This window comes from Micavibrio aeruginosavorus ARL-13 (genome assembly GCF_000226315.1).
Lineage (GTDB): Bacteria > Pseudomonadota > Alphaproteobacteria > Micavibrionales > Micavibrionaceae > Micavibrio > Micavibrio aeruginosavorus_B.
The window spans coordinates 1,953,021-2,183,706 of record NC_016026.1; the positions used below are offsets into that span (position 1 = coordinate 1,953,021).

Genomic DNA, 230,686 nt, shown 5'->3' on the forward strand with positions numbered 1-230,686 from the left:
TGGCCACGGCCGGGGCCGCACGCAGACGTGAGGCCAGATCCGCCACAATGAAATCCAACCGCGATGGTGCCGTGCGGAAGGTCAGCAGGATCGTATGCCCCTGTTCCCGCGCCATGTTGTAGAGGTGGAACAAGGTTGTTTCACTGGCACGGTCGCCAATCCACGGATCGACGCCGTCAATGACCAGATGGGGACCACGCGCAAACAATTCATCCGCCGGAATTTTGGCCAGATCGGATGGCGCAATCGCCACCGCATCCGTTTGATCGGCCCATACCGCCGCCAAATGTGACTTCCCGCAGGCTGCGGGCCCGTGCAGGACCAAAGCCGGGGCGGGCCAGTCGGGCCAACGATCAATCCATGCCACGGCATCGGCATTGCTGGGCGCGATCAGGAAATCATCCCGCCCCTGGGCCGTACGGTGCCCCAGATCGAAGGTCAGTTGTTGGACGCTGGCGTTACTCACTGTGGCTGATCCCCGTCTTTGGGCTGATCATCCTGATCGACGGCCACATCCACTGTTGCGGGCGGCGTTACAGCCGCGCCGTCTTTGTAGTACAGGCTGGATTTGTACTGACGCACGGCAAAACGGGTCAGCACACTGACAATCACCGCCACCGGAACCGCCAGCAACATGCCCACCAGCCCCAGCAAGGTTCCCCCCGCCAGCAAGGCAAACAAAATCCACAACGGGTGCAAGCCGACGGCCTGGCCCATAATGCGCGGGGTGATGAAATTGCCTTCAATAAACTGCCCGGTCAGGAAGATCGCCGCGATGATCCCGATATAGGACCAGTCACCGCCCGTCTGGAACCACGCGATCCCCAAACTGGTGACCAGACCAAAGGTCGAGCCGACATACGGGATCACCGACAAAATGCCCGTGACCACACCAATCAAAAATCCGTAATTCAAACCCGCAATCGTCAACGCCAGCGCATAGGCCATGCCCAGAATAAAGGACACGGTTAATTGCCCACGGATAAAACCGCCCAGCTTGGTGTTCATATCGTGCAACAAGTCTTTAATCACGGTGTAGCTCCCCCGCGGGATCATACCGTCGATCCAGCGTGTAATCGGTTCCCATTGAACCATCATAAAAAAGGCAACCAAAGGCGTCAGGGCGCAAAGCGCAATCATGCCGACCAAGGCCTGTCCGCCACTCAAAATTCCGCCGACCAGATCACCGCCAACGCTGAACACACGGCCCAGCCATTTTTGCACCATGTCCTGATAGGAAGACATATCGCCAGCGCCAAACCGGGTCTGCAATGTTTCGAAATAAGGTTGCAGGGCCACACGCGCCTGTTCTGCGTATCCCGGCAAAGCCTGGGCCAATTGCACCGCTTCACGATAGGCAAATGGGATAATCAAACCCAGAACGGTAATCACAACAACAAAAAACGACAGCAGGATAATCAAAGCCGCCGCCGCGCGGGGCATACCCGTGCGGGACAGGCGCTGCATCACCGGATCGAGCAGATAGGCGATGGCCAGACCAATGACAAACGGCACCAGCACATCGCCCAGAGCCCAGACCAGCCCCAGAAACAGGGCCGCCATGGCGGTCCAGAACATCATATGTGCGCGCAATGTCATTGATAGGGGCTCCCGTATTTTTTCAGCATCAAGTCATAGGTTTGTGGCGCAGCCATATCGCCATAGGTCGGGTCGTATGTCACGACAGAGGGCTGGGACAAAATCAAATCGGCCTGTGACAACGCCAGACGCAGGCGGTCTTCGCCACCTTGAAACACAAATTCAACGCGGGCCTCGCGCGGCGTTACGGACAGGATGCGCATATCGGCAATACCCTGCACCCGTTTCAGCGCGTTCCGGGTTTCCACCCATTGCTGCATCGTCGTAAAGGGCACACGGGCAGACAGCACGCTCTGCGGATCCGCCGTTACGGCAACGGCGGTTTGCGCTTTCCATTCTTTCTGCAACGCCTGACGCACGGCTTGCACGGCCTGGTCAAACACGGCATCGGACAATGCATTACCATCCGCACCTGCGGGAATGTTCAGCGTTTGCACATATTCCGGCTGGGACCGATCGGTGCGATAGATCAAAACATCCAAGCCCTGCCCGCCCGCGCTCTGCGCAGCCATCAAAACCACAGCTTCATTCGCGCCGTAACGGTCCAGCATGTCCGCCAGACCCGCCGGTTGATAGGTCAGCGCTTCATTATCACCGATGCTGGCAACATCGCGCACATCGCCCAACGGCACCGCCACCGGCACCAACCCACCGGTTTGATCCAACCGGTTCCACGCCTGAAGCCACGGGTTTGTATCACGCCACAACACCTGGCTGGCTCCAACCTGAAAGAACGGCAGAACCAGAACGGGCTTGCTGGCGATTTCGGTATAGCTGACACCCTGAATATTCAAATACTGGCGTACATAATCGGCATTGAAGCGGAAGGTATAGGTACCAACATACCGCACGGCGGACAGACGTTCCTGCGTTACCTCGAAATCATTGATCATGGTTGAAATGGTGGCGGCATCCGGGGCCTTGAACCCGGCGCGCTGATCTTCCGGCATCAGCCGTTCAGCCAATTGCGTGAACGCTTTGACCTGCGCTTCGGCGAAGGCTTTTTCGCGCGCTTCGACCGCGTTTTTGGCGGTTGCATCCACTTCGACGCCGGCGACGGTGAATGGGTCACTGACCATTTCAACCGCGCCCGCAACAGGTTCTGCGGCAATCTCTGTACCCTGTGCGCGCACGGCCGGGGCCGCGAGTATCCCGCACAGAAGCGCCAGAGATAAAGCAAGATGACGATGTTTCAACAGGGTCTTCATGGCGGTCGCAACGTTCCTCTTAATGGATCATACCCAGGACATCGACTGTACCATGCGATTTGGCCCGGAATATGGCCCCCTTTTATGACATTCCCGGGGGTTTCGATCCAGCCCTCTTGATCCAGATGGGCATTTAAGGGTATGGATGAGGCAGTCATTCTTTATGTAGAAGAGCCGATCATGAGCCACCATAACGACCACCACGCCCCTGCCACCGCTGTTGACGTCGATCCGGCCGCCCTGGCGGATGCCCGGAATCTGTGGGCCGCTTTTGTGCATTACTCGAAATATGGAATTATCGCCGTTGTGGTCATTTTGGCCCTGATGGCCCTGTTCCTGCTCTAATCCCTAAAATTCTGGCGGATTTCTGCGCTTTCCCCCCGGGCCCCACGGCGGCGGGGGATTTTTGCCGCCTGCGGCATGCCCCGGCTAAGCCCTTAAAACCTTTCACTCTTCTGTAACTTTTTCCCCGCATGATACGGGAGGATGCCAGCCCGGACCCAGTCCACCGGGCACATCCGGGGCCCGTCATGCACAAGACACAGATCCATTCCATTTCCCCTGCCCCCCGCATATCCATGCGGGTGATGGTGCGTTTGTGGGTTTTAACCCTGATCTGGCTGGTCGGATTGCCTGCTTTTCCGGTTTTGGCCCAAAGTGCCGGTAATCTGGCGGCCTTGCCCGCCCCCATCACGCTGCGCGATGGGCAGGATTCATACGATCTGAACAACAACCTGTTCATCACCCCCGACCCGCTGGGGCAAATGAGCTATGCCAGCCTGATCGACCGCCATATGAAAGGCATGCGCGGCGCATTGCGCGGCCAATCGATTATCACGCTGGGCACAAAACCCGTTCCGCACTGGATGGTGTTCGCCCTGAACAACCAGAGCAACACATCACATTGGACGTTATCGTTGGGCCGTCACGGCGATGGCCGTTACGGCGTGGCGCAACAGATTTATCTGTATGACCACCTGAACCAGCGCCGCATCCTGACCGCCATCAAAACCGCCACAGCCGATGCACCATCCCCCAAAGATGTTCCGACGCAAGGCGCAGCCATCTCATTCGATTTGCCCGTAGGGCGTCAGGCTTTGATGGTTTTGTATGTTGTACCCGAAGGCGGCGGCCCGGTGACATTGGCCCCGACACTCAAAACAGACCGTGCGTTCTTTGACGCCCAGAACAATCCATGGCGCACCGGCGCGATGATCCGCACCGGACTGATTGCCTTACTGGGGTTGTTTGCAGGGGCGCTGATCTTCCGCCGCATGATCATTGCGGGGGGATTTATGGTGTATTATGCCGCGAATATGGCGGCCTATATGATCCAGAACGATGTCATTTATGATCCCGCACCGCTGGCCAGTGAAACATCACCGCTGTTGTTTGCCGGAATTGTGGCCATCGCCCTGTTGCTCAGCCGTTTCTTCCTGAACCTGTCGCGCGGGCAGACGATTGAAAAGCTGATTATATATGGGTGCATCCTGCTGATTGGTATCAGCATCACCATCGGCACAATGGCGATCCCGGATTCATCGATCCTGCGCCCCATGCTGATCACGGGTATCCCTGTTGCCGCTTTGGCGTTTTTATCACTGTTCTGCTTCGCCCAAGGGCATGCCGGAACGCCCGCCGCCAATATCATGGGCACGGGATGGCTGATTGGATTTGCCGGAGCGCTGACCGCAGGACTGGCCGTCCTCGGCATCCTTCCGCCAACCCCGATCATGGTCAATGCCTATTGGATCGCCCTGTTCATCCAGGCGCCGGTCTTTATCATCGGTATCTTCGTCCGCAGCTGGGCGAAGGATGTGGAAAATATCAGCGATGAATCCCTGGCCGAAGACGATGTGGATGCGTTGGGGCGCCTGAAACAAACAAAAGAATCGGTTGAAAACGCACGCCTTCTGAAAGTGATTGAGCACGAACGCCAGACATTGGAAGAATTGCGCGAACGCGAATTGAAACAAACCGAGGAAATGCGCATCGCCAAGGAAACAGCCGACGCGGCCAACCGGTCTAAATCCGCTTTCCTGGCCGTCATCAGCCACGAAATCCGCACACCGATGACCGGGATCATGGGTATGGTGCGATTGTTGCTGGATTCGCATTTGACCCGCGATCAGGTCGATTATGCCCGCACGATTCAGGATTCGGGCGACGCCATGATTGCCCTGCTGAACGACATTCTGGATTTCGAAAAAATCGAAAGCGGAAAAATGGATCTGGAGAATGTCGATTTCGACCTGCACCGCATGATCAACGGCGTGGTGACATTGATGTCCGGCCATGCCACACAAAAATCCATCAGCCTGACAACAGAAATCGGCCCGGATGTTCCCCGCTTTATCAAAGGCGACCCGGTACGCCTGCGCCAGGTTTTGCTGAATTTGGTTGGGAATTCGATCAAATTCACATCCGAAGGCGGCGTGACCATTGTCGTCCGGCGCGAAGGGGGAGACGCCGATCATCACCGCCTGTATTTCGCGGTGCGCGACACCGGAGCCGGAATTTCGCCGGACGCACAGAAAAACCTGTTCAACCCCTTTGCTCAGGCCGATTCCAGTATCAGCCGCAAGTTCGGCGGCACGGGGCTGGGGCTGGCCATTTGCCAACGCCTGATCACCGCCATGGGTGGCACCATCGCGATCAATTCCAAAGAAGGGCAAGGATCAACCTTCTTCTACACGATCACGATGGAACACGGCCACGCCGCTGGCGTTCAGGAACCGGGGAACAAATCCCTGTCCGAATCCGGGGCCGCCCCGTCCAAGTCCCTGCGCATCCTGTGCGTGGACGACAACGAGATTAACCAGAAATTGTTGCAGGAATTTGTGTCCCGCATGGGACACAAACCCACGACATGCGGCAGTGGTGAGGACGCACTGAAAATCATCGAAAGCCATGATTTTGATATGGTGTTCATGGACATCGAATTGCCGGGCATTTCCGGCATGGGGGCCACCCGCGCCATCCGCGCCATGCGCGTGCCGCAAAAATCACATTTGCCTGTGATTGCATTGACCGGAAATGTGCGGGACGATGATATTCGTCAATGTTACGCCGCCAATATGAACGGACACCTGGCCAAGCCCATCGACCCCGCCCAGATGAAAGCCCAAATCGAAAAAGTCCTGCGCGGAAAACTCGACAATCCCGTCATTGTCGAAGACGATGGCGGCGGTAGCGATACATTTACACCCGTCCATGAAACCGTCGTTTCGATCGAGGATCCGCAAGACATGATCGAAGACGATGCCCCGATTTTACCCGGCCAGATGGACCAATCTGATGCAGTGGCGGATATCGACACCCCCGTTGACGATATCATGGAAGCCCCGATTACCGCTGAACGCGCCCCGATTATGCAGGCCGCTTTACAGGATGATCCAACGCCACTTGATCTGGCCATCAGCGAGGATGAACTGGACGAAGATTCGTTTGTTCAGGCTTTGGATGCATCCACAGATGCAGAATTGGGCGATGATTTTTTCGATGATGATTTCGATGACATCATGACACGCACGGAAGAATTGCCGCCGCCGCCCGCCATGAACCGCACGATTGTTTTTGATTCCACCCTGCTGGACGGATTAAAGGGCAGCATGGATCAGGCATCGTTAAATGAAATGATGGCGGGCCTGATGGAAAAGATCGACGAGATCATCACCCACACAAACGGTGCGATGCACGCCCACGACATGGACACCATCCGCGCACGTATGCACGAATTAAAGGGCATGTGCGGCAATTTCGGACTGCAGGAACTGAGCCTGATTGCCGAACATGCGGAAAAGGCCGTCAAAGAAGGACAGATCGACACCCTGCCCGATGTTTTAAGCGCCCTGCCCGCCGCAGGTATCCGCGCACACAAGGTGATCGGCGAGTGGCTGCAGAATTAAAAAAACGCCAGCCGGTTTCCCGACTGGCGTTTTAAATTCGTAAAGGCGATTAGCCGACGATTTCGCACCCGGCGAAGAAATACGCGATTTCAATCGCGGCATTTTCCAACGAGTCAGAACCGTGAACGGAGTTCGCTTCGATGCTTTCAGCAAAGTCCTTGCGGATCGTGCCGGCATCGGCGTTCGCCGGGTTTGTGGCGCCCATGATTTCGCGGTTTTTCAGAACAGCGTTTTCGCCTTCCAGAACCTGAACAACAACCGGACCGGAGGTCATGAATTTCACCAGCTCGCCATAGAACGGGCGCTCTTTGTGAACTTCATAGAATTTGCCCGCTTGAGCTTCGGTCATGTGGATGCGTTTCTGGGCCACGATGCGCAGGCCCGCTTTTTCGAAACGCTCGTTAATGGCACCGGTCAGGTTGCGACGGGTTGCATCCGGCTTCAGGATGGAGAAAGTACGTTCAATCGCCATTTGGCTATCCTCTTCTAAACTCTGATAAATTTGCGGGTTTCCCCCGGAAAGTGGACATGGTTATAGAGGGGCCTTGTGCGAATTGCAATGTTTCAAATCGGCCCCAAAACAGCCCTGCGCAGCCTGCGGGGCTGAATTTCAGTCTTTTTCCAATAAAAATGAAGAAAATTAAGAAATTTCCTGTTAGGATGGCCTCCAAGAACAAGAAAAAAGAGTACTGGGTTTTGAGGGAGTTTATAGGGATCCACGATGAGTAGCTCTGTTCGCCTTGCATTTTCTGCCGATTCCGCCGCTGGAGCCGCACCCGCGCCCGCGATCAAACGCCGTTCCCTGACCGAAGCTTTTAACGCCGCCGCTGCCGGTGCACCGCCGCGCCAGCCGCACGCCAATGGCGAATTGCTGATTACCGAGGCCTTTATTGCTCAGGAATCGCTGGAAAAAATCGGCAAACTCCTGCGCACGGAAATGAAGGGCCAGTTTGAAATCGGCCCGGCCAAGGATTTGGGCCGTGCCATGGCCAAGACCAAGGAAAAAGGCGATCTGGCCCTGAACTGCGATTTTAGCCGCGCCCGCGTCCTGTTGAAGGATTTGAACCAGATTAAAAAGGCGATCGATATTTTCGGCCGCCCCGGCGAAGCCACCCTGGGCAAAGGGGCGGACGCCATGACATTGAACATTCTGGATGTCGACAACACGTTCAGCAAACCGAGCGCGAAAAAGCCGGGCCTGTGCAATCTGGATGTGAAAATCGCTTTGCCGATTACGCTGGATACGGGTGAAGAATCCTACCATATCTGTGAAGTGCAGTTCCTGCACAAGGGCACCAAAGCCGTGTACGAGAAATCGCACAAGGTGTACGAGGAAGCCCGCAGCGAACTGATCCGCCGCCAGTATTTCGAAAACGCCATGGATATGGCCGGTTGCCCGGAAACAGTCCGCAATCTGGAAAAGAAATGGCATGCATCAGACAAGAAATACAATGACTTGATGCAAAAGCGTGGCGAGCTGAACACGGAAATCGCGGCCAAGCTGGGCTTGGACACGCTTCGCGGATACCAGCCATGCGAATCCCGCATGCCCAAAAGCTTGCAGTGCAGCATGTAAAGGGTATATGACCTGCGTACATTTTAATGACGCAGACGGCATATACAGATGACCCCGCATATCAAGGAATATTACCGCATTGGCACCGAGCGCATCATCCTGGTGATGACGCCGGAACGCCGCGCCTTGCAAGCATGGGTCGCCGATGAAGAACAGAATGCCCTCCTGCGCAAAGATGTCCGCATCATTGATATTCAACACGGCGATGGCGAACCGCTGACCCAGGATATGTTTGACGCGTTTTGCATGGAACACAAAATCGACTCGTCCATTCCAGACCGCTCCATTGCCCTGTCCTTCCGCCTGTCTTCCGCATCGACCACCACCATCAATATCGTCCCGACACCATCTGTTTATACACGCCCGGTTTTTCACCCGGCCCCGTAACAAATCTTCCTCATGCACACTCCCCCGCTGTCATTCCCGTGAAAACGGGAATCCATGGCATGGATTGTATGGATTCCCGCCTGCGCTGGAATGACACAGAGAGTGAAATCAAACACCACACGAAAAAAAGAAACCCCGGTCATGCCGGGGTTTCTGTCTTTTATTGTTCGTGATGATTACGATGCCAGTTGTTGCTCAATCGCGTTCACGGCATCATTCGCGGCATCGGCGTTCGGACCACCGCCCTGCGCCATATCGGGACGACCACCGCCACCCTTGCCGCCCAGCACCTCAACCCCGGTTTTCACCAGATCAACGGCGCTGACCCGTGCTGTCAGATCATCGGTTACACCAACGACGATGGACGCTTTGCCATCATCCGTGGCTATCAGCGTAATGACGCCGGAGCCGATTTTCTTTTTCAAATCATCAACCATCGGCTTCAGATCCTTGGCCGGGAACCCCTCCAGCACGCGGGAGGTAAACTTCACCCCACCGATATCCTTCACATCCGGACCCGATGATGCACCCGCACCACCGCCCGTCGCCATTTGACGACGCAGGTTGGACATTTCGTTTTCCATCCGGCGACGATCATCCATCAAGGTGCGGACACGTTCAAACACATCCGCCGGACCGGCTTTCAGAACATCGGCCACGGCCTGCAACATCTTTTCCTGATTGTTCAGGTAAGCCAACGCGCCAGCGCCCGTCACGGCTTCCACCCGGCGTACGCCGGCGGACACGGCGGATTCGGATACGATTTTCAGCAGACCAATATCGCCCGTGCGTTTCACATGCGTACCACCGCACAGTTCAACGGAATAGGATTTGTTTGCCCCATCCGCAACCGTGCCCATGGAGACCACGCGCACTTCGTCGTCGTATTTTTCGCCGAACAAAGCCATGGCCCCGGATTCCATCGCATCATCAATCGGCATGACGCGGGTCACCACCGGCGTGTTGGCGCGGATTTCTTCGTTCACCATGCGCTCGACCTCGGCAATCTGCTCCGGCGTGATCGCGGCGTTGTGGGAAATGTCAAAACGCGTTCGATCCGCCGTTTGCAATGAACCCTTCTGGGCCACATGATTGCCCAGAACGCGGCGCAAAGCTTCGTGCAGCAAGTGGGTGGCAGAGTGGTTCGCGCGGATCGCGCTGCGGCGGTCATGGTCAACGACCAGTTCAACCGCATCATCGTTTTTCAGCGTCCCGGCCTTGACCGTACCGACATGCACGAACAATTTGCCCAGCATCTTGCGCGTGTCATTCACGGTGATTTCCGCGCCACCCGCCGTGCGGATCACGCCCGTATCACCGACCTGACCGCCAGATTCGGCGTAGAACGGCGTCTGGTTCACCAGAATGTGAACGGTATCGCCGACATTGGCGGCATCCACCACCGCACCATCTTTCACAATGGTGCGCACTTGGGCTTCGGCATGTTCGGTTTCGTAACCCAGAAACTCCGTCGGCCCGACCTTGTCCAGCAGGTCGAACCAGACCGCATCCATTTTCGCGTCACCGGACCCGGCCCAGTTTTTGCGCGCCTGGGCACGTTGTTTTTCCATGGCGGTGTTGAACCCATCCAGATCCACATCAATACCACGGGCCCGCAAGGCATCCTGCGTCAGGTCCAGCGGGAAGCCGAACGTGTCATACAGCTTGAACGCGACATTGCCGCCCAACGCCTGCCCGCTTTGCAGATCGGCGGTTTCTTCGTCCAGCAGCTTCAGGCCATTATCCAACGTGCGTTTGAAACGGGTTTCTTCCAGTTTCAGCGTTTCAGAAATCAGCGCTTCAGCGCGTTTCAATTCCGGATAGGCTTCGCCCATCTTCGCCACCAATGTCGGCAGCAAACGGAACATCAGCGGATCGCGCGCACCCAGCAAATGGGCATGGCGCATCCCACGACGCATGATCCGGCGCAGGACGTAGCCACGCCCTTCGTTCGACGGCATCACACCGTCGGCAATCAGGAAGGCGCTGGCGCGCAAATGGTCCGCGATGACGCGGTGTGACGGCGCCATGGCCCCATCCGGCGACACGCCGGTCAGGTCGGCAGAATGTTCAATAATCGCGCGCAACAGATCGATGTCGTAGTTGGTGAACTTACCCTGCACCAGCGCGGTCGTGCGTTCCAGCCCCATACCCGTATCAATGGACGGTTTCGGCAGCGGTTTGCGGATATGACCGCCATTGCCGTCAGGTTCCTGTTCATACTGCATGAACACGAGGTTCCAGAATTCGAGGAAACGATCACCATCCTGATCCGCGGATCCCGGAGGACCACCAGCCAGTTTGTCACCCTGATCATAGAAGATTTCCGAGCACGGACCGCACGGACCCGTGTCACCCATCATCCAGAAGTTATCATTGGTGTTGATGCGCAGAATTTTGGAATCGGAAAAACCAGCAACTTTGCGCCAAATGGCGGCGGCTTCTTCGTCGCTGGAATGAACCGTGACCAGCAGCTTGTCCTTCGGCATATCCAGACGCTTGGTCACCACTTCCCACGCGAAGGCAATCGCATCTTCCTTGAAGTAATCACCGAAAGAGAAGTTCCCCATCATTTCAAAGAAAGTATGATGGCGTGCCGTGTAACCCACATTGTCCAGATCGTTATGCTTGCCCCCGGCGCGGACGCATTTCTGCGCCGTGGTCGCGCGGTTATAGGGGCGGGTTTCAACACCCGTAAAAACGTTTTTGAACTGAACCATGCCCGAGTTTGCGAACATCAGCGTCGGGTCATTATCCGGCACCAGCGAGGAAGATTGCACCACCTGGTGCCCCTTGTCCGCGAAGAAATCAAGGAAGGTCGAACGAATATCCTGAACGGTCTTGGTCATAGCCAGCTCATTTATGCATAAAGGGTCAATTGGACCGCCGATATTAGGCGGTTGCGGCCCAAAAATCCATGGTGAATGCGTGATTTTTACAGGGTTTTACGCCCTTAGCGGGCGGCGGTCAGGCGGGTCTGGCGTCCCGTATCCCCTTCGTGCCCCGTATCCATGGCCAGATACCGCGCCGGGCGGCCCGCCGTTACGGCGTCCAGCGACGGGGTCGGCTGGCCCATACGCAGGCTGTAGATCCAGTAATTGGCCAGCACCCGTTCGACATAGTTGCGGGTTTCCGGGGCTGGGATGGTTTCAATGAACAGCAGTGGGTCTTTCACATTCGCGCTGAGTCCCTCCTGCCACTTGGCCAGATTGCCCGGCCCGGCGTTATAGGCGACGGCCATATGTAGCAGATCACCCTTCACCCGGGCCAAGCCCAGCAAATGGTCCACATAACGCTGGCCAATCTGCAGATTGACCTCGGGGTCGCGCAACTGGAACTTCCCATCCTTCTTTTTGAACCGTTCCGCCCCAGTGATGAAGCTGGCCGTTTTCGGCATCAACTGCATCAACCCCACGGCGCCGCTAGGGCTGAGGGCGAAGGCGTCAAAACGGGATTCCTGACGCGTGATGGCATGGATCAAAGCCCGATCAACACTGTATCCATCGCGCGGTTGCCACGGCAGCAGCGGATAGAGGGCCGCATCATACAACCCCCCTTCCGGATTGGGGAACGAGGCCGCCAGCCGCATCGCCAGACCCGGCAATTTCGCATGCAGCGTATAGGCCAGCAACGCCTGGCGCAGGAATTCATCATCGCCCGTTTTGATACGAACCAGTTCCGATTCCGCCAGATGGTTTTGCCCCGCATCGACCAGCGCCATGGCCCGCCATGCACCGGGAATGGCAATCAACTTTTCAAAATGCGCCTTGGTGAATTCCGGCGAGGACCAGTTGAAATCGTAATCCCATCCCAGCGCGCGCGTGGCAATGATACCATAGAACGTGCGCGGATACCGCGCCGCCAGTTCCAGCCACCGCGTCATATCCGCCGGACGACCGCTGCGCAAATGCGACCGGGACGCCCAATAGGCCGAGGCAGAGCGCATCCATGAATCAGCATAAGACGATGTTGCCGCCAATTCGAAATGGCGCGCGGCCAGATTGAAATCTTTTTTCTGCCATGCCACCAGCCCCACGACCCACCCGGCCATCGGTGCGCGCGTGCCGGAGCGTGACGCCGCATCGCGGGCCAATTGCAACGCTTCATCCGGCTTACCCAGCACCAGATACGCCATAGCAATCTGGGCGCGAATCTGGTCTTTTTCCGTTGAGTCCAGACTTTCAGCGACCTTGTCGGTATTCAATTTTTTCAAAGCCCGCGTCGGCGCACCATCGGACAAATCGGCCCCGATCATGCGGGTCAGACTGCGGATCAATTTGTCCTGCCCGGCACTGCGTTTGCGGGGCGTGACATAGGTATCACCGCGGCCCGACAGAATTTGCATCACATTGGCGGGCAGGCCCGACACCGCGAGCGGGCGATCCGGTGCAGGCTCACCCTTGCCCTGCCGCGCGATGGCCAGTTTGTACATCCGGTCTGCGCCCGGGTGGTCGCCATAGGCCGACAGCCACGCGCGCAATTCCTCGTACCGTGTGCGATAGGACGGGTGCACGTAACGCTGATACAGAACATGGCCCAGCAGGCGTTTATCCTTCAACCGCCCCAGCGCGGCATCGGCCTCTTTCCAATCCCCCTCCCCTTGCGCCCGGAAGATGGTGCGATACAGGGCCACATCACCATCGCGCAACGGGTGCAGCGATTGTTCAGACGGCGGAATAACCATGGGCATGATGGAAGGCAACGGCGGTTCAGCCTGCGCCTCCTGCACCGCGTCCACTTGCGGTTCTTGCACAGCCGGGGCCTCAACAATGACAGGCGCGGGATCGGGTTCGGGAACCTTCGGCACAACCGCCACAACCGGCTCTGGCTTTTCTTCCGGCAGCGGGGCCACAAAGGCGGATTGAGCGGTTTCAACAACGGGAGCCTGATCCGGCTTGCGGGCCGGGTATGGTGGGGCAACGGGCTTTTTAACGGGGCGAACAGTCGCCGTTTTCTTCGGCTCTGGCGTTGCGGGTTTAGCCTGTGGCGCAGGCGGCAGGGAGGCCGGAATGATGGACGGCGATACAGGCGCCGCCCCCGCCACGCCCGCGGCGGCCCGGATATCTGCCGGGTCAATATCGGGTTCATCGACGATCATCGGAACCGGCAAGGCCACCTGTGCATCCCCCTCGCCCGCATAGATCGTGCCCAGCGTCAGGTTATAGGTACGCCCCTTAGACCCGGCGATACGGTCATCATCCGCCCGGGCAGGACTGCACGCGCCAGCATGCGCCAGCAACAGCCCCACGCCCAGCGTGACAATCAAATTCCGGTCCAATTTCATGATGGGGTCTATGATAGCCTTTGGCGGGGGTCATGTCCAGCCAGAGGGGGGTTATAAAAACACTAACCCATTGTTATTGCACAAATATGACCCTAGAACACACCCAGAGAACGGGCCTTGGCCTGCAACATCAGCAGGTCGGCCCAGGCCGCCCGTTTATGCGCGGGGGTGCGGAGCAGATAAGACGGGTGATAGGTGGCAATAGCCGGGATCGGCGTAAATCCGGCCCGCATTTCCGCCGTTTGCGGCACATAATTATGCCACGTCCCACGCAGGCGAGAGATGGTGTCCCCACTGCCCAGCAATGATTTGGCCGCAACCCCACCGGCAAAGACCAGCAGACGCGGACGAGCCAGCGCGATATGGCGTTCAATAAAGGGCAGGCTGACCTCAATCTCGGCCGGGGACGGGGTGCGATTGCCCGGCGGTCGCCAGTTTAGAATGTTAGAAATATAGGCGGCGTGGGCCACATCCTCGGCCTCGCGGTTCAGGCCGATGGAGGCCAGCATCCGGTCCAGCAACTGGCCGCTGACACCGACGAAGGGTTTGCCCTGGCGGTCTTCGTCCGCGCCGGGGGCTTCGCCAATCACCATAATCGGGGCGGATGGGTTGCCATCGCTGAACACCATATTGGTCGCGGTGCGTTTCAGGGACAGGCCGTCAAAGGCGGCAATCGCTTCGCGCAATTCATCCAGCGTGTTCGCGGCCATGGCCAGTTTCAGGGATTCCGCCCGGGCCTCGCTGGCGCCGATAAAGGCGGATTCAGAAACAGCAGGGGCCGATATTGGCGTACGCGCGGTTGGAACAGAAGCGGCGGGCGCGTCCTCCACCACCGGCAATGCGGGCATCGCCGTGCGATCGACCGGGTCATCACCCAATGCGATATCCACCCCGGCATCAAGATACCAGGACAGGGCGGCTTTGTATGTCTGGCGTTGCAGATCGGCCATCGCTCTCTTAAAAACATTATAGTTGTGGTAACATCCCCAGTCTTACCGGACCCCGTCCGCAAAAACAACACCGAACACAATACGTAAAATCAAAAAACAGCAGGAGCCTTTTGAGATGACCGCGCAGCGCACAGACCGCGAATCCATGGAATATGACGTTGTCATCGTCGGGGCCGGGCCATCGGGTCTGTCCTGTGCCATCCGGTTGAAACAACTGGCGGCGGAACGCGGCACGGATATTTCGGTGTGCGTCATTGAAAAAGGGTCCGAAGTTGGTGCGCATTTAATGTCCGGCGCGGTGTTTGAACCGCGCGCGCTGAATGAATTGATTCCGGACTGGAAAGATAAGGGCGCGCCATTGCATGTGCAGGCGAAGACCGATCGTTTTCTGTTCCTGACAAAAAACAAATCCTTCCGCCTGCCCACCCCGCCGCAAATGTATAACCACGGCAATTACATCATCTCGCTCTCCATGCTGGGCCGCTGGCTGGCGACGCAGGCCGAGGAGCTGGGCGTTGAAATCTACGCAGGCTTCGCCGCCGCCGAAGTGTTGTACAACGATGCCGGTGCGGTGATGGGCGTGGCCACCGGCGATATGGGATTGGATAAAGACGGCAACAAAACCGATCATTTCGAACCCGGCGTTGAATTGCATGCCAAGCAAACCGTCTTTGCCGAAGGGTGCCACGGGTCGTTGACCAAAACGCTGATCGCGCACTATGACCTGCGCAAAAATTCGGACCCGCAGACATACGGTTTGGGCATCAAGGAAATTTGGGAAATTCCCGCCGACAAGCATAGCGAAGGATTGATCATCCACACCGTTGGCTGGCCGATGGATTCCAAAACCTATGGCGGGTCTTGGATGTATCATCTGGACAACAACCAGGTGTCGATTGGGTTTGTCATCGGGCTGGATTACCAAAACCCTTATCTGTCCCCCTTCGCTGAAATGCAGCGGTTCAAAACGCACCCGGATGTGCGCAAATATCTGGAAGGTGGGCGTCGCATTGCCTATGGCGCGCGGTCCTTGGTTGAAGGTGGGTTCCAGTCCTTGCCGAAACTGACCTTCCCCGGCGGGATTTTGATTGGGGATACGGCGGGCTTCCTGAACGTGCCGAAAATCAAGGGCAACCACACCGCGATGAAATCCGGCATGGTGGCGGCGGAATCATTGTATGACCTGCTCACCACCGGTGATGCCACCAGTGCGGAATGCACCGCCTATACCGACAATATCAAAGCCAGCTGGATCTGGCCGGAGTTGAAGAAGGTGCGCAATATTCGCCCCGGATTCAATTTCGGGTTCTGGATCGGCATGATCCACGCCGCGTTCCAGACGGTGGGCGGATGGTTGTTGCCCTACACGTTAAAAAATCATGCGGATCATTCCTCACTGAAACCGGCGACCGATGATTTGAAAATTGATTATCCGAAACCGGATAACGTGCTGACCTTTGACCGCCTGACCTCCGTGCGCCTGTCCAACACGATGCATGAAGATGGCCAACCGTCGCACCTGAAACTGAAAGACCCGTCCATTCCCGTATCCGTCAACCTGCCCCGCTACGCCGAACCGGCCCAACGATATTGCCCGGCCGCCGTGTATGAGGTTGTCGAGGACGCAAACGGCCCTAAATTTGTTATCAACGCCCAGAACTGCGTTCACTGCAAAACCTGCGATATCAAGGACCCCTCCCAGAATATCGAATGGACAGTGCCCCAGGGCGGCGGCGGGCCGAACTATTCGAACATGTAACGTGTTGATTTAAAACGGACATACACCCGAAATCGCGCGGGAAAACGTTAACCTTTGCGACTTATAATAAGGCCATGATCAAAATATCAGCCCCCCGCGCGGTTCTGGCCGTGCTGTTGACCGGAACCATGGCCGCCGCTGGAATTGGCGGTGTGTGGGAGTATATCCATCGGGATAGAACCGCCCCCACACCCCCAACAGAAACCACCGCCCACACCGATGCCGACCATGTTCTGGAAGAATTGGCCCCGACATTGAATGCCAGCGGCAACCCGGTGAATGTCGTTCCCGCAATCATTCCGACCTTCATTCCCGATGTCCCCAAGAACGCGACGGGTGATTACCTGATTGCGCATTTTGCCCAATCACAAAATGACTGGCGTACCGCCAGCGATTATTTGAGCGGCGTTTTGAAACGCGATCCCAACAATATTGAACTGATCCGCCGCGCCATGGTGCTGGCGCTTGGGTCCGGTGATTTCACACTGGCCGCACAACGCGCCGAAATGATCACGCAGGCTCAAGACCCGACAGCCAGCGACCAAGACCCGCTCGCTTACCTCATCCTCTCCTCCAACGCGATTGTGAATGGACAGTATGATGAGGCCATTGCGGTGCTGAATCGTTTGCCCAAGGGCGATATGGCGGAATTTGTTGTGCCGCTGCTGGCCAACTGGGCCCGTGTTGGCAACGGCACATATAATCAGGCCGAATTGGCCGGGACGACCATCCATGCCTATCACGGCGGGTTGATGGCCCAATATCTGAAAAAAGATAAGTCCGAAATTGAAACCTTTGCCCGCGTTATTATTCAACCCAGCGGATTGACCGCCGAGGAATATGAACGCGCCGCGGATTTATTCGCACTGGCCGGTAACAAGAAAGAAGCGCTGGAGATTTACACCGCCCTGCGCGATGAGGATATTGGCTCCGCCCTGGTGCATGAAAAAATCGAAGCGTTAAAAGACGACAAGGACATCATCCCGTTATTGGCGTCCCACCGTATCGCCACGCCGGCCCAGGGCGCGGCGCAGGCCGTGTTTGATCTGGCCCGCATTTTGTTCCAGGAAAACAGCGACGCCAGCGCCCGCGTATTCGCCAACATGGCCTTGGGGCTGGACCCCAATCTGGCCGAGGCCCGCATTATTCTGGCGACATCCAGCGCCCGGTCCAAACAATATCAGGACGCGCTGAAACAATTCGACAAGATCCCGCAAACACACCCGGCCTGGGCCGAGGCGCAATATGCCGCCGCCGATATGCTGGATCAATCCGGCCAGACGGATGAGGCGGTACGCCGCCTGCGCACGATGTATGACATTCACCGCGATGTTGATGCGCTGGCCCGCATTGGTGACATTTATCGCGGGCATGAAATGTATGACAAGGCTCTGGTTGAATATAATGCCGCCATCGATGCCTTGGGCGGGGATGTGCCGGATGAATATTGGCATCTGCTCTATGCCCGCGGCATGTGCCTGGAACAGGTTGGCGATTGGCCCGCGGCAGAGAAAGACCTGCTGGCCGCGTTGAAATTCCGCCCTGACCAGCCGTATTTACTGAACTATCTCGGCTATGGCTGGGCGGATCAGGGGAAAAATCTGGACCAGTCGCTGGAACTGATTGCCCGGGCGCTGGAATTACAACCCAATGATGGGTACATCACCGATTCACTGGGCTGGGTGCACTATAAATTCGGCCAATACCCGGAAGCCGTTAAGCATCTGGAACGCGCCGTCGAATTATTACCCTATGACCCGACCATCAACGACCATCTGGGGGATGCGTATTGGGCGGTGGGCCGGAAAAACGAAGCCCGTTTCCAATGGGAACGCGCCCGTAATTTTGCCGACACGACCGAGGATGCGGAATTGATCATCACGCTGGGCGATAAATTGCAAAACGGCCTGCCCTCATCGGGCCAGACCAAACCCGCAATCAAGGCCGCCAGCACCAACCCGGTCGATACGGCCCAATAATGATCTGATATTTGATTGGGGGGCCCGGTGTGGTAAAAAGCCACATGGGCCCTTTATCATATCTCGCACCCGCCAAGATCAATTTATATCTGCACATCACCGGGCGCCGGGATGACGGATATCACCTGCTTGATTCACTGGTGGGGTTTTCCGACATTGGCGATCGCCTGACCATCACACCGGCTGATCAATTTTCGTTACGCATTGATGGCCCGTTTGCAAAAAACTTCACCGCACCCGATATGGACGCCAGCCCGCAATCCGGGAATTTGGTCGCACGGGCAGCGTGGGCCATGGCGCGCGCCACAGGCCGGGCAAATCCGGGTGTGGCCATACACCTGAGCAAGAACCTGCCGCTGGCGTCCGGGATTGGGGGCGCGTCCAGCGATGCCGCCACCACCATCCGGGGACTGTGCCAATTATGGCGCGTTGATCCGGACGCGGATTTCATCGCGCCCCTGGCCCTCTCGTTGGGGGCGGATGTTCCTGTCTGCCTGCGCGGGACGGCGGCTTTTATGCGCGGAATTGGCGATGTGGTTACACCGGCCCCCGCCATTCCGGCGGGTCTGGGCGCAGGTATGGACATCGTGCTGGTCAATCCACTGGTTCCCTGTCCCACCCCGGGTGTCTTCCGTGCCTATGCCCAAGACCAGGCACCCTTCTCCGCTCCGTTGGTGGCTGATCCACAATGGCAGGACAGCGGTGATTTTATCGCGGCCCTGCGCTCCACGCGCAATGACCTAACCGCCGCCGCAACCGCCACCGTTCCCGCCATTCGCACCATTCTGGACGCACTCGGCGCAATGGATGGCTGCGCGCTGGCGCGCCTGTCTGGCAGCGGGGCGACATGCTTCGGCCTGTTCGCATCCCCCGCCGCAGCGGAGCAGGCCGCCGCAAAAATCAAAACCCACCATCCGGGATGGTGGGTTTCACACGGGATCATTTTCTGACCCTGAAATACTCTCTCAGTTTTGCGTCTCCAGCATATGCGCCAGAACATCCGCATTCACCACACCATCAACTTTCAACCCATTGTCGCGTTGATAGGTACGCAGGGCATCGCTGGTTAGCGGTCCGCCGATCCCATCGGCGGGACCGGGATAGAGACCCCGGCGCATCAACTGCTCCTGCACCTGCGCGGTCAGGCTCTGGTCGCTTTTCACGGCCCCTTCACCGGCCAGTGACGCGGCATCCGCCGCAGACAGGCGCGGAATCGCCGGCGCGATATCTTCAGCGCGCGGGCGGGTGCGTTCGGTAGCGGCCGTTTTGACGATATTCGTCACCGGCTTCGCCGCGTCGCTGCGTTTTTGCGGTGTTGTCATGGCCGGTGTAGTGTCCTGCATCGCGCCAGCCGGATCGCGGTCACGGCTCATTTCCTCATACAGGTTGGCCACCTGTTTCTTGCTCATATTCAGGGCGGCGCTCAACTGGTCCAGTGCAACCTGGCCTTCCGGGCTGCCCCGATCAGCGGCGTTTTTGTACCAGTAGATGGCGGATTTCGTATCGACGGCGCCCAGCAGGCCATTCTCATAGATCAGGCCGAGATTATAGGCCGCTTCGGTAATGCCGGCATTGGCGGCCTGTTCAAAGAAGCTGGCGGCCAGACGCGGGTCATAGGCGGTACCGATACCCTCGATATGGGCGATGCCCAGATTATACTGCGCTTCCGGGTGGCCCAGTTGCGCGGCGGCGCGGTACCAGCGAATGGCTGTGGCCACATCTTTGTCCACGCCCAGCCCCTGATGATACAGAACGCCCAGATTATAGCGCGCATTGGCGATGCCTTGCGCGGCGGCTTCTTCGAACCACAGGGCCGCGCGTTTATAGTCAACCTTCACCCCAGCATGACCCGCGGTATAAATTGCGGCCAGATCGTGCTGTGCTTCCGGAATACCGGCAAAGGCTTTGTCTTCAACATTTTTAATCACGGCGGGCAAGGACGCATCCGGCGTCATCCGCTCGGCCAGCGGGGCCAGCCCTTCGCGTTTGGCACGCAGGAAGGATTCAATATCCGCACGGTCTGCAACAGCCGTTGCATCACCATCATCTTTCACGGTTTGGGTCGGCACCGGATCGACGATCATGACATCTTCGGCCCGCTCAATCGGGGCGCCATCCATTTTGGGGGCGTCTATTTTGGTTTGCGCGGCGATCGCGGCGACGTCCTGTTCCAGATCGGGAACGACACCCGCCTCGCCCGGCTCAATCGCATTCAGCGCGGCCGCCACAGCATCCGGATTAACATCCATCATGTCGGAGAGGTCTTCAACCTTCAATGCGCCTGCGGCTTCTCTGGCCACATCCGCAACGAGCGCAGGATCGGCGGCACCAAAGGCCGCCAGTTCATCTTCATTCGTATTCAGCGTAGCATCCAGACCCGCAATAAACGGATCGGATTGCGCCTCGGTCGTCGCATCCAGAACAGGAGCGGCGTGTTCAGCGCCCAGATCCGCCACCTGTTCGATCTCGCCCTGCGTCAGGGTGAGCGTCGGCATGAATTGCACGCGCCAGCGGTCCCACTGGCTGACGCCGTATCCGGCCAGAATGGTCAGCGCCAGAACACCGACCAGTGCCGTTGTGTTCACACGCACCGCACGTTGCCACCAGAAGGCATTCTGGTTGCTGGGTTCCGCTACAAAAATGGATCGCGATGGCTGCCCCGCCGGAACCAATGCACCGGTGCGGATGGCTTCGTTCGTGCGCTCTACGGATTGTTCGATGGCTTCGATTTTGCGCAGCATGCGCACTTTGTCCTGCGCGGCCTGTTCCAAGCGGCGGGCCAGGCGCTCCTGCATCTCGAACGCCTCTTCCATACGGGTTGCGATGGCTTCGGCACGGTTCAGACGCTCCAGCGTGTCTTTCCAGATTTGTTCCAGTTCGGATTGACGGCGCAGGATGCTGATATCTGTTGCATCCTGTTTGCTGAGTTTGTCTTGCAGGGTCAGGAAGATGCGTTCGCTCTGATCCGAACGTGTTTCAAGGTCGCCGATTGCGGACAGCAATCGCTGGCGCTCATGTTCGCTTTTGTGCAAACGATCCGCCAATTGATTCAACAAAGATACGACCACCGCGTTGCGGTCGTCCGGTGCTTTACGCGCCTGATTGCTCATGCGGTCCCCACTCCCATCACGGGACGACGTGCAAGCCCCCACAAAGGGCTCCGCCGATCCCGGCAATTTTTTAAATTCAAATATGGATTATGCCGGGGACTATAGCCGATTTTGGAAAATATGACCAAGAACGAATGTGTTAACAACGCCGATTCTGTCCACACCCCACCCCGCACGGGCCGCCAACTGTTTTTCATAACATAAACTAAATTTCCCTGATTCTCGGGGCTTGCATTTCGCATGAAGCTTGGGTAGTTTGGCCCCCGTTGATCCAGCCGGATCACCACACAAATCGGCAAACAAGCCCGGTTTTCCCATGGTTATTGGGGCGTCGCCAAGCGGTAAGGCAGCGGTTTTTGGTACCGCCATTCCTAGGTTCGAATCCTAGCGCCCCAGCCATCTACATCACCCTTCGCCATACCCAGAGATAAATACCCCCGTGAGGCCCGCAATCCGCGGGGTTCTTGCCGCGCACTCGTTTGGCCAAACCACTGAGAATCCCGATTTCCATCCCTGAAACCCCATTTCTCTCAGCCCCGCAAATTCCGGCTTGGCGGGCTTTACCCTGAGCAAAGTTCGAAAATGTCCAATTCCCTGTTTGTCAGGGAATTAACAGCGTATTTTAAAAATACTCAGGAATTGAACATCGAAAAACGGCAGAAACACAAGCGAAAGCCGGAAAAGTGCATTTAAAAAACAGGGAATTTAATCGGCAGTACAGGGAAATAAATCCGACAAACAACGAACGATCAAGCCAACTCAAATGTTTTGAAAATGCACTGCCCAACAAACCCGTCAGAGAGCTTTTCCCGAGTAGCGATCGCCCGGATGGTCGCCCCACCGAAATGCTCATCCCGCCAGATCAATCCCCGGATTAGGTTCTTCAGTTCATGGCCCGGCAAATCCAGAGGATCTTTTTTATCCCGATTATGAGCGTCAATAATGATACTGCCCTTGTGAGCACGACGCGTGATGTAAGCAGCCTGAATTTCTTTAATCTCTGGAATATCATCCTGCGGTAAGCCACCAATGCCCGTATCAGCCAACAGACGTATGAGTTCCTGCATCTTTAACTCAATCACGATCTGCTCATGGCCAATGGTCACTTTGTTCACAGCATCCATCAATAGATCGTTGGCCGTAATCCGATCATGCCTCTCCAATACCATCCGCAATAAAGGCTGACCCGTACCTTCAGGGATAGTCAAAAGCGCGCTTGCCATTTTCAAATCCGACAGCTCTGCTCGAATGGCCCTCTCAACCCGATTTTCAATTTCATGAGCCGGCAGGCGATATAGCGCATCCTTTACTCCCCCTTCTGCCCCCTCCGGATATTTCACCTGATAATAGCGATATTGTCGCCCCGGCTTGTTTGTATAGGTTGGATAGTATTGAAAGCCCTCCGCACTAAAGATCCGGCCACGCAACGGGTTCTTCTCCTTAACTTTCTTCTGTCCCCGCGCTGCTGATGCCTGACTGATCAAGAGCGCCTGAACCTGATGCCATAAATCCATAGATATAATTGGCTCATGGTTTCCATCATGGATATTTTCTTTGTGCTTTATTTTTCCAATATAAATCTGATTGCTCAGGAGATAGTGAAGGGATGTTCTATTAAAATGTTTGCCTGGAACCAATTCTCCCGAAGACAAAATTCTGGTTTTGCTTTTGATTTCCCGGCATTTCAGGTCTTTGTATAATTCGTTGATGCTTTTTAATTCTAAATATCGCCGAAATATCAACTGAACCTTTTCGGCTTCTCTCTGATTGACAACCAAAGATCGATTCACAACGTCATACCCCAATGGTAATGTCCCGCCCATCCACATACCCTTACGTTTACTGGCAGCAATCTTGTCTCGGATGCGTTCCCCGGCAACTTCACGCTCGAACTGTGCAAAGGATAGCAGAACGTTCAGGGTCAGCCGCCCCATGGAAGTCGTCGTGTTAAATGATTGCGTGATGCTGACAAACGTAACGCCGTGAGCATCAAACACTTCAACCAGCTTGGAAAAATCCATCAAAGAACGTGTGAGGCGATCGATTTTATAGACGACCACTGTATGAACTTTACCGGCCCTGATATCTTCCAGCAGACGATTCAGTGCGGGCCGATCCATATTGCCGCCTGAAAACCCACCATCATCATACTGTTCAAGGACAGGAATCCACCCTTCCGATTTCTGGCTTGCGATAAAGGCAAGACAGGATTCACGCTGCGCATCCAGACTGTTAAATTCCATATCCAGCCGCTCGTCAGATGATTTGCGTGTATAAATGGCGCAGTTTTTAAGAGGTCCTTTCATTAATAACCTCAGTATTCCGTCTGTGTTTCTTGATGCCGAAGAACACCCACCCATTCCAACGCGATCCAGTTATCGTCGCCGCGACCTCTGACAAGCTTGAATATATTCGCCCGTCATATTCAAACCCATTCGCGATAACAAGAACCGAATGGCGTTTCTCTTTCCAGACTTTCACCAACCGCGTTCCGGGCTTCAAGCGCTGAATATTATCATCGAAACATCGCGGATTACGTTTATACGCTGATACGAATTTTTTAAGACGCCCCCGTAATTCTGGATCCAATCCACCAGCCTCCTGTTCTCGGAGCTTATATGCCAGGCTTTTTGCCAACATCGTCCGTCCGATTTTGGCATGTGGTGGCATTCCCCAGGCAATAGCCCATTTCTGGCGTAGTTCTCCTAGAGACATATGAGTTGTATTGTAATTATTGCGCTGAAATTCGTGATGTTCCCGCATACAGGCCTCCTTTTCAGGCCCATACATGCTTCCTTTGGGCGGGAAGTCCAGTCTTACTAATGCACGGGAAACCTTCACTATTGCATAGAGAATCTCTCTTGTTTCCCCTAACAGCCAACATTTTAAGTCATTTGCAGAATTAGTTGGCTACCCACAAACACAATGGTAATGTTGGTGCGGATCTGCATCTGGCAGGTCCGGGGCTTTAGAACCCCTTAGATACCGGATGATGTGTCCGTCATCACATCGCCCTCGGCCCTCTATGGCCGGGAGGCGATGGCGTATGTCCAAGCCTCGGCTAAAGGTCGTCGCGGTCGTGTATCTACGGCTTCTAAACTCCCGGCCACCAGAGCATCCATGTTCTGGTGGCTTTTTACTCAAGGGAGAAAATCAATGTCAAAAGAAAACAGTAAACTTTCTGAATGTCACGTCTGCCACCGTGAAGTATCGCGGAAAGCCAAAACATGCCCACATTGCGGCCAGAAACATCCAGCAAAACGCCCAGGTGATGTTCCTCGGCCTCTGGCATGGGGATTAATTGGATTTACCGTGCTGGTCGGCATCAACATGATCAATAGCACGCGCCCTACCAGCGGAAGCTATAACCCGTTGGGCTTTCCCGCAGAACAATCCAAGCAAATGTGTATCGATGCGATTACAGCATCAGTGCATAACCCATCGACGCTCAACATTCACAGAGTCAGTGGTTATGGCAGCAATGTTTCAGGCAACGGAACCCGGCGCATAACACAGACATTTTCCGCGAAGAATGCGTTTGGGCTAAAGAAGACATTCGATGCCTATTGTGAAATCAGCCCCGAAGGAAAGCTGACAATTAACATCGTAGAGCAAGGCTGAAACTTACCCACAAGCGCAGCTTCAGCCTAAAAACAAATCATAGAGATTTCAAAATGGGGATATTGGGTTTCCGCCTTTTTCTAGAAAAATCATATGGATAGGCATCATCACGCCGAATGAGCCTGAACTATGGTTGAATGATACATGAATGAAGATTGAACGAGTAATATCAATGGGTTATAAAATTTTATGATTGATCAAGGCTTGCTACTCATGCCACCTTAAAAATACCCCTTCATTCATCGTCCATAGAATTCCCTCCGCATGAAGTTTTTAACCCGCTTCAGATACGGAGGAATTTATTATGACCAAAAGCACCCTAAAATCTCTGAACGAAAGTACCCATCTACAAGTTTCATACTTACCCATCAGTACGATTAAGCCGTATGCGAAGAATCCGCGTACGCACTCACAGAAACAAATAAAACAAATTGTTGAAAGCATCCGGACGTTCGGATTCACCAATCCACTCTTATTGGATGATGATTGCAGCCTGATCGCGGGCCATGGCCGACTTGAAGCGGCGAAGATACTAGGGCTAGAGCGTGTGCCCACAATCTGTTTATCACATATGAGCGAGGCTCAACGACGCGCCTACATTATCGCAGATAACAAACTGGCGGAGAACGCAGGCTGGGATAAAGATCTCCTCGCTCTCGAATTCAGCTACCTTTCAAGCCTTGATCTAGATTTCGACCTTACGATTACAGGCTTTGAGACTCCAGAAATCGATCTTTTCCTTGAGAGCTCATCAGAAGAAAAACCCACTGATGATTTTACTGAAGATGTTCCAAAAAAACCCAGTTCAAAACCTGGAGATATCTGGCTACTCGGAAAACATAAAATCATCTGCGGAGACGCAACTGATCCAGAAACCTATATAGCTCTGATGGGTAATAAGAAAGCAGATCTTGTTTTCACAGACCCGCCATACAACGTGCCCGTTGCTGGGCATGTATGTGGTGCTGGAGCAATACAGCACGATGATTTTGTGATGGCATCAGGCGAGATGAGCGCATCGCAATTTACTGAGTTCCTTGAAAAAACATTCCGCAATTTAGTTTCATTTTCATCTGACGGATCCATCCATTATGTATGCATGGATTGGCGGCATATGGAGGAAATTCTTAAAGCAGGGAAAATTTTCACTGAACTCAAAAACCTATGCATCTGGAATAAAACAAATGGCGGAATGGGTTCATTGTACAGGTCAAAACACGAATTGGTTTTTGTTTTCAAAAACGGAAAGAAACCGCACGTAAACAACATCATGCTAGGCGAACATGGGCGCTATCGCACAAATGTTTGGGATTATGCCGGCGTCAATACCTTCAGTGAAAATCGGATGGAAGATCTGGCCGATCACCCAACCGTAAAGCCAATCCAGATGGTTGCAGATGCCATACAGGATTGCTCGCATAGAAATGGCATAGTCCTAGATTGCTTCGGAGGCAGCGGAACCACCCTTCTCGCAGCAGAACAAACAGGCCGACATGCATGTCTTATCGAGATGGACCCTCGTTATGTAGATGTCACGATAAAACGCTATGAGAAGATGACCGGAAAAAAAGCTATCCACCAGATAACGGGCCAGGCATTTTCAGCCACCCTAAAAAATGGAGGTCGTGATGAATGATTATGAAGTCGGGTACGGAAAACCGCCAAAGAAAAACCAATTCAAGAAAGGACAATCAGGCAATCCAGCGGGAAGACCAAAGAAAAGTACCGATATAGGGCAGCTGATACTTGATGAGATGTCTCAACTGATAGAGGTGAATGATGGAACAAAGAAAAGAAAAATAACAATGAAAGAGGCGATTTTCAGAGATTTAAGGAACAAAGCTCTGAAAGGAGACCTTAAAGCCGCAAACACTCTCCTTAACACACTCAACAGAAAGCAAAAATCAGGAAGCGGTGTGATCAAACTTGTTCCACGAAGAGAAACAAAGGATGGCTACGATGACTGAAAAATCATATCAACCTAAGAATAAAAGCCCTTCGCGTGGCCGTCCACACCATTCCAGAAACACCAACAGGGTCATAGAAGATTTACTCAATGAGCGTATTCATGTTCGAGAAAATGGAAAAACAACCATTCTTACTGCACGGGAAATTTTGGCCAAAAACGCCGTTCTAAAAGCGGCAAAGGGGGATCGCGCCGCCTTAAATTTTATCCTTAGTCACATGCCGACGAGCGAACTGGCAGAAGAATTCGTATTACTCGTCGATCCAGAAGATTTGGGGGTTCTTTGAGGGCACTACGTTCAAAAAGACAAAAGCTACGCAACTAGAAAACCTAACCTCTAAAAAAATCATTTTGGCGCTTGTCTAAAAATTTACTGAGCGCTGCCTTTGTCGTTTTCATCAGAATCCCACCTAATCGGCAAAACAGCGATTGGGTCACCCTCAACTCCATTTTCTAATAGATACACTATGAAATCATCTTGTCCGGTTACAGTAATGGGGGAAACACTAAGCGTTATATTGATATATTTTCCATTGTTATTCGTTGATAACGCCACCGCCTTGATACCCTCATGATCAGCGACCATATCCTTCCCCATGTATGTTGCCCGTATCGACATCTCCCTACTCAACGCCTCAGTAGTTTCTAGACGCATAAACACGGTCAATTGAGGCAACACGGGGGTGCCTCGAGGGACGAGCAGTCGCTCATCGTATACACCAATCAACGAAACCTTATTACCAACCTCAAAACGAACATCATCACAAAATAAAACAATTTTACTGGTCATGTCTTATACCCAGCAGCTACCCAAAGAGTCGCGATATCAGTGTTTAAGGCGCCAATCAACCTTTGCATGTTTGCTGCAGTTGGAGAATCTTTTCCTGCTTCGTAGCGGGATATTTGATACTGGCGTATCCCCGTCATCTCCTCAAGATCTGCCTGACTCAACCCTGCCTGCAAACGTAAGGATTTCAGCGTAGGTGATGCGTGAGAAAGGGAGGCACCTAAACGTTTTCTGCCGTCCCGTATTGCATTTTCAAATCCCGAATCCGCCAACTCAGCCAAAAAATCTTGATGAGATGTTAGCCCTACAGTTTCTGCATAATCAACCTCACAATAAAAGTTGCGATGGACAACGTTGTTTCCATTTGTTTTAGGGCGAGAAGCGGCATTATTGATCACACCCGAAGGCGTAATAGTCCTTGACAAGTTTTTCATATCGTTCCCCTTTTGTTTTATAGCAGACATCCCGGCGCCTTGCCCGAGCAGCTAAAACTATATATTTCTTGTGTTTGTGACATGGCGCGATCAATGCCCTAATCCCAATGGCCTCTGGATGCCCTGATTTTGCATCATTCAAATAAACCTTTAACGACCAAATCCTCAGCCCATCTTTTTCGAAAGCGTGTAGAAAAAAGCCACATTCAAAACTCGGATATTTAGCCTTTTTGTAAATAACCAGGAGCTCATCGGGTGGATAATCCTGCTTATTAAGCTCTTCCAACGCAGCAACAAGCACCCCAGCCTCTATGGGATCATCCTGAAAAAACTCACGAATCTCGCTTTTTGCCTCATCTGTGTAGTCGACACGGTACATTCTATATCACTTTTAATATAAAGCCAGAAGTTTAAAAAAACTTTAAGGCGCACCCTCTAGATGAGAACACAATTGTACTGCACTCGTGCCTCTACCAAAGAATGTAGTATAGTTTACTAACTTAATGATAAGAAGCTTAATCTATCCGTAGCTAGCACTGAGCCAAAAACATAAAATTTACAGTGAGTTAATGAGTACGGAGTGCGCCTTACGTGCACATATTGAAAGAGCCCCCACTTACCCTCCCAAAAAATCCTCTGGCAAATATTGATTTACATAAATAAAAAATCTGGAAAATTCTCAGCCCTAGAGCACCCCACGGCTCGCCTCCTTAAATTCCGAAACCATCTGGTCCGTCACATCACTCGGATAACAAATCACCGAGTATCCACCAGCTCTGCTATAAGCGCTTCGTGCTCCGCATTTCCGTCCAGCTCTATCCTTGTTGTAAGGACACGCACAGCTTCCCGGATAACTTTGGACCGACTGCTGGATAATCACTTCCTTGATCTCAGCATCAGATTGGGCGTAAGCGGCCGGTAAAAAGCTCAATAAAGTGAAGATAAAGATCGCAATTATTTTCATTTCTTCTCTTTCTTTTCATCCAGAAGCCATTGCTCCTTCCAAAGCCCGCGCTTTTCTTTCTTAGCCTTAGCTTGCTCTACTCGATAATATCCACCGCTATAACGCGTATAGTCTTTGGCAATCCCAGCCTGAACCATCATGGACCCAACATCGAGATCATCGATCGTGCAGTACATTACGTCCCGCTTATAGCGATCCCTCTCAATCGATTTGCAAAGCAAGTATCCGTCTTTCAGCAGAGCCTCAAGCAGCATCTTCCCAGCAAGGTAGCCAACCTCATCTTTCTCTGGTGTATCAATGCCCCATATGCGGATCTTATGCCCGCTGGCAACAAAGGTATCGCCATCAATAGCGCGCTCGAACTTCAGATTATTGAAAAAAGCCCCTGTATCTTTCTCAACCTTGAGCGTTTCGCAGGCAGAACCGTTCTCAAGGCAAAGCTGCGGTTTCTCAGCTGATGCTGGAGCCGCACCGTTTGCGAAGCCAGGTGCCACGCACAGCAACAATGCGCACATTACAGAAAGAGCAAGTTTCAATGGATCGTCTCCCCCGCCAAATCTTTCGGCATCATGATAAATTGCAGAGCCTCTGTGATTTCATGCCAATAATGGCTTTTCTCAATCTCCCCTTTACGGGCAAACATATCCGCGAGCTTCATAGCCTCAAGGAGCATGGGCTCACCACGCTCTGACAGATAAAGCTGCGCATCCCGATAAATCTTATAATTGAACCCCACCTCTAATCTCCTTATAGTTGTTTTTATACTCCATTAATGCCATAGGATGCGAACGCCAATCAAGGATAAAATTCCTATTCCGTCCCGCCACATTAAATGAGCATAACACTCTGCTTTTATAAAGAAATTTCTGAGGCACACGTACAGAGGATAGCAGTTGGAAAGTCACACAAACACGCCACTTACAGGGGTTGTCATAGAGAAAAGTGAGGATGGCAACACGCTTTGTAAGATAGAAAATTTTAGCGAATCTCTCCAAGAGAAGATTCGCCAAAATCTGACAGCCATCGCACACGGAAAATCGACATCAGAAGAACCCATTCCGCAATATGCTTATAAGCCGACTCTAAAAAACTTTATGGATCGCTATACGTCCAAAGATGAAAATACAAAAAAAGGGTTGATAGGCGAACTTCTCGCACATGTCCTAATTCCAGATATCTTTCAAAATTTGACCAGCCTTTCTGTTTACTTCAACAAGGAAGAGCGCTCAATAAAGAAAGGATTTGACATCATCTATTGCGATCTCTCTGAAAAATCAGTGTGGTATTCAGAAGTAAAATCCGGACATAAAAATGCAAATGACGATTCGAACGAAGCCAACACTGTCCTTCTTGAAAGAGCCAATACAGATTTAAGAGATAAATTTCTAGAAGGGCGAGGAAGTCTCTGGGATTCCGCTTTAATTGATGTGACGTTAGTTCTTGGGTCAGCACAATCCATAACAGTAAAACAACTCCTTTCTCTTGACTCTCCGCTTAACGATGCCGGCGCCACAAGTAAGGATAAAAATGCCATCCTAATTTCTGTTTTGTATGAGACTCCTACTAGTCCCGTTTCTCTGAAATCACTGCAAGGATTCTTTAGTAAAATTAAAGACAGTGCCCACTTTAAAGAAATTATCGTCTTTTCCATTCAAAAGGAAACGCACCAAAAGGTAGCTAACTTTCTAGAAAAAGAGGCAGAAAATGCTTAAACCGATTACGTTAAGCGGGTTCAGAATTAAAAAAAATTATGAAGACAGTGCATTTCAGCACCTTTATGAGAAATTATTCTGCGGAAATAGCGCCTCCCTGTCAGAGAGTGAAAAACTGCAACTACTTAAATGGGCCGTATTTTTCTTTAACAGAGGCGACGATGGCGTTAAACGTCTTGGATATAGAATAATTGTTAGATACGCAAATGAATTTAAAGATTATAAGCCTTTATATGACATCGCCATAAACGCTGGTTTTATCCCAGTAGCCAAATTTATCGAGCGCGAATATCTAAACGATAACGATATAGATAGAAGCTTTTTGAGGAATTTCCTATCTGCCTACAAAACATTCTTTAAAGATGGCAATAAATATCTATCGGTTGAACAAAAAAGGCTTCTTGATTTTAGCAAGTCCATCATAGCTGATTCACTTGTAGTAGCACCGACCTCGTACGGGAAATCAGAAATGATGATTTCCAAAGTGGAAGATAATCTCGATAAAAAAATTTGCATTATCGTCCCAAGCAAAGCCTTATTAGCTCAAACAAAGCGGCGCCTCCTAGAAAGCCAACCCATTACAACAACAGCAAAAAGGATCCTTACTCATCCAGAAATGTTCCAGCATGGGGAAAAGGCAGATAAATTTTTTATATCGACCCTAACACAAGAGAGACTATTCCGGCTGATCCAAAAAGACCCACAATTCTCACTCGATGTTTTACTAATAGATGAAGCACATAATCTTCTATCAGGAGACGAAAGAGGCGCACTTTTATTACAGGTGCTATTAGTTTTGAAACACAGAAACCCAAACATGGAACTTAAGTTCTATACCCCCTTTATCGCCAGTGCAAAAAGCCTTGAATCGCCATATTCAAAATACGAACTGAAGTCTGCACACGCAAAAGAGTTTATAAAGATAGAAAAATATTTCGTATACGATGCAAAAGGCACAAAAGATCTTTCTTTCTACGATCAATTCATGGACAGAAACACTATCATAGAAGAAAACGTTCCGCTTACGGAATTTGAATTTATCAAGGCACACAAAGCAGAAAAAAACATTATATACCTCAACAAACCGCGCGATGTAGAATCTGCGGCCGTTAAGCTTTGTAACACTTCTCCTGATATTGAGATGTCCGGAGACGAATCTGGAATCTTTAATGATTCATACAAAGCAATCGCAGAGTTTTTACACCCTGACTACAAACTACTGGGATGCTTAAAAAAAGGAATCATTTACCATCATGGAAGAATGCCTGAAATTATCAGGCTATATATTGAGTCCCTATTCTCTGAGAATGCAAAATTCTCGTTCGTCGTAACATCATCCACCCTTCTGGAGGGCGTGAATATTCCGGCAGAAAAAATGTTTTTATTATCAACAAAGCGCGGCAGAAGCATGCTGTCACGAGCGTCTTTTAAAAATCTTACGGGCCGTGTTTGCCGATTCAGTGAAATTTTTTCTGAGAAAACGGGAAACTTGCGTATGCTAGAGCCGGAAATATATCTGATTCATGGTGAATATGCTACCAAAAAACCACCCCATGATTTTTTGAGTGATCAGGCAAAAATAAAATCAGAAGACCGTGACGAGGTAGAAAATCTTCTATTAAAAAAATCACCTGAAAATGAAGATGAACTAGAAAAAATTAGAGCCGCCTTAGAGTACATAGAAAATATCCAAGAAGGAGCTATAGATAAAGCACTCCAAGAAAACGGCTTTGACAAAATCAGATATGTGACTTCAGATATCGCCAAAACGTGCTTTAAAAACAATATTCACGATTTCGATATTCACCTAAATGAAGCAACACTTCTGCTGAATCATCAGTCATTTATCAACAAAGAGGCGGTAGGTGATGTTAATACGTTACTAGAAACGATTTATAGAATATTCATCAAGGACGTCCAATTAAAAGAAGAGAATGGTGAATTTGCGCGTTTAGAACATGGCGCTGCAAGAAAATTTTACGCCATGCTTCTTGATTGGAAAATGAACGGAACATCATACAACCAGATGATCCATTCTTTTCTTCACTATTGGAAAGAGTTGGAAGAAAAAGCACGCCCACATGAACAAATACCCGTATACGTGGGTAGTTCTTGGGGAGAAATAACGCGATTTGAAAACGAACATCTTCCCCGATACATTGATTTAAGAAAAAAAGACAATAAACAGCGTGTCAATATAGCCATTGTAAAGATTAAAGAAGAGCAGGATTTTATTGATTATAATTTGATGAAATACATTGATGCTTTAAACGATCTAGATTTAATCGAGGGGCCATTTTATGACCGAATAAAATATGGAAGCTCAGATCAAAAAGTAATCTGTCTTTTAAAAAATGGGATTTCAATGGAATTATCTAAGTGCCTATTAAGTGGGGCATATAATGATTTCTTGACGTTTAATTTGGCCAATGACGAAGTGTATATCCAAAAAGCCGCAATAAACGCTATGGCGAAAAATAACGAAAATAAAATCTTGATATTTGAGCTTCAATTTCATGCGGTATAAGTAGAGAAAACATATAATCACATGCGAAATCATTACATAGATATTAAATCATCTGATTTATGCCGGGAAAATTGACATGAATAAATACAAAATCGCAGAAGAAATAATTAGATTAAGCACTTCCAAAAACTGGGATTTAGCTAAGTTAGAATGGCATTTGGAGGATGTATATTTTGAGGATGAGCCAGAAACTTGTTTATGTGGACACACGCCCATTATTGAGGTCTGCATTCTTAAAAACAAAAACAATGGCAATACAGCCAGAGTGGGAAATATTTGTGTCAAAAAATTTATGGGCTTGGATTCTGATAAGATTTTTCAATCTGTCAAACGCATTAAGAAAGATGTAACGAAGTCACTTAGCGCAGAAGCCCTTCAATATGCATTTCAAAAAAATTGGATTTTTCTGAAGGATCGAGATTTTTATATCAGCATTATGAAGAAAAGGCTGCTGACCGAAAAACAGCTTAAATGGAAAAAGGACATTAACTTAAGAGTGCTGTCTAGATTATCTAAGCAGTGAAACATAAGCGATATTTCCATATCGGATGTGATAACATGTGGTATGAAAATCCTTCACCAAAATCCGCAATCAAGATTGTAATTTGCCTATAAAAACTCTCATTTTACGGGAGTTTTTATAGGCAAAATATCTCTAATCAATAAACCCGGCGCATATACTATTTTGCAAATTAAACGCAAATTTTCGCAATCCACAGATAAACTCATCCTTGCCACTTAAAGGATCCAAGTGTCGAAATTTACGTTTCATAATTTTGTACTCCCACGCCGATAAGCGATTCGCTACAAAATCGCTCTCAGCCATAACATCGTCAGAAAGACCCACAAGCAAATCTTGCAAGACACTATCATCAATATCCATTCCATGAATTTTTCTTAGACGGAGAAATCTTTCCATCTCTATTAATAAGTCAACGCATCTACTGCCCGTATAACCCATCTCTTGTCGAATCTCATCCAGTATATAGATAAGATTCAAGCATTTTCTGCGAACGCTTTTCTCATAGATCACATCATACGCCGGAGAATCGGCTTCAAGCTTCCTATAGTCTATGCGCTTTTTATCACCCATATCAAAAAGGATACTCTCAACGAAATCAGAGAGTGAATTGCGTTCGGTATCAAGATCCACTGCACACATACTAAACCCCCAGTAATTTAGCGTAAGCCTTTATATTGTCCTCAATATCCACTAGAAACGCCGCAACATAGGCACCGTTCATTACGCGATGATCAAACGTAACGGACAACGATGCCTTCCTGCCCCATCCATTCTTTGTAAATATATCGAAGGGTGATCCAATAAAAATTGTTGCCACGGATGGATGCACTACTACGGGCGTAGCTCGATGCGCGCCTAGCGATGACATGTCGCTAATGGATACAGAGTGATAACCCTTTTCACGTCTTACCAAAGAAGAACGAAAAGTATTTACGAAGGAGATAACGTCAGAGCACTGATATACTGATACCACGTGATTGAGAAGATCATCATTATTATCCGCAACGGCAATGCCGAGAATGGTCTTTTCCGAAAAAATAATCGTATCGTCAAAATCAATTTTAATTTTGAACTTATCAAACCTTTCGATTGATTTTGATATTGCCCAACAGATGATCTCCATAGAGCGAGGAACAACATTTTTTTCATTTTTTCGAAAATGTTTCTTTATGAGATCAATGAAATCCCAAGAAATATCTCGCTCAACCGTTGCAGGAACAACAATCGCGGCTGATTTCTTCATTGATCCGACGAGGGCCTGCTGACACGCGGACAGCGTTTCTTCCCTTTTGCTATTACCGCTTTCTATATTAATATTTTTTGACGGAACACTATCCTTTTTTCTTTTTTGATTAGAGGCTAAAAACGTTGTTTCGCCCTCACCTTTTAGATTTTTTCGTATAATCAAGAGATTTGATCCCACGGGGAGAATGTCCCCTGGCTTACAGGTTATATTGCAAACACACCCATCTGTCGGAGATGGAATTTCGACAACAGCTTTATCGGTTTCAACTTCAATAACCCCCTCATCTTCGCGAACGAACTCGCCGTTTGAGCGCAATATACTTTTTACCGTTACATAGCGAACACCCTCACCAAGATTAGGAACTGTGATTTCCAAGGCACCATCCATATCACAAAACTCCCATAACTTTTTTAATCGCCATGACTACATCATCAGCATCCGGTAAAACTGATAGCTCTTGTATACGATTAAATGGAATCAATACATCATCGCGTGAGACAAGGACCGGTGCATGGTACATTTCAGAGAAAACGTCAGGATCAGAGAGAATCTCACTAATAACATTCTGCCCAAAACCGCATGTTTTATTATCTTCGTGAACGACAATAAGTCGTCCCGTTTTAGAGACAGAACGCTTCACCGAAGATAAATCACACGGAACGATTGAGCGAATATCAAAAACTTCAACCTGAATCCCCACTTCAGACACGGTTACCGTGGCGTCGGAAACAATATCAACACAATTTCCCCACGTCACAATAGTCACATGTTGGCCATGATTTTTCGAACTGGGACTTTCGATAAGAAGTTGCGCTTCGCGTCGTACCGGAAAATTTTTCTGAAACAAATTTTTAGGCAAAAGGAAGAGAACCGGGTCATCGCCATAGGCGGAAAAATGTAACATTTCAGCGACATCATTCGCATCACTAGGTATATAAACTTTTAAACCTGGGATATGTGCAAACCAAGATTCATTCGTTTGGCTATGCCATGGGCCACCACCTGATATATAACCCCCGCATGGGGCGTATATAATCATGGGACACTTATAATCGCCATTTGTTCTCCACCGTAAGGTAGCTATTTGATTTGCGATTTGGTTAAACGCTGTTCCAACAAAATCAATAAACTGCAGCTCAAAAATTGGGAAATACCCTTTTTGGCACACTCCTGAGGCTATGCCAGCAATCGTTGCCTCGGCCAATGGTGAATTAACCACACGCCCCGCATAACGGGAGGACAGCCCCTTCGTCAAACCAAAAACGCCCCCTTTGGGGTCTTCTACATCTTCTCCAAAGACGAGGACATCATCACGATCCTGCATAATTTTCGTCAGCGTTTCGTTAAACGCTTGAATGATATTCCACTCATTGCCCTCGAATGTATTTTCAAAAGATTTTGGCTGTAAACTCTTTCTTGGAGACCATAAATTATCCTTAATATTCTCAATTTGTGGAGACGGCGCTTGTTCCGCATTGTGGTAGATCATTTTAACTTCATCTTTGACCACAGCATCCAACGCATCGAATTCTTCGCCCGTGATCACTCCGTACTTCAAAAGCGAATCCTTAAGAGCCACAATTGGATCATGCAACACCATATCTTTTAACTCATCCTCAGGCCTATAGCGCGACTGGTCGTCCGATGAGGTATGAGACATCATACGATCCATCTTCACCCAGGCAATCTGTGGCCCCCTGCCAGAGCGGACTTGAGAAAAAATATCTGAAAATTCTTCATATACGGAGCTCACATCCCGTCCATTTACGACACGCGTTCTATCCGCAGGCAAAAGCCCCAGTGCGAGTGGGCTGATATCCTGCGTCGGTGTACTGATCCCGTAGCCATTATCCGAAACAATAAATATTATCGGCAAATTTTCTTGGATAGAAAACGCCAAAGCTTCAAAAAATTCACCTTGGCGTGTGCTTGCATCACCAATGCAACACAGGACAACGTCATTAGATCGTTGCATTTTATTAGCCCATGCATGCCCTGCAGCCGGCAGGCACTGAAGCCCCGTTGGGGTAGCACAAGACATTACATTTAAAGGCTTATAGCTAAAGTGACTCGACATCTGCCGACCGGCGCTGCTGGAAGCTGCTTTAGCGAAGAATCCTAGCGCTATATCTTCTAACGGCACGCCCATACTAAGCAAGAGCGCGCGATCCCGATAATAACAGTAAACACTATCACCGCTTTTAATATGAGGAGCTATTACCACAAGAGACTCATGTCCAGCACTTGGCAAACAAAACTGCCCTCGTCCCTGGCGGAAAAGTATACTCTCTCGCACATCAGACTCACGTGAAAGCATCATGATTTTCAGAAGATCACGCGCAGAGTGTCCATTTTTTTCTGCTTCAAAAACTAAAAACTCATAAAGTGGTTTTTTATTCGTAGCCTGCATTTGCTGCCGCCATCATACTATCAAGAATCTTTTTTCTAAGAACTTCATCATCTATGGACGCATAGCGCACAAGAATGCCATGGATCATATTGGCTTCTTTCTGACGGATGCTTTCAAAACACGAACGCGGCAAATCATCCGAAATAGACATTTTCTGAATCAAAAATTCAGCGTCTTTGACCGCACGTTCAAATATTGAAGCTATTCCATCACACGATATATTTTCAAATTCCCGAACCAACCAACGTGCACAGCACATGGCATTTTCAATATTTTCAGCCAATTCTTTCGGATTATATTTTACTTCCTCTGTCTTCATCAGGCTCTCTTGCGTTCTTGCTTTGCGTTATTTTCTTCAAAAACAGATCCTTGCACGCCAAATTTTTCGCGAACTGACGTTAGTATTTTTTTATTAATATCAATTTTTCCCACGAGGATTCCTTCTCGCTCATTTAACTGATGAATGGGCCCAAGAAATTCAATTGGCCACCCAGACCTGATAAAAACAGCTTTCCAAATTGGCGGAGTCATTACGCCAATCATCCATGAGATATTGTTTTCAAGACCAAATTCCAGAAAAGCCGTTAGCAATTCACCATGAATCTTCCGGCGTATATGAACAGACTGGTTTTTATCAATACAAAAGCGAGAACATTCCCAAATATCTTCAGCATGAGGCAAAGACATACTGGTGACAGCGTTGGGCCATAAATTCTCAATCATATAAGGGCGGGTCGTTGGAAATAAACGCGTGCAACCACGAACAACGCCTGATTCATCTCTACAGGCTAGATAGGTTGTTGCCGGTGTGTCATAAACGTCATATTCCATACCCTTATAAAATGGGACATCATAGGACTGACGCACTTGGAAAGCTTGGTGTCGCAGACGATATATGGAGGGAATAATATCCCCATATTCATGCGCATTCTCGATTGAAACAGCTACAACCATTCTCCCCCCTTGTCAGGGACAGATAAGCAAGATTGGGTAACGCTGTAACTTGGCCGATCGGCCAGGGGAGAGAAGGAAGAATTATATAAAAATGAAAACTCAGTAAGGTTTAATAATGCCCATACGGAGAGCCTTTGCGACGGCCAATGCCCCGTTATTAACGGAAAGCTTCCGGAAACACGCCTCTAGATAGCGCTTAACCGCAGATTCGCTAATAACGAGAATATCAGCAATTTCTCCCCGCGTCTTGCCGCGCGCCATCCAAAACAGCACATCAACCTCACGGGGAGTTAGAGAAACAACTTCGCTCTGAAGATTTGATTTTTTCTGTATGAAATCGCTATAGGCGATAAAAAATTGGTGAGATGCCGCATTGATAATGCTCAGTGCATCAACATCTGTTCGTACCCCAGTTTCGGAGCCAGAAAAGCCCATACCAATCATTTCACCCAGGGGCTGATAAATTGTTAGGGCAACACCGTCATGAAGATTGAACTCCCTAGCCTCTTCCATCACTTTTTTTGAGAATAGAGGCGTTTTTTTTATCTTCCGTAACTTCCTTCCATGTGAACGGTCTGCGCGCCGTCAGAGCCCTCTGATATACGGGATCGTGATCAATATAGTGATTTGCGACATAGTGCTCCATCCACTCCTGCGGATAATTGACCAATATGCCGTGATTGCTTTCTTTGTCTGTCCGGGAGTCATGTGACATTTCGCTCATTACAAAGCGATCAAATCCGAATTGGTGTAAAAATCGCAAAAATTTATTGGTCAGCTCATCAGCAGATGAGCATTTGTTTGACTCATAAATAAACTCCGTCAAATCCATTTAACTGAGACCTGCTGTCTTTAAATGAACCGCGCCGCACAAATAGACAAAGTTTTTATAATGGTAACTCCCCCAAGACATGGAAGTCTAAAGCCCCAACCTGATAAGATTATGATTAATAGATAGCATTTTAATTAAATTTTAGGCTTTATACCTAGAGAACGTGCGTCTGCGCCTGGAGCATCTCTTTTACAAAAGCGAGAATGAATTTTCGTATGCGCAACACGCTGATACGTTGCCAATATTTAATCAACTGCACGGTTTCTTCGTCCGCCTCAACATAGAGGCGAGCCGCCTCATACTTGGATTGCTTTTGATTGGGTAGAAACGCAACAATCTCCACATCAAGGTACGCCGCAATTTGGCTCAGCGCTTTGACTGATATACGTGACGCCCCCGTTTCATATTTTTGAACTTGTTGATACGAAACCCCCAGGGCTTGACCAAGATTTTCCATACTTACCCCCTTCGAACGACGTATGTTACGAATGGATAGGCCTAAAGACACATCATAGGGATCATTGACGGCCACTTTTGGCATATTGCCCAACTCTTTCTTTTCTTAATAAAACTACTCAATAAAAATACAGGCTCACCAGCCCGAAGATTTTATAGCACAACCACCGATATTAAAGAAAATAACCCAAAGGTTACAATGGGGATACATTCACAGCACATTCTTCATATTAATCAACGCCTGCGCCACACCCCACCGCCGCCACTATTTCTCGGCTAACCCGTTGAAATAACGGGAAATCCTTCCCTTTCAAAGCGCTGTTTCTTTCCCCTGTAACACAAGGGCTCCGCCTAAATTCCCTGTTCGTTAAAATTACCATTTGCTGGCGGTAATACGACAAGTACCTAATGAGGAAGAGTGTTTTCGGAGTGAGATTGTTGCCGGGCGAGGGATGCGGGTCAAAAAGGAGAGTATTTCAGGGGTGTTTCCCTGTTAATTGCCTGATAAACAGGGAATGGGGGTAGGAGTCGAACATCTATTGCCATATGCACGCTTATCGTACTGACGGCGAGGCTAAGGTCAGTGACTATCTATGTGGCACCACAGCCAACTACATCACCCTCCGCCATACCCAGAGATAAATACCCCCGTGAGGCCCGCAATCCGCGGGGTTCTTGCTGCGCACTCGTTTGGCCAAACCACTGAGAATTCTGACGTCCACTCCTGAACCCCGATTCTCCATCAGCCCCGCAAATTCCGTTTTACCCAGAGCGCACCGATGATGCTGTTAACAGACGCAATCCGTTCAAGACGACCAGCACGGTTCCGCCCTCATGGCCAATCACGGCCAAGGGAAGCGGTAAATCGAAGAACAATCCACTCGTAACGAGGACAATCATCGCACCTATAGCGAATGCCAGATTCTGTCGGATGATCGAAGCTGTCTTCTTGGCTAGATCATGTGCTGCAGCCAGACGCTCCATATCCTCGGATAAGAGCGCAACGTCTGCCGCCTGAAGAGCGACGTCAGACCCCGCTGCGCCCATGGCTATACCTACATCCGCACGCGCAAGGGCGGCGGCGTCGTTTACGCCATCGCCGACAAAAGCAACTTTTCCTTCGCTTGCAAGCTTGCCCACCATGTGCACTTTATCTTCGGGCAGCATATCGGCATAAATGCTATCCGCCTTCAAACCGAGCTCACCACCTATGCGCAGGGCGACGAGACGACGATCACCGGTCATCATCACAATCCGCTTGATACCCCTTTGCGTTAGCGCTGAAAGCGCCCGGGCCGATGTGGGCCGCAGTTGGTCCGCGATGCTAACCGCACCCAACACCTTGGAACCAAGCCCAAGATAAATTATGGTTTGCGATGTTTCGGAAAGGCTTATTAAATCAGGATAATCGAGCGAAGCACCCATTTGCTCTGCCAGTCGAGGATTACCCGCCCAGAGTTGCCCTTCCGCATGGCGGCCAATAATTCCGGCACTCGGTCGATTAACGACATCATCGACATGAGCAAACGCAATACCGCGCGTCGAAACCTCTCGCCTGATTGCATCCGCACTATGGTGCTCTGATTGCGCTTCAAGACCAGCGAGCAGTGACAGGAAGCGCGTTTGATTTCCATCAAGCGCGACCACTCCGGTCACAGCCGCGCGCCCCGTGGTCAGCGTACCCGTCTTGTCAAAAGCGAATATATCCACCGCAGCCAGTGTTTCGATTGCCGCGCCGCCCTTAAACAAAACCCCGCCGCGCGCCGCCGCCGATAGCGCCGATAAGATTGCTGCCGGGACAGAGATCACTATTGCACAAGGGCTTGCGGCTACCAACAGAGTCGCAGAGCGGTATAAGGCTTCATCCCAATCGCGCCCCAACCAATAGAAAGCCGCGAAAGCAAGAACGGCCCCGGTCAGAACTGCAATCGTGTAACGCTGTCCGAACCACGCGCTGAACTGCTCAGACGGGGCTTTTGCCGCTTGCGCCTGAGTTACCAGCGCGATCATTCTCGCAACTGTGCTTTCAGCAAGAGCCTTAGTAACCTTTACCTCCAGTACGCCGTCAAGGTTGACGGTTGCCTCAAAAACCGGCGCGCCCGGATTCTTGCTAACCGGCATAGACTCGCCTGTGATGCTGGCTTCATCGAGGGCACCATGTCCACTGAGAACCGTCCCATCGGCGGGAACGCGCACTCCTGGGCGAAGAACAACGATATCGCCCACACGGAGCAGAGCAGCGGGAACCTCTTCGAAGGTACCGTCGGGCGCTTTGCGCAAGGCTGTTTCAGGGCGAAGCGCCATCAAGGCCTCGATGGCGCGCCGCGCCCGACCAAATGCCCGCTCTTCAAGCGTCGTCGAAAGACTAAAGAGCGTAAGAAGCACCGCACCTTCGAATGGCGCACCGACGGCCGCTGCTGCGAGAGCCGCCACGACCATCAGAAGATCGATGTCGAGAATGCGCTCTGTCCATAGAGCCGTCAGGGCGCGCAGGGCCGCAGGCAAACCACCAGCAACATAGACCAGTCCAATACCCAAAACCGAGGCAAAACGGGAGACTATCGTTTCAAAAGGAAGGAGGCTGGCAATAGCCAGAACCATGCCCAAAACTGTAAATGCTGTAAGCGCGAGGGAACGTTCAGCTCTTAGGTTGAGCGGTTTTAGAATAATATCTTGCATAGCATCATCTTACTTCTGAATGCCCACTCTAAACAGGATTTTTCGAGTGTCCGCCGAATTAGGCAGCCGTGACCGTTTTGCCGATGCAGATCTTTATTCTGCCCCCACTTGCCCCAGGCCCAAACCAAAAAAACTGCCGCAATCGACAGCGCCGACAGTATGGAAAATATTTTTGCGCGGGCATCACGAGACAAGAGTCAAAGGCTCAAAAGAGCTTATAATCCCCCCGCCCACCTGAGCGAAGTAACGACAAATGTGATCACACAGCCCCTTTCCACATGCATCCACGACATCATCAAAGACCCGGATCCCGGGGTCGTTAATCTGTATCCTTTGCGTTTCATCATCCCAACAGGATATGGTGCCCCAGGACACCCCCAAATTTGCCTTCACTCAACGCCCGCGCAAAGGTTTTTGAACACATGCTTTCCATTGGCAAAACGGCACAGTTAGAGATCATCAAAGAAGTCGATTTCGGACTTTATCTGGATGGTGAGCATTTTGGGGAGATCCTTTTGCCGGCGCGGTATGTGCCGGACAATTGCAAGGTTGGGGATTGGTTGGATGTGTTCCTCTATCTCGATTCCGAAGACACCATTATTGCAACGACGGAACAGCCCTTCGCGGAGATGGGGGAATGCGCTTATCTGGAGGCGGTTGATTCCAATTCTTACGGCACGTTTCTGGATTGGGGATTATCAAAAGATTTGTTCGCACCGTTTAAAGAACAGCGCGCGCCCATGGAAATCGGCAAATCATACGTCGTTTATATTTTTGAAGACAAATCAGGCCGCATCAGCGCGAGCAGCAAGCTGGATAATTTCCTGAACGAATATGCAGATGGGTATTTTATTGACAATCAGGCAGTTGACCTGTTGATCGCCAGCCGCAGCCCATTGGGATACAAAGCCGTTATTGACGGCACGCATCTGGGTTTGATCCATAATAACGATGTCATCACCCCCATACATGTGGGTCAGGAGATCATCGGATATATCAAAGATATTCGCCCCGATGGCGCGATCGACCTGGCGCTACAGCAGCAGGGCGCACAGATGCGCGGGACGTTGACACAACAGATCCTGGCTGACCTTAAAAAAAATGGCGGCGCATCCACGCTGACCGACAAAAGCCCGCCAGAAGAAATTTTTAAGCGCTATCAGGTGAGCAAGGCGAATTATAAAAAGGCGATTGGCCAGCTTTATAAGGATAAAAAAATTATCTTGGGCAAAGACAAGATAACACTGCCTAAATAAGGAGCGTTGGTATGAAAATATGGGTTGATGCAGACGCCTGCCCAAAGGTGATCAAGGAGTTATTGTTCAAAGTTTCGGAGCGAACGGGCGTACCCATTACGCTGGTCGCCAACCAATACCTGTTCATCCCACCCATCCGGAACATCAGCTTTATTCAAGTCGAAGCCGGGTTTGATGTTGCCGACCAGAAAATCGTCGAACTGTGCACAGAGGGCGATATGGTCGTTACAGCCGACATTCCCCTGGCCGCCGCCATCGTTAAAAAAGGAGCCTTTGCCCTCAACCCGCGCGGAGAGCTTTATGATTTAAGCAATATTGGCGAAATTCTGGCGATGCGGGATTTGATGGAAAGCCTGCGCGGCGGATTGATGGAGGACATACGCGGCGGCCCCGCCCCATTCACTCCCAAAGACCGCGAAAAATTCGCCAATCAACTGGATAAATTTATGACGCGGAAGCGCTAGGCGCACCCATAGAATGAAAAAGGCCTGCATTGTTGCAAGCCCTTTTCACATTGCATAGGCATTCAAAAATTAAGGCTGCGGGCCGCATTTGGGGCGCTTTACAGAGGCAGACTTTTCCCAATGCACGGTCGCGGTTTGTGTGTCTTGGGCATTGGTGCCAATGTGGATGATGAAATCGCCCGGTTCCCAGCCGAATTTGTTTTCGGTGATGAAGAATTTCAGGTCTTCGGTCGTGATATCAAAGATCACTTCTTTTTGCTCACCTGGCTGCAATGAAACTTTCTGGAAGCCTTTCAACTCCTTCACCGGACGCGTGCGGGAGCAAACCGGATCAGTGATGTAAAGCTGAACCGTTTCTTCGCCCGCATACGCCCCCGTGTTGGTCAGCGTCACGGATGCTTTTAACTTCTGATGTCCCGTCAGGCTGTCTTTGTTCACCTTGACCGGGCTGTAATTAAAATTCGTGTAGCTGAGGCCAAAGCCGAACGGAAATTCCGGATCGTTGCGGCAATCCAGATAAGCGGAACGGAATTTTTTCCATTCGCCGGCATCATTGCCATCTGCCGTCAACGGGCGACCGGTTGTTTTGTGGGCGTAGTAAATCGGAATTTGCCCCACATTGCGCGGGAATGTCACCGTCAACTTGCCAGACGGGGTACGATCACCGAACAACAGATCAGCAACACCATTACCCATTTCTGTTCCGCCATGCCATGCCATCAGCATCGCATCGGAATGTTCACGTTCCCATCCCAATGTCAGCGGGCGGCTGCCCATGACGACGAGAACCAGCGGCTTGCCCGTCTTTCTGGAGGTTTTGTACAATTCATCAATCAGAACCCGCTGGCTTTGCGGCAAATCGATATTGGTGCGGCTGGACGCCTCGCCCGTATGTTCTTTGGATTCACCCACAACAGCCACGATCACGTCAGCCTGCGACGCGACGGCAACGGCTTCGGCCAGCATGTCAGCCGGGGAACGCGGGTCAATCATCGCATTTTTGACCGGAGCATCCTTTTTCTCGAAGATGTTCAGGCGTTCCACTTCATCCAGATCGTCGGTGATATTCGCACCCTTGGCATACAAAACCTTCGCCTGATCACCGGCGGATTGAACGAGGCCATCCATAATCGATACACAGGCGTCGATATTGGTATTCCCCGCCCACATTCCAGGGATGTTTCGCTTGTCATTCGCCAGAGGGCCAATCAAAGCAATTGTACCCGCACGTTTCAGCGGCAGGGCAGCATTGTCATTTTTCAGCAGAACACAGGACTGCACCACCGCTTCGCGCGCGACAGCGCGGGTTTCCGGGGCCAGATGGATTTTTTCCGGATTGGCCGGGTCCATGCCGTAATACGGGTTATCGAACAGGCCGAGTTTGTATTTCGCCTCAAGAACCTTGCGGCAGGCCCGGTCGATATCGTCGATGGATACACTGCCATCTTCAATCGACTGCTTCAGGGTGGTCAGGTACCCCTCACCCACCATGTCCATATCCAGTCCAGCCTTGACCGCCAGTGCGGATACGGCCTTCAGATCACCAACGCCATGTTTGATCATCTCATTAATGCCGGTGAAATCAGACACGAAGAAACCGTCAAACCCCCAATCTTCGCGGGCGACATCGGTCATCAGCCATTTATCCGCCGATGCGGGCACACCGTTCAGGTCGTTGAAGGCGTTCATAATGCTGCCTGCTCCGGCTTTCACGCCGGCCCGGAATGGCGGCAGGATCGTTTCCTGCAATTTCAACCGGCTCATATCCACCGTGTTATAATCACGCCCTGCCTCAGCCGCACCGTAACCAGCAAAGTGTTTCAGGCAGGCCATAACGGAATCCGGCGCGGACAAATCATCGCCTTGATATCCACGGACCATTGCTTCGGCAATACGCGATCCCAAATATGGGTCTTCACCTGAACCTTCGGCAATGCGCCCCCAACGCGGGTCGCGCGCAATATCCACCATCGGGGAATAAACTTGCTTGATACCATCGGCCACCGCTTCGCGGGCCGCCAGACGCGCCGTTTCCTGAATCAGATCCATATTCCAGCTGGAAGACAGCGCCAACGGCGTCGGAAACGCGGTGACATGGCCGTGAATGACATCCAAAGCAAAAATCAGAGGGATTTGCAGGCGCGATTCTTCAACGGCAATTTTCTGATAACGGCGAACAACATGGGGGCGGCGCGCGTTCAAAATACTACCCACCAAACCCTGACGAATTTTTTCTTCGGTGCCATTATTCTTGGCTTCACCCGTTACAATTTCATCCTCGCCATCACCATGTGACGGTTGCGTCAGGTTCATCTGACCGATTTTTTCCTCAAGCGTCATACGGCTCATCAGATCGGTCACAAATGCATGCATGTCGTTCGTGGAAGACATTTTCGATACCCTGCTGGCTTAAGTTTTTTAATGATAGGGCCATAGCGATAATGGGGAAAAAGCGGCTTGTCCAATATAAAAAGTGGGCCTTTTCATTGCGGTGCGACCTATACGCAACAAACCTTTTTGCGACGCACAATTATTTCCCGGGGAACACCCGCCAATTATCTTGTCAGGGCCCGGGAATGCCCTTAGAACCCTCCTATTCAATAAAAGGTATAAGACAATCGAAGATCAGGGGCCAAACAACAAGGCGCGACCATGGTTGCGCCGCATGTTCGCGAAAGTGAGCAGACCCGATCCAGCATCCGAGGCCGGGCTGGGCGCGAAAATCCGTGCCCGTTTGATGGCCAGCACATCCCACACCGACGACATCGCACAGATGAAAACGGCCCGTGGGCTTATTTCATCCTATTGGAAATCGAACCAGAAATATAAAGCCTTTGGCTTGCTGGCGGCGATGACGGCCCTGACCTTTGCCGATATTTACCTGGGCATGGAAATGTTGAAATGGCCCGGTGCGTTTCTGAACGCCCTGGCTTCGCCAGATTTCGACGCCATGGCCCTGGGCAAAGAGGTTTTAAAATTTGTCGGGCTGGGCATCGGGTTTGCCGGGGTATGGAACTATCGCTACTTCCTTGAACGCCATTTGATTATTGGGTGGCGCGGCTATCTGACGGAACAGTTCGGTAATGCCGTCCTGAAAGGAAAATCATTCTTTCATATCAATAATTCAAAAACCGTCCCGAATATGGACCAGCGTTTGTCCGAAGACCCCGACGTCCTGGCCAGCCAGATTGTCGAACTTTATACGGGTGGCCTGCGTGCATTTTTGAACCTGCTGGCGGCCACTTACACGCTTTACCAAATTACCGGCCCGATCGCGACCAAGGCTGCAGGTCTCGCCATTGCGGCCCCGTCACCCTTTTTCTGGGCCAGCGCCGGCACGGCATTGGTGTGCGCGGCGATCGGAACAGTCATGCTGCGCAAGACCGGGAAGCCCAGCGTTCGACTAGGCGAGCATTACGTTCACGCCCAGGGCGAAATGCGTAGCAACCTGACCAATATGTTTTCACATTCGAGTGAGATCGCATCCTATAACGACCAGAATGTTGAACGCAAAAATTTGAAAAGCGATTTCGACGCGGTCAAAGGGCGGTGGATCAGTTTTGAAAAAATGCAGGCCCAGATTGGCGCGTTGCTGGGCATCAATAACGACATGTCAAAACTGGTCGCGTGGGGCGTGGGTGCCATAGGATATAAAATCGGCCAGATTGCAACGACCGGCGACGTTTTAACCTACGTCAATTTTCTGGACCGACTGCGTGACAGCCTGGCCTGGCCCATGCAGGTCAGCCAGGCCATATTCAGAATCCAGACACGCGTTAATTTGATGACCAAATTCGCGCATGAAATCGAACTTTCAAAAGACCCGCAGGATTTTTACACCGCCCATGGCAAGAACGCCAACATCAAGGTGGAAAGCGGAAATGGCCAATCCATCATCCTGCGCGATATAAGATTGCAAAACTCTGTTCGTGATGAACCCATCCTGAACATCCCGAATCTGCAGATTAACAGGGGTGAACGCATCCTCCTGACCGGGCGATCCGGCAGTGGGAAATCGCTTTTACTGCGTTCGGTTGTCGGACTGTGGAAACATGGGGACGGTCACGTCACATTACCATCCGGTATGTCGCTGATTTTCGCGTCACAAACCCCACATATTAAGGGGAATATCACGCTCAAAGAAAACGTCATATACCCCAGCAGCGACGCCACCGCATACAACGATGAGGACGTAACCGAAGCCCTGCGACTTGCGGAACTGGATTACCTGATACCGCATCTGCACGACAAAGAACGCAATAACACATCATGGCGCGATTTATCGATCGGCGAAAAGCAACGTCTGATTTTTGCCCGTATTTTCCTGCATAAACCCGACATGGTCTTTCTGGACGAGGCCACATCGGGATTGGATGAAGATTTACAGGATCTGATGTACAAACGCCTGCGCGAAATTTTGCCTGACGCCACGATTGTCAGCATCGCGCACCGCAGTGGATTGATGCTTTACCATACACGCCATCTGGATATCAAAGGCGGCACAGTGGTTGATCGGGGTACAATGGAAAAAACCACATTCCCTGCGGCGATATACCGCCCGTTTACGCCGCCACCCCCGCCATTTCAATATGTTTGATAAGCTCTAGGGCGCGGACCAGCTGCACGTACTCACCGCACCAGCCTTCAGGGTTATCGTTGCCTGTTTTTCGCCATGGCGGATATTGAATCGCTGGTTTCGATCACTGTCGTTCAACACCATCATGACCATGCGCCCATCAGGTGTGTGGAATGCCACATTGCGCAGTATATCATGATCATTGGACTCAACCCGCACAGACCCCGGTGGGATGAATTTTGCGGCATGGCCAATCAGATAATACGCGACATTGCGCGTGATGGATTGATCATCAATCGTCAACGCGCCAACACAATGCGGTTCACCGCCCGGCGTATGCGGCCCGCAAGCCGGATCAGACGCCAAGTTCCATTCCAGAACAGCACGGCCGCCATTGCGCATCACACCAATAAAAACATTGCGCGCATGCCACGCCAGATCGTCCCGGAAATTGCCATCGGCCCCCACCCATTGTTCGGTCAGATACATTTTTTGATCCGGGTGCAGGGCCTGAACCTGTGACAAGGCCTCGGGCCCGCCGTTATAGAGGTGAAAGGCAACCCCCGTCACATAGCGTTTAACCGCCGGATCGGATAAGACCGCGACCGGATAATCCGGTTCATCGCAATTATGATCCCAGCACAAAATTTGTGTATTCAAACCGGATTTTTGCAACATGGGCCCAATATGATTTTGAATAAAATCCGCCTGTGCGGACGCGGTCATCACCATGCTGGGGTCGTTTTTGTGGTTATGCGGTTCATTTTGCAACGTCATGGCATGAACGGGAATACCATGCGACTTCATCGTTTCAAGATAGCGGACGAGGTAGCGCGCATACACGTCATAACAGTCCGGTTTCAACGACCCGCCCACGAAACTGCCATTATCCTTCATCCATGGCGGCGCAGACCACGGACTGGCCATGATCCGTATATCCGGGTTGATGGACAGGATGTCTTTCAGCACGGGGATGACATGTTCATCCCCCGCCATAATATCAAAACGCGACAGGGAAAAATCCGTCTGGCCAGGAGGAAGGTCGTTGTAAGAATAACTTTTGGTGCTGAGGTCCGATGCGCCAATCGTCAAACGCAGAAAACTGACACCGATCCCCCGCCCGTCTCGGGTAAATAATTCGCGCAGCAAATCCTGGCGCGCAGATGGCGCCAGCCTTGCTATTAACATGGCGCTGCCCCCTGTCAGGGAAAATCCAAAACCGTCCATGCTTTGGTGGGTATGGGCCGCATCAACGGTCAATGTCGGATATGCATTATCACGAAAAAGGGCAGACAGCGTGTGCCGCCGATGCGCCAACAGCGCGGCGCGGTCCCCCGTCGTCGTAAAAACATCCATCAACATGTCCTGCTCCCTGTTCCGGGTCCGTATGGCGGGCCTCTTATTTGGAACGCCGGAAAATTACGTCAAACCATCTCAAATGGCAACGTGAACCGCTTCGGAGCTTTTTTCTGGACAGCCCAAAAAGAACTGCCCTATAGTAGCCAAATTATGAAAAACAAATAAAAACAGGGACTTAAACCCATGACCGCATCCTATTTGACCCGCATCTTCCGCGCCCGGACCACCCCTGCCATGGCCGCTGTCATTTTGGGCGGCACCCTGTCTGGCTGCGCCGCTTTTACCGAGCCACCCTACCCGCTCACCACGGGGGAGCAAGATCTGGTGCATACGATTTTCGCCGGACAGGTGAACACAGCCGTCGTGAATAAATATCTGGATCAGGATCCCAATAAATGTTCAGAGGCGAAAACGATCAGCCCGCGATCCATCATCTTTTACCATGGCCACCATGCGCATGATTACAGCGACAGGACAAAACCAGAATCCATCAGTCTGTTCGCACATGAAATGACCCATATCTGGCAGGCACAAAACTGGTCCCTGTTCAAACAGGCATGGAAATTGTGCCAGACCTATGACTACGACGTGACGGCAGAAAGCCGCTTCGACGACTTTTGCAACGAACAGCAAGCATCGATGATTGAAGATTATGTGCGGTATTATATCGCCGCCGAACCGAAATTCCCTATTCGACTGCTGAACAATGAGAAGCCGGAAAAACTGGCTTTAATGACCGCGCTGATTGAAAAAACATTTCCTGGCCTGGCCCGGGAACGGGCTCGGACCGAGCACGCTTACCCAACAACATTGGCGGCACGGGAAAAAATCGAAACCTATCGCCGCGACAACAAGATCAAGACAGTGACTGTCAATGTCTGTCGCTAGGAAGATCTAGGCCGCCGCCACCTGCGCACAGATGGTTGGCAATTCCCGGATAATGTGGCGCACGGCCTCCTCGGCCTTGACCAGGAAATCAGGGTGGCTGTTAATCATGTGATAGCGCGGATGGTCCGACCAGATTTTATGAATTTTTTCATCAATCAACGCCGCCTGTGACGCCGTTTCAACACGCAGGGGGTTATCATGGTTATAGCCATGTTCTTCCGTCGGCGTGCGCAAATGGATCACGCAATGATACCGCGCATATTCCGCCGCCAGACTGGATTGCGCCGCCGCCCAGAAATCAGCCTCATCACCCTGCCAATAGGCCAGCCCATCCAGAACCCCGCGATCGCACAGACCAACGGGCCATTTCTTTTCGCCCTCAACGATTGATTCCAGTTCCTGCTGAATATGCAGAATGGCGCGTTGCGACGCACGAATGCCCAGCGTTGTATTTAAACGCCAGAACCCGCCGCCAAAGACGATGGAGGCCGCTTCGGGCAGGATAACAACATGCTCGCACAAATCTTTGCGGATGATTTCCAGCACAGCCGTTTTCCCTGCGCCCGGGCCACCAGTTACAACGATCAAGCGCGGCCGCCCATCATCTGCAAAAGCCCCGCCACTGCACGCCTTGTCACACACTGCAGGTTGGTTGGGTATTTGCGTCATAAATCCTCGCTCTGCATATAAGACGGCACAATCGCGTTCCACCCGAACGTTTCTTCGACCTTATCGCGCATGGCGTTGGCGGCATTGATTTCACCATGGGTGATAAAAACGCGGCGTGGGGCCGATTGAAAATTCCCCAGCCAGCTTAAAATCTCGGCATAATCGGCATGGGCCGACATGCTGTCCAGCATGGCAATTTCCGCGCGCACGGGCCAGATACTGCCGTGGATTTTCAATTCTTTTTCCCCGCGGGCCAGACGGTCCCCCCGCGTTCCAGCGGCCTGAAACCCGGTCAGTAAAATCGTATTCTTTGCATCCCCAATATAGTTTTTCAGGTGATGCAACACGCGGCCGCCAGTCGCCATTCCACTGGCCGAGATAATAATTTTCGGCATGTTGTTATTGCGATTGTTTTCGTTAATCGCCTTGGACTCTGCAACTGTACGGGTATAGCGCGCAACGCTGCATAACGCATCGCATTCCTCGGCGGACAGGCGATGATCGCTCATATGGCGTTTCAGCATATCGGTGGCGTTAATCGCCATCGGACTGTCCAGAAAGATGGGAATGTCCGGGATACGGTTTTCACTGCGCAGGACATAGATGTGATAAAGCAAGGCCTGAGCCCGCCCTACAGCAAAGGCCGGAATGACCACGGTTCCGCCACGGTTCACCGTCCGTCGGACCACCGCTTCAATTTCATCGGTCGGGTCGTCCTTGTCATGCAGGCGATCACCATAGGTGGATTCCAGAACCAGGTAATCAGCATCCTGCATCTTTGCCGGCGGTTTCATCACCGGGTTATGCAGGCGGCCAATATCACCGGAAAACAAAACCGACGTGTATCCATCCGTAATTCGGACAAACGCAGCCCCCAGAATATGCCCCGCCCGGTGGAAGGTAAAACTCAGCTCATCCGTCAACCCATGGGGTGTGCCAAAAGACAAGGGCCGGAAATATTGCAGGGATTCGCGCGCATCATCTTCGGTATAAAGCGGCAAAGCCGGGTGATGTTTGGTCCACCCGTAACGGTTGGCCTCGGCCGCGTCATCTTCCTGTAAATGGCCAGAATCGGGCAACAGGATCTTGCACAGATCAAACGTCGCATCGGTACAGTAAATGGGGCCGCGAAATCCCGCCTTGACCAGTTTGGGAATGTAACCGCTATGATCAATATGCGCATGGGTCAGAATGACCGCGTCAATCGCGTTGGGGGCCACGGGCAACCCGTCCCAGTTCCGCGAGCGTAGTTCCTTTGACCCCTGAAACAGGCCGCAATCAATCAGATATTTTTTGCCGCCATGTTCCAGAAGATATTTGGACCCGGTTACCGTTTCCGTTGCACCGAGAAAAGTCAGTTTCATCGCCCCATTCTCCTTAACCGCTTACAGCGACGACATCAAAATGCCGAGGGAGATGTAAATCGCCGCCTGTAAGGCACCGATAGCGATATTTCTCTGGTCCAGAACTTCGGACTGTACATCGACGCGGAACAGAATAATTTTTTCCGCAATCAGGCATAAAATGCGCCACACTGCCACGGCAATGATGGACACGACAAACCAGGCCGCCAACAAAGGAACAATATCGTACACTTCATAGACAACGATCTGCGCGGCCATGGCAATCGCAAACGCCGTTCCAATTTTCTTCCCGGCAAAACGCAAGGCCAGCGCCCGATTGTCTTGCTTCAAATAATCCTGCAAACCCGCGCCATTGCTGCCGGGACGGAAAATTTTAATGCTGATCCACGTCACGACCGTCAGAATAACCTGCGACACGGCATAACCACCCAACAGGGCGATGGCCCCATCAACCGAATCCGGCGTGGTCCACACCATCAAAGCGCGAATAATAATCGCTGCCGCCAGAATATTCGCCGCGTCCGCAATCGCCACCGCCACATTGCCGCCAACAATTTCGTCACGCAATGAAACATCGCGCAACGTCACCCGATCAAAAATGATCCGGGTCAGGGCCATCAGACCGATCCCCAGAACCCCAAACACCGCAACCGCCGCGACCGTGTGAAAAATTGTATTATCAGGACGGCCATACACCAGGCCGCTCAGGACAATTGTCACCGCCAGCGTGGTCGATGCCAGAGAGATACCAAACGCCGGATTATCCTTGCACAGCAATTCATCAGAGGCATGAATGTGCGCAATCACCCCGGAAAACAGGCGCAATGACGTAAACAACCCGATGACGACCAGAAAATTCAAAGCCAGAATAGCGTTGTAATAGTGGTCCCAGTAAATCATATCCATTGCGCGTCATCCCGCTGTCAGTGTTGGGGTAGAATCTGTGGGCACCACTATATACGGATCACTCGTCAGTTTCTCCCCCGATCATAGAAAAATGTCAGGGCCCCGGCACTGGCCAGAAATATGAAAACTCCGTTATCAGTACGACAAAGATATGGAAGATATAAAGCCATAGACATGCTTTCACCGGTTACAATCCTGTCGTTCGTAACCGCTTGTTTGATTTCAGGCGCAAGCGATCTGGTTCGCATGGAGCACCGACTATACAATTCCATAGCGCCAACGCTTATAAAAAAGGCCCGTAAAAACGGGCCTTTCTCTTTTTCTGGTTACGCAACCCTGCGCACTCTCTTTTTTTGCCTGACTTTGACCTGTTCAATTTTGATAACCTGATCAAACCCGTTGAAAGGCGTGCGACTAATCTCGCCATAAGCGCCAAGCTGGTCAATAATGATCCAGTCTCCTTCACCAATATCGGCTGGCAACATAAAGGGGCCCTTCATCATATCGATGGAGTCACAGGTCGGGCCCGCAAAACGGAAGGGCACCAAGTCGGAAGACGGCTGCGCGCCCCCCACCCGAACCATTTCGACGGGATAAAATAAATCTGCCGTCGGCCCACCCTCGAACATGCCGCCATAAGTTCCGTCGTTCAGGTACAACAAATCGCCCTTACGCAATTCCACCCGCACGACCAGAGCCCCACCGGCGGCCACCAGACCGCGCCCCGGTTCGCACAGCAAATGCAGATGGGATTGACCATTGCGCGCCAGCGTATCATTGACCACGGCCACATAATCCGCGAACGGCGGTGGCGGGTTATCTGGTGACAGATTGGCCGGGAAACCACCGCCAATATCCAGCGCATCGACATGCACACCACTGGCGGTAATAACATCCAACGCGGCCTGAACCGCACGGCCATAAGATTGCGTTTGCAGGCAATGTGTGCCCACATGGAACGATACGCCCAGTTTCACGCAATACCCTCGTGCACGTTGCAACAAATCAATCGCCAGAACCGGCTGTGCGCCAAATTTGGCGGAAAAATCGACCGCCACCTTTTCCTTTGGCACCGCCATGCGAACAAACAAGATCAGATCATCGACCGGCCCAAGCACATCAACGATTTTTTGCAATTCGTCGGCGGAATCCAGAACGAAGCGGCGCACATTATAATGATGATACGCTTCATAAATTGATTCCCGCGCCTTGACCGGGTGCATGAAATAAATCGTGGCCGTTGGCATCAGACGATGGATCAATTTTACTTCGTTGATCGACGCGCAATCGAAATTGCGTACGCCACCCGCGATAAAGGACTGAATAACCCGTTCATCCGGATTGCATTTGACGGCGTACAGAACGTCGCCTGGGAAGGTCGTCGTAAATTCGCGCGCTTTATCCATCAAAACATCAGGGCGCAACACCGACACGGGGTAACGCGGTTTCGTATCCCGGATATACCGGGCCAGATCGTTGATTTGCGGGAATGTAGAATGGTCCTGTGACGGAGCTGTGGCCCCGAATGTGTGATGCATGATCGTCAAACCCAATTAAGAGGGCACGGAGCCCGGTTAATTATCAAGTTTTCCGTCGCTGCATAACCTTAACATCTTGGGAGAAGGGCCATAGACGCGTGCGTTACTTCATTTATACCACGAAACGCCGTCCCCTCGCAATAAAACGGGGCCGCCCAAAAGGGCAAAAAATTATAAAACAAAAGCAATACTTTAAACCCGCGCGCCGGGGCGCTACACTCTCTCCCGGGCCATCACCGGACAGGAGCTTGCCATGCCCTTTAAAGCCTATATCGACGACATTCCCGACTTCCCCGAACCCGGCGTTGTCTTCCGGGACATCTCACCCCTGCTGGCACAAAAATTTCCGGAGGTGGTCCATGCCTTCGCCGATCTGTTTCCCGCGCACGAACTGGCCGACATTGATGGCTTTGCCGGCGTTGATTCGCGTGGCTTTATTTTCGCCTCAGCTCTGGCCGCCCATTGCCAGAAAAATTTCATCATGCCGCGCAAGGCCGGGAAATTGCCGCAACCTTATGCCGAGGCGGAATACGCGTTGGAATACGGCACGGCGAAATTGCACCTGAAACCCGGCAGCGGCAATGTCATCATTATCGATGACGTTCTGGCCACCGGCGGCACGTTAAAAGCCACCGCCGGATTGTGCCAGGATGCCGGATATAATGTGAAGGGCTTCGCGGTTCTGATCGACCTGAAATTCCTCAATGACTTTCAATGGAACGGCATGCGCGCCCGGTCCGTGATGACGTATGATGCGCCATAAAAATATGTAAATAAATTTCAGGGGGTGAACTCTCGCCCCAAAAATCATAGAATGGGGCCATGCGCCCCGTTATCTTTATCATTCCCGCTTTAATGCTGCTGTCCGCCTGCACCACCACACGCTCCGCCCCACCGGCAGCGAAGTGGAGTTACAGGGATGCCACGCCGCAAACGGCAACCACCGCCGACATTGCGCCCGCGCCGGCTCCCATGGCCTCATACAGCATGCTGCGCAAGCCAGAGCAATGCGTGCCTTATGCACGCAGGGTCTCGGGGATAGATTTATTTGGTGATGCGCATAGCTGGTGGAACAAGGCGGCGGCACAGAATTATCCACGTGGCCAACGCCCGGCTCCTGGTGCCGTTCTAGTTTTACCGCGCACGAAAAAAATGACCCATGGCCATGTCGCGGTTGTGAAAGACGTTATCGATTCCCGTAACATCAACGTGACCCACACAAACTGGGGCAACAACCGCGAAACACGACGCGCCCTTTACCATTCCATGCGGGTACAGGATATTTCCACCAATAATGATTGGTCGCGCGTGCGGTTTTGGAATGCCCACGATAACGTGTTTGGATTTCCCTATGCCGCGAACGGGTTTATTTACCACCCCACCCGACTGGCGTCCGGGCAGTAGAAATACCCCTAAATTTTCAGCGACGCCGCAACACGTTCCAGACGAAAATCATGGACCCGCGTATAAAAATCATGGGTAAACGGCAGCCCTGCTGTCTGGGTCAGATAATTCTCATCGCCGGTTTCATCCATCTGCCCCAACCGTTTCACCAAACCATCGACAAACGCAGGCGTTACACCACGATACTGGAACATCTTTTCTGGCGGTGCTGCGGGGTCCAGCATATCAAACACCACATCCAGAACCTGCCCCTTGAACAAGCGGGACAACCTTCCGGGCTTGCGCGTTTTCTCCAGTGCTTCGATGGACAGCGTATTATAAATTTCGGCGCGCGGTGTTAAACTGATCCAGCGGTCAAAAACATACCGCATCGCCTGTTTTAGCGCTTCGGCATCCTGCCCCAAGCGCAGGACTTCGTCCTCACTGTAACGGAGAATCTCTTTGCTCCAACTTTCCATCGCCCCGAGCATGCAGCGGGCATAATTGTTCTTTACGCCGACCGCCGTAATATATTCAACGGCCGTTGCAAATTCAAAGGCACGGGCGTCGGCCTCGATAAACCGGTCACGCAGGATCATTTCCTCCGGCGACCCCGCAGGAATAGCCATGGTTCCGGTTAAATGTTGCCACGCATGGCGATATTCATGCCCCAAAATTGACGGGGTCAAAAAGGACGCATATTCAACTATTCCCGGCTGATTCGAATTTTCGCCGTGTATATAATGCGCCAGCGTACCGTTGGGCATCGACATGGATTGCTGTAATCCAACACCCGATTTTTCCGCAAATTCAGACAAAAATTTTCCGCGGGCCGATTGTTTAACCGCCGCTGCTGCATAGATATGGGCCTGCGCGTCATAGATCCGCCGATGCGATTGCAGTGCCCTGTATTGATCCAGCGCCCAGTAATCACCCAGATCTTTTTCGATATCGCGGCTGTAAAGATCGTTGAAATCTACGTGATTCATATCAACGCCCTTATAATGCCTGTGACCGTTGGGCCGTCACAACGGCTGCTGATTTTTTGCTTATTTCAGATGAGGCCGGACGAATAATTTCATAGGTTCCATCATCCTTCTTCTGAAACTGGCAAGGAACGACAGCGCAAGATTCAAAAATCTTGCGTTTTTCGGTATGAATATTCCGTTCATTTTCCATCTCGTGGTAGAGGCGATCGAAAACGATCGGCCCCGTACCAACGGCGGCCACCATAGCCCCGGCACAGGAAAATCCAACGCCAATTTTCGTGCACTGTTTGAGCGAACGATTTACATCCGAAACCCTGGCCCCAATAAAACCACCCACACCCGATACAGCCGTCGCCAGGCCGAAATACCAGGCCATCATCGTTCCATGCGACATCGTATCCAAAATGGCGGCCCCGGCCCCGTATCCGGCCACAGCCGTAACACCGCAGGCCGCGGCAATAAACGCGGATTTGATGGCATAGCGTTTTTGCCATTTTTCAACCTGCGCTTCCAACGCGGGTTGAGACTGCACCCATGTTTCCACGCGCGTTTCTAATGCGGCCTTATCCTGCTGGGATTTCTGCAAATCCTGATCCGCCTGCAACGCAACCTGGCGCAGGGCGGCAATTTCAGATTCCAGACGCTGAACCAGACGTCCGGATTCAGTCTCTGCGGCCAGACAGAAGGCACCAGCCAGCTCTGTGCGGTGTGCGGATTTTAGTTCTGCGATCTCGGCGCTATGGTCGATTTTGAGACGCGCCAGATCAGCGCGCAAACGTGCAATCTCCCGCTCTCTGGTTTTTAACGCCATCTGCTCTGCTGACAACGGTTGTTCGTCCAGAGCCGGGTCGCGGGCTGGGGGCGAATTATTATCGTTTTGATGCAGAGCCGATCCGCCGCCAAGCATGCCTTGCCAGAAAGACATTCCAGATTTTTCACTCGTCGGTGCAGGTCGATCTCTTTGCACCCTCTGCCCCGTTAACACGTCACAGGCCCGCTGGATCAGATCGCTTTTAAGCTCATGCCGCTGTTCCCGCAGGGAAAAAATCTCCGCATTCAGCGAATCCAGCGTTATCTTCATCGCTTTATGTTGTGACAACATATCATTCAGCTGCGCCTGCAAATCATCAATCGATCCCTGCAGGGTCGCACGTTGATCCAATGCGGATTCAAGCCGCTCAATGTGCTCTAACGCTTCTTTATATTGCGGCGACTGGCGTTCATCATGCCCGGCATATAGCTCAACCAGCGCCAAATTTTCGCGCACAAGGTTCAGCTGTTCCTGCACATTCGGCAGAATATCTGCATTCAAATCTGCCAGCTTCCGGTTCGCCTTCAGGACGATGGACAATAACTGCCGCAAGGCCGAAACGTCTTTATAATCATAGGCCAGACCGGTCTTTCGCAGCAGAGCCCCCGCCCATGACAGGCTATCCGGAGCCAGACGCATCAGATCGGCACTGATATCCTGGCCCCCTGCCAGATCCCGTACAAATTGTTCGTCCAGACGCAAACCCGATAAGTCCGGCGCACCGTTGCGGTCCCTGATGGATACGGGCAGTGTTTTTTCAAGACGGACGATCAGCGCACTGACATCGCTCATCACAGATTTAATATCGGACCGTAAGTTAAAAGACCCGTCTTTACGGCCAATAATTTCATCCGCCGATTGACGCTTCATCGCATCGAGCCGATAGGTCAAATTCTGGATGGTTTCGGTCAGGAGCTGGTTCACTTCGGCAAAGGACGAATTGGCGTCGGCGAGTTCCTGTAACTGGCTGTCCGACCCGCCAGACGATGCCAGCGTGTATATGCGTTCAAACGACAGCTGTTCGTAATGATCGCCGGGAGCGAGGAAGGATTCCTCCAGCTCGTTGATTTTCCGCATATAGGACAAAGTATGGCGCAGCGAGACCAGCAATTCCTCGTCGGAAGAATCATCGCGCAGACGCGCCATGATTTTGCCCAGACGCGTATATAATTTTTCAACCTTGTCCTGATCGTTTTTATGATCGGATTCGTCTTGATCACTCATGCTTTGTGCCTTTATCCGGTTGGATTATTTGGGCTGCGCCGTCAATAGCAAGGTTTTTGCTTGCTGGTTTTTCAGACGATGCAAGGCCTGAGTTCCGCCGACAGACAGCAGGGCAACCCCCTCGCACAGATCTTTCAACGGCATATTGGCCCCAAACTTGGCAAAGGCTCCGCCCGTGATTTGGGACAGGGATTGAAAAGCTTTTTCCGCGCGCGGATCGTGACCATCAAGGAACGTGAAAACTTTTATTTTCTGAATCGCCAGTTCCTTTGCGATCGCGTCAAGCCCGTTTATATCTTCTTCAAAAGAATCGCCGATCAGGATAATACTGCTGGCACGCGATGCTTCATTCTCACTGACAAAGCATTGGAGGGACTCAACGATCTGCGTCACTCCGGCAGAACAGGACACTCGCTTCATATCAGCGGAAACATCGTCGAGATTGGATTTCCATTCGTGCGCGGTCAGATCACCGCCACCAAAATGAACCAGACGCAATCGCATGGTGCCAACCGCAGCCACTTCACGGAACATTGAGGCTTGGATGTCCTGCGCCTCAGTCCAGTTTCTCTCCCGGCTGGCCGTTGCATCGATAATAAACCCAATACGCCCGCGGCCCTTGGTCGCCGTGGAAACATCGCGCACTGCCAGCTTGTTCAGCGTTTCCAACCCCGACGTATTCGGGCGCGCCACCGCGCCATGTGTTTTTTTCAAGCCCGTATTGGACGTAACGACCAGTCCCTTACCCTTATTGTTGTCGCGCAGTGACATATTCCCCGCCCTCTATTGCCATAAAATAATCCCCATAGTTATGGCGTAAAACAAGCCCCGTCAAGAAAAATGCCCCTCGGCAAAAACCTTGGATTTTCGCCATTTTTTTGGGAAAAACGGCCCCATTTTAGTGCGACGCAACACAACTTTAATGACATAATCAGTCTTTTCATCAGGTTCGCCATGTTAAAATCGGGAAACAGGGACATTTTAATACCCAAGGCTGCGTAACCGATGGAGTGATCCGATGCATGAAAATCTTCAGAAATCTATCACCGAAATGCCGGAATATGCGGAATTGCTCAGACGCCGCAACGCCATCACGACCCCGCTGGCCGCGATTGTTCTGATTGCCTATTACACATTTATCATTCTGGTCGCCTATGCTCCGGATTTTATGGGGCGGCCGATTGTTGAAAACGGCCTGACCTCGGTCGGTATTATTTTCGGATTGGGCTTGATCCTTTTAACGTTTGCCGTAACTGCCTTCTATGTCTGGTACGCGAATACCCTGATTGAACCCTTGCTGCATACGATTTATCAGAAAGCGAAGCACGATGAGTGAGTTTCTCGCCAATCTGGATCAGTTGAATGTAACCGCCGTTATTGTTTTCTTCCTGTTCGTGACGCTCAGTTTGGGCATCACCTACTGGGCGGCCAAGCGCACAAAAACGCGATCTGATTTCTATGCGGCGGGCGGGCGCATCACCGGGTGGCAGAATGGCCTGGCAATCTCCGGCGATTATATGTCGGCGGCGTCCTTCCTTGGGATTTCCGGGCTCGTCTTTGCCTCTGGCTTTGACGGGCTTCTTTATTCAATCGGCTTCCTTGTGGGCTGGCCTATCATCCTGCTGCTGATCGCCGAACCTTTGCGGAATTTAGGGAAATACAATTTTTCCGATGCGGCGTCATTGCGTTTCAAACAAACCCCCATCCGCATCATGGCCGCATTCGGATCGCTGGCCACAGTGTGCCTTTATCTGATTGCCCAGATGGTGGGCGCAGGAAAACTGATCGAAGTTCTGTTCCACCTGCCCTACGAATCCGCCGTTGTGATTGTCGGCGTTTTGATGGTGTCCTATGTCACATTCGGCGGCATGCTGGCCACCACATGGGTGCAGCTGATCAAGGCTGTCTTATTGCTGGGCGGCGCGACCATTGTCGCGGTTCTGGTTCTGGCGCATTTCCATTTCAACCTGCCTGCCTTGTTCGCGGCCGCCGTTGAAAAACACACCAGCGGCGCGGCCATTATGGCCCCGGGCACGTTGGTGAAGGACCCCATATCCGCCATCTCGCTGGGGATGGCGCTCATGTTCGGCACCGCCGGCCTCCCCCATATTTTAATGCGCTTTTTCACTGTGAAGGATGCCAAGGCCGCCAACAAATCCGTGGTCGTGGCCACGGGCTTTATCGGCTATTTTTACATCCTGACTTTTATCATCGGGTTTGGCGCGATTGTATTTTTGACCGGGCAACCATCCTACGTCGATGGTAATGGCGCGCTGGTCGGTGGCAATAACATGGCCGCCGTGCAATTGGCCCATGCCGTGGGCGGCGACATTCTGCTCGGCTTTATCTCTGCCGTGGCCTTTGCCACCATTCTGGCGGTGGTCGCCGGGTTGACACTGGCCGGGGCCTCGGCCATTTCACACGATTTATATGCCCGCGTTTTCAAGGGCGGCAATGTCACGGAGAAACAGGAAGTGCGTGTATCCAAAATGGCGACCATTGGGTTGGGCGTCGTTGCGATCTTCCTGGGGATTGCGTTTGAACAACAAAACGTTGCCTTTATGGTCGGTTTGGCTTTTGCCATCGCGGCCAGCGCGAACTTCCCCATCATCCTTCTGTCCATGTACTGGCCAGGCATGACGACGCGCGGCGCCGTTGTGGGTGGATCGATGGGCTTGGGCGTCGCTGTTGTTCTGATGATCCTCAGCAAAACCGTATGGGTCAGTGTTCTGGGCTATGACGAACCGATTTTCCCGTATGAATACCCGGCTCTGTTTTCGATGACGGCGGCCTTTGTCGGGATTTGGCTGTTTTCGGTCACCGATCGGTCAGATCGCGGCCAAACCGACCGCGCCGTGTTCCACGCCCTGCACCTGCGGGCGCAGACAGGCATCGGTGTGGACGATGCTGTTGAGCATTAAACAACCTGCCCGGCACAATGGCCCGACGACCACGCCCACTGGAAATTGAATCCGCCCAAATGGCCGGTGACATCCAGAACCTCGCCAATAAAATACAGGCCGGGCACGTTTTTGGCCTCAAACGTTTTGGATGATACATCATCCGTATCGACGCCGCCCAGCGTGACTTCGGCTGTACGGTATCCTTCACTGCCCGATGGCTTGACACGCCAATCGGCAATGCGGCTCGCCACAGCCCTTAAAATTTTATCCGACAAATCGGCCATGCGACCCTCGACATCCATATCCTCGGCAATCTTCTGCGCCAACCGTTTGGAGACAATATCCCCTAGGACGGTCTGCAACATCGATTTTGGCTGCGCTTTGCGTTGATCTTTCAACCACACCAAAACATCACCATGCGGATGCATATTAATCGAAATATCTTCGCCCGGATTCCAATAGGACGATATTTGTAAAACAGCCGGTCCGCTGATACCGCGATGGGTGAACAACATCGCTTCATCAAACACCATGCCCGATTGCGATTGAATGCGCACGGGATCAACGGACACACCGCTTAAGTCTTTCGTCATGTCCAGCACCGCCGGGTCGAAGGTCAACGGCACAAGACCCGCCCGCGTGGGAATGATGTTCAGACCGAATTGCTTGGCAATTTCATACCCGAACGGCGTGGCCCCGATTTTGGGGATGGATAACCCACCGCACGCTACAACCAGCGACGCACAATCCACAACGCCGCGTGATGTCGTCACGATGAAACGGCCAGCATCGTCGCGGTCAATCGCCTGCACGGTCGTAGAAATTTGAATATCAACGCCTCCCCGGTCACATTCGCGCACCAACATGTCAATAATGTCACGGGCGGAATCATCGCAGAATAATTGCCCCAGCGTTTTTTCGTGATACGGAATTTTATGCCGCGCCACCAGATCAATAAAATCGTATTGGGTGTAGCGCTTCAGGGCCGAGCGGCAAAAATGGGGATTGTTGGACAAATACCGATCCGGCGCGCAATGCAGATTGGTAAAATTGCACCGCCCGCCCCCGGAAATACGGATTTTTTCGGCAATTTTATCGGTGTGTTCCAGCACAAGCACGCGCCGCCCACGCGCGCCAGCGGTCAGCGCGCACATCAAACCGGCCGCCCCGGCCCCAATAATTACGACATCCGTGTCCATGACGTTGGTTTTAATCGGGAACAGGATCAAAAGCCATAAAGAAAAAACCCCGCCACTACAGCGGGGTTTTTATATTCATATTTCGCGTGGATTAAATGGCACCGCCGCATGACGCAGCCTGGCTCAAGGACTCTTCCATCGAGCCACCGAAGCTGTAACTGACGGCACCACCACCCGCAGCCTGGTTCATGGCATCGCTCCAGCAGGAAACTTCGCCACCTTCACCGCCCGCAGCCGGTTCCAGATCCGCCAATTGGCCCGCAATGCTGATCGACTGACCACGCTGCTGCTGACCGTCTTGTTGATCATCACCACCCGCGGCCGGAGCCAGGTTGGCCAGGAATTCAGCGACGTTGCCCGTGAATCCCGGCTGGCCGGCGGCGCTGTTGGCGCCAACACGGTTCGCCCCTGCGCCCGGAACGCTCGGCAGACCCAGAATGGTCATACGGAAGCGGCCACCGGCCCAGTTCAGATCGCCATAACGGTTATAGACGTCTTCGTCATCGATACCCGGAACGGCACCGAAGAAGAACAGACCCAGAGAACCATCATCGTTGAAGTGGTAAATTTTCGACTCAATCGCGTCATATTGCGCTTTGGTCAAAATGCCACCCACCGAATTCGGCACAAACCCGTCATACGACGCATCCAAGCCGTTCAGAATGGTCGGCAGACCCGGCGCAAAGAACGCCGCATTTGCCAGTTCGATGTAGTATTGCGACTGGCCATTGAACGTCGTGGTGCCGATCGTGTTACCAACCAGCGTCAGGTCGTTCGGGTTGCCAACGGGCGCAAAACGCATGCCGATGTCGCCACCGTTAAAGGTGTTGGTCGCACCGGTCAGGTCAATGATACCGCTTTCGAACCAGGCCCCGATCGGGTTACCCGTGAAGACGTTGTCTTCCAGAATAACCACACCATTATCCGCACCAGCCGCATACAGGCCAGCATTGCCGGAATTGGTGATCAGGTTGGAAACGATACGAACGCGGTTGTTGTCATCGATCATGATGCCGTTGTCGCCAGCGTTGCTGATGTCGTTACGGGCGATGCGAACACGACGGTTGCCGTCGGCCTCAATCCCGTTATCACCAACATTGCTGATCGTGTTGCGGCGAATGGTTACAACGCCGCTGTCAGACACATCAACGCCATCGGCACCGACATTATCGATCACGTTACGGCGGATGTCGACCACATCACTGTTTGCAACATCAATACCGTCGGACCCGACATTGTTGATCAAGTTACGACGGATCAGAACATTTTCCGAATCGCGAACATTGATCGCATCACCAGAACCATTCTGGATCGTGTTAAAGGCGATATCGACAGACCCGTTTTCATCATCAACAGCAATACCGTGACCGCCGAAGCCATCAATTACGTTGTTGGCGATCTTCGTGTCCTGGCTGATTTCCACATTCACACCGTTTCCGGCCACATTGGTAATGGTGTTACCATCCACCACCAGACCGAATGTGTCGTATGAATCAACACCGTTCCCACCAACAAACATAATGGTGTTGTTACGAACTTCTGACCCATCACTGAAATCATAGCCACTGCCAGGCTTCAGCGTAACGCCGTTACCACCGACCAGAGCGATCAGGTTGTTTTCGATCAGGCTGTTACCAGCGCCGGCCACAACGATACCATCGCCGCCCAGCAAACCAACAAGGTTGCCGTGGATATGGGCTTTGTTGCCGCCATCAACCGCGATCCCGTTGCCCCAGCCCAGACCAACAATGTTGTTCGCAATTTCGATTTTCCCGCTGTTCCGTGCAACGATACCATCGCCACCAAAGAACAAGGCCATGTTGCCGTTAACCACGGCATCACGGCTGCCATTTACTGTAATGGCATCGTTACCCGTGAAGGTGACAGCATTGCTGGACACATTGGCACGATCGCTATTGCGGACAATGATTCCGTTTTTAGCGCTGTTGCTGACATCGTTCTGGGTGATTTCCACATCATCACTGCTGATCACACGGATACCATTGTTGTAACCATCCACATCGCTGCCATAGCTGGTCAGGAAATCAACGCCACCGACAATCGCGCCATCGCTGTTGCGAACATCAATACCAACGCCGCGGCCATAACCGGTCAGGTCATTCTGGCGGATGTGCAGGTTGCTGACGTTATTGGCGTAGATACCATCGCGGAAGCCTTCGGCGCTGTTCACGTCAAACGGGAAGATCAGGAACGTACCACCACCGATGATCACATCATCGCTGTTGGTCACGCTGATCGCCGTGCCGCCATTATAACGGCCCGTCAGATCATTGCCCGTTACGCGCAGGCCATTTGACGCATCCGCAACAATACCGGAACCAACATCGGTCAGGTCGTTGTCCGTGACATCAACATTGTTGCTGCCGTTTACAACGATACCCGTGTCGAAATGATCCAGCGTGTTGTTGTCGATCACAGCGTTATGACTGCCCGCAACAACTTCGATACCGACGATGGAATTACCCGTCAGATCGTTACCCAGAACATCCGAATTGGTTGCGCCGGACAGACGAACACCATAATCAACGCCGGAAATTGTGTTGCGAACGACATCGTTATCATTGCCGCCCGCAACCGTCACACCATTGTCGAAATTGGTGATGGTGTTGCCGCGAACGGTGGTAACGAAATGCCCCTGCCACGGCCAGAAGCCGGTTTGTACCCAGGACGTTTGATCGGTTGCACCGATATCCGTGTTGCTGGAGCCTTCCACTTTAACGCCCGTATATCCACCCGAACCCGTAATCGTGTTGCGGAAGATGTCGGCACTATCGCTACGCTCAACAAAGATACCGTTGCGATCGTTGCTCAGAATCTGGTTGCCTTGAACCAGCGTATTATCGCTGTCGCGCAGGTGAATACCATCCACCTTGCTGTGGCGGATAACGTTGTTGGTTAAATCAACGCCATTGCTCAACTCAACCCAGATTCCGGTTGCATTGCCGTTGGATCGGTTATCATCAACAACCGCATTATCACTGCGATTGATGATAATGCCCTTATCACCGTTATCATTGGTGATGTTGCCCGACACCACTGCACCATCGGTGTTCAGGATGCGGATACCATCGCCCGTGTTCGCGTTGGACCGGTTGTCCGTCACGCTCACGGCCCCGGCACTGTCCTTCACCAAAATGCCGATTGCGGTTTGGTAACCACTGGCAACACGGCCCGCATCAGACGCGCCGGAAACAACGTTGTTTTCAATCTTGGCGCTGGCCGCCGCGTTTTGAACAACAATGCCGTTCTTACCGCCAGAAACGCGGTTATCGGAAACAACGACGTTTTTGCTGCCGTTGGTGTAAATTCCGAATTCACCCGCATCCGTCACGCGGTTACCATCAACAACAACAGCACCCGGTGCCGTATTTACGACAATACCGTGCAAGCGAATATCCGACACCACGTTGTCCAGCAGGTTAACCGCCCCTTGGCTGCTGCTGATCTGGATGCCGTTTCCACGTACGTCGTCCATATTGTTTCCGGATACGGTCACGGTCTTGCCACCCTGAACTTCAATACCGGACCAGCTGACATTCCGCAGGACGTTACCCAGAACGTTCAACGTCTGGACCTGATCCGTGCGGATGCCTTGGTTGCCGATATCGCGCAAAGTGTTGCCCGATACAGTGATATTCGATCCGCGATTGATGTTGATGCCAGTCTTGGCGGCGTTCACGACCGTATTATCTTCAACATTGGCATCATCAGAATACGCAACGTTAATACCGTTTGCGGACACATCACGAACAATGTTGTCCAAAACAGAGGCATCTGCGCTGCGGTTTACGTTAATGCCAATATTGCCGGCATTTTTAACGCGGTTATCGCGAATAATCGCGCCAGCGGAATATTCAACATTGATGCCGTTGTTGGCAATCGCCGCCGCCGACGTTCCGATGGTATTACCATCGACCACAAGCCCGGCCACATTGTTGGCATAAATGCCGTCAACACCCGTGCCCTTGATTGTATTTCCACCAACTGTGTTCGTTCCGCCAACAGCCATCAAAGCGATGCCGTTTGCACCGGAATTCGCCACAACGTTATCGCTGATATCCAGATCACGGCCCCACAGCGCCTGAACGCCGGAGAACGCCGCATTGGAAACAGTGTTACCGGTTACGGTCGCACCATTCACTTGATCCAGATGGATGCCATTGGCACCAGCGTTCAGAACAATGTTGCCCGCAATGTTGGCGGCATCACTGCTGGATACGTTGATTGCGGGACCAGCGGAACCGCCGACTTTGTTGCCAACAACGGACACATCATCGGCATTGGCAACATTGATGCCATTGCCCAGACCGTTACCAACCAGATTGAACCCGTGGCCAACACCGCCCAGCGTTACATCATCGGCCGTAATTTTGATAACCGAGTCAGCACCCAAGCCCGTTACACCAGCAATGGTGGTTGCGTTCATGCCGTTTGCGGATTTCAGCAACATGGATTTATAGACCAGAACGTTTTCATTAAACGTGCCGTCACCCACGGTCACTGTGCCACCAACCGTTACATCATCCACGCCTTCTTGAACGCGGCCAACCGTACCGGTTTGCGCACCCAGAGCGGTCACGAACAGATTGGAGAAATCACCCTGGAACCCACGCGCCGCGCTGGTATCCGCACCGCCCATCATGAACGGAGTGAAGTCGACAGAACCGGTCATTTTAGACGCGATGGTGGCTTCGTTATTTGTACCCCACCAGTTGCCGGAAGCGTTCACCGTGAAGCCATGGCTATTTTGGATCAAACGCTGGGCGTTGCCATCAAAACTGTTGTTATAAACACGCAGAGCGGCACCTGCATCCGAGATGCCACCCCAGATATTTGCATAAACGACGCCGGAGAGAATGTTATTGGCAACATAGTTATTGCCCGTCAGGAAATTCAACCCCATGCCGTTCTGAACGTTGGAAATCGTGTTCGCAACGACATTCAGACCACCGAACTTCCCGTATTGATATGATGAGTTGCTCTCAATCCCCGTGTGCGCGCCGTTGATCGTGTTACCAACAATGTTCACATCGTGAACATTTCCTTGGCTCAGATAAATGCCAGCATAGAATCCGCCAGAAATATTGTTGCCACCGCGGCCCGTGCCGTTATCACCGATGGTGATGTTGTCGATTGCGTTCGCGGCCGTATCCCAGCCCTTGCCAAACACCCAGACACCGGAACCAGACCAGCTGTTGTTGGACGGATTACGACGAATATCGAAGCCATCCAACGTCACATTGCTGGATTTAATCATAAAGCCAGAGCCATAACCCTGTGCATCGACAACCGTCTGGCCATTCCCCGCACCCAATACAGTCAAGGCCTTATCAATTTGAATATCACCTTGGTTATAGGTGCCCGCTTTCACGTCAACCGTACCGCCATTTGCGGCCAGATAAACACCCTGCTGGATCATAGCCGACGGAGAGAGAACGTTCACCAGAGACGCTGTGCTGCTGATACGAGATTGATCGAGCAATTCCGTGCTGACGCCGTCTGTACCTTTAATCTGGCTCTTCAGATTTATCGTATCCGCCAGAACGCTGAGGTTCCCGGTTCCCATCAGCAAGTTTTTGTTAAAGTTCACCGTATTGGCATCCAGAACCAGGTTACCCGGGTTTGCGTTACCACTATGCGTAATAAAACCGTAAACCGGGATTTGGATACCAAAGAAATTGATGTATCCGGTTACGCCCCATGTTTGATAATTGTACGTGGCCAGATTGATGTCGCCATTACCAAAGAACGGCAAATCGGTACCAACATCAATAAACTGGTTCGCCTGCACCGTAACAGTGCCATTGCGGTGCATGTCATCAGCCAGATTTTCAGCTTTGATGATCAGATCATACCAGCTGATCGGATCGAGCCATCCGCTGTGAATAATGGCAAATTCCGGATCAAGCAGGAAGGAACCCGCCAAACCGTTTACAGCCATCGTGGTCACAGCACCATCGTAACCCAGAGCATTTTTAGCAGACAGCTCAACAAAACCGCCGTTACCACCATTCAAACCGCCGCGCGCTGCGAAATTACCGCTATAGATTGCTTTATTTCCACCCATGAAATAGATGGAACCGCCATTGCCGGTGTTCGTCGCATCAGCCGTGACGAAGGCCGTGTTGGTCACTTCGATATCTTCGCCAGTCACCTTGATATCACCGCCGCCCGTTGCGCCAGACGCATCAATCGTGCCAGACACTTTCACTTTACCTGCGTTGCCGCCATCCAGAATAATTTTGCCACCGGATACGGTTGCGGATGTGGCCTGCACCACGCCGGACATGTTGATGACCGTGTCCACGACTTCTTTCGCGCCTTGCGCGGTGATCAGAACGGTCGCACCGGACAGAACACCGGCGTTTTCGGCCAGAGCCTTGCCCTTGGCACCGCCAACGGCAATTTCAACCAGGCCATCACCATACAGATCAACCGTCGCGCGTTCGCCGCCAGCGGCCAGAGCAACTTTGCCCAGACGCGCCTCGATCACGCCATTGTTGGCCACATGCGGCGCGACCAGAGCGGCCAGACCGGCACCCGTCACAGAAATCGTGCCATTGTTCACAACGGACGCATCACCAAAATTGGACAGTTCCAGTTTGGTATCGCCGCGCATCACGGCGGCATCATTCACATCACCGGTGGAGGCCACGATACCGCCCACATCAACGCGGGATCCCGCACCGAAAACAACACCGTTACGGTCCAGCACCATGACGCGGCCATTGGCCTTCAACGTTCCCAGAATTTGGGTCGGATCGGAATTGCGGCCCGTTACGCGGTTAACGGCCAGCGATCCGGAATTCGGTTGGAAAAATTCGGTTTTGGCGTTGGAGCCGATGTTGAACGAATCCCAGTTAATGACAACACGGTCCGTGTTCTGGTTGATGTTCAGCGTGCTGGCATCTGGACGATCCATTGTCGCGGAACCGGCAACGATCTGCTCCCCCGTCGGTGTTGTGTTTGCATCCATCGCGTTTGCGGTCGCGCTGGCCGATGCGATCAAGCCCAGTGTCAGGGCCGAAGTGGAGAGGAATTTGTTTACGGTGCCGCGTTGTGTTGTCATTTTATAAAGTCCCCGTCTTGGTCGCCCAATGGTGAATAATTACGTGTCATGTATTGGCCCGTGGCGCGGTGCGCCGGGCAAGGTACGCAGAAAGGCAGAATCATTTGAATTTGGATGGGGTTGTATACCCCCAAATCTGCGCGGATGACAAGAAATGATTAAGGAAAATTAACCTTTTATCCCGCCTTGTTCACAGAAATGGCGGAAAGCCTTATGAAAATAATTTTGACGCTCCACACACCCCCTCAAATTGTGCGTCGCACCAACCGGCCAAAACATAATCGGGGAAACACAATCGGGGGTGTTTTCAAACCCCGGCCAATGCTCTAATAAGAGGGGCTTAACAGTTTGATTGATTTCTAAAAAAAGACAGGCACCATACCATGATCCGCCACTATTCTTTTCGCGCTTTGATTCTGGCCGCCCTGATGGGGGCGAGCACCGCTGCATACGCGCAGGTGCCGACCGCACAAACCGGCTCTGCCAGCCCAGGCCGTGTACAAGAACAAACACCGCGACCGGATTTCAGTGACCGCGCCGTAATGCCCGCCGTCGAAGTTGACCGCCCGCAAGCACAGGCCGCACCCGCCGGTTCAGAAAACATTCAATTCACTTTGAACAATCTGCGCCTTGATGGCGTAACCGCCTACAAAGAATCCGAGTTGCGTGGTGTGTATGCCGAATCTGTTGGCCAGACCATTTCGCTGGCTGACCTGTACGGCATCGCTGCGGCGCTGACCAACAAGTACCGCAATGATGGTTACATCCTGACTCAGGTTATCGTACCGCCACAAACGATCGAAGGCGGCAATGTCCGCCTGCAAGTTGTTGAAGGTTACCTGTACAGCGTCAATGTCGCACTGGAAGAAGGTGCTCCGGCGGAAACCGAAGCCGCGATGAACCTGATCCGCGGTTACGCCAGCCGTATTCCGGCAGGCTATGCGCTGAACATTGCCGATCTGGAACGCTATCTGCTGTTTATCAACGATTTGCCGGGTGTATCGGCCCGTGGCGTTTTGGCCCCGAACGCGGCCAATGTTGGCGCCGCCGATTTGAACATTCTGGTCCAACGTGACCCGTTCGAAGCCGTTGTCGGCATCGACAACTACGGCACCAAATATCTGGGCGCGATTCAGTTCTCGGGCGCGGCCGCTTTGAACTCCATGCTGGGCAACAACGAACGCCTGACGGCCCAGGCTGTACTGGCACCGGACCCGGGTCAACCGATGGAACTGGCGTACTTTGCTGCCGGATATTCGCAACCGATCGGCACACGTGGCCTGCGTCTGGATTTCGACGCCTCCTACACCGCGACTGAACCGGGCTATACGCTGGATGAATTCGACGTGAAGGGGAACGCGCGTTTCTTAGGCATTGAACTGAACTACCCTGTAATCCGCAGCCGGAACACAAACCTGTACACCATGTTCAGCTTTGACATGCGCGATGTGGACACCCGCAACAATATCGAAGACACCCGCACGGATAACATCCGCGCCCTGCGCACAGGGATGCGTTTGGAGAAACTGGACCGCGTGTTCGGCGCCGGTCTGAACGTGCTGGATCTGGAACTGGCCCACGGGCTGGACGTTCTGGGCGCCAGCAGCAAGAACGACCCGAATAAATCTCGCCCCGATGGCGACCCGCGCTTCACCAAGCTGAATTTGGAAGTCCAGCGCCTGCAACGTCTGGCCAACCAATGGAACCTGTTGCTGGCCGCCCGTGGACAATTGTCCAACGGCCCGTTGCTCAGCTCGGAAGAGTTCGGCGTTGGCGGTATGGGCTATGGTCGCGGTTATGACCCGTCCGAAATCATCGGCGACGAAGGCATCGCCGGTAAGGTTGAAGTGCAATGGAACCTGCCGGGCGAATTCGGCATCACCAACAGCCACCAGCTGTACGGCTTCTATGATGCGGGCCGTGTCTGGAACGACGACCCGACAAACGCCAAGGACAAGGCCAACACGGCCACCTCCGCCGGCGTCGGCGTCCGCGCAAAAATCGGCAGCAGCACAAACATCGACATGACCGTCGCCGTCCCGCTGGACCGCAGCGTACAGACGATGAAGGACCAGGATCCCCGGTTCTTTATGAGCGTGTCGAAAAACTTCTAAAATGCGCAGATAATAAAAAACGGCCCCAATGATGGGCCGTTTTTTATTCAGAGCACTGAAGCGCGAATTACCCATTCACCGTTAACCACAATTCTTCCTGCTCTTCCAATTGAGCCACAATGGTTGCGTATGATTTTTGGGCGTCGGCGGCGCGCATGGCGTCCTTGTAGAAATCGGGGTCGGCCATTTTGGATTCCAGCTTGGCTTTCTCGGCATTCAGGCGCTCAATTTCCTTTTCGATCTTGGTGACTTTGTGCGGATTGACGCGGGCAGGCTTGGGCTCCTCCACCACGGACGGCTTCACCTCGGCGACCTTTTCCTTTTTGCTCTCTTTACGCTCTTCCCGTCGGGTCTGGACGATGAATTTCCGGTAATCTTCCAGATCGCCGTCAAAATTCTGAACCGCGCCATCTTTCACCAGCCACAGGCGGTCCGCCACACGTTCCACCATATTGGGATCGTGGCTGACGATAACGATGGCCCCTTCATAGGCGTTCAACGCCTGCACCAAGGCTTCACGCGCATCAATATCCAAATGGTTGGTCGGTTCGTCGAGCAACAGCAGATGCGGTGCATCAAAACTCATAAACGCGAACAACAGGCGCGCCTTCTCACCACCGGACAGGGATCCGATTTTATTGTCGGCCAGATCCTTGGAAAACCCGAACGCGCCCAGTTTAGCCCGCACCACCGGTTCGCGTACATCCGGCTTATGCTTGGCCATCAGATCGCGCATGGCTTCGTACGGGGTTTGGGTCACATCCAGCTCTTCGGTCTGGTGCTGAGAGAAGTACCCGATGCGCAATTTGTTTGACCGTGCAACCTCACCGCCCATGATGCCCAATTTTCCGGCGATCAGCTTCATCAGCGTTGATTTACCGTTCCCGTTGGCACCCAGCAACGCAATCCGATCATCGGGATCAATATTTTCGTGCACACGGCGCAGGATCGGCTTGCCCTCGACATACCCGATATCCGCCTGACGAATGGAAATCATCGGCGGGGCGATTTTATCGGGGTTGGGGAAATTGAACTTAATCGCACGGTCGGCGATCACCGCATCGACCAGATCCATACGCTCCATTGCCTTCACACGGCTTTGGGCCTGCCGGGCCTTACTGGCCTGCGCTTTAAACCGATCAATGAATTTTTGCATGTGGGCCCGTTCGGCTTGTTGCTTCTCGAACATTTTCTGTTGCATGCCCAGACGCGCAGCGCGCTCACGTTCGAACGTGTCGTAGTTGCCGCTATACAGCATCAATTGTTTTTTATCGACATGGATCACATGGTCGATACATTTGTTCAGCAATTCGCGGTCGTGCGAAATAATCATCAGCGTATGCGGATAGGACATCAAATATGTCTCCAGCCACATGATTGCTTCCAAATCCAAGTGGTTGGTCGGTTCGTCCAGCAACAGGAAATCCGGCTCCACAAACAAAACAGACGCCAGCATCACCCGCATCTGCCAGCCACCGCTGAAAGACGAGAACGGTTCGCTCAGTTGATCTTCGCGGAAACCAAGACCGGTCAGCAACGTCGCGGCGCGCGATGGCGCGGCATACGCATCCATATCACCCAGACGTTGGAAAATTTCGGCGATGCGATCGGGGTCGGTGGCGGTTTCGCTTTCCTTCCACAGCTGCGCCATCTCTTCGTTGGCGGACAGCACCATGTCGATCAACGGCATATCCGTTTCGGGAATATCCTGACGCACCACGCCCAAACGTTGGCGGCTGCTCAAGGAAATCGTGCCGCCATCGGCATGCAGGGCCCCGGTAATCAGTTTGAACAGGGTCGATTTACCCGCGCCATTGACGCCAACCACGCCCACGCGCCATCCGTCCTGAATATTCAGGGTGGTTTCTTCGATGATGGTCCGGCCACCAATATTATAGGTCAGGTTGGAGATATTCAGCATTGTACGCCCTTTCTGTGCGCAAGCCTTATGGCACAGACTAACAACCTTATGCAAACCCGAATAATGCCCATATATATCAAAGCATTATAAAATATATACCGATTGGATCAAAATTTTGTTGACCGACCGGTCAAGTCTTGATAATGTAAGAGTATGAGCCAAGCAACGACAGATACGCGCCAAAAACTGATTGATACAGCCGGACGACTGATCTGGATGAACAGTTACGGCGCGGTCAGTGTGGACGATATCTGTAAAGCCGCCGATGTCAAGAAGGGGAGCTTCTATCACTTCTTCCCCTCGAAGGCGGATTTGTCCATTGCCGCGCTGGACCATGAAGAGGCTGTCCTGCGCCCGATTTACGATATGATTTTTTCGGCCTCACGCCCGCCGGTAGAACGGCTGACCATGCTGGCCGACTTGATTGTTGAAAAACAGGCGGAAATGCTGCGTGAAGTGGGCCATGTTTGCGGTTGTCCCAGCGGATCATTGGGGTGCGAACTGGCCGGAACGGACAGCATTATCAAGAACAAGATCGAACAGATCTTTGCGTTTAAGAAGCGGTATTACGAAGCCACGATCCGCGATCTGGTGAATGAGGGATTGCTCCCCCAAGATACGGATTGCAAGGCCCGCGCCGACGAAATATTGGACTACATCACCGGACAAATGCTGGTGGCACGGGTTCAAAATTCGCTGGACCATCTGGAACGGAATTTGAAATCTGGACTGCTCCGCCTGTTGGGGCTGAAAGATTCTGATCACGCGGCGGATGCCGCCTAAATAGAATAAGAGCCAAAGGCCCAAAACAGGCTTAAGTCGCGGGAATCCCGCGTTTTTTTGGACCAAGGACTTGACCAATCAGTCAATACAAATAGAAGCAGTGCAACAAACGGAGACTTGAATATGACCATCCCATCCAAACGCACCATCCTGCTGGCCAGTGCCGTTGCCCTTATCGCCATGGGCAGCGCCGGGGCTCTGTTCTATGCCAACACCTCTGCGCAAGCCAGCACAGTCGAGCTGCCCGCCGCCGCCCCGCAGGCGATGCCGGTAGCCGCCGCAAAAATTGAAAGCGCCCCGCTGACCATTTGGAAAAATTTCTCTGGTCGGTTGCAAGCCGTTGATTATGCCGAAATCCGCCCACAGGTCAGTGGCCGCATTGAGGATATCAATTTTGCCGACGGCCAGATCGTGACCGAGGGTGACGTACTCTACATCATCGACCCGCGCCCGTATCAGGCCGCCGTCGATCAGGCCCGCGCCGAAGTGAATGCTGCGCGTGACCGTGCCGATTTGGCCCAGAAAGAATTGGCCCGCGCCGAAAGTCTGGTCAAAACCGATGACATTCCCAAACGCGTATACGACGAGCGTGTCAGCACCGTGCAAGTCACCAAAGCCGATGTGAATGCCGCCCTGGCGCGCTTGGAACAGGCCCAGATCAATCTGGATCACGCTTTTGTTAAGGCCCCCATTTCCGGGCGGATCAGCCGCGCCGAAATCACCAAGGGTAACTTGGTCGAAGCTGGCCCGAACGCACCGGTTTTGACCTCCATCGTATCCGATAACGGCATCTACGCCGATTTTGAAGTGGACGAACAAACCTATCTGACTCATGTGCGCACCATTGCCGGAGATACAGAGTCGGAAAATAAAATTCCGGTTCAGCTGATGGCCAGTGACGGCACAGTGATGGTCGAGGGCTTTATTCACAGTTTCGACAACCGCCTGGATACGTCATCCGGCACCATTCGCGCCCGCGCGTTGTTTGCAAATGAAAATGGCACATTGTTGCCCGGCATGTTTGCGACCATTCGCATGGGCAGCCCGTCGACCGAAAATAAAATCGCCATTTCCGACCGTGCCATTGGCACGGACCAGGATCGTAAATTCGTTTACGTGATCGGCAATGACGGAAAAACCGCATACCGCGAAGTGACGTTGGGCGACAGCGTCGCCGGCAAGCGGATTGTGCTGTCCGGTTTGAATGAAGGCGAAACCATTGTATCCGACGGCATTATCCGCATTCGCCCGGGCATGGATGTCGCCCCGCAATTTGAAAAAACGCTGGCCTCGATTGAAACCAGCGCCGGAACAGGCGACAATGCCGCCTCTGCTTCCCACAAATAGAGCGTAACCCACACTCTCCTGTCATTCCCGCGAAAGCGGGAATCCAGAAGACCGGGATAACCTGCGCCTAGAAACTCTAAATTCCCGCTTTCGCGGGAATGACGAAAATTTTATTTAATTAAGGACTCCGACCATGAATCTTTCTCGCTTCTTTATCGACCGTCCGATTTTTGCATCGGTTATTTCGATCCTGATTTTCATGGCGGGTCTGGTGGCCATTCCCAATCTGCCCATTTCTGAATACCCGGAGGTCGTCCCGCCATCCGTCGTGGTCAATGCGCAATTCCCCGGCGCCAACCCTGCCGTGATTGCCGAAACCGTGGCCACACCGTTGGAGGAACAAATCAACGGCGTGGAAGATATGCTGTACATGAACTCGCTGGCAACAACGGATGGTAACCTCAGCCTGACCGTGACCTTTGCCATCGGCACTGACCCCGATCTGGCGCAACAGCTGGTGCAAAACCGTGTGGCCCAGGCGACGCCGCGTTTGCCCGAGGTCACCCGCCAACTGGGTGTCACGGTCGTGAAAAGCTCACCCGATTTGACCATGGTTGTTCACCTGCGCTCGCCCAACAACCAATATGACATGCTGTATTTGCGCAACTACGCCACGCTGAATGTTAAGGACCAGTTGGCAAAGATCGAAGGCGTAGGCCAAATCCGCCTGTTCGGATCGGGTGATTACGCGATGCGCATCTGGCTGAACCCCGACAAGGTAGCCGAACGAAATCTAACCGCAACCGAAGTGGTCAACGCAGTGCGCGCCCAGAACGTACAGGTTGCCGCCGGCATGATTGGGGGCCCCCCGTATGACGACGCTATTGAGGTTCAATTGCCCGTGAACGTCCAGGGCCGCCTGACGTCCGCCGAAGAATTCGAACAAATTATTATCAAACGTGATGCCAACGGCGTTGTCACGCGCCTAAGCGATGTGGCCCGCGTTGAAATCAACGCGCAAAGCTACGCCCTGCGCTCGCTTCTGGACAACCAGCAAGCGGTGGCCATTCCGGTGTTTGCATCCCCTGGCGCCAACGCCCTGGACATTTCCAAAAACGTCCGCAAAACCATGGCGGAATTGAAGGAATACATGCCAGAAGGCGTCGATTATTCGATTGTTTATGATCCGACCGTCTTCGTGAAGGATTCTATCAAGGCCGTCATTCACACCCTGCTTGAGGCCGTGGCGCTGGTCGTCCTTGTCGTTATTGTCTTCCTGCAAACATGGCGCGCATCTCTGATCCCGTTGCTGGCCGTTCCCGTATCCATCGTAGGGACGTTCGCGGTCATGCACCTGCTCGGGTTCTCCATTAACGTCCTGTCCCTGTTCGGCTTGATTCTGGCCATCGGGATCGTGGTGGATGATGCCATCGTCGTGGTTGAAAACGTCGAACGGAATATTGAGGAAGGAAAATCCCCACGCGAAGCCACCATGCAGGCCATGAAAGAAGTGACCGGGCCAATTCTAGCCACGGCCTTCGTTCTGTGCGCCGTGTTCGTGCCGATTGCGTTCATCAGTGGCCTGACCGGGCAGTTTTATAAGCAATTTGCCCTGACCATCGCGATTGCCGTGCTGATTTCCACGTTCAACTCCCTGACGCTCAGCCCGGCATTGTCCGCCCTGTTGTTGAAAAGCCATGACGCACCGAAGGATTGGTTGACCAAGGTCATGGACTTCCTGTTCGGCTGGTTCTTCCGCGGATTTAATAAGATGTTCTACAAAGGGCAAAGCGGATACGCCAAAGGTGTCGGCGTCTTCACCCGTCGCAAGGCAATTATGATGGTGATTTACGGCGCGCTGGTCGCCTCCACCATCTATAGCTTCAACCTTGTACCGAAAGGATTCGTCCCGGCACAGGATAAACAATATCTGGTCAGTTTCGCCCAGCTTCCGGCTGGCGCAACGCTGGAACGGACTGAGGATGTCATCCGCCAGATGGGTGAAATCGCCTTGGCCCACCCCGGCGTGAAGGGTGCGGTGCAGTTCCCGGGCCTGTCCATCAACGGCTTCGTCAATTCATCCAGCGCGGGCATTGTGTTCGTATCACTGGACGATTTTGACAAGCGTGAAGGCCATGACCTGAATGGTTTTGCCATTGCCCAGCAATTACAAGCCAAATTTAACGCGATTGACGATGCCTTTATCGCCATCTTCCCGCCCCCGCCGGTTCAAGGGTTGGGCAGTGTTGGTGGCTTTAAATTGCAGATCGAAGATCGCGCTGACCAAGGCTATCAGGCCCTGAACGATACGGTGCAGGCCGTGTTGGGCAAGGCTTATGCCGATCCTGCTCTGCGCGGCATCTTCTCCAGCTATAACGTCAACGTCCCGCAATTGTTTGCGGATGTTGACCGGACGAAGGCGCAACAGCTTGGCATTCCCATCGATGATATTTTCCGCACGATGCAGATTTATCTGGGATCGCTCTATATCAACGATTTCAACCAGTTTGGCCGCACCTATCAGGTACAAGCGCAGGCCGATCGTGATTTCCGGTCGAACCCGGCGGATATCCTCCGCCTGCAAACCCGGAATATTGAAGGGGAAATGGTTCCGCTCGGATCCGTCGTCACCGTGACCGAAACATTCGGCCCGGAAACGGCCATGCGCTATAACGCGTTCCGCTCCGCCGATTTGAACGGGGATGCCGCACCGGGATTTTCATCCGGTCAGGCGCAGGCCGCGATTACCAAAATCCTGAACGAAACCCTGCCCCCCGGCATGACGTTTGAATGGACGGAATTGACGTTCCAACAGATTCTGGCAGGGAACACAGCCATCTTTATCTTCCCGCTGTGTATCTTCCTCGTCTTCCTGGTGCTGGCCGCGCAATATGAAAGCCTAGCCTTGCCGATGGCGGTGATCCTGATCGTGCCGATGGCCATTTTGTCGGCCATTCTGGGGATCTATTTCACCGGGGGCGACAACAACATCTTTACCCAGATTGCGTTGTTCGTCCTAGCGGGATTGGCGTGCAAAAATGCGATCTTGATTGTGGAGTTCGCCCGCGAGCTTGAACATCAGGGCCGTACAATCATGCAAGCCGCCGTGGAGGCGTCCCGTCTGCGCCTGCGCCCGATTCTGATGACCTCCTTCGCGTTCATCATGGGTGTTCTGCCGTTGGTCAACAGCCATGGGGCCGGCGCGGAAATGCGTCAGGCGATCGGGATTGCGGTATTCTACGGGATGTTGGGGGTTACCTTCTTCGGCCTGATCTTCACGCCGGCCTTCTATGTCCTGCTGCGCAAGCTGGAGGATTTTATGAAGCGTGGAAAAGCAAAGGCGGACAGTCAGATGTCCTGAAGAAAGAACCGCAATTCTTCGTGAAAATGCGTATTGTGAAGAACGTGCAGGCGATCCACCGATCGGCCTGCATTTTCTTTGCAATCTTTGATGTGGTTTTGCGGTTCACGCAACAAAACGGTCGGACCATTTCCACGCGGCAAAGATCGTAATTTTCCAACCCACTGGTTAATTTCAACGCATGAATGTTCATCATCCAGAACAATCATTTCAGGGATGATGGTTTTGCACGCATCAATCACCTGGTCAATCGTATCGATTTCAATGCACAACAGATTGTTATCGCGAACAATCCGGCTGGTTTGCTCACGGGCTTCCGCGCCGCCACCGGCCACAAAACACAGTTTGTAATCCATACGGATCCTTTTCCACCCGTCAAAAACGGCCTTAAACTCTGGACAACGAAGGTGCCATAGTCGTCGGCTTCGGGGTTGTGGTTACAGGTTCACGCGACACAGCTTCTGCCTTTTGCACGGTATACAGGCCCGGACACGCCGCAACGGGCTTCAAATTCTGGGACAGGCCCAAAACCGTTTCCGAGCTGCCCAGGAACAAATACCCGTCCGGGGCCAATTGTTGCATCAGCCCATTCAGGACTTTTTTCTTCGTTTCCTCATCGAAATAGATCAGCACGTTGCGGCAGAAGATAATATCAAACTGCCCCACGCTGGCCATCCGCTCCAGCAGGTTGAATTTTTGGAACCGGATCATCTTGCGCAAATTATCATTAACGCGCCAGCGATCGCCGTCCTGCGTAAAATATTTCATGATGGTCTGAATCGGCAGGCCGCGCTGGACTTCGAAGTGGCTATACAATCCCTCCTGCGCCTGTTTCAGAACGGAATCGGCGATGTCAGTGGCCAGGATATCAAATCTCCAGGCCGTTTTTTCAAAAATGGCTTCTTCGATCGTCATGGCAATCGAATACGGCTCCTGCCCGGATGAACAGGCCGCCGACCAGATTTTTAAATTGCGTGTATTCGCACGGTTTTTCAACATTTCCGGCAAGATAACCGTGCGGAAATGTTTGAAGGGCCGATCGTCGCGGAAAAACAATGTTTCGTTTGTGGTCATCGCTTCGACCACATCCTTGATGACCGCCTCATCACGCTTCATGCGCAAATACTGCGTCATGCGATCCAGCGTGCCATGGCCCCATTTCTGCACCACCGGGGCCAGACGGGTTTCCAGCAGATAGATTTTCTCCGGCGAAATCGACAGCCCGGATTTATCTTTCAGCAAGACCTTATAAAACTCGAAATCAGCTACTTCCATACTACTCTACACCCTTGCTGCGTTATGACCCTGTGACAAGCTTTTTAATTGTCACGTCCAATTGAGATAAAGGTTGGACCGCAGAGCATAGCCCGGCCGTTGCCACGGCCCCCGGCATACCCCATACGATGGATGTCTCTTCGTCCTGTGCGATAACGTTGCCCCCGTTATCGACGACTTTGCGACACCCTTCCAAGCCATCACTGCCCATACCGGTCAGAATGACGGTCAGAATTCGCGATCCATAAATATCAACCAGACTACGCAGCATCACATCCACCGACGGGCGGCAGAAATTTTCCGGCGGCCCCGAATCCAGATGAATCACCGGATATTCACCTGTACCTTTCTGAAAGATCATGTGCAGTCCACCCGGCGCCACATAGGCAGACCCCGGTTTCAACACCATTCCCTCAGCCCCTTCAAAACACGGAATCCCGCAGTTTTGTTCAATATGTTGCGCCAGCATCGCCGTAAATGTCTTCGGCATATGCTGGGTAATCACGATGGGAAGGGGAAAGTTTTTCAACCCCTTCAGCATATCCATCAACGCTTTCGGCCCGCCGGTGGAGCTGCCAATTGCCAGAATTTTCGGCGGCAATGGCGCTTTATGCGGGCGTAACGTTACGGTGGTCTGCGGATACAGTTTTTTCGCCGCACCCGTGCCTGCATCAGCCCCATTCGTGTGATTGGCTGGTGCATATTTTTTACGTGGCCGGCCCAGAACCCGGATCACACGCACCAGATCACGCTGGAAATCCGCCGCGCTGGAAATTGATTCACCGCCCGGTTTCAAAATACTGTCCGTGGCCCCCAGGGCCAGCGCCTTCATCGTCACATCCGCGCCGCGCGCCGACAGGGTTGAGCAAATCAGAACACGCACGTCCGGCTTTTCTTTGAGCAGCAAAGGCAAGGCCGTCAGCCCGTCCATAATCGGCATTTCAATATCCAAAACGACGATATCCGGCTGCAATCGTGCAATCGCCTTGACTGCCAAATCACCATTTGGGGCCGTTCCAACAACCTCAATGCCCTGCTCCGGCGTCAAGGTGCGCGTGATAACCGCGCGAATAACCGCCGAATCATCGACGATCATCACGCGGATATTCGGCGCCTCTTGCGGACTTTGCGGGCCGGTCGTAATGGCGGTCATTACGCCTCCACATCTTCAAGAATGTCGAGCTGAACCAGCTTTGTGCGCAGAATAATCTGATCGAACGGCTTCATGATATATTCGTTCGCACCAGCTTTCATGGCGCTCATGATGTGATCCATGCTGCTTTCCGTCGTGCAGAACAGAACCTTCGGCGCATTACCGTTTTCCATGCCGCGCAGCTTTTCAATAAATTCCAGGCCATTCATGCGCGGCATATTCCAGTCGAGCAGAATCATGCCCGGCATTTGCTTCTGACAGAATTCATAGGCATACACGCCATCTTCGGCCTCTTCACAAACCAAGCCGAATTCTTCCAGGCTTTTGCGTGCGATTTTTCGGATGGTCGCACTATCATCAACAATCAGGCAAAATGTCATGCGACACCCTCCACAAGGCTGTTTTCGTAAAACTGCGCCGACGCCAGAAGCTTTTTGACATCCAATGTCACCAGCAACTGGTCCGGCAGCTTATAGACACCCGCGGCCACAGCACTCCACGCGGCATCCAAGGTTGGCGGAATCGGTTCTATATTATCTTCGTCAAGCGTTAAAACATCGCCAACGGCATCAATGATCAAACTAAACAATTCCCCGTTTTGCTCAACAACCACACTCATGCCGCCGGACCCATCACTGGCCGGCGATTGATTGAGGCATCGGCGTACGTCAATGACGGTCACGATGCGCCCACGCAAATTCATGATTCCGGCGATTGTCGGCGGGGCCAACGGTGTGCGCGTGGTCTTCTGCGATCGCAGAACATCATTGACCTGCAACACCGAAACCCCGAATAACTGCCCGGCCAGCATAAAGGTCAAATATTCGTTCGACTTTACATGTGTCATTCTGCAGCCCCCTGATACATCCCGAATTCGTCGGCATCATGGCCATTATGATTGATGGATTGAATGACAGGTGATGCCGTTTTCGTTTCCGGCTCATAGGTCAGGTTGATAATATCAGCGGCCTGGCCTTCGATAATCGCACTGCCTGCCAGCGGACCATCCGACTTGATCTGGAATTCGCCACGGAAATTGGTGATGTCCATGATCTTGTCAACAATCAATCCGGCAATTCCATTTTTAGCGGCAAACACAATAACCGGACGCTTGCCTTCCTTCGGCAACGTCTCGGCACGACCTGCATAAAACACCGGCATCAGCGTATCGTAATACTGAATCACGCGCTGATCGCCCGCCTGCTCGATTTCGGACAATTCGATTTCCTCCAGGCGCGTCACGTGCTTCAGCGGCACAGCCTTCAACCCCTTGCTGCCCACGCGGAACAGCAGAAGCGGTGTTTCCATGACATTTTCTTTGGCTTCGGCCTCGGCATCTTCTTCGGCCTGCTTGGACATATTGTCCAAAATACCCGCCGTTTTCATGATTCCGGACGGATCCAAAATCATAATCACCTGACCATCACCCAGAATTGTATTCCCAGAGAAGACCTGTTGCTGGCGCAAGATACTGGAGAGCGGCTTGACCACGATTTCCTCGGTGTCGAACACACGCTCAACAATCAAACCAAAGTTAAATCCACCAACCTTGATCACGGCAATGTGACGCGCGCGCTCCACCGAACCTTCCTGCTGCGGCAGGCCCATAAGCTTGCGCAAGGACACCAGAGGCAGGATACGGTTGCGCAGGCGGAACACTTCCGAGTCATTCACTTTCTCAATTTTGTTCGGCCCGTTGGCATTGACCATGACCAATTCACGGACGTCCAGTTGCGGGATGGCAAAACGCTCTTCACCAACACCCACAATCAAGGCCGAAACAATCGCCAGCGTCAGCGGGATTTTAATGGTAAAGGTCGACCCTTTCCCCTCGATCGATTTCATCTCGATCGATCCGCCAATCTGCTCAATATTGGATCGCACCACATCCATACCGACACCGCGTCCGGATACGGATGTAATTTTTTCGGCGGTGGAAAATCCGGCATGGAAAATATATTGCTGGATTTGCTGGGTCGACATGTTGGCCAGCTCGGCCTCGGTCGCCAACCCGTTCTGGACAATTTTACTCTTGATTTTATCCATCGGCAGGCCGCGGCCATCATCTGAAATTTCGATGATGATGTGGCCACCTTCATGATAGGAATTCAGCTTGACCTTACCGGTTTCCGGTTTGCCAGCGGCGCGACGCTGTTCCGGGTTTTCAATCCCGTGATCGGCGGCGTTGCGGACCATGTGGGTCAACGGATCCTTGATCATCTCCAGCACCTGGCGATCCAGTTCCGTTTCCTGACCCTGCATATCCAGGTCAATTTTCTTGCCCAATTCAGAGGAAATATCGCGAATAATACGCGGTAATTTCGCCCAGGCATTGCCCACAGGCTGCATCCGCGTTTTCATCACGCCTTCCTGCAACTCGGAGACGATATGATTCAGGCGCTGGAGAGACGACGACAACGTGCTGTCATCCTGCATTCGCGAAATTTGCAGGATCTGGTTTCGGGTCAGAACCAATTCGCTGACCATCGTCATCAATTCTTCCAACACGTCAACGCTGACGCGCAGTGTCTGTGCAGCCGCCCCACGCACTTCGCCATGCTCACCCGTGGCCGCGGCTTTATCGGCCGCTTGCGGCTGTACGTTCAGCACATGCGGCGTTTCAACCGGAGCTTCGGCAGCAATTTCAACTGGCGCTTCCGGTTTGGACACCCCCATGGCGCTGGCCGGAATGGGGACATAGTCATCAATCGATTCCATCCCCGCCGTCGGATCATCCGCGATAGGTTCCGGCATGGGTTCTGGTTCCACCGCCGCAACGATGGGAGTCGCATCATCACCAACAACGGCGGCGGCTTCCAGACGTGCGATCAGGACACTATCATCCCCCTCCGGCTCATTGCCGGTTTTTTCGATACCATCCAGAATGTCCTTAATGCGGTCCAACGCTTCCAGAATGAGGGAAATATTTTCTGGCGTAGCCGTCTTTTTCCCTTCACGGAACAGACCCAGCAGATCCTCTGCCTTGTGCGCCACTTTTTCCAAGCGCGGCAGGCCCAAAAATCCGCATGTGCCTTTAATCGTGTGCATAATACGGAAGATTTTTGACAGCAAGTCCATATTGCCCGGATCCTGCTCCAGCAGGACCACATCATTATCCAACGCGCCAATGCTTTCGTTGGTTTCGGTCAGGAATTCGTTAATTAAGTCATCCATGACGGGGTCCTCTGCATTGCCCTTTCAGCTGTCAAATTCTGCCAAAAGGCGGTCAATATCATCCTGGCTGACACCGCCTTGGTTAGGCAGGGCCGGGCCATTCAAAAGGCTGGGTTTTTCCTTGGCCGCATCGCCCTGGTCTTCATCACGCAAATGCGCGAAACGCTCGCCCAGCGTCTGCAACATATGGCTGACTTTCTGGTCGATGGTTTTCAGGGCGGTCACGACTTTTTTAATGCGTTGCCCGGTGATGTCCTGGAACGTGCAGGCCTCATAAATGCTGACAATATGGGCCTCAATCTTTTGCACCAACTCCGGGTCGCTGCCCTGAATCTCACCCATAATGGCCTCGCATGAATCCATGATGGATCCGGTGGCCTTCTCCGTGGTTTCGACAACAGCGTCCAGTTCATCCGTTGCCGTTGGGATATGGGTTTTCTGAATGGCGTTCGGCTGGGCCGCCTGCAATTCTGTGCGCATCGTTTCGATCGCGTCTTTCAGGCTGTTCAGTTCTTTGTTTACAACATCGAACGAAATGCCCTGCGGGCTTTGAATTTTCCCGATGACCGAATTGACGATGGTGACAACCTGATCGCGGCGATACAAGGTATCAGCCCCCCCTTTGATCTCTGCTTCCCCACTCATATCAGAAGCTCCCCAGAACGGCGGCGATTTTGCTTTTCAAAATTTCCGCACTGAACGGCTTGACGATATAGTTGTTTACCCCGGCCTGGCGCGCGGCAACCACGTTTTCAATTTTGCTTTCCGCTGTCACCATGATGAAGGGCAGTTTATCGTTGCCATTGGCCCGCACGGTTTTAAGAAGCTCCAACCCCGTCATCGGCTCCATGTTCCAGTCGGAGATGACCAGATCATAATTCTTATGCTTCATCATATCCAACGCCATGGTCCCGTCGGTGGCTTCATCAACATTTTTGAAACCAATCTGGGCCAAGAGGTTACGGATCACACGCAACATCGTTTTATAATCATCAACGATCAAAACTTGCATTTGCGCCGGATTAACAGTCATTGGTTACACCTCATTGTTACTTGTATTTATGTAAGTTTACTTAATCAAAAGGCCAGTATGGAAAGGCCCGATCACGCTGCCTGAATATCACGCAGGAAGGATTTAACTTCCCCGTCCATTTTTTCGGCTTGAACCGACAGCATCCGGGCCGCATCCAAGACTTCGCGCGTTGCCGCTGTGGTCGAATCCGTTCCGCCTTTGATGGAGAAGATTCCGCCGTTAATTTGTTCAACCCCTTGTGTCGCTGTATTCATGTTGGACACAATTTCCTGGGTTGCGGCCGCTTGTTCCTCAACCGCCGCGGCAATCGTGGCGGACGTTTCATCGACCTTGCCAATCGCTTCGCGTACGCTGAGCAGAACGTCGGCCACATTCACAGCGGTTTTCTGAACGCCGTCCAATTGCTGACGGATCTGTTCGGTTGCCTTTGCGGTTTGCGTGGCCAGGTTTTTCACCTCGTTCGCCACAACGGCGAAGCCTTTACCGGCTTCACCCGAACGGGCGGATTCAATGGTTGCGTTCAGGGCCAGCAGGTTAATTTGACCGGCAATATCCTCAATCAACGTTGCAATTGCACCCACGGCGCTGGACATATCCACCAATTCGCGCGAAGACGCATCGGCGGCTTCGGCCTTGGTCATGGCGTCCTGCACCATGTTGTTGGAGATTGCGATCTGACGGGAAATTTCCTGGACCGTTGCGGCCATTTCCTCGGCCGCGCTGGCCACAGATTGCACGTTGTGCGAAGCTTGTTCCGATGCAGACGCCACCTCGACCGACTGGCGGTTGGTTTCATCGGCAATTTTCGACATGCTTTCCGCCGTCTGTGACAACTGCGTTGATGCAGATGCCACCGTCGACACCGTTTGCGTCGCATTGATATCGAAAGATTGGATCAGTTCTTGAACGCGTTTTTGACGCTGTTCTTTCAATACCTGCTCGCGTTTTTCGGCATCAACCATATCGCGTTGCTTGATCAAAGACTCTTTAAAGAATTCCGCCGCACGGGCCACATCGCCAACTTCATCCTTGCGATCTGCCCCCTTCACCTCAACATCCAATTCGTTGTTGGCCAATTTTTTCAGAACATCGACAGATCGCGCCAACGGCTTAGCAATTCCTTGCGAAGACAAAAGATAGCCGAACAACATGCCAAACAACGTTGCCGCCGTTGACATGGAAATAATCACCATTTTCCCGGATTTAGCCGACTCTGTTGCCTCATTATTCTCTCGCTCGATACCGCTGCGGTAATCAACGGCCAACGCCTCAAGCGATTCTTCAATACTCATAGCGTTTTGTTCATTCTTCACGATCGAACTTTTCAGGTCCGTATCATCTTCCTTTTCATTTTTTGCATAAATTGAATTAGCCTCGGCCAACGTCACAGCAATTTGCGAACGGAACAGATCAACCCTCTTTTCCAAATCATCCAGCATCTTTATTTGATCTGCTGTTGCATTTTCACGAAGAACAACCATTCGTTCATCGTACACTTCATTAAATTCTTTCAACTTCACTTCTGCGGATCGGACGGTTTCAACATCATCCATCATCGGAATGGACATTTCCGAATACATCAAACCAGCCAACTCAATCGAAACACGGTTCACGGAACGAACGCGTGTCGTTTGATCCATCATCTGATTTGTATTTTCATCCAAACTGGATAGCCCGGAATAGGAAACAGCCCCCAAGGCCATCATGAAAATCAACAAACACGCAACCAGTGCCAAAATTTTAGTTTTGATTTTTCGGTCATTGAAGAATTTCATTTTTTTGCGTCCCATCACTGGCGTTGATCTGGCATTACAAGGGGGGCGGACCCATTCTGGACCGCTCTATCAAATGATGGTCGCAAAGCCGTGTTACAGAACGATGCCGGGTTTGTTACAGATTTGTTACAAACGCACAGAGCCGCGAGAGACCGGACAGAGCCCGAATCAGGGCAACCTGTGGATAATATTTCGTAAAATATTGAGCGGATTGATAAATCGCCTCACCACGGTGACGAGCCAGCGATTTTACGGAACCCCTAAAAACTATACTTAAGGGTATATAAGCTATCCTTAAGCGCTAAGTCTCTGATTCCAACGTTCATACTTTATATAAGGTTCATCAGATATGATGGGGGGAGTAACAATTTGAGTACCCGCGTATTTATTTTTTAGTGAGCGTGAGATTCAGAATGAAGACACCGACACACACTATTCTTATTGTCGATGATGACCCGTTGGTCCAACAAATACTTAAAGAACCCCTCCAATATCAAAATTATAATGTCCTGGTCGCCGGTGACATTGCCGAGATGGAGAAAATTCTGCACACGTGCCGACCCAGCCTGATTTTGCTGGATCACATGTTGCCCGGAGGGAATGGGATTGATGCCCTGCCCCATATCCGTGATTTGACCGACGCCCGCATCATCATGATCAGCAGCCGCGACGATCTGGCCTCGAAAATCAAGGCGCTGGAATCCGGTGCGGATGATTATTTGTGCAAACCGTTCCAGATTCATGAACTGTTTGCCCGGATCAAGGTGCAATTACGTCATCATAGCGAATTGTTCCAACGCGCGGCCGCCGCCACATCGCACAACAGCGACCGTATCCAGTTTGGTGACTGGGTCCTCGACCGAAGCCAGTTCCAGCTGTTTGACCGCGACAGCAAATCCGCAGGATTGACGATCAAGGAATTCCATTTGCTGGAAGCCTTGGTCTCCGCGCCGAACCGGGTTTTGACGCGGGAGCAGATTTTGGACAAGGTGCATAATGGTAATTTCAACGTAACCGACCGCGCGATTGATACACAAATTGCACGCATCCGTAAAAAACTGGGCGACCACCGCCCCGAATCGCGGATGATCCAATCTGTGCGTGTCCTGGGCTACAAATTCTCCTCCGATGGCATTTACGCCAACGAGGGCAGAAAGATGAGCGCCGCGGTTTAGTAATCGCGGGTCCAGAAGATGCCGCCACCGGCCTGTGCATCCTGACCCACGGAACTTTCGACCGATATGCTTGGCGTGACTTCGACTTCGATACTGGCGGCGCTTCCTGTGCCGCCAGTATCGTTTTCAACACGCAGATAGACACGGTCGGTCAAATATTTTCCAACACCCACGGTGGTCGCGCCATCATCATCACTTTCAACACTGATATCATCCAGGCCCGTCATCTCGCGCACCATCCCCACCGGATCAAACCCGCCGCCTTTGCCGGAAAAACGCTGCAATGTTTGTGTCAATTGCACCGCCTGAAACGCACTGATCCGGCTCATATCTTTACCGAACAAAATACGCGACATCACCTCATCCTCGGGCAAGGCTGGCACAGATACGAAATTGATTTTCGGCTCGCTCACCCGCCCGCTCAGCAGAACCGATGCCTTCACATCCCCGGTATCATGCGTGGCCTCAACATCCAGATAAGGGGATGGCGGTATAGCTCCCTGGAACCGTAAATTGGCACGCGCCAGTTCAAATCGCTTGCCAAATTCTTCGTACCGGCCACGAATAGATTCAAATGTTCCGTTCACCAAGGGTGCCGCCGCCGTACCCGTAACGTTCAGATCACCCCCGAATTCGGCATCCAGCCCCCAGCCCCGCACAAAAATACGATGCGGCGCGCGCAATTTGACATCCAGAGTAATTTTTGTCAGCAGCGGGTCCTGCGCCACGCTGCTCTCTGGTGTAACAATATTCAATTCCGGAATCTGGGTCTGAAATTTCTCCGGGATCGCGACGTTAAAATCATTCAGCGTGACCGTACCCGTAACATCATAACCGTCCGAACGTCCTTTCAGCGCCAAATCGGCATCCGCCGTGCCATCGGCCAGATTGCTCTTCACCAAACGCACCTGATCCAATTTGAGGGTCATCGCCGTAGCCGCCATATTCACAAAGTCAAAAACCCCATCGCCGGCAACGGTTCCGCCGTTGCCATCATTGGCAGAAAATGTTCGTAATTTGACCTTGGTTCGATCCAGATCAGCCGCGATATCAATGTCGCGCAGGGCAATATCATATTGATCGTAATCATACATACCCTTCTGGAACGTGACCGTTCCACGCGCATCCGGGGCGGCCAACGTACCCGTAATCGTCCCATCAACGCGCAAAACCCCCGCCAGCCGATGCCCCGGCGGTAAAACCAGCCCGGCCAGAGCGGTACTATCCAGATCAGCGTTCAGCGCTCCGTTTAACGGAGCCTGATCCGAGAGGGTGAAAGCGAACGGATAGAGCGAGACCACCAACGGAACAGACACCTGCGCCGACAGGGTTTGTATCGCCGGGCCAGTACCGCTGACATCCAGACGCCCCGCACCAGACTGATACCCTCCTTTGGCGCTCAGCCTGATCGCCGGCACATCCGTTGCAACCACAATATCACCGGATTGCGCCGTCATGCTCACCACCGGTTGATCCAGCGGCCCCGTAATATCAACCACCCCCGTCAGTGTCGTTTCCGCCAGCGTCACCGGCAGTGAAGCCGGGACATCCGCCATTTTAAAATCATTTGCCGCCGCCTTAAGGGCCGTGACCCGGTCAACAACATCCCCGGTCAATCGCACAGACGACGTTCCCATGGTGACGGTCATATCAATATCCCGCGCCGACGGGATCGGTTGATCCAGTGCGGACAGGTTCGCCCCACCGCTCACCTGCAAAGCCTGCGGCACGGTGCCGGAACCATCGATATTCAGCCGATAATGCCCTGCATCATCCTGCGCGATTTTGGCGGTCATGGATTGAATGGCAATCGTTTCGGATATTCTGGCACCATTCAAAACCACATCCATGGTCTGCGGCCAACGCTTCTGCAGATCCGCCAGCGCCGCTTTCACACGCAGGCGATCAATGTTGTATGTGTCATAGCGCGCACTGTTGATATCCGCATCCAGCGTCACAGCCTGCGTCGCGGCGGCCGTTGGCGCAAAGCTGGCGTTCAGTTTTACCTGCCCCGCAACATCAACCCCAATCAATGGCGCGTAAGTCGCAAGCGCCCCCACATCGGCGTGAATATCCCCGCTGATCAGCCCTGTCGATACATTGATTATGCCATTGCCGCCGGCCTTTAAATCCGGCCCATTCAACGTCAAACTGGAAATATGCAATTGCGACGCATCATAAGAAAAATCCAATGCCGCCTGTAGGTCCACGTCGTGATAACGCCCTGCCATCTTCACCATACCAGCGGGCGCGGATACAATATTGCGTGATGTGACCGTCAAATCCAGACGCGGCAACCCATTTTCAACCAAACGATCCATCACCAACGCCCCAGAGACATCAAGTGTCGGGTCATCGGATACACCACGCAGATGAACTTGCATGTCTGCGTGCCCTCCCTCGCCCGTCAGGGGCCGCAGATCGGAACTTTTTACCGCTAGGGTGAAATCAACATCGCCACCATCATGTAAATCGGCACGTCCCGCCCCCTCAACGGTATAGGACACCGACTCCACCCGAAGCGTTTCAAGATCGGCCCGCAGATTTTGTGTATCAACGATCCCTTTGACGCGCACGGCTTCGGGCATCCACGCAATCACCGTGTCATCCATCTGCGCAATTGCCGCCCTGAGATCAACGGCCAGACCGGACGACAGGTCCACCTTGATCGTCAGATCCGGTGCCAAAACCATAGCCGGCCCGACAACGCCTTCACGCAGATCCAGCCGCTTGATCCGCAGATGATCCAGCGACAGGCTGCGGAAATACAAATCCGGGATCGTGAACCCCGTTGCTTTTTCACCCTCTTCATCCCCTGACCCGGCGGGCAAGCGATGCACTGTCACAGACCCGGCATCAAAACTGGCCGCCGCATGGCGCGCGGCCAGGGGCAAAAGACCTATCCGTATCGTCATCCGGTCCGCGTCCGCAATCACACCGTTCGCGTCATCAACCCGCAACCCCGTCACGTTCAATCCGGTGATCGCGCTATAATACAATGCGTGATAGTCAACAACATACCCTGTTCCATCCAACGCCTGATTGATCTGCTTGCGCAGCATTGTTTGTCCGCCCGGCGTGCCCAGCCAGACAAAACCAACCGCAATCAGGACATGAACCAGCATGACAAACAACAGCAGGAAGGACATAACCTCCAGCACCGCATGGCCCGTTTTTTTCAAAATGGTTTTTACATGCATTTAAAACGCCTGCCCGATACTGATATAAATTTGAAAATTCGATTCCAGATCGTCTTTCTGCGTCAGCGGTACGGCAATATCAAACCGAATGGGGCCAAATCCGCTGTAATAACGGGCACCAACCCCCGCACCAACGGCCACATCATTCATCTTGGGCCACGCTTCATTTGCCACAGTGCCCGCATCCACAAAGGCCACCGCGCCCAAATTCGTCGTAAAGCGCTGGCGCATTTCGATGCTGCCCGTCACCATTGATCGGCCACCGACGGGGTCATCGTTGGAATCTTTCGGGCCAACCTCCTGATACCCATAACCGCGCACAGATCCACCGCCGCCGGCAAAAAAACGTTCTGTGGGGGGGATGTCAAAGGTTCCACTGCCTACAATACTGCCGATATTGGTGCGCAGGGCCAGAACGGACCATTTCTTTTCGTCCATCGCCCAATATGTACTGGCCCCAAATTCCAGTTTCAGGAACGGATCACTCACCCCCAGCACGTCGAAAAACGGCGTAACCGTTCCGGCAATCCGCCAACCCCGCGTCGGGTCCAGGGCGTCATTTCGATTATCAAAGGTCAAGCTGTTCGGCAGTGACACCAGACCATAGAGATCATCGCCATCCTTGCGATCATTATCCTCTGTAATCTGTGTCAGACCCAGCTTGACACCCGTTGACCCGCTCAGACGCTTGTTAAAAGTCCGATTGATGGACGCACCAACATCGATACCCAGCTCTTCATACGCATCGGTGTCCTGCCGCCGCACTTCAGTATTCAGGGACAGGCTCTGATCCTTGCGCAGGAAGAACGGCTTCAACACATCCGCGGACAGGCTTTGCTTCAAAGTCGACAGGCTGAGCGTCGTGGTCAGTTTTTCGGCAGCGCCAAAATAATTCCGATGTTCCCATCCGAATGTCGCGCCCAGACCCTCGTCCGTATAATAACTCAAACCCGCCTTCACCGTGCGGTGGGCCCGTTCGGACAGCCGGACATCAACCGCAACCATTCCGTTTTCATCCGGCGCAGCGGGCAGAACCGCTTCAGCCCGTGAAAACAACCCGGTTTCCATCAGCGCATTTTTCAGGCGCTCGATACGCGCCTCCCGGTAACAATCGCCCTCCTTCCACGGCACCAGCTTGTCGAGATAAGAGGTTTTAACGCTGTCTTGCCCGCTGAACGTCACACGGCCCAGCTTGGCTTCGGGCCCGACATCAACACGATACGTAACATCGGCCGTATACGTATCGGGGTTCAATACAACTTCGTTTTTCACATCCAGGGTGAAATAGCATTTATCCTTGGCGATGCGATCTTTGACGATCTCCTGCAAAACCAGAACAGAGGCGGCATCCAACGGTGTGCCGGGTTTCAGCGCATCATCCCCCATGACCGTAGAAAAATGCGGCGGGTTGGTTGTTAACGTCGCGATGGTATAGAGCGGACCCGCGGCAATATTATATGTTCCGGTAAAAGGACGTGCGGAATCGTCGGCATATTGGATCGTCGCGTCATAATATCCTTTTGCCCGCATGGCTTTTTGTAGATCGACCAGGATCATTTGTTCGCGATAGGCTTCACGGCGCTGATTGTCTGCGACATCATCGCCCAGCTCAAAATCACCACTCAGGCGATCATCAACGATTTTTTGCAAGTACGGGGCCAGCGCCGCATCAGACACCCCGTCCACCCCGGACAGGCTGTACGCCGTCCGCACATCCCCGCCGCCCCAGCATCCGGACAGAACCAGACACAACGGCATCAGCAAAACCAGCGGTGACGGCCCGGGCCAGATACGCATCGAAAATTCCAGTTTCAAAACCGCCAGCCTATCCGGCAGTCTATGGCCCTAACGGCATGATTGTTCATGGTTTTTATGATGCTGGCTTTATACCGCGATTCTGGGTTTTTGAACATATTGAAGACGGTCGCAAACGACGTAAACTGATCGGTTTAGCACCATAGCGGCCCTGCTGCGCCGCCACATTTTCGCCCTTTTGCAATTTATTTGCATATTGACCTGACGGCGGTGTAATTTGCCCTCCAATCGTACATGAATGCGAACCACAGGGAGGCGCCGCAGGATTCAAACTGCGGGCAGTCAAAAATTGAGCGTAGATCATAACAACAACGACAACCAGACCAACGACAGCACCGCAAACGAAGGTCACACCGCGCCGCCACTAACGCCGAAAAAGAAATCAACGTTCCGAAAATGGATGATCGGAACCGTTGCCGGGACCGCCATTGTTGGCACACCGGCGGGACTGTTCGGGTTGTATGAAGTTCACGAAAGCGATCTGCAATCCAAATATTTTAACGAAATCGCCAGCGGCAAGCGTTTTACGACCAAAATCACCGACCCGCTGATCTTCCCGCCGGCCAAGGGCCCGTTCGATGATCGCCGCGGATACAGCCATTTCGCCGCGTATGACCAGACACTGACCGCCCGTGGCAAATGGGAACGGTCGTTTATCGCACCGTGGTACGATCGCAACATTCATGGCATCCAGCTCAACCTGCTTGAGGATGAGAAGCAACAGGCCGGCGCAACCATCACCGACTATACCGGTGACACCATGTATCAGGCCCGATTCCCGCGCAATGTTTACAAGACATTCGACGATGTACCGAAAAAATTACTGAACGCCCTGCTGTTCGTTGAAAACGCCGAATTGCTGGCCGATCACCCGGACAAACAAAACCCCGCCGTTGAATGGGATCGTTTTGCCAAAGCCTCCTTCCATCAGGTTTTGAAAAAAATGGGCGTGGCCAGCGAATATCCCGGCGGGTCCACCGCCGCCGTGCAGAAGGAAAAATATAAATATTCCGGCGGCGGCCGCACCGAAAGCCCGATCGACAAATTGCAGCAAATGGCCAGCGCGACCGCGCGGGCCTATAAAGACGGCGTAGACACCACCGAAGTCCGCAAGGACATCGCGCTCGACTATATCAACTCAATCCCGCTGTCATCCTACCCGGGGCAAGGCGACGTTGAGGGGATTGGCGATGGTATCGCGTTGTGGTTTGGCCGCGATTTCGCGGAACTGAACCACTTGCTGACCAAAGATGAATCCACGATGGACGACGCCGAAATGGCCGAGGCCGGGCAAGCCTTCCGCGAAGCCTTCTATCTGGCTCTGTCGATCAAGAAACCGTCCGAATACTTGCTGCGCACTCGTGGCCGTGACGAACTGAACGCGCGGGTCGATAACCTCCTGCCCCGCCTGGCCCGCGAAGGGATTATTTCCGAACGGATGCGCGATGCTGCGCTGAATGCCAAACTGGAATTCAGCAAATCCGAAGATATCAAACGCAAAATGGCCGTCCCGCATAATAAGACGGAAATGTCTCTGCGGATTGAGATGATGAACGCACTTGGCGTCAAAACCGGGCTGTATGGTCTGGATCGCACCGACGCCTCGGCCATCACCACGGTCAACAAGGATGCATCCGAAGCCGTAACGCAATTCCTGCACGGCCTGAAAGACGTGGAAAATGTACGCGCCGCAGGATTGCTGGGCTACCCCATGCTGAAAGAAACCGGGTTGGAAGATATCACCTATTCTTTCACCCTGTATGAGGCTGGCGAGAAAGCCAACTATCTGCGCGTTCAGACGGACACCTACCAGGGTGCCCTGAACCTGAACGAAGGATCCAAGCTGCAATTGGGCTCGACCGCAAAATTGCGCACGCTTGTCACCTATCTGGAATGCATGGCCTATCTGCATGAACAATTGTCCGGCAAGGACGTGTTTGCACTGGAAGAAGCCAAGGATCAGTACAAAGACAATTTAAGCCGGTGGGCTATTGACTATCTGATCGCGGAGAAATCCAAGGATGAACCGAATTTGTCCCTGCGTGCCCTTTTGGACGCGTCGATGGAACGGCGTTATTCGGCCAACCCGGGTGAAACATTCTTCACCGGGGGCGGCATCCACCGCTTCAACAACTTCAAAAATGACGAAAATGGCCGCGTTCCAACGGTCCGCGAAACATTACAAAATTCGCACAACCTGCCGTCCGTTCGGATTATGCGCGACATCGTGAATTTCACGATGGAACATAAAATGGACGTTCCCGACGACATTTTTACCAATCCGGACAGCCCGCAACGCGCGCGTTACCTGGAACAATTCATCAACAAGGAAGGCAAGGTCTTCCTGTACCGCGCCTGGAATGCCCAGCGAGATAAATCGCGGGATGACATCTTCACAGATCTGGTCAACAAGCGCGACAACCGTGCCCAATACCAGATTGCCGCCCTCTACCGCATGATTTTCCCAGAGGGTAGCGTTGAACATATGGCCAACCGCCTGCACGAGATTGAATATCGTCAGGATAACCCGGACGCCAGTGATGACGCGGTGATCGAACATATGGTCGCCAAATCATCCGACGAAAAAGTCATGAAGAAGATGCAGGCGATGTACACCATGTACGACCCGGAACGCTTCGTGTACGAACCATGGAAACGCGATCCGCAAAGCAACAAATTCAACCTGAACGATCTGGCTTTTATCACCAAGGTTCACCCGCTGGATCTGTGGCTGGCCCACGAAAACACAAAGACGAATACGCCGTTGTCGTGGAGCGATGCCTACGCCGCCGCCACCGCCTCAAACGCAGAGGGCGAAACAGTGATGAAGGATATTTATTCATGGCTGTTGAAACCCCACAAAATGGAAGCCCAGAACAAACGTCTGCGCATCATTCTGGAAGAAGACGCCTTCAGCCATATTCACAAAATGTGGGCGAAAAACGGGTTTTCCTTTGAAAAGATGACACCGTCACTGGGCTCCGCCCTGGGCGATTCCGGCGACACGCCAGCGGCTCTGGCCGAATTTTCCGGCATCATCGTCAATGGCGGCATCCGTAAACCCAGCATCCGTTTCACCGACATGACACTGGCCCCGGATACAGAGGAACGCGAACGCGCCTACACCCGCAAGCCGGAAGAATCCGTGCGCGTCATGCCACAGGAGGTCGCAGACGTTGCACTGGAAACCATGCAACTGATCGTGCGTGACGGTACGGGTTTCCGCGCCGGGAAAGTTGTTCTGGATGATGGCCGCGTTCTGAACGTTGGTGGAAAAACCGGGACGGGCGACAACCGCGACAAATTCTTTACCGCAGGCGGCGGCATGACCTCTGCCGAGGTCAAGAACCGCACCGCCACCTTCGTCTTTGAAATCGACGACCCGGTATCGGGCAAACGCTTCTTTGGCTCTGTCCTGTTGTATGTTGACGGCCCGAACGCCGCCAAGCATAAGTTCACCAGCGCCGGACCGACCCAGGTGTTGAAAAACATCCTGGTGATGCTGAAACCGTTCCTGAACGAAGCCTGCGGCGTGACGGCCCCGGCACAGACGGCGGCCCTGGATCAAAAGAAAAACGCGCCCAAGGCCCCGGCACCGTAAATTCAACACGACCGGCCAACAACCGGGAGCGGTTCGCCTTATACATTTACACGCACCCGTGAACGTTTTATCGTTCACGGGTGTTGTTTTACGCGCAGGAAAGGTTGCCAACATTATGAATAATTTTCACAATATCCTGTTTGTTACCCTCGGAACCGACCATAAAGCCGAAGGCCTGAAACAAGCCATCAGCGTGGCCCGGAATAACAACGCCAAGCTGAAAATCCTGATTCTGGTCCCTGAAATGCCCGATGCCATGCCGGACTACCGCAAGCAACTGGATGATTTGATCCTGACCCACACGCGCAATCTTGTTGAAACCGCATCCGCCGCATTGCATGGACCACATACACCGCTCAACATCACCTATGATATTGAAGGCGGCAGCACCGCGGCCATTCGCATTATTCAACATGCGATAAAAGGCAAACACGATCTGATCATCAAGGACGCCGACGTACGGGACGGCAACGCCGGGTTCAAGGCCTTGGACATGGCCCTGTTGCGCAAATGCCCCTGCCCGGTCTGGCTGTGCCGTCCGATCCCGGATTCGCGCGAAAATATGAGCGTTGCCGTCGCCATTGATCCGGAAAGCCCGAACGCATCCGCCCACGCACTGTCGATCAGAATGCTGAAATTGGGGCGGGCCATGGCCGATACGTGCAATGGGACACTCAACATTATTTCATGCTGGGACCTGCCGTACGAGGCCGCCCTGCGCGATAGCGCGTTTTTAAGCCGGCCTGAAAATGAAATCGAACATCACATTCGCGCTCGCGCCGCCGAACATCGCGAAGCGTTGCAAGGTCTGCTGGACGAGGCCGGGCAAACGGATCGGCAGGTCGTGCATCACCTGCGCGGCATTCCGGAGGATGCCATTCCGTCCCTGATCCGCAACCATGGTATTGATGTCCTGATTATGGGCACCGTCGCCCGCGGTGGCATCGTCGGATTCATCATGGGCAACACGGCGGAAAATATCGTCCAAAACCTGACATGCTCCCTGTTGGCCCTAAAGCCGGATAATTTCGTTTCACCGGTGAAAATCGGGTAAATCAAAAGATAAACTTTGTTTTTTCATAAGTTTTGCATCGCATCACACTTGTATTTTGACAAATACAAGGGGCTGCGGCACCGTCCCCATCCTTATTCATAATTGACACTTTTAACAGGGGACAACCATGTCATCACTCAACGTAAGCGTAATGACGAAATTTCTGAAAGCAGCCACACTGGGCACCGCATTGGCCGTTGCTGGCGGTTGCGCCGCTGTGGGCGTTGGCGTACCGGGCGGTGGCGATAGCGTGAACACCGACCTGTTCAAGGACGAGAAAGATTTTCTGACTCGCATGGACAAACTGAAATCCGTGACCGGCACCGACAAAGTCGTGACCAAAACCGAAGTTCTGAACATTTTGGGCGTGAAGGCGAAAAAACTGCGCAACATGGACCGTTCGGAAATTCGTGGCGCATTGGAAGGCACTGGTCCGAACGCGATGCCGTTGGTGAAATCCACCCTGACCGCTGATGTTCTGAAATGCCTGCAAGGGTCCAGCTTCCAGTATGCGGATGATAACGGCAAATATGCCTTTAACAACCCGATCCGTTGGCAGAAAGAAACCAAGGGCTTCAACTACAACGTCCAGATGATCTTCAACACCTGCTCTGGCAAAGAGCCGGTTGTTGACACCGTTCTGGACAGCGGTGGCCCGACCTACAGCAAACGCAAGAAAACCGTGTTTGACCTGATTAACTCGGACAGCTTCTCTCTGCCGGGTATGTAAGATTTTCATACAAAAACCCCGTCCGGTTTGCGCCGGACGGGGTTTTTTATTGGTTACAAAATCCTACAGACCGAACTGATACCGCGCCAGAAAACCGATGATATGATCATCAACATTGTCTTCTTCTGTATTCTTCCACCCAGCCTCCAGTGTCAGGCCATTTTGGAAATCATATCCGGCGGACACCTGGGTCAAATGATCGTCAATATCATCCGCACCGGATACATCAATATTTCGCATGGTATGCGCCAACGTCAGGTTCCAGCGTTCATCCATAATCACCTTTGCACTGCCGCTCAGATAATCGCGATCCTCGCCATCCACGCCACCAAAATTCTGAATGTCGGTATATTCGGTAAACAGATCCAGATCGACGCGATCACTCATGCCAATACGATGCCCCAGCGTGGCCACCCAGCCGGATTCATCGGCACCGCCTGTGGCGTGATCGGCATCGCCTTCGCCCAGAAAGCGATAGCCCAGCTTATAATAAAGCCCGTCCACACCGGCGACATTGTCACCATCCAGCCCGGCAACAAAGGAGGAGAAATCTTCCGTATTTGACGCGCCGCCATCTTCTTTTTCCACCGTGCCGCGTCCACGAATGATGGACTGGCTCAAAACGGTTGTATCGGCGAAAAACGTCGATCCTGCTAATGTATGCGTACCCATCGTTTCGGTTTCAAACGCATGCGCCACGCCAAAGCCGATTTTTTCGGTGATTTCGTAATCCTCGGCAAAATCTTCGCCCCAGATTCCACGGCCCCATTCCCAGCCGAAACCAAAAGCGGGATTAAATTTCCCGGCAAACACATGCCACGGCCCATGGATAAAATTCAGTTTTATTTCCTCGGCATAGATTCCTTCATCTTCAAAAAATAAATCATCGCCCGGTTCGGGGTCACGCACGGGCTCCAGCACGAACGTTCCATCAATATAGAACCGATCATTCAGGGTCAGCGTCGGCGCAACCTCGGTGCGAAAGAACATATTGGTGCGGTGGTTATCATCATTCGATGAATCCACACCGCTTTCGCTTTGCAATTCCATCAGCACATCGGCACTGAGGCTCTAGGCCTGCGCACCGGAACCGCACAGGGCGCCAGCGAATAAAATAGAATAAAAACAATACGATAACTTCATGCCGGATCCCTTATGGCGGTTTTAGTTCTTGCTTATAAATTTAGCCTATGCTAAATATTGAACATAGCCCTAAATTCTATAAGGAGCGACAACAAATGTCACGACCCTCTATGCCGATTTTTTCATTCCGCCCTGCTGCTTTATCACTGCTCGTGCTGGCGCTTGTGTTACCCCATGGGGCCCGAGCGGCGGATCAGGAAAAAATCAAGGCCGTGACCACCTTCACCGTTATTGCTGACATTGCCCGCAATGTCGCGGGCGATGCCGCCATCGTTGAATCCATCACCAAGCCCGGCGCCGAAATTCACGATTACCAACCCACCCCGCAAGACATTATCCGCGCCCAAGGGGCCGATATTTTATTGTGGAACGGTATGAATCTGGAACGCTGGTTCGAACGGTTCCTGCAAGATGTGAAAGACGTGCCCAGCGTCGTCGTCTCCGACGGGGTTGAACCTATTTCGATTTACGAAGGCCCCTATACCGGAAAACCCAACCCACACGCATGGATGTCGACGGAAAACGCCATTTTATATGTCGACAATATCCGCAAAGCGTTTATCGCCGCAGATCCGGCCAATGCCGATATTTATAACAAAAACGCCCGCGCATACACCGACCAGATCCGTGTCATCAAGGCCGATTTGACCCCGATGCTGGAGAATATTCCCAAAGACCAACGTTATCTGGTCACCAGCGAAGGGGCGTTCAGCTACCTCGCTCGCGATCTCAAGATGAAAGAAGTTTATCTGTGGCCGATCAACGCCGATCAGCAGGGCACCCCGCAACAGGTGCGCGCCGTCATTGACCGCGTGCGTGAAAAAAATATCCCGGTCGTGTTCAGTGAAAGTACAATATCGGACCGCCCGGCAAAGCAGGTCGCATCGGAAACAGGCGCGGCCTATGGTGGCGTTCTCTATGTCGATTCACTCAGCACAGAAGACGGCCCGGTCCCGACGTATCTGGACTTGCTGAAGGTCACCACCCGGACCATCGCCGAAGGGTTTCAAGCGGCCATGAAGAAAACAGCGGAGAAAAAATAATGAACGACGCCACCATTCACCTGCACAATGTCGGCGTGACATACCCGAACGGGCACAGCGCCCTGCATGACGTCAATGTCACGCTGCATTCCGGGGTGATTTGCGGCCTGGTCGGGGTGAATGGGGCGGGGAAATCGACGCTGTTCAAAACCATGATGGGGTTTATCACCCCCACCACGGGCACGGTGACCATTGCCGGGCAAAGCGTGAAGCAGGCCTTGCGCCGAAATATGGTCGCCTATGTCCCGCAGACGGAGGAAGTGGACTGGAACTTCCCCGTGCTGGTCGAAGATGTGGTGATGATGGGGCGGTACGGCCATATGGGTTTCCTGCGCACCCCGAAACAACCCGACCGTGACGCGGTGGACAGCGCTCTGAAACGCGTCGGTATGTTTGATTACAAAAAACGCCAGATTGGTGAGCTGAGCGGTGGCCAGAAAAAACGTATTTTCGTCGCCCGTGCGCTGGCCCAGGGTGGGTCGATCATCCTGCTGGATGAACCCTTCACCGGCGTTGATATTAAAACCGAAGCCTCCCTGATCGAATTATTCCGGTCACTGGCCGCCGAAGGGCGGATGATTCTGGTCTCTACCCACAATCTGGGCAGTGTGCCGAGTTTTTGTGACGAGGTCATTTTGATCAATCGCACGGTCGTCGCCTATGGCCCGGTGGAAACCACCTTTACCGAAGCCAATTTGACCAAAGTCTTTGGCGGTATGTTGCGCCACCTGCAACTGGCGGGTCGCGATCTGCATGATGACGAAGATTCACGGTGTGTCACGGTGTTGACCGATGATGAACGCCCGCTGGTTCTGTACGGAGAACAAGGCGGTGAGCGGATCGTGAAAACAGGACGCGATAAGCCATGATCGACCTGCTGCTCGAACCCTTTACCTATATGTATATGGTGAAAGCCATCGGCGTCAGCGCCCTGGTTGGATGCGTTTGCGCGTTCTTGTCATCGTACCTGATGCTCAAGGGCTGGTCCCTGATGGGGGATGCGCTGGCGCATTCCATCGTGCCCGGTGTGGCGCTGGCCTATCTTCTGGCTTTGCCTTACGCTGTCGGCGCGTTTTTTGCGGGGCTTCTGGCCGCGGGCAGCATGGCGCTGGTGCGGCAGAAAACAAAATTGCGCGAAGACACGATTATCGGGCTGATCTTCACCACATTTTTTGCCGTTGGCCTGTTGCTGGTGTCCATTAACCCGATGGCGGTGAATATTCAATCCATCGTTTTGGGCAATATTCTGGCCATTTCCGATTCCGACGTGATGCAAGTGGTGATTATTTCCGTGATCTGCCTGATTGCGCTGACCTTAAAATGGCGGGATTTGATGGCGGTGTTTTTTGATGAAAAGCACGCCCAATCCATCGGCCTGCATGTCATGCCGTTGAAAATCCTGTTCTTCACCTTGCTCAGCGCCGCGACCGTGGCTGCGTTGCAAACCGTGGGCGCATGCCTGGTCATCGCCATGGTGGTTACGCCGGGGGCAACGGCGTATCTGTTGACCGACCGTTTTGGCCGCTTGATTGCCATTGCCATGGTCATTGGCACGCTGACCAGCGCCATGGGGGCCTATGCCAGCTATTACCTGAACGCCAATCCGGGCGGGTTAATTGTGTGTTTGCAAACCATCCTGTTTTTCGGCGCATTCCTGTTTTCGCCGAAATACGGGCTGGTGCCACGCAAACGCGCGATGCGTAACACCGCAATGGGGGTATAGGACATGGACACGCTGTACTCATTTCTGATCGAACCGCTGTCGCATGATTTTATGCAGCGCGCGCTCATCATCTCCACCATGATCGGGGTGGTGTGTTCGGTTTTTTCCTGCTTCCTCGTCCTCAAGGGCTGGTCCCTGATGGGGGATGCGGTGTCGCATGCCGTCCTGCCGGGCATTGCCATTGCTTATGTCGCTGGTATCCCCATGGCCATCGGCGCGTTTGCCGCAGGCCTGCTCTGCGCCATCGGCACGGGGTATTTAAAGAACAACAGCCGGGTGAAAGAAGACGCCGTGATGGGCATTTTGTTTTCCGGCATGTTTGCGCTTGGGCTGGTCCTGCTGACCAAAATTGAAACCGACGTGCATTTGCTGCACATCCTGTTCGGCAACGTATTGGGCATTTCCACCCGCGATATGGTCGAAGCCGGAACCATTGCCGCCATCGTGACCGCCATTATGGCGGTAAAGCGTCGCGACTTGATGCTCTATTGCTTTGACCCCGCGCATGCCGCCGTTCTGGGCCTGCCGATCAAATTGCTGCATTTCGGCCTGCTCACCCTGCTGGCCCTGACCATCGTTTCGGCATTGAAGGCGGCGGGGATTATTCTGGTTGTCGCCATGTTGATTGCGCCGGGGGCCATCGGTTTTCTGACCACCCGGTCATTTGACCGCATGATGATGGTGGCCGTTGGTGTTTCGGTCTTTTCCTGTCTGGCCGGAACGATTATAAGTTTCCACATCGATGCGGCGACGGCCCCATTGATTGTTGTTATTCAATCCCTGTTCTTTCTGGGGGCTTTGGTGTGGTCCACCACACGCCGCACAACGGTAAAGGCAAACGCATGACACCCAAGAAGAAAAAACTGGTTCTGGCCGACCCGCAAACCCAATCGCAATGGTTTTCCCGCGTGCGCGAAGCGCACCAGACCGAAACCACCGAAGATTATGTGGAACTGATCGCCGATCTGATCGATGCGCAACAAGAAGCACGCCTGAGCGATTTATCCGCCCGGCTGGGCGTGTCCCACGCCACGGCCAGCAAGGTCATCTCTCGCCTGAAAGACGAAGGATACGTGGACAGCGAACCCTATCGCTCCATCTTTCTGACCGACAAGGGCCGTACATTGGCGCAAAAATGCAAGGAACGGCACGAAATCGTTCTGGCCTTCCTGATCCGGCTGGGCGTGCCGCCAGATACGGCCGAATTTGATGCCGAGGGCATCGAGCACCATATCAGCGCCGAAACGCTGGACATTTTCCGCCGCTTCAAGGGGTAAGCCCCCTTTTCCACCGCCCGCGCCTGTGCTAGTCATACACCATAATAAACACGCACAATGACGGTGAGCGGACCATGACGATCGAACAAGCGCTGGAAGCAGTTTACGCCTCTCTCGACAACGATAACGAAAACATTGATGAATGCATTGATGCGTTGAAATCCGCCCTGAAAACCAATGGCGCGGCCAGCATCACCGTCGACCCGACCCGCCTGCCGCAAAATAACCGTCAGGGCCGCAAAATGATGCAATCGTATTTCAAACGCCGCGGCGTTACGGTTGTTTTTGCATAAAAATCAAAAGATTAGCCGATATATACAGATCCTTGAGCCGACACCTATATAATTGAAGGGCCATCCTTTGGTAGTATGACCCCGCAATGACATGGGATCGGGTTTATGAGTGGTATTGAATTCTTCGGCATCGCCTGGGACATCTGGCTGATTTACGGCCTGATCATCGGGGTTTTTGTGGCGTTCCTGATGGAACGGATGCCGCCCGACATTATCGCGCTTGGCGCGCTGGCCATCCTGATCCTGACTGGCATCCTGACCACCAAAGACGCGTTGAGCGTGTTCAGCAACCCGGCCCCCATCACCATCGGTGCCATGTTCATTATTTCCGCCGCGCTGGAGCGCACGGGGTGCGTTGAATATCTGGGACGCAGTATCAACCGCTTTGCGGGCAAGGGACAGTTAGGCCTGATTTTGGCCGTCACGCCTGTGGCGCTGGTCATCTCGGCCTTCATGAACAACACGCCCGTTGTTGTGGTTTTGACCCCCGTGCTGATCGCACTGGCCCGCAAGATGGATATTGCGTCCTCCAAGGTTTTGATCCCCTTGTCTTATGCCGCCATTCTGGGCGGGACCACAACGTTGATCGGCACCTCCACCAACTTGCTGGTCAGCGGGATCGCCGAGAATAGCGGCGCGGCCCGTTTTTCCATGTTTGAAATCACGGCCCCCGGCCTGATTCTGGCCGCTGTCGGCACGTTATTTATGGTGTTAATTGGCCGCCATTTGCTGCCCGCGCGGCAATCGCTATCCAGCATGATCGGCGGCGGTACGGGTAAAAAATATATCGCCCAGTTGCTGGTCCCGCATAACTCGGCCCTGATCGGACAGAAACTGACCAGTTCGATGCTGAACAAGGGTGAGGACACACATATTCTGGACGTGATCCGCCACGGCGATTCCATGAAGGATCATCTGGACGAATTGTTGCTGAAAGCCGGCGACCGCATCGTCATGGAAACCAACGCCGGAGAAATTCTGGGCATCAAGGAATCCGGCGCGGTCGAATTCGACACCAGCACGATCAGCGATTTCGAACCGGTCAGCGCGTCCCAAAACGTCGTGGTCGAGGGGATCGTGGGCAACAACTCACCCCTGATTGGTAAAATGGTATCCGCGCTACGCTTCCGCCGCAATTATGGCGTTTACGTCGTCGGCGTGCATCAGGCTGAACACCGCACCGCCATCGGCGGCCCGAAACGCCAGCAATTGCAAATGGGCGACGCCCTGTTGCTGGAAGGTCCGATCCAGGGCATGACACAGTTGTTCGAGGATAGCGGCCTGGTCAATTTGACGGTGCAGGAAGAACAACCGATGCGCCGGAACAAGGCGCCACTGGCCGTGCTGACCCTGATCGCCGTGGTCGGGCTGGCCGCTTTGGATGTCATGCCCATTGCGGCACTGGCGATTATCGGCGCGTTTTTTGTCGCGGTCACACGTTGTATCGAACCGCGCGATATTTATAAAACCATCGACTGGTCTATCCTGTTCCTGATTTTTGGCATGCTGGGATTGTCATTAGGCATGGAACGCACGGGCGCGGCGGCACTGGTGGTGGATCAAGTGGTCCAGTTGGCCGAAACGCTGGGCGGGCCGCTGATGATTCTGGCGGTGTTTTATATCCTGACATCCGTGCTGACCGAAATTGTCAGCAACAACGCCGTGGCCGCCTTGTTGGCACCGATTGCAATTGGTGTGGCCACATCACTGGGGTTGGACCCCAAGCCGTTCCTGGTCGCCGTCATGTTCGCGGCCAGCGCCAGTTTTGCCACGCCGATCGGGTATCAGACCAACACATTCGTCTATGGGGCCGGCGGGTACAAGTTTAAGGATTTTCTGGTCGTCGGGATACCGATGAACCTGATCATGTTCGCGGTATCGATGGTTGTGATCCCGAAATTCTGGCCCTTCTAACGATCAGGCCTCCAGCATTTCATCCCGGGTGATCCAGAACACTTCACCCTGGCTATCCTCTGTATCCAGCCAGAGGAAGGGAAGGTTGGCATACTCATCATCAATGATGTGACGCCCCGTGCCGATTTCACACAGCAGCCCACCATCATCGCTCAGGTAATCCGGTGCCTCGGCCAGAATACGGCGGACAATATCCATCCCGTCCCCGCCACCATCCAGTGCCATGCTTGGTTCCGCCCGATATTCCGGCGGCAACACAGCCATTTCATCAGGGTCGACATAAGGCGGGTTGGTGATGATCAAATCGTATGTTTTGCCCTTCAGCGGCGCAAACAAATCGCCCTGATACAGATTCACGCGATCCCCCAGCTCCAGCGTTTTCACGTTCAGTTCCGCCACCGCCAGCGCATCCTTGGACAGATCCACCGCATCTACCGTTGCATTCGGGAACAAATGTGCGGCCAGAATGGCCAGACACCCGGACCCCGTGCACAAATCCAGCACCGATGTAATCTCCCACGGATCGGAAATACCGATAAAACCATCCTCGGCGCACAAAATTTCACCGATATAGGATCGCGGAACAATCACCCGTTCATCGACATAAAACGGAATACCTTGAATATAGGCCCGGTTGAGCAAATAGGACGCTGGCTTGCGCGTGGTAATGCGGGCATTGATCAGGCTGATCATCTTTTCCCGCTCGGCCCCGATCAATCGCGCATCCAGATAGGGTTCCAATTGATCCACGGGCAGATGCAACCCCTCCAACACCATAAAAACCGCTTCGTCATAGGCATTGGTCGTCCCGTGACCGAAGACCACATTGGCTTCAATCATGCGGCTGACGCCATAGCGAATAAAATCGCGCACAGTCAAAAGATCATCCAGAGCGGTCGAAGAGGGTTGCGGCACGGTTTTCGGGTTCCTGTGTTATGGGGGATTTAAAACCACACCCCTTGTACCATTCTCCGCCCTGTCCTGTCACCCGCGCCCTGCACCCCCCCTCAGCGCCCGCCGGGCTGATTATACGGCGCATAAAACGTCCACAACGCGCGCAATTTTATACCCCTCCGCCGGAGGTTTGACCCCGCGCACCCGTTTTTGCAGATACTGCCCCAGGACAAAAGGGTCATAGGATTCGGGCATCCCCGTGGGGCCGCGTGCGTCATCATCCACCACCAGATCATTGGATACGGGCACCCAATCCGGTTCATCCGCGATCAGGGAATCCATGGAAATGCCCAATGTGGTGCGCAGGCGGACAAACCCCTCCACCGGGACGCGGTCCGATCCCGCCTCATATTTCTGCACCTGCTGGTACGACACGCCCAGAATATCGGCCAGATCCCGTTGGGACAGCCCCACCACCTGCCGCAGCAGGCGCAGATTTTCGCCAATTTTTTCATTTATATTCAATTCCTTACGATTATCCTTGGCCATACCCGCCCCATCCTTTAAAATTATAAAAGTTGCAATCAACTTTTATAAAAGTAACCCCGGGCACCGCCCTTGGTCAAGACCAAAAACAATTTTTGCGTGTATCTTTGATTCATGGCACCACAATCAGACATCGACACTGAAACAGATTCCGATTTCATCGCGCGTATTGCACGCCTGGTCACCCGCGCCGGGGGCCAGAACGCACTGGCGCGCGCAACCGGATTATCGCTGGGCGCTATTCAACGCTATCTGAAGGGGGGCGAACCCACACGCGGCGCGCTGATCCGTCTGGCCACGGCGGGCAATGTGTCGCTCGACTGGCTGGTCTATGGCGGGATGGATGAACAATCATCACCCGCGCATAATCCCGTTCCGGTTTATGGCTTTGCCGAATGCGGATTACAGGGGTGGTACAATCCCGTGCGGTATAAAATCAACGCGACATTGGACTGGCCAGACCCGGAACTCTACGCCGTGGTCGCCAGCGGGTTGAGCATGGTGCCAGAGGGGATTCACCCCGGCCATATCTGCATCATCTCCCCCAACACGCGGGCGCATACGGGTGATGCGGTGTTGATCCGCCGCAATGACGGCGCATCCACCATCAAACGTCTGGTGCGCGAAGATGATACATGGGTGCATGTGCAGGGATGGCTGGACCCGGAAAAAGAAAACGCACCACAAATCCCCTACACCGATCAAATCAAGCGCAGCGTGATCGAACAGTTGGCCCCGGTGATTTTTATCAAGCGGCGCGCGTAAAGAACAATCCGTCCAGCATCGGCAAAACATCGTCCGACGCGGCGGCAAAATCCGGGTTTCTAAACCCGCGATCCGCGTGGCCGTAGGTTAAGGGATGGCCGGATTGATCCACCACATTCCCACCCGCGGCCAGCAAAATGGCATGCCCGGCCGCGCTGTCCCATTCCGATGTTTCCCCTGCGCGGATGTACAAATCCGCCTTGCCAAAGGCGATGGCGCAGAATTTTAATGCGGAACTGCGCTTCAGAAGTTTTTCAACCTTCAGCGATTCCAGATAACCATTCAAGCGATCCACATCACCATGATGCCGTGTGGTCATCACGGTCAACCCGTTGCGCGGCGCACGGCGGCAGGCAATGTCCTTTTCCTGATCATCATCCACCATGTAACGCAGCGCCGTTTCCGCGCCATACCCGGCGAACAATTCCCCAACCACCGGCGCATAAATCACGCCCAACGCCGGAACGCCGTTTTCGATGAGGGCAATATTGACGCAATATTCGCCACTGCCGCTGATAAAGCCCTTGGTCCCATCCAGCGGATCGACCAGCCAGAAACGCGTCACACCCGCCAGATCGGGAATACGCCCCGCCGCCACCGATTCCTCGGCCACAACGGGAACCGACTCATCAATATCGGCCAGCGCCTTGATAATAATTTCTTCCGCCGCATGATCGGCCAGCGTCACAGGTGATCCATCGGCCTTGATCATCGTTTCGGGCACACCGGATTCGTCGAAATAATTCAGCGTTTCATCCCCCGCCGCAATGGCCGCGCGGCGGACCATATTGCACAGGGCCCCATAATAAGCCGGGTCGAATAGTTTATTCATGAATGCTTACGCCTTTTCATTTTTTGTTTTTGCAATCACGTAATCGACGATCATGCGCACACAATGGTCGATATCGTGGGCTTGCGTATCCACGATCATGTCCGGGTTTTCCGGTTCTTCGTAGGGGGAGTCGATGCCGGTAAAATCGGCAATCTGCCCAATGCGGGCCTTTTTATACAAACCTTTGGGATCGCGCAATTCGCATGTTGCCAAATCGGCACGGACGTAAATTTCATGAAAAACCCCCGCCGGAACAAACCCGCGCGCCCGGTCACGATCGGCACGGAAGGGAGAGATAAACGCGCTTAAAACCACCAACCCCGCATCGGCCATCAACCCGGCCACGGCGGCGACACGGCGGTTATTTTCACTGCGATCCACGGGGCTGAACCCCAGATCGGCGGTCAGACCGCTGCGCACATTGTCGCCATCCAGAACATAGGTTGCAAAGCCACGATCGAACAACGCCCGCTCCACCCGCATGGCCAGCGTCGATTTTCCCGCGCCCGAAAGGCCCGTCAGCCAGAACACTGCGCCGCGATGCCCCATGCGGGCCGTCCGCTCCGCCGCACCCACAAGCCCATGCACCGCATGCAAATTCGCCGCCCCACCAGACGGACGCGCCCGTTGATCCAGATAACCGGACAGATCAATTCCGCCCCCGGCCACCAGATCGGGCCCATCATACAGGCACAGACGTGACAGGATCGCCCCGTCATGCCCGGAATCCAGAACCATCATGCCCTGCGCGCGCAAGGTCATATCCACCACCGCATGACGCGGGGCGGATGGAGCATGATAATGCGGGGTTAAATCATCGGCGGTGACCACGCGCTCAATCGCCTGCACACTGGTCACCAATTCGCGCGTGCCGACACGCACGGTATAGACATCACCGGGCCGTACATCCGCATCACCCAGCCACACCAGGCGCGCCCGAAAAACATTGCTGAGAAACGGGGCGTGGTCCAGATGGCTGATCACATGCCCACGCTCGACGAACACACGGTCGGACAAAACCAACCCAACGACATCCCCAGCATGGGCCGCGATGCGCTCTTCATCTTCCGGCCAGACCACAATCTTCTCAATCGCGGTTGTTTCGTTGAGAGGCGAGAGCAAAACGCGATCACCAGCCCGCACAACGCCGCAATCAACCCGCCCGACAATCACACGCTGGCCATCACGACGGTCAATATCCTGAACGATAAAGCGCAAGGGGCCATCATGCCGCGCGGGCGGAACCGTCAAATGTCCCAGCGCCTCCACAATCGTGGGACCGTCATACCACCCCATCTCGTCGCCACGAGAGTACAACATCACCCCATGACGCGCGGCCACCGGAACAATAACTTGCACCGCCAGATCCAGCCCCGCCAGAAGGTCACGCATATCCGCCGCAATCCGGTCAAACACAGCGGACGCATAATCAACCGCGTCCATTTTATTGACCGCGACGATCACATGGCGCACGCCCATCAGCTGGATCAGCAATGCATGGCGGCGCGTTTGGTCGCACACCCCTTCGGCCGCATCCACAACCAGAATGGCCGCATCGGCATCGCTGGCCCCGGTCACCATATTGCGCAGGAATTCGCGGTGCCCCGGCGCATCAATTAAAATGTACGATTGGCCATTCGCCTTGAGAATCCGGCGCGTAATATCGATGGTCACTGCCTGATCCCGTTCCGCCTGAAACGCATCCAGCAGATAGGCCCATTCAAAATCATCATTCGCGCGCACCGTTGATGCCGCCCGGGCCGCATCAACCGCCCCATCGGGCAAACACCCGCAATCATGCAACAGGCGCGCCAGCAACGTGGATTTACCATGATCCACATGCCCAACCATAACGATGCGCAAAGGGGCATGGGTCACATGTACCCCCGCGTACGCAGAAGCTCGAAAGAATTTTCCGTTTCACTATCCATCGACCGGCCGGCGCGTTCCGATGTGCGGATTTGATCCAGTTCGCGGATAATATCATCAATGCTGGCGGCATCGCTGCGCACCGGATGGGTAATGTTTTTTTCACCCAATGACCGATAACGCATTCCATCCCGCGCCAGATAAAGCGGCACAAACGGGATATTTTCCCGTTGCGTATAACGCCATATATCGGCCTCGGTCCAGTTCAGTAAGGGATGAATCCGCACATGGCCACCATCGGGGACCACGGGACGGTAACACTCCCACAATTCCGGCGGCTGTTCGCGCACATCCCATGCACCGAAGGAATCGCGCGGGGAAAAAACCCGTTCCTTGGCCCGTAACGCCTGTTCATCCCGGCGGATGCCGACAATGACGCCGCGCAATTGTTCCTGTGCGATAAAATTTTTTAAACCCACGCTCTTGCGCTGCGCCGCGCGGGTCGCGGGGGGAAGGCTTGCATCCATTTCGGATTCCGGCGGGCACGGCACAGTGATATAGGGCAAATTCCAATCGCGCACCAAACGGTCACGGAATTCATAAACCTCGGCCAGCTCCTGCCCGGTGTCCAGCAACGCAAGCGGAAACGGCACCCGCCCGAAAAATGCTTTGCGCACCATCCACAGCAAGGCCGTTGAATCCTTGCCCATCGACCAGAGCATGCACAGCGGCCCCACCTGCGCCACCGCTTCGCGCAGAATGTACAACGTTTGGTTTTCAAGCTGGGTTAAATGGTCCTGCTCCATAGGACCAAAACCTTAACCGATTTGCCCCACCCGGAACAGGGCGGGGAACGGGACACGCTGTATTGCTGCATTGCATTGGATCGATTTAATGATTAATCTTTCGCCACAGATTGCACCTGTCCCGGGACATTTTTCCTTGCTTGAGACCGTGTAATCTGGAACAGTATTTCCAGAATATTGAAATCTCCTTGCGCAACCTCGAAACCAAGATGGCCCGCAACTGATGGATAAAGCCGCCGCCGCACAATTGCTCCCCCCTGTCGGCCTGATCGCCCAGCACGCCGGGGCGATCATCATGCATTATTATGCGAATATGGATGAAGCGGCGCTGAAACTGGAGATGAAGGACGACAATTCCCCGGTCACCGCCGCCGACAAGGCCGCCAGCGACTATATCGTCCAGGCGCTGACCGAGCTGACCCCGACGATTCCGGTCGTATCCGAAGAAAACGACACCGACCCCAGCACCGCCAGCGGGGCCCCCTACTGGGTCGTTGACCCGCTGGATGGGACCAAGGAATTTCTGGCCCGCACGGGCGGTTTCTGCGTCAAGATTGCCCTGATCACGGAGGGACGCCCGGTCATTGGTGTGGTCTACAGCCCGGTGCAGGACGTCCTCTATATGGGAGCCGCCGGTCTGCCCGCAATGCGCCAGATCGGGTCAGGCGCGGTCCACACGATCCAGACCCGCCCCGCCACCCCCGCAGAAGAAGCCGGAACCCTGCGCGTCCTGTTCAACCAGACCCATGCCGACCCGGCCCTGTATGACGCCACCCGGGAACGGCTGGCCGACATCCTGCGCCTGCCGGAAACCCCGGCAATCCGCCCCGGACTGCCCCGTAATCTGCAGGTGGCACAGGGCACAGCCGATCTGCATGTTGGCACGGGCCGGGACGAAACACTGGAAAAAGGGGGCGGATATCAATGGGATATTGCCGCAGATCTGGTGATTTTACAGGCCGCAGGCGGAAATATGCAGCGGCTCAAAGACGGGGGCGATGTTGTATTCGCCGCCCCGCGGGACCGCCTGCCCTCCTATATCGCCTATGGTGACGCGGCCCTGCGCTACCGCCTGACCTTCGACTGACCCCCACAGATATCCACCGGCCCTTGCGGATAAAACGGCCCTCCCCCCCCCTTTTGGATTGATCCACAGGGGCGCATTTGCTTAAGTGAAGCCATTCCAGATTAAAAATTGCACCACTTAATTAAGACACGCGAAAGGTCATTCCCATGGTCGACAAGAACACCGCCCCGAAGGACGACGGCACAGTCCGACCGATGCCGCTGTTTTACACCAATCCGGCCCCGCTGGATTCCAAACGCCACGCGAACCTGGCGCTGAAAAAGAATTTTGGTTTTGATTATGCGTCCGACGTGAACGCCGTTCCGGTCAACATGATCGAGATGCCGCAGGTGTGCCACTTCTACCCGATCGCCTTCAGCCCGGATGAAAACGCAACCCCGGTTGCGATCATGGGTCTGCGCGACAATGAAAACCTGTTCGTGAACAACAAGGGCACATGGGAAGAAGGCGCATACATCCCGGCATACATCCGCCGTTACCCGTTCATCTTCTCGGAACTGCCGGGCAGCGACCAGCTGACCCTGTGCGTTGACATCAACGACAAAGTCACCGAAGAAAACGGCGAACAGAAATTTTTCGACACCGATGGCAAGCCGAGCGCACTGGCCCAGAACGCTTTGGAATTCTGCAAATCCTATCACGCCGCAGCCCAGCAAACGCTGGAGTTCTCGCGCTATCTGGCCGCCAGCGGATTGCTGGTCGACCGCAAGGCCGAAATCGTTGTGGCCGGAAACCGCCGCATCAACTTCGCCGGCTTCCGCATTTTGGACGAACAGAAACTGACCCAGATGGATGACAAGGACTTTCTGGAATGGCGCAAGCGCGGCTGGCTGCCGTTCCTGTATGCCCATTTGTTCTCGGGCAGTCAGTGGCAACGCCTGACCCGCTTGCTGAATGAAAAGCTGGAAAAAGAAGACAGCAAGAAAAAATAACCAAACGCATTTTAAAAATCCGACCACAGAGGGGGAGATGTCACCATGGCAAAAGTAGGCGCACAACGAGCCGCAGAATTAACCGGCCGATCCAAATCCACGATCCAGCGGGCGATGGGCACCGGCAAATTGTCGTTCGAAGTGGACGCCAATGGCCGCCGTACCGTTGACGTATCCGAACTGGATCGCGTGTTCGGCCTGTTGCCACAAGGCAGCGGCCACGCCGCCCTGCAAAACAACGCCAGCGCCGAGGCCGAGCTGAAACGCGCCGCCGACATGCTGGAGATTGAACGTCTGAAAATGCGCGTGAAAATGCTGGAAGAGCAAGTCGACTCGCTGAAAGATCAGCTGGAAGACAACAAAGCCCAGCGCGACCAGTGGCAGAAACAAGCCCAGCAAGTCCTGCTGACCAGCCAGTACAGCCAGAAACAAGCCGAAGAGCTGAAGGCCGAATTGGTTGAACAGCAACGCCGCGTGAAAATGCGCCGCATGCAGGAACTGGAAAAGGCTGGGAAACTGCACAAACCCGCCAACCCGGCCGCCAACACGGTCCGGGGCACAGCCCAGAACGCCGACCAGGCCGCCACCGATTCCGGAAAGGCCGCCGCGGCCCAGATCCAGGGATTGTGGCAAAAAATCCGCGGGGAAAAAACGGGCGACAAAACCGCCGCATAAACCCGCAAGATTTGACGTGATACGAAAAAGCCGGGCCTCACAGCCCGGCTTTTTTACATCTCAATTTTTACGCCCTTTTTTCCAGTTCCGATGCGGATGGGTTATTTTTCTATTTACCCGGTGATGGTATGATAACCCCATGAAACATTTGCTTTTGACCCTGTTTTTGGCCCTGTCTTTGTCCGCGCCGGCTCTGGCGCAGGATACGTTGTCCGCCCCGCCGCCCGGGGCCGATGCCGCGTCTGAACGGCTGGGCATCCCCAGCGCCCCGCAACATGTGACCGAAGGCCGGATTGCCGCCGACGATGCCGCGGGCAAATCCCCTGTAGCGGCGGACCCAACCGCCACACCAAAAACAAACGCCCAACCCGCACCGGGCACGGGACTGACCATTCTGGCCCCGAAAGTTCCCGGCCCGCGCAGCGTCGCCGACATTCCACCGGAAGAATTGCCCAAGGAATTGCTGGATGAAATGGTCAGCGTCGAGAAGGAATGTAGTGACAACACGTATTTTTCCGCATTCCAGGATTGCCGTTGCATCGCCGTAAAATATCTGGATGAACGCATCAAGCGCGGCCCCTATGCCGTGCGGAACATCATCATGAATGATGTCAACACCATGTGCCCGAACACGCCGGGCGTGGCCGGATATGTTTACAAAAGCTGCACGGAGTATATGAGCTGGGCCCGCCCGGATTACGAAGATTTCTGCCGTTGCACCGCGAACAAGGTGGCCGAGCGTTACACACGAAACCCCCGCATGAATAATGATTATATTGGCGGGCTGCGTAAAAACGCCATGCTGGAATGTGGCATGCCGGGTTACGGCGCGACCAACGATCCGGATGTGCAATATTAAGGCATCATAGACAAAAAGCCCCGGCACAGACCGGGGCTTTTTTGAATCTGAGCCGCACCGTTACAGGCGCGCAATATCAAACCCGGTCACAACATCCGCACCGTGCGACACGACTTTCAACGCCGCATCCGCTTCGGGCAGGATGTGCGTGAAATAGAATGTCGCCATATCCATCTGCGTAGCCCGGAACGCGGCATCCACCGTATCATTTTGCGCCGCAAGCGCGCGGCGCGCCATCATCGCCGCACCCGATACGGTGCCAAAGGCATGCAGGAACGGGGCATCAATCGCCCCGACGCGGTCCGGGTCATTGGCCCCGGATTGCACCAAGGCCGTGGTCGCCGTACGCAACGCGACAACATTTGATTTCAAGGCCGCGCCCAGATCCTTCAGGCCATTTTGGTTGGCGGCATCCAATCGGGTGCACACACCGTCCATATCGTCCATCCACGCCTGGGCCGCCGCGCCACCATCGCGCAAAATTTTGCGGAAGGCCAGATCGGCCGCCTGGATCCCATTGGTGCCCTCATAAATCGGCAGGATGCGCGCATCGCGGTAATATTGCGCGGCACCCGTTTCTTCGATGAACCCCATGCCACCGTGAATTTGCACGCCGATGGACGTAACACGCACCGCCATATCGGTGCACCAGCTTTTGACAATCGGGGTCAGGAAATCCACGCGCGCCTGTGCAGCCTTGTCCCCCGCGTGGGCCAGATCCAACGCGCGCGCCGCTTCATACGCCATGGCGCGGCCCGCTTCCACTTGGGCCTTCATCGACAAAATCATACGCACGACATCCGGGTGATGAATGATCGCAACGCGATCCCCTGCACCCGATAATGCGCGGCCCTGCACCCGGCCCTTGGCGTAATCAATTGCGGCCTGGGTCGCGCGATCGGCCACGGCCACGCCCTGTAACCCGACGCACAGGCGGGCATTGTTCATCATGGTGAACATGTATTTCAGACCTTCATTTTCCGCACCGACCAGATAGCCGACGGCCCCGCCCGCATCACCATATTGCATGGTGCAGGTGGGGGATGCATGAATGCCCAATTTGTGTTCAATGCCGACGCATTTCACATCATTGCGTGCGCCGGGATTGCCGTTTTCATCCAGAATGAATTTCGGCACAATAAACAGGGAAATGCCCTTCACCCCCTCCGGCGCATCGGGTGTGCGGGCCAGAACCAGATGGATAATATTATCCGCCCAATCATGTTCGCCGTAGGTAATGAAAATCTTCTGCCCCGTAATTTTATAGCTGCCATCCGCCTGTTTCACCGCACGCGTCGTAATCGCGGACAGATCCGATCCGGCTTGCGGTTCGGTCAGGTTCATGGTGCCGGTCCATTCACCGGAAATCAGTTTTTCAAGATAGGCCGCTTTCAATTCATCGGACCCATGGCTGTGGATCGCCTCCACCGCGCCTTGGTTCAGCAACGGGCACAAGCCAAACGACATATTGGCGGCCTGCCACATCTCCATCACCGGGAAGGCCACAACCCACGGCAAACCTTGCCCGCCAAAATCCGGATCGAACGGCACCGCATTCCATCCCCCTTCGGCATAGTGTTTATACGCATCGCGGAAACCGGGCGGCGTGGTTAACACGCCATCTTTCAATACGTTACCAACCTGATCGCCCGTGTGATTGAGTGGCGCCAGAACATCGCGCGCCAGTTTTCCGGCCTCCCCCAGAATGGCATCAATCGTTTCCGCATCCAGATCGGCGGCCGCCGGAATCCCCCCCAGGCCAATCACATCGTTGAGGAGAAAGGCCATATCCTTTTGCGGGGGCGTGTAATCAGTCATCTCGAAAAAATCCAGGTCAACGAAGGGGTTGGCATAAGACGCCCGAATCGGGCCCTTTCACTATATATCGGGCGCGGCGCGATTCGGAACCCATCTGGCACGGTCCTTGCGATGATCATTCCGAACGGGGTGAAATTTTGATCCACCCCACCCTTTTGGATGATATGACAAAAAGCCATGAATTTAAGCGGAAATGCCATATATAACAAAGATTTAGAAGCCCTGAGCCAGCGGGCCGGCGCGGACGTGACCGCCGCCATCCACAAGGCCAGCACCGCCACCGGGGTTGATTTTGCCTATTTGATGGAAAAAGCTGCCGCCGAAAGCAGTTTCGATACCGACGCCCAGGCCAAGACCAGCTCCGCCCGCGGCCTGTACCAGTTTATTGAGCGCACTTGGCTTCAAATGGTGAAAGACCATGGCGCGCAATACGGGCTGGGTGATTACGCCGACAAAATTTCCGATAATTACAAAGTCGCCGACAAAGCCGCCCGCAAAGAAATTCTGGCCCTGCGTGATGATCCGCAAATCGCCTCCTACATGGCGGCGGAATTCGCCGCCGATAACAAGGCCTATATGCAACAAAATCTGGATAAGGGGTACGGCGATATCGGTGCGACCGAAATGTACTTCGCCCACTTCCTTGGCGCGGGGCAAGCCACCGCCTTTTTAAATGCGATGAAGGACAATCCGCTGCAAGCCGCCGCCGATTTGTTCCCGAAAGCCGCGAAAGCCAATTACAACGTTTTCTACAACGCAAAAACCGGGCAAGCCAAATCGCTGGCGCAAGTGTACGCGTTCTTTGATAAAAAATTCGGCAGTGACGGCAGCATCGACACCGATGCCCTGCGCGCCAATCGTTTGGCACCCGGTGTGCCATCACGCAAACCGGATCAATTTAAAACGCTGGACGCCAATGGTGACGGGTTGCGCATTCAACCGCGCCCGCAATTTATCGCCACACGGGATTTGGAATTTGGCGAAGACGATAACACAATGTCCGCCGCCGGATCGTTATGGACCAATGCACAATTGTCGATGGCGAAATCATCACTGTCGTTATTGAGCGATGAAAAATCACGCGATGCTGTTCCAACCGGCGGATTGATCACCGATCCGATTACCGTGATGACGATGGCCCAATTAAGCGCACCGGGCGAAACCGCCGCCAATGCCGCCACACATCAACGCAAGAAAGACGATGATGATGAAAGCCAGCAAAACCGCATCATGCGCCCGCGTTTAATGACATCGATCAGCGCGTAAGCCCCAGTTTCCAACTCCAGACCCACCTTGATCCCGGATGCGCAAGCATTCGGGATTTTTCTTGGGCCGGATTTCTTGAGCAGGATTTTCTGGGCCCCAACACCCCACCCACAAATATTCAATTTCGGAATTTGAATGATTATTATCAACTATAAATAAATACAGATACGAATACTGTATTTATAGATTGAATATTATTAGTTAACACCAAATACTGATTGTTAATTTGTATTTAATTTATAGTTTACTGTTTAATTTTATACTTGAAATACGCGTTGCCTTTTGCTATAAAATAGACATGGACAAACAAGTATAGGAGGTCCAAATGACACGTTTTCTTCGCAAATGCTTTCACTGTGGTCACGCTCTGTCCGGTCGCTTTGGCCGTGCCGTTCGCGCCATGCAGGGATGCTGTGAAGGACGCGCGCGCAGCGCCCACCAAACGGTGAAGGCGTCCCCAAACACCCAAAAGACGGATGATGACATGTTCTGGTTCATCGCCATGATGGCGCTGATGATGAACACCATCATGTACAGACCCGCCGTACAACAGCCGGTCCGCGCGATGGATGCGTTCGAGATCAACGCATAATCATTCGGTGTTGGGTTCAATCAAGGAAAAGCGCCGCAGATTTTTGCGGCGCTTTGTTTATTTCACACTGCCAGCTGCGGCGCGGCGCAAACGATCATTGATGGCCAGACCGACGCCCGTATCCGGAATATCCATCACGGCAATACCGCTGTTCTGACCATTGTCCAATTCGCGCATCATGCGGAACAAATTGGATGCGGCTTCGTATAAATCGCCATTCTCGCTCAAATTCCGCAGGGCGTGCTCAGGCAACGCACTGGCCGCACCGCCTCCGCGCAAGCCCATGAACCGCGTGGAACCAAAGGCCAGCAAAGCCTCACCCGGCGCAACATCCACCGCACGCATGCGCAGTGGAATGGCGGGCGCATAATGGCGCAGCAACTGTCCCGGTGATTTTACATCCGCACCACCATGATCACCCAGATCATACCCAACGTCGCACCCGAGAACATGGCCGATCTGCTCCGCCGTAATGGCACCGGGGCGCAGGACAACGGGCACGTCACCCGACAAATCCAGAACCGTGGATTCCAACCCCACATCACACGCCCCGGCCGCCAATATCATATCGACCGTATCCCCCAGGGAATCGGCAACATGCTTCGGCGTGGTCGGACTGATGGACCCGGATTTATTGGCACTGGGCGCGGCCAGCGGCACGGCACAGGCTCGCAATAAATCTTGTGTCGCTTTCAACGCGGGCACGCGAATGGCCAGCGTTGGCAACCCCGCAGAGCATAAATCGGATACAGGACAGTGTTCCGCCCGCGGCAGGATCATCGTCAACGGCCCCGGCCAGAAGGATTCAGCGATCAGGCGCGCCGCATCATTCATGACGACCAGTTTTTCCGCCGCCGCGACATCCGGCACATGCACGATCAACGGGTTAAACCCGGGCCGCCCTTTGGCCGCGAAAATTTTGGCCACCGCCACACCATCCAGCGCATTGGCCGCAAGGCCATAGACCGTTTCGGTCGGCATGGCCACCAACCCGCCATCACGCAAAATTTGCGCGGCGTCATTTAATGCAGAGGAAGAAACAGCAACGATACGCGGCATTGAAAGAACTAACCCACGCGCATCGTTTTTCCGGGGGCCGGGTGCAATTTTCCACCACTGACCGCGATTTTGCATCCGGTTGTTTCCGGCACGGACAAAGGTTGTCCTAGCAAGGACCGCACAGCCAGCCACGCAAAGCCTTCGGCTTCGACCGCATCACCGTTCCAGCCCAGATCATCAATCGAATGAACAGGCACGCCCAGAACGTCACGCAACCCATCCATAATCACCGGGTTTAAACGGCCACCACCAGCCACGTACCAAGCCTTTGGCGCTGCGGGCAAATGGTCACGTGCGGCGGCGATGGATTCAACAGTGAAACGGGTCAACGTCGCCGCACCATCCGCAGCATTCATCCCGACCAGATCACCCATAACGTGCCACGCATCGCGGTCCAATGATTTGGGCGGTGCCACGCGGAAATAGTGATGCCCCAACCATCCGCGCACAATGCCGTTATGGAACGTTCCGGATTTTGCCAATTGGCCATCCAGATCAAATTCCGCGCCCGTATGCTTGCGCGTCCAGTCATTGATAATGGCATTGCCCGGACCGGTATCAAACGCGCTCAACCGTCCATCCGCACCGATCCATGTGATATTCGCCACACCACCAATATTCAAAATCGCCACCGGCAGATCTAAACCAGACGATGCCGCCATGGCGCGGTGATACAGCGGAATGAGCGGCGCGCCCTGCCCACCATGTTTCACGTCGTTGGTGCGGAAATCGTTGATGACATCGATGCCGGTTTCGGCGGCCAGCAAATCGCCGTTGCCAATCTGCCATGTAAACCCGCCGGGGGCATCATGCATGATCGTTTGGCCATGGAAACCGATCAGATCGACATCCGCCGCAGCCACACCCGTTTGCGCCAGCAACGCTCGCACCGCATCCGCATGCGCCTTGGTCATCAGGGTTTCCGCCCGCGCCACGGTGCCATCATTGTCCACACGGCGGCCCAGACACGCGCGCAGCGCATCCCGCACAGAATCTTCATAAGGAACCGTGATAAACCCCAGATGTGTCAGGGAATCCGCGCCATCGGTCCGGATCAGCGCCGCATCAATCCCATCCAGCGATGTGCCCGACATCAGGCCGATAACCGTGTATTCTCTTGGCTTTTGCATGGCTTCCTGCTATCACAATTTCGGAAAAATACCAATAAACGCTTACATATCCGGGACTTGGCACCATGGCCAGCTATAAATCCGAATTCCTGAACATTTTACAACAACGTGGCTTTATCCACCAGTGCAGTGATTTTGACGGGCTGGACGCAAAACTGGCCGCCGGATCATGCTCGGCGTACGTCGGCTATGACCCCACGGGCAAGTCCCTGCACGTTGGACATATGATTTCCATCATGATGCTGATGTGGTTCCAGAAATGTGGCCATAAACCCGTAACCCTGATGGGTGGCGGCACGGCCATGCTGGGCGATCCGTCGTTTAAGGACAAAACCCGCCCGCTTCTGACCAAAGAAGAAATCAAAACCAATATCGCCAGTATTCAGGAAAGCTTTGCGTCTTACATTGATTATGACACCGCGCCCAACGCCGCGACCATGGTCAACAATGCCGACTGGTTGCTGAACCTGAACTACATGGATTTCCTGCGCGAGTATGGCACGCACTTTACCGTCAACCGCATGCTGACCTTTGATTCGGTCAAACTGCGTCTGGACCGGGAACAGCCGCTGACCTTCCTGGAATTCAACTACATGATCATGCAGGGGTACGATTTCGTCGAACTGCACCGCCGTTATGGCACGATCCTGCAAATGGGCGGATCGGACCAATGGGGCAACATGATCAATGGCGTTGAACTGGGCCGCCGCGCGGATAACGCCGAATTGTTCGTCCTGACCTGCCCGCTGCTGACCACCGCATCGGGCGCGAAGATGGGCAAGACGGAAAACGGTGCGGTCTGGCTGCGCGGTGATATGTGCAGCCCCTATGATTACTGGCAATATTGGCGCAACACCGAGGACGCCGATGTTGGCAAATTCCTACGCCTGTTCACGATGCTGCCGCTGGATGAGATTGCCAAGCTGGAAGCCCTGGGTGGCTCCGAGATCAACGAAGCCAAAAAGGTTCTGGCGTTCGAAGCCACCAAACTATGCCACGGTGAAGCCGCCGCACACGAAGCCGCCGCAACGGCGCAGAAAGTATTCGAACAAGGCGGCGTTGGCGGTGATTTGCCAAGCATTGAATATGACCGCAGCGTTCTGGATTCCGGCATCGCGCTGGTCGATGTGTTGTGTGATCTGGAACTGGCCTCGTCCAAAGGTGACGCCCGCCGTTTGATCCAAGGCGGCGGTGCCCGCGTCAATGATGCACAGATCAGCGATGTCGCCCACACGATTGCAGCCAATGATTTGACCGGTGAGGGATATATCAAAATCTCCTCCGGCAAGAAAAAACATGCGCTGGTGCGGGTGAAGGGATAAACCCATCAATTAATAATCGCTATTAAAAACGCGGAAAGCATGCTTTCCGCGTTTTTCTTTATCCTATTCAAAGAACAGCTTGCGTAAAAATCCCGGTGCCAGAACGGCCAGCGGATTGACGGTGGTTGTCGGGTCGCTGGTCGGGCCGCGAATGGTATAGGTGGCCGCAAACACCGCACCACCCCCGCCCGTAATGACGTCCCCGATCAGCGGAATGCTGGAAATCAAATCATTGACCATCGAAACCGGGACAATTGTACCCTTGATATCCATGGTTTGTTTGGCCTCATCCAACGTACCCTGGAACGTCAGCCCCATGGCGGAGCCCGCCGTGCGGCCATCCAGAATGGTCATCAACGATCCGCCATAACGCTGTTCCCAGACGAAGTTGCCCTCCAGCTTGGTAAAATCAATACCATCGCTGCCCAACAATTCCATGATCCCCGGCAGGCTCATGGCACTGAGCAAGCGAGCCAGAACCGGGGCATTGACGACACGGAAATTGGAAATCAAAGCATGGCCCTGCAATTTTCCGCGATACAGGCCTTGCGGCGGCTGACCATCAACCCGCAAGGTGCCACCGACCATGTTCTCGTAATACCCAAACGCCTTGAGCGCCGCACCCGCATCATTGCTGTCGATGGTCAGAACCATGCGGCCCGTGCTGTCCGGTTTATAGCGGAAGGTCAACGTCCCCTTGCCCACCGTTGCATCCACATCCAGCTTCGTCACCTCGCTGCGGCGATCCATTTCCAGATCGACCTTGGCGTTTTTGATCGACTGGTCCTTGTTGGTCAGCATCACCGGAACCTGAACCGACGCCACAATCGCCGGGCCGTCCTGTGCCGGCTGTTGCCCGGCCTTGCCATCATTATCCAGGAACGGGCGCGCATCAAACGATTGCCCGGTTACATTCAAACGCAGAATATCATCAGTACCCTGTGTAAATTCCAGCGTCCCGCGCGTGGCGCCCAAACGTGCATTCGGGAACCGTCCGCCGGACACTTGCGGCCCCTCTTTCGCTTGACGGAAATTCAGAACTGCATTGTCAACCTTGGCATCCGGCGTCGTGATGGACAAATTCTGAATATCACGCAATACGCCGCCCGGGGCCAGATTCACCCGTGCCGATGCCGTGGCTGGAACCGCCGGTTTCTTCTCGTACTTGAACGGCTTCACCATCAGCGTTGCAGGTGTGGCGTCAATATTCAGATCAATGGCAACATGACCGTCCTGTTTCTCAGTATAGGTAATTTTGGCGGGCGCAGACCCCGCCACCCAGTCCGCCAGATCCGCCCCGAAATGCGCCCGCAATTCCGGGTCAATCACCGTTTCAGCAACAACCTGATAATTATAGGGCTGGCCCGCCGTGCTGAGGAACTGAGCCCAGCGGAATTTCATATCGCGTCCGGAAATTTTCCCCTGGCCTTCAACTGACACCTCGTTGCCCGCCATTTTCATGACCAACCCCGTGCCCGCCACGTCCAATCCACTGACCAGCCCCGGCATCACAACATTGTTCAACGTTCCATCTACGGTGACTTTAACGTCTTCTTCTTTCACGTGCTCTGCGGTGGGCAGATCAACCCCGATTTTCAAATCGGCATCACCCGCTATCTTCTCCAGCGGCACTGGGAAATCACGCCCCGCCTCAATCGGTTCGGCACGGATATATTCAAATACGGTTTTCAATGGACCCGTCAGACGCAAATCAATATCCGCCGTGCCAACCCCCTCGCCCGTCACGGTATCGATGATCACGGTGCCTTCGGACACCGCCATATCACCCAAGGCGGCCTTGTTCACTTTAAACGACAGCGTATCCGTTTTAATATCAAAATGACCCGATCCGTTGGCGGCCTTCACCTTCATCAACGGGGCGCGATAATCGATATCCATGTTTTCGATACCGAAATCGGCGGTCAGCGCATCAACCGTTACATCCATTTCGCCGGCAACGGCTTCATCCGTTTCCAGTGCCATCGATTTTTGCGCCTTCAACGACACTTTGATTTCGGCATCATGCACACGACCGCCGGACAAATGATCCAGCACCCATGGCGTGATGGATTTTTCGGCCAAAACTTTCGGCCAGAGCGGGGCCACGCTGGCTTGCGGCAAATCGGGAATGCGCAATGTGATCGGCGCGGTAAAACCAACATCCGGATTGCCGGACACATCGGCCTGCGCCGATACGGCCAGATCGCCAACCTGCACCGATACATCTTCGATATGGAAGATACGGTCCGCGCGGTTAAAGGATGCTTTGACATTCATATTCTGGAACGCCAGCGGCGCATCGTACAGGTCAGGCAAATTCACCTGCCCCGTCAAAGCCTGTAGGTTGAAATTTGCGGTGTGCAGGGATAATCCACTGTCCATCGCCAGCTCAACCGTGCCCTGTAATGGAATATCCTGCCCCTGCAACCACGCCAGTTCCGGGAATTTTGTGGCCAGGAAAGGAGTTGAGATGCTCTGCACGTTCAATCGTGCCAGCAGGGTCTTAGTATCAGGATCATAGGCCGCATCCAGCATAATGTTGGCATCGCCGCGATCTTGCTCAATCCACAGCGTGGATGTGGCCAGCAATCCGTCACGTCCCTTGCGAAACATCAAATCCAGACGCGGGATCAACCATGATTGCTGAACCGCATAATCCTCGACCATCATGCGCGCGCCGGTGACACGCACCATGCGCAACGATTTCATGGGCCAGTCGGCAGGCATGTCATCAACATCCTGTGACAGCGTATCCAGCAGATTAAACAGAAATTCGCTTTGCGCTTCCGGCATCTCTGTGTCGGGCGTCGCGTCGTCATCCAACCCGAGGGTAAATTTACGATCCGCCGTTCGCACTAGGGTCAGCAAGGGACGATCGATAAACACCGCACGCGGCACAACCTGCCCCAGCAGCAAACGTCCACGCGCCAACGACAGACCCAGCGAGTCCATGCCCAGCATCGTCCGGTTATCGGCACGATTAATCAGGCGAACATTCTGCAACGTGATACGCGGGCGGGAATCAATCTGCGACCATTCCAGCAAGACATGGTCCATCTCCACCGCGATGGCGGGATTGACCTCGCTCAGTTCCGTTTGCAGGAAGGATTTGGCAAAGGCAATATCCAGCGACCCAGCCTGCAGGCGCAACATCAAGGCCACGACCGCCAGAACCAGCAAGACGGCCAGAACCATCACCACCTCAACAGTGGCGAGACCGATTTTCCGTAGAATACCCAAAGTGCGCTGGTTCACCCAAATGCCCCATAGAACAATGCCGCCATCATAATCCGGCCAAGCACCGGAACCAACAGGACTTTTCAAGAACACTTGACCGAAACGTCCGGAATGCCATGTTTAACCATACAGAGCCCCCACCGATGGAGAAAACCATGCCCGTACTGAAAGAAGGATCAAAGGCCCCCGCCTTTAAAATGCAGACCCAGAACGGCGATACCATCAGCCTGAAAGATTATGCAGGGGCACCATTGGTTTTGTATTTTTATCCGAAAGACGACACACCCGGGTGTACGACCGAGGCCTGTAACTTTCGCGATAATTTGCCGAAATTCAAAAAATCCAAGGCCGCCATCCTGGGCGTATCCCGCGACGCCGTGGACAAGCATGTAAAGTTCGCCCAAAAATATGATCTGAATTTCCCGCTGGCCGCCGATGATGATGGAACGGTTACGGAGAAATACGGCGTATGGGTAGAAAAAAGCCTGTACGGGAAAAAATATATGGGCATCGAACGCACAACATTTCTGATCGATGCGGATGGCAAGATTGCAAAAATCTGGAACAAGGTCAAAGTCGCCGGCCACGCCGATGAAGTGTTGGAAGCGGTCAAAGCACTTTAAAAAAATCAGCCAAAAAATAAAAACCCGGCGATGATGCCGGGTTTTTATTTTGTTTCGATACGGATTAAGCCGCGCTGATCAGCTTCGGCGGCACGACAACCTTGCGGCCCGCATCGGCGCGGTTCAGGTAATCGTGCATATGGCCAACCATCTGGTCGATACGGTCGTTGTAGAAGTGGTTTGCACCATCAACAACGCGGTAATCAACCTCAATACCTTTTTGCGCGCGCAGTTTCTGCACCAGCTTTTCGGCATGCGGTTCCGGAACGATGTTGTCCTTGTTGCCCTGAATAATCAGGCCCGAGGTCGGGCACGGGGCAAGGAAGGTGAAGTCATACATGTTGGCCGGGGGCGATACGCTGATCCAGCCACGGATTTCCGGGCGGCGCATCAGCAATTGCATACCGATCCACGCACCGAAGGAAAAACCACCAACCCACACATACGGTGCATTCGGGTTCAATTCCTGCATCCAGTCCAGCGCCGATGCGGCATCGGACAATTCACCTTCGCCACGGTCATAGATGCCTTGGCTGCGGCCAACGCCGCGGAAGTTGAATCGCAGAGTCGAGAATCCGCGTTCCACGAATGTCTGGAACATGTGGTACGTGATTTTGTTATTCATCGTCCCGCCATGCTCCGGATGCGGATGCAGGACGAGGGCCAACGGCGCGTTCGGCGTTTTCGCATGGACGTAACGGCCTTCCAGACGGCCGGCCGGCCCGTTGAAAATAATCTCTGGCATAAATTCCCCTGACTCTTCGGTCTTCTTTGTTTCGGTTCAAAACCGCTCGGAGGCCCCATACCCCCGGAAATCAACGGCACTGCCCCGATTTTCGTTTATCTCTGGTATGGCCCCGGGTATAGCAAGCCCCGCGCCAAAAGTCCAAAATTTTCCTGTAATTCATTGAATTTTATTGTTGATTCCCCTATTCTCCGGCCCGTCATGACCGACAATTTGAACAACGGACCCGTTTATCTGGATTATAACGCCACGGCGCCCACGCGCCCGGCGGTGATTGCGGCCATCACGGCGGCCCTGGCCCAGACAGGAAACGCATCATCGATTCACGGTTTTGGGCGTAAAGCGCGCAAGATGATTGAGGATGCGCGCACACAAATTGCCACCCTCTGCGCGTGCGATCGCAATTACGTCACCTTTACCAGCGGCGGCACAGAATCCAACAACATCGCGATCAAAAGCTTCACTGGCGCACGCATTCTGGTCAGCGCGATTGAACATCCATCCGTGCTGGAGGCAGCCCCGAGCGCAGAGCGCATTCCCGTCACGTCGTCAGGTGTTGTTGATCTTGCCGCACTGGAGCAGATGCTGACACACGGCGCGCCCGTGGCGTTGATCGCTGTCATGCTGGTCAACAATGAAACAGGTGTCATTCAACCGGTGGCCGAGATTGTTCGATTGGTCCGCCGTGTATCACCGCAAACGCGCGTGCATTGCGACGCCGTTCAAGCCGCCGGCAAAATCGCGATTGATTTCTCTGCCCTGCAAGTCGACAGCCTTGCTTTGTCCGCGCACAAGATCGGTGGCACGCACGGCGTTGGTGCATTGATCATCGCGCCCGGCGCGGATATCAAGGCCCTGATCCATGGCGGCGGGCAGGAAAAACGCATGCGCGCAGGGACAGAAAACGTCGCTGGAATCGCCGCTTTTGGCATTGCCGCGAATGAAGCGATCAAGGATCTGGAAAAAATCAAAACCCTGTCCGATTGGCGCGACCGGATTGAACGTGAACTCTCGGCCATCGAACCGCGTTTGAAAATTTTCGGGCACGATGCACCGCGCGTGGGCACCACAACGCAAATCGGCCTGCCCGGCATTCCGGCGGAAACGCAATTGATGGCGCTGGATCTGGCGGGCATTGCCGTTTCATCCGGTTCGGCCTGCTCCAGCGGTACGGTGAAGACCAGCCATGTGCTGAAAGCCATGGGCGCCAGCGACAATGACGCCATGGGGGCCTTGCGTATTTCCATGGGATGGGCCACAACAGCCGACGATATCGACCGTTTCATCGCCGCATGGACAACCATGCACGCCCGATTAAAAGACAAGATTAAAAGCTAGAGGACTGATACCCATGCCGACCATGACCTTCATCATGAAAGATGGAACCCCCAAAGTGGTGGACGCACCCAACGGCCTGTCCGTGATGGAGATTGCGCAGAAACATGATATTGAACAGATCGAAGGCGCGTGTGGCGGGTCACTGGCCTGCGCCACATGCCACGTTTATGTCCACCCGGATTGGTGGGACAAGGTTCTGCCCGACACGGGCGATGTCAGCATGGAGGAGGAAGATATGCTCGACCTCGCCTTCGACCTGCAAAAAACCTCCCGCCTGTCGTGCCAGATCATGATGCGGGACGAGCTGGACGGGCTGGTTGTCGCCCTGCCGGGTTCCAACCCGGCTTGGTCATAGGATTCGGGGTCCAAACCGGGCTGGTAACCCGGATTTTAGGCGAAATTCGCCATTTTTTAATCGTTATAGGGGAAGAATGGGCCTGATAAAACGGGCCCATTTCCTTATGTTAAATTTGCCACCCGCCCCCGATCCGGCGTATGTTAAGCCAATGACACACGCGCCAGTAACAAACGGGGCAGACCAGAACCAGACTCCCCCAACCATCGCCCTTCTGGGCGGTGGGCAGTGTGGCACAATCGCCCTGCACGATATCCTGTCCCATTTCGAAGATTTAAAAGCGTCCGACCCCACACTGCCCACGCCCAAAATCATCTGGGTGGATGCGAAGGGATTTTTTGGCCGATGCGCCGCGTTTGACCCCGATCAACCTGATTGCCTGCTGACCAGCGGCCCGGCCTATGCGTTGAAGCCCAGCCTGTGCGCGCCCGACGCGTTCACGCAATTTTATATGGCGCACCACCCCTCAGCCGATATGAACCAGTGCGTACCGCGCCGCATTTATGGCGAATTCATGCGCGATCTGACCACCGACACGATGAACCGCGCGCAAGCCCAGGGAATCACGATTGAAACCATCACAGCACGCATCGATGCCGTCACGCGTGATGATCGCGGCGTTCTGACCCTGTACACCGATAGCGGCGATACAATCCGCACGCATCATCTGATCGCCAGCCCCGGCCCATCGCGCAACACCGCCATGGATCATTTGCACGGCGCACCCGGGTTCATCGCCAATCCGTCGGATATCGCATCGGTGCGCGCATCCGGTTTGGATTTTAATGACCCAAAATCCACCATTCTGTGTTTTGGCCCCGGCAATTCGTTTTTTGACGGTATCAATCTGCTGGAAAAGGAACTGGGATATCGCGGAAAATACATTCTGGTCAACGCATCAAACCGCACGCCGTGGTCGGTGGGACCGGATCTGGATGAACATGATGGCCTGCCCTATCACTTCACCCATTTCGCGACGCAATCCATGCCCGCCCGGGTCAGCTTCGCCACACTCAAGGCCGCATTGGATCGCGATCTGGAAGATTTGAAAGACCCCGAAAAAAACCCACGCGGATTTGGACCGGAATATCCGATTTATTATATCGCGGCCTATGCCATGCAATATTTCAAAAGCTGGGCCGATCATCACAAACCCGATGCCTTGACCAGAGGACAAGCGGAATTGGCGTTCCAGCAATTGCAGGATGATGCGACGATGCAGTTGAAATGCATCTCCGCGCCCGAGGACATTGCCCTGTACCAAGATTTGCGCGCGCAAGGGCGATTGTTTGAATCCCATGGCCGCATTGTGATGGATCAGGTCGCATCCGCCGCCCGTGGTTTTTCCGTGCCCGTTCGATCCAATCTGGACCAGGGGCTGTATAATGTGCGGGTCGCGGGTTTTATGAACTGCAAACCGTACCATTCGAACTGGGACACACCGGTCCGCGATGAACCGGGCAATTTGTTACGCCAGATGGAACGCGATGAATTGATCCGCCGCGCGCCCACCAACGGGCACGGCCATGGTGAACGGTACGACACGGCCCACGCCCGCGACCACGGCATCAGCGTGGTGGGCAGCAGCATGAGCCCCATCTGGGGCGTACATTTAAGCGCCGCCCAGGTCAATATCGCCGCCCGCAACGCCCTGAACGGGGCCATTCGGGCCGCGCAGCGTGAGCAGAACCCACAGGGCCCCTCTTCCGGTCCACCGCCTGATTTCGGGGCTGGGTTTGGCAGCATGGCCTATTAAAGCCCTCACATTATGGCAAAAACCTTGCATTTCTGCGGAAAAACCCTATATTCCGCCCCATGAGCCAGATTCAGCCAAATTCCCTGGGCATCAACAAAGCCCCCAAAGACACCCGCGTGGTCGTAGCCATGTCGGGCGGGGTTGATTCATCCGTTGTCGCCGCCTTGTTGGCCGAGGAAGGGTACGACGTCGTTGGCGTGACATTGCAATTGTACGACCACGGCGCCGCGCTGAAAAAAAAGGGCGCGTGCTGTGCGGGCCAAGATATTTACGACGCCCGCCGTGTGGCCGAGATGAAGGGCTTCCCCCATTACGTTCTGGATTACGAAAGCAATTTCCGCGAACAGGTGATTGATGATTTCGCCGATTCATATTTGCGCGGTGAAACGCCAATTCCGTGCGTGCGGTGTAACCAGAGTGTGAAATTCAAAGACCTTCTGGCCGTTGCCCGCGATTTGGGCGCCGATTGCATGGCCACGGGCCATTATATTCAACGCAATGTAAACCCGGATACGGGCCGCGCCGAGTTGATCCGCGCGCATGACCATGGCAAGGACCAGAGCTATTTCTTGTTTGCCACGACACAAGAACAATTGGATTTCCTGCGCTTCCCGCTTGGCGGCTGGACCAAGGATGTCACGCGCCAGCATGCCCAGCGTTTAGGCCTGATCACCGCGGATAAACCGGATTCGCAGGATATTTGTTTCGTACCAAACGGCGATTACGCCGGCATCGTCAAAAAAATGCGCCCGCAGGCCCAGCAACCCGGCGACATCGTGCACATTGATGGCCGCGTGGTTGGCCGGCATGAGGGTATTGTCGGCTACACCATCGGCCAGCGCAAAGGATTGGGAATTGGCGGCGGTGTCAGTGAAAATAACGATCCGCTTTATGTCGTGCGCATTGACCCAGCCAGCAACCGCATCATTGTCGGCCCGAAGGATGCCCTGGCACGCGACATACTGAATTTAAAAGACGGCAACTGGTTGATCGACACACCACCTGCACCCAGCGCATCACCCACCTGCGCATTGGACGGCGAAGGTGTGGACCATATTCCAGTGATGGTGAAATTCCGGTCTGTCATGGCCCCGATTCCGGCCACCCTGCATCTGGATCATGAAGGCCATGCCCGCGTGCAATTGAACGACGCGCAGTACGGCATTTCCCCGGGGCAGGCCGCCGTCTGCTATATCAATGACCGCATGATCGGCGGTGGGTGGATTGAATCCACCGCACACAGCGATATTCCATTGGCGGCATAAATCAGGCCGCCCGCTGTTTCCGCTGCACATCCAGTGCGGCGATCATTTCCTCGGCCACCGCGCGGGATGATGCGGGGTTTTGCCCCGTCACCAAGCGCCCGTCATGAACGGCAAAAGCATGAAAATCATCGCCCCGTTCAAACCGCGCACCCAATTGACGCAACCGTGATTCCAACAGGAAAGGCACAGCCAGATCGAGCTCAACCGCCCGCTCTTCACTGTTGGTGAACCCGTTGACCACGCGCCCCTGGACCAGCGGCACACCACGTTCATCCACAACGCCGATCAGAGCATTGACACCGTGGCACACGGCCCCGATCACGCCGCCCCGCGCCCAGATGGTGGACAAAATAGATCCCAACACGTCATTGCCCGGCATATCCCACGCCGCGCCATGTCCGCCCGGGATGAATGCCCCGACATAGGCATCGACATCCACCCGGTCGATGGATTTCGTGGTCGATAATTTTCGCATGGCCTTTGTATCGTTCAAAAACCGATCCACGGCGGGATCATTCTCGCCCGTGTCCTTCAGGCTGGCGGGATCGACCGGGGCCGCGCCACCACGGATCGACGCAATGTCGACATCATACCCGGCCCGAAGCAGGGCATAATACGGCACCGCCATTTCTTCGAAGAAAAACCCGGTCACGCGCCCGGTATCACCCAGCCTGGAATGCGAGGTGAGAATAAAAAGCACTTTATCTTTGGTTGTCATACTGGCCTCCACAACGCTGCACACGTCGATCCGCCCTACCAAGTCAGGTAGCCCCACCCTGGCGAACGGCAATGGCCGCCCCCTTAACCACCTCAACCGCCCGGTTTTTTTAAGGTTCAACCCCGCAATTTTCCGCCAAAAACCACCACCCCACAGGTCAGACCGGAAAAATACGGCGCCATGCTTGACATTTCCGCCGCCCCGCGTCATAAAACCCCCCGTTGGCGGCGTAGCTCAGCCGGTAGAGCAGAGGAATCATAATCCTTGTGTCTCGACCAGAGCATCGCCGAATGCCTTGTCAAACCAAGGCGTTATAGACTATAAAAACCCCGTCTCCTCTGTAGGGTAACACAGGGGTAACGAATATTGATTTTGCACCATGGCGGTGTAGCTCAGCCGGTAGAGCAGAGGAATCATAATCCTTGTGTCGGGGGTTCAAGTCCCTCCACCGCCACCATTCAATCATTCTTTCATAGCAAAATGAACTTCTGCGCGCATGAGTGCAGGGGCTTCCGCACCAATAGAGCAATACGCTATTGTCATTGCATTTTAATTAGCACAGAGATTAGACGCCCATGACTTTTATAAAAGAGCTTAACAAGCCCCTCACTTACTACTGTCATGTAAAACTGTATATGAGACGATGGAAGCGTGGAAAGCATTTTTACAAAAGCTCACTATCCAATATTTTTTCAGTAATTTGGTTAGCGACCGCCATCACTGCAATAGTGACATATGCATACCCTATCGGCGATTACCTTTCAAACGAGGCGGTGAAAAACTACAACGACTTTCTCATCACATCAATACCAACTCAAGCCGCCGTGGTAGGTATTATTATACCCATTATCTTCGCGCTAGTTGAACAGCTATTCAAAAATCAAGATACTTTTTTTAAAGCATTTTTGTATTGGTCAAAGGTTATTCACCTTACAATCAGCAGCCTCTTGCTCGTTCTATTTTTAAGCATACAAATTGTGCTATCAATTAAAATAACCGCCGCTACATTTTGGCTATCATTTTCATGGTTCTCGCTCAACCTTATTGGAACAATTCGTTTGGTTCTCGTCTCTCTATCATTTTTCTTTCCTGCGAGGAGATTTGCGTTACTTTTAAGTTACATTGGCGAGATTTTACTGCCCGCAGAAATTAGAAGAAATTTAGATGTGGCCGTAAAGTCGACGAAAGACACCAAAGCGCTATGTTTTCAAGGCTTCATTCAGAACTTATATGACAAAATAATTTCTAACGGCACTGATAACGAGAAAAGAGACACTCCTAAAACTAAAGAAATTTTGCATCACTTAAGCATCCCGGCTCTAGAAAGCATCAGAAACGGCGCACATGAAGACTTTCAGGATCAGTTAAAATTTTTAATAGACGCGCATACCTATCTTATAACCAGAAGTGGCGTATCAGGTAATACAAACGACAATTACGCAACCCTTTCCACTTCACCATTTTGGGGATGGGGAATGGCACAGTTCATGGATTGGAATAATCCCTATAGACAAATCATAACTGAATGTGTTGCTAAAATCGAGATCGACAGCAGATTTTATGAAACATACTGCTACTACTGTATTCGAGGAATATATGAAAGAATTGTAGATTATTCTCCTCAAAGGATTACTGGAAATGCTGTTGAGTGGGCAACAATGGCTCATTACGTTTTAATGCATCACGTTTTCAAACAGGCTATTTCAAATCTGCCAACACCACCCATACCCGGAGAAGAAATTACACTCCCAACTCATTTGAAGAACACATACATATCAGCCATAAAAACTTATATAAGCGCATGGGAGAGCCTCAAACAGGAAATCACTTTTCATTTGGTGGCAAAAGAGCAGCCTATTGAAAGAAAGCGGTTCAAAGATTTAGATGCTCATCTAAAAGAAAATGCATACTCAATTTGTCGATGCGTTTCAAATGGCGACAAATGGGGGGCTCTCTGGCTTATAGATACTCACTTACGTTGGAATGAGCGTTTATATCGCATAAGCCAAACCAATTATTGGCAGAAAGGAAGCCTTGAAATATTTTCAAGGAATTTCCACGACCTTATAGAGGCACCAGAATCCCTAATCGGTGAAGAACAAAAGATTCATGCTGTAATAATAACCTATAACTTATGGTTTGATACAACATTAGCATTATACGGTCTCTTGTGGGGACACTCCGATGAAAACGATACATCGTTTCCAAAAGAAATTGCATCTTCATTATACCACCAGAGAACAATTGATAATGTTTCTCGTACACCGGGCTTGTATGGACAACTATCCGACGGCTTTGATTTGCTCTGTAGTTTCATTAGAATAAAGAGCTCTCGTCAGTACGAAGCAAGCATTACAGAAAAACTTGGTAGAGGCTTTAACAATCCTTTTGATAGCAGCAAAATTTCGGGCAGAGTGTACGTCAGCGGAGGAGGAAACTATATATATGAAACATTTTCTAATTTAATCCTTTCCTACGCGTACAAAGTCCAAGAGCGACAATTTTTATTAAGCCATAGAATCGATGGTTTACTGCCTGAACTCTCAAAAAACGCAGACCAAGCGCATAATGTATCAACGTCCCTGCAAATGCTTATTGGGACTATAGAACGTCAAAGCACAGAAAAAATCAAAGACATCTATTTGTTCAATCACAATAAGGAAATTAGTGCTGCGCAAGCAAAGTACTACAAGCGCACAATCATAATTCATATCAAAAGCATCAAGGATCGTATCAATAATCGCTATATAAAAGTTTTAAAGGAAACGCCCATTTCGCAAAGACTAATAGAGATAGAAAGAGGTCGGGCAGAGGTTAGAATTTTCCAAGAAATTCAGCACAAGTTTCCTGTAAGTTTATTCACGACATGCCATAGCGTTAACACAATAAACCCATTGGAAATGATGATAAATGCTCGAATCGGAGGATGCCCAAAAGAAATTTTTGTTGAACATCAGGCCTGCATTAAAACCATGCCGGATGGCTCCTTGGATTCCTATACAGACACATGCCTTAACGAAATACTGAAATTACCGCTATCCCTTGCTCTACAAAAGCTTGGAAAAGAAAATTATACCCCCAGAACACCCTTGGACTTCTGGAAGAATTTTAAGGCTGCAGTTAATGAAGTTAAACAAAATGGCTATACACCAATTATATTAGACAGCACCACATATTTAGATTTTTTAAACAGTTGGGAGCACAACATCGGCGATCAGGTCGGGATTAAACCTATCGATTTTGGCCACAATTTCCAGCAAATCTTCCAAGAAAAATATGGGGAGAATTACAGAAAACACCTTTATAATGAACCCGTCTTCGCATGGAGATCAGCAGATACAAATTGCTTTATAATCTTAGGAAAAGAGCAGCTAAAAGAGGCCATGTACAGAAAATATGCAGACAACACTCACCTCTCACTGCACTATCAGTTAGATAATGAAGAGAATTCTGAAGGAATCGTAGAATATAAATGCGAATATGATGTAAGCGTTATTGGCACTAGAGCGCACTACATAAATGTAGAAGCGCTACAGGAAACAGATTATTAAGATCGGCAACTTACGGATCACCTCAATGTTCATTACATAGTGGAGTATCACCCCACTTCACCACGTAATCCCAGATCAATTTTCGCTCAGCATATAAAATAAATGGCGTTAAGAACCGATCATCCTCAATATTTGGCGAAAAAATAGCGGCGTATATATTGGTCAAATCATCACCTATTGTACGGTTAAAGCGATTACCACCACTATGCTTATGGAACTTTCCACCGACTTTGGAAGCTTGAAAAAATTTCTGAAGCCTCTTCCTTATACTTTGTGATTTTCCATGCGTTTCGCCTATATAAATAAGCTCCTGAACATTTGGATGCGCGACACCTGACGGCTTCTCTTCAAACCGTGCAATTATGTACAGGCCAGACCTATTAGCGTCCGGAATGGTTTTCACCTCATACCACGCATACCACTCTGAAAATATGACATCTGGCGTTTTAATCGACAAACTCCCGCGCGGTGCGCCCCCGCTCAAAACTTGACTGGTGATCGGGGAGTTTACAAATCGTCAGAAACGATCCTTGGGCTTTTAGCCGGAGGCTTGGACATAGCCCAAGCTCCCCGACCATACGGTCAAGGACGCACTGTTTTGGTCAGCGCAACCATTCTGACGGGTTGTAAAGCCCGGAAGCCGTGCGTAGCGACTTCATGGATGAGAGTAGTTTGATTTCATCAGGAATGGAAGACCGAACGCTCCCAGCAGATTCCATAGGCCATCAAGAGCGGAAAAACAGGGTGTTTGAATACCCACACGTTACCCGACAAGCCGCCATACCCGGCCAAACGCCAATAAATGAGCGTATAGGGCCCTCTAGAAAGCCTGACTATCAATCACCGTGTCGAGTTTTCTCGCCCGTGTGCGGAGGTTTTCACTGACGCACGCCAGAGCCTCATCTTAATTTCATCGCTGTAACCACATCCAGCAAAGGATAGCTGATTATGGATAATGAAAAAACTGAAGAGGTAACACTCAAACAAATATGCAAAGAAAAGAAGCTGGACCCGCGCCTGTCGCGCATGCTGCTCAGGGAAGCAGCCAAGGATGCGAAGAAATACCCCAACATATCCAAAGGCCGCGCAGTCAGGGCACCGTGGGCATGGGCAAAGGGATCAAAAGGGCTGGATGAAGCGCTGGCTGTCCTGAAACCCGTTGAGAGCCAAAAGACAGCCAGTTAGTTTAGTCAGGTCGTGCCAAAACTGTTTGCACACTCATTTTTGGCACGACTATTTTTTTAACATCCATTTTGCCTTTGGCCCCTTGCCTTCACATTCCGCGATTTCGTTTAAGGCACGTTGGACAGCACGCAGACTACAGGCGATCCCTTCGTTCTGCACCTTAACCATCAAAATTTCAGCCTTCATTGGCCCCGCCATTAGGTGTTGGCGCAATACGAACTGCAAATATTCCTGCTCACTAGGTCGACCAGGTTCCCTAGGCTTGTTCAAAGCGTCAGCCGGAAAGTCCGTTTCTCTTTCCCAAACAAACTTAGGAACATCATCGCGACCACCACCCTCAAGCGAAAAGGTAAGGGTTTTTCCGTACTCACCCAGATTTGTTTTAACATGACCCATTGCCTTCTCTTCGTCGTCATCAGGTGCCTTCCCCACTTGAAGGACAGACCGTGCCCGCGCAGCAAACCCAACCGAGCCAATCCCGCGCTTTGAGGCATCGTCATTATTCGCTTTTGTGAGGTGGCGAACGCCGATAATGCAGCAGTCATACTCACGAGCGAGCTGGTCAATGTCTGTCATGAATTGAGTAGAGTCATTATAACGATGCATATCTCCCGTCATATAGGTCAAAAGCGGGTCAATAATAACCAAATCTGGTCGATATGAGCTTATCTCTGTTTCAAGCAACTCGATCCCAGTTTGGTCCATAGGGACAAACTTTTCTTGAAACCTGATTTTGTTTTCACTCAAATCCGCCCCGCACTTTTCTAATCGAGGACGTAACCCTCTTGCAGGATCATCTTCAGGATTCAATATGAGAACCCTACCCGCCTTTATCTTTTCCGAGCTAAAGGGCAGCGTCCCACCTGATGACGTTAGGGCGGCAAGATACATGGTCAGATAAGATTTTCCCTGCCCCGGCGCGCCCTCAATAATTGTCATGCACCCTCTAGCCATATAAGGAAACCAGAACCATCTGACTGGCTCTTTCTTGACACCAGCCATATCAGCGTACGTCTTTTCATGCCCCTCAGCATAACGGGCACTGCTATCGGCAATTTGCAGAACTTCGCTTTTTGACAGTGGCAACTCACATAGCGTTCTATTTAGTCCCAATAAAGATTTTTGGAGCAAATCATCATTGATCCCCTTACGTCTTAAGGTACAGGCAATTTTGAAAAGCGTTTCATTTCGAGCCCCCTCACCGACATTGCCCGAAGCCTCTACCTTGCTGTCATCCGAGCAAAGAATAGCCTCGATTTTTTCCAAATGATGGCCCTTAATCGGCTTGATAGCTCGCCCATTGCCCCACTTATACCCGCCTGCCTTGATTTTGCTTGGCGGCAAAACCAGATACCGGCTTCCGTCATCAGCCATAAGATCCAGATTTTTCAAGATCCCAATCTGGCTTTTAGACACCTTACCAGCAAAATATCGGTGGCTTCCATTATTAGGCGTCACTACTTTGGCCGTAAGGATACCCACCCCAAGAGAGTTGTAAGATTCCTTCCCGGCAGAACCATCAATATCCAGAACAAAGGTGCCTGTAGGAGGTATCCCCCCTACATTTGCACTGGGATATTGCTTGAACCATTTTTTTATGGTGCTCGCATCTGACGTTGCTTTTTCTGGCCATTTATTTAGTAACGGCTCCTTGCTTCCCTGCTTAAGAGGATGGATGCGCCACCCAGCTTCGGCATAAGCCAATGCAGCAATCAGCACCCGATCTGAGCGCATTTTTTCTGTAATCTCTATCATTGCACACCCCCACGCGCAGCAAAGCGCCCAGAGAGATACTCATGGACCTCATCGGCCTTCCAAAAGACCTTCTGTGGTGACAGGTATCCGCGCTTAGGAAACGCGCCAATTTTCTCAAGATAGAGAAGATGGGAGTTACTAAAACAGATTCCGAGTTCGTATAAATCGCGACGGGTTAGTATTTGTAAATTTGACATGTAATTTCTCCTTTCATCAGGAGCAATTACCGTCTTTCCAAAAAATTAGCGATTTCAATAAATACAATATTATTTTTTGGAGTTTCTAGAGGTTTTTTTACACTCTGGATAAAGCCTATGTAGACAAGCTCTAATGGTGCCATCACTAGGGATCTTAACACCTTTCTTTCTATGAAATTCTGCTACATGGCTAATAACCGCTATAGCTTTGATATCTTTTAAGGGCAATTTTGCTTGCCTATAATTCCTTGTTACATACTCTGCAATAATATCATCTAGATCATATAGCCTAGGACGCCCCCGCGTATCATTCTCAATCTCAAGTTTGCAACGGTAGTAATCTCCTCCTGAACTAACACAGCCAGAGTGAGCAAAATCAAACTCCTCTATAGAAAAAGGAGGGTCTATGTAGCCCTGCTCCAACCTCATCGAAACTTTCACGCGCCCATAATCCCAAATTTTATTAAGTGCGACCTTGTAAACTTGACGCGCTTGATCGCGAAGATGAGCCAGCTCTTTTTTACGCTCTGAGTAGTAATATACAGCCTCATTTGAATATGAGGGGACGAGCTCTTTCCCAATAAGGTTAAAATATTCGTCTAATGTTATTAGCTCGCTCATTTTGTATATCCTCTATGTGTATGCCCCAAATTTCTAAAGCACGTCTCTTTTCATCATCATAGCCATACCGATTGTACACTCCCGTAACGCTGGAGAATGTACCCGATATATGGTTCAGTACCTTTTCTACAACGTATGGCGAGACCTTCAACCGGGCCATTCCAGAGGCCACAGTGCGGCGTATGTCATGGATAATCCAACCGCTCACACCGCTTGCATCATCAAGCCGGGCCTTAACTCGACCGAATCCCGAAACCGGGGTCTTTCCAGTCGTGGTAAACACAAGGTCAGAATGCAAAAACCTCGGTACAGTTTCAAGGATTTTTAGGACCTGAGACGACAAAGGAACAGCATGCGCATGACCATTCTTTGATCTCTCCTTAGGAATTGTCCAGATTTTGTCCTTCAGGTTTATTTCGCTCCAGCGCATATCAGAAACCTCGCCTTTGCGCTGACCAGTCAAAATGAGAATTTTGAGCAGTGAGCCGAAAGGATAACCCATCTTGTCCGCCTCACCCCATATCAAGGCAACCTCATCGTCAGACAAAACACGGTCACGAGGATTTTCTTTCGCAGGTTTGGAGATATACAAAACAGGGCTGTTTTCGATATACCCTCGCTCAGCACACCACTTAAAAAACTTGCTGACACCCGCCAGCACCCGGTTGGCCTGTATGGGCGCATTTCGGGCTACTATTTTATCCAATAAGGCGATGATATTTTCCCGTGTGATTTCTCGGATATCAAGCGGCCCATATTCCTTGATAAGGGTATTTGCCAAACGCGCTTGCGTTCGCTGCCAGTCCTTGTTTTTCTTTTTGGCGTACAGCTCTATAAAGTTATTGAAAACCTGCTCGACCGTCATCACCTCTGGCTTTTTATCTTCCAACGATAGACCTTGAGATATTAGCCTTAGCTTGTCCCTTGCTGCATCACGCGCTTCAGCCAAAGTTATAATAGGGTAACGCCCCAAGGATATACGCCGCTGCCTACCCTTATCACGGCACATTACAAAGAAGGTCTTCTGACCACCTTTGGCCACCCTCATGCCGAAGCCCGGAAGAGATAAATCCCAAAGTTCTTGCCTTTTGAGATCAGCCTTAATCGAGGCTATTTTTTTGTCGGTTAGAACACAGCGCATGGTTTGGGCACATCCTTTCGCCAAAACCATAAGACAGCTTTTTCTATATCTCAAAGAAAACGGCCTTTGAAGGCTCCGCAGGGGCTATAAAAACCTGCAAAAACCCGACAGAAATAGATAATAAAAAGGCCCGCTTTATTCAGTATTTCTCCATTATTAAATGGAAAAAATAAATTTAGGCGCGCTTCTGCGATAACTTTCTAATTGTATAAAGCTGACTCAGCATAATTTGTTTTAGCCTACCAGTGCCTTCACTTTTGGCAATCAGCTTATAACGATTAATTTGTTCCAAATATTTTTCATGAAGCCCTATTTCTTGGAACTCATCAAGCCAGCCTGCAGAATACATAAACGCCTCGATAAGCTCCATCTGGACACTCTGCTCTTGAAACAGGCAACTATAATTCTTGGCGGCAAAAAAGAGAATTGCAGCTAGCTGCATCTCAGTTACGTCATTTATCTCAGATAAATCACCACGGTCCGCATGCTTTAGAAAGCCATGCTTCATACCCATTTCGCGCTTAAGTGCCTTTAATTGGTCGAGACCAGAACTTTCAAGGGTCAGTCCATAAAACGTCTTGTCTTTTATATTGCCTTTTCTAGCGAGGTCCTCCGTAATCACAAAAACGCAAGACGCTATGTTGTATATAGGAAGATAATCTCCATCTTCAAAAAACCACCCTATCGCTGCGTCAAGCTGTCGCCGCGCCGCTTGTTTTTTACTAATTTTCTTATTTTCCATACCCTAAAAGCCTTTAAATTGTTGTCCCTCAAACCTAAGCCATGTATAAGAAACGCAAAGGCTTACGGACAGAAATTTGATTGTGATTCGCAATCTATGAAAAAAATGTTAGGCAAGTAAGCTGCTACATTCAACCCGCATGCTATGATGAGGGCACCCCCTCAGGCAAAAGAGTGTCCGTAAGCCATTTTTCTGAGAATTTAAGTGTCAAAACTAGCAGCATTAAAATCAGCAAATTCTGTATCTGACTTAGCACGATTGTTAAAATCAAAACCGGATACGTTTGCCTATTTTTTATACAAAGTCCCAGAAAAAAATAAGTACACCAGTTTTTCCATTCCCAAAAAGACGGGGGGAGAAAGGAAAATTGATGCGCCAAGTGACCAGCTTTCTTATATTCAGAAACAGCTCGCAAAATACTTACAAGACTGTATAGAAGAAATTGGCGAGCTTGAAAAACAAAAATTGGGAAAGAAGAAATTCTCATCTGCCGCCCATGGATTCACAAAAGATCGATCCATCATCACTAACGCACGCCCTCATCGGCGAAAAAGGTGGGTGTTAAATTTAGATTTGAAAGACTTTTTTCCAAGCATTAATTTCGGGAGAATACGCGGGTTTTTTATAAAAAATAAAAACTTTAACCTCGACCCAGACGTAGCAAGCGCAATTGCCCACATATGTTGCTACGAAGGAAAGTTACCGCAAGGGAGCCCCTGCTCTCCTATAATATCTAATTTAATTGGTCATTTATTAGATGTTCGCCTCATAAAAATTGCAAAGAAGTATTCCTGCACATATACACGCTATGCCGATGATATAACATTTTCATCCGATTTAAGAAAATTTCCAAAAGAAATCGCACATAAAAAACTGTTTTCTAAAAAAAGCTGGGAACTAAGCAACAGCATCAAACAAGAAATAGAAAAGTCTGGATTTTTCGTAAATGAAAAAAAGACCAGAATGCAATACCAAGAGTCAAGGCAGGACGTCACAAGCCTCGTAGTAAACAAAAAGGTAAACGTAAAACGAGAACTGTACAAAACGCTAAGGGCACAATGCCATACACTCTTCCGCACTGGTGGGTGCTACGAAATTGCTTATCAGAGACCTGAAAATGAAAAAATTTCTTACCTACAAAGAATACTCGATAAAATTTTTTATAGGCCGAAAAAAATAAAAGAGAAAAAAGAAGATAGGAAATATAAAACCTTGGATCAAATCCAAGGCATGCTGAATTTCGTATATCAAGTTCGACATGACAGAGATAAAAAATTAGGAATCGCAGAAAGAAAAGAAATCGAGTCTTCAATTAAATCACTATATAGAAAGTTCTTATTTTTTATAAACTTTTACTACATTGACAGACCATTGATAATCTGCGAGGGAAAAACAGACCCCATTTATTTGAAGTGCGCCCTCAAATCATTACACCTAAAGTATCCCGGCCTAATTGAAAAAACTTCAGAAGGCTTTGATTTTAGAATTAAATTTTTTACTTATTCTGATACAACCCTAGACATTTTAAACTTGGGTGGCGGATGTGGCGACCTCGCAAAACTAATCCGAGAGTACAATGAAAGTTGTACCCCCTATAAATGCAGTGGATTGCTACACCCCGTCATTATTATCGTCGACAATGACAATGAGCCCACAGAGAAACTGTTCCCAGCCATCAAGGGAATTACACACTCTAAAACGCCGATATTGGGAGATAAGCCGTTTTATACGGTAACAAGAAACTTATACGTCATACCAATTCCCCAAAAAAATGGAAAATCCACCTGTATTGAACACTATTTTGAGGAAAGCGTTTTTGACAAAGATATCAATGGAAGGAAGTTTCATCCGGATAAAGGGCCAGCAGATGGTTTTAGTTGTAGCAAAAATGATTTTGCTGAAAAGATCATTTGCAAACAGCAGGGCAGCATTAACTTTTCCATGTTTAGCGATATATTCGATAAAATCGTAGACGTGACTATTCATTATCGCACCCGCCGATCATCACCATAAACACTCGTATACTTGCCGCAGGGTGCGGGCAGGGTAACAAACCCTAGCTATTTCAACTTATACGAACTCGTTAACAGCAAACAGAGGAAGGAATCAAATTCCAATAAACTCAACATATTAGCCCTTTGATCCTGTTAATATCGAACAATCCCTAGAGTAACGGCGGCTCAATCATAATCCTTGTGTCGGGGGTTCAAGTCCCTCCGCCGCCACCATTTTTTAAAAAACCCCGCAATATTTGCGGGGTTTTTTAATGGGGGTTTTGTGTCTATCACACTCGATCTATCGCGCCGCGCGGATGGCATAAAGGAACAGTGAGAGCCAGCCAGCCATCAGGCTGAGACCGCCCAAAGGCGTACCGAGTGTCAGGCCGGCGGCTTGCCAGTATAGCGACGCATAAAGCGTGCCGCAGAAAATCAGCGTTCCCACTAAAAACAAACACGCCGCGACTATAAGAATGCGTGATGGTACCGCGCGGGTCATGCCGTACAAAGCCACAGCCAAAAGCACGATGCTATAATTCTGATGATACCGAAGCGCCACATCAAATCGTTCGACCATCGCTGCGGACCAGTCACCAACCAGCAGATGGTCGCCCGCCGCCCCCAGAACGACCGAAAAAAATCCAATCAGGGCTGTCGCGCACAATATCAATTTCATCAGGCTTTCCCCTTGTCTGTCGCACGCTGAAAACGCACCCCGTTATAACAGAAAAATAAGACCAAAAACACTGCACAACCGCCCCTCTGGCCAGTGGGGGTTTATGCGCTATCCTCCCTTGTGTGGCTTTACATTTTATTTTGCAGCGAAGGAGAGCGGATCATGAAACTGACCGGGCAAATTGCCGAGCAAAATCGCGGTGTTACGGCACCACCCATGGCCCTGCATGCCGGCATCAAATCACCGCGCGTATGGATTGTTGTTGCGGATAAACACGGCGCGCGTATTTTCGAAAAAATTGACCGACATTTGAAATTGATTGGAGAAGCCTCACCGGAACAAAATTTGCAATCTGAACTGAACAACAGAACAATCGGGCGGTCATTCAGCTCGGGCGGCGGCACCATTCACCATAAATTCGAACCGCATATGGAGCAGGAGCGCGCCAGCGCACTGGATTTTGCACACGACCTGGCCGTTTTTCTTGAAGACTCCGACACGGCGCGAAAATTCGACCGTATCATCCTGGTCGCAGCACCTCGTACCTTGGGCGACTTGCGCGCTGCGATGAGCAAGCAGGTGCAGCGGTCCATCATTGCGCAGATTGACAAAAATCTGACCAAACTGGATGAACGCGCCTTGGGCAAGGCGTTGGAGGATGTTTTGTGGCTTGGATGAATATACCCGTGCCCCCCACGGGTAAAAGCTCGCTTTTGACTTTTACCGGGAAGGGCGTATCCTTTGCCTGTCCTGTTTCAAAAGGGCATAAAACGAAGAAAAAGAAGGATCACCACCATGTTACCAATGCGCACCATTCTTGCCTCCGGTCTTTTTTCACTGCTGATCGGATTGACGATGACACAACCCGCCCGTGCCGAAGCCGACCCAACAGGATTATGGCTGACCCAGAACAAACGTTCGGTCGTTTCGGTCGAGCCCTGCCAGGAAAACAAATCCATGATGTGCGGCTACATTCATTGGATCATTGAAGGCGGGATGCAGTTTGACGATAAAAATCCCGACGCCGCCTTGCACAATCGCCCAATGTGCGGTCTGCCGATTATCTATGGTCTGAAAAAATTGAGCGCGAATGAATGGGGCGATGGCAAGATTTACAAGGCTGACGAAGGCGATGTGTACGACGGCCAGATGGAAATGAACGATGACGGTACATTGGCCGTCAGCGGTTATGTCGGCATCCCCCTGTTCGGCAAGGAACAGACATGGACCCGCGTAAACGCCAGTGATTATCCGAAGTGCAAACGCGCCAAGCGTTAATTACGGGCAAAGCTGATCGCGGATAAAATCCGCAATCACCGCACGTGATGCGGTGCTGGTATAATGACCGAGGCCGGGAACGACGCGATGCGTCGCCCGGCCTTTGGTATAAGCGGACACCGCGTTAAACGCCGCCAAATACGCCGCCACGCCAAATTCCGGATCATTGTCACCATGAATCATCAAGGTCTGTGGCGTCGCCGTCATCGCCGGATCATGGAAGAAAATACAGCTATGCCCCACCAGTGCGCCCAGTTCCGCCCCGCGCGTAAATCCCGTGAACAGCGCAACACCGCCGCCTTGTGAAAACCCCATCAACGCCACATCGGCATCCGATAGCCCCAGCAAATCACGTTGCGCATCAATAAATTCATTCATCACACGCGCGATATTGACCATGCGCGGATACAGCGTTTTCAGGTCGCCATCAATCGCAAACCATTGACGCAGCATCGCGGGGTCGTTGCCATCATTTCCGGCCAGAACCTCCTGCGGGATGTGCAGGACATCACCATTATGTTTGCCAATCCCATGCGGAACCACCAATTGTTCTGGCCCATGCGGCGCCACAACCAACGCATCAGGAATCAACGCACAGACAGCCAGCGCCATCTTGTCCATATATTTGGCATTGCGACCATAACCATGCAGGAGCACCACCAGCTTCTTCGCCTGGCCACTTTTGGGGCCATGGGCAACATATTCCAGATCGGCACCGTTCATATTTTTACTTCCCGCTCTTGCATATTGGCCTGTCCCCTATTACCACAGAGAGTATATAAGACGTTTTCCCCGCCTTACAACGCCATTCCCGTGCAGGCAGGGGCGGTATGATAAGAGAATTTTATGGATCAGTATCAGTCTTACACCTCCCTGCCCGACTCCGCCCGGAACGCCGTGGTGGTGATCGGGAATTTTGACGGTGTCCATCGGGGGCATTGCGGGCTGTTTGACGCGGCCCGCACCATCGCTAAAAACACGGGGCGCAAACTGGCGGTCCTGACTTTTGAACCGCATCCACGCCACATCTTCCGGCCCGATGACCCGCCATTTCGTATTACACCTGCCGGGGTAAAGGCGGACCGTCTGGCGGCCCATGGTGTTGATATTTTGATCAGCCTGAATTTCGACTGGCCCTTCGCCAGCCAGAGCGCCGACCATTTCATCCAGCATGTTTTGAAAGACGGGCTGAACGCCGCACATGTTGTGGTGGGGCGTGATTTCCGTTTTGGTCAATTGCGCAAGGGTGACGCCGCCATGATTGACGCGGCGGGCATCCCCATCACCGTGATGGATAAAATCGCCGACGATGATGATGGTGACGACATTTCATCCACCCGCATTCGCCAAGCCCTGGGCACCGGTGATATTGCCGAGGCCAACGCGTTGCTCGGCTGGGATTGGGAAATGCGCGGCGTGGTGGAACAAGGTGATAAACGAGGCCGCGAACTGGGTTTCCCCACCGCAAACGTGCCATTGGGCGATACCTTGCACCCGGCCTATGGCGTGTATGCGACATGGACGAAAATTGTCGAGGACGGGCCGGATGCGCCATGGATCGCTGGCGCCACCAATATCGGCATCCGCCCGATGTTTGAGTTGAAGGTTGGACGGATTGAAAATTATCTGTTCGATTTTAACCGCGATATTTACGGCAAGACTTTGCGCGTCCGCCCGGTTGCCCGCCTGCGCGGCGAGGCGAAGTTTGACGGGCTTGACGCCCTGATCGCGCAAATCAAACAGGATTGCGATCAGGCACAGGATATCTTAGGGAAGGCGCCGCCCTGCAATTAACGAGCGTGTAGAGCGGGAACAATAAATTTTTTGTTTTCCAGAGCACGTGTTTGTTCTTGAATCGCCCGCGTTTGCTCTTCAACCGCCTTTGTATTTTCTTGGATCTCCTCTTTGACCGAGCATGTGTTGATGGCAAATGTCAGCGCCAAGGCCACTGTAGAATAAGCCATATGCTTGAGCGCCAGCCCATCCAGGAATGTTTTAGCGTCTTCCGTCAGATTCACGTCTTGTTTATCGCCCACGAGCAGCCCTCTTAAATTATGAAAAATAATGACTGTTTGCAATCTGAATGGCCCAATTATGCAAAGAAAAACTTTTTGCCCCTCAAAAATCAAGGCAAAACCGGACCAAAACCTTGATTTTCTGCGGGTTTTTGGCAATAGTGCCCCCTTCATCCATTTCAGAATTTCAAGGGCGCGAAAATGAGCGACGCGGACAAGTACAAGGACACCGTCTTCCTGCCGAAAACGGATTTCCCGATGCGTGGGGAATTGCCGAAGCGCGAACCCGAAATTTTGAAAAAATGGCAGGACATGGATCTGTACCGCGCGACCCGCGCAACATCCGCCGGGCGTCCGAAATGGGTGCTGCATGACGGCCCGCCCTATGCCAACGGCGACATCCACATGGGGCACGCGTTGAACAAGACATTGAAAGATGTCGTCAATCGTTTTTACCAAGCCATGGGCAACGACTCCCCGTACGTCCCCGGTTGGGACTGCCACGGTCTGCCGATCGAGTGGAAGGTGGAGGAGCAGTACCGCAACGCCGGGAAAAACAAAGACGACGTGGACCCGATTTCCTTCCGCGCCGAATGCCGCGCCTTTGCCCAAAAATGGGTTGATGTACAAAGCGCGCAGTTCCAGCGTCTGGGCGTCAACGGCGATTGGAAAAACCCGTATTTGACCATGACCCACCGGGCCGAGGCCGGGATCGTCCGCGAAATTCACAAATTCGCCACCAATGGCGGATTGTACAAGGGCGTGAAGCCCGTGATGTGGTCGACGGTTGAAAAAACAGCTCTGGCCGAAGCCGAAGTGGAATATAAGGAACACAAATCCATCACCGTATGGGTAAAGTTCCCGGTCCGTGGGCAAGCCAATACATACGTTGTCATCTGGACTACCACGCCGTGGACCCTGCCGTCCAACCGCGCCATCGCATTTGGTCCGGCAATGGATTATGCCGCCTATACCATCACAGCGGTGAAGGACGAGGCGCGCGCCAAAGTGGGCGATACGCTGATCCTGTCCACAAAACTGGCCGATGATGTCAAGGCGAAAGCCCATATCGAAGAATGGACGCAGGCGCCTGTATCCTTCGACCTGAGCAAAACCGTGTGCGACCACCCGCTGCACACGCAGGGTTACGATTTTGACGTACCCGTTCTGGCCGGTGATTTTGTCACCGATGATACCGGGACCGGGTTCGTGCATATTGCCCCCAGCCATGGTGAAGACGATTACTGGCTGTACATGAAACATTTCGGCGCGAAGGATATTCCCGACAACGTCACCGATGACGGGAAATTCCGCGACCATGTGCCGTTGTTTGCTGGGATGGAAGTGCTGACCGACAAGGGCGAGATGGGCGGCGGGAACTTCGCCGTACTGAAAGCCTTGGATGAGGCTGGCGCGCTGCTGGCCAAAGGGTCAATCAAACACGAATACCCGCACAGCTGGCGGTCCAAGGCCCCAGTGATTTTCCGCACCACGCCGCAATGGTTCATCACCATGGACCAGCCGATGAACAACGGTAAAAAAGTCCGTGATCTGGCCATCGCCGCGATCAAGGACACCCGGTGGGTCCCTGCCAAGGGCGAAGCCCGCATCACCGCGATGATTGAAAACCGCCCCGACTGGTGCATTTCCCGTCAACGCGCCTGGGGCGTGCCGATTGCCCTGTTCGTGCACAAGGACACGGACGAAGTGTTGCAGGATGCCGACGTCCTGTCCCGCATTGCCGATGCGTTTGAACGCGAAGGCGCTGATGCGTGGTGGAAACATGACGCGCAATATTTCCTGGGCGGTCAGTACAAGGCCGAGGATTACCACCAGGTGTTCGACATCGTCGATGTCTGGTTTGAATCCGGCTCCACCCACTCCTTCGTTCTGGGCGACACCAAAACATGGCCGGATTTCGCCGGCGTTGGTAAAGCCGATTTGTATCTGGAAGGATCGGACCAGCACCGCGGCTGGTTCCACTCTTCCCTGCTGGAATCATGCGGCACGACCGGGCATGCGCCGTATAAAACGGTTCTGACCCACGGCTTCGTGCTGGACGACAAGGGTTACAAAATGTCCAAATCCTTGGGCAACGTTGTCGACCCACTGAAGATGATGGATGAACACGGCGCGGATATTATCCGCCTGTGGACCATGTTGTCGGATTACAGCGAAGATATCCGTATCGGCAAAGATACGTTGAAGGTCACAGCCGATTTATACCGCCGTATCCGCAACACGTTCCGTTATCTGCTGGGCGCGCTGGACGGGTTTGATAAATCCGAAATGGTGCCGGAAGCGGACTACAAAACCATGCCGGAACTGGAACAGCTGGTCCTGCACTGGCTGGCCGAAATGGATCGCGATGTGCGCAGTCATGTGGCCAATTATGAATTTGGTCGTCTGGCGCACCGTCTGCACAATTTCTGTGCGAACGAACTCTCCGCCTTCTATTTCGACATTCGTAAGGACCGCCTCTATTGCGACCGCCCGGATTTGTTTGAACGCCGCGCCTGCCGCACGGTGATGGCAAAGGTTTTTGATTGCCTCGTCACATGGCTGGCCCCGATTTTGGCCTTCACCGCCGAAGACGCGTGGAACTTCCGTCCGCGTGGTGTGTTTGACCAGGATCTGGACAGTGTCCATTTGCGCACCTTCCCGGTTATTCCGGCGGCATGGGGCAATGACGCGCTGGCCGCGAAATGGAACGCGCTGCGCGATGTGCGCCGTGTCGTTCTGGGCGCGCTGGAACCCAAACGCGCCGATAAAACCATCGGCTCGTCACTGGAGGCACACCCGGTTATCTACCTGAACGCCGACATGGCCAAGCTGGTCGCGGGCGTTGATCTGGCGGAATTGTGCATTACATCGCAAGCCACCGTGAAAACCGACACCGCCCCGGCGGATGCGTTTACGTTGAACGATGTGGCCGGTGTTGCCGTTGTCTTCACAAAAGCCGAAGGCGGAAAATGCCAGCGCAGCTGGCGCATCGTGCCCGATGTTGGGTCAAACCCGGAATATCCGGATCTGTCGGCCCGCGACGCGGACGCCGTACAATGGTATCAACAGAACAAGAAAGCAGCGTAATTTATCATGCTCCTGGGTCCCCCGTATGCCCGCGTGGCGTTTCCGTTGATTGGCGTTTTGCTGGTTCTGGATCAGATCAGCAAATGGTGGATCACGGAAATTATGATCAAACCGCTGGTCACCCCAGCGAACGAAGCCGCCACGGCGATGCCGTTCCTGAACTGGCTGTTGTCGGCAGGGGATCGGTTCCCGTTCGCCCAGATCGAGGTTTTGCCGTTTTTCAATCTGGTCATGGTGTGGAACCGGGGCGTCAGTTTCGGCCTGTTTTCACAGGGGCATGATTACGGCCCGGCGATTTTGACCATCGTATCCCTGTTGATTATGACGGCGTTTGCCGTCTGGCTGGTCCGGGCGAAAAGCGCCTGGCTGGCCACCGGGTTGACCCTGGTCATCGGCGGGGCCGCCGGGAACGTGATTGACCGGGTCCGGTTCGGGGCCGTGATCGATTTTCTGGATGTTCATGTCGCCGGTTTCCACTGGCCCGCCTTTAATGTGGCCGATTCCTGCATTTCCATCGGCATTGCCCTGATCCTGATTGATGGGCTATTCTTGAAACCGAAACGTAACAAAGGTGTATCGCAATGACCAAAACACTGACCCGCGCCATCATCATCGCTGGATGCGCCCTGTCCTTATCCGCTTGCGAGGGGGCCAAGGAACAATTGGGCCTGACCCGTCAGGCGCCGGATGAATTCGCCGTTGTGAAACGCGCCCCGCTGGAAATGCCGCCGGATTACACCGTCCGCCCGCCGCGCCCGGGGGCCCCGCGTCCGCAGGAAATCGCCGTCACGGACGAAGCCCGTAATGCCGTCCTGGGTGAAACAGCCCGCAGCACGCAGGCCAGCGGCGCCGAAGCCGCCTTGCTGCAACAAACCGGCGGGGTTTATGCCGATCCATCCATTCGCGGCGTTGTTGATGCCGAGGCCACCATTTCCGACAAAGAAGACAAACCGGTCGCGACCCGCCTTCTGGGTCTGGGCAGCGGCAAAACCGAAGCACAAATCGTCAACCCCGCCGCCGAAGCGGAGCGCATTCGCACCAACGCGGAAGCAGGCAAGCCCGTCACCGACGGAGAAACACCGTCGATCAAGGACAAATAAACCAAACCTGTTTCGTATAAAAAACCCGCCAGATCATGGCGGGTTTTTTTATTGCGCTCTGTTTTATAGATCAGGGCGACGGCAATGATCGCGGCGGCGGAACGGTCGGCCCGCTGCGCACATTGCCACCACGCGGCAAGGCATACAGGAAGGCCGGGCGATCCAGATTGTTCATCAGGAACTGCAACGACACGTCCTCGCGGGCGACGGCCAGATTAAACCGCGCCGAACGGGACATTTCCGTGGCCAACGTCATATACCCATGCAGACGCTGGTCCAGCTCAGGCGTGACCTGAATCGTCTTCGGATAATTCTTGATGACCATCAACGTGGACGCCATGGACAGACTGTCCTTCGCCAGATCAGCCTGCTGGCTGGCCAGATCCAGCGCCGCATCCATAACCTTGCCCAGGGACATTTTCAAATCACCCACCGACGGGCGGGCGTTCTTGTCCTGCATAAAAGGGGCGGCCACGTCGCGGTGGTTTTCATCAATCTGGCGCGCCGACAGCAGGAAGTTTTTCAGCGTGGTATGATAATCGGAAAAACTGGCCGTTTCGCCACGAAAAACCGGCATGGCCGGCAGCACCTGTACATTCAATTCCTGCAAATACTGCAATCGCAACAGGCGATCGCGCCGCATCCGGTCAATCACCGTTTGCTCCTGCGGACAATGTTCGATCATGGTTTTGATGTAATTGGTCACCGTGGACGCCAAAACGCCACCCTTGCGCACAGCGCCCAAAATGCGTCCGGCGATGATCTTATCCAGATCTTTCATTCCGGCGTAGGCACGGTCACATTCATTTTTCGACGCCCGCGCATTGAAGGCGGCTTCCAGCGCCCAGTCCTTAAACGTGGTTACGGGCACAGGCGCATCGCCATAAAGTTGATCGAGCGTTTTTTCCAATTCGCGCAAGGCTTCGATCGTGGCGTCGTGCAAATTCCAGTTATACGGCTTCATAGCAGATCCCAGACATCCTGTTTTTACGCCGGCTTTGCCGGTCATTTTTACTTTTTGAAATTATAAAGAAACGCCGGACGTTGTACATCCCGCGCATAATACGCTCCACGCAGTAATTGCTCCGCCAGCGCCAGATCGTTCCCGACCCCACGCGTCAAGGCCTGCGCCAAATGGGTAAACAGCATCGACACATCTTCATCGCCGCTGATATTCGCCACCCGTTCGGACGCGGCGCAAACCACGGCCCGCTGGGATATTTTCTGTTTCAACACCGCATGATCCAACGCCTGCGCCGCCAGCGAATCGCAGGAATTTGCCAGCCGATCCCGCCGGATCGCGGCCTCATCGCCGGAGGCGGGTACGCCATCATCACGGCGGTCAGCCACCTCATCAAAGGCACTGCTGGTCAGAAAATGGACGCGATCCATTTCAATTTCCGTGCGGCGTGCGGATTGCTTGGCAAATTCGGCCATGTTCGGAATGGCGAGCAGCATATTGCTGCTGGCATGGGCCTGCTGTTTCTGCTCCAGCGCGGCCTGCCCCCAGAACTGAATATATTGTCGCAATTTTGCGTCATATTCCGCCTCCGGGAAATCACCGATGACCGATGCCATGTGGCGGCCAATCGTTTCAAGGCGGGTGTTACATTTGACAACATGATTGCGCATATTGCCCAGCAGAACCGTGACCGCGTCCTGCCATGCGACTTGATATTGCATCAGGCCAAACCGACCGGCGCGCGCATTGAACGATTCTTTCAGCGCCAATTTTTGCACCAGCGCCACCGTTTGCGGTGTGGAGGATACGGTCAGCGCATTCACGGATTCGGCAAGCCCCGCCATTCCGGCCCGGGTCTGGTCGTGCAAGCCCCAATTATATGCATCATGCGTTTTCATGGCCCGAAATTAGCGTCTTTTTGCAAGTTATGTCAAAGTTTTAAACCCCTGCCATTTGGGGTTTTGCTTTGCCCCGATTCTCGGGTAAACCAGAAGACATGAAACACATTTTGATTCCTGTTTTTATTGGTTTTTTCCTGATCCCCTCACCGGTCTGGGCCCAAACCCAAACTGCGGTGCAGCCCCCGGCCGCCGCCGTTGCCGATGCTCAATTGCCGCAACGCACAAAAATCTTCGGTGCGGAAGAGGCCACTCTGACCAACGGCCTGCGCATTGTGGTCATTCCCAATCACCGCGCACCCGTCGTCAGCCACATGGTCTGGTACCGCGTCGGCGCGATTGATGAACCCGCCGGACAATCGGGCATCGCCCACTTCCTTGAACATTTGATGTTTAAGGGATCGGAAAATGTTCCCCCCGGTGAATTTTCCAAACGCGTGCGCGCCATGGGCGGGAATGACAATGCCTTTACGTCCCAGGACTACACCGCCTATTTCCAATCCATCGCCGCCGACCGTCTGGACGATGTCATGACGATGGAGGCCGACCGGATGCGCGGCCTGACCCTGCCCGCGGATCAGGTTTTGTCCGAACGCGATGTCGTATTGGAAGAACGCCGCCAAAATACCGACAGCGACCCCAACGCCCAGATGCACGAACAAATGCGCAATGCGCTGTTCCCCGGGCATCCCTATGGCATTCCGGTGATTGGCTGGCCGTATGAAATCGCCAAACTGTCCCGTGAAAACGCGATGGATTTTCACAATAAATGGTACGCGCCCAATAACGCCACCGTGGTGATTTCTGGTGATGTGAAACTGGCCGACATTCTGCCGATCATTGAAAAAACCTATGGCGCTGTGCCCGCCCGGACGGTGCCCGAACGCACAACACCGCCGGTGATGAATGTGCCCGGCGAAGCCCGCATCATCATGCAATCGGCCCGCGTCCATCAGCCTGTATTCCAGCGCATGATCCGCGTGCCGTCCTTGCGCCAAAACCGTAACGACGCCATCGCATTGCAGGTTGCGGAAAGCATCCTGTCCGATGGGGCGTCATCACGTCTGTATAAATCGTTGGTCGTAGAACAGAAAATCGCCGTCGGGGCCGGGTTTTCCTACAACCCCACTGCATGGGACGATTCCACCGCATCCCTGTACGCCATTCCCGCCGATGGCGTGGCGATGGACGCGGTTGAAGCCGCAACCGATACCGTCATTGCAACATTCGCCCGCGACGGCGTAACCGATGATGAACTGGCCACCGCAAAAATCCGCATGAAAGACAGCGCCGCCCTGGCCCGCGACAGCTTGCAGGGCCCGGCCATGATTTTTGGCCAGACCATTACCACCGGCGGCACGATTGATGACGTCGAATATTGGGCCGATGATATTGATGCGGTGACCGCCGCCGATATTAAACGCGTGGCGCAATATCTGATCAAACCGGCGGGCACGCATGGCCGCGGTGTAACGGGGTGGATTCTCCCCGCCCCGACCCCGGATAAAATCCTGACCGAGGACGAACCGGAAGCCGCACCAACAGAACCCCCGGCCAATGATAACGCAGCAGAGGCAACGCCATGAAATCCTTGATCCTCAGCACCGTTCTGATTTTCGCCGTAACCACCCCCGTATGGGCGGCCGATGTCACCACGATCACACCGCCGACGGAACGCTTCCTCGATATTCGGTCCGTGACCAGCGACGGTGGCATCACCGCATGGTTTTTGGAAGATCATTCGGTCCCGGCCATCGCTATTGAATTTGCTTTTGCTGGGGCGGGTGCCTCGCTGGATCCGCAGGACAAGCAAGGATTGGCCCGCCTTGCCTCCAACACACTGGATGAAGGGGCGGCGGATCTGGATTCCCAGGCGTTTCAAAAAGCCCTGACCGATCATTCAATTACCCTGCGTTTCGACGTGGGCCGCGATGATTTCTTTGGCTCCTTAAAAAGCCTGACCCGTCACCGCGATCTGGCCACCGACTTGATGGCCAAGGCTTTGACATCGCCGCGTTTTGACCAAGACCCGATCGACCGGATGAAGGCCGCGAATATCAGCCGGATTAAATCGCAACTCTCTGATCCCGATTGGATTGCCGCGCGCATTATGAATGATGTGGCCTTCGCCGGGCACCCTTACGCCATGAACAGCGGCGGAACGGTCAGTGGCTTTGCCGCCATCACCGCCGATGATCTGCGAAATTTCACACGCATCAGCTTTGCCCGTGACAATCTGTTGGTCGCCGTCGCCGGGGATATTTCGGAAGACGAATTAAAACCCCTGCTGGACAAGATGTTCGGCGCATTGCCTGAAAAATCACAAATTCCGCCGACAGCGGATTTAACCATTCAGGGCGCCAATACCATCACCCTGTTCGACAAGGACGTGCCGCAAACATCGATCCAGATGATGCAGGGCGGCATTGACCGCACCGACCCGGATTATCACGCCGCACAGGTGATGAACTTTATCCTTGGTTCCTCCGGTTTTGGCAGCCGCCTGACCGAAGAAATTCGTGAGAAGCGCGGCCTGACCTATGGCATCTACTCCTCCATGTACCAGCTGGACCATGTGAAGGCGCTGAGCGTGTCCACATCCACCCGCAATGACAAGGCCGGTGAAGTTTTGGGCCTGATCAAAACTGAATGGACCAAAATGCGGGACGAACCGGTCAGCGCCGATGAATTAAAAGCGGCGCAGGATTACCTGACCGGATCCATGCCGCTGGCGCTGACCTCGACGCAAGGCATTGCCGGGTTGATCCTCGGCCTGCGGCTGGATGATCTGCCGATTGATTATCTGGACGGCATTACCGAACGTTATAACGCGATTACGGTCGATGATGTGTCCAAAGTATCCAAACGCCTGCTGACCCCCGATGCGATGACCACGGTCATTGTCGGCAAGCCCGAAGGCATCACACCGACCACAACCCGCACGGATTTGCCCAATGTTGAATAATACCCTGCCCGAATGGGGGGCGTTGGACACACATGCGCGCACCATGCGTTACGTGCATATGAATGATTTGGTGGGCGAGGGGCGCGTGAAGGCGATGAGCCTGTCCCTGCCCGGCCTGTATGCCGATTTTTCGCGCCAGCGCATGAATGACGATACGATGGGCTTGCTCCTGTCCCTCGCCCGCGCCTGTGACGTGGAAGGCTGGCGCGACCGGATGTTCAGCGGTGCGTCCATTAACACAACGGAAAACCGCGCCGTTTTGCACACTGCCCTGCGCCGCCCGGCCAAGGACAGCGTCATGGTCGATGGCGAAAACGTTGTACCGTTCATTCATGACGTCCTGAACCGGATGAAAGCCATCACCGACGCCGTTCATTCCGGCACATGGACCGGCTATACAGGCAAGCGGATCACCACCATCATCAATATCGGCATTGGTGGGTCGGATCTGGGTCCGCAAATGGTGGCCGAGGCGCTGCGCCCGTTCCATGTCGATGGCATCACCGTGAAATTTGTGTCGAATGTCGATGGCACCCATTTGCACAACGCCCTGCACGGATGTGATCCGGCCACGACGTTGTTCCTGATCGCGTCCAAAACCTTCACGACGCAGGAAACCATGAAGAACGCACAAAGCGCGCGCGCATGGCTTCTGGCCAAACTGAAAAAGGACGATGCGATTGCCAAGCATTTCATCGCCCTGTCCACCAATGAAAAGGCCGTGACCGCCTTCGGCATTCATCCGGATAATATGCTGCCCTTCCGCGACTGGGTTGGCGGACGGTTCAGCCTGTGGTCATCCATCGGGCTATCCATCGCACTGGCGGTGGGGTTTGATCATTTCCGCGCCCTTCTGGATGGTGCGAATGCCATGGATCGGCATTTCCAAACCGCGCCATTGCATCAAAACCTGCCCGTTCTGATGGGCTTAATCGGTGTATGGAACCGAAATTTTATGAACTGTTCCGGGCTGGCCGTTTTGCCCTATGACCAGAATTTGCTTCACCTGCCCGCCTTCCTGCAACAGGTGGATATGGAATCGAACGGCAAACGCGTCAGCCGTGATGGCGAAACGCTGCCCTATGCCACCGCCCCCATCGTGTTCGGTGAACCGGGCACGAACGGCCAGCACGCGTTTTATCAAATGCTGCACCAGGGCACCGACATCGTGCCATGCGAATTTATCGGGTCCCGCGAAAGCCTCGCGCCCTATGCCGATCACCACCACATCCTGCTCGCCAACATGATTGCGCAGGCGCAGGCGCTGATGACCGGGCGCAGTGAACGTGAATCCAACAACAACCCGCACCAAACCTTCCCCGGCAACCGCCCGTCGGTCACCTTGCTGTTCGACCGGATGGATGCGTTCCATCTGGGGCAATTGATCGCCCTGTATGAACACAAGGTTTTCGTTCAGGGCATCCTGTGGGGCATCAACTCCTTTGACCAGTACGGGGTCGAACTGGGCAAGATTCTTGCCAATTCCGTACTGGATTCTGGGAAAAACCCGGAATCCCAAGGAAAAATCGACCCCGCCGGGGCCATTTTGCTGTCCCTGACCGCCTAAAATCCAGCGCTAAGACCCAGATATTTAATATTTTTTAGGCTCCCTCCGGTAGGATGGATGGAACCAATAAGAATAAATCGCAAGAATTGCGTGTGTGAGGATACCCCGCCCGATGAGTACTGGCCTGCAAAAACTGACGCAGTCCGAGCTGGATGAAATCATCCGCAAGCATATGCGCTTTATCAGCGGCATACGCGGCGGCGCACGTGCCGTTGTGAAATTCAAGGATCTGTCGGGCCTGCATTTCCGCAAGGGCGATTTATCACAAGCTGACTTCACCGGGTCCATCCTGATCAACGCCAACATGTCGAATGCCACATTCAAGGGTGTGTCATTTTTTGCCTGTGACATGCGTGGGGCCAATTTGGAAAACGCCTGTTTCGCACGGGCGGATTTCCGAGGGGCCACCGTTGTCGGCGCGAACTTGACCGGGGCCGATTTTGAAAAGGCCGATATGCGCGAAGGCGTCATCCTGGAACGCAACCCGACAAACAAAACATTGTCGGGCAGCATCAACAATTCCAAAGCCAAAACGATTTTCAGCGGATCGCGTTTGTCCGAAACAAACCTGTCCGGGGCCAGTGCGAATTATGCTGACTTTTCCGACGCCGATTTGTCAGGTGTCATCGTCAACGACGCCGACTTTTCCCACGCGAATTTCGAGGGTGCCAACCTGTCCGGTGCGGACTTTACAGGGTCAAACCTGAAAAACGCCAACATGAAATCATCCATTATTTCCGGCACAAAGCTGGACGAAGCCGAAACGGCCGGCCTGAATATGGATGACGCCCTGACCGAAGATCGCATGGGCAGCAAGCTGGAAGCGCTTGGAAAAACGCTGGAACAATTGCTGGAAGAACACACGGCATGGATTGCAACGGCGGGAAAATCGGGCACGCGGCTGGATTTATCCGGTTATGATTTGCGCCATGTTTTGAATTTGAAAAAATTCTCGCTCACCGCCGTGAAGGCCGTTGGGGCCAACTTCCTGAACCAGGATTTGCAAGGGGCCAGCCTGCAAAGCGCGGTGATGGACCGCGCCGATTTCCGTGACACCAAATTGGCCAATGCCGATTTCCGTGGCACGTCGTTGAAGAACGGGTTGTTTTCCCGCGCCAATCTGGTCGGGGCGAATTTGTCGCCGCTGATCTTCCCCAACCCGGATGGGTCGAAACGGTTACAACGGGTCAATTTGTCCGGGGCCAATCTGCGCTATGCGATTCTCAGCAATGCCGTGCTGGCCGATTGCCTGCTGGTCGGGGCCGATTTGTCCTATGCCGTTATGCATGATTGCGATTTACGCCGGGCCGATTTAACCGGCGCGATTCTGGATAATGCCGATTTCCACGGCGCCCTGCTGAATGACGTCATCAGCGACCGCAAACTGGGGTAAAACCCCGGGTTTTTCCGATTTTTGGGCTGACTCCCCCTGCCCCAGCCGCTAATCTGCCCCTATGCGCATTCGTCATTTGCCAGAAACACTGGTCAACCAGATCGCCGCCGGTGAGGTCATCGAGCGGCCCGCCGCCGCTGTCAAGGAACTGGTCGAAAACGCCATTGATGCCGGCGCAACCTCGGTCGCCATCGATTTGCGCGATGGCGGTAAAAGCCTGATCCGCATCAGTGATAACGGCATCGGCATGAATCATGACGAACTGATCGCCTGCCTCGACCGCCACGCTACATCGAAATTAAAGGGCGATGACCTACTGAATATCTTCACGCTGGGTTTTCGCGGCGAAGCCCTGCCCTCCATCGGCGCGGTCAGCCGCCTGAGCATCGCCAGCCGCGCGCGCGAAACCCCGAACGAAGCCTGGGAAATTAAAGTTGAAGGCGGTCGTAAAGACGCCCCCATCCCCAGCGCCCACCCGGAAGGCACCCGCGTCGAAGTGCGCGATTTGTTTTACGCCACGCCCGCCCGCCTGAAATTCCTGAAAGGGGATAAGGCCGAATACGCCGCGGTAAAAGACACCGTGATGCGCCTGGCCATGGCGTTTCCGGCCATTGGCTTCCGCCTGACCCATAACGACGCACTCAGCCTGTCTTTACCCGCCGCAACGCAAGGTGATTTGTGGGACCAGCGGCGCGAACGGCTGTCCGCGTTGCTTGGCGCTGACTTCGCCGCCAATACGGTGGCGATTGAAGCCGAACGCGACGGTGTAAAACTGGAAGGTTATGCCGGCCTGCCGACATGGTCGCGCGGGACATCACAAAACCAATATCTGTTCGTCAATGGCCGCCCGGTGCGCGACAAGTTGCTTCAGGGTGCGATGCGCGGGGCCTATGCCGATTTGCTGCCCGGTGATCGTCATGCTGTCGCTGTGCTGTTCCTCGACCTGCCGCCCACCGAAGTGGACATCAACGTCCACCCGGCGAAGGCCGAGGTACGGTTCCGTGATTCCGCCGGGGTGCGTGGCTTGCTGGTCGGGTCCATCCGTCACACGATGATGCAGAAAGCGGGTCAGGGATCGGCCACAACATTATCCGACCGTACCCTGGCCGCATTACAATCCACCACCAGCAACGCACCGCATACGCCATCCTATGGCACGGGAAATCTGGCTTATTCCTACACACCGGCCCCCTCCTACGGACTGGCGGAACGCGCGTATGAAAATTACCGTCCTTTAAGCACCCTGCAACCCGCTGCGCGATCCGAAACCGCGCCAACCATTGCGGCACTTCAGGATCAGGATTTCCCACTGGGTGCCGCGCGCGCGCAGATCCATGAAAATTACATCATTGCCCAGACCGCAAACGGCATGGTGATTATCGACCAACACGCCGCGCATGAACGCCTGACCTATGAACGGTTTAAGGCGCAGGTGATGGAGGCGGGCCAGATTGAATCCCAAGGATTACTGGTTCCCGAAATCATCACACCGGACGATACCGATATCGCGCGGCTGATGGAGGCGGCGGAGCAACTGGACCAACTCGGCCTGCGCATTGAACCGTTCGGCCCGGATGCCGTGGCGGTACAGGCCGTGCCCGCCTTGTTATCGGGCCGCGCGGAAATTTCCCGTCTGGTGCGTGATATTTGTGACGAGCTGGCCGAACAGGGCAGCACACAAGGGTTGGAAGACCGCATCAACGCCCTGCTCTCCACCATGGCCTGTCACGGGTCGGTGCGATCAGGCCGGGTCTTGAATGTCGATGAAATGAATGCCCTGCTGCGCCAGATGGAAGCCACGCCGAAATCCGGCCAGTGCAATCATGGCCGCCCGACCTATATTACTTTAGGATTAAAAGACATCGAACGGCTGTTTGGGAGAACGTGATGACCGAGATCGACATTCCGGATCAAAACCCGAAGCATGACAAACCCACCCCCAACAAAGACCAGAAAACGGTGACCGCCGTTTATGGAACGCTGTGCGCGTCGCTGATCCTGCAACTCACCCCCCATGCGGGTGTGGCGTTGTTTTCCGGCCTGTTGCTGTTGTTCACATGGGGCATGATTGGGTTTCTGCGCCGTGGGGCCGAACGCGAAAGCCTGCTGGCCAATCACATGTCGTTTTTGAACATCACCTTGTGGATGTTCTCCGCCCTGATTTTCGTCGCGACGGCCATTGGCGGATATTACGTTTACACCCACTATACGTTCGCCCAGTTTGGCGATCTGGCCAGTGTGATGGCCGAAGGTGATATGAACGATCCGATGATCCGTGAACTCAAAAACCTGACGTTGGCCGTTGGGGCACCGGGTTATCTGTATATCGTCTACCGCCTGACCAAGGGCTTGCGCCGCGCCCTAGGCGGATACCGCATCGCCCACCCGAAAAACCCGTTTTAATTCAAGACTTCAAGCGATCCAGAAAATCACGCGCCGCGTTTAAATCCGCCCGCATCGTCGTACGCTGCTTTTCCTGATGCGGGGCGGGGCCATACAAAGCTTCGTTATAAATCTCGGCACGGTATAAATCTTCGACATTCGCGGCGATGAAAACATCATCTGGCGTCACGGCCCCATCCATAAAGGCCAGCCCCAGAACAATCGATCCCGATACCACCGTCACCAACTGGAACACGGTGAATTGATACAGGTCCATGGCATCCATGGCCTGACGCACGTATTTATGGGCTGCCTCTGGCTGGCGGATGGCGGACAGGCCCGGCGTTACGATCAACGCCACACCCGATACGCGTGCAAACCAATCGCGCGCCGGGGCCCACGCCGCATTCTGTTGCGCGGACAGTTCCGGCGGGTCCTCGGTTTGGTAGCACAGCAAATCCGTATCCAGATACACGGCCACCATATCGGTCATGGTTTTGCGCTCGCCCGCCACACGATCAATCGCGGTGATCAGGATTTGCGTCAACGGCATGGTATCGGGAACGATGTTCTCCCCCTGCGCCGCCCATTCCGCCACAATCCCATCGGCCAACGCAGACACCGGTGCCACAACCATCTGGCCCGATGGTGTCTTCACTGGTTTTCCATCCAGACGGATGGAAAACCCACCTGCCGGCTCGGCCTGTGATGTCACAAGTTTATAAAAACGTTTCATGGCGCGGATTCCGCCGGTGCCGATTGCAAAATTTTCAGGAATGCGCTGGTGCGCAGGGAAACCGATTCATCGGCCATTTCATTCTCGTTCACCTGAATATGATCCAGCGCATCACCCCAGAACAAGGCCGCTTTTTCCGCCGCCTGTGTGCCCGGAATGGGCGTGGCCAGCGCGGCCAACGCCGCATACAGGTCCGCCAACTCCGTCGCCGCCGCATCCGCACCGGAGACGCGGACCGTACCGTGGACCCGGGCCGCATGCTCGGACGTATCGCCAAAGGTAATATCGGGCGCGATTTTTACGCCACCCAGCGTCAATTCCGGTTCACCCGCCAGGCGCAGCCCCCCATTATGCCGTCCGATTTTCACCGCGCCCGTCGCCGGATGCCCGGCCAATCCAAATTGGGTAATGTTGAGTACCGCGCCCCCCAGCAACCCCGTATCAAACCCGGTTTGCAAGGACACAGCCCCCACCGATGCCGTCAAAACCGCATCATCCGCCACCCGCCAGATCGGGGAATTCGCGCTGCCGTCATTATGCATGTCCAGACGAGCTGAAACAGCGTCATCGCCATATGTTCCCGCTATCACCAGCGCCGATTGGTCCGCATCAATCCCCACACGGTCCAGCGCAATCGCACGATACCCCGTCGTGGCCCGATCGACGCGAATGCCGTTGATATCCAGCACACGAAACCGCGTGCGCGACAGGATCAAATCACCAAAACTGACTTTCAAACGGGCGGAATCGATTGTGGCCACCACCGGCCCGGGCATGGGTTTTTCGGTCACGGCGTCAACACGGCCCGGCGCCCGCACGCGACCCGCATCAATCACCACACCGGGAACGGCCTGATGAAACCGCACATCGGCAATATCAATTTCAAGAAACGGGAAGAAGGATGCGTTATTCAGCGTACCAATCCGCACATCATAACCACTGGCCTGGGACAAATTGCCCTCCAGCCCGGCGCGCAGCGTCGCCTTGTCCCCACCCAACAGGTAAAGCGCGCCAAGGCTGACCGCGATGGCCACCGCAAACACCATAAGCAAGCGCAGGAAAAACTTGCCCTTTGATCGCTTACTCATCGGCGGTGGTATCCTGCTGGATAATGATTTGATCGGCGGATGGGGCCGGGGTGCTTTGCACCTGTGGCATCACGCTTTCAAACTGCATCGCGCCAGTTTTCATGGCGATATCGCACGGGCGGATAAATTGGCACACTTCGCGGCCCAATGCGCGATCTTCAACCAACCCCCAAAACGCCGTGCGTTCGGTCAGGTAATCGGTGGATTGCGGGTCCAGCGCGGCAACATCCACATCCGGCGGTAACAACGGCACAGGCGCGCAGAGTTCTTCGGCCACGCACGCATCATATTTCGCCGGATCAGAGAGTTCACCAGATTCAATGCGGCGCGCGGTGGACACCATGCGGACATGAATGCGCTCGATCTCCTGCATCAAATTGATGCCGAATGTTGCGTTGATCGCATCGGTGGTTTTGCATTCATCGGGAATGGCGCGGCCCACATCGGCAGGCGCGCCGCATGTTTTTTCAAACGCCAGCAGGCCGCCCTTCGGCGCCTCTTCCACCGGCTTGTTGGTGGCCAGAACCAAAGCGGTCAAACCACCCAGCAGAACCACAGCCAAACCACCGGCAAGAAGCAAATTCCGGGACGGCGACGACAGGAAATCGTTCATTTTTTACACTGCTCTTTTAGATTCATGGGGCCTTGGATTAAGTATAGCACCAAGACCGTGAATGCAAAGCCTCAAAGGTGAAATTAACCCATTGATATAAATAGATTAAATCTCGACATCAGCAAAGGGATCGTGGTCGATCTGGGGGCGGAAATCAAAGGCTTTCCAGCTTTTGCGCAGATCATCAGCCAGCGGTGCCGTCACCTCGATCATACCCTTGCGCGTCGGGTGCGGTACCACAATCCGCCAGGCATGCAAATGCAAGCGCGGGGCCAGGTTCATGTCATGGATCATGTTGATGCGCGCGTCATCCTTCTCCGGATCGGCATGACCATATTTTTCATCGCCGATCAGAGGGAAGCCACCCTCCGCCGCGTGCACGCGGATCTGGTGCGTGCGGCCCGTGCGGGGCCAGAACATCACAAACGCGGCAGCGGGGCCAGCGCGTTCAATCACCTGAAATTCCGTGCGGGAAAATTTTCCGTTTTCGGCATCAACGATCATCATATCCTTGTACGGACCCTCACCCTTGATCAACGGTGCATCAATCACGCCGTCATTCATCTGCGGTGCGGGGGCGGTCAGAGCCCAGTAATATTTGCGGATATTGCGCCCCTCAAACGCGCGGCCCAGACGCTTCGCCGTTTCGCGATCACGCGCCAACAGCAACACGCCGGACGTATCGCGGTCCAGACGGTGGCACAATTTCGGCTTCACGCCGTCGCGGTCCGCCAGATGTTCCAACAACCCGTCAATGTGGCGCGCGATTTTCATGCCGCCCTGCACCGCGATGCCAGCGGGTTTGTTCAGCGCAATCACTTCGCCGTCATCATAAATCACCATGGACCGGATCAAATCCGCATCGCCCGGATGCGGACGGAACCATATATCCGTCTTGCCCGCCGACGCCGTCGTGGCCGGCGGCAAACGCACCGTTTGCCCGGCATTCAGACGGGTATCGGTTTTCACACGCCCGCCATCAACACGAATTTGCCCCTTGCGCATCAGTTTTTGCACCAGCGCATAGGGCAGATCCGGCGCGTATTTCTTCAACCAACGATCCAGACGCTGGCCATCATCACCCATTTCAACGACGATCTGGCGCACGCCGCTCGATTTTTCATCTGATGGGTTTTCGTCAGGGGACACATCGCCCAGATCCTGATCGTCGGCAAATTGATCGTCGTCACTCATGACAGAATTCCTCGTACACAGGCCAACCCGGCGACAAGCCCGGCCAGCGATAAACCAACGGAGAGCGCGACATACAACGCCGCTTGGCCGAATGCGCCACGCTCCCACAACAAAATCGTATCGGCAGAGAAAGCGGAGAATGTCGTAAATCCGCCCAAAACCCCAACCATTAAAAACGCCCGCCATGGCGCAGAGGCTTCGGCGGACAAGGCAAACAAACCAACCAAAACACCCATCAATGTCGATCCGATGACATTGCACGCCAGAATGCCCCACGGAAATCCGGATGGCACCAGAACCGCCACGCCATTATTCAACATATGGCGCAGAACCGATCCAATCGCGCCGCCTGCGGCAATCGCCAGAATGGTCTGCATTATTCTTCGCCTTCCGCATTTTTCCGCGCGCGCAATTTGGCCCAATAATCGACCCGTTTGCGCAATTCACGTTCAAATCCGCGTTCGACAGGATTATAGAAGATTTCGCGCGCCATGCCGTCAGGAAAATAGTTTTGGCCGGAAAAAGCATCCGGATCATCGTGGTCATAGGCATAATTCGCCCCGTACCCCAGATTTTTCATCAATTTGGTCGGCGCGTTCAGAATATGCGCCGGCGGGGCCAGCGACCCGGTCTCCCGCGCCACCACTTTGGCACGGTTATAGCCCTTATATACGGCGTTCGATTTCGGCGCGGTGGCCATATAGACCAAGGCTTGTGCCAACGCCAATTCCCCTTCCGGACTGCCCAGCCGTTCATAGGTATCCCATGCGGCCACGGCCTGGGTCAGTGCACTGGGGTCACCCAGGCCAATATCTTCCACCGCCATGCGGGTGATGCGGCGCGCGATAAACCGCGGGTCCTCGCCCCCCTCCAGCATACGGCAGAACCAATACAGCGCCGCATCCGCATCCGATCCACGCACGGATTTATGCAGTGCGCTGATCAAATTGTAATGCCCGTCATCTTTTTTATCGTACAACGGCGCACGGCGATTGACCAAGGCGGTCAATGCGGCAATGTCAAACACATCACCTTCGCGGGCTTGCGCAAACACTTGCTCCGCCATGGTCAGGGCATAGCGCCCATCGCCATCGGCCATGGCTTTCAACGCATCGCGCGCGCCATCATCCAGCGGCAACACCCGTTCCATATGGGTTTCCGCCGCCTGCAATAATTTTTCAATCGCTGCATCGTCCAGACGTTTCAGGACGAACACCTGACACCGCGACAACAATGCCGCATTCAATTCAAAGGATGGATTTTCCGTGGTCGCGCCGATCAACGTGATCGTTCCATCTTCCACCACGGGCAGGAACGCATCTTGCTGCGATTTATTGAAACGATGAATTTCATCGACAAACAACAGTGTACCCTTGCCGTTGCGGCGACGCAGACGCGCAGATTCAAACACGCGCTTCAGATCGGCAACGCCGGAGAAGATGGCCGAGATTTGTTCGAAATGCAGATCGGTATGTCCGGCCAGAATGCGCGCCAGCGTAGTCTTGCCACAGCCCGGCGGCCCCCACAAAATCATCGACACAATCCGGTTATTGGCCACCATCCGCCCGATGGCCCCGTCCGGCCCGGTTAAATGGTCCTGCCCCGCAATACCCGCCAAGACGCGCGGGCGCAACAAATCGGCCAAAGGCCGGGGGCCATTGGCATGGGAATCGTCGGATTCCGGGGTTTCAGCGGGGTCAAACAAGGTGGCCATAGAGGGCAAAATACGGGGCTTTTACCCTAAAGACAAGCGCTCATTATTGACATATTCCACAATCGGGCCGCAGGCTCACCCGCGTCACCGAATAACAATCTGCTGTTTGCGGCCATTGCGTTCCAGCGTGATGGCCCAGATGCCGCCGCGCCCCGCGCGGGACAGCGCCTGTCTGGCATCATCGGTCGTTTCAATCGCGACGCCATTGACCTCGACCAGCTTGTCGCCGGGGCGGACGAAGCGTGTCGCGATGGAGCGATCCTCGACGCCAATCACAACAACGCCCGCGTGATCGTCACTGGCATCGCCGAAGCCCAGCTCGGCCACCACCGCCGGATTCATGTTGACCAAAGTCGCGCCGGACAGCGGGTTTTCACCCTTGATCAATTGTTTTTTGCGGGCCGGTTCATCCGGTGGCGCAATGGCGGCCACCTTCACATCACGCGTCTTGCCCTGACGCATAATCGTCATGTCGGCCTTGCCGCCAATTTTGGTTGTCGCCATGCGGTATTTCATTTCCGATGGATCGGCGATTGCGTGGCCATTGACCGCCACGATTAAATCGCCTGCCTTCACACCAGCTTTGTGCAACGGGCTGGCGGTATGCAATTTGGCGACCAGAACACCCGCCGGACGATCGAGGCCGAGAGATTCTGCAATATCCGCTGTTACGCTTTGCGCCGTAATCCCCAGCCACGGGCGCACCACACTGCGGCTGCCATCGACGGCGTTTTCTTCGGCATCCATCACGCTCATCACCATTTCGGAGGGCACGGCGAAGCCAATGCCCAGCGACCCGCCATCGCGGGAATAAATCGCCGTGTTAATGCCAATTACACCACCATCCATCGCCACCAGCGGCCCACCGGAATTGCCGGGGTTAATCGCTGCGTCGGTCTGGATAAAGAAATTGAAATCATTGATGTTCAGGCTGGACCGCGCCAAAGCGGAAATAATACCGCTGGTCACTGTCTGGCCCACACCAAACGGATTGCCAATGGCCAGAACCAGATCCCCCACCTGCGCCGTTTCACTGGCCCGCAACGGCGCGAAGGGCAGTTTTTCACCCTCTGCATCGACGCGCAAAACCGCAATGTCGGAGGGTTCATCCCGCACGCTGACGCGCGCCGGAAACTCCCGCCCATCGGCCAAGACCACACGGATTTCATCCGCCCCGTCGATCACATGAACGTTGGTAATCACCACACCGGCGGCATCGACGATCACGCCGGACCCGAGCGCGTTTTCAACCTTCTGCCGCGTCAATCCGCCGCCAGAGTACGGAAACGCATCACCGAAAAACTGTTCGAAAAACGGGTCGCTCATAAACGGATGGGCGCGGCGGGTGATGGTGCGGCTGGTATAAATATTCACCACCGCCGGGGCCACCTTTTGCACCAGCGGGGCAAAAGAGAGATTCATCTGCGCCTGTGATTGCGGGACAAGACGGGGGATGTCCTGCGCCAAAGCCGGGGCGGACAAACAAAGGACAGCCAACAAGGATGCAATAAAACGGGTCATAGCCTCTATTATTTAGGATGATCGGGTGCACGTCTCAAGGGGGGCTTCGCCATCAGGATCGCATAAACAGAACGGCGCGCAGGAACCTCCAGGATTCTGTAAAGAAAAGCCGAAAGAGCCAGACTGACCATAACCACAGCCAAGGCCAGGACCGGGAACAACCCCGCATACAGATCCCCGGGCAGCACCATATGCGCCCCCAGCAAGACAACAACCATCACCGGGTAATGCACCATGTAAAGCGCATAGGAAATATCCCCCAACCAAATCGCAGATTTATGCGCCAGCCAGCCGGACTGTGCCGCAGGGGCCTGCCCCTCTGGCACCCGCGACATATCCGCCCCCAAACGGATCATCCAGCAAAAAATCGGGATCAAAACAATGTCAGGCGCCCGCACGTGCATCAGCGCAACAGCCAGACAAGCCGCCGCAAAAAGCTGAACCCCGGCAGCCCCTGAAACAGGGCGGGTTGCAGACCAGCGGTACAAAGCAATACCCAGAATAAAATCCGGCATAACCCGCAAGATCGAACAATCAAAACTGTATGTCGTAAAGGGGCGCGTTGGATCCATACCAAAGGACATCAACCACACATATCCATACAACCCGGCAACAACAAGCAACGCTCGCCCGGGCCGCAACCCCATCATGACAGGCAAAACCAGAGGAAAAGACAGGTATGCAAACCATTCAGCCGCAATCGACCAGGACGGCACATTAAATGTTAATCCACCTTCCATCCCCCAACTTTGAATCATCAAAAAATTGTTCAGCAATGACAGAAGCGGAAACTCGCCGGGCCACAGCCCCACGGGTCCAAAACGGAACGGCGTCAATGCAACAACGACCATAAACAGCAAGGTCACGAAATGTAGCGGATAGATGCGCGCAAAACGCCGTGCGACAAAATCCCGCACCCGCATGTTCCCCGCCCGCCATTCCGGCCCGTAAACATGGGTCAGGATAAAACCGCTCAGGATGAAAAAGAAATCAACCGCCAGATAACCTTCATGCAGAAAACCCGTATAGGCCAACGGATCAAACGGCGTAAAATAACGAAAATGATGGATCACAACGACCATCGCGGCGAAGAACCGCAAGCTGGTCAATACAGGCAAATCTTTCGGATAGGCCGGGGCGCTGATCATATCCTATGATACATGAATCCACCCCAAAACCCTGCTCCAAAAATCACAAGAAAAAAGGCCACCAAAACGGTGGCCTTTGTTTCCTTAAAACTGAAAACGGGATTATTCCGCGTCTTTTTCAGCTTCTTTTTTCCCATCTTTTTTCTGGGCCGGAGCTTTTTTAGCGGCCGGTTTCTTTTCAGCGGCGTCCTTTTTCGGGGCGGCTTTCTTTGCGGCCGGCTTTTTCGCTGCCGGGGCCTTTTTCGGTTTGGCGGCTTTCAGTTCGCCTTCTTCGCCAACTTCGTATTCGCTTGCTACGTCTTCACCCAGCATGGTCGGACCGCTGTCCTGACCTTTTGCGGATACGTCGCGATCAACGAATTCGATCACAGCCATCGGCGCGGCGTCACCATAACGGAAGCCAGCTTTCATGATGCGGATGTAGCCACCGTTACGGTCTTTGTAACGATCGGCCAGAACGTCGAACAGTTTACCAACTTGAACTTCGTCGCGCATGATTGCGATTGCGCGGCGACGGTTGGCCAAACCACCTTTTTTCGCCAGCGTTACCAATTTCTCGGTGAACGGACGCAGTTCCTTGGCTTTCGGCAGAGTCGTCGTGATCTGCTCATGTTTCACCAGTGCGGCCGACATGTTTGCGAATGTGGCTTTGCGGTGCTGGCTTTTACGGCCCAATTTACGCTGTTTAATACCGTGTTTCATTTACTTCACTCCAACGTCTGCGGTCTTCCTCGGAAGAACCATTGTGTTTTCTATCAACATGCCGATCAAAAAACCAAGCATTGAGGACAGAGGCGGGCACCATGCCCTTTTTAAGATGATCAGATGACCGGATTACCGGATGATCGGAAAAATAAAACCGATCATCTGTTCATCCGATCATCCCTTCATCTGATTAGAACGGCTCGTCAACTTTACGGGCCAGGTCTTCGATATTCTCTGGCGGCCAACCCTCGACCTGCATACCCAGATGCAGACCCATGATTGTCAGCACTTCCTTGATCTCGTTCAGCGACTTGCGGCCGAAGTTCGGCGTACGCAGCATGTCGGCTTCGGATTTCTGGACCAGGTCACCGATGTAAACAATGTTGTCGTTCTTCAAGCAGTTTGCAGAGCGAACGGACAGTTCCAGTTCGTCAACTTTGCGCAGCAGGTTTTTGTTGAACGGCAGTTCGTGTGCTTCTTCACGGGACTCAGCGGCTTTCGGCTCTTCAAAGTTGATGAAGACTTGCAACTGGTCTTGCATGATGCGTGCGGCATAGGCCACGGCATCTTCCGGAGAAATCACGCCATTGGTTTCAATGTTCAGCGTCAGTTTATCATAGTCGGTGATTTGGCCAACGCGGGCGTTTTCAACTTCGTAAGAAACTTTACGAACCGGGGAGAACACGGAGTCAACCGGGATCAAACCAACCGGCGCTTCTTCCGGACGGTTCAGCGCAGCCGGGCGATAACCCTTGCCGGTGTTGACCGTCATTTCCATGTTCAGTTTCGCGCCCTTGTCCAGCGTGCAGATCACGAGGTCCGGGTTCATGATTTCGATGTCAGCGCCAGCTTCGATCATGCCGGCGGTCACTTCGCATGGACCTTCAGCGTGCAGACGCATTTTCTTCGGGCCTTCAACGTGCATGCGCACAGCGATTGCTTTGATGTTCAGAACGATGTCCGTTACATCCTCGCGAACGCCTTCGATGGAGGAGAACTCGTGCAGAACGCCATCAATCTGCACAGCGGTAACAGCCGCACCTTGCAGAGAGGACAGCAGAATACGGCGCAGGGCGTTGCCCAGCGTCAGGCCAAAACCACGCTCCAGCGGCTCGGCCACGATTTTGCCGATCGAACGGGCGTCAGAGCCATGTTCGATGTCAATTTTCGACGGTTTAATCAGTTCCTGCCAGTTTTTCTGTATCAAGGTGAATCCCCTTTATCTCAACAGTCTTTCAGAATCATATCGTAACGCAAAGAGAAGACCCGGCCCCCGCGAAGCGCAGGGACCGGACCAGAATTTTATTAAACGCGACGACGTTTACGCGGACGAACGCCGTTGTGCGGGATCGGCGTAATGTCCTTGATCGAACGAATGGTGAAGCCAATCGACTGCAAAGCGCGCAGTGCGGATTCACGACCCGAACCCGGGCCCTTCACTTCAACATCCAGTTCTTTCATCCCGTGTTCCTGCGCCTTGCGGCCAGCTTGTTCAGCGGCAACCTGTGCGGCATACGGGGTGGATTTACGAGACCCTTTGAAACCCATCGTCCCCGAAGAGCACCAGGACACGGTGTTACCCTGTGCGTCGGTGATGGTGATGATGGTGTTGTTGAACGTAGAATTCACGTGAACAACGCCAGAGGTGATGTTCTTACGTTCTTTACGGCGCATACGAACGCCAGCTTTTTCAGCCTTAGCCATGATCTTATGCCTCCGTTACTTATTTCTTGGTTGCTTGTTTCTTACCTGCGATCGGCTTCGCCGGACCTTTGCGCGTGCGCGCGTTGGTCTTGGTGCGTTGGCCGCGAACAGGCAAGTTACGACGATGGCGCAGGCCGCGATAGCAAGCCATATCCATCAGACGTTTAATGTTCAGGGAAATTTCACGGCGCAGGTCACCCTCGATCAGGAAACCACCGTTTTCAATTTCTTTACGGATGAGGTTCAGTTCATCTTCGGTCAGTTCGTGCATGCGGCGCTGAACATCGAGGCCCAGTTTTTCGCACATTTTGAACGCCGTCGTACGGCCGATCCCGTGAATGTAAGTCAACGCGATTGGAACGCGTTTCTTATCGGGAACGTTGACACCAGCAATACGTGCCACTTTCTTTCTCCTTTGATTGTCGATTTCAAACCGAACCGTAAAATCCCAAGCGCAAAATGCGGGGGACGCCGGTTCGTATACCAACCTCAAGCCGCTGATTTACAACGGAATTGAGAGTCCTTCCCACAGGGAAAGACGGGCGGAGTATAGCTATTTCCGCACCCGCGTCAATAGAAAAAGCTGTGGAAAACTGCGGTTTTTACGGCCCTTTATTGGAAAACCGATTCCTGGCAAAACCCGCCCCCTAAAACCACAAAAAGACGATCGCAAAACCGCGTTTTTGCCCGAATTTAATATTTATGGAAAATATTAAGGCAGATTCAGGATCAACTCATCGCAATAAGAACGGTAAACAGCCCCCATTAACATGACATGCGCATTATGGGCCCGGTCATGCGCGGTCCGTTCCGGCTGACGCTGGGCCCGAAAATGCGCCACCCCATCATCACGAACCTGGGTCAGGGCCTGCGTCAATGTCGGCACGTCATGGGCCTGCCCCAGCCCCCCAAGGGCAATCCCCAGATTGGCCGAAACCACGACCGAAAAGCTGCGCGCCAGGCTTTTGGGATAATGGGCGATCCTGTGCAAATCCGCCGGAGCCAGAGGAGCACCATCGCGGGCCTCGATCGCCACGACGTAGGCCTGCAACTCATTCGGATTCACCGTGGCGGCCACCGCGTTAAAAATCGGGGCCAGATCGGCGTCATCCATCATCATCGGGTCATAATCTTTGACCTGTACCAATTGTGTCATTTCAAACCTCGTCAAAAAATCAATCTCTGAAATAAAAAAGAGCCCCCGGATTTTCGTCTGGAGGCTCCCTAAAATTTTATGGGTGTTGGGCCGACGGCGCACTGGGCGCGGCCCCCGCACCACTGCCAACCAGGATTTTATCAATCGCGGCTTCCACGACATCAATGCTGGCCATGCCGTCAACAGAACGCAGCAGGCTCTTGCCCTGATAGAACGGAATGATCGGCGCAGTTTTGTTGCGGAACTCCTGCAAACGCTTGCGCAGCGTTTCTTCGTTGTCATCGCTCCGCACGGCCTCGCCACGTGATTGCATTTCAGCAACGCGTTTATTCAGACGATCGACCAGAATGGCTTCATCAACCTGCAATTCAATTGCGGCCAGCAACGGGTGGCCTTTTTTCGCCAGCATTGTTTCCAACGCCGCGGCCTGTGCCACGGTACGCGGGAAACCATCGAAAATAACGCCCTTGGCACAATCGGCTTGCTGGATACGGTTTTCGATCATCGCGATGATGATGTCATCGGACACCAATCCACCCGCATCCATCACGGCCTTCGCCTGTTTGCCCAGATCGGTGCCGGCGGCCACCTCGGCGCGCAACATGTCACCAGTGGAGAGCTGCTTCAGACCGTATTTGTCTTCCAGCTTTTTTGCCTGTGTGCCTTTGCCTGCGCCCGGTGGGCCCAGAAGAATCAAATTCATCATCGACGGCGGCCTCCTAATTTTGCTTTCTTCAACAGCCCTTCATATTGATGGGCGATCATGTGGGAGTGGATTTGCGCGACTGTATCCATCGTCACCGACACAACGATCAGCAAGCTGGTCCCGCCCAGATAGAACGGCATGCTGTATTTCGCGACCAGCACTTCCGGCAACAGACAGATCAGGCACAGATACGCCGCACCCACCATCGTAATACGCGTCAGAACGTAATCCAGATAATCCGCTGTGGACTTACCCGGACGGATACCCGGAATAAAGCCGCCATACTTGCGCAACATGTCCGCGTTCTCCGTCGGATTGAAAACAATCGCGGTATAGAAGAAGCAGAAGAACGCGATCAGCAGACCATACAAAATCATGTAGGTCGGCGAACCGTGTTGCAGCCACTGCGCCAGCGTCGCCGTGAAATCATTGCCCGATGCACCGGAAAAACCAACAATGGTCAACGGCAGCAACAGCAAAGACGATGCGAAGATCGGCGGAATAACACCGGCGGTGTTCAGCTTCAGCGGGATGTGGTTTTGTTCACCCGCCATCATGCCGTTGCCAATCTGGCGCTTCGGATATTGCACCAGCACGCGACGTTGTGCGCGTTCCATGAACACGATGAACGTGATCACACCAACAACCATCGCAGCCATGATGAACAGCTCAATAAAGCTGAACGTTCCCTGACGTCCCAGTTCCAGCGTGCTGGCAATAGCGCGCGGCAATTCGGCCACGATACCAGCGAAGATGATCAGCGAAATGCCGTTACCGATACCGCGCGCGGTGATTTGTTCACCCAGCCACATCAGGAACACAGTACCGCCAACAATGGTGATGACCGTCGAGATACGGAAGAACATGCCCGGATCAATCACAGCAGAGCCGCTTGCACCCTGCATGCTTTCCAGACCAACGGCCAGACCATAGGCCTGCACCGTCGCCAACATCACAGTCAGGAAGCGGGTATATTGGTTGATCTTCGCGCGACCGCTTTCGCCTTCCTTCTTCATCGCCTCCAGCTTTGGCGACATGGATGACGCCAGCTGCATGATAATCGAGGCCGAAATATACGGCATAATGTTCAACGCAAAAATCGTCATACGCTGGAGCGCGCCACCGGAAAACATGTTGAACATGTCCAGGATACCGCCACCCTTTTGCGTGAAGATTTCGGCCCACACATGCGGGTTGATTCCCGGCACGGGAATGTATGTCCCCAACCGGTAAACCAGCAGGGCCAGAATCACAAACAGCAAACGTTTTTTCAGCTCGGTTGCTTTTGCAAGCGCACCCCAATTGGCATTTTTTGCAAGCTGTTCTACGGCAGATGGCATCGCTTCAAACCTTGATCAATACGATACAAAACACGAAAGAGCGCGGAGCCCAAAAGGGGCGCGCAGACCCTTAAAGGTTTAGAGAAAACGGGAGGCCGACACAAGCCCTAAGCATGGAGGATAACAGTCTTTTTCCCGTCCCGACGCCCAAAAGCAGCACAGCGCTCGGGCACACCATAAAAAAGAAAAAGCCCGGTGGATTTTTCCAACCGGGCTTCTATCTCTTTCAGCGCTCCGACGGAGCTGCCAATTATTTCTTTTTCTTCGCCTTGCCGCTTTTCGCGCCAGTGGCTTTTTTACCGAACGGCTTCGGCACGAAAACGGAGATTTCGACTTTACCGCCGGCTTTCTCAACAGCTTTCACAGCCGCATCGGTCGCACCGGACAGTTTCAGGTCGATCTTGGATTTCAGCGTGCCTTTGCCCAGCAGACGAACACCGTCTTTGCTGCGGCGGATCACACCGGCTTTCACCAATGCTTTCTCATCAACAACGCCTTTAACATCCAGAATTTTGGAGTCGATGGCTTCCTGCAGGCGAGCCAGTGTCACCTCCGCATAATCTTTTGCGAAAATGTTCACGAAGCCGCGTTTCGGCAGACGACGGTACAGAGGCATCTGACCACCCTCGAAGCCTTGGATCGAAACGCCGGTACGGGCTTTCTGACCTTTTACGCCACGGCCGCAAGTTTTGCCTTTGCCAGAGCCGATACCACGACCGACAATCATGCGGCGCTTAACGGAACCCTCTTGGGGTTGCAGCTCATTGAGTTTCATCGTTAAAACCTTTCCTTCACAGAAAGACGGGCCAATTAGGCGACGTCTTCAACTTTCACCAGGTGTTGTACCGCATTGATCATGCCACGCACGGACGGAGTATCTTCCAGTTCGCGAGAGCGGTTGATCTTGTTCAGGCCCAGGCCTTTCAGCGTGGCTTCCTGATAATCATAGCGACCGGCTGCACTGCGGATTTGCGTCACGCGTACCATTTTACCGGATTTAGCCGCAGCCTTTTTCGGGGCTGCTTTTTTCGCTTTTTCCTCAGACATCGGATCGGTCCTCTATATTAAACGTATATCGACTTATTCTTCTTCAGCTGCGGCAATCGCTTGCTCAGCGGCACCACGGGCGGCTTCACGGCTGGCAACAATGTCGCCAACTTTTTTGCTGCGACGGGATGCAACCTGACGCGGGCTCTGCATGCCTTTCAGGGCAGCGAAAGTCGCGTTCACCATGGTGTACGGGTTGTTGGAACCAATTTTCTTGGCCACAACGTCCTGAACGCCCAGGGCTTCAAAAATCGCACGCAGCGGACCACCTGCGATGATACCGGTACCCGGAGGGGCAGAGCGCAGGAATACGCGACCGGCGCCATCACGGCCAGCAATATCGTGGTGCAGTGTACGGGCTTCGCGCAGCGGCACGCGGATCATGGCGCGTTTGGCCTGATCGGTGGCTTTGCGGATTGCATCGGGAACTTCGCGGGCTTTGGCACTGCCGAAACCAACGCGGCCTTTACCATCACCAACAACGACCAGAGCGGCGAAACCGAAACGGCGACCACCCTTAACCACTTTGGCAACGCGGTTAATACCAACCAGACGCTCGATCAGCTCCGACTCTTCGCGCTCGCGCGGCTCGTTGCTGTTGCGGTCGTCACGGCGTTTGCCGCCTTTACCATCACGATCACGGCCACCGCGTTCGCGTTTGTTTTCAGATGGTGTTGCTGTTGCTTCTGCGCTGGACATGTTTGATCCTTAGCTCCTCAATAAATTCTTAGAATTCCAAGCCGGCTTCACGGGCACCGTCAGCCACAGCCTTAACACGGCCATGATAGACGTAACCACCGCGGTCGAATTGAACCAGCGTAACGCCAGCTTTCTTCGCGCGTTCAGCAACCAGCTTGCCCACTTTGTGAGCTGCTTCTTTGTTGCCGCCGTTTTTCAGCTTCAGCTCTTTGTCCATGGACGATGCTGCCGCAAGCGTAACGCCGCGCACATCATCAATCACTTGGGCATAGATGCCTTTGCCGGTGCGATGCACAGACAGACGCGGACGGGCCAGCTTTTGCCCGGAACGTGCTACGTTAACCTGACGCAGCTTGTTGCGCGTCCGGAACGTGCGGCGTTGTTGTGATGTCAAACCCTTGGCCATGATACGGTCCTCTTGCCTCTAATTCTTACTTCTTCTTGCCTTCTTTACGCAGGATCTGCTGACCCTCGTAACGGATACCTTTGCCTTTGTACGGCTCTGGCGGACGGTAGGAGATGATCTCCGCAGCAACCTGACCGACTTTTTGTTTGTCGATACCAGAAATGCTGATTTTCGTTTGCTTGTCTACGGCAACTTTAATGTCGCTCGGAACAGCGTATTGAATGTCGTGGCTGTAACCCAGTTGCAGAACCAGCGTGCTGCCCTGCAGGTTCGCACGATAACCAACGCCCTGGATGTCCAGGTTTTTGGTGTAGCCTTCGCTCACGCCCACAACCATGTTCTTGATGTGGTTGCGGAAGGTCGGCCACAACATGCGCAGCTTACGCTCTTCCGACAGCGGGGCCAGAACGACTTGCTTGCCGCCCTCTTCCAGCTTTACAGACACAGCTTCATGCACGGTCAGGGTCAGCTCACCGAGCTTGCCTTTGACCTTCACGTCTTGACCTTTAACTTCGACGGTTACACCATCGGGAACGATCACGGGGTTTTTGCCAATCCGGGACATCGTCTTCAACCTTTCAAAATTAGAAGATGCGGCAGAGAATTTCGCCGCCAACGTTCTGTTCACGGGCTTCGTGGTCGGCCATAACACCATTCGGTGTCGACACAACAGCGATACCCAGACCGTTGTAAACGCGCGGAATTTCCGTCACTTTCACGTAAACACGACGACCCGGCTTGGACACACGGCTGATCTCCTGGATCACCGGTTGGCCCTGGTCATATTTCAGTTCGATCTGCAGCTCAGCATGGCCGCGATCGTTTTTCGTTTCGCTCCAGCCACGGATGTAGCCTTCGCGTTTCAGAACGTCCAGAACCCGTCCGCGCAGTTTAGAGGCCGGGCAGGTCACGACTTCTTTCTTCGCGCCTTGACCGTTACGGATGCGGGTCAGCATATCTCCAAGTGGATCGCTCATTGACATCGTTTGTTCTTCCTTCTTAAAAAAACTTCGTTTGGTCCTGTGCGGCCCCTTATAAAAAGGACCAGCCGCTGGTTACCAGCTCGACTTCGTCACACCAGGCAGTTCGCCACGGGATGCCAGAAGACGCAGTGCATTTCGGCACAAGTTGAACTTGCGATAGTTGGAACGCGGACGACCGGTCAGCGCGCAACGGTTGCGAACACGGTTTTTCGCCGAGTTACGCGGCAGTTCCGCAAGTTCCAGAACAGCCTTGAAACGATCTTCCGGGGATGCCGAGCGATCGCTGATCTGGGCTTTCAGCGCAGCACGTTTGGTTGCATAACGCTTAACCAATTTGCGGCGTTTGTCGTTCCGGATCACTGAACATGTCTTAGCCATAGGCCTTTTCCTCCAAATATCTCAATCGTATTAGTTGCGGAAGGGCATCATGAAACCGCGCAGAAGCTCTTTTGCTTCTTCGTCGGATTTCGCCGTGGTGCAGATGATGATGTCCATCCCGCGCATTTGATCAACTTTATCGTAGTCGATCTCGGGGAACACGATCTGTTCCTTCAGGCCCATCGCGTAGTTACCGCGACCGTCAAAGCTGCGACCATTGATGCCGCGGAAGTCGCGAACGCGCGGCAGCGCGATCGTGACCAGACGATCCAGGAATTCGTACATGTGCGCACGACGCAACGTCACTTTGCAACCGATCGCCATGTTTTCACGAATTTTGAAAGAGGCGTTCGCTTTGCGAGCATGCGTGATCAGCGGCTTTTGACCGGAGATCGCTGCCAGATCGTTTACAGCGTTATCAATGTGTGCGCGGTTGGTCGTGGCTTCGCCTACGCCCATGTTCAGAACGATTTTATCCAGACGCGGGATCTGCATATCGTTCTTGTAACCGTATTTTTGTTTCAGCGCCGGTTTGATGTCTTTTTCGTACATCACCTGGAAACGGGGCTTCGTTGTCATCGCCGTATCCTTCATCACTTATTTATCAAGAGTTTCGCCGGAGCGTCGTGCTACGCGGACCTTTTTACCGTCCTTCAGGGTCGTGTAACCCACCCGGGTCGGCTTGTTCGACTTCGGATCAATCAGAGCCACGTTAGACGCGTGGATCGGCATTTCCTTGGTCTCGATACCACCTGCACTCGTCGCCGACGGCTTCGTGTGTTTTTTCGCCAGGTTGATACCTTGAACCAGAACACGGTTGTCTTCCGGGAATACCTTCAGAACTTCACCGGTTTTGGTCTTGTCTTTACCAGTCAGAACGACGACTTTGTCGCCCTTTTTGATTTTCAATTTTGCGTTGCTCATTACAGCACCTCTGGCGCCAAAGAAATAATTTTCATGTAGCCCTTGCCACGCAGCTCACGGGTCACGGGGCCAAAGATACGGGTTCCGATCGGCTCGCCCTGCTTGTTGATCAGCACAACAGAGTTGCTGTCAAAGCGGATTTTCTCACCGTTCGCGCGCTTCAGACCATGGGCCGTGCGCACAATAACCGCGCGGTGAACATCACCCTTTTTAACGCGGCCGCGCGGAATGGCGTCCTTTACCGAAACAACGATGATATCACCGATATTCGCGGAGTTGTGGTGAGACCCGCCCAGTACTTTAATGCACTGAACGCGTTTCGCGCCGCTGTTATCGGCTACATCGAGTTCTGATTCCATCTGGATCATGATCGTTCTGCCTTCTTTAATCGTTCAAACTTGGTCGTTTCAGTTCGCCTTAATTAGGCGTCTTTTTTCTTGGCTGCGGTTTTCTTCGCGGCCGGTTTCTTTGCTGCGGCGGTTTTCGCGCCAGCTTTCGCCGGAGCCTTTTTCGCCTTCGGCTCAGCAGCGGCCTTTTCGGTCACTTCCGGAGCTTGACGGGTCGCGGCATCGCCCAGACCTGCCACCACGCGCCAGGATTTGCGCTTGGAGATAGGACGGCATTCCTCGATCTGCACGCGGTCGCCGACTTTATACATATTCTGCTCGTCATGTGCAGCATATTTATCGGATTTCCGGATGTATTTTTTGTACACCGGGTGCATCGTGCGGCGTTCGACCAGAACCGTAACGGTTTTGTCCATCTTGTCGCTGACGACGTTGCCTTCCAGAATGCGACGTGGCATGTATTTGCTCCTTACCTACGTATCTCTATTATGCGGCTTTGGTCTTTTTCGCGGATTTCGGGCTTTTCGCCTTGGCCGCGGTCGGACCGCCTTTTTGTTGTTCTAAAACCGTCTGAATACGGGCGATATCGCGGCGCAGGCCACGGATTTGTGCCGTATTGGACAGCTGGCCGCCAGCTTTCTGGAAACGCAGGGTCATTTGCTGCTGTTTCAGGTCAACAAGCATCTTTTTCAGCTCGTCGGCGGTTTTGCCTTTAATGTCTTCCGCTTTCATATCGCGTCTCCTAACACTCGGCCCGGGGCTTATTCGCCAATACGGGCAATGAATTTCGTTTTAACCGGCAGTTTTGCCGCAGCCAGGCTCAGAGCCTCACGAGCAACAGTTTCCGGTACACCGTCCAGTTCGAACAGGATACGGCCCGGTTTTACCCGTGCAGCCCAGAATTCCGGGGCGCCTTTACCGGAACCCATCCGCACTTCCAGCGGCTTTTTGGATACCGGGACGTCCGGGAATACACGGATCCAGACTTTACCCTGACGCTTCATCGCACGGGTGATCGCACGACGAGCTGCCTCGATCTGACGCGCGGTCAGACGATCCGGATCCAGGGTTTTCAGGCCATAAGAGCCGAAAGCCAGAGTCGCACCGCTGGTGGCCAGACCGTGGATACGGCCTTTATGCTGTTTGCGGTATTTTGTCTTTTTCGGTTGCAGCATCGTCTTCGCTCACATCTTCAATCGTTCAAATTCAGTCATTAACCACGCGGGGTAGAAGCCGGGGTCGTTTCAGTGCGCTTGTCGCGGGCCAGCGGATCATGTTCCAGGACATCGCCCTTGTAGATCCATACCTTCACGCCGATGATCCCGAAGGTCGTCAGTGCTTCGGCAAAGCCGTAGTCCAGGTCAGCACGCAGTGTGTGCAGAGGCACGCGGCCTTCGCGGTACCATTCGGTACGAGCGATGTCAGCACCGCCCAAACGACCGGATACGTTTACACGGATCCCTTGGCCACCCAGACGCAGTGCGCTTTGTACGGCGCGCTTCATTGCACGACGGAAGGACACGCGGCGCTCCAGCTGCTGGGCAATGCCCTCAGCAACCAGCTGTGCGTCAACTTCCGGCTTGCGGATTTCAACAATGTTCAGCGAAACATCGGAACCGCCGCGGATCGACAGATCCTTACGCAGTTTCTCAATGTCGGCGCCTTTTTTGCCGATGATCACACCCGGGCGAGCCGCGTGAATCGTCACTTTCGTGTTCTGGGCAGCGCGCTCAATGATGACCTTGCTGATGCCAGCGGCTTTCAGCTTGTCTTTCACGTATTCGCGCAGCTTCAGATCCTCAACCAGCCGGTCGGCATAGTTGCGGTCGGAAAACCAGCGGGAATCCCAGGTGCGGTTGATACCGACGCGGATACCGATAGGATTAACCTTCTGACCCATAACCTTATTGCTCCTTCAAATCTCTTTTATATGCGCTCTGTTTATTCGCTTAGTCGGCGTCGCGCTGACGCACAACGATGGTCAAGTTGCTGAAAAACTTCTCAACCGGACCTACGCGACCACGTGCACGGGCACGGAAGCGGCGCATTTTTACCGATTTGCCAACGGTGGCTTCGGCAACATACAAACGGTCAACATCCAGATTATGGTTGTTTTCCGCATTCGCCACGGCAGCTTTCAGCACTTGCTGTACATCGCGTGCGGCATGCTTCGTGGAAAATTCCAGGTCAACCAGCGCCTTGGCCGCGCTTTTGCCGCGGATCATTTGCGCTACCAGATTCAGCTTACGCGGGCTCGAGCCAACATATTTGGCCATCGCCTGGGCTTCGTTGGCAGCTGCGCGCCGTTTATTTGCATCCTGTCCCATTGGGTTCGTCCTTTACTGCTTCAATCGCTTATCAGCTAATTACTTGCCGGCTTTTTTATCGGCGCTGTGACCCTTGTAGGTACGGGTCGGCGCGAATTCGCCCAGCTTGTGGCCGATCATTTGGTCGGTCACCAGAACGGGCAGGAATTTCTGACCGTTATGTACACCGAAGGTCAGACCTACCATGTTCGGCAGAATCGTGGACCGACGGGACCAGGTTTTAATCACTTCTTTTTTGCCGCTGCTGCGCACATTTTCCACTTTTTGCAGAACGTGGCGATCAACAAACGGACCTTTCCAGACTGAACGTGCCATAGTCTAAGCTCTCCTAAAACCTTACTTCTTGCGACGACGGATAATGAATTTATCGGTCGCTTTGTTCTTACGGGTTTTTGCACCTTTGGTCGGCTTGCCCCACGGCGTAACCGGGTGACGACCACCCGAGGTACGACCTTCACCACCACCCAACGGGTGATCGACCGGGTTCATAACAACGCCGCGAACGTGCGGGCGTTTACCGCGCCAACGGGTGCGACCAGCTTTACCATCATTGGTGTTGAAGTGGTCCGGGTTGGACACTGCACCAACGGTGGCCATGCATTCCTGACGAACAACACGCAGTTCACCAGAAGCCAGTTTAATCTGGGTGTAACCTTGGTCACGACCAACAACTTGAGCATAGGTCCCGGCGGAGCGAGCCATCTGGCCGCCTTTGCCCGGTTTCAGTTCAACGTTGTGAACGATCGTACCAACCGGCATGCTTTTCAGCATCATCGCGTTGCCCGGCTTCACGTCGGTCTTTTCGCCAGCAACAACTTTGTCGCCAACTTTCAGACGTTGCGGAGCAATGATGTACGCCATTTCGCCGTCAACATACTTGATCAGAGCGATATAGGCCGTGCGGTTCGGGTCATATTCCAAACGCTCAACCGTGGCTTCCATGTCCCACTTACGACGCTTCCAGTCAATAACGCGGTAGCGACGCTTGTGACCGCCGCCACGTTGCCATGACGTAATGCGACCATAGTTGTTACGGCCACCGGTCTTGTTCAGACCTTCGGTCAGGGAGCGCTCCGGCTTGCCCTTCCACAGCTGGCTACGATCAGTGATGATCAGCTCGCGTGTGCTCGGGGTCACGGGATTGAATTTTTTCAGTGCCATCAGTTTAGCCCTTTGCTCTCAATCTCTTCATTCAACCAATTACGCGGCGGTGCCGACGTCGATGGTTTGACCTTCTTCCAACGTCACGATCGCTTTCTTAGCGTCGCTACGACGGCCCAAACGGCCACGGAAAATTTTGTTTTTACCTTTTTGGATCGAGGTGTTTACACCCTTCACCTTCACTTCAAAGACAGCTTCAACAGCTTCTTTGATAGCCGGTTTCGTCGCGGTCATCGGCACGCGGAACGTGATCTGACCGTGTTGGGAACCCATGGTGGCTTTTTCAGTGATCAGCGGCGTGCGTACGATGTCGTACATCCAAGCAGCAATTTTCACGTCTTTTTTCGCCTTCGTTGCCATTGTCTTGATCCCTCTATCTTATTTGCTCAGACGCGCGGTCAGGTTGGCCACGGCATCCTTGGTCAAAACCAGCGTGTCACGACGCAGAATGTCATACACGTTCGCGCCTTGGCTCGGCAGAACATCAATACGCGGCAGGTTGTCCGTCGCGCGGGAGAAGTTCGCATCCACCTCGTCACCACAAACGATAACAGCGGAGGTCAGGCCCAGAGCCTTCATCGCCTCAGCCATCGGCTTCGTTTTGTGTGTGTCGGCAACAGCTTGATCCAGAACGATCAGCTTGCCGGCTTTTGCCTTTGCAGACAGCGCGGTTTTCAGCGCCAGGGCACGTACCTTTTTCGGCAGATCCGTCGCGTGGGAACGCGGGGTCGGTCCGAAAATCACTGCACCACCGCGCATTTGCGGGGAACGCAGGGAACCCTGACGGCCATTACCCGTACCTTTTTGCTTGAACGGCTTCTTACCCGTACCGCTCACTTCACCAATTTCCTTGGTGTCGTGCGTACCGGCGCGACGCTTGTTCAGCTGGAAATGAACCATCCGGTGCAGGATGTCATTCCGTACGCTCATGCCAAAGATTGCATCGTCCAGATCAATCTGGCCGACCTCTTTGTTCTGCAAATTCTTGACCGCAACCTTCATGGTTCCACGTCCTTCTATAAATGCTTCTATTCGTTATTCAGCCGGAGCTGCTTCTTCTGCCGGGGCGGCTTCAACAGCCGGAGCTGCCTTTGCTGCGCCTTTCAGGGCTGCCGGTTTCGGCAGATCGGCCGGAGCCGGAACCTTAACGGCATCTTGAATGCGTACCCATTGACCATCCGTACCCGGAACCGAACCCTTAACCAGGATCAGACCGTCTTCGATATCAACAGCAACCACTTTCAGATTCTGTGTGGTGACTTGCTCAGCACCCAAGTGACCGGCCATCTTCTTGTTCTTGAAGACTTTACCTGGATCTTGGCGTTGACCGGTGGAACCGTGGGAACGGTGCGACACGGATACACCGTGTGTTGCACGCAGACCACCGAAGTTCCAGCGTTTCATCGGGCCAGCAAAACCTTTACCGGTCGTGATGCCCGTGACGTCAACCAACTGGCCAGCAACGAAGTGGCTTGCGCAGATTTCTGCACCAACTTCGATCAGGTTTTCCGGAGAAACGCGGAATTCCGCAACTTTCTTCTTCGGCTCAACCTTGGCTTTCGCGAAGTGGCCACGCTGGGCTTTCGCCGTGCGCTTTACCTTTGCAACGCCAGCACCCAACTGAACAGCGGTGTAGCCGTCTTTGTCTTCGGTGCGAACAGCCACAACCTGGCAGCCATCGATTTTCAGCACAGTCACAGGAACGCTACGGCCTTCTTCGTCGAAGATCCGTGTCATCCCTTCTTTGCGTGCAATCAGACCAGTTCTCATTGTCTTCGTCCTCTTGTGATCCAGTGTCAGCGCTTATTAAGCAGCCTGACCAATCTTAATCTCAACATCTACGCCAGCGGCGAGGTCGAGTTTCATCAGCGCGTCAACCGTTTGCGGGGTCGGATCGACGATGTCGATCAGGCGCTTGTGGGTGCGCATTTCGAACGCTTCCATCGACTTCTTGTCGATGTGCGGCGAACGCAGAACGGTAAACCGCTCAATACGCGTCGGCAGAGGAACCGGACCGCGAACGCGGGCGCCGGTACGCTTGGCCGTGTTGACGATCTCACCCGTGGACTGATCCAGAACGCGGTGGTCGAAAGCCTTCAGGCGGATGCGAATGGTTTGCGTATCCATAGTTCGGTTCCTTTACCTTAAATTACTTCACAATCTTGCCAACAACGCCTGCACCGACGGTGCGGCCACCTTCGCGGATAGCGAAGCGCAGACCTTCGTTCATCGCGATCGGGCAGATCAGTTCGACTTCGAAGTTTACGTTATCGCCAGGCATAACCATTTCCGTTCCAGCCGGCAGCGTTACGATGCCCGTAACGTCCGTCGTGCGGAAGTAGAACTGCGGACGGTAGTTCGTGAAGAACGGCGTGTGGCGGCCACCTTCGTCTTTCGACAGAATGTACGCTTCAGCCGTGAAGTTCGTGTGCGGGGTAATCGAACCCGGCGCGCACAGAACCTGGCCACGCTCAACGTCTTCACGCTTCGTACCACGCAGCAGAGCGCCGATGTTGTCACCAGCTTCACCGCTGTCCAGCAGTTTGCGGAACATTTCAACGCCCGTAACGGTCGTTTTTTGCGTCGGGCGAATACCAACGATTTCGATCTCTTCGCCAACTTTCACGATACCCTGCTCAACACGGCCCGTTACAACGGTACCACGGCCAGAGATCGAGAATACGTCTTCAACCGGCATCAGGAACGGCTTGTCTTTCGGACGGGCCGGGGTCGGGATGTAAGCATCAACAGCTTCCATCAGAGCCTGAATGGCTTTCTCACCAATTTCCGGATCGCGTTTTTCCAGAGCGGCCAGAGCAGAGCCCTTCACCACCGGAATGTCGTCGCCCGGGAATTCGTATTTGGACAGCAGTTCGCGGATTTCCATCTCAACCAGGTCCAGCAGTTCTGCATCGTCAACCTGGTCAACTTTGTTCATGAACACAACAATCGCCGGAACGCCAACCTGACGGGCCAACAGAATGTGTTCGCGCGTCTGCGGCATCGGGCCGTCAGCAGCGGAGCAAACCAGAATAGCACCGTCCATCTGTGCCGCACCCGTGATCATGTTCTTCACATAGTCAGCGTGGCCCGGGCAGTCAACGTGCGCGTAGTGGCGGTTCGCGGTTTCATATTCAACGTGCGACGTGGAAATCGTGATACCACGGGCTTTCTCTTCAGGAGCCTTGTCAATCTGGTCATACGCCAGCGCTTCCTTCGAAAACTGTTGCGTAATCGCGGCCGTCAGCGTCGTCTTACCATGGTCAACGTGACCAATCGTGCCGATGTTTACGTGCGGCTTATTCCGCTCAAACTTACCCTTTGCCATCTTCTTTTCCTCTTCAAAACCTAATCAGGTTGTTTCGTCAGTTTCTGTTGTCGTCAGGCGGTGATTAAGCCACCAGCTTTTTCTTCACTTCTTCGGCTACGTTCGGCGGTACCGGTGCATAGTGGTCGAACACCATGCTGTACTGCGCGCGGCCTTGGGACATGGAACGCAGGTTATTGATGTAACCGAACATATTGCCCAGCGGCACGCTCGCCATAATAACCTTTGCGTTACCGCGATCTTCCATCGCGTTGATCTGGCCACGGCGGCTGTTCAGATCGCCGATCACGTCACCCATATATTCTTCTGGGGTAACAACTTCGACTTTCATCACAGGCTCCAGCAATTGCGGGCCAGCGGCAGCCATGGCTTCCTTGAACGCTGCGCGAGCGGCGATTTCGAAAGCCAGAGCCGAGGAGTCAACATCGTGGTATCCACCGTCGATCAGGCGGACTTTGAAGTCCACGACCGGGAAACCAGCGATAATACCGGTGTCTTTTGCACCCATCAGGCCTTTTTCAACGCCCGGGATGTATTCTTTCGGAATTGCGCCACCAACGATCTGGTTTTCGAACGCATAACCGGCACCGGCTTCTTGCGGTTCGAACACGGCGGTCATCTTAGCGTACTGACCCGAACCACCCGACTGTTTCTTGTGGGTGTAGGTGACTTCGAACGCCTTGGTGATCGTTTCGCGGTAAGCAACCTGCGGTGCACCGACGTTGGCTTCCACTTTGAATTCGCGCTTCATGCGATCAACCAGAATTTCCAAGTGCAGTTCGCCCATGCCTTTCAGGATGGTCTGACCGGATTCATGGTCCACCGATACACGGAAGGACGGATCTTCAGAAGCCAGGCGTTGCAGAGCAATACCCATTTTCTCTTGGTCGGCTTTGGATTTCGGCTCAACCGCAATCTCAATAACCGGTTCCGGGAATTCCATACGCTCCAGAACGATCGGCTTGGCAGAGTCGCACAGCGTGTCGCCCGTGGTGGTGTCTTTCAGACCAACCAGCGCAACAATGTCACCGGCTTCGGCGTATTTGATTTCTTCGCGGTTGTTGGCGTGCATCAGCAACATACGGCCGATACGCTCTTTTTTGTCCTTCACAGAGTTCAGAACATAAGAACCGGACTCCAGTTTACCGGAGTAAATACGGGCGAAGGTCAAAGAGCCAACGAACGGGTCGTTCATCACTTTGAAAGCCAGAGCGGAGAACGGTGCGTCATCAGACGGCGGACGAGTGTCCGGGTCGTCGGAGCCGACTTTTTTGCCTTTTACATCACCCACATCCAGCGGGGACGGCAGGTAACGGATCACAGCGTCCAGCAGCGGCTGAACACCTTTGTTTTTGAACGAAGAACCGCACATCATCGGAACCAGTTTGCCGGTGATGGTGCCCTTACGGATGCAAGCGCGCAGCGTTTCGATGCTCGGCATATCGCCGTTCAGGTACGCTTCCATTGCAGCGTCGTCCATCTCAACAGCCATTTCGATCAGGCGGTCGCGATATTCTTCAGCTTTTGCTTGCAGGTCAGCCGGGATGTCAACAACCTGGAAGGTTGCACCCAGGGATTCGCTGTCCCAGATGATCGCTTTCATGTCGATCAGGTCAACGATACCAGCGAAGTCGCTTTCAATACCGATCGGCAGGGTCAGAACCATCGGCTTGATGCCCAGACGTTTCTGAACCGTGTCGATGCAGAAATAGAAGTCTGCGCCGATTTTGTCCATTTTGTTCGCGAAAATGATACGCGGAACTTTGTACTTGTCACCCTGGCGCCATACGGTTTCCGTTTGCGGCTCTACGCCCTGGTTACCGTCCAGCAAGCAGACAGCACCGTCGAGAACGCGCAAGGAACGCTCAACTTCAATCGTGAAGTCAACGTGACCCGGGGTGTCAATGATGTTAACGCGATACTGCTCGCCATCGTCCGGACCCGTCCAGAAGGCCGTCGTCGCAGCAGAGGTAATGGTAATACCACGCTCCTGCTCCTGCTCCATCCAGTCCATGGTCGCGGCGCCATCGTGCACTTCACCGATTTTGTGCGACTTGCCTGTATAATACAGAACGCGCTCGGTGGTCGTGGTTTTACCGGCATCAATGTGTGCCATGATGCCAATATTGCGGTAGCGGCCGATCGGTGTTTCGCGTGTCATAATCTTAAGATCCAAAATCCGGTATTAGAAACGATAGTGAGCAAAGGCTTTGTTAGCGTCTGCCATTTTGTGGGTGTCTTCGCGTTTTTTCACGGCGGCACCACGGTCATTCCAAGCTTCGATCATTTCAGCAGCCAGACGATCCGTCATGGTGTTTTCACCACGGGCACGGGCGTAAGCGATCAACCAGCGAATGGCCAGAGCCAGCTGACGATCAGCGCGAATTTCGCAAGGTACTTGGTAGGTCGCACCACCAACACGGCGGGACTTCACCTCAACCTGCGGCTTCACTTTGTCCAGAGCGGCTTTGAAGAACGCAATAACTTCGTTGTCATTGGCCAGTTTCTGCTTTACGCGAACCTGATCCAGAGCACCGTAAACAATGCGCTCAGCAACCGACTTCTTACCATCTTCCATGACCATGTTGATGAACTTGGACAGGACCAGATCACCGAACTTCGGGTCCGGGAGGATTTCGCGTTTTTCTGCTGCGTGACGACGTGACATTCTATTTCAGCTCCTGAAAAATTATTTCGGACGTTTCGCGCCGTAGTGCGAACGGCTCTTCTTACGGTCTTTAACGCCCTGGGTATCCAGCGCACCACGGATGATGTGGTAACGAACACCCGGCAAGTCTTTCACACGACCACCGCGCACCAGCACGACGGAGTGTTCTTGCAGGTTGTGACCTTCACCCATGATGTAAGCAATGACTTCGATCCCGGTGGTCAGACGAACTTTGGCCACTTTACGCAAAGCGGAGTTCGGCTTCTTCGGGGTTGTCGTATAAACGCGCGTGCAAACGCCACGTTTTTGCGGATTGCCCTTCAGAGCCCGGTTTTTCTTCCGCACTACTACCTTTTCGCGCGGCTTACGGATCAATTGCTGTATGGTTGGCATGTTTAGCCCTTCAAAAATTGTATCGTTTGTTTTCCAGATGGTTGGCTTCAAAAACCAGCGCCCTTACGTTTTCGGAAGGTCACCCATGCCTGCGTCCCGGTGGTGGGCCGCTTTGCGGGTGCCTTATAAATCGTGGCGCGTCGCTTTTTATTCCTCTTTTTTCACCGAAACCGGCGAAAAAATCTGAGCTGCGTTTAACCCGCTTTCCATCGAAAAACCTAGGAAAACAGCGGCCTACAGCCAGCCCATCCGTATGCGAACGCGCGGAATATACATTCGCCCCCCGGAAGCGTCAAGCAATTGTTTACGAAATCCTCAAGATTTTTATGGTGTATCGGTGTTTTTTTACACAGCGAGTCATGACCCGCGCAAACCGATTCATTTTGAACCATAAAAAAACGGCTCAAATGAGCCGTTTTCTTGCTTTCCCACTGTCTTCCCCTGCCCCAAATGCGGCGGGTTGACCCCGCATCGCTTTTTAGCCTTTAGAAACCCGTTTGTACCCTGAACAACGCGCCGGAAGCGGTTGATCGTTGTTTTATTGTTGAAGCCAATCGTATGCCATAAGATTGTTTCGACGCAAGTATGGAAAGCGCAATTTTATTGCTTATTTATGGAATCGGGTCGCGCACCCCGCGTACCCCCATATAAAGCGCAGCAAAGCCCGCACAAAACGGACCATAAAAAAACGCCCGGACATCGGCCCGGGCGTTTTTAATCTTTAAGCGTGGCAGGACTTAGCCGTTTGCAGCCTTGTCCATCCCGGCATCATCACCCATGGCCGGCATATCGGCGTGGGCCAGAGCCTCGGCCTCTTGCTGGGCGGCGATGGCCAACTGGTCACGCTGGGCGGCCAGTTTCTTGACCTGGTTGATATAGGAACCGGTACCGGCCGGGATCAGACGCCCGACGATCACGTTTTCCTTCAACCCGTTCAGGGTGTCCATCTTGCCTTGCGTTGCCGCTTCGGTCAGAACGCGGGTCGTTTCCTGGAACGAAGCCGCAGAAATGAACGATTTGGTTTGCAGAGAGGCCTTGGTGATACCCTGCAGGATCGGCTTACCCGTCGCCGGGATCTTGCCGGCTTCGATGTATTTCTGGTTGGTGATTTCGAACTCATCACGGTCAACCTGTTCGCCAACCAGGAAGGTGGTGTCACCCGGGGTCAGGATCTCGGTTTTCTGCAGCATCTGGCGAACGATCACCTCGATGTGCTTGTCGTTGATCTTAACACCCTGCAGACGGTAAACGTCCTGGATTTCCTGGGTCAGGTAGTCGGACAGAGCCTCAACCCCCATAACGTCCAGAATATCGTGTGGCACCATCGCTCCGTCCAGCAGCGCATCACCGCGGCGGACGAAGTCACCTTCGTGCACAGCCAAGTGACGGCCTTTCGGGATCAGGTATTCCTTCGGCTCAGCCTGCGCATCTGCCGGTTTCACGATCAGACGACGCTTGGACTTGTAGTCCTTACCGAATTCCACCTGGCCGTCGATTTCGGAAATAATCGCGAAATCTTTCGGCTTACGGGCTTCGAACAGTTCGGCCACGCGCGGCAGACCACCGGTAATGTCACGCGTTTTGGATGTTTCACGCGGGATACGACCGATAATGTCACCTGCGCGAACTTCCGCACCGTTTTCAACCGACAGAATGGTATCAACGGACAGATAGTAGTTCGCCGGCAGACCGTTCGGCAGGGTAATAACCTTGCCCTTGGCATCCAGCAGGGATACACGCGGTTTCAGCGTGCCGCCCTTCGGCTGGGAGCGCCAGTCGATCACGACTTTGGACGAAATACCGGTTGCCTCGTCGGTTTTTTCCGAGATCGACAGACCTTCGACCAGGTCGTAATAGTGCGCCACACCGTCTTTTTCCGTCAGGATTGGGATGGTGTACGGGTCCCACTCGGCCAGTTTCTGGGCCGGCTTGACCTTGTCACCTTCGTTCACCAGCAGACGGGAACCGTACGGCAGGCGTTGAGCCAGCTTTTCGTTACCCTTGGCGTCGCGAACAACGATTTCGGTGTTACGACCCATAACGATCGTTACGCCTTCCGAGTTCTTCACAACGTTGTGGTGGCGGATTTCGATCGTGCCTTCAACCGGAGCTTCGACAGAGGATTTTTCCGCACCACGCTGGGCCGCACCACCAATGTGGAACGTACGCATGGTCAGCTGTGTGCCCGGCTCGCCGATTGACTGTGCGGCCATAACGCCGACAGCTTCACCAACGTTCACCGGTGTACCGCGGGCCAGGTCACGGCCATAGCACTTGCCGCAAACGCCGATCGCGCTTTCACAGGTCAGAACCGAACGGACCAGAACGCTGTCAACGCCAGCGGTTTCGATCATTTCGGCCTTCACTTCGTCGATCAGATCACCCTGGGCCACCAGCAATTCGCCGGACAGCGGGTTTTTCACATCGATTGCCGCCGTACGACCCAGAATACGCTCACCCAGGTTGACGATCACGTCCGCACCGCTCATCACAGCGCGCATCGTTACGCCTTTTTCCGTACCGCAATCGTGTTGGGTGATAATTGCATCCTGTGCAACGTCAACCAGACGACGGGTCAGGTAACCGGAGTTTGCCGTTTTCAACGCCGTATCCGCCAGACCCTTACGGGCACCGTGGGTGGAGTTGAAGTATTCCAGAACCGACAGACCTTCCTTAAAGTTGGAAATAATCGGCGTCTCAATAATCTCGCCTGACGGCTTCGCCATCAGACCACGCATACCAGCCAGCTGGCGAATCTGCGCTGCGGAACCACGAGCACCCGAGTGGGCCATCATGTAAACCGAGTTCATCGTACCGTCGGCGTAGCTGGAAATGCCCTTCATCATGGCATCGGCCACGTCATCCGTGCATTTCGACCAGATATCGACGACTTTGTTGTACTTTTCGCCTTTGGTAATCAGACCATCTTGGTACTGACGTTCGAATTCCTTGACCTTGTCTTCGGCTTCTTTCACCAAAGCTTCCTTCGCGGCCGGGATAATCATGTCATCCTTACCGAAGGAAATACCGGCCTGGCACGCATGACGGAAGCCCAGCTTCATCATACGGTCACAGAAGATCACCGCCTCTTTCTGGCCGCCATGGCGATACACCATGTCGATCAGGTTCGAGACTTCTTTCTTCGTCAGCGGCTGGTTGATCAGGCTGAACGGCAGTTCCGGATGACGCGGGAACAGTTCCGAAATCATCATACGGCCCGGTGTGGAATCCACGATCAGCGTTACCGGCTGGTTGTTTTCATCAACCGTGTGGTAACGGCACTTGATTTTCGCGTGCAGGGACAGGTGACCTTCCGCGATGGCGTGCTGGATTTCACCAACACCACGGAAAATCATGCCTTCGCCCTTTTGCTTGTCCAGTGCGATCGACAGGTAATACAGACCCAGAACAATATCCTGCGACGGAACGATAATCGGCTTACCGTTTGCCGGGGACAGAATGTTGTTCGTGGACATCATCAGGCAGCGTGCTTCCAGCTGCGATTCAATCGACAGCGGAACGTGAACGGCCATCTGGTCACCGTCGAAGTCAGCGTTGAACGCCGTGCAGACCAGCGGGTGCAGCTGAATCGCTTTACCTTCGATCAGGGTCGGTTCAAACGCCTGGATGCCCAGACGGTGCAAAGTCGGCGCACGGTTCAGCATGACCGGGTGTTCGCGGATAACTTCTTCCAGGATATCCCAAACTTCCGGACGCTCTTTTTCCACCATACGCTTGGCGGCTTTCACTGTAGTGGCCAGGCCATACAGTTCCAGCTTGTGGTAAATGAACGGCTTGAACAGTTCCAGCGCCATCTTCTTCGGCAGACCGCACTGGTGCAGCTTCAGTTCCGGACCAACGGTAATAACCGAACGGCCAGAATAGTCGACGCGTTTACCCAGCAAGTTCTGACGGAAGCGACCTTGCTTCCCTTTCAGCATGTCGGACAGCGATTTCAGCGGACGCTTGTTGGCGCCGGTGATCACGCGGCCACGACGGCCGTTGTCGAACAGCGCGTCCACAGCTTCCTGCAACATACGCTTTTCGTTACGAACGATAATGTCCGGAGCGCGCAGTTCAATCAGGCGCTTCAGACGGTTGTTACGGTTGATCACGCGACGATACAGATCGTTCAGGTCGGACGTTGCGAAACGGCCACCATCCAGCGGAACCAGCGGGCGCAGTTCCGGCGGCAGAACCGGAACGACATCCATAATCATCCATTCCGGACGGGTGCCGGATTCGAGGAAGGATTCGATCAGTTTCAAACGCTTGACCAGCTTCTTACGCTTGGCTTCGGACGATGTGTCGCGCAGGTCTTCTTCAACCTTGATTTTCTCTGCATCCAGATCAATCGCGGTCATCAGTTTTTTCAGCGCTTCGGCACCGATACCGGCTTCGAAGCTTTCGTCGCCGTACTGATCCTGGGCATCCATGAACTCTTCTTCCGTCAGCAATTGCAACGGCTTCAGAGGGGTCATGCCCGGCTCGAGAACGATGTACGATTCGAAATACAGAACTTTTTCCAGCTCTTTCAAAGTCATGTCCATCATCAAACCGATGCGGGACGGCAGGGACTTCAGGAACCAGATGTGGGCAACCGGCGATGCCAGTTGAATGTGGCCCATGCGCTCACGGCGAACTTTGGTCAGCGTGACTTCAACGCCGCACTTTTCGCAGATGATGCCTTTGAACTTCATGCGTTTGTATTTGCCGCAAATGCACTCATAGTCCTTGATCGGACCAAAGATACGGGCGCAGAACAAACCGTCTTTTTCCGGTTTGAATGTGCGGTAGTTGATGGTTTCCGGCTTCTTCACTTCGCCAAAGGACCAGGACAGGATCTGTTCCGGGCTGGCAATCGAAATCCGGATGGAGTCAAAAGACTGCGGTCCGGTCGGCTGGCCAAAGAGGTTCATCAGTTCGTTCATCGTTCACTCCCGTAAGGGCTAAAAAAAGCGTTCTATCTCTTCAAAAAACCCGGTCGCGGTTTATGCCGCGACCGGCTTGGCAATTAAGTGCCGCTGTTTTTCATGTCGACGTTCAGACCCAGAGCCTTCAGTTCTTTCACCAGAACGTTGAAGGATTCCGGAATACCGATTTCGAAATTGTCTTCGCCGCGAACAATCGCTTCGTAGACTTTCGAACGGCCAGCCACGTCGTCCGACTTGACGGTCAGCATTTCCTGCAAGGTGTAGGCAGCGCCGTATGCTTGCAGGGCCCAGACTTCCATCTCCCCGAAACGCTGGCCACCGAACTGGGCTTTACCACCCAACGGCTGCTGCGTGACCAAGGAGTACGGACCAATGGAGCGTGCGTGGATCTTGTCATCGACCAAGTGGTGCAGTTTCAGCATGTAGATGTAACCAACGGTCACATTACGGTGGAAATATTCACCCGTACGACCATCGATCAAACGCACCTGACCCGATGTATTCAGACCAGCTTTTGCCAGCAAGGCGTCGATGTCGGCTTCAACCGCGCCGTCAAAGACCGGCGTTGCCATCGGCACGCCACCGCGCAGGTTGTTCGCCATCTCGACCAGATGCTGATCGCTCAGCTTGGTGACTTTTTCGTCATATTCCTTGTCGCCGTAGACGCCCTTCAGATGCTCTTTCAGCTTCTTCACGTCGCCATCGGACGGAGCCTTGCGGTCCGCGAAGGAATCGATCAGTTGACCAATCTGTTTACCCAGGTTGGCCGAAGCCCAGCCCAAGTGCGTTTCCAGGATCTGACCAACGTTCATACGGGACGGAACACCCAGCGGGTTCAGCACGATATCGACCGGCTGACCATCTTCGGTGTACGGCATGTCTTCGGCAGGAACGATGCGGGACACCACACCTTTGTTCCCGTGACGACCGGCCATTTTGTCACCCGGCTGCATTTTACGCTTCACGGCGATAAAGACTTTAACCATCTTCATCACGCCCGGGGGCAGTTCGTCACCGCGTTGCAGTTTTTCAACTTTGGATTCGAAACGGGCCTTCAGATCATCGACGGCATCGTCGAAGGTCTTCGACATGGCTTCGATTTCTTCCATGCGGGTTTCGTTTTCAACGCCAATTTGACGCCACAGGCCACGGCTGATGGACTCCAGATCGGATTGCTTGATCTTGGAACCTTTCGCCAGGTCCAGTTGCTTCGGCGCAGCGGCCAACGTTTGACCAACCAGCATTTCAGCAAGACGGGCATAGAAGCCGCCTTCCAGAATGGAGCGTTCGTCGTCACGGTCTTTGGCCAGTTGTTCGATTTCAGCCCGTTCGATCGACAGTGCGCGGGCATCTTTATCGACGCCGCGACGGTTGAACACGCGAACTTCAACGATTGTACCCGTTACCCCCGGCGGTACACGCAGGGAGGTATCTTTTACGTCGGCTGCTTTTTCACCGAAGATTGCGCGCAGCAATTTTTCTTCCGGCGTCATCGGTGATTCACCTTTCGGCGTCACTTTACCAACCAGAATGTCGCCCGCCTGAACTTCGGCACCGATGTGTACAATACCGGCTTCGTCCAGGTGTTTCAGCGCTTCTTCACCAACGTTCGGAATGTCGCGGGTGATTTCTTCGGTGCCCAGTTTCGTATCGCGGGCCATCACTTCAAATTCCTCGATGTGGATCGAGGTGAAGATGTCTTCGGCAACGATACGCTCGGACAGCAAGATCGAGTCTTCGAAGTTGTAACCGTTCCACGGCATGAACGCGACCAGCACGTTGCGGCCCAGAGCCAGTTCACCGAACTGGGTCGACGGACCGTCAGCGATAATGTCGCCAGCCTTGATCTGGTCGCCAACTTTCACCAGCGGCTTCTGCGTAATGCAGGTCGACTGGTTGGAACGCTGGAACTTCGACAGTTTGTAGATGTCTACGGTCGGCTCGTCCGCGCGGGTCATTTCCGTTGCACGGATAACAACGCGGGTTGCGTCAACCTGAACCACGATACCGGAACGGCGGGCCGTTACAGCAGCGCCGGAGTCACGCGCAACGGCGGCCTCCATACCCGTACCAACCAGCGGCGCATCGGAGCGCAGCAGCGGAACGGCCTGGCGTTGCATGTTCGAACCCATCAGAGCACGGTTGGCGTCGTCGTTTTCCAGGAACGGGATCAGCGCCGCAGCAACGGACACGATCTGTTTCGGGGACACGTCGATCATGTTGATCGTATCCGGCGTCGCCATCAAGTTTTCACCGGCTTGGCGGCAGGAAACCAGATCATCCAGGAACTTGCCGTCTTTGCTCAGCGGTGTGCTGGCCTGGGCAATGGTGTATTTGGCTTCTTCCATGGCGGACATGTAAACGACTTCGTCCGTCACTTTGCCATCCACAACGCGGCGGTACGGGGATTCAATGAATCCGTACTGGTTCACGCGGGCAAAGGTGGCCAAGGAGTTGATCAAACCGATGTTCGGACCTTCCGGTGTTTCAATCGGGCAGATACGGCCATAGTGGGTCGGGTGTACGTCACGCACTTCAAAGCCAGCGCGTTCGCGGGTCAGACCGCCGGGGCCCAGCGCGGACAGACGGCGTTTGTGCGTAATTTCGGACAGCGGGTTGGTCTGGTCCATAAACTGGGACAGCTGGCTGGAACCGAAGAATTCACGCACCGAAACCGCAACCGGTTTGGCGTTGATCAAATCGTGCGGCATGTAGTTGTCGATATCGACAGAAGACATACGCTCGCGGATTGCGCGTTCCATACGCAGCAAACCAACGCGAACCTGGTTTTCCATCAATTCGCCAACGGAACGCACACGACGGTTACCGAGGTTGTCGATATCGTCGATTTCGCCTGCGCCGTCTTTCAGACCGTGCAGATATTTCAGGATCGCCAGAATGTCATCCTTGCGCAGAACGCGAACAGTGTCTTCCGCATCCAGGTTCAGGCGCAGGTTCATCTTCACGCGACCAACAGCCGACAGATCATAACGCTCGGCGTCGAAGAACAGGCTGTCGAACAGGGCTTGGGCCGATTCAACTGTCGGCGGCTCACCCGGGCGCATGACGCGGTAAATATCGATCAACGCTTCTTCGCGGGTATCGCACTTGTCGGCCAGCAGGGTGTTGCGAACATACGGGCCCACGTTGACGTGATCGATGGCCAGAACCGGAATATCGGTTACGCCGGATTTGTCGAAGGCTTTCAGCTCTTCTTCCGTGATTTCATGACCAGCTTCGAAGATCACCTGACCGGTTTTCGCATCGAAGATGTCTTCCGCCAGATATTGGCCGATCAGCTGGGCGTCTTCGACCAGCATGTCTTTCAGGCCTTTTTCCTCCAGCTGCTTGATCACGCGGGCGGTGATTTTCGTGCCAGCATCCAGAACCGATTTGCCGGTTTTGGCGTCGATCAGGTCGTGGTCCAGCTTGACGCCGCGCATACGGGCACCGTCAAATGCGGTTTTCCAGCCTTTTTTCTCTTTCGAATACGTCACAACACCATAGAAGGTGCGCAGGATTTCTTCGTTGCTCATCCCCTGAACCATCAGCGGATCAACCGGCTGATCGTTCTCTTCGCACTTGGCGCGGTAATCCGCCGTCATGGAGGAATCCAGCGCGCGCAGCAGCGTGGTCACCGGCAGCTTACGACGACGGTCGATACGAACATACATCAAGTCTTTCGCATCGAATTCGAAGTCCAGCCAGGAACCGCGGTACGGAATTACGCGGGCCGCGAACAGATATTTACCGGACGCGTGCGTCTTGCCACCATCGTGGTCAAAGAACACACCCGGGGAACGGTGCATCTGGGAAACGATCACACGCTCGGTGCCGTTCACGATGAACGTCCCGTTTTTGGTCATCAGCGGCATGTCCACCATGTAGACATCTTGTTCTTTAATGTCGCGGATGGAGCGCAGGCCTGTGGTTTCATCAATGTCGAATACAGACAGGCGCAACGTGACGCGCAGCGGGGCCGCATAGGTCATGCCGCGCTGTTGGCATTCGTCGGTGTCGTATTTCGGCTCTTCCAGCTCATAACGCACATAGTCAATCTCAGCCTTGTCCGCGAAGTCTTTAATCGGGAACACGGTCGAGAACACTTCCTGAAGACCCTGCATTTTGCGGTCTTCCGGCTGTACGTCAGCCTGCAGGAACGCCTCATAAGACTGGCGCTGAATTTCGATCAGGTTCGGCATCGCCGCAACTTCGCGGATTTTCGCGAACGAACGACGAATACGCTTCCGGCCCGTGAAGCTGTCAACAGCATCAGCCGGGCGGGTAATCACCACAGGCGGGCGATAGAGTGATGGGGGTTTGGACGGCGCAGTGGTTGCGGCTTTCTTCGTCGTGCTTTTGGCTTTAGCGGCCATGATTTTTTTCGGGGAATTTTTTTCGGAATTGGTGTTTTCAGCAGTCATTGTGCTTTCCTTCGCCCATCAGTTTGCCCGCGGATGGCCTGATTCACCCGCTGACGTCATTGTCCAAAACGTGCCCAAAAGGACATCACCGCCATCACCCTTCCCATGCGCCCGGAAGGTTGAAGCGGTTGAAAAGATTATATTTTTACCTGGCTCGTGTCAGTGCGTTCACGCTGGCCCCGGGTTAAAAACGCCCCAAAAACAAGGGACTGTGGGCGGATATATGGCGGATGGCGGGGGCCAAGTCAAGCGGTTTTTCCACAGAAACACGCCCCGCCCCTCCGGCAACGAAGAAATCGTTATGAAAAAATTTTCCGGCGTGCTATGAGGCGAAAAAATTTTCGACGCTTCTTGTCGGCACATTATAGACACAGGGATTTTACAGATCATGGATTGGACCAAAACGTGGCACAGTCTCCGCAGCAAATGGAACGACGTGGCCTATGCCATGGCCAGCCCGATGGGCCGGGCCGAGATTTGTCTGGCCGAGGCGGTCAAGGCCCTGGTGCAGTTTGAAGACGAGGGCACGCAAGAGCCCCTGATCGAAATCATCCAGAACTACCTGACCATTGAAAAAAGCACGCCAGATCAAGCCTTTGGCCTGACCGAAGCCATGATTAATCTGTGCGAAACCTATGGCAATCTGTTCGGGAAAAGCAAAGAACTTCAATTGCTTACCAGTATGCGCGACGCCTGCCCCGATCAGGTTTCGCGCCTGTGGCTGCAAATCAGCGCCCGCATGAACCAGATCGACCGCGAAGCCCGCCAGGAACGCCGCGACAGCAAAACCGATGACCCGGCCCTGTTCGGCGCCTGGATTAAAACCATGGCCCAGATTCAGGGTATTATGCGCGAGGAAGGCATGAAGGGTCTGTTCGCCGATTTCAACCCGCCCCAGATCAAAGGCCTCCCTACCGCCGCCAGCCTGCCCAGCCGGATGAGCGCGAAGGACGTTGCCCTCTTCTGCATGCGCTACCGCTTCTTCGCCCCACCGCAGGCCGATTTGCCGAACATGCCGTATTTGTAAAGAGCCCGGCCTTTTAAACCCACAGATCTTGTCATCCCGAGCGTATGCGAGGGATCTCATCTTTCTGCGGCCAGCAACAAGGTGAGGTCCCTCGTCGCTCCGCTCTGTCGGGATGACAAAGAGTGGTTAAAAATAAAAACGCCCCACCTTGCGGTGGGGCGTTCCTATTCGACTGGATCCCCGCTTTCGCGGGGATTTCGTTGAAATAATCTTTGATTATTTCAACTCAACTTTACCGCCAGCAGCTTCGATCTTTTTCTTGATCTCTTCTGCGTCAGCCTTAGCAGCGCCTTCTTTCAGCGGCTTCGGTGCACCTTCAACCAGGTCTTTTGCTTCTTTCAGACCCAGGCCGGTGATGGCGCGAACTTCTTTAATCACGTTGATTTTGTTTGCACCGCCGTCGGTCAGAACAACATCAAAGCTGTCCTTCTCTTCAGCCGGAGCAGCGCCAGCAGCGGCAGCAGCAACCGGAGCAGCGGCGGAAACGCCCCACTTTTCTTCCAGCATTTTCGCCAGATCGGCTGCTTCCAGCACGGTCAAAGCGGACAGGTCGTCTACGAGTTTCTCAAGATTAGCAGCCATTTTCGTTCTCCTATAAAAAAGCTGATTTAATTTTCAGTATTAGGCTTGGTCTTTGGTTGCGTATGCGTTGGTCACGCGGGCCAATTGAGCGCCCGGTGCCTGCAACAGGCCAACCAGTTTGCCACGCAGACCATCCAGAGACGGCAGGGTAGCCAGGTACTTGATCTTCGCCAGATCCATCACGCCGTCCGTGCTTGCACCTGCAACGATTTCCAATTTACCATCGGTTTCTTTGGAAAACGCGTGTGCAACACGAGCCGCCACAACGGGGTCTTTCGAGGTTACGATGCCGATCGGGCCTTTCAAGGAAGCGACCAGACCTTCAAATTTCGTACCAACCAAGGCACGCTTCGCCAGCGAGTTCTTTACGATCTTCACGCTGCCGCCTTCGTCACGCAGGCTCTTACGGAACTTGCGATCTTGCTCAGCACTGGTGCCCTTGTTTTGGGTCAAGATCACCAGGTTGGCGTCTTCAAAACGCTTTTTCGTTTCAGCAACGATTTGCGCCTTTTCGATCATTTGTGCTTTTTGGGCATGATCCATGGGTTTTCTCCCGGGTTAAAAACAACAAAGGGATGCACCGCATCCGATACATCCCGCCAAAACCTTGATCATGGAAAACAAAATGGCGCATAAGGCCGGAAAACCGACGCTTATTCATCCGCTTTATGTTCCTATCTATGCTGGATTTACAATGGGTTAACCCCAGAAACCGGCAGTCTTGGACAGGTGGGATATGTCGCCATACCCCGTATGCCGGGCGGTTATAGGGGAAAAACCGCATATGCGTCAAGGTCTTTAAGGTCTTTCATACGAAAAATCTTGACCGCTGGGTCCTTGGCATTATAGAAAACCACCTATAAACGGCAACCTTCAATCCTTAAGGATAAAACAGCCATGGCGAACACAGCCGCACAAAAATGCACTTATTCCATCGAAGCCCTGACACTGGCTTTCACGACAGCCCATAAAAAGAACCCGAATGGGGCCGACCAGTTTGTTCTGGGCTGGCTGAAAGCCAACGATCAGCGCGGCGCTATGCTTGTAAAAACTGAGGGTGAGATCAAGCTGGAGGCAAACCACACGCTCTACGCCAAAATTCACGCCGGCAAGGCCCACGCGTTCTAAAGCGCGCACCCCGGACAAAAAGAACAAGGGCGCGATCAATTGGATCGCGCCCCTTTCTTTGTCTTGATCGATCCCGTTACACCGGACGCGGGCCGTTGCGGCGGTATGGCTCGGAGGACGGAGTCCAGCCCAGCGCTTTGGCCGTTTGCGCCAAACCATAAATTTCAACCAGCGTATCGTTGGATGAATGACGCGCAAAATCCTGACGCAGGCGGATCATCTGAGACCAGGTCTGGGCCAGCGGATCCGTGCAATGATCCATCACAGCCAGATCCGTATCATCAAAGGCGTGCGCCGCGTGATTGGCCATGACATTGTTCCCGCCCGGGCCAATCTGGTCATTCCAGATCGCAATGCCGGCGGCATAAATCCGCTGGGCCGCCTCTGCGGCGGCCAGATGCAATGTTTTATAGCGGGTCTTGTCAAATCCATACATCGTTCACGTCTCCTTCGTTTTTGTTACACCAGATAAAGAAGAAGCCCCGCCTCAAACTTTTTGGGGCGGGGCTTCTCGAACACTTACATCATCGCTTAGGCGGCTTTGCCTGCGGAGGTTTCCGCGGCCACGCTGCTCAGGTCGATTTTCATGCCCGGGCCCATCGTCGTGGACAGGGTCACTTTCTTCATGTAGTTGCCGCGTGCGCCAGCCGGCTTCGCGCGTTGGATCGCGGTGATGAACGCTTTCACGTTATCAACCAGCTTGCCTTCGGCGAAGGATGCTTTGCCAACACCCGCTTGCACGATACCTTCTTTGTTCGCACGGAATTCGATGGAACCACCTTTGGCGGCTTCAATTGCTTTCGCAACATCCATCGTTACGGTGCCCAGTTTCGGGTTCGGCATCAGGCCTTTCGGACCCAGAACGCGCGCCATACGACCCATCAGGCCCATCATGTCCGGCGTTGCGATACAACGATCGAAGTTGATGTTGCCAGCCAGAACCTGTTCAACCAGATCCTCTGCACCAACGATGTCGGCACCGGCTTTTTTCGCTTCTTCGGCTTTTGCGTCTTTAGCGAAAACAGCAACGCGAACTTTCGCGCCTGTACCGTGCGGCAGTTCAACCATGCCACGGACCATTTGGTCGGCGTGACGCGGGTCAATGCCCAGGTTCATGGCGATTTCGAACGTTTCGTCGAATTTGCGGGCTTTTGCGGCGTTCTGCAGAACCTTGACGGCTTCTTCAACCGTGTAGGATTTCGTGCGATCGAACAGAGCCAGAGCGGCTTTCATTTTCTTGCTCATGATCATTAACCTCCAACCACTTCAACGCCCATGGAACGTGCGGAACCTTCGACCATGCGCATTGCGCCTTCGATGTCCTTCGCGTTCAGGTCAACCATTTTCAGTTCGGCAATTTCTTTCACCTGTTTACGGGTGACTTTGCCAACGGTCGGACCTTTGCCCACGGTACCGGAACCCGACTTAATGCCAGCGGCTTTCTTGATCAAGAAAGTCATCGGCGGGGTTTTGGTGATGAAGGTAAAGGAGCGGTCTTGATACACCGTGATCACAACCGGAATGGGCATGCCCTTTTCCAGCTTTTCTGTTTTGGCGTTAAACGCCTTACAGAATTCCATGATGTTTACGCCATGTTGACCCAGCGCCGGACCGATCGGCGGCGACGGGTTAGCGGAGCCAGCCGCTACCTGGAGCTTAATATAGCCAGTAATCTGCTTTGCCATTGTTTTCCTCCGTTTTTCAAAAGCAAACGGGTCCGTGGTACGGCCGGGTGAATGGTCTTGAAACCACCCTGACAGCCTCCCACGATCCACGCCCCCGGCCCGCAAAACGGACCAAAGGACGCGGCACCATAGGGATTCCGCCTTATGAAATCAAGCAAAAAGAGTCCCCAAAACGGGGACCGCGCCGGCGCCTTACTTAATCAGACGCATGCCGGCACGCACCCGCGCCCGGCCCGTATCCGCACCCGCTTGGGCCGCCGGTGTGGTCCAGTCCTGCCCCTTCAGGGATTCAAGGCTATCCAATTGAATTTCAATGATTTTTGCGATTTTGCGGTCCGCCATCGCGTCCGATGCGGCCAAATGACCCGCCACGGCCCGGGCCAGATCCTCGCCCAGCGTCACAACCCCTGCCCCGTCATCCCGCGCATCATCGGCCCGGAGGCTGATGGTCCAACGCCCCTGATCCGGGTGAAACCCCCGAAACCCGCCGACAACCGGGGCTTTCAGCGCTTGAATCTGGGCGGCCATATCCCGCACGCGGGCGAATTCGAGAGAGAGAGGGTTCGACATAACGCTTCCTGTTCTTTTCATGTTTTTTTGAAGCCTAGCACCGCCAGTCCAGCGAGGCAAAACGATTATCCCGCCCCGCCCCCAAGGCCGATATGCACAACAAAAACCCCCTCCCAGAGGGAGGGGGTTGGGGGAGGGGTTTCAAAGTCCGTTTTTAAAGACGGCACAATCAACCCCTCGCAATAAACATCCTTCCCCCTCACCCCAACCCTCTCCCCATGGGAGAGGGGGCGACGCGGATAGGCAACCCTTTAGGCGATTTTTTCAACCTGCGTGAATTCCAGTTCCACCGGGGTCGCGCGACCGAAGATGGAAACGGATACTTTCAGGCGGCCTTTTTCTTCGTCGATATCTTCAACAACACCGTTGAAGGATGCGAACGGACCTTCGGCCACTTTCACTTCTTCGCCGATATCGAACATCACGCTCGGGCGCGGACGCTCAACACCCTCTTGGATTTGTTTCAGCAGGCGCTCGGCCTCTTTCTCGCTGATCGGGGACGGACGGTTGCCCGCGCCCAGGAAGCCCGTCACTTTCGGTGTATCTTTCACCAAGTGCCAGACTTCGTCACTCATATCCAGCTTGGCCAGAACATAGCCCGGGAAGAATTTGCGTTCGGCGTTGACCTTTTGGCCACGGCGCATTTCCATCACTTCTTCGGTCGGAACCATGATCTGCTCAACACGATCTTCCAGACCGTGTTTCTTTGCCTTTTCCATCAGGGATTCGGCAACCTTGTTTTCAAAACCGGAATAGACGTGCAACACATACCAACGCTTTGCCATTTCAATCTCTCTTCGTTTTTGCTGTTCGTTTAAATCTGTTTCGAAATCGTATTACGCACCAAGACCGATGATGAATTGCACCAGGAAGGCAATGATCTGGTCGGCGGTAAACAGGAAGATGGCCGCAATCGTCACCATGATAAACACGGCGATCGTGCTGACCGTGGTTTCCTTGCGGGTCGGCCAGGTGACCTTTTTCATTTCGGCCTTCACCTGACGGAAATATGTAACAGGGCTCAATTTTGCCATTTCAATCAATCCTTTAAGCGCAGTTTAACGCGGGTCTTTTCCACCACAGGTTCGTATCGCGGCGAGGCCGTTTGTCGAAGAACCAGATTGTCGGGGAAATAAGATAAGGATTTTTAGCCCAAGGCGCGCCAGAATGCCAGTGAAAAATAGGCCCACGCCAGCGCCCACCGCACTTTTCTCTGTTATTCATAAGCGGATAAAGGCATAAAACGGACCCTAGACCCGCATAAGTGAGGCACCACCCGGCTATGGGCTTTTTGATTGGCAATATCGACATTCCGGACCCCGTGTTTCTGGCCCCCATGTCCGGCATCAGCGACCTGCCCTTTCGCCGGTTGGTGAAGCGCCATGGCGCGGGCCTGGTCTTTTCGGAAATGATCGCCAGCCGCGCGACATTGCAGGAGGAAACCCAATCCCTCCGCATCAATGCCGATAATTACGCCGAAGAATTTCCCATGGCTGTGCAACTGGCCGGGTGCGAACCCGACATCATGGCCGAGGCCGCCAAAATCAATGTCGGGCGCGGGGCCGCCATCATCGACATCAATTTCGGATGCCCGGTGAAAAAGATCGTCAAAAAATTCGCAGGCTCTGCCCTGATGAAGGATGAACCGCTGGCCTGCGCCATCATGGAAGCCACAGTGAAGGCCGTAAACGTTCCCGTCACCGTGAAAATGCGGTTGGGATGGGACGCGGACAATTTAAACGCCCCGCGACTGGCCAAAATGGCCGAAGATGTTGGCGTACAAATGGTCACGGTCCATGGCCGTACGCGGTGCCAGATGTACAAGGGCGAAGCCAATTGGGATGCCGTGCGCGCGGTGAAAGACGCCGTCAAAATCCCCGTGGTCATCAACGGCGATATCCTGACCCCCGAAGATGCCGAAGCCGCCCTCAAAGCCTCTGGCGCGGATGGCGTGATGATCGGGCGCGGCAGTTGTGGCAAGCCATGGGTGTTAAAACAGACGATGGATTATTTGCGCACCGGCACCGCCAGCGCCCCGCCGCCCGAAGCCGACCGCCTGCGCCTTATTCAGGACCATTACGACGCCATCATTGATTATTACGGCGAATTCAAAGGCGTCGCCATCGCCCGCAAACATTTGTCGTGGTACGCCACCGACATGGCCGGCGCGAACGAATTTCGCGACCGCATCAACAAAGAAAAAGACCCCGCGATGGTCCGCCGGATGGTGGATGAACAGTTTGCGGCGTAAATTTTTCGGCTGAATTGTCTGAAAAATGGCAGGGCCCACGTGCGCTTGCACGCAAAACAAAAGGCCACCTATCTTAATTGAGAAAATGGCAGGGGCAGAAGGGCTCGAACCCTCGACCTACGGTTTTGGAGACCGTCGCTCTACCAACTGAGCTATACCCCTAGCGCGTCAAGGCCCCTGTTTAACCATATCCGGGGGCTGATTTCCAGTGAAAATTATAACCCACACCCCGTTCATAAAGCAAAACCCCCAGCCAAAGACCGGGGGTTTTGAATAAATTTGAACGGGATTAGATGTTGTACTTCATCTTATCGCCGATTTTCAGGCCACGTTCCGCCGCATTGGTCGGTACAGAGATCGTTGCGCCAACGGTGCCTGACTCCGGATCAACGGAGTGGAGAACAACCGGATGGCCCCACAAGCTGTACAAATGCTTCAGCACGCCCTTGGTGTTTTCCTCGTGCAGCGGACGGTATTTAAAGATTTTGTGCTGCAGGGTCAGGCTGCGGTCACCGCGGTAATTGTAACCCGCTACTTCAATCGCCGGCTCACGCTCCGCCAGGCGGTATTGGGCCGCCAAGCGCTCGGCAATCACCTTGTAACCGTCACGGTTCTGAACCGCATCAACGACCAGGAACTCCTCCAGCTCGTCGTCATGGATGTTGAACATACCCATGTCGCGGATCACTTTCGGCGACAGGAATTGCTCGATAAAGCTTTCATCCTTGAAGTTCTGCATCGCCCATTTCAGCGTCGGCAGCCATTCCTTGCCGGCGATGTCCGGGAAATATTCGCGGTCTTCGTCGGTCGGGTTTTCGCACATACGTTTGATATCTTGGTAGATCGCAAAGCCCAGCGCATAGGGGTTCCAGCCGCTGTAATACGGGCTGTCGAATTCCGGTTGGAACAGAACGCCGCAATGCGATTGGACGAATTCCATCGACATTCCATCGTCGATCAAATCCATTTCATGCAGGTCATTCATGATCGTGTAGTGCCAGAAGCTGGCCCAGCCTTCGTTCATGACCTGGGTTTGGCGTTGCGGATAGAAATATTGAGACAGGTCGCTGACCCGGCGCACCAGATCACGCTGCCATTCCTGCAAATGCGGGGCATAGGCGGCAACATAGCGCAGCAGGTTTTCTTCCAGATCGGCGGGGAACAATTGTTTTTCGCCGTTGTCGTTTGCAACATTGTTGAACGCGTCGCGGAAGACCGGGCTGTCCATCAAGGGGTTTACGTTGCGCTGACGCATTTCTTCCAGTTCGGCGCGACGGGCGGCATCTTCCTGCGGGGTGCGCGTTTTCGGCTTGTTATAGCGGTTTACGCCATAATTTTGCAGGGCATGCGCCGCATCCAGAACCTTTTCAACTTCTTCCTGGCCGTATTTATCTTCATAGCGCAGAACGGCTTCGCACATGGCGGCTTGATCCGCCAGAATGTTCCGCGGTTTTGTAAACTGCTTGAACATGTGGTTGCCCTTGAAGAAGGAATTGTGGCCATAGCTGGCGTGAGCAATGACCAGCATCTGCATGGTTTTGGTGTTGCTGTCCATGCAATAGGCAATCGCCGGATCGGTGTTAATCACGATCTCGTACGCCAGACCGGACCGCCCTTGGTTATAGGACTTTCCTTCCTGTTCACGCTGCATCCCGAAGGACCAGTGCGGATAGCTTTCCGGCAGCCCAACGGATGCGTACAGATCCAGCATCGTTTCCGCAGAAATAATTTCGATGCGGTTTTTATAGGTATCCAGACCGTATTTATCGTGCGCCAGAATGGAAATGACCTTGTCCGCCAGCTCAATCCAGTTGCGCGGAATGTCCTTGTCCTCGGCCCCGGGAACCAGCTCGAGCTTATAATCCCAGTCATCCGCCTTTTTAAAGACATCACGACCATCGACATAGTTGCTCAGCAAATCCTCGATTTTCTCGCGGAAGCCCATAACCTGTTCTGTTTTCTTTTTTCTTTTGCCATCTTTTAACTCTTTTTATCGTGCAGCGTTTTTAACGTTCAGCCGAATTGGCAATTAAATCATGTCCAGCGATGCCGGGCGCAAATTTGCGCTGACATTCGTACCGGCACTGCGGCGTTGGAAAAATTCACGGAAGATCGGGAAAATTTCCTGACGGTTGCGGATTTGACCCATCCAGAATTGGTCCGGGTGCTTGGCCTGAATTTCCGCATACATGTGCCACAGATTCTGGTGATCGCGCGGCGTGATTTCCGTGTAGAAATAAGCCTGCATGTCCTTCAACAGATCTTCGATCATCGGTTTGCACGCACGGGTGTCATCAGCCCAGTTGTCACCGTCCGACGCCTGCGCGCCATAGATGTTCCAGTTGCCGTCGCCGTAACGTTGGTCGATGATCTGACGCGTCAATTGCAATGCCGAAGACACCGTCGTCCCGCCGGTTTCGCGGCCATAGAAGAATTCCTTTTCGTCCACTTCCTTCGCTTCGGTGTGGTGACGCACGAAAACGATGTCCGTTTTCAAATAGTGACGTTTCAGGAAACGATAGAGCAGGAAGTAGAAAATCTTCGCCTGATCCTTGTGCTCCTGCGTCATCGAACCGGATACGTCCATGATACAAATCATCACAGCCTTGGAGTTCGGCAGCGGCTTTTTCGTATCAAAACGATATTTCAGGTCGGTGGATTCGTTCCAGGCAGCCGCGTTTTTCAGGCCCGGTGCCAGTTTTTTGATTTCGGTATCAATTTCAGCCATGCGCTTGGCATCATTCGGCTGAACAGCCGCACCAAATTCCGCGCTCAACTTTACGATCTGTCCTTTGATCCCGCGAATACGCTGAGCCATCGGCATCTCGGTCGGCTTGACGATTTTCACCTTGGCCGGGTCGGCAGGCGGAACGTAATCCGGTGCATAGGCCCGCAGAATTTCGCGTTTTTCCTGCAGCAAGGCCAGCATTTTGCGGTTGGCGTTCGCGCTCATCCCCATCACACGGCCCAGTTTTTCCGACTTGGAACGGGCCAGATCGAGTTTGCTGTGCGGGCCGGAGGACACGATACCAGCGCGCTGACGTTTATATTTCGTCAGGTCGGCTTCGCGTTTTTCTTCCAGGTTCGGCAATTCCAGATCGTCGAACAGATATTTCAGGAATTCTTCTTCGGACAAGTGGAAGGTGAAATCATCTTCACCGCCGCCGTTCTGGCCGGCGCCTTCGCCATTGCCACCGCTGCCACCACCATTCGGACGGCGGAAACGTTCGCCACCGACAAACTCTTTGTTGCCCGGGTGAACGATATCATTCACACCACCTTGACCGTGGCTGATGTGTGGTTGTTTCAAATCACGTTTGGGAATGCTGACATCCGTGCCACCGGCCCCAATGTCGGTGACGTTGCCATCGCTGATCGCACGATCGACAGCTTTTTTAATGTAACCTTTGTAACGCTCACGAAAACGGCGGCGACTGGCGGTTGTTTGCCCGCTGGATTGACCACGACGGTCGATGATCTCGCTCACAGCTCTTCTCCCTGAAGATTTCTTTTTATTGTTTACGCTATGCAACGCGGTTTAGGCCAAAAAAGCAAGCTTTTTCACGGCGTTCCATCGGAATGAACACAGCGCGGAATACCCTCCCCAATGGGTTTGTATTCCGCGCTGCGCCAGATTCGATTTCAAATAGGGTCGTAAAATTAACCCATTGTCGGTTTGTTCTTGCGCACGCGGCTATACCATTCGGTCAGAACGCGGGTCTGAGCCGGGGTGTAACCTTTTTCGTCCATGCGCTTCACAAACTCTTCGTGACGCTCTTGCGCTTTCTTATCCGCTTTTGCGGTGTAAGAAATCACCGGAAGAATTTCTTCCATCGTCGTGAACATGCCTTTTTCGATCACGTTGGCCAGCGGCTTGTACGATGTCCAGGCCGGGTTCTTGCCACCATTGTTGGCACGCGCGCGCAGAACATAGTTCACAACTTCGTTACGGAAGTCTTTGCCGTTCATGATACCAGCCGGCTTTTCGAACTTTTGCAGCTCTTCTTCCAGATCGGCGCGGGTCAGCGTCAGGTTTGTTTCCGGATCGCGGTAATCTTGATCCTGGATCCAGTGATCTGCGTACAGAACATACTGGTCAAACTTGTTCTGACCGAAGTCTTTGTAGCTTTCGACGTACGCGGTGCTGATCTCTTTGCCAACGAATTCAACATATTTCGGCAGCAGATATTCCTTGATCAGGTTGATGCGGTGGGCCGCAACTTCACCAGCCAATTGTTCCTTCTTGATACGATCTTCCAGAACGTTCATCAGGCGGATCGGATCGGCACTGACCTCGTCGCTGGCTTCGTTGAAGACTTTGGACAGGGTTTTGAACGCCCAACGGGTGTCGGACCCATCCATGCCTTCTTCGATACCGGCTTCGTCACGGTAATCCGTGTACGGCTTGGCTTTTTTATCGGTGTCCTTCAGGTTTTCACCGTTATAGACGCGCATCTTGGAGTAAACGGTCGAGTGCGCCGTTTCTTTCAGACGGGTCATAACGGACCATTCGGCCAGCATTTCCAACGTACCCGGCGCAACCGGAGCCTTGGCCAGAGCACTGTTTTTCAGCAGTTTCTGGTAAATTTTCAGCTCTTCGTCAACGCGCAGCGTGTACGGTACGCGCACCAGGTAGGTACGCGCCAGGAACGCTTCGTTTTCTTTGTTGTTACGGAACTTCGTCCATTCGGATTCGTTCGAGTGGGCCAGAATGATGCCGTTGAACGGAATCATCCCGATGTTTTCCGGGCTGGAGAAGTTGCCTTCCTGCGTTGCGGTCAGCAACGGGTGCAGCGTCTTGATCGGCGCCTTGAACATCTCAACGAATTCCATGATACCGCGGTTACCTGTGCACAGGCCGCCGGAATATGCGAAGGAACGCTGATCTTTCTGGGAGTACATTTCCAGTTTACGAACATCGGTTTTACCAACCAATGCGGAAATGTCCTGGGTGTTTTCGTCAGCCGGTTCGGTTTTGGAGATACCAACCTGATCCAGTTTGGACGGCCAGCGTTTCACAACCAGGAATTTGGAACGATCACCGTCAAATTCTTTCAGCTTCTGCACAGCCCACGGGGACATAATGCCCTTCATGTAGCGGCGCTCAATACCATAGGTTTCTTCCATGATATCGGAAACGGTGCGACCACCAACGCGTTGGCTCGGATCGAACAGACCCAGCGGATCTTCGTTCACCGGGGAGTATTCCAGAACTTTTTTGCCGGTTTTTTCACCAGCTTCATCCAGCTCATCAACTTCAACAGCCAATGTGTAGAACGGCTCTTGCTCCATCAGCTCTTTCAAGCGTTCGGCCAGAGAGGATTTCGCGCTACCAACAGGGCCCAGCAAATACAGAATCTGTTTGCTTTCTTCCAGACCTTGCGCAGCAGCTTTCAGGAATTTGGTGATTTCGGAGATCGTATCTTCCATACCGTAGAAATCGGAGAATGCCGGATAAACATTCAGAACACGGTTGCTGAAAATACGGGACAATTTCGGATCGGAGCTGGTGTCCAGCTTCGTCGGCTCGCCAATCGCTTTCAACAGGCGCTCGTGCGCGTTGGCGTAAGCCCATTTATCTTGTTTGCAAAGATCGAGATATTCGCTCAGGGAAATCGGAGCATCTTGCTGCTTGTTGACATAATCGTCTTGGAGTTGTCCCAAGATCCCAATGGATTCGTTACTCGACATAGCATTCTCCCTGCTTCTGGTCGTTTTTTAAATTCGCTCTTCTTTGCATAAGCGTCATTTACCTAATTTCATTACAAACAACGTGTCAACAAGAAATTGTTCAGAAATTATTAACCACTCACTGGATTCGTTTTTGCGGCGCGAGGGCGAAAAAGTGGGAATCCGCGGGAATGCTGGGGCCGGGTCGAACGATAAAAAAATCCCCACCGTTTTCGCGGTGGGGATTTTCTATTTTTCGATCGGTTGATCGTGAAAAATTACTTCACAATCTTGCCAACAACGCCTGCACCGACGGTGCGGCCACCTTCGCGGATAGCGAAGCGCAGACCTTCGTTCATCGCGATCGGGCAGATCAGTTCGACTTCGAAGTTTACGTTATCGCCAGGCATAACCATTTCCGTTCCAGCCGGCAGCGTTACGATGCCCGTAACGTCCGTCGTGCGGAAGTAGAACTGCGGACGGTAGTTCGTGAAGAACGGCGTGTGGCGGCCACCTTCGTCTTTCGACAGAATGTACGCTTCAGCCGTGAAGTTCGTGTGCGGGGTAATCGAACCCGGCGCGCACAGAACCTGGCCACGCTCAACGTCTTCACGCTTCGTACCACGCAGCAGAGCGCCGATGTTGTCACCAGCTTCACCGCTGTCCAGCAGTTTGCGGAACATTTCAACGCCCGTAACGGTCGTTTTTTGCGTCGGGCGAATACCAACGATTTCGATCTCTTCGCCAACTTTCACGATACCCTGCTCAACACGGCCCGTTACAACGGTACCACGGCCAGAGATCGAGAATACGTCTTCAACCGGCATCAGGAACGGCTTGCTTTCGGACGGGCCGGGGTCGGGATGTAAGCATCAACAGCTTCCATCAGAGCCTGAATGGCTTTCTCACCAATTTCCGGATCGCGTTTTTCCAGAGCGGCCAGAGCAGAGCCCTTCACCACCGGAATGTCGTCGCCCGGGAATTCGTATTTGGACAGCAGTTCGCGGATTTCCATCTCAACCAGGTCCAGCAGTTCTGCATCGTCAACCTGGTCAACTTTGTTCATGAACACAACAATCGCCGGAACGCCAACCTGACGGGCCAACAGAATGTGTTCGCGCGTCTGCGGCATCGGGCCGTCAGCAGCGGAGCAAACCAGAATAGCACCGTCCATCTGTGCCGCACCCGTGATCATGTTCTTCACATAGTCAGCGTGGCCCGGGCAGTCAACGTGCGCGTAGTGGCGGTTCGCGGTTTCATATTCAACGTGCGACGTGGAAATCGTGATACCACGGGCTTTCTCTTCAGGAGCCTTGTCAATCTGGTCATACGCCAGCGCTTCCTTCGAAAACTGTTGCGTAATCGCGGCCGTCAGCGTCGTCTTACCATGGTCAACGTGACCAATCGTGCCGATGTTTACGTGCGGCTTATTCCGCTCAAACTTACCCTTTGCCATTTCTAGTCTCTCCTAAGTTTTTGGAAATGTTAAAATAGCGCGGCACCCTATCGACATTGGCGGAAACGGACGCCTCCAGCGCATTAAGGTGAGGGTTTAAGAAAGTTGACGCGCTGTGTCAACTGGTTTTAACGCCGCGGTTTTTATGGATCTTTTTCATGGTTTTTCATAGGGCGCGGCCACAGCGCCCTCCATAACCATAATCCCCCAGCCCCTCATCCAACGGGCCACTAGACGAAGCTCTTGAGGGCGATCAGCAGCGCCGCACAGGCCACCACCCCCAGCCCGGACCAGATATCGCCGTTATTCCGGCGGCCGATGGCGGCATAAACCCCCAGGATTATGACCGCATCCAGCAATTTCACCGCCGGGACGTACGCCGGGTTATCCGCCGCATAATAGGCATAGAGGCTGAGCAGGACCGCCGCCGCCATGACCATGCCGATCAGCATTCCGCCCCGCATCGTCGCGGGCGCAAAAAAGACCCCCGGCGTGATCGGCCGGCGGATCAACCCATAGGTCCCCAGCAGTGTGATCATCATCAAACCTTCAACAAAAACATAGGCATAAGGCCCCTGCTCGATCGCCGCATTCTGGGTGGTCAGCTTGGCCAGCAACGGCCCAATCGACGCCGCAAACAGCACGAACCACACCGCCCGCAACGCCCCCATCGACACCGGGCATTTGCGCAGATTGCTGGCACAAAACGCCCACAGCGCCATAACCACCGCAATCCCCGCAAAGACCCACGGCTGACCCAGATAGGTGCGCAGCAAATCCGGGTCAATCACGAACCAGAGCAGGAAGCTGATCAGGATCGAGGAGGGCAGAACCCGGCTGACCGCGCCGGCCCCGGCCTGCGGAATACCGCGAAAAAAGACCACGTCGCTGATCGACCACAGCACCGCCCCCACCCCCAGAAACAGGTAAAATAACGGCTGGGTCGGCAGGCCGTTGACCAGCACAAACGGCAAGGTGACGCACACACAGGCAATTTTGCACCAGATGGCCAGCGCATAGCCATCGACCCGCAAACGTTCCTGCAACAGCATCAAAACCGCCGACAGAATTGCTGCACCGCAACCAAAAAGAACCCATGCGGGCACCAGAAAGGGGAAAGCCATAATGCGCCGAAACCGCCCATTAAAAGATCTTTAAGAACAAGGCATTATACAGAACGCGCCCCATCGCCGAAACCAAAAATAAAGATTTCGTATGGGACAATCTCAATACATGCCTCAGCGAAGAATGATACTATCTTATTCCTGAGTACCCAACCTGCGTAGTGAATGAAGGTTATACCGAATGTCGCATCCTCCACCATATCGCCCCCTCATTGCCGGACTGTTTGCCGTGTCTGGCCTGTTTTTCACCACGGCCCTGCCGGCCTATGCCGAGCCACCGACCAGTGCGCTGGTGTCCGAGGACCTGATTGGCGAAATCCGCGATTTTATCGACCGCGACATTGTCCGCCTGTCGATTTTGAACCAGAACCAGAAATACAGCGATCTGGACCCGGCCGCGATTACCGCGCTGGACCAACAATGGGTGGCCGAGCTGAAGGCGGATGAAAAGCCGCTGGTCGCCGCGACCCTGTCCAACCCCCTCTCCACCTACCTCACCCGGGTTCAGGCGCACTCCTCCGGCCTGTATACCGAAATTTTCGTGATGGATAAAAACGGCCTGAATGTCGGGCAAAGCAACCTGTCCTCCGACTTCTGGCAGGGGGATGAAGGCAAGTTCCAAAAAACCTACCCCGTCGGCCCCACCGCCGTGTTTGTCGATGACGCCGAATTTAACGACGGCACCATGACCTGGAACGCCCAGGTCAATCTGGCCATCGCCGATGAAAGTGGCAGCACCGCGATTGGTGCCGTGACGGTTGAAGTCAACCTGACCGAATTGCAACGCCGCATGCAGGCCCGTAAGGATGTGAAGACGGCGGACGCCGAAGAGCCCGCGCCAGAACCTGTGGTCGAACCTGTGGCCCAGCCTGCAGCGGAACCGACCGCGGAGGCCACGCCAGCGCCTGAAACCCCCGCCGCCACACCGGCCCCTGAAAATAACGCCCAGCCCGCAGAATCGACAGGTGAGTAATCATGTTAAAAAATATGTCGCTACAGAAAAAACTGCTTCTGGGTATGGGCTTTACAATGCTGATCAGCATTGCCGTCGGCGCCTATATTCTTGTCAGCGTGCTGAGCCTGCAGAAAAATCTGGAATACGTTGAATCCGTCAACCGGGTGCAGGAAGACGTGTACGCTCTCGAACGCGATCTGGCCGAAGTGAAAACATCGCTGGCCGACTTCCTGAACTCCGGCGATCTGGCCAAGCGTGACCTGTACCTCAAGGAACAGGCCCAGCTGGAAACCGAGAAAAACGACACCATCACCCTGCTGAAAAGCCTTGGCGGTGATTACGTCACCAAGGGCGAAGCGATCTATGCCGATATTGCGGAATGGAAAAGCACCATTGTCGCCAAACAGCTGGACTACATGACCCGGCCCGAAACCGTCGATCTGGCCCGCCTGATTCAAGCCTCCGAAGAAAATGCGGCGATCCAGCGCACCATGACCGAACATTTGAACGCGATTAACACGCCGCTGACCCAACTGTTACAGGACAGTGCACAGTCGCAACGCCGTGTGATGGCGACAACGCGTATCGTTGTTATTGTCGGCGCGATCCTGATGTTCGCGGCCACCGTGGCCGTGTCGATCTTCCTGGTCCAGATGATCAGCAAGCCGCTGGCCCGCTTGGTCGGCGTCACCAATCGGCTGGTCCAGAAACAATGGGATGTCTCCGTCACCGACACCGACCGCACGGACGAGGTGGGTCAGATGGCGTCCGCCCTGCTGCTGTTCCGTGATAACGGGCTGGAGAATGAAAAGCTTCAGGAACAACAGCGCAAGGAAGACGAGGCCCGCCTGCAACGCGCGCAGAAGATCGAGGCGCTGGTCGCCCGTTTCCGCGACGATTCCACCGCAACCACCAGCGCGCTGGAACAGGCCACCGTGGACATGCAATCGGCATCCGACATGATGTCGCGCATCGCATCCAAAACCATGGATCTGTCATCCCGCGTGACCGAAGCCGCCAGCGAAACCGGCACGAACGTTCAAAGCGTATCCGCCGCGACCGAGGAGCTGACCGCGTCCATCAATGAAATCAGCGTCCAGTTGAACAAAACCAGCCAGCAATCGGTTGATGTTCAGCGCGCCGCCGAAACCGCCGTGACGCAGATGAAAACACTGGAAGAAACCGCCAACGCCGTTGGCAACGTGATCCAGATCATCTCGGAAATTGCCGAGCAGACCAACCTGCTGGCCCTGAACGCCACGATCGAATCCGCCCGCGCCGGGGAATCCGGCAAGGGCTTTGCCGTGGTCGCCAGCGAGGTCAAAACACTGGCCAACGAAACCGCCAAAGCCACGGAAAAGGTGCGCGAACAGATTGAAAGCATGCAAGCCCAGGCCCAGGATGCCGTCAGCATGATCGACAACATCTCCACCGTGATCGAGGATTTAACCGCCGCGTCCGCCTCCATCGCCGCCGCGATGGAAGAACAAAGCAGCGCCACACAGGAAATTTCCCGCAGCGTCGCCAACGCCGCCGTCGGCACCGAAGACGTGGTCCGCAACATCACGGAAGTGAACCACTCCACCGAAGAAACCGGCACCACCTCCAGCAAGGTGCGCGAGGTGTCCGAAGAACTCGCCCAACGCTCCGAAACCCTGAAAAAGAGCATTCAGACGTTTATTGACTCGATTAAGACGGCGTAGGACCCTACCAAACAAAACAAACAAAAACACCCCTCCCGATTGGGAGGGTTTTTGTTTGATCCGAATTGGAGCGGTGAAGGTCTTCACATTTGAAGCGTAAGCGTCTGTAGTGGTTGAATATGCAGGGGCAGTAACTTGAATCGTACCCCCGAACATACCCCCAGACCATCAAAGCAAGCCCATTTCCGTCCGTGATCGTTCACTGACAATCGTAACCGAATTAGGTTTCAAAAAGCAACCAGTCTCAGTGCCCAAGAACAAAAAAACGGCCCCTGGTATCAGGTTTATGAGCGAAGCACCCCTCCGGGGCGGTTCCAGACACGCAGTTTTTTCTGTATCCGATGGGCGGCTAAAAAATTTCCCGATCCGGGTATTGAGCGACAGATTGTAGGAAATTTATCGCAAGCAGCATTTTTTGTGCTTTTTACCGCTTCCGCAGGGGCAAGGCTCATTCCTGCCAACCTTGCGCTTTGACTGGGATTGATAGTGTTTCAGGGCTTGCTTCATGTTTTTATATGGCGCCGCAGGGAAATACTGGGAGATGACATGATCCATGTCGTTGGATTGTTCCCATGGCGATTTCAAGCCAAGTGCAAAATCAATATCACCAGTTTCAGGATTTAGAGCTACCCCGAACCATGTTTCGGCTTTTTGTCGATATTTAGCCGCTGAACAGTGGGCAAAAAGACGCTGGCCAGCTTCTTTCTTATCCAGATAATTGGAATGTATCGTTATGCCTGACTTCGCAAACCCCATAGTAGCGTCGTGCGCACGGCGGTCTAGCCGCGCTTGGGTCATAATCGTCTCACAACTTTGTGCGAGTTGATTTGCTCCGTCCTCGCTAATTTCGAGTAGAAAGTAACCAAGCTCTAATACGTTATCTGTCTCCAATCTGCTAATCTGCTGTATAAGGCGATCAAAGAACGTGCCTTGCAGCTTGGTTAAAATTCCTTTTGGAGTTCTCTCCCCTGGTAATCCCTCTCTTCTCGCAAGTATGGCAGCATCAAGATGGACAGAAAAATCTTCTCCAAGATCGATGAAGTCGTATCCTTCCTCGAACCACAGATTATAGGCGAGATGATACGAAAGAACCGCCAGTTCACTCTCAGATTTCACGCGCTCCGAACCGACGCGCCGATGTAGAAAATTGAAGAATTGAAGGGGTGTATCAAGTATTTCGCACAGGACATCCAGAAAGAACACATCCATGACGTAAGGAGGTCTGATGACATCATGCTCTCTTCTCTTCAGAAACTGGTCTGCTTGCCGCGCTAGCGACGGATAGTATTCTGATACGACACAGAAAACGAAAATCTCGGCAAAGTTTCTGCGCAGGGTGAGAGAATTCCCCTGCTCATCGGTTAAACGGTACTCGTCATCCCCTATCAACTCAGCGCACTTGAATCCCTGATCGTATGCGTCCTGAATCGCCTTCTGAAAGTCGGTTTTGATCGCGTGATCGTCACCTTTTTTGGCCGCCTCTGTCAGTTTTTTCGACTTGGCCTGCAAGATGATGGCGCGATCCGCATACAAGGCCAGAACGTCAATTTCTCCGACCCTGTTCTTGCCTTTCATAATATAGACGTTTTCGTGAACATGATCGGTTCCAAGGATATGCCGAAGCCTGTTTGCCGAAAAATTCTCAGTAAAGAATCCTCGGTTTTTCTTTGCCGTTTCAGCGTAAGCAGCATCTTTACTCATCCAGAAGGCAGGCGTTTCGTAAGCACTCTCGGCCAAACTGTAATTCTGGAGGAGCAAATGATTTCCCTCTCCCACAGGGATGATGGGATAGGCACTGACTTCGTTAAATGAACCAACAGTTTTGAAAGATTGATTGCAGGGTAGTGATTGAGGAGAAAAAGCTCTCAGAACATTCCTTGTCGTCTCTACTGAACATCCTGAAGCCTCTGCGATTGCGCTCTCTGAATACATGAAAGCTGGGAGAAGAGTGAAGTTTTCCATCTCTTCAGGTTTTATATGCTCCCGCAAGGACTGGAATTTCTCAAGCTGGATTTCAGAAATAGCGTCAATGATCTTCTTCACATCGCTCGGCGCGAATCCTTTTTTTTCCTGAAACCATGCCTCATCTCGACCATATCTTTCGGGAGAAAAATCCCTGTACTGAAACATATAAGCGGCTTCGCTCGCATAGAAGAACGGTTCACGCATAGCCATACCGTGCGTGAACGGGTTCTTGGTGGGATCAAAGCCAGTTTCTTTGAAATTAGCCCAAAGCACGGCACTCATAGCCTTGTGCAGTTCGGCCATAAGTTTTTCCGTTTCGTCGATATAATGCTGAACCGCTTGTGGCGTAGGCCACGCAAAATCAATGGGTGCTTTTACCATCAGCCCTATAAGCAAGGATAGCTCTGAGCGCAAAAGACGCTCTGAAGATTTCATCTTATCGAGGTCGGTCGGCTTAAAATTCCCCTCCTGATAACCGATAAAATTATCTCTCCAGCATAGAAAAGCTAAGGCGTGAACGTATCCTGGCGAGACGCATATCTTTTCCAAGCTATCCCAAATTTCTGATTCAGAACGATGTTCCGGTATTGTGATTTTTGAGAAATCAAATGGCTCTACAGTTTCAGTCTGTTTCTTTCTGCGACTTCTTCCCATTGCATCTTCCCGTTACGATCTCAGCCGTCGCCTTGCAACAGCCTCTGTGTCCTGCCACTCCGCTTCATGCTGGTAGGTCTTAACTAAACGGCTCAAAACCTTTGCGATTTTAGGGTGTGTAAACTGTAGAGCACTAACCCACTGCTGAAACTCACTTGCCAGTCTTCGCTCTTCATCGCCGCCTTCGCCGCGCCAATGCACTCCGCGCTTATTGTAAAGGGCTGTTTTTAAGCTATCGGACATTTCTTCGTTGAGGACTTGTTCCAGAGCATCTCTAACGGGTTTGCATGGCCATATTCCATCATCCCCAGCCGGAGCTGTCGAAAATAGCTTGCCTAAAGCGTGGTCGCCTATCTTTCCACGTGCCAGCTCTTTACAGCCCGCCTGCACTTGTCGAACCCATTTTACTATTTCCCCTGAATCCTGTTCACCATCCTTATTGTGACCAGGTATTCGAGCAAGCCTTTCTAGGAGCTTATAGGCGGCAACAGCTCTATTTTCTTTGTGCTCTTCGTCATTTGCCTGAAGACCTTTAGGGTCTTCGCCGCCATCATCTCTCTTGTAGGCAAAGACAACAGCATGAACATACATTTCCGGGTTTTTTTCGATTTGGTTTTCCAGATTTGGAATATGACTGTCTTCAGTATCGAAAACATCAATATATTTGAACTCCAAAGCAGCGAGATCATCAACAGCAATCTCACCGCTTCTATTCAGGCGCTCAAACACATCGCGAATAGCGTACGATTCTAGCTTATAACAGTCGGTAGGCTCATCATCGTCCGCCCCTATCGCACGCATCAGCTTTACCATCTGTTTCGGCTGAATCTTCTCCATGTCAAAACGAATTAGATGAAAGGCTGTTCGAGGACGCTTGGCTTCGATTAGTTTATCTACTGCATATTGAAGCTCCTCGCTTGTGTTATGCGACCAGCTTGCCGGAACATCGCGCCAGTACCCGTTCTGCACTTCGTCATCCAAGCCTCTCAACTCATTCCAAGTGGAATTGTTAAACGGGCAGAGAGTAAGAACAGGAACCAACTCAGAATCATGAAGATGTTTTAAAAGCTCTGGTATGATTTTTAAGGCCCGATCTTCAGGCAGAGACGACAAAGCACCATACGTAAGAAACCGGCGAGAAGAACTTTCCGAGAGGGGGCCACGATCCAGAACAAAACGGATAGCCTGTACAAAATCTGTAGGATTTTCATAGATTCGAGCAATAATCCAACCAATTAAATTTGCGGCCTCCCCTTTCTCGGCAAGTTTTAGAGCACCTTGCATACCTCGCGCGGCTAGAATTTCTGCTAAGGCTTCTGTTCGCATGGCCAGGATGCGCTCGTCCCTCTTCTTGAAATCCATTTCATCTTCTTCAAGCTCGTCAGCGGATTCTTCGATCCAATGCTTTAAAAATAACCATTCATGTTTGAGAATCACATCAGAGGGCATTAGGGATTCATATAGCGTCCTTGCTCGATTTAAATCCTTTCCGGCCTTTCCATGTTTTAGACCGCGCCGCGTAAAAGCGCTCATACGGATTTTTTCCCGCATCCAACTCTTATCTTCATCGGAAGCCTGCTTGCTCCACTGTTCAACCAGATCCCATATTTTATCTTGGTCTTCTTTATCAAGCCAACGCAGACAACCAACCAAATCAGCCAAAGTTTCCCGATTATGATTTTTCCAGGCAATTGTCATGTTTAATGCGTGGAGCGCAAATTTACTAGCTTCGCCCCGTGTAACAGGCTCCCCATATCCGTGCCCGTCTGTTCTCCATCGTGGCTTATGGCTGTAGTGACCCGTCCGAGAGTTTCCATCAAATTGTTCAACACAAATTTTCCACGCCACATCGGGAAACTTTTGTGCCAACAATTCAAGGACTTTTATGCGTATTTCAATAGAGACAGCCGTTTGAGGCATCCAGCAACGAAAAATCGAGCTTAAGCTGGCGCTTGGCTTGTTCATTATGTTGTCGTCTATTTCTTGCTGAGCCAAGCGCCCAAGAATTAAGACTGTGGACACTAGATACTCTTCAGACCATGCTAATCCCTCCAAAGCCCACAGCAACCCCGAACGATAACAGCGACCAAACAAACCGGTGTTAACAGGGCGCATTAAAAGAAGGGATTGCGGTTCAGCGCTTTCAAGGTCGCGCTCCAGGATATTCAGAAATACCTTCGGTGCGGCCTCAGCGTACATGGGTAAATCGCCGGAGCTAGCTTCTAAGGTTCGGATTGTAAGCGGGGTAAACAATTCTTCAATGAGATGTCCAACCCTTACTTCCAGATCGACGCCAAGGCGATTTTTCAGTATCTGATTCCCATAGACAGCAAGCAGCACAAGCGTTTCACATATACCGTCTCTCAAAGCGGAGGAAATATCGCGGCTCTTTCCGTACATGCCAGCGGCCCATCTTTGATCTTCAGGTAAATCCAGAGATGGGTCGTCTTCTGATAGGACAAGTTTCGCCACATTCAGGAAACGCTGAATGTCAGGCTCAGTAATGTCCTTGCTGATAGCGAACATGACGTCAATCTTGGAAACAAGGCCGTGGAGCGATCCGGCAGACCAGATTGGGGAATCCTCAAGTTGCTGCAATGCCGCTATTTGCTGTTCTAGCTCTGCATACGAGAATTGACCCGACAAAAGCTCCATTATAACTTTATCTGCGTCATTCCTTGTTTTCCAAGCGCCTGCAAAGGCAAACGGTACAAGCGATCTTGCTGTACCCTGATCCGATGCCCAATATGGTGTTTGAATCGCTCTTGTTTTGGATAAGCGCCTACGAAGGATTGTCAGCGACCTGCCTGATTCATGGGTTAGACGGCTAATCTCATCATCGTTACACCCCATGCTCTTTAGGGCCTTGTTAAAGGGTTCGTAAGTTAGAGGTTCAAGAGCTATATCCGGCTCGTTATTGATGGCACTACGAGGGTACAGAATTATCGAACGAAGATTTTTCGCGTGCTGCGCTATCTCTTTCTCAACTTCCCGATTGGCAGTTACAGCAACAAAATGCGGCGACTGCGATGCCAGCTTTGTCAGTTGACCAGGCTTATCAAACACGATGACGCGATCACGCAGATGCGACAGCTCAGAATCGTTTTGTGAAAACAAGCAATGCAGGAACGCGAGGGCTTCCAACGTCGAATCGGCAGCTACAATCAAAGGCTCTCCTGGCGCGCTTAATAGTTTTTTCTTGGCTGATGGCCTGAATCCTTCGATGGCAGGAACAAAAAGTTCAGGCGAGAGAGGCGGAGCACAGTCCGCTAGCCATTCTTGCCAGCACGCTTCTAATGAACGCACGCCCTCGGACGGAAGGCCAATTTCATTGGCGAACCACGCCTGTCCTGGAATTGACTGCTCAAGCCATTCTTCCAGATTGCTGGCATCAAAAACCCGAACGTCTTTCCATTTTTTTCTTTCTTGCGCTCCTTCTCCCACTCGCCTTTGCCGTGCCACCGCCTGGGCGTAACAAACACAAAGGTGATTTCCTTGCGTTCATCCGCAGGTGTCTGATCAACGCTTTTAGCGTAATCACCATCAGCTTTGGTTTTTGGTTCTTGATTAACCCCAAACTCCCATCCGGATTTTCCGGCCGGTATCCAAGGGGTCACATCACCGGCCTCTACATATCCATCCCACCCAGGGCGCTCCGAATCATCGTTTCCTGGAAATTCACATTTCTCTAATTTAATGCCGGTTGAATTTACAAGCGTTCTAAGAAATACGGAGAGCCTCGCACGAGCAGTGAGAGTTCCCGCCCATGTTTCAATGTCATTCGCCTTGAGCTGAAGAAACGGAGGCACGTATGGTTTTGTCGTTTCCCCCACCTTGCCTTTGGCAAGGTCAGCGTCGTATGCGGCCTGCATATCCATAAGTTTATGAGCACTCGCACCGAACGTATGTTCGATCCTGGCCGCCATGTCCGCCGACAATGCGGCTTTTCCATTCAGCATATTGGAAAGCGCCGGCCTTCCCACAGACAGCCTTTTGGCCGCCTCAGTTACATTCATACCCTTAGGCAGAACATTTTCCCTTATGTAAGGGCCGGGATGTAGGCTGTCGGTCTGGTTCTTTTTTGTCATGGCGAATCTCCCTATTAACTCACCATACTGTATTGTGTATCGTTACGCAATACACTTTATATTCTTGCGATTATGGTTATTCATACGGGCGTCGGTAATGCCCGTCTTAAGATTCAACCACATACTCTCCTTGGATTCGAGCAGGACCGTGTCTGCCCCCTGGCCTCATGCACGCTCCGGCGCTGAAAGTAAAAGAGCTTGTTTTCAGCCGCTTTTTAGCCCTGTCAGAGCGTTTCACCGCAGTGTCACCAAAACTCGCCTTGAATCCTGCTCCGACTGTGCACTCTAAAGCGTTGTAGGGACTCGTTCTTTTTCTTTGCCCGTACAAGGTTAGCTTTTTCTCATCCATTTTTATCAATGAAAATCGCCTCAAAAATTCGATCAGGATTGTTAATCCAGGCGCGTTTCTTTAACGTGGTTGCTGGAGACAGCAAAAAACTGTCTCTGGGGCTTTTCATCCCCATCAAGTGCGGCAAAGACACTGCCGGAAATGTGTCGCTACTCAGCTCACGGCTGGGTGGCGATGTCATGTCCAAGGCGCAAGCCCAAAAGCATCGCGCCGTTTCACTTGATACGGATGAAAACACCCAGCCACCAGGGCAGGACAGCTCTGGTGGTTTTCCGTACATGAAAGGAAATGACGTGAAAATATATATCTGCATTTTGATCACCGTATTGGCGCTTTCTGGCTGCGCTAATCCGCGTTCCACCACAAACCAGCTTGAGCTGGGTATGACCAAAGATCAGGTGCGTGCCATTATGGGCGAGCCTGACAGTTCCGCTGCGATCAAGGGCCAAGGGGACTGCTATTTCTACAGCATGTGGCGCGACTTCTGGAACCGCCGCCCTGGCGATTATTCTGACCGTTACTATGCGTGCTTTAAATCTGGCGAGCTTGTTGTCTATGGCCGTGTGGGAGATCCGATGTGATAGAGATTGCTCAAAATGAAGAGGTAAAGCTGTCCTCAAAAATAGTAATAAAAGCCAAGGACATATCTATACGTCTTTGTACCTTCACAGCTGTGACGGTTTTGGCACTTGCGACGTTGATAATTATTGATCGCGTACTGCTTGTGGTTTTGGGGCTTGAAGAGTCCGGCCTTATGCTGTCGCCAATTTTCATTTTCATAGGAGGCTTGGCCATAAGGAGTGCGTTTAGAAAAATCGTACGCCGAAAGGAAATACAAACCCGCGTGAAAATTACAGCAGCAGTTTTGTTGGTTTTAATGATTATTAATCTCACCGCGTCTTTCTTATCGGATCGTAAGCAATCAGACCCAATCACATTTACGCCATTTATGATCGCACAATCAGCGGCCTATTCTCTGCCGGAAATCTTGATTGCCAGCGTTCCTTATATTGGCCTGCCATTAAGTGTCGCCAGTCAGGTTCAAGGAGTAGCTGAAGAGAGGGCATTATCTCGTGGAGAAGACCCCCGTGACATATCAGGTGAAGACCTGCTGGACGCCCTTTTTATTCCACCCTGGTGATATGCAGCAGCTGTCATTTAATCTGGAGATGGAGAATGTCGTCTGCTCGTTTAGAGATGATGCTTATGACGTGGCCAAGAAAATTATAGCCTTCCGCGGGAAAGACGCACTGATCTATGTGGCCCTTCGCCAGTTTGACGATTTTCAAGATAAACATGATCGTGCTTTCTGGATTGAAGTACGACGCGCCTGCAAATACATACTGACCGGCTACGACTTCTGGTATGAAGGGCATCATAGACGGTTGCCATTAATGTAAATGACGTTACAGGCGTTACAGCCGTATCATTCAACAAACTCAAGAGCGTAGTTGTAACACTCTGTTTGTACAGCGCGTTACGTTTCGGGATATTGAACCGGATATATAGGCGCGCCGTCGTTCTGCAAGCTCTCAAAGTCAACCCTGTAGAGCCGCACGGTTTTACCATGAACGCGGATGGGATGGGCGCGTTCGCCTTGGCTGTTCCTAGGTAGGATGATGCCGTTTTGTTCCAGAAGGTCGAGAGCAAGTTTGAAGTCAAAGCCTTTCAGTGTTTCCTTCATCCCATCGGCGTTTAGGTAGTATGTGCGTACGCCGTTTTCATCGCGCCAGTATCCTGCCCTGTCGCGCACCATTTTATCGCTATCTTTATCATCCATGTCCGAAAAACGGCTGTCACCATGCCTTTCAATGAAATCCAGCAGCGTACTAAAGATTTGACGTTTCTCGTCGCTGCCTTCGCCGCGTTGCGCCTTCCATGTGTGATAACCGATGATGGCCGCTTCAGTTGCTATACCAGGAGGCCAGCCTGTGATGCCGTATTCCGTAGCCAGCTCCCCCGCCAGAGCAATCAGTGCAAAACGTCCGGCAGCACGTTTATCTTGTCCTTCTGCGCCGTTGGCTTGAAAGCCGGGGAGCGATTTAATTTGCCGGAGGCGCTCACTGAAATTTCGGTCGTCGTGAGTAAGGCGCTCCAGATAAACGCGACCCGCATGGCCGTAATTAAGCAGCGCCTCGCTGGAAATATATTCAGACAACGCCGCACCATGATCAAAACCATGCAGATCATCAAAAACACCGTACTTACGCTTGGTGGGCAGGTCGAGCAGGCGCATACTTTGACCGGCTTTTACTCTGCCGCCACCTTCTTTAATCGCCGTAGCAATGCTCCGCTCCCCGTTTGAGAGCGCAAAAGTGAGCCAGCGTGTTACCGGCCTTGCCGATCCGTAACGGCTGGCCCGTTGTTTCCCGTAGCCGTTACCAAGGGCATAAGCGATTTCTCCTACATCCGAGGGATCACACTCGCTAATTTCATCAAGGACAAGAAAACCATCGTTAAACAGTGCTGCCGCACCTTCCAAGCCATTTGCAGTTGTGCGCCAGCTCCGACGATATTCTTTCCCGCCCCATACGCTGGATGCGGCACGGGCTATGGTGCTTTTGCCGGAAGAAGAATCTCCGACCATGTGGATACCTCCACCCTCCGAATGGGTGAGTGACAGCAACGGCCCTACGAAGGCGCTGGACAGACCCAAAGCCAGCATAGGATTTCCTACGGCCTTGGCCGCTACGTTCTCTCTCCATGCTGGTAGTGTGCCTGCTGCACAAAACTCCTCGTAAGCTGCCTGATTGCTCTGGAAGACGACTTGATCCGCATCTGGCCCGATAACCTGGTCAGGCAAAACGTAGGCATGTCGTCCATACCATCCGGTTTGCAGTGAGCAGTTAATCTGTTTTTTGGGCGCTACGGTTTGCAAGAGATAGCATGACAGCTCACGAAAATTGTATGGGTCGATCAGCACACCCATCGAAAGAAGTGTGCCCCGCAGCTCCTCACCCGAAGCACGCAAAAGCTCCATCGGCATGGCCCACGTTTTCCATCGGCCCTTGGAATCCTTAAAACGCAGGAAACGCCCAAAATTATTATCACGCCTGTCGGACGTTTGCGCCTCAATGTGCAGGGGGCTGCAAACCCACTTATCAATAAGCGTTACGTTGCCATCTCTGTCCTCTTCATAGTTAAGGTAATAAGTGCCAGGCCGCATCAACTTACCATTATCCAACCTCGTGAAATCATCATAGACATGCCAGCAAGGACGCTTCTCGTGCGGTATGTGAGGCTCCACAAGCTCCGGCAGTGGCGGGATATCTCCAGGCTGAATAACTGTGCTGGTCAGCAGGGTGGCTTCTTGTGACGTAACGTCTGTTACGTCACCATCCCCTACCTGTGTTTCAGAAAAACACAACAATTCCTTATCTGTAACGTCTGTTACGTTGGTAACGTCATCAGTTAGCTCCGGGATCATGGATATTTCACGTATATCATTGACCATGTTATTCACCCTTCCAGCCAAGTTTGACTGCATCATTGTAGTC

General features: G+C 53.3%; 198 protein-coding genes, 3 tRNA genes and 3 pseudogenes (2 of these 204 only partly in view). 75 read left to right on the forward strand and 129 right to left on the reverse strand.

Annotated features, from left to right (window positions below):
• The 3 genes in view from MICA_RS09305 to MICA_RS09315 are tightly spaced (each overlapping or abutting the next) and all read right to left on the reverse strand, a layout consistent with a single transcriptional unit that may run on beyond the window.
• On the reverse strand, positions 1-466 hold the 5' portion of the coding sequence (locus tag MICA_RS09305; RefSeq protein ID WP_014103500.1) for an HdaA/DnaA family protein. The gene continues 233 nt to the left of window position 1, outside the view; only the first 466 of its 699 coding nucleotides appear in the window; it begins with the start codon at positions 464-466; its stop codon lies off the left edge, out of view.
• Entirely contained in the window at positions 463-1,599 is a 1,137-nt protein-coding gene (locus MICA_RS09310) for an AI-2E family transporter (protein WP_014103501.1), read from the reverse strand. The genes MICA_RS09305 and MICA_RS09310 overlap by 4 nt, the downstream gene beginning before the upstream one ends.
• The gene (locus MICA_RS09315; RefSeq protein WP_014103502.1) at positions 1,596-2,807 is read right to left on the reverse strand and encodes a DUF2066 domain-containing protein; all 1,212 of its coding nucleotides are present in this window, start codon (positions 2,805-2,807) and stop codon (positions 1,596-1,598) included. The genes MICA_RS09310 and MICA_RS09315 overlap by 4 nt, the downstream gene beginning before the upstream one ends.
• 141 nt (positions 2,808-2,948) lie before the next feature.
• Here MICA_RS09315 and MICA_RS09320 point away from each other — a divergent pair, with 141 nt between their 5' ends.
• Together MICA_RS09320 and MICA_RS09325 are read left to right on the forward strand one after the other, a co-directional pair.
• Positions 2,949-3,152 (forward strand): aa3-type cytochrome c oxidase subunit IV, encoded by a 204-nt coding sequence (locus MICA_RS09320; RefSeq protein ID WP_014103503.1) that lies wholly within the window; start codon positions 2,949-2,951, stop codon positions 3,150-3,152.
• Positions 3,153-3,337: 185 nt separating this feature from the next.
• Positions 3,338-6,715 (forward strand): ATP-binding protein, encoded by a 3,378-nt coding sequence (locus MICA_RS09325; protein WP_014103504.1) that lies wholly within the window; start codon positions 3,338-3,340, stop codon positions 6,713-6,715.
• Between the two features lie 49 nt (positions 6,716-6,764).
• On the opposite strand, the gene ndk is transcribed toward MICA_RS09325, so the two are convergent.
• Positions 6,765-7,187: a nucleoside-diphosphate kinase gene (ndk, locus tag MICA_RS09330; protein ID WP_014103505.1), complete on the reverse strand. Its 423-nt coding sequence runs from the start codon at positions 7,185-7,187 to the stop codon at positions 6,765-6,767.
• Positions 7,188-7,436: 249 nt separating this feature from the next.
• On the opposite strand from ndk, the gene MICA_RS09340 reads away from it, so the two are divergent.
• Both MICA_RS09340 and MICA_RS09345 read left to right on the forward strand, forming a co-directional pair.
• Positions 7,437-8,291, forward strand: coding sequence for a hypothetical protein (locus MICA_RS09340; protein ID WP_014103506.1), 855 nt, complete (start codon positions 7,437-7,439; stop codon positions 8,289-8,291).
• Positions 8,292-8,339: 48 nt separating this feature from the next.
• Complete coding sequence (locus MICA_RS09345) at positions 8,340-8,678, forward strand: hypothetical protein (protein ID WP_014103507.1); 339 nt, start codon at positions 8,340-8,342, stop codon at positions 8,676-8,678.
• Between the two features lie 176 nt (positions 8,679-8,854).
• On the opposite strand, the gene alaS is transcribed toward MICA_RS09345, so the two are convergent.
• The 3 genes from alaS to MICA_RS09360 form a co-directional block, all read right to left on the reverse strand.
• Positions 8,855-11,527 carry an alanine--tRNA ligase gene (gene alaS, locus MICA_RS09350; RefSeq protein ID WP_014103509.1) on the reverse strand — a complete coding sequence of 891 codons (2,673 nt, stop codon included), beginning with the start codon at positions 11,525-11,527 and terminating at the stop codon, positions 8,855-8,857.
• 104 nt (positions 11,528-11,631) lie between these two features.
• Positions 11,632-13,962, reverse strand: coding sequence for a lytic transglycosylase domain-containing protein (locus tag MICA_RS09355; RefSeq protein WP_014103510.1), 2,331 nt, complete (start codon positions 13,960-13,962; stop codon positions 11,632-11,634).
• A 92-nt stretch (positions 13,963-14,054) separates the two neighbouring features.
• Entirely contained in the window at positions 14,055-14,912 is an 858-nt protein-coding gene (locus MICA_RS09360; RefSeq protein WP_014103511.1) for a uracil-DNA glycosylase, read from the reverse strand.
• A 115-nt stretch (positions 14,913-15,027) separates the two neighbouring features.
• On the opposite strand from MICA_RS09360, the gene MICA_RS09365 reads away from it, so the two are divergent.
• From MICA_RS09365 to MICA_RS09375, 3 genes are all read left to right on the forward strand, one after another.
• Positions 15,028-16,671 (forward strand): electron transfer flavoprotein-ubiquinone oxidoreductase, encoded by a 1,644-nt coding sequence (locus tag MICA_RS09365; RefSeq protein ID WP_041793999.1) that lies wholly within the window; start codon positions 15,028-15,030, stop codon positions 16,669-16,671.
• A gap of 74 nt (positions 16,672-16,745) precedes the next feature.
• The gene (locus MICA_RS09370; protein ID WP_014103513.1) at positions 16,746-18,650 is read left to right on the forward strand and encodes a tetratricopeptide repeat protein; all 1,905 of its coding nucleotides are present in this window, start codon (positions 16,746-16,748) and stop codon (positions 18,648-18,650) included.
• A 44-nt stretch (positions 18,651-18,694) separates the two neighbouring features.
• Positions 18,695-19,600 (forward strand): 4-(cytidine 5'-diphospho)-2-C-methyl-D-erythritol kinase, encoded by a 906-nt coding sequence (locus MICA_RS09375; protein ID WP_014103514.1) that lies wholly within the window; start codon positions 18,695-18,697, stop codon positions 19,598-19,600.
• Positions 19,601-19,615: 15 nt separating this feature from the next.
• Here MICA_RS09375 and MICA_RS09380 read toward each other — a convergent pair whose 3' ends face one another.
• On the reverse strand, positions 19,616-21,760 hold the full coding sequence (locus tag MICA_RS09380) for an SEL1-like repeat protein (RefSeq protein ID WP_014103515.1): 2,145 nt from the start codon (positions 21,758-21,760) through the stop codon (positions 19,616-19,618).
• A gap of 324 nt (positions 21,761-22,084) precedes the next feature.
• On the opposite strand from MICA_RS09380, the gene MICA_RS09385 reads away from it, so the two are divergent.
• Positions 22,085-22,159 (forward strand) — tRNA-Gln (locus MICA_RS09385).
• 350 nt (positions 22,160-22,509) lie between these two features.
• Here the strand turns inward: MICA_RS09385 and MICA_RS09390 are convergent.
• Both MICA_RS09390 and MICA_RS09395 read right to left on the reverse strand, forming a co-directional pair.
• Positions 22,510-24,066: a recombinase family protein gene (locus MICA_RS09390; RefSeq protein WP_049782135.1), complete on the reverse strand. Its 1,557-nt coding sequence runs from the start codon at positions 24,064-24,066 to the stop codon at positions 22,510-22,512.
• Positions 24,050-24,523, reverse strand: a complete 474-nt coding sequence (locus MICA_RS09395) for a DUF2924 domain-containing protein (protein WP_236619892.1) — start codon at positions 24,521-24,523, stop codon at positions 24,050-24,052. The genes MICA_RS09390 and MICA_RS09395 overlap by 17 nt, the downstream gene beginning before the upstream one ends.
• 393 nt (positions 24,524-24,916) lie before the next feature.
• On the opposite strand from MICA_RS09395, the gene MICA_RS12150 reads away from it, so the two are divergent.
• The 4 genes from MICA_RS12150 to MICA_RS09415 all read left to right on the forward strand — a co-directional run bounded on the left by MICA_RS12150 (position 24,917) and on the right by MICA_RS09415 (position 27,634).
• The gene (locus MICA_RS12150; RefSeq protein WP_148260463.1) at positions 24,917-25,381 is read left to right on the forward strand and encodes a hypothetical protein; all 465 of its coding nucleotides are present in this window, start codon (positions 24,917-24,919) and stop codon (positions 25,379-25,381) included.
• Between the two features lie 304 nt (positions 25,382-25,685).
• The gene (locus tag MICA_RS09405) at positions 25,686-27,017 is read left to right on the forward strand and encodes a site-specific DNA-methyltransferase (protein WP_014103520.1); all 1,332 of its coding nucleotides are present in this window, start codon (positions 25,686-25,688) and stop codon (positions 27,015-27,017) included.
• Positions 27,010-27,348 carry a DUF5681 domain-containing protein gene (locus MICA_RS09410; RefSeq protein ID WP_148260464.1) on the forward strand — a complete coding sequence of 113 codons (339 nt, stop codon included), beginning with the start codon at positions 27,010-27,012 and terminating at the stop codon, positions 27,346-27,348. The genes MICA_RS09405 and MICA_RS09410 overlap by 8 nt, the downstream gene beginning before the upstream one ends.
• A complete protein-coding gene (locus tag MICA_RS09415) occupies positions 27,341-27,634 on the forward strand; it encodes a DUF5681 domain-containing protein (RefSeq protein WP_041794002.1) in 294 nt (97 codons plus the stop codon). Before MICA_RS09410 ends, MICA_RS09415 begins: the two co-directional genes overlap by 8 nt.
• 83 nt (positions 27,635-27,717) lie before the next feature.
• Here MICA_RS09415 and MICA_RS09420 read toward each other — a convergent pair whose 3' ends face one another.
• From MICA_RS09420 to MICA_RS09445, 5 genes are all read right to left on the reverse strand, one after another.
• Positions 27,718-28,137, reverse strand: a complete 420-nt coding sequence (locus MICA_RS09420; protein WP_041794005.1) for a hypothetical protein — start codon at positions 28,135-28,137, stop codon at positions 27,718-27,720.
• Positions 28,134-28,568, reverse strand: a complete 435-nt coding sequence (locus tag MICA_RS12040; protein WP_187287629.1) for a helix-turn-helix domain-containing protein — start codon at positions 28,566-28,568, stop codon at positions 28,134-28,136. Before MICA_RS12040 ends, MICA_RS09420 begins: the two co-directional genes overlap by 4 nt.
• Complete coding sequence (locus MICA_RS12155) at positions 28,522-28,947, reverse strand: hypothetical protein (RefSeq protein WP_041794010.1); 426 nt, start codon at positions 28,945-28,947, stop codon at positions 28,522-28,524. Before MICA_RS12155 ends, MICA_RS12040 begins: the two co-directional genes overlap by 47 nt.
• Positions 28,948-29,528: 581 nt before the next feature.
• On the reverse strand, positions 29,529-30,068 hold the full coding sequence (locus MICA_RS09440; RefSeq protein ID WP_148260465.1) for a thermonuclease family protein: 540 nt from the start codon (positions 30,066-30,068) through the stop codon (positions 29,529-29,531).
• The gene (locus tag MICA_RS09445) at positions 30,065-30,268 is read right to left on the reverse strand and encodes a hypothetical protein (RefSeq protein WP_014103523.1); all 204 of its coding nucleotides are present in this window, start codon (positions 30,266-30,268) and stop codon (positions 30,065-30,067) included. Before MICA_RS09445 ends, MICA_RS09440 begins: the two co-directional genes overlap by 4 nt.
• Positions 30,269-30,425: 157 nt before the next feature.
• On the opposite strand from MICA_RS09445, the gene MICA_RS09450 reads away from it, so the two are divergent.
• From MICA_RS09450 to MICA_RS09460, 3 genes are all read left to right on the forward strand, one after another.
• Complete coding sequence (locus MICA_RS09450; RefSeq protein ID WP_014103524.1) at positions 30,426-31,244, forward strand: Hachiman antiphage defense system protein HamA; 819 nt, start codon at positions 30,426-30,428, stop codon at positions 31,242-31,244.
• Positions 31,237-33,771: a DEAD/DEAH box helicase gene (locus MICA_RS09455; protein ID WP_014103525.1), complete on the forward strand. Its 2,535-nt coding sequence runs from the start codon at positions 31,237-31,239 to the stop codon at positions 33,769-33,771. The genes MICA_RS09450 and MICA_RS09455 overlap by 8 nt, the downstream gene beginning before the upstream one ends.
• Positions 33,772-33,847: 76 nt before the next feature.
• Complete coding sequence (locus MICA_RS09460) at positions 33,848-34,294, forward strand: hypothetical protein (RefSeq protein WP_041794017.1); 447 nt, start codon at positions 33,848-33,850, stop codon at positions 34,292-34,294.
• Between the two features lie 132 nt (positions 34,295-34,426).
• On the opposite strand, the gene MICA_RS09465 is transcribed toward MICA_RS09460, so the two are convergent.
• The 9 genes from MICA_RS09465 to MICA_RS09505 form a co-directional block, all read right to left on the reverse strand.
• Positions 34,427-34,933, reverse strand: coding sequence for a hypothetical protein (locus MICA_RS09465; protein ID WP_041794020.1), 507 nt, complete (start codon positions 34,931-34,933; stop codon positions 34,427-34,429).
• 1 nt (position 34,934) lies between these two features.
• Positions 34,935-35,927 (reverse strand): 2-oxo acid dehydrogenase subunit E2, encoded by a 993-nt coding sequence (locus MICA_RS09470; RefSeq protein WP_014103527.1) that lies wholly within the window; start codon positions 35,925-35,927, stop codon positions 34,935-34,937.
• 1 nt (position 35,928) lies between these two features.
• Positions 35,929-37,950, reverse strand: coding sequence for an alpha-ketoacid dehydrogenase subunit alpha/beta (locus MICA_RS09475; protein ID WP_014103528.1), 2,022 nt, complete (start codon positions 37,948-37,950; stop codon positions 35,929-35,931).
• Positions 37,934-38,269 carry a hypothetical protein gene (locus tag MICA_RS09480; RefSeq protein WP_014103529.1) on the reverse strand — a complete coding sequence of 112 codons (336 nt, stop codon included), beginning with the start codon at positions 38,267-38,269 and terminating at the stop codon, positions 37,934-37,936. The genes MICA_RS09475 and MICA_RS09480 overlap by 17 nt, the downstream gene beginning before the upstream one ends.
• Positions 38,269-38,904, reverse strand: coding sequence for an acyl-homoserine-lactone synthase (locus MICA_RS11915; protein ID WP_014103530.1), 636 nt, complete (start codon positions 38,902-38,904; stop codon positions 38,269-38,271). Before MICA_RS11915 ends, MICA_RS09480 begins: the two co-directional genes overlap by 1 nt.
• 99 nt (positions 38,905-39,003) lie before the next feature.
• On the reverse strand, positions 39,004-39,417 hold the full coding sequence (locus MICA_RS11920; RefSeq protein ID WP_049782138.1) for a helix-turn-helix transcriptional regulator: 414 nt from the start codon (positions 39,415-39,417) through the stop codon (positions 39,004-39,006).
• A complete protein-coding gene (locus tag MICA_RS09495; RefSeq protein WP_041794022.1) occupies positions 39,404-39,736 on the reverse strand; it encodes an autoinducer binding domain-containing protein in 333 nt (110 codons plus the stop codon). The genes MICA_RS11920 and MICA_RS09495 overlap by 14 nt, the downstream gene beginning before the upstream one ends.
• 154 nt (positions 39,737-39,890) lie before the next feature.
• Complete coding sequence (locus MICA_RS11925; protein WP_014103531.1) at positions 39,891-40,193, reverse strand: helix-turn-helix domain-containing protein; 303 nt, start codon at positions 40,191-40,193, stop codon at positions 39,891-39,893.
• A gap of 761 nt (positions 40,194-40,954) precedes the next feature.
• The gene (locus MICA_RS09505) at positions 40,955-42,871 is read right to left on the reverse strand and encodes a heavy metal translocating P-type ATPase (protein WP_014103532.1); all 1,917 of its coding nucleotides are present in this window, start codon (positions 42,869-42,871) and stop codon (positions 40,955-40,957) included.
• 422 nt (positions 42,872-43,293) lie between these two features.
• On the opposite strand from MICA_RS09505, the gene MICA_RS09510 reads away from it, so the two are divergent.
• Together MICA_RS09510 and MICA_RS09515 are read left to right on the forward strand one after the other, a co-directional pair.
• Positions 43,294-44,127 (forward strand): CvfB family protein, encoded by an 834-nt coding sequence (locus tag MICA_RS09510; protein WP_041794024.1) that lies wholly within the window; start codon positions 43,294-43,296, stop codon positions 44,125-44,127.
• A gap of 11 nt (positions 44,128-44,138) precedes the next feature.
• Positions 44,139-44,591 (forward strand): YaiI/YqxD family protein, encoded by a 453-nt coding sequence (locus tag MICA_RS09515; RefSeq protein ID WP_014103534.1) that lies wholly within the window; start codon positions 44,139-44,141, stop codon positions 44,589-44,591.
• Positions 44,592-44,660: 69 nt separating this feature from the next.
• Here the strand turns inward: MICA_RS09515 and bglX are convergent, their stop codons facing one another.
• Positions 44,661-46,982, reverse strand: a complete 2,322-nt coding sequence (bglX, locus tag MICA_RS09520) for a beta-glucosidase BglX (protein WP_014103535.1) — start codon at positions 46,980-46,982, stop codon at positions 44,661-44,663.
• Between the two features lie 274 nt (positions 46,983-47,256).
• Between bglX and MICA_RS09525 the strand changes: the two genes are divergently transcribed.
• Positions 47,257-49,188 carry an ABC transporter ATP-binding protein/permease gene (locus MICA_RS09525; protein ID WP_236619893.1) on the forward strand — a complete coding sequence of 644 codons (1,932 nt, stop codon included), beginning with the start codon at positions 47,257-47,259 and terminating at the stop codon, positions 49,186-49,188.
• 6 nt (positions 49,189-49,194) lie between these two features.
• On the opposite strand, the gene MICA_RS09530 is transcribed toward MICA_RS09525, so the two are convergent.
• Positions 49,195-50,529 (reverse strand): glycoside hydrolase family 30 protein, encoded by a 1,335-nt coding sequence (locus MICA_RS09530; RefSeq protein ID WP_014103537.1) that lies wholly within the window; start codon positions 50,527-50,529, stop codon positions 49,195-49,197.
• 180 nt (positions 50,530-50,709) lie between these two features.
• Here MICA_RS09530 and MICA_RS09535 point away from each other — a divergent pair, with 180 nt between their 5' ends.
• Positions 50,710-51,414, forward strand: a complete 705-nt coding sequence (locus tag MICA_RS09535; protein ID WP_014103538.1) for a hypothetical protein — start codon at positions 50,710-50,712, stop codon at positions 51,412-51,414.
• A gap of 6 nt (positions 51,415-51,420) precedes the next feature.
• Here the strand turns inward: MICA_RS09535 and MICA_RS09540 are convergent, their stop codons facing one another.
• From MICA_RS09540 to MICA_RS09555, 4 genes are all read right to left on the reverse strand, one after another.
• Positions 51,421-52,083, reverse strand: coding sequence for an ATP/GTP-binding protein (locus tag MICA_RS09540; protein WP_081463079.1), 663 nt, complete (start codon positions 52,081-52,083; stop codon positions 51,421-51,423).
• Entirely contained in the window at positions 52,080-53,447 is a 1,368-nt protein-coding gene (locus MICA_RS09545) for an MBL fold metallo-hydrolase RNA specificity domain-containing protein (RefSeq protein ID WP_014103540.1), read from the reverse strand. The genes MICA_RS09540 and MICA_RS09545 overlap by 4 nt, the downstream gene beginning before the upstream one ends.
• A gap of 21 nt (positions 53,448-53,468) precedes the next feature.
• The gene (locus tag MICA_RS09550) at positions 53,469-54,353 is read right to left on the reverse strand and encodes a DUF350 domain-containing protein (RefSeq protein WP_014103541.1); all 885 of its coding nucleotides are present in this window, start codon (positions 54,351-54,353) and stop codon (positions 53,469-53,471) included.
• A gap of 326 nt (positions 54,354-54,679) precedes the next feature.
• A complete protein-coding gene (locus tag MICA_RS09555) occupies positions 54,680-55,891 on the reverse strand; it encodes a type III PLP-dependent enzyme (protein ID WP_049782141.1) in 1,212 nt (403 codons plus the stop codon).
• Between the two features lie 253 nt (positions 55,892-56,144).
• Here MICA_RS09555 and MICA_RS09560 point away from each other — a divergent pair, with 253 nt between their 5' ends.
• Positions 56,145-56,654, forward strand: coding sequence for an adenine phosphoribosyltransferase (locus MICA_RS09560; protein ID WP_014103543.1), 510 nt, complete (start codon positions 56,145-56,147; stop codon positions 56,652-56,654).
• Between the two features lie 59 nt (positions 56,655-56,713).
• Positions 56,714-57,295, forward strand: a complete 582-nt coding sequence (locus MICA_RS09565; RefSeq protein ID WP_014103544.1) for a CHAP domain-containing protein — start codon at positions 56,714-56,716, stop codon at positions 57,293-57,295.
• An 8-nt stretch (positions 57,296-57,303) separates the two neighbouring features.
• Here the strand turns inward: MICA_RS09565 and MICA_RS09570 are convergent, their stop codons facing one another.
• The 3 genes from MICA_RS09570 to MICA_RS09580 are packed head-to-tail and all read right to left on the reverse strand — an operon-like array spanning position 57,304 to position 61,069.
• The gene (locus MICA_RS09570; RefSeq protein ID WP_014103545.1) at positions 57,304-58,263 is read right to left on the reverse strand and encodes a DUF6782 family putative metallopeptidase; all 960 of its coding nucleotides are present in this window, start codon (positions 58,261-58,263) and stop codon (positions 57,304-57,306) included.
• A 10-nt stretch (positions 58,264-58,273) separates the two neighbouring features.
• Positions 58,274-60,298: a coiled-coil domain-containing protein gene (locus tag MICA_RS09575; RefSeq protein ID WP_014103546.1), complete on the reverse strand. Its 2,025-nt coding sequence runs from the start codon at positions 60,296-60,298 to the stop codon at positions 58,274-58,276.
• A 24-nt stretch (positions 60,299-60,322) separates the two neighbouring features.
• The gene (locus MICA_RS09580) at positions 60,323-61,069 is read right to left on the reverse strand and encodes a hypothetical protein (RefSeq protein ID WP_014103547.1); all 747 of its coding nucleotides are present in this window, start codon (positions 61,067-61,069) and stop codon (positions 60,323-60,325) included.
• Positions 61,070-61,316: 247 nt separating this feature from the next.
• Between MICA_RS09580 and MICA_RS09585 the strand changes: the two genes are divergently transcribed.
• The gene (locus tag MICA_RS09585; protein WP_014103548.1) at positions 61,317-61,634 is read left to right on the forward strand and encodes a DUF485 domain-containing protein; all 318 of its coding nucleotides are present in this window, start codon (positions 61,317-61,319) and stop codon (positions 61,632-61,634) included.
• Entirely contained in the window at positions 61,627-63,219 is a 1,593-nt protein-coding gene (locus MICA_RS09590; protein WP_041794028.1) for a cation acetate symporter, read from the forward strand. Before MICA_RS09585 ends, MICA_RS09590 begins: the two co-directional genes overlap by 8 nt.
• Here MICA_RS09590 and MICA_RS09595 read toward each other — a convergent pair.
• Together MICA_RS09595 and MICA_RS09600 are read right to left on the reverse strand one after the other, a co-directional pair.
• Positions 63,216-64,400 (reverse strand): BaiN/RdsA family NAD(P)/FAD-dependent oxidoreductase, encoded by a 1,185-nt coding sequence (locus MICA_RS09595; RefSeq protein ID WP_014103550.1) that lies wholly within the window; start codon positions 64,398-64,400, stop codon positions 63,216-63,218. The genes MICA_RS09590 and MICA_RS09595 overlap by 4 nt on opposite strands.
• 91 nt (positions 64,401-64,491) lie before the next feature.
• Positions 64,492-71,490, reverse strand: coding sequence for a right-handed parallel beta-helix repeat-containing protein (locus MICA_RS09600; protein WP_014103551.1), 6,999 nt, complete (start codon positions 71,488-71,490; stop codon positions 64,492-64,494).
• A 383-nt stretch (positions 71,491-71,873) separates the two neighbouring features.
• Here MICA_RS09600 and MICA_RS09605 point away from each other — a divergent pair, with 383 nt between their 5' ends.
• Positions 71,874-73,604, forward strand: a complete 1,731-nt coding sequence (locus MICA_RS09605; RefSeq protein WP_014103552.1) for a ShlB/FhaC/HecB family hemolysin secretion/activation protein — start codon at positions 71,874-71,876, stop codon at positions 73,602-73,604.
• A gap of 67 nt (positions 73,605-73,671) precedes the next feature.
• Here MICA_RS09605 and MICA_RS09610 read toward each other — a convergent pair whose 3' ends face one another.
• Positions 73,672-75,525 carry an ABC-F family ATP-binding cassette domain-containing protein gene (locus MICA_RS09610; protein WP_014103553.1) on the reverse strand — a complete coding sequence of 618 codons (1,854 nt, stop codon included), beginning with the start codon at positions 75,523-75,525 and terminating at the stop codon, positions 73,672-73,674.
• 153 nt (positions 75,526-75,678) lie between these two features.
• Between MICA_RS09610 and MICA_RS09615 the strand changes: the two genes are divergently transcribed.
• The 3 genes from MICA_RS09615 (at position 75,679) to MICA_RS09625 (ending at position 80,956) form a co-directional block, all read left to right on the forward strand.
• Complete coding sequence (locus MICA_RS09615; RefSeq protein WP_014103554.1) at positions 75,679-76,308, forward strand: TetR/AcrR family transcriptional regulator; 630 nt, start codon at positions 75,679-75,681, stop codon at positions 76,306-76,308.
• Positions 76,309-76,431: 123 nt separating this feature from the next.
• A complete protein-coding gene (locus MICA_RS09620; protein ID WP_014103555.1) occupies positions 76,432-77,655 on the forward strand; it encodes an efflux RND transporter periplasmic adaptor subunit in 1,224 nt (407 codons plus the stop codon).
• Positions 77,656-77,788: 133 nt separating this feature from the next.
• Entirely contained in the window at positions 77,789-80,956 is a 3,168-nt protein-coding gene (locus MICA_RS09625; RefSeq protein WP_014103556.1) for an efflux RND transporter permease subunit, read from the forward strand.
• On the opposite strand, the gene MICA_RS09630 is transcribed toward MICA_RS09625, so the two are convergent.
• From MICA_RS09630 to MICA_RS09670, 9 genes are all read right to left on the reverse strand, one after another.
• On the reverse strand, positions 80,944-81,312 hold the full coding sequence (locus tag MICA_RS09630) for a hypothetical protein (RefSeq protein ID WP_014103557.1): 369 nt from the start codon (positions 81,310-81,312) through the stop codon (positions 80,944-80,946). The genes MICA_RS09625 and MICA_RS09630 overlap by 13 nt on opposite strands.
• Positions 81,313-81,343: 31 nt before the next feature.
• Positions 81,344-82,231 carry a CheR family methyltransferase gene (locus MICA_RS09635; RefSeq protein ID WP_014103558.1) on the reverse strand — a complete coding sequence of 296 codons (888 nt, stop codon included), beginning with the start codon at positions 82,229-82,231 and terminating at the stop codon, positions 81,344-81,346.
• A gap of 22 nt (positions 82,232-82,253) precedes the next feature.
• Positions 82,254-83,384 (reverse strand): protein-glutamate methylesterase/protein-glutamine glutaminase, encoded by a 1,131-nt coding sequence (locus MICA_RS09640; RefSeq protein WP_014103559.1) that lies wholly within the window; start codon positions 83,382-83,384, stop codon positions 82,254-82,256.
• The gene (locus tag MICA_RS09645) at positions 83,384-83,764 is read right to left on the reverse strand and encodes a response regulator (RefSeq protein ID WP_014103560.1); all 381 of its coding nucleotides are present in this window, start codon (positions 83,762-83,764) and stop codon (positions 83,384-83,386) included. The genes MICA_RS09640 and MICA_RS09645 overlap by 1 nt, the downstream gene beginning before the upstream one ends.
• Complete coding sequence (locus MICA_RS09650) at positions 83,761-84,231, reverse strand: chemotaxis protein CheW (RefSeq protein WP_014103561.1); 471 nt, start codon at positions 84,229-84,231, stop codon at positions 83,761-83,763. Before MICA_RS09650 ends, MICA_RS09645 begins: the two co-directional genes overlap by 4 nt.
• On the reverse strand, positions 84,228-86,558 hold the full coding sequence (locus MICA_RS09655) for a chemotaxis protein CheA (protein WP_014103562.1): 2,331 nt from the start codon (positions 86,556-86,558) through the stop codon (positions 84,228-84,230). The genes MICA_RS09650 and MICA_RS09655 overlap by 4 nt, the downstream gene beginning before the upstream one ends.
• Positions 86,559-86,582: 24 nt before the next feature.
• On the reverse strand, positions 86,583-87,203 hold the full coding sequence (locus tag MICA_RS09660) for a protein phosphatase CheZ (protein WP_236619894.1): 621 nt from the start codon (positions 87,201-87,203) through the stop codon (positions 86,583-86,585).
• Between the two features lies 1 nt (position 87,204).
• Complete coding sequence (locus tag MICA_RS09665) at positions 87,205-87,591, reverse strand: response regulator (protein ID WP_015468284.1); 387 nt, start codon at positions 87,589-87,591, stop codon at positions 87,205-87,207.
• 71 nt (positions 87,592-87,662) lie between these two features.
• The gene (locus tag MICA_RS09670; RefSeq protein ID WP_148260466.1) at positions 87,663-89,366 is read right to left on the reverse strand and encodes a methyl-accepting chemotaxis protein; all 1,704 of its coding nucleotides are present in this window, start codon (positions 89,364-89,366) and stop codon (positions 87,663-87,665) included.
• Between the two features lie 413 nt (positions 89,367-89,779).
• Between MICA_RS09670 and MICA_RS09675 the strand changes: the two genes are divergently transcribed.
• The gene (locus tag MICA_RS09675; protein WP_014103566.1) at positions 89,780-90,541 is read left to right on the forward strand and encodes a response regulator transcription factor; all 762 of its coding nucleotides are present in this window, start codon (positions 89,780-89,782) and stop codon (positions 90,539-90,541) included.
• Here MICA_RS09675 and MICA_RS09680 read toward each other — a convergent pair.
• Positions 90,538-93,741, reverse strand: a complete 3,204-nt coding sequence (locus MICA_RS09680; protein ID WP_014103567.1) for a translocation/assembly module TamB domain-containing protein — start codon at positions 93,739-93,741, stop codon at positions 90,538-90,540. The genes MICA_RS09675 and MICA_RS09680 overlap by 4 nt on opposite strands.
• On the reverse strand, positions 93,742-95,538 hold the full coding sequence (locus MICA_RS09685) for an autotransporter assembly complex protein TamA (protein WP_014103568.1): 1,797 nt from the start codon (positions 95,536-95,538) through the stop codon (positions 93,742-93,744).
• 307 nt (positions 95,539-95,845) lie between these two features.
• Between MICA_RS09685 and MICA_RS09690 the strand changes: the two genes are divergently transcribed.
• The 3 genes from MICA_RS09690 to MICA_RS09700 all read left to right on the forward strand — a co-directional run bounded on the left by MICA_RS09690 (position 95,846) and on the right by MICA_RS09700 (position 100,941).
• Positions 95,846-99,157 carry a transglycosylase domain-containing protein gene (locus tag MICA_RS09690; protein WP_014103570.1) on the forward strand — a complete coding sequence of 1,104 codons (3,312 nt, stop codon included), beginning with the start codon at positions 95,846-95,848 and terminating at the stop codon, positions 99,155-99,157.
• Positions 99,158-99,272: 115 nt separating this feature from the next.
• A complete protein-coding gene (locus MICA_RS09695) occupies positions 99,273-100,211 on the forward strand; it encodes a universal stress protein (RefSeq protein WP_041794551.1) in 939 nt (312 codons plus the stop codon).
• A gap of 151 nt (positions 100,212-100,362) precedes the next feature.
• Entirely contained in the window at positions 100,363-100,941 is a 579-nt protein-coding gene (locus tag MICA_RS09700; protein WP_236619895.1) for a hypothetical protein, read from the forward strand.
• A 63-nt stretch (positions 100,942-101,004) separates the two neighbouring features.
• Here the strand turns inward: MICA_RS09700 and MICA_RS11930 are convergent, their stop codons facing one another.
• Complete coding sequence (locus MICA_RS11930; RefSeq protein WP_014103573.1) at positions 101,005-101,991, reverse strand: hypothetical protein; 987 nt, start codon at positions 101,989-101,991, stop codon at positions 101,005-101,007.
• A 188-nt stretch (positions 101,992-102,179) separates the two neighbouring features.
• On the opposite strand from MICA_RS11930, the gene MICA_RS09710 reads away from it, so the two are divergent.
• From MICA_RS09710 to MICA_RS09740, 7 genes are all read left to right on the forward strand, one after another.
• Positions 102,180-103,127: a metal ABC transporter substrate-binding protein gene (locus tag MICA_RS09710; RefSeq protein WP_041794035.1), complete on the forward strand. Its 948-nt coding sequence runs from the start codon at positions 102,180-102,182 to the stop codon at positions 103,125-103,127.
• On the forward strand, positions 103,127-103,996 hold the full coding sequence (locus MICA_RS09715; RefSeq protein WP_014103575.1) for a manganese/iron ABC transporter ATP-binding protein: 870 nt from the start codon (positions 103,127-103,129) through the stop codon (positions 103,994-103,996). Before MICA_RS09710 ends, MICA_RS09715 begins: the two co-directional genes overlap by 1 nt.
• The gene (locus MICA_RS09720) at positions 103,993-104,850 is read left to right on the forward strand and encodes a metal ABC transporter permease (RefSeq protein WP_014103576.1); all 858 of its coding nucleotides are present in this window, start codon (positions 103,993-103,995) and stop codon (positions 104,848-104,850) included. The genes MICA_RS09715 and MICA_RS09720 overlap by 4 nt, the downstream gene beginning before the upstream one ends.
• A gap of 3 nt (positions 104,851-104,853) precedes the next feature.
• On the forward strand, positions 104,854-105,696 hold the full coding sequence (locus MICA_RS09725) for a metal ABC transporter permease (protein ID WP_014103577.1): 843 nt from the start codon (positions 104,854-104,856) through the stop codon (positions 105,694-105,696).
• Entirely contained in the window at positions 105,693-106,127 is a 435-nt protein-coding gene (mntR, locus tag MICA_RS09730; RefSeq protein ID WP_014103578.1) for a manganese-binding transcriptional regulator MntR, read from the forward strand. Before MICA_RS09725 ends, mntR begins: the two co-directional genes overlap by 4 nt.
• A gap of 74 nt (positions 106,128-106,201) precedes the next feature.
• Positions 106,202-106,420: a hypothetical protein gene (locus MICA_RS09735; RefSeq protein WP_014103579.1), complete on the forward strand. Its 219-nt coding sequence runs from the start codon at positions 106,202-106,204 to the stop codon at positions 106,418-106,420.
• Between the two features lie 105 nt (positions 106,421-106,525).
• The gene (locus MICA_RS09740; RefSeq protein ID WP_014103580.1) at positions 106,526-108,334 is read left to right on the forward strand and encodes an SLC13 family permease; all 1,809 of its coding nucleotides are present in this window, start codon (positions 106,526-106,528) and stop codon (positions 108,332-108,334) included.
• 3 nt (positions 108,335-108,337) lie between these two features.
• On the opposite strand, the gene prmB is transcribed toward MICA_RS09740, so the two are convergent.
• Together prmB and MICA_RS09750 are read right to left on the reverse strand one after the other, a co-directional pair.
• On the reverse strand, positions 108,338-109,249 hold the full coding sequence (prmB, locus tag MICA_RS09745; protein WP_014103581.1) for a 50S ribosomal protein L3 N(5)-glutamine methyltransferase: 912 nt from the start codon (positions 109,247-109,249) through the stop codon (positions 108,338-108,340).
• A 111-nt stretch (positions 109,250-109,360) separates the two neighbouring features.
• Positions 109,361-109,777 (reverse strand): helix-turn-helix domain-containing protein, encoded by a 417-nt coding sequence (locus tag MICA_RS09750; RefSeq protein WP_014103582.1) that lies wholly within the window; start codon positions 109,775-109,777, stop codon positions 109,361-109,363.
• A gap of 111 nt (positions 109,778-109,888) precedes the next feature.
• Here MICA_RS09750 and MICA_RS09755 point away from each other — a divergent pair, with 111 nt between their 5' ends.
• Positions 109,889-110,539, forward strand: a complete 651-nt coding sequence (locus tag MICA_RS09755) for a LexA family protein (RefSeq protein ID WP_014103583.1) — start codon at positions 109,889-109,891, stop codon at positions 110,537-110,539.
• Here the strand turns inward: MICA_RS09755 and cysQ are convergent.
• Genes cysQ through cysD form a run of 3 tightly spaced genes read right to left on the reverse strand, consistent with a single transcriptional unit; the run spans position 110,523 to position 114,046 of the window.
• On the reverse strand, positions 110,523-111,371 hold the full coding sequence (cysQ, locus tag MICA_RS09760) for a 3'(2'),5'-bisphosphate nucleotidase CysQ (RefSeq protein ID WP_014103584.1): 849 nt from the start codon (positions 111,369-111,371) through the stop codon (positions 110,523-110,525). The two genes, MICA_RS09755 and cysQ, sit on opposite strands and share 17 nt — an antisense overlap.
• A gap of 6 nt (positions 111,372-111,377) precedes the next feature.
• Entirely contained in the window at positions 111,378-113,249 is a 1,872-nt protein-coding gene (gene cysC / locus MICA_RS09765; protein WP_014103585.1) for an adenylyl-sulfate kinase, read from the reverse strand.
• On the reverse strand, positions 113,246-114,046 hold the full coding sequence (cysD, locus tag MICA_RS09770) for a sulfate adenylyltransferase subunit CysD (protein ID WP_014103586.1): 801 nt from the start codon (positions 114,044-114,046) through the stop codon (positions 113,246-113,248). Before cysD ends, cysC begins: the two co-directional genes overlap by 4 nt.
• A gap of 223 nt (positions 114,047-114,269) precedes the next feature.
• On the opposite strand from cysD, the gene MICA_RS09775 reads away from it, so the two are divergent.
• The 4 genes from MICA_RS09775 (at position 114,270) to MICA_RS09790 (ending at position 117,599) form a co-directional block, all read left to right on the forward strand.
• The gene (locus tag MICA_RS09775; RefSeq protein ID WP_014103587.1) at positions 114,270-115,133 is read left to right on the forward strand and encodes a 3'(2'),5'-bisphosphate nucleotidase CysQ family protein; all 864 of its coding nucleotides are present in this window, start codon (positions 114,270-114,272) and stop codon (positions 115,131-115,133) included.
• Between the two features lie 146 nt (positions 115,134-115,279).
• Positions 115,280-116,065 carry a SapC family protein gene (locus MICA_RS09780; protein WP_014103588.1) on the forward strand — a complete coding sequence of 262 codons (786 nt, stop codon included), beginning with the start codon at positions 115,280-115,282 and terminating at the stop codon, positions 116,063-116,065.
• Between the two features lie 45 nt (positions 116,066-116,110).
• Positions 116,111-116,740, forward strand: a complete 630-nt coding sequence (locus tag MICA_RS09785) for a MerR family transcriptional regulator (RefSeq protein ID WP_014103589.1) — start codon at positions 116,111-116,113, stop codon at positions 116,738-116,740.
• Between the two features lie 139 nt (positions 116,741-116,879).
• Positions 116,880-117,599: a hypothetical protein gene (locus MICA_RS09790; protein ID WP_014103590.1), complete on the forward strand. Its 720-nt coding sequence runs from the start codon at positions 116,880-116,882 to the stop codon at positions 117,597-117,599.
• A gap of 60 nt (positions 117,600-117,659) precedes the next feature.
• Here MICA_RS09790 and MICA_RS09795 read toward each other — a convergent pair whose 3' ends face one another.
• Positions 117,660-119,417, reverse strand: a complete 1,758-nt coding sequence (locus tag MICA_RS09795; protein ID WP_014103591.1) for an acyl-CoA dehydrogenase — start codon at positions 119,415-119,417, stop codon at positions 117,660-117,662.
• A 177-nt stretch (positions 119,418-119,594) separates the two neighbouring features.
• Between MICA_RS09795 and MICA_RS11935 the strand changes: the two genes are divergently transcribed.
• Together MICA_RS11935 and MICA_RS09805 are read left to right on the forward strand one after the other, a co-directional pair.
• Positions 119,595-120,683 carry a lysozyme family protein gene (locus MICA_RS11935; RefSeq protein WP_014103592.1) on the forward strand — a complete coding sequence of 363 codons (1,089 nt, stop codon included), beginning with the start codon at positions 119,595-119,597 and terminating at the stop codon, positions 120,681-120,683.
• A 325-nt stretch (positions 120,684-121,008) separates the two neighbouring features.
• A complete protein-coding gene (locus MICA_RS09805) occupies positions 121,009-121,275 on the forward strand; it encodes a hypothetical protein (RefSeq protein WP_014103593.1) in 267 nt (88 codons plus the stop codon).
• 57 nt (positions 121,276-121,332) lie between these two features.
• Here the strand turns inward: MICA_RS09805 and MICA_RS09810 are convergent, their stop codons facing one another.
• Together MICA_RS09810 and MICA_RS09815 are read right to left on the reverse strand one after the other, a co-directional pair.
• Positions 121,333-122,334 (reverse strand): L-threonylcarbamoyladenylate synthase, encoded by a 1,002-nt coding sequence (locus tag MICA_RS09810; RefSeq protein WP_014103594.1) that lies wholly within the window; start codon positions 122,332-122,334, stop codon positions 121,333-121,335.
• A gap of 8 nt (positions 122,335-122,342) precedes the next feature.
• Positions 122,343-123,464: an anhydro-N-acetylmuramic acid kinase gene (locus MICA_RS09815; protein ID WP_014103595.1), complete on the reverse strand. Its 1,122-nt coding sequence runs from the start codon at positions 123,462-123,464 to the stop codon at positions 122,343-122,345.
• 65 nt (positions 123,465-123,529) lie between these two features.
• Between MICA_RS09815 and tyrS the strand changes: the two genes are divergently transcribed.
• Positions 123,530-124,786 (forward strand): tyrosine--tRNA ligase, encoded by a 1,257-nt coding sequence (gene tyrS, locus MICA_RS09820; protein WP_014103596.1) that lies wholly within the window; start codon positions 123,530-123,532, stop codon positions 124,784-124,786.
• Positions 124,787-124,849: 63 nt separating this feature from the next.
• Here the strand turns inward: tyrS and MICA_RS09825 are convergent, their stop codons facing one another.
• On the reverse strand, positions 124,850-128,041 hold the full coding sequence (locus tag MICA_RS09825) for a YhdP family protein (protein WP_236619896.1): 3,192 nt from the start codon (positions 128,039-128,041) through the stop codon (positions 124,850-124,852).
• A 137-nt stretch (positions 128,042-128,178) separates the two neighbouring features.
• Here MICA_RS09825 and bcp point away from each other — a divergent pair, with 137 nt between their 5' ends.
• On the forward strand, positions 128,179-128,646 hold the full coding sequence (gene bcp / locus MICA_RS09830; RefSeq protein WP_041794560.1) for a thioredoxin-dependent thiol peroxidase: 468 nt from the start codon (positions 128,179-128,181) through the stop codon (positions 128,644-128,646).
• 64 nt (positions 128,647-128,710) lie between these two features.
• Here the strand turns inward: bcp and MICA_RS09835 are convergent, their stop codons facing one another.
• Positions 128,711-129,391 carry an alpha/beta hydrolase gene (locus MICA_RS09835; RefSeq protein ID WP_014103599.1) on the reverse strand — a complete coding sequence of 227 codons (681 nt, stop codon included), beginning with the start codon at positions 129,389-129,391 and terminating at the stop codon, positions 128,711-128,713.
• Positions 129,392-129,592: 201 nt separating this feature from the next.
• Here MICA_RS09835 and MICA_RS09840 point away from each other — a divergent pair, with 201 nt between their 5' ends.
• From MICA_RS09840 to mnmA, 4 genes are all read left to right on the forward strand, one after another.
• Complete coding sequence (locus MICA_RS09840; RefSeq protein ID WP_014103600.1) at positions 129,593-130,729, forward strand: cysteine desulfurase family protein; 1,137 nt, start codon at positions 129,593-129,595, stop codon at positions 130,727-130,729.
• A 13-nt stretch (positions 130,730-130,742) separates the two neighbouring features.
• A complete protein-coding gene (locus MICA_RS09845; protein WP_014103601.1) occupies positions 130,743-131,084 on the forward strand; it encodes a 2Fe-2S iron-sulfur cluster-binding protein in 342 nt (113 codons plus the stop codon).
• A gap of 151 nt (positions 131,085-131,235) precedes the next feature.
• On the forward strand, positions 131,236-132,840 hold the full coding sequence (locus MICA_RS09850; RefSeq protein ID WP_236619897.1) for an FAD/NAD(P)-binding protein: 1,605 nt from the start codon (positions 131,236-131,238) through the stop codon (positions 132,838-132,840).
• 59 nt (positions 132,841-132,899) lie between these two features.
• Positions 132,900-134,105 (forward strand): tRNA 2-thiouridine(34) synthase MnmA, encoded by a 1,206-nt coding sequence (gene mnmA / locus MICA_RS09855; protein WP_014103603.1) that lies wholly within the window; start codon positions 132,900-132,902, stop codon positions 134,103-134,105.
• 1 nt (position 134,106) lies between these two features.
• On the opposite strand, the gene MICA_RS09860 is transcribed toward mnmA, so the two are convergent.
• Positions 134,107-134,823 carry a type 1 glutamine amidotransferase domain-containing protein gene (locus MICA_RS09860; protein ID WP_014103604.1) on the reverse strand — a complete coding sequence of 239 codons (717 nt, stop codon included), beginning with the start codon at positions 134,821-134,823 and terminating at the stop codon, positions 134,107-134,109.
• Between the two features lie 381 nt (positions 134,824-135,204).
• Here MICA_RS09860 and MICA_RS09870 point away from each other — a divergent pair.
• Both MICA_RS09870 and MICA_RS09875 read left to right on the forward strand, forming a co-directional pair.
• Positions 135,205-135,280, forward strand: a tRNA-Met gene (locus MICA_RS09870).
• A gap of 118 nt (positions 135,281-135,398) precedes the next feature.
• Entirely contained in the window at positions 135,399-138,374 is a 2,976-nt protein-coding gene (locus tag MICA_RS09875; RefSeq protein WP_014103605.1) for a hypothetical protein, read from the forward strand.
• A gap of 22 nt (positions 138,375-138,396) precedes the next feature.
• Here the strand turns inward: MICA_RS09875 and MICA_RS09880 are convergent, their stop codons facing one another.
• Positions 138,397-138,831 (reverse strand): hypothetical protein, encoded by a 435-nt coding sequence (locus tag MICA_RS09880; RefSeq protein WP_041794040.1) that lies wholly within the window; start codon positions 138,829-138,831, stop codon positions 138,397-138,399.
• 491 nt (positions 138,832-139,322) lie between these two features.
• Here MICA_RS09880 and MICA_RS09885 point away from each other — a divergent pair, with 491 nt between their 5' ends.
• A complete protein-coding gene (locus MICA_RS09885; RefSeq protein WP_014103606.1) occupies positions 139,323-139,559 on the forward strand; it encodes a hypothetical protein in 237 nt (78 codons plus the stop codon).
• A 48-nt stretch (positions 139,560-139,607) separates the two neighbouring features.
• Here MICA_RS09885 and MICA_RS09890 read toward each other — a convergent pair whose 3' ends face one another.
• The 4 genes from MICA_RS09890 to MICA_RS09910 form a co-directional block, all read right to left on the reverse strand.
• Positions 139,608-141,314 carry a bifunctional DNA primase/polymerase gene (locus MICA_RS09890; protein WP_014103607.1) on the reverse strand — a complete coding sequence of 569 codons (1,707 nt, stop codon included), beginning with the start codon at positions 141,312-141,314 and terminating at the stop codon, positions 139,608-139,610.
• 266 nt (positions 141,315-141,580) lie between these two features.
• Entirely contained in the window at positions 141,581-142,132 is a 552-nt protein-coding gene (locus tag MICA_RS09900) for a hypothetical protein (protein WP_041794044.1), read from the reverse strand.
• Complete coding sequence (locus MICA_RS09905) at positions 142,098-143,273, reverse strand: tyrosine-type recombinase/integrase (RefSeq protein ID WP_014103608.1); 1,176 nt, start codon at positions 143,271-143,273, stop codon at positions 142,098-142,100. The genes MICA_RS09900 and MICA_RS09905 overlap by 35 nt, the downstream gene beginning before the upstream one ends.
• 175 nt (positions 143,274-143,448) lie before the next feature.
• Positions 143,449-144,015, reverse strand: coding sequence for a hypothetical protein (locus MICA_RS09910; RefSeq protein WP_041794047.1), 567 nt, complete (start codon positions 144,013-144,015; stop codon positions 143,449-143,451).
• Between the two features lie 204 nt (positions 144,016-144,219).
• On the opposite strand from MICA_RS09910, the gene MICA_RS09915 reads away from it, so the two are divergent.
• Positions 144,220-146,028 (forward strand): retron Ec67 family RNA-directed DNA polymerase/endonuclease, encoded by a 1,809-nt coding sequence (locus MICA_RS09915; RefSeq protein WP_014103610.1) that lies wholly within the window; start codon positions 144,220-144,222, stop codon positions 146,026-146,028.
• Between the two features lie 282 nt (positions 146,029-146,310).
• On the opposite strand, the gene MICA_RS09920 is transcribed toward MICA_RS09915, so the two are convergent.
• Positions 146,311-146,688, reverse strand: coding sequence for a DUF423 domain-containing protein (locus MICA_RS09920; RefSeq protein ID WP_014103611.1), 378 nt, complete (start codon positions 146,686-146,688; stop codon positions 146,311-146,313).
• Between the two features lie 162 nt (positions 146,689-146,850).
• Between MICA_RS09920 and MICA_RS09925 the strand changes: the two genes are divergently transcribed.
• Together MICA_RS09925 and MICA_RS09930 are read left to right on the forward strand one after the other, a co-directional pair.
• On the forward strand, positions 146,851-147,366 hold the full coding sequence (locus MICA_RS09925) for a host attachment protein (protein ID WP_014103612.1): 516 nt from the start codon (positions 146,851-146,853) through the stop codon (positions 147,364-147,366).
• A 117-nt stretch (positions 147,367-147,483) separates the two neighbouring features.
• A complete protein-coding gene (locus MICA_RS09930; RefSeq protein WP_014103613.1) occupies positions 147,484-147,966 on the forward strand; it encodes a DUF2147 domain-containing protein in 483 nt (160 codons plus the stop codon).
• Here the strand turns inward: MICA_RS09930 and MICA_RS09935 are convergent, their stop codons facing one another.
• Entirely contained in the window at positions 147,967-148,689 is a 723-nt protein-coding gene (locus MICA_RS09935; RefSeq protein ID WP_014103614.1) for an alpha/beta hydrolase, read from the reverse strand.
• A gap of 123 nt (positions 148,690-148,812) precedes the next feature.
• Between MICA_RS09935 and MICA_RS09940 the strand changes: the two genes are divergently transcribed.
• Positions 148,813-149,760: a bifunctional riboflavin kinase/FAD synthetase gene (locus MICA_RS09940; protein ID WP_014103615.1), complete on the forward strand. Its 948-nt coding sequence runs from the start codon at positions 148,813-148,815 to the stop codon at positions 149,758-149,760.
• Here the strand turns inward: MICA_RS09940 and MICA_RS12160 are convergent.
• The gene (locus MICA_RS12160) at positions 149,757-150,140 is read right to left on the reverse strand and encodes a hypothetical protein (RefSeq protein WP_148260467.1); all 384 of its coding nucleotides are present in this window, start codon (positions 150,138-150,140) and stop codon (positions 149,757-149,759) included. The two genes, MICA_RS09940 and MICA_RS12160, sit on opposite strands and share 4 nt — an antisense overlap.
• A 42-nt stretch (positions 150,141-150,182) precedes the next feature.
• On the opposite strand from MICA_RS12160, the gene ileS reads away from it, so the two are divergent.
• Genes ileS through MICA_RS09960 form a run of 3 tightly spaced genes read left to right on the forward strand, consistent with a single transcriptional unit; the run spans position 150,183 to position 154,171 of the window.
• Positions 150,183-153,071: an isoleucine--tRNA ligase gene (ileS, locus tag MICA_RS09950; RefSeq protein WP_014103618.1), complete on the forward strand. Its 2,889-nt coding sequence runs from the start codon at positions 150,183-150,185 to the stop codon at positions 153,069-153,071.
• 6 nt (positions 153,072-153,077) lie between these two features.
• On the forward strand, positions 153,078-153,656 hold the full coding sequence (lspA, locus tag MICA_RS09955; RefSeq protein ID WP_014103619.1) for a signal peptidase II: 579 nt from the start codon (positions 153,078-153,080) through the stop codon (positions 153,654-153,656).
• Positions 153,653-154,171: a DUF3035 domain-containing protein gene (locus tag MICA_RS09960; protein WP_014103620.1), complete on the forward strand. Its 519-nt coding sequence runs from the start codon at positions 153,653-153,655 to the stop codon at positions 154,169-154,171. Before lspA ends, MICA_RS09960 begins: the two co-directional genes overlap by 4 nt.
• A gap of 70 nt (positions 154,172-154,241) precedes the next feature.
• Here the strand turns inward: MICA_RS09960 and MICA_RS09965 are convergent, their stop codons facing one another.
• Together MICA_RS09965 and MICA_RS09970 are read right to left on the reverse strand one after the other, a co-directional pair.
• Entirely contained in the window at positions 154,242-155,135 is an 894-nt protein-coding gene (locus tag MICA_RS09965) for a hypothetical protein (RefSeq protein WP_014103621.1), read from the reverse strand.
• Positions 155,136-155,182: 47 nt separating this feature from the next.
• On the reverse strand, positions 155,183-156,031 hold the full coding sequence (locus MICA_RS09970; RefSeq protein WP_014103622.1) for a hypothetical protein: 849 nt from the start codon (positions 156,029-156,031) through the stop codon (positions 155,183-155,185).
• Between the two features lie 98 nt (positions 156,032-156,129).
• Between MICA_RS09970 and MICA_RS09975 the strand changes: the two genes are divergently transcribed.
• From MICA_RS09975 to MICA_RS10000, 6 genes are all read left to right on the forward strand, one after another.
• Positions 156,130-157,617, forward strand: a complete 1,488-nt coding sequence (locus tag MICA_RS09975; RefSeq protein ID WP_014103624.1) for a M16 family metallopeptidase — start codon at positions 156,130-156,132, stop codon at positions 157,615-157,617.
• Positions 157,614-158,996 (forward strand): M16 family metallopeptidase, encoded by a 1,383-nt coding sequence (locus tag MICA_RS09980; RefSeq protein WP_014103625.1) that lies wholly within the window; start codon positions 157,614-157,616, stop codon positions 158,994-158,996. Before MICA_RS09975 ends, MICA_RS09980 begins: the two co-directional genes overlap by 4 nt.
• Positions 158,986-160,563 carry a glucose-6-phosphate isomerase gene (gene pgi / locus MICA_RS09985; RefSeq protein ID WP_014103626.1) on the forward strand — a complete coding sequence of 526 codons (1,578 nt, stop codon included), beginning with the start codon at positions 158,986-158,988 and terminating at the stop codon, positions 160,561-160,563. The genes MICA_RS09980 and pgi overlap by 11 nt, the downstream gene beginning before the upstream one ends.
• Positions 160,564-160,675: 112 nt before the next feature.
• Positions 160,676-161,956 carry a pentapeptide repeat-containing protein gene (locus MICA_RS09990; protein WP_014103627.1) on the forward strand — a complete coding sequence of 427 codons (1,281 nt, stop codon included), beginning with the start codon at positions 160,676-160,678 and terminating at the stop codon, positions 161,954-161,956.
• 61 nt (positions 161,957-162,017) lie between these two features.
• Entirely contained in the window at positions 162,018-163,844 is a 1,827-nt protein-coding gene (mutL, locus tag MICA_RS09995) for a DNA mismatch repair endonuclease MutL (protein WP_014103628.1), read from the forward strand.
• Positions 163,844-164,359 carry a hypothetical protein gene (locus MICA_RS10000; RefSeq protein WP_014103629.1) on the forward strand — a complete coding sequence of 172 codons (516 nt, stop codon included), beginning with the start codon at positions 163,844-163,846 and terminating at the stop codon, positions 164,357-164,359. The genes mutL and MICA_RS10000 overlap by 1 nt, the downstream gene beginning before the upstream one ends.
• A gap of 1 nt (position 164,360) precedes the next feature.
• On the opposite strand, the gene MICA_RS10005 is transcribed toward MICA_RS10000, so the two are convergent.
• From MICA_RS10005 to rpoB, 42 genes and pseudogenes are all read right to left on the reverse strand, one after another.
• The gene (locus MICA_RS10005) at positions 164,361-165,074 is read right to left on the reverse strand and encodes an ATP12 family chaperone protein (protein WP_014103630.1); all 714 of its coding nucleotides are present in this window, start codon (positions 165,072-165,074) and stop codon (positions 164,361-164,363) included.
• The gene (locus tag MICA_RS10010) at positions 165,071-166,162 is read right to left on the reverse strand and encodes an AsmA family protein (protein ID WP_014103631.1); all 1,092 of its coding nucleotides are present in this window, start codon (positions 166,160-166,162) and stop codon (positions 165,071-165,073) included. Before MICA_RS10010 ends, MICA_RS10005 begins: the two co-directional genes overlap by 4 nt.
• A complete protein-coding gene (locus tag MICA_RS10015; RefSeq protein ID WP_014103632.1) occupies positions 166,155-166,775 on the reverse strand; it encodes a hypothetical protein in 621 nt (206 codons plus the stop codon). The genes MICA_RS10010 and MICA_RS10015 overlap by 8 nt, the downstream gene beginning before the upstream one ends.
• 105 nt (positions 166,776-166,880) lie before the next feature.
• A complete protein-coding gene (locus MICA_RS10020) occupies positions 166,881-167,969 on the reverse strand; it encodes an RluA family pseudouridine synthase (protein WP_014103633.1) in 1,089 nt (362 codons plus the stop codon).
• The gene (gene crcB / locus MICA_RS10025) at positions 167,966-168,346 is read right to left on the reverse strand and encodes a fluoride efflux transporter CrcB (protein ID WP_014103634.1); all 381 of its coding nucleotides are present in this window, start codon (positions 168,344-168,346) and stop codon (positions 167,966-167,968) included. Before crcB ends, MICA_RS10020 begins: the two co-directional genes overlap by 4 nt.
• On the reverse strand, positions 168,346-169,683 hold the full coding sequence (locus tag MICA_RS10030; RefSeq protein WP_014103635.1) for a replication-associated recombination protein A: 1,338 nt from the start codon (positions 169,681-169,683) through the stop codon (positions 168,346-168,348). Before MICA_RS10030 ends, crcB begins: the two co-directional genes overlap by 1 nt.
• 84 nt (positions 169,684-169,767) lie before the next feature.
• Positions 169,768-171,204, reverse strand: a complete 1,437-nt coding sequence (locus tag MICA_RS10035; RefSeq protein ID WP_014103636.1) for a Do family serine endopeptidase — start codon at positions 171,202-171,204, stop codon at positions 169,768-169,770.
• Between the two features lie 8 nt (positions 171,205-171,212).
• A complete protein-coding gene (locus MICA_RS10040; protein ID WP_014103637.1) occupies positions 171,213-172,352 on the reverse strand; it encodes an acyltransferase family protein in 1,140 nt (379 codons plus the stop codon).
• Positions 172,353-172,667: 315 nt separating this feature from the next.
• Positions 172,668-173,054: pseudogene (rplQ, locus tag MICA_RS12345) on the reverse strand (50S ribosomal protein L17); the annotation flags it as partial.
• 193 nt (positions 173,055-173,247) lie between these two features.
• A complete protein-coding gene (locus tag MICA_RS10050; protein WP_014103639.1) occupies positions 173,248-174,264 on the reverse strand; it encodes a DNA-directed RNA polymerase subunit alpha in 1,017 nt (338 codons plus the stop codon).
• Between the two features lie 98 nt (positions 174,265-174,362).
• Positions 174,363-174,761 carry a 30S ribosomal protein S11 gene (rpsK, locus tag MICA_RS10055; RefSeq protein ID WP_014103640.1) on the reverse strand — a complete coding sequence of 133 codons (399 nt, stop codon included), beginning with the start codon at positions 174,759-174,761 and terminating at the stop codon, positions 174,363-174,365.
• A gap of 19 nt (positions 174,762-174,780) precedes the next feature.
• Positions 174,781-175,164, reverse strand: a complete 384-nt coding sequence (rpsM, locus tag MICA_RS10060; protein WP_014103641.1) for a 30S ribosomal protein S13 — start codon at positions 175,162-175,164, stop codon at positions 174,781-174,783.
• A 309-nt stretch (positions 175,165-175,473) separates the two neighbouring features.
• Positions 175,474-175,917 (reverse strand): hypothetical protein, encoded by a 444-nt coding sequence (locus MICA_RS10065; protein WP_014103642.1) that lies wholly within the window; start codon positions 175,915-175,917, stop codon positions 175,474-175,476.
• A 76-nt stretch (positions 175,918-175,993) separates the two neighbouring features.
• The gene (locus MICA_RS10070; RefSeq protein WP_014103643.1) at positions 175,994-176,620 is read right to left on the reverse strand and encodes an adenylate kinase; all 627 of its coding nucleotides are present in this window, start codon (positions 176,618-176,620) and stop codon (positions 175,994-175,996) included.
• On the reverse strand, positions 176,620-177,963 hold the full coding sequence (secY, locus tag MICA_RS10075) for a preprotein translocase subunit SecY (RefSeq protein WP_014103644.1): 1,344 nt from the start codon (positions 177,961-177,963) through the stop codon (positions 176,620-176,622). The genes MICA_RS10070 and secY overlap by 1 nt, the downstream gene beginning before the upstream one ends.
• Positions 177,964-178,213: 250 nt before the next feature.
• Positions 178,214-178,738 carry a 50S ribosomal protein L15 gene (gene rplO, locus MICA_RS10080; protein WP_014103645.1) on the reverse strand — a complete coding sequence of 175 codons (525 nt, stop codon included), beginning with the start codon at positions 178,736-178,738 and terminating at the stop codon, positions 178,214-178,216.
• 35 nt (positions 178,739-178,773) lie between these two features.
• Entirely contained in the window at positions 178,774-179,010 is a 237-nt protein-coding gene (gene rpmD, locus MICA_RS10085; RefSeq protein WP_014103646.1) for a 50S ribosomal protein L30, read from the reverse strand.
• Positions 179,011-179,043: 33 nt separating this feature from the next.
• Complete coding sequence (gene rpsE / locus MICA_RS10090) at positions 179,044-179,709, reverse strand: 30S ribosomal protein S5 (protein WP_014103647.1); 666 nt, start codon at positions 179,707-179,709, stop codon at positions 179,044-179,046.
• Between the two features lie 28 nt (positions 179,710-179,737).
• Entirely contained in the window at positions 179,738-180,115 is a 378-nt protein-coding gene (gene rplR, locus MICA_RS10095) for a 50S ribosomal protein L18 (RefSeq protein ID WP_014103648.1), read from the reverse strand.
• Positions 180,116-180,140: 25 nt separating this feature from the next.
• On the reverse strand, positions 180,141-180,680 hold the full coding sequence (gene rplF / locus MICA_RS10100; RefSeq protein ID WP_014103649.1) for a 50S ribosomal protein L6: 540 nt from the start codon (positions 180,678-180,680) through the stop codon (positions 180,141-180,143).
• Positions 180,681-180,699: 19 nt separating this feature from the next.
• Positions 180,700-181,098: a 30S ribosomal protein S8 gene (gene rpsH / locus MICA_RS10105; RefSeq protein ID WP_014103650.1), complete on the reverse strand. Its 399-nt coding sequence runs from the start codon at positions 181,096-181,098 to the stop codon at positions 180,700-180,702.
• Positions 181,099-181,170: 72 nt separating this feature from the next.
• A complete protein-coding gene (gene rpsN / locus MICA_RS10110) occupies positions 181,171-181,476 on the reverse strand; it encodes a 30S ribosomal protein S14 (RefSeq protein ID WP_041794052.1) in 306 nt (101 codons plus the stop codon).
• A gap of 30 nt (positions 181,477-181,506) precedes the next feature.
• Positions 181,507-182,055: a 50S ribosomal protein L5 gene (rplE, locus tag MICA_RS10115; protein ID WP_014103652.1), complete on the reverse strand. Its 549-nt coding sequence runs from the start codon at positions 182,053-182,055 to the stop codon at positions 181,507-181,509.
• An 18-nt stretch (positions 182,056-182,073) separates the two neighbouring features.
• Complete coding sequence (gene rplX, locus MICA_RS10120) at positions 182,074-182,400, reverse strand: 50S ribosomal protein L24 (protein WP_014103653.1); 327 nt, start codon at positions 182,398-182,400, stop codon at positions 182,074-182,076.
• A complete protein-coding gene (gene rplN, locus MICA_RS10125) occupies positions 182,400-182,768 on the reverse strand; it encodes a 50S ribosomal protein L14 (RefSeq protein WP_014103654.1) in 369 nt (122 codons plus the stop codon). Before rplN ends, rplX begins: the two co-directional genes overlap by 1 nt.
• Positions 182,769-182,950: 182 nt before the next feature.
• A pseudogene (gene rpsQ, locus MICA_RS12350) lies at positions 182,951-183,205 on the reverse strand (30S ribosomal protein S17); the annotation flags it as partial.
• 28 nt (positions 183,206-183,233) lie between these two features.
• On the reverse strand, positions 183,234-183,479 hold the full coding sequence (gene rpmC, locus MICA_RS10135; protein ID WP_014103656.1) for a 50S ribosomal protein L29: 246 nt from the start codon (positions 183,477-183,479) through the stop codon (positions 183,234-183,236).
• A gap of 29 nt (positions 183,480-183,508) precedes the next feature.
• Positions 183,509-183,922 (reverse strand): 50S ribosomal protein L16, encoded by a 414-nt coding sequence (gene rplP, locus MICA_RS10140; protein WP_014103657.1) that lies wholly within the window; start codon positions 183,920-183,922, stop codon positions 183,509-183,511.
• A 38-nt stretch (positions 183,923-183,960) separates the two neighbouring features.
• Complete coding sequence (gene rpsC, locus MICA_RS10145; RefSeq protein WP_014103658.1) at positions 183,961-184,647, reverse strand: 30S ribosomal protein S3; 687 nt, start codon at positions 184,645-184,647, stop codon at positions 183,961-183,963.
• A gap of 49 nt (positions 184,648-184,696) precedes the next feature.
• Positions 184,697-185,074, reverse strand: a complete 378-nt coding sequence (rplV, locus tag MICA_RS10150; RefSeq protein ID WP_014103659.1) for a 50S ribosomal protein L22 — start codon at positions 185,072-185,074, stop codon at positions 184,697-184,699.
• Positions 185,075-185,113: 39 nt separating this feature from the next.
• Positions 185,114-185,389: a 30S ribosomal protein S19 gene (gene rpsS / locus MICA_RS10155; protein WP_014103660.1), complete on the reverse strand. Its 276-nt coding sequence runs from the start codon at positions 185,387-185,389 to the stop codon at positions 185,114-185,116.
• Positions 185,390-185,410: 21 nt separating this feature from the next.
• Positions 185,411-186,235 (reverse strand): 50S ribosomal protein L2, encoded by an 825-nt coding sequence (gene rplB, locus MICA_RS10160; RefSeq protein ID WP_014103661.1) that lies wholly within the window; start codon positions 186,233-186,235, stop codon positions 185,411-185,413.
• A gap of 39 nt (positions 186,236-186,274) precedes the next feature.
• Positions 186,275-186,595, reverse strand: coding sequence for a 50S ribosomal protein L23 (locus MICA_RS10165; protein WP_014103662.1), 321 nt, complete (start codon positions 186,593-186,595; stop codon positions 186,275-186,277).
• A gap of 18 nt (positions 186,596-186,613) precedes the next feature.
• Entirely contained in the window at positions 186,614-187,237 is a 624-nt protein-coding gene (rplD, locus tag MICA_RS10170; protein ID WP_014103663.1) for a 50S ribosomal protein L4, read from the reverse strand.
• Between the two features lie 33 nt (positions 187,238-187,270).
• Entirely contained in the window at positions 187,271-188,005 is a 735-nt protein-coding gene (gene rplC, locus MICA_RS10175) for a 50S ribosomal protein L3 (RefSeq protein ID WP_014103664.1), read from the reverse strand.
• A gap of 36 nt (positions 188,006-188,041) precedes the next feature.
• On the reverse strand, positions 188,042-188,362 hold the full coding sequence (rpsJ, locus tag MICA_RS10180) for a 30S ribosomal protein S10 (protein WP_014103665.1): 321 nt from the start codon (positions 188,360-188,362) through the stop codon (positions 188,042-188,044).
• Between the two features lie 22 nt (positions 188,363-188,384).
• Complete coding sequence (tuf, locus tag MICA_RS10185) at positions 188,385-189,563, reverse strand: elongation factor Tu (RefSeq protein WP_014103666.1); 1,179 nt, start codon at positions 189,561-189,563, stop codon at positions 188,385-188,387.
• 64 nt (positions 189,564-189,627) lie between these two features.
• Positions 189,628-191,724 (reverse strand): elongation factor G, encoded by a 2,097-nt coding sequence (gene fusA, locus MICA_RS10190; protein WP_014103667.1) that lies wholly within the window; start codon positions 191,722-191,724, stop codon positions 189,628-189,630.
• Positions 191,725-191,748: 24 nt separating this feature from the next.
• Positions 191,749-192,231 (reverse strand): 30S ribosomal protein S7, encoded by a 483-nt coding sequence (rpsG, locus tag MICA_RS10195; protein WP_014103668.1) that lies wholly within the window; start codon positions 192,229-192,231, stop codon positions 191,749-191,751.
• Between the two features lie 21 nt (positions 192,232-192,252).
• The gene (rpsL, locus tag MICA_RS10200; RefSeq protein ID WP_041794054.1) at positions 192,253-192,624 is read right to left on the reverse strand and encodes a 30S ribosomal protein S12; all 372 of its coding nucleotides are present in this window, start codon (positions 192,622-192,624) and stop codon (positions 192,253-192,255) included.
• A 737-nt stretch (positions 192,625-193,361) separates the two neighbouring features.
• A complete protein-coding gene (gene rpoC / locus MICA_RS10210) occupies positions 193,362-197,555 on the reverse strand; it encodes a DNA-directed RNA polymerase subunit beta' (RefSeq protein WP_014103672.1) in 4,194 nt (1,397 codons plus the stop codon).
• 83 nt (positions 197,556-197,638) lie between these two features.
• Positions 197,639-201,982 (reverse strand): DNA-directed RNA polymerase subunit beta, encoded by a 4,344-nt coding sequence (gene rpoB, locus MICA_RS10215; RefSeq protein WP_014103673.1) that lies wholly within the window; start codon positions 201,980-201,982, stop codon positions 197,639-197,641.
• 388 nt (positions 201,983-202,370) lie between these two features.
• Between rpoB and MICA_RS10220 the strand changes: the two genes are divergently transcribed.
• A complete protein-coding gene (locus tag MICA_RS10220; protein WP_014103675.1) occupies positions 202,371-203,009 on the forward strand; it encodes a hypothetical protein in 639 nt (212 codons plus the stop codon).
• 216 nt (positions 203,010-203,225) lie between these two features.
• On the opposite strand, the gene rplL is transcribed toward MICA_RS10220, so the two are convergent.
• Positions 203,226-203,591 (reverse strand): 50S ribosomal protein L7/L12, encoded by a 366-nt coding sequence (gene rplL, locus MICA_RS10225; protein ID WP_014103676.1) that lies wholly within the window; start codon positions 203,589-203,591, stop codon positions 203,226-203,228.
• A gap of 39 nt (positions 203,592-203,630) precedes the next feature.
• Positions 203,631-204,134, reverse strand: coding sequence for a 50S ribosomal protein L10 (gene rplJ, locus MICA_RS10230; RefSeq protein WP_014103677.1), 504 nt, complete (start codon positions 204,132-204,134; stop codon positions 203,631-203,633).
• 354 nt (positions 204,135-204,488) lie between these two features.
• On the opposite strand from rplJ, the gene MICA_RS10235 reads away from it, so the two are divergent.
• Complete coding sequence (locus MICA_RS10235; RefSeq protein ID WP_014103679.1) at positions 204,489-204,719, forward strand: hypothetical protein; 231 nt, start codon at positions 204,489-204,491, stop codon at positions 204,717-204,719.
• A 76-nt stretch (positions 204,720-204,795) separates the two neighbouring features.
• On the opposite strand, the gene MICA_RS10240 is transcribed toward MICA_RS10235, so the two are convergent.
• The 6 genes from MICA_RS10240 to secE form a co-directional block, all read right to left on the reverse strand.
• Positions 204,796-205,155 carry a hypothetical protein gene (locus tag MICA_RS10240; protein WP_014103680.1) on the reverse strand — a complete coding sequence of 120 codons (360 nt, stop codon included), beginning with the start codon at positions 205,153-205,155 and terminating at the stop codon, positions 204,796-204,798.
• A gap of 95 nt (positions 205,156-205,250) precedes the next feature.
• On the reverse strand, positions 205,251-205,970 hold the full coding sequence (gene rplA / locus MICA_RS10245) for a 50S ribosomal protein L1 (RefSeq protein ID WP_041794058.1): 720 nt from the start codon (positions 205,968-205,970) through the stop codon (positions 205,251-205,253).
• Entirely contained in the window at positions 205,970-206,404 is a 435-nt protein-coding gene (rplK, locus tag MICA_RS10250) for a 50S ribosomal protein L11 (protein WP_041794060.1), read from the reverse strand. The genes rplA and rplK overlap by 1 nt, the downstream gene beginning before the upstream one ends.
• A 192-nt stretch (positions 206,405-206,596) precedes the next feature.
• Positions 206,597-206,974, reverse strand: coding sequence for a hypothetical protein (locus MICA_RS10255; RefSeq protein WP_014103683.1), 378 nt, complete (start codon positions 206,972-206,974; stop codon positions 206,597-206,599).
• A 251-nt stretch (positions 206,975-207,225) separates the two neighbouring features.
• Positions 207,226-207,759, reverse strand: coding sequence for a transcription termination/antitermination protein NusG (gene nusG, locus MICA_RS10260; RefSeq protein ID WP_014103685.1), 534 nt, complete (start codon positions 207,757-207,759; stop codon positions 207,226-207,228).
• Between the two features lie 51 nt (positions 207,760-207,810).
• The gene (gene secE / locus MICA_RS10265; RefSeq protein WP_014103686.1) at positions 207,811-208,008 is read right to left on the reverse strand and encodes a preprotein translocase subunit SecE; all 198 of its coding nucleotides are present in this window, start codon (positions 208,006-208,008) and stop codon (positions 207,811-207,813) included.
• A 248-nt stretch (positions 208,009-208,256) separates the two neighbouring features.
• Here secE and dusB point away from each other — a divergent pair, with 248 nt between their 5' ends.
• The gene (dusB, locus tag MICA_RS10270; protein ID WP_014103687.1) at positions 208,257-209,225 is read left to right on the forward strand and encodes a tRNA dihydrouridine synthase DusB; all 969 of its coding nucleotides are present in this window, start codon (positions 208,257-208,259) and stop codon (positions 209,223-209,225) included.
• 86 nt (positions 209,226-209,311) lie between these two features.
• Here dusB and MICA_RS10275 read toward each other — a convergent pair.
• From MICA_RS10275 to MICA_RS10300, 6 genes and pseudogenes are all read right to left on the reverse strand, one after another.
• A tRNA-Trp gene (locus tag MICA_RS10275) sits at positions 209,312-209,387 on the reverse strand.
• A gap of 127 nt (positions 209,388-209,514) precedes the next feature.
• Entirely contained in the window at positions 209,515-211,170 is a 1,656-nt protein-coding gene (locus MICA_RS10280; RefSeq protein ID WP_014103688.1) for a SpoVR family protein, read from the reverse strand.
• 84 nt (positions 211,171-211,254) lie between these two features.
• Positions 211,255-212,712 carry a YeaH/YhbH family protein gene (locus MICA_RS10285; protein WP_014103689.1) on the reverse strand — a complete coding sequence of 486 codons (1,458 nt, stop codon included), beginning with the start codon at positions 212,710-212,712 and terminating at the stop codon, positions 211,255-211,257.
• Between the two features lie 173 nt (positions 212,713-212,885).
• Entirely contained in the window at positions 212,886-214,916 is a 2,031-nt protein-coding gene (locus MICA_RS10290; RefSeq protein ID WP_049782144.1) for a PrkA family serine protein kinase, read from the reverse strand.
• A gap of 257 nt (positions 214,917-215,173) precedes the next feature.
• A pseudogene (gene tuf, locus MICA_RS10295) lies at positions 215,174-216,351 on the reverse strand (elongation factor Tu).
• A gap of 230 nt (positions 216,352-216,581) precedes the next feature.
• Positions 216,582-217,475: a hypothetical protein gene (locus tag MICA_RS10300; RefSeq protein ID WP_014103695.1), complete on the reverse strand. Its 894-nt coding sequence runs from the start codon at positions 217,473-217,475 to the stop codon at positions 216,582-216,584.
• Between the two features lie 181 nt (positions 217,476-217,656).
• Between MICA_RS10300 and MICA_RS10305 the strand changes: the two genes are divergently transcribed.
• Both MICA_RS10305 and MICA_RS10310 read left to right on the forward strand, forming a co-directional pair.
• On the forward strand, positions 217,657-218,448 hold the full coding sequence (locus tag MICA_RS10305) for a hypothetical protein (RefSeq protein WP_014103696.1): 792 nt from the start codon (positions 217,657-217,659) through the stop codon (positions 218,446-218,448).
• Positions 218,449-218,450: 2 nt separating this feature from the next.
• On the forward strand, positions 218,451-220,133 hold the full coding sequence (locus MICA_RS10310) for a methyl-accepting chemotaxis protein (RefSeq protein ID WP_014103697.1): 1,683 nt from the start codon (positions 218,451-218,453) through the stop codon (positions 220,131-220,133).
• Between the two features lie 396 nt (positions 220,134-220,529).
• Here MICA_RS10310 and MICA_RS10315 read toward each other — a convergent pair whose 3' ends face one another.
• Together MICA_RS10315 and MICA_RS11940 are read right to left on the reverse strand one after the other, a co-directional pair.
• Positions 220,530-222,752, reverse strand: a complete 2,223-nt coding sequence (locus MICA_RS10315) for an SEC-C metal-binding domain-containing protein (RefSeq protein ID WP_014103698.1) — start codon at positions 222,750-222,752, stop codon at positions 220,530-220,532.
• Positions 222,753-226,045: 3,293 nt separating this feature from the next.
• A complete protein-coding gene (locus MICA_RS11940) occupies positions 226,046-226,840 on the reverse strand; it encodes a HigA family addiction module antitoxin (RefSeq protein WP_049782147.1) in 795 nt (264 codons plus the stop codon).
• 357 nt (positions 226,841-227,197) lie between these two features.
• Between MICA_RS11940 and bamE the strand changes: the two genes are divergently transcribed.
• From bamE to MICA_RS12165, 3 genes are read left to right on the forward strand one after another with little or no spacing between them, the layout of a single operon-like run.
• Positions 227,198-227,770 (forward strand): outer membrane protein assembly factor BamE domain-containing protein, encoded by a 573-nt coding sequence (bamE, locus tag MICA_RS10330; protein WP_014103700.1) that lies wholly within the window; start codon positions 227,198-227,200, stop codon positions 227,768-227,770.
• Entirely contained in the window at positions 227,767-228,330 is a 564-nt protein-coding gene (locus MICA_RS10335; protein ID WP_041794063.1) for a hypothetical protein, read from the forward strand. The genes bamE and MICA_RS10335 overlap by 4 nt, the downstream gene beginning before the upstream one ends.
• 1 nt (position 228,331) lies before the next feature.
• Positions 228,332-228,589, forward strand: coding sequence for a hypothetical protein (locus MICA_RS12165; protein WP_148260469.1), 258 nt, complete (start codon positions 228,332-228,334; stop codon positions 228,587-228,589).
• Positions 228,590-228,666: 77 nt separating this feature from the next.
• Here MICA_RS12165 and MICA_RS10345 read toward each other — a convergent pair whose 3' ends face one another.
• Positions 228,667-230,643, reverse strand: coding sequence for a DUF927 domain-containing protein (locus MICA_RS10345; protein ID WP_236619898.1), 1,977 nt, complete (start codon positions 230,641-230,643; stop codon positions 228,667-228,669).
• 1 nt (position 230,644) lies between these two features.
• Positions 230,645-230,686, reverse strand: partial view of a toprim domain-containing protein gene (locus MICA_RS10350; protein WP_081463081.1) — the 3' portion only. 843 nt of this gene lie beyond the right edge of the window; only the last 42 of its 885 coding nucleotides appear in the window; the start codon falls outside the window, past its right edge; it ends in the stop codon at positions 230,645-230,647.

Coding starts and splice junctions, on each gene's coding strand:
- MICA_RS09310 (WP_014103501.1), bottom strand. CDS start 1,599: ATGACATTGCGCGCACATATGATGTTCTGGACCGCCATGGCGGCCCTG.
- MICA_RS09315 (WP_014103502.1), bottom strand. CDS start 2,807: ATGAAGACCCTGTTGAAACATCGTCATCTTGCTTTATCTCTGGCGCTT.
- MICA_RS09320 (WP_014103503.1), top strand. CDS start 2,949: ATGGATGAGGCAGTCATTCTTTATGTAGAAGAGCCGATCATGAGCCAC.
- MICA_RS09325 (WP_014103504.1), top strand. CDS start 3,338: ATGCACAAGACACAGATCCATTCCATTTCCCCTGCCCCCCGCATATCC.
- ndk (WP_014103505.1), bottom strand. CDS start 7,187: ATGGCGATTGAACGTACTTTCTCCATCCTGAAGCCGGATGCAACCCGT.
- MICA_RS09340 (WP_014103506.1), top strand. CDS start 7,437: ATGAGTAGCTCTGTTCGCCTTGCATTTTCTGCCGATTCCGCCGCTGGA.
- MICA_RS09345 (WP_014103507.1), top strand. CDS start 8,340: ATGACCCCGCATATCAAGGAATATTACCGCATTGGCACCGAGCGCATC.
- alaS (WP_014103509.1), bottom strand. CDS start 11,527: ATGACCAAGACCGTTCAGGATATTCGTTCGACCTTCCTTGATTTCTTC.
- MICA_RS09355 (WP_014103510.1), bottom strand. CDS start 13,962: ATGAAATTGGACCGGAATTTGATTGTCACGCTGGGCGTGGGGCTGTTG.
- MICA_RS09360 (WP_014103511.1), bottom strand. CDS start 14,912: ATGGCCGATCTGCAACGCCAGACATACAAAGCCGCCCTGTCCTGGTAT.
- MICA_RS09365 (WP_041793999.1), top strand. CDS start 15,028: ATGACCGCGCAGCGCACAGACCGCGAATCCATGGAATATGACGTTGTC.
- MICA_RS09370 (WP_014103513.1), top strand. CDS start 16,746: ATGATCAAAATATCAGCCCCCCGCGCGGTTCTGGCCGTGCTGTTGACC.
- MICA_RS09375 (WP_014103514.1), top strand. CDS start 18,695: ATGGGCCCTTTATCATATCTCGCACCCGCCAAGATCAATTTATATCTG.
- MICA_RS09380 (WP_014103515.1), bottom strand. CDS start 21,760: ATGAGCAATCAGGCGCGTAAAGCACCGGACGACCGCAACGCGGTGGTC.
- MICA_RS09390 (WP_049782135.1), bottom strand. CDS start 24,066: ATGAAAGGACCTCTTAAAAACTGCGCCATTTATACACGCAAATCATCT.
- MICA_RS09395 (WP_236619892.1), bottom strand. CDS start 24,523: ATGCGGGAACATCACGAATTTCAGCGCAATAATTACAATACAACTCAT.
- MICA_RS12150 (WP_148260463.1), top strand. CDS start 24,917: ATGTCAAAAGAAAACAGTAAACTTTCTGAATGTCACGTCTGCCACCGT.
- MICA_RS09405 (WP_014103520.1), top strand. CDS start 25,686: ATGACCAAAAGCACCCTAAAATCTCTGAACGAAAGTACCCATCTACAA.
- MICA_RS09410 (WP_148260464.1), top strand. CDS start 27,010: ATGAATGATTATGAAGTCGGGTACGGAAAACCGCCAAAGAAAAACCAA.
- MICA_RS09415 (WP_041794002.1), top strand. CDS start 27,341: ATGACTGAAAAATCATATCAACCTAAGAATAAAAGCCCTTCGCGTGGC.
- MICA_RS09420 (WP_041794005.1), bottom strand. CDS start 28,137: ATGACCAGTAAAATTGTTTTATTTTGTGATGATGTTCGTTTTGAGGTT.
- MICA_RS12040 (WP_187287629.1), bottom strand. CDS start 28,568: ATGAAAAACTTGTCAAGGACTATTACGCCTTCGGGTGTGATCAATAAT.
- MICA_RS12155 (WP_041794010.1), bottom strand. CDS start 28,947: ATGTACCGTGTCGACTACACAGATGAGGCAAAAAGCGAGATTCGTGAG.
- MICA_RS09455 (WP_014103525.1), top strand. CDS start 31,237: ATGCTTAAACCGATTACGTTAAGCGGGTTCAGAATTAAAAAAAATTAT.
- MICA_RS09460 (WP_041794017.1), top strand. CDS start 33,848: ATGAATAAATACAAAATCGCAGAAGAAATAATTAGATTAAGCACTTCC.
- MICA_RS09465 (WP_041794020.1), bottom strand. CDS start 34,933: ATGTGTGCAGTGGATCTTGATACCGAACGCAATTCACTCTCTGATTTC.
- MICA_RS09470 (WP_014103527.1), bottom strand. CDS start 35,927: ATGGATGGTGCCTTGGAAATCACAGTTCCTAATCTTGGTGAGGGTGTT.
- MICA_RS09475 (WP_014103528.1), bottom strand. CDS start 37,950: ATGCAGGCTACGAATAAAAAACCACTTTATGAGTTTTTAGTTTTTGAA.
- MICA_RS09480 (WP_014103529.1), bottom strand. CDS start 38,269: ATGAAGACAGAGGAAGTAAAATATAATCCGAAAGAATTGGCTGAAAAT.
- MICA_RS11915 (WP_014103530.1), bottom strand. CDS start 38,904: ATGGTTGTAGCTGTTTCAATCGAGAATGCGCATGAATATGGGGATATT.
- MICA_RS11920 (WP_049782138.1), bottom strand. CDS start 39,417: ATGGAAGAGGCTAGGGAGTTCAATCTTCATGACGGTGTTGCCCTAACA.
- MICA_RS09495 (WP_041794022.1), bottom strand. CDS start 39,736: ATGGATTTGACGGAGTTTATTTATGAGTCAAACAAATGCTCATCTGCT.
- MICA_RS11925 (WP_014103531.1), bottom strand. CDS start 40,193: ATGGAAAATCTTGGTCAAGCCCTGGGGGTTTCGTATCAACAAGTTCAA.
- MICA_RS09505 (WP_014103532.1), bottom strand. CDS start 42,871: ATGCAAGATATTATTCTAAAACCGCTCAACCTAAGAGCTGAACGTTCC.
- MICA_RS09510 (WP_041794024.1), top strand. CDS start 43,294: ATGCTTTCCATTGGCAAAACGGCACAGTTAGAGATCATCAAAGAAGTC.
- MICA_RS09515 (WP_014103534.1), top strand. CDS start 44,139: ATGAAAATATGGGTTGATGCAGACGCCTGCCCAAAGGTGATCAAGGAG.
- bglX (WP_014103535.1), bottom strand. CDS start 46,982: ATGTCTTCCACGAACGACATGCATGCATTTGTGACCGATCTGATGAGC.
- MICA_RS09525 (WP_236619893.1), top strand. CDS start 47,257: ATGTTCGCGAAAGTGAGCAGACCCGATCCAGCATCCGAGGCCGGGCTG.
- MICA_RS09530 (WP_014103537.1), bottom strand. CDS start 50,529: ATGTTGATGGATGTTTTTACGACGACGGGGGACCGCGCCGCGCTGTTG.
- MICA_RS09535 (WP_014103538.1), top strand. CDS start 50,710: ATGACCGCATCCTATTTGACCCGCATCTTCCGCGCCCGGACCACCCCT.
- MICA_RS09540 (WP_081463079.1), bottom strand. CDS start 52,083: ATGACGCAAATACCCAACCAACCTGCAGTGTGTGACAAGGCGTGCAGT.
- MICA_RS09545 (WP_014103540.1), bottom strand. CDS start 53,447: ATGAAACTGACTTTTCTCGGTGCAACGGAAACGGTAACCGGGTCCAAA.
- MICA_RS09550 (WP_014103541.1), bottom strand. CDS start 54,353: ATGGATATGATTTACTGGGACCACTATTACAACGCTATTCTGGCTTTG.
- MICA_RS09555 (WP_049782141.1), bottom strand. CDS start 55,891: ATGCATCACACATTCGGGGCCACAGCTCCGTCACAGGACCATTCTACA.
- MICA_RS09560 (WP_014103543.1), top strand. CDS start 56,145: ATGCCCTTTAAAGCCTATATCGACGACATTCCCGACTTCCCCGAACCC.
- MICA_RS09565 (WP_014103544.1), top strand. CDS start 56,714: ATGCGCCCCGTTATCTTTATCATTCCCGCTTTAATGCTGCTGTCCGCC.
- MICA_RS09570 (WP_014103545.1), bottom strand. CDS start 58,263: ATGAATCACGTAGATTTCAACGATCTTTACAGCCGCGATATCGAAAAA.
- MICA_RS09575 (WP_014103546.1), bottom strand. CDS start 60,298: ATGAGTGATCAAGACGAATCCGATCATAAAAACGATCAGGACAAGGTT.
- MICA_RS09580 (WP_014103547.1), bottom strand. CDS start 61,069: ATGTCACTGCGCGACAACAATAAGGGTAAGGGACTGGTCGTTACGTCC.
- MICA_RS09585 (WP_014103548.1), top strand. CDS start 61,317: ATGCATGAAAATCTTCAGAAATCTATCACCGAAATGCCGGAATATGCG.
- MICA_RS09590 (WP_041794028.1), top strand. CDS start 61,627: ATGAGTGAGTTTCTCGCCAATCTGGATCAGTTGAATGTAACCGCCGTT.
- MICA_RS09595 (WP_014103550.1), bottom strand. CDS start 64,400: ATGGACACGGATGTCGTAATTATTGGGGCCGGGGCGGCCGGTTTGATG.
- MICA_RS09600 (WP_014103551.1), bottom strand. CDS start 71,490: ATGACAACACAACGCGGCACCGTAAACAAATTCCTCTCCACTTCGGCC.
- MICA_RS09605 (WP_014103552.1), top strand. CDS start 71,874: ATGATCCGCCACTATTCTTTTCGCGCTTTGATTCTGGCCGCCCTGATG.
- MICA_RS09610 (WP_014103553.1), bottom strand. CDS start 75,525: ATGCTGAATATCTCCAACCTGACCTATAATATTGGTGGCCGGACCATC.
- MICA_RS09615 (WP_014103554.1), top strand. CDS start 75,679: ATGAGCCAAGCAACGACAGATACGCGCCAAAAACTGATTGATACAGCC.
- MICA_RS09620 (WP_014103555.1), top strand. CDS start 76,432: ATGACCATCCCATCCAAACGCACCATCCTGCTGGCCAGTGCCGTTGCC.
- MICA_RS09625 (WP_014103556.1), top strand. CDS start 77,789: ATGAATCTTTCTCGCTTCTTTATCGACCGTCCGATTTTTGCATCGGTT.
- MICA_RS09630 (WP_014103557.1), bottom strand. CDS start 81,312: ATGGATTACAAACTGTGTTTTGTGGCCGGTGGCGGCGCGGAAGCCCGT.
- MICA_RS09635 (WP_014103558.1), bottom strand. CDS start 82,231: ATGGAAGTAGCTGATTTCGAGTTTTATAAGGTCTTGCTGAAAGATAAA.
- MICA_RS09640 (WP_014103559.1), bottom strand. CDS start 83,384: ATGACCGCCATTACGACCGGCCCGCAAAGTCCGCAAGAGGCGCCGAAT.
- MICA_RS09645 (WP_014103560.1), bottom strand. CDS start 83,764: ATGACATTTTGCCTGATTGTTGATGATAGTGCGACCATCCGAAAAATC.
- MICA_RS09650 (WP_014103561.1), bottom strand. CDS start 84,231: ATGACACATGTAAAGTCGAACGAATATTTGACCTTTATGCTGGCCGGG.
- MICA_RS09655 (WP_014103562.1), bottom strand. CDS start 86,558: ATGGATGACTTAATTAACGAATTCCTGACCGAAACCAACGAAAGCATT.
- MICA_RS09660 (WP_236619894.1), bottom strand. CDS start 87,203: ATGAGTGGGGAAGCAGAGATCAAAGGGGGGGCTGATACCTTGTATCGC.
- MICA_RS09665 (WP_015468284.1), bottom strand. CDS start 87,591: ATGACTGTTAATCCGGCGCAAATGCAAGTTTTGATCGTTGATGATTAT.
- MICA_RS09670 (WP_148260466.1), bottom strand. CDS start 89,366: ATGAAATTCTTCAATGACCGAAAAATCAAAACTAAAATTTTGGCACTG.
- MICA_RS09675 (WP_014103566.1), top strand. CDS start 89,780: ATGAAGACACCGACACACACTATTCTTATTGTCGATGATGACCCGTTG.
- MICA_RS09680 (WP_014103567.1), bottom strand. CDS start 93,741: ATGCATGTAAAAACCATTTTGAAAAAAACGGGCCATGCGGTGCTGGAG.
- MICA_RS09685 (WP_014103568.1), bottom strand. CDS start 95,538: ATGCGTATCTGGCCCGGGCCGTCACCGCTGGTTTTGCTGATGCCGTTG.
- MICA_RS09695 (WP_041794551.1), top strand. CDS start 99,273: ATGAATAATTTTCACAATATCCTGTTTGTTACCCTCGGAACCGACCAT.
- MICA_RS09700 (WP_236619895.1), top strand. CDS start 100,363: ATGACGAAATTTCTGAAAGCAGCCACACTGGGCACCGCATTGGCCGTT.
- MICA_RS11930 (WP_014103573.1), bottom strand. CDS start 101,991: ATGGAATTGCAAAGCGAAAGCGGTGTGGATTCATCGAATGATGATAAC.
- MICA_RS09710 (WP_041794035.1), top strand. CDS start 102,180: ATGTCACGACCCTCTATGCCGATTTTTTCATTCCGCCCTGCTGCTTTA.
- MICA_RS09715 (WP_014103575.1), top strand. CDS start 103,127: ATGAACGACGCCACCATTCACCTGCACAATGTCGGCGTGACATACCCG.
- MICA_RS09720 (WP_014103576.1), top strand. CDS start 103,993: ATGATCGACCTGCTGCTCGAACCCTTTACCTATATGTATATGGTGAAA.
- MICA_RS09725 (WP_014103577.1), top strand. CDS start 104,854: ATGGACACGCTGTACTCATTTCTGATCGAACCGCTGTCGCATGATTTT.
- mntR (WP_014103578.1), top strand. CDS start 105,693: ATGACACCCAAGAAGAAAAAACTGGTTCTGGCCGACCCGCAAACCCAA.
- MICA_RS09735 (WP_014103579.1), top strand. CDS start 106,202: ATGACGATCGAACAAGCGCTGGAAGCAGTTTACGCCTCTCTCGACAAC.
- MICA_RS09740 (WP_014103580.1), top strand. CDS start 106,526: ATGAGTGGTATTGAATTCTTCGGCATCGCCTGGGACATCTGGCTGATT.
- MICA_RS09750 (WP_014103582.1), bottom strand. CDS start 109,777: ATGGCCAAGGATAATCGTAAGGAATTGAATATAAATGAAAAAATTGGC.
- MICA_RS09755 (WP_014103583.1), top strand. CDS start 109,889: ATGGCACCACAATCAGACATCGACACTGAAACAGATTCCGATTTCATC.
- cysQ (WP_014103584.1), bottom strand. CDS start 111,371: ATGAATAAACTATTCGACCCGGCTTATTATGGGGCCCTGTGCAATATG.
- cysD (WP_014103586.1), bottom strand. CDS start 114,046: ATGGAGCAGGACCATTTAACCCAGCTTGAAAACCAAACGTTGTACATT.
- MICA_RS09775 (WP_014103587.1), top strand. CDS start 114,270: ATGGATAAAGCCGCCGCCGCACAATTGCTCCCCCCTGTCGGCCTGATC.
- MICA_RS09780 (WP_014103588.1), top strand. CDS start 115,280: ATGGTCGACAAGAACACCGCCCCGAAGGACGACGGCACAGTCCGACCG.
- MICA_RS09785 (WP_014103589.1), top strand. CDS start 116,111: ATGGCAAAAGTAGGCGCACAACGAGCCGCAGAATTAACCGGCCGATCC.
- MICA_RS09790 (WP_014103590.1), top strand. CDS start 116,880: ATGAAACATTTGCTTTTGACCCTGTTTTTGGCCCTGTCTTTGTCCGCG.
- MICA_RS09795 (WP_014103591.1), bottom strand. CDS start 119,417: ATGACTGATTACACGCCCCCGCAAAAGGATATGGCCTTTCTCCTCAAC.
- MICA_RS11935 (WP_014103592.1), top strand. CDS start 119,595: ATGAATTTAAGCGGAAATGCCATATATAACAAAGATTTAGAAGCCCTG.
- MICA_RS09805 (WP_014103593.1), top strand. CDS start 121,009: ATGACACGTTTTCTTCGCAAATGCTTTCACTGTGGTCACGCTCTGTCC.
- MICA_RS09810 (WP_014103594.1), bottom strand. CDS start 122,334: ATGCCGCGTATCGTTGCTGTTTCTTCCTCTGCATTAAATGACGCCGCG.
- MICA_RS09815 (WP_014103595.1), bottom strand. CDS start 123,464: ATGCAAAAGCCAAGAGAATACACGGTTATCGGCCTGATGTCGGGCACA.
- tyrS (WP_014103596.1), top strand. CDS start 123,530: ATGGCCAGCTATAAATCCGAATTCCTGAACATTTTACAACAACGTGGC.
- bcp (WP_041794560.1), top strand. CDS start 128,179: ATGCCCGTACTGAAAGAAGGATCAAAGGCCCCCGCCTTTAAAATGCAG.
- MICA_RS09835 (WP_014103599.1), bottom strand. CDS start 129,391: ATGCCAGAGATTATTTTCAACGGGCCGGCCGGCCGTCTGGAAGGCCGT.
- MICA_RS09840 (WP_014103600.1), top strand. CDS start 129,593: ATGACCGACAATTTGAACAACGGACCCGTTTATCTGGATTATAACGCC.
- MICA_RS09845 (WP_014103601.1), top strand. CDS start 130,743: ATGCCGACCATGACCTTCATCATGAAAGATGGAACCCCCAAAGTGGTG.
- MICA_RS09850 (WP_236619897.1), top strand. CDS start 131,236: ATGACACACGCGCCAGTAACAAACGGGGCAGACCAGAACCAGACTCCC.
- mnmA (WP_014103603.1), top strand. CDS start 132,900: ATGAGCCAGATTCAGCCAAATTCCCTGGGCATCAACAAAGCCCCCAAA.
- MICA_RS09860 (WP_014103604.1), bottom strand. CDS start 134,823: ATGACAACCAAAGATAAAGTGCTTTTTATTCTCACCTCGCATTCCAGG.
- MICA_RS09875 (WP_014103605.1), top strand. CDS start 135,399: ATGACTTTTATAAAAGAGCTTAACAAGCCCCTCACTTACTACTGTCAT.
- MICA_RS09885 (WP_014103606.1), top strand. CDS start 139,323: ATGGATAATGAAAAAACTGAAGAGGTAACACTCAAACAAATATGCAAA.
- MICA_RS09890 (WP_014103607.1), bottom strand. CDS start 141,314: ATGATAGAGATTACAGAAAAAATGCGCTCAGATCGGGTGCTGATTGCT.
- MICA_RS09900 (WP_041794044.1), bottom strand. CDS start 142,132: ATGAGCGAGCTAATAACATTAGACGAATATTTTAACCTTATTGGGAAA.
- MICA_RS09905 (WP_014103608.1), bottom strand. CDS start 143,273: ATGCGCTGTGTTCTAACCGACAAAAAAATAGCCTCGATTAAGGCTGAT.
- MICA_RS09910 (WP_041794047.1), bottom strand. CDS start 144,015: ATGGAAAATAAGAAAATTAGTAAAAAACAAGCGGCGCGGCGACAGCTT.
- MICA_RS09920 (WP_014103611.1), bottom strand. CDS start 146,688: ATGAAATTGATATTGTGCGCGACAGCCCTGATTGGATTTTTTTCGGTC.
- MICA_RS09925 (WP_014103612.1), top strand. CDS start 146,851: ATGAAACTGACCGGGCAAATTGCCGAGCAAAATCGCGGTGTTACGGCA.
- MICA_RS09930 (WP_014103613.1), top strand. CDS start 147,484: ATGTTACCAATGCGCACCATTCTTGCCTCCGGTCTTTTTTCACTGCTG.
- MICA_RS09935 (WP_014103614.1), bottom strand. CDS start 148,689: ATGAACGGTGCCGATCTGGAATATGTTGCCCATGGCCCCAAAAGTGGC.
- MICA_RS09940 (WP_014103615.1), top strand. CDS start 148,813: ATGGATCAGTATCAGTCTTACACCTCCCTGCCCGACTCCGCCCGGAAC.
- ileS (WP_014103618.1), top strand. CDS start 150,183: ATGAGCGACGCGGACAAGTACAAGGACACCGTCTTCCTGCCGAAAACG.
- lspA (WP_014103619.1), top strand. CDS start 153,078: ATGCTCCTGGGTCCCCCGTATGCCCGCGTGGCGTTTCCGTTGATTGGC.
- MICA_RS09960 (WP_014103620.1), top strand. CDS start 153,653: ATGACCAAAACACTGACCCGCGCCATCATCATCGCTGGATGCGCCCTG.
- MICA_RS09965 (WP_014103621.1), bottom strand. CDS start 155,135: ATGAAGCCGTATAACTGGAATTTGCACGACGCCACGATCGAAGCCTTG.
- MICA_RS09970 (WP_014103622.1), bottom strand. CDS start 156,031: ATGAAAACGCATGATGCATATAATTGGGGCTTGCACGACCAGACCCGG.
- MICA_RS09975 (WP_014103624.1), top strand. CDS start 156,130: ATGAAACACATTTTGATTCCTGTTTTTATTGGTTTTTTCCTGATCCCC.
- MICA_RS09980 (WP_014103625.1), top strand. CDS start 157,614: ATGAAATCCTTGATCCTCAGCACCGTTCTGATTTTCGCCGTAACCACC.
- pgi (WP_014103626.1), top strand. CDS start 158,986: ATGTTGAATAATACCCTGCCCGAATGGGGGGCGTTGGACACACATGCG.
- MICA_RS09990 (WP_014103627.1), top strand. CDS start 160,676: ATGAGTACTGGCCTGCAAAAACTGACGCAGTCCGAGCTGGATGAAATC.
- mutL (WP_014103628.1), top strand. CDS start 162,018: ATGCGCATTCGTCATTTGCCAGAAACACTGGTCAACCAGATCGCCGCC.
- MICA_RS10000 (WP_014103629.1), top strand. CDS start 163,844: ATGACCGAGATCGACATTCCGGATCAAAACCCGAAGCATGACAAACCC.
- MICA_RS10005 (WP_014103630.1), bottom strand. CDS start 165,074: ATGAAACGTTTTTATAAACTTGTGACATCACAGGCCGAGCCGGCAGGT.
- MICA_RS10010 (WP_014103631.1), bottom strand. CDS start 166,162: ATGAGTAAGCGATCAAAGGGCAAGTTTTTCCTGCGCTTGCTTATGGTG.
- MICA_RS10015 (WP_014103632.1), bottom strand. CDS start 166,775: ATGAACGATTTCCTGTCGTCGCCGTCCCGGAATTTGCTTCTTGCCGGT.
- MICA_RS10020 (WP_014103633.1), bottom strand. CDS start 167,969: ATGAGTGACGACGATCAATTTGCCGACGATCAGGATCTGGGCGATGTG.
- crcB (WP_014103634.1), bottom strand. CDS start 168,346: ATGCAGACCATTCTGGCGATTGCCGCAGGCGGCGCGATTGGATCGGTT.
- MICA_RS10030 (WP_014103635.1), bottom strand. CDS start 169,683: ATGGCCACCTTGTTTGACCCCGCTGAAACCCCGGAATCCGACGATTCC.
- MICA_RS10035 (WP_014103636.1), bottom strand. CDS start 171,204: ATGACCCGTTTTATTGCATCCTTGTTGGCTGTCCTTTGTTTGTCCGCC.
- MICA_RS10040 (WP_014103637.1), bottom strand. CDS start 172,352: ATGATCAGCGCCCCGGCCTATCCGAAAGATTTGCCTGTATTGACCAGC.
- rpsK (WP_014103640.1), bottom strand. CDS start 174,761: ATGGCTAAGGCTGAAAAAGCTGGCGTTCGTATGCGCCGTAAAGAACGT.
- MICA_RS10065 (WP_014103642.1), bottom strand. CDS start 175,917: ATGACACAATTGGTACAGGTCAAAGATTATGACCCGATGATGATGGAT.
- MICA_RS10070 (WP_014103643.1), bottom strand. CDS start 176,620: ATGAATTTGATTCTTCTGGGCCCACCGGGCGCAGGCAAAGGCACACAG.
- secY (WP_014103644.1), bottom strand. CDS start 177,963: ATGCCATCTGCCGTAGAACAGCTTGCAAAAAATGCCAATTGGGGTGCG.
- rplO (WP_014103645.1), bottom strand. CDS start 178,738: ATGAAACTCAATGAGCTGCAACCCCAAGAGGGTTCCGTTAAGCGCCGC.
- rpmD (WP_014103646.1), bottom strand. CDS start 179,010: ATGTCTGAGGAAAAAGCGAAAAAAGCAGCCCCGAAAAAGGCTGCGGCT.
- rpsE (WP_014103647.1), bottom strand. CDS start 179,709: ATGTCCAGCGCAGAAGCAACAGCAACACCATCTGAAAACAAACGCGAA.
- rplR (WP_014103648.1), bottom strand. CDS start 180,115: ATGGCCAAGGGTTTGACATCACAACAACGCCGCACGTTCCGGACGCGC.
- rplF (WP_014103649.1), bottom strand. CDS start 180,680: ATGTCCCGGATTGGCAAAAACCCCGTGATCGTTCCCGATGGTGTAACC.
- rpsH (WP_014103650.1), bottom strand. CDS start 181,098: ATGTCAATGAGCGATCCACTTGGAGATATGCTGACCCGCATCCGTAAC.
- rpsN (WP_041794052.1), bottom strand. CDS start 181,476: ATGGCTAAGACATGTTCAGTGATCCGGAACGACAAACGCCGCAAATTG.
- rplE (WP_014103652.1), bottom strand. CDS start 182,055: ATGACAACGAAGCCCCGTTTCCAGGTGATGTACGAAAAAGACATCAAA.
- rplX (WP_014103653.1), bottom strand. CDS start 182,400: ATGAGCAACGCAAAATTGAAAATCAAAAAGGGCGACAAAGTCGTCGTT.
- rplN (WP_014103654.1), bottom strand. CDS start 182,768: ATGATCCAGATGGAATCAGAACTCGATGTAGCCGATAACAGCGGCGCG.
- rpmC (WP_014103656.1), bottom strand. CDS start 183,479: ATGAAAGCGGAAGACATTAAAGGCAAAACCGCCGACGAGCTGAAAAAG.
- rplP (WP_014103657.1), bottom strand. CDS start 183,922: ATGCTGCAACCGAAAAAGACAAAATACCGCAAACAGCATAAAGGCCGT.
- rpsC (WP_014103658.1), bottom strand. CDS start 184,647: ATGGGTCAGAAGGTTAATCCTATCGGTATCCGCGTCGGTATCAACCGC.
- rplV (WP_014103659.1), bottom strand. CDS start 185,074: ATGGGACAGGATGCAAATAAACGGCGCGCAGCTGCCAACGAAGCCCAG.
- rpsS (WP_014103660.1), bottom strand. CDS start 185,389: ATGGCACGTTCAGTCTGGAAAGGTCCGTTTGTTGATCGCCACGTTCTG.
- rplB (WP_014103661.1), bottom strand. CDS start 186,235: ATGGCACTGAAAAAATTCAATCCCGTGACCCCGAGCACACGCGAGCTG.
- MICA_RS10165 (WP_014103662.1), bottom strand. CDS start 186,595: ATGGCAACGAAGGCGAAAAAAGACGTGAAAATTGCTGCTTGGATGTAC.
- rplD (WP_014103663.1), bottom strand. CDS start 187,237: ATGAAGGTTGCGGTCAAGAATTTGCAGAACAAAGAGGTCGGCCAGATT.
- rplC (WP_014103664.1), bottom strand. CDS start 188,005: ATGAGAACTGGTCTGATTGCACGCAAAGAAGGGATGACACGGATCTTC.
- rpsJ (WP_014103665.1), bottom strand. CDS start 188,362: ATGGATACGCAAACCATTCGCATCCGCCTGAAGGCTTTCGACCACCGC.
- tuf (WP_014103666.1), bottom strand. CDS start 189,563: ATGGCAAAGGGTAAGTTTGAGCGGAATAAGCCGCACGTAAACATCGGC.
- fusA (WP_014103667.1), bottom strand. CDS start 191,724: ATGACACGCGAAACACCGATCGGCCGCTACCGCAATATTGGCATCATG.
- rpsG (WP_014103668.1), bottom strand. CDS start 192,231: ATGTCACGTCGTCACGCAGCAGAAAAACGCGAAATCCTCCCGGACCCG.
- rpsL (WP_041794054.1), bottom strand. CDS start 192,624: ATGCCAACCATACAGCAATTGATCCGTAAGCCGCGCGAAAAGGTAGTA.
- rpoC (WP_014103672.1), bottom strand. CDS start 197,555: ATGAACGAACTGATGAACCTCTTTGGCCAGCCGACCGGACCGCAGTCT.
- rpoB (WP_014103673.1), bottom strand. CDS start 201,982: ATGACTGCTGAAAACACCAATTCCGAAAAAAATTCCCCGAAAAAAATC.
- MICA_RS10220 (WP_014103675.1), top strand. CDS start 202,371: ATGGATTGGACCAAAACGTGGCACAGTCTCCGCAGCAAATGGAACGAC.
- rplL (WP_014103676.1), bottom strand. CDS start 203,591: ATGGCTGCTAATCTTGAGAAACTCGTAGACGACCTGTCCGCTTTGACC.
- rplJ (WP_014103677.1), bottom strand. CDS start 204,134: ATGGATCATGCCCAAAAAGCACAAATGATCGAAAAGGCGCAAATCGTT.
- MICA_RS10235 (WP_014103679.1), top strand. CDS start 204,489: ATGGCGAACACAGCCGCACAAAAATGCACTTATTCCATCGAAGCCCTG.
- MICA_RS10240 (WP_014103680.1), bottom strand. CDS start 205,155: ATGTATGGATTTGACAAGACCCGCTATAAAACATTGCATCTGGCCGCC.
- rplA (WP_041794058.1), bottom strand. CDS start 205,970: ATGATCATGAGCAAGAAAATGAAAGCCGCTCTGGCTCTGTTCGATCGC.
- rplK (WP_041794060.1), bottom strand. CDS start 206,404: ATGGCAAAGCAGATTACTGGCTATATTAAGCTCCAGGTAGCGGCTGGC.
- MICA_RS10255 (WP_014103683.1), bottom strand. CDS start 206,974: ATGTCGAACCCTCTCTCTCTCGAATTCGCCCGCGTGCGGGATATGGCC.
- nusG (WP_014103685.1), bottom strand. CDS start 207,759: ATGGCAAAGCGTTGGTATGTGTTGCACGTCTATTCCGGTTTTGAAAAC.
- secE (WP_014103686.1), bottom strand. CDS start 208,008: ATGGCAAAATTGAGCCCTGTTACATATTTCCGTCAGGTGAAGGCCGAA.
- dusB (WP_014103687.1), top strand. CDS start 208,257: ATGGGCTTTTTGATTGGCAATATCGACATTCCGGACCCCGTGTTTCTG.
- MICA_RS10280 (WP_014103688.1), bottom strand. CDS start 211,170: ATGGGCTTCCGCGAGAAAATCGAGGATTTGCTGAGCAACTATGTCGAT.
- MICA_RS10290 (WP_049782144.1), bottom strand. CDS start 214,916: ATGTCGAGTAACGAATCCATTGGGATCTTGGGACAACTCCAAGACGAT.
- MICA_RS10300 (WP_014103695.1), bottom strand. CDS start 217,475: ATGGCTTTCCCCTTTCTGGTGCCCGCATGGGTTCTTTTTGGTTGCGGT.
- MICA_RS10305 (WP_014103696.1), top strand. CDS start 217,657: ATGTCGCATCCTCCACCATATCGCCCCCTCATTGCCGGACTGTTTGCC.
- MICA_RS10310 (WP_014103697.1), top strand. CDS start 218,451: ATGTTAAAAAATATGTCGCTACAGAAAAAACTGCTTCTGGGTATGGGC.
- MICA_RS10315 (WP_014103698.1), bottom strand. CDS start 222,752: ATGGGAAGAAGTCGCAGAAAGAAACAGACTGAAACTGTAGAGCCATTT.
- MICA_RS11940 (WP_049782147.1), bottom strand. CDS start 226,840: ATGACAAAAAAGAACCAGACCGACAGCCTACATCCCGGCCCTTACATA.
- bamE (WP_014103700.1), top strand. CDS start 227,198: ATGAAAATCGCCTCAAAAATTCGATCAGGATTGTTAATCCAGGCGCGT.
- MICA_RS12165 (WP_148260469.1), top strand. CDS start 228,332: ATGCAGCAGCTGTCATTTAATCTGGAGATGGAGAATGTCGTCTGCTCG.
- MICA_RS10345 (WP_236619898.1), bottom strand. CDS start 230,643: ATGGTCAATGATATACGTGAAATATCCATGATCCCGGAGCTAACTGAT.